Origin of the sequence: Roseospirillum parvum (assembly GCF_900100455.1) — a bacterium.
Lineage (GTDB): Bacteria > Pseudomonadota > Alphaproteobacteria > Rhodospirillales > Rhodospirillaceae > Roseospirillum > Roseospirillum parvum.
In genome coordinates this window covers 450,280-680,082 of record NZ_FNCV01000001.1, presented here as the reverse complement: position 1 = coordinate 680,082, position 229,803 = coordinate 450,280, and the positions used below count along the sequence as shown (strand labels likewise).

Sequence of the window (229,803 nt, the reverse complement as noted above, 5' to 3'; positions counted from 1 at the left end):
GGTGATGGCCGGCAGGATCAGATGGGCCAGGGTGGCGCCGATCCCGCTGCCCGGCGGCGCCGGTCCGCCGGCCGGCAGCCAGCCCAGGGTGACCGCGAAGAGCAGGATCAGCAGCAGCCCCAACCAGAAGGGCGGCAGGCTGATGCCGGCGAAGGCGACCAGATTGGCCAGGTAGTCGATCGGCCGGCGCGGCGCCATCGCCGCCGCCACCGCCAGCGGCACGGCCACCGCCAGGGCCAGCCCCAGGGCCAGCGCCATGAGCACCAGGGTGCGCCCCAGCGGCGCCATCAGCACCTCGCCGACCGGGGCGGCGAACAGCCGCGAAATGCCCAACTCGCCGCCCATCAGGCCGACCAGCCACTCGCTCCAGCGGACCAGCAACGGCCGGTCGAGCCCGACCTGGGCCTTCAGGCGGGCGATGTCGGCCGGGCTGGCGTCGGGGTTGGTGGCCAGCATCAGGTCGAGCGGATCGCCCGGCATCAGGTCGATCAGCAGGAACAGCAGGAACGACAGCACCACCATCACGGCCAGCGACTGGACCAGCCGCCCCACCCCGGGCAGGGCGCGACGCCAGGGGCTGGTCATGGATCGCCGCCCGAGCCGTCCAATAGCCCACCACCCGACCCGTCCAACGGCCCACCCGGGCCAATCCGCCAGTCCTCGACCCACAGGGTGGTCGGGTCCTGGTGACCGGTCGGCCTCACCCCCTCCAGCCAGCGCGGCAGGACATGGGTGTTGGCCCGGAAGTACAGCGGCAGGGCCGGCAGGCGCTCGGCATAGAGGGCCTGGAGATCCCGCCACAGCGCCGCCCGGGCGGCGGGGTCCAGTTCCACCTCCAGGGCGTCGATCAGGCGGTCCATCTCCGGGTTGGCGAAGCCGGTGTAGTTCTGCCCGGCCCAGCCGTTGTCGGCCGAGGGAATCATGGCCGAGTGCAGGGTGGTGCGCGGCACGTTGTCCGGCGAGCTGATCCAGGCGAACAGGGCCAGCCCCTGGAAGGTGCGCCGCGACAGCCCCTGGCCGAACAGCACCCGGGGCGGCTGGTTGTCGATCCTGACCTCCACCCCGATGGTCCGCCACTGGCTTTGCAGCACCTGCTGGACCAACTCGCGGATGCGGTTGCCGGCGGTGGTGGCCAGGGTCAGGCGCAGCGGCTCGCCGTCGGCATTGCGCCGCACGCCAGAGGGATCGGCATGCCAGCCGGCGTCTTCCAGCAGCACCTTGGCGCGCGCCGGATCGTACTGATAGTGGGGCACCCCCTCGGCGGCGTACATCGGGTCGAGCGGGCTGACCGGGCCGTGGGCCACCGGCTGGCGGCCCTCGAACAACTGGCCGGTGATCAGCTCGCGGTCGAGGCCGTACATCAGCGCCTGCCGCACCCTGACATCGCGCAGGATGGGGTCGTCCAGGCGCGCGTCCAGGTGCTCGTAGACCAGCCCGGGGCGATAGAGGAACTGGAAGCGATCGCCGTGGCGGCGCTCCAGGGCCAGCGCCTGATCGATGGTCAGGCCCAGCTCGCCGGCGATCATGTCGATCGAGCCGGAGAGCAGGTTGGCCTCCAGGGCGCTGGTGTTCTCGATGGCCTTGACGACGATGCGCCCGAAGACCGGCGGCTTGCCCCACCAGGTTTCGTTGCGCACCAGACTGACCGAAACCCCCGGCGTCACCCGTTCGACGCGGTAGGGCCCGAAGTACAGGCCCGGAGCCTCGGTGGTCCGCTCGTAGGCGCTCAAGGTGCGGTAGCGGGCCGGGTCGGCCTCGAAGCGGACCCGCTCGATGTGCGCCGGCAACACCTTGAAGTCGTTGAGGGCGTTGTATTTGAAGCTGACCCGGTCGAGATGCAGGGTGAAGGTGCGCCCATCGTGGACCTCCACCGCGCGGATGCGCCGGTACAGCTCGCCGTTGGTGATGCCGCTGTCCGGGTGACGCCCGACCTGCCACGCGAAAACCACGTCGCGGGTGCTCACCGGGATGCCGTCGCCCCAGCGCGCCCCCGCCTTCAGGGTGTAGGTGACGGCCATGCCCTTGCCGTCGCCGAGGCCCGACTCCTCGGGCGGGATGTCCTCAAGGCGCGCCCCGCCATTCTCCAGGGTGGGCAGCTCCTCGCACAGCAGGCAGACCAGGTGCCAGTCGGCATCGTAGGCGGTCAGCGGGCGCCGGGTCAGGCTCAGGATGTACTTTTTCGCCATCATGGCGTCGATGGCCGGGTGGAAGTTGCCCGGGAACTGGGTGATGCCGATGGTCAGCGTCGGCCCCTCCACCGGCTCGACCGCCCGCGCCGGCCCGCCGGCGACCAGCGCCCACAGGCAGACCCCCACCGCCACCAGACCCGCCGCTCGCCGAAAAGCCGTCCATACCCGGTTGATCATGGCTCCCGCCGTTCGCCTCGCCCCTGCCGGTGGGCCATCATACGCGCCGTGCAACCCCCGTCGAGGAGATTGCCCGTCAACCACCTTGCGTTTCGTCAATTTCAGTTCAGGTTTTTCTAATATATACCGCTTCCCAGGGTACCGCGCTCCCCGTCCCGTTCCAAGCCCTGGAGGATTTCCCCATGCCGCTGCGCCGCAACCTGCGCCAAGGCTATCACCCCTCGCTGTTCCTGGCCGCCCTGGGCAACGGCGGCCTTGCCGTATCGTTCTTCATGTACCTGTTGTTCCTGGTCCCGCGCCCCAAGGGCACGCCGATCCCCACCTTCGACACCCTGTGGCCGGTGCTGACCGGCGATCCCGTGATGGGCGGGCTGATCGGCGCGGCGGCGCTGGGCATCCTGGTCTTCGCCTTCCGCCACTATCGCCTGCTGGCCTGGAACCTGAAGGAATACGCCCTGTTCAAGCAGACCGAGGCGTGGCACCACCTGAAGCAGGGCAACGGCGAGGTGTCGCTGATGGCCATCCCGCTGACCCTGGCGATGACCGTCAACGTCAGCTTCATCCTGGGCGCCGTCTTCGTGCCCGGGCTGTGGTCGGTGGTCGAGTGGCTGTTTCCGGGCGCCCTGGCCGCCTTCGCGGCGATCGCGGTGTACGGGGTGCGGCTGTTCCTCGACTACTTCGGCCGCATCATCGTCGAGGGCCGCTTCGACCGCAGCCAGAACAACAACCTGAGCCAGTTGATCGCCATCTTCGCCTTCGCCATGATCGGCGTCGGCTTCGCCGCCCCGGCGGCGATGAGCAGCGTGCCGGCCACCTCGACCATCGGCGCCGTGCTGTCGATCTGCTTCCTCTCCGGGGCGCTGCTGCTGGCCCTGGTCAAGACCGTCACCGGCTTCCAGGACATGATGGCCCACGGCATCAGCGAGGAAGGCAGCCCCAGCCTGTGGCTGATGATCCCCATCCTGACCGTCTCGGTGATCGCCCTGGTGCGCATCAACCACGGCCTGGCGGTGACCTTCGGCAGTCATCCGGCGCCGGCCGGCACCCTGGTCCTGATCACCGCCCTGATGGGCGTGCAGCTGGTCTTCGGCCTGCTCGGCCTGACCGTGATGCGCCGGCTGGGCTACTTTCGCGACTATCTGCGGGGCGACAAGTACTCGCCGCTGTCCTTCACCCTGATCTGCCCCGGCGTCGCCCTGTTCGTGGTCGGCAACTTCTTCGTCCACCTGGGGCTGATCAAGACCGGGCTGGTCGACAAGTACTCGCTGGTTCATCTGGCCCTGATGCTGCCCCTGGTCTACGTCCAGTGGAAGACCATCGCGACCAACGAAACCCTCACCCGCCGCCTGCTGAAGGTGGGCGGCGGGGCCGAAAAGGTGGTCGGGCAAGCGGTCTAACCGGCCCCACCGCGCGGCGGCGCCAGCCAGTGGCCGGCGCCGTCGGCCCGGTGGACGTACTTCCAGAACGGCACCTCGGCCTTCAACCGGTCGATCAGGAACCGGCAGGCGGCGAAGGCGGCGTCGCGGTGCGGCGCCCCGGCCAGCACCAGCACGATCGGCTGGCCCAGGTCGACCCGCCCCACCCGGTGCACCACCAAAAGGTCGAGATCGGCGCCATGGCGGGCCCGCGCCGCCCCGGGCAGGGCCTCAAGGCGCCGCTCGGTCATGCCGGGATAGTGCTCCAGGGTCAGCGCCACCACGCCGTCGTCGGCCCGCACCTGGCCGAGGAACGAGACCACCGCCCCGTTGCCCGTCCGCCTCCCCTCGAAGGCGGCCCACTCGGCCATCGGGTCGAGCGGCTCGGCCGACAGGCGGGTGAGGGTGAGCCCACTCATGGCGCCGCCTCAGCCGCCGGTGATGGGCGGAAAGAAGGCCACCTCGGCCGCCCCGGCCAGGGGGGCGTCGAAGCCCACGTGTTCCTGATCCAGCGCCGCCCGCAGCCGGGCCGGCTCGCCCAGCGCCTGGGCATGGCCGGGGCCCCGGGCGCACAGCCAGCGGCGCAGGTCGTCGACGCTCGCCACCTCGGGCGGCGGGCTCACCGTCTCGGCGTCCTGGCCGATGGTGGTCCGCACCCAGGCGAAGTAGAGCACCTTCACGCCGCCGACTCCCCGGCCTCGCCCCCATCCTGTTTCATGTCCTGGGCCCGCATGTGGCTCAGCCCGGCCTTCAGGTAGTCGTGCCCGGTGACCACCGTCAGCCCGGCGGCGGCCCACAGCAGCACCTCGCCCAGGGCCTGCACCGGCAGCCAGCCCAGCCCGGCGTGGTCGCCGACGATGAGCACGCCAAGCGCCGTCATCTGGGCCGTGGTCTTCCACTTGGCGAGCCGGGTCACCGGCATGCCGACCCGGACCTCGGCCAGGAACTCGCGCAGGCCGGAAACCAGGATCTCGCGGCACAGGATGATGATCGCCGGGATGAAGGAATACGGGCTCAGCATGCCAAAGGCCGGCAGCAGCAGCAGCACCGCCGCCACCAGCAGCTTGTCGGCGATGGGGTCGAGGAAGCGCCCGAAGGCCGACACCTGGTTGGACCGGCGGGCCAGCCAGCCATCGAAGAAGTCGGTGATGGCGGCGGCCACGAACAGGGTCAGGCAGACCCAGCGCGCCTCCGGTCCCGACACGTAGAAGGTGGCGATGACCAGCGGAATGACGGCGATCCGCGACAGGGTCAGAAGGTTGGGCAGGCTGTACATGATCCCCCCGGAGCATCGGCAGACAGGGCCCGGATCGTAGTCCCCTCACCCGCTTCCGGTCACCGCCTTTTTTCAATTCGCCGACCGGCTCGGTTTTCAATTCGCCGCCCGTTCAATCCCCGCCATGGAAATGATTGTGCAGACGCTCGGCCAGGGCCCGGCTGATGCCCTCGATGCCGGCCAGATCGTCGATGCTGGCGGCGGCCACCTCGCGCGCCGAGCCGAAATGGTTGAGCAGGGCCCGCTTGCGCCGCGCCCCGATGCCGGGAACGCTGTCCAGCGGCGAGCCGGTCAGCGCCTTGCCCCGTTTGGCCCGGTGGGTGCCGATGGCGAAGCGGTGCGCCTCGTCGCGCAGGCGTTGCAGCAGGTAGAGGACGGGATCGCGCTCGGGCAGGGTGAAGGGCGCCCGGCCCGGCAGGTGGAAGGTCTCGCGGCCGGCGTTGCGGTCCGGCCCCTTGGCGATGGCGGCGACGGCCAGCGGGCCCTCCGGAGCCACCGCGATGCCCAGCTCGTCGAGCGCCTTCAGCACCGTCGAAAGCTGCCCCTTGCCGCCGTCGATCAGCACCAGATCGGGCCAGTGGCCGCGCTGGCGGTCGGGGTCCTCCTTCAAGACCCGGCTGAAGCGGCGGCGCATGACCTCGGCCATCATGGCGAAGTCGTCGCCGGCCGCCCCCGGGTCCTTGATGCTGAAGGTGCGGTAGTGGGCCTTCTCGAAGCCCTCCGGCCCGGCGACGATCATCGCCCCGCCGGCGTGGCGGCCCTGGACGTGGCTGTTGTCGTAGACCTCGATGCGCGCCGGGGGGGCCGCCATACCCAGCTTTTCGGCCAACTGGGCGAGCAGCTTCTTGTGCGCCGTGGTTTCCGCCAGCCGGCGGCCCAGGGCCTCGCGGGCGTTGGTCTCGGCGTGGGCGACCAGACGCCGCTTGTCGCCCCGCTCCGGGCGGCCCAGGCGCACCTTGCGCCCGGCCCGCAGGCCCAGCGCCTCGGCCAGCACCTCGGGCTGGGCCGCCGGGTGGCTGAGCAGGATTTCCGGCGGCGGCTCGTAGCGGGCGTAGAACTGGCCGAGGAAGGCGGCCAGCACCTCCTCGGCCGGGGCCTCCGGCGGGTGGCTGGGGTAGAAGGCCCGGTTGCCGAAGTTCTGCCCGGCGCGGAACAGGAACACCTGCACGCAGGTCTGCCCACCGGCCTGATGCAGGCCGATCACGTCGGCGTTGCCCAGACGTGGCAGGTTCACCTCCTGGCGCGCCGTGATGCGGGCCATCGCCTTCAGGCGGTCCCGGCAGTGGGCGGCGGTCTCGAAATCCAGGGCCTCGGCGGCGGCCTCCATGCGGGCCACCAGTCCGTCCTGGATGCGCTGGCTGGCCCCGGTCAGGAAGGCCCGCGCCTCGGCCACCAGGGCGGCATAGTCCTTTTGGTCGATGCGCCCGACGCAGGGCGCGCTGCAGCGCTTGATCTGGTACATCAGGCACGGCCGGGCGCGGTTGGCGAACACACTGTCCGAGCAGCTGCGCAGCAGGAAGGCGCGCTCCAGGTGGCCCAGCGTCTCGTTGACCGCGCCGGCCGAGGCGAACGGCCCGAAATACTCGCCGGCCCGCTTGCGGGCGCCGCGATGCTTGACGATGCGCGGCCAGTCGTGATCGCCGGTGATCAGGATGTAGGGGAACGACTTGTCGTCGCGCAGCAGGATGTTGTAGCGCGGCTTGAGCTGCTTGATCAGGTTGGATTCCAGCAGCAGGGCCTCGGCCTCGCTGGCCGTGGTCACCACCTCGAGGCTGGCGGTGCGGGAGACCATGCGCTGCAGGCGCAGCGGCAACAGGGCCGGCCGGCTGTAGCTGGGCACCCGGCGCTTGAGGTTCTTGGCCTTGCCCACGTACAGCGCGTCGCCCGCCGCATCGAGCATGCGGTAGACCCCGGGGCTGTCCGGCAGGGTGGGCAGGACGCGGCGGATCACAGCCACCCCGGCGGCGAGGCTGCCGTCAACGGGAGGTGGCGCGGGGTCGGTCATGACGGTTTTCTGAACTCACTTGAACGGGAGCCGGGCCAGCGCAACATGGGTCAGCGGCCGCGATGGCGAAAGAGGGTGTTTTCCAGGCCCGCAACGGGCCGTCACGGATCCAGGCCCGCGACGGGCCGCCACAGAAAGGTCGTCGGGCCGTCACATCCCTACTTCTTCCGGATAGGACACGGCGACTCGGAAGATATCCACCAAACCTGTGGATAACTTTGTTGAGAAGACGGGACCGAAGCGGTCAGAGGCGCGGAAGTCCGGGCTCCGCACCCCCCTGCCTACTTTTTGAGCATAGCTGCTAATCTATTGTTTTTGCTGTATTTTGAGGGAAACTGGTGACACAGGTAACGGGCAACAGGAAAATCGGCTTGACACGCTTTGACGAATCGCAGGCCCCCCCTGCCCTGTGAACAACTCGGCCGGTTTGGCGGTATGGCAAGGGATTTTCCGCCTCTTGCCAAGACATTATCCAGTTGGCGGACACTCATCCGACACACCAGTGCCGTCGCGACGACACCGCGCCGTCACGACACCGTCGCAGAACTGACGTCGTTCTGTATTCAGGCGCTGGCGGTGGACTTACCGGACCGGATTGAAGCGCTCGATCTCCACCCCGGCGCTGAAGGCATCGGGGAAGACCTCCAGCTTCTCGATGCGCACCCGGGCCGAGTGCACCCGGGGGTCCTGCAGGCACAGGTGGGCGATGCGCTCGGCCAGGGTCTCGACCAGATTGACGTGGCCGTCGTCGAGAATGGCCCGAATGCGCTCGGCGACCATCTCGTAGCACACCACGTTGGCCAGATTGTCGCCGATCTGGTCGGGCTGATCCTCCCACACCGCCAGATCCAGGTTGATGCGCACCCGCTGCGGCCGCTCGCGCTCGTGGGCGTGCACACCGATCCGGCAGGGGCGTTCCAGGTCGCGCAGGAAGACATGGCGCAGCCCGCTGCGGGCATCGGCGATGCGCAGCGGCTGGACGACGGTGTTCTTGGGCATCGGGGACATGGCGACCTGACCAGTGGAAGGAAAACGGTGGGGGATGGGCCTGCTACTCGTCGGCGCCGCGCCGGGGATCGCCCTGGGCCCACCCCAGGTGCTGACCCCCGTCCAGCGCGATCATCTGCCCGGTCAGCGCCGGCGCATCAAGGATAAAGCTTAAGGCCCGGCAGATTTCGTCGGGATCGGTGCCGCGCCTCAGCGGCACGGAGTCGCACTGGGCCTCGAAGGCGGCGCGGTCCTGGCGCGGGCTGGGCAGGGTCGGCCCCGGGCCGATGGCGTTGACCCGCACCCTTGGGGCCAGGGCCAGGGCCAGGGTCTGGGTCAGCGTCCACAGGCCGGCCTTGCTCAGGGTATAGGTGGTGAAATAGGGCGTCAGGTTCCAGACCCGCTGGTCGATGATGTTGACCGCCAGCCCGCCCGAACCCTCGGGCAGGCGCCGGGCCATCTCCTGGATCAGCACGAAGGGGGCGCGCAGGTTGGTCTCCAGATGGGCATCCCAGTCGGCGCGGGTGCTCTCAAGGGCGGTGTCCCACTCGAAGCGCGAGGCGTTGTTGACCACCAGCCCGACCGGCCCCAGCGCCGCCTCGGCCGCCGCGACCAGCCCCACCACCTCGTCCTCGCGGGCCAGATCGGCGGCCAGATGCACCGCCCGCCCGCCGTCCCTGGCAATGCGCTCGGCCAGCCCGGCGGCCTCCGCCTCGGCCGCCCGGTGGTGCAGCGCCACCGCCCAGCCGGCGCCCGCCAGATGGCTGGCGATGGCCCGCCCGATGCGCCGCCCGGCCCCGGTGACCAGGGCCACCCGGGGCACCGGGGCGACCGGCCGGGCACCGGTGACGGAGGGAGAGTGGTCCGCGTCGCTCATCGCCTCAGCCGATCACCTTGTCCACGCCCACATACAGCAGGGTGATGTAGGCCCCGTAGGCAAGCAGCAGGCCACCGCCCTCCAGGCGCCCCAGGTTGCGCCCGGTGAGCATCAAGGGGATCACCAGCACCGCCGAGGCGAGCATCACCCAGACGTCGAAGGCCATCACCTGGGCCGGCACCGGCACCGGCACCACCACCGCCGTGGTGCCCAGGATGGCCAGGATGTTGAAGATGTTGGAGCCCAGCACGTTGCCCACGGCAATATCGGTGTGCCCCTTGCGGGCCGCCGCGACCACGGTCGCCAGCTCGGGCAGCGAGGTGCCGATGGCGATCATCGACAGGCCGATCACCTCTTCCGGAATGCCAAAGCCAAGGGCGATCACCACCGCCCCGTCGACCAGCAGGTCGGCCCCCCAGACGACCGCCGCCAGACCGACCAGCACCGCGCCGGCGATCATCCACAGGGGGCGCTGCTTGAGGCCCTCCAGTTCCTCCACCTCGTGCAGGTGGGCTTCGGCGGCGGCGGTGTCGCGCCGCCCCTGCCAGTAGGAAAACAGGATGAAGGCAAGCAGCAGGACCAGCATCACGATGCCCTGCCAGCGGGGCACGGCGCCGCTGCTCATGGCGCCAATGGCCAGCAGGGTGACCAGCACCATGATGCCGGCGTCGCGCAGGAAGCTCCGGGGCTCGGCGTGGACCGGCTTGAGGAGCGCCGCGCAGCCCAGGATGAGCAGGATGTTGGCGATGTTGGAGCCGACCACGTTGCCGATGGCGATGGCCGGCACGCCGCTCAGGGCGGCGTTCAGGGAGACCACCAGCTCCGGCGCCGAGGTGCCGAAGGCAACCACGGTCAGTCCGACCACCAGCGGCGAGATGCCGAGGCGCTCGGCCAGGGCGACCGAGCCGCGGACCAGCACCTCCGCCCCCACCGGCAGCAGGATCAGGCCGGCGACGAACATCACGTAAGGCAGGATCGCGTCCATGGGCAGGGGGACTCTCCGAACTCGGGCGAGGAATGATGGGCGCGACCCCCCGGGGGGCTTGGGATCAGTCGCCCGCCAGCGTCTTGGCCGGCGGGTCTTCGGGCAGCCCCAGCAGATGGGCCAGGGTCAGGTCGCGCATGGTGACGATGCCGGCCAACTCGCCCTTGTCGAGGACCAGGGCCCGCGAGACGCGGAACTGGGTCAGCATCCTGAGGGCGTAGCGGATATCCATGTTGGCGCGCACCGTCAAGACCGGCTTGCTCATCACCTCGTAGACGCTGACCCGGTGCGGCGGCCGATTGCTGGCCGCCACCTTGGTGGCGATGTCGGAGATGACCACCAGGCCGTACTCGTCCGACTCGAAACGCTTGTTGATGACCACCGAGCTGACCCCGCGCTGGCGCATGGCGCCCAGGGCCTCGCTGACGGTGGCCAGACCATCGACGATCAGGGGCGGGTTCATGACCCGCGAGACGGGGGTGAAGGTCTTGTCGGGCATGGCTCTAAAGCTCGTCCTTGTATTCGGAGGAGATGGTGCCGATCTGGCTCGACAGCCCGACCGCGTCCTCGATGTCGAGCATGAAGGCGATGCCGGTGCCGGGCTTCTCCTCGAACGCCCCGACCTCGGCGATGGTTTCCAGGATGGTGCGGCTCATGTGCTCCTCGACCAGGGTGAGGATCATGTCGCGCGCCCCGGACAGATCGAGCCCGAGGAAGGTCTTGGCCTTCTTCAGGCCCTCGCCCCTGGCATTGGTCAGCACCGTGCAGCCGGTCGCCCCGTTCTCGCGGGCCGCGGTGACGATGCTTTCGGTCTGGTCGTCGTTGACCAGGACGATGATCAGCTTGAACTTCATGACGGCGCCTCCGGAGAGCTGGGCGGAGCGGACGGGGACTTGGTTGCGCGGCGGGCCCTCAGGCGGGCCAGCAGGTGGGCCATCTGGGCGTAGCCCATCACGGTGATCATGGGAAACAGGCAGGTCAGGGCAATCATGCCGAAGCCATCGAGCAGCGGCGAGCGCCCCGGAATGACCGAGGCCAGCCCCAGGCCCAGGGCGGTGACCAGGGGCACGGTGACGGTCGAGGTGGTGACGCCGCCGCTGTCGTAGGCCAGCGGGATGATGGCCTTGGGCGCCAGCAGGGTCTGCACGATGACCACCGCGTAGGCACCGATGATCAGATGGTGCAGGGCCAGCCCCTCGATGATGCGCAAGGTGCCCAACGTCACCCCCATGGAGGCCCCGGCGGCCACCGCCAGCCTGAGGCCGCCGGCCCGGATGGCGCCACCGGACACCTCCTGCACCTTCAGCGCCACGGCGATCAGGGCCGGCTCGGCGATGGTGGTGGAAAAGCCGATCAGGGCGGCGAACAGGTAGACCCAGCCGTAGTCGCTCCAGGTTGCCAGTTCGGGCACCAGGCCCAGGAAATCGGGCGAGGTGAGCTGGGTCGCCATCAGCCGGCCGAGCGGGAACAGCGCCTTTTCCAGGCCGACCAGGAACAGGGTCAGGCCGATCACCACATAGATGAAGCCGGCCACCACGCGGCCGATGTTGGGCACCTTGCGGCGCAGGATCAGGTACTGGAAGCCGAACAGCACGCTGGCGATGGGCACCACGTCGAGCAGCGTGCCGGCCAGGGTGTCGGCCAGGTCTTCCAGCCAGTCGAGGGCGGTCTGCTCAAGCGTCACAGGATCACCATGCCGTAGACCAGGACGAAGATCATCGGGGTCAGGCTGGCCAGGGCGATCAGCCCGAAGCCGTCGATCATCGGATTGCGGCCGCTGATCGAGCTGGCCAGTCCCACCCCCAGAGCGGTGACCAGCGGCACGGTGATGGTCGAGGTGGTCACCCCGCCGGAATCATAGGCGATGCCGACGATCTCCGGCGGCGCGAAGAAGGTCAGGGTGACGACGATCAGATAGCCGCCGATGATCAGCACCTGGAGCGGCCAGCCCAGGGCGATGCGGATCACCCCCAGGCTGATGGCGCTGCCCACCGACAGCGCCACCACGTAGCGCAGGCCCTGGGCGTAGCCGTCGCGCGCCGCCTCGGTGTCGGGCAGGGCGCCGGAGCCGGCGGCCGCCCGCGCCGCCTCGTCGGCGACCGCGATCAGGGCTGGCTCGGCGATGGTGGTGCCAAAGCCCAGGGCAAAGGCGAAGGCGAGCAGGATCAGCAGACTGCCCCGCCGGGCAAAGGCATGGGCCATGGTCTCGCCGAGCGGGAACAGGCCCATCTCCAGCCCCTGGACGAAAAAGGCCAGCCCCAGCACGACCAGGGCCAGCCCACCCAGGATCGGCCCCACCCCGCCGGGGAACGGCTGTTGCAGCACCGCCAGTTGGAAGAAGGCAATGACGGCGACAATGGGCAGAAGGTCGCGCGCCGCGTCGCGCAACAGTCCGGCGAAGTTGCGAAAGGAGTTCGTCATCTCGGACCGGGCGAAGGAAGGACCGCCTCATGGTCCCCAACTCGGCGCGCGAAGTCAATCGCTGGCCGGCCCCTCCATCGGCCGGCCGATCCGCTCCCTGGCGGCGGGCTCATGACGACCCGGGCGGTCAATATAATTGACGCAAGATAATTGACGCAAACGACACAACGCCCCACTCTACCGGCGGCCATCACCAGTCCCGGAGCCCCAGCGCCATGCCCGCCGCCCCCACCCAAACCGATATCCTGGTCATCGGGGCCGGCCACAACGGCCTGACCACGGCCGCCTATCTGCTGGCCGGCGGCCTGTCGGTGACGGTGGTCGAGGCCCGTTCGGTGATCGGCGGCGCCACCCTGACCGAGGAATTCCACCCGGGCTTTCGCAATTCGGTGTGCAGCTACAGCGTCAGCGTGCTGCACCCCAAGGTCATCGCCGACCTCGAGCTGCACCGCCACGGCCTTGAGATCATGGAGCGCAGCTCGGCCGGCTTCGTGCCCCTGCCGGGCGGCGACGCGCTGTTCCTGGCCCGCGACATGGCCGCCGCCAAGGCCGAACTGGAGCGCTTCGCCCCCGGCGACGGGGCGGCCTATGAAAGCTTCTCCGAAGAGCTTGCGCGCGGCGCCAAGGTGCTGCGCCGCTTCCTGCTCGACCCGCCCCCCAACCTGGGCGGCGGGCCGGCCGACCTGTGGCGGCTGCTCAAGGCGGCCGGGCGGATGGGCCGCCTGTCGACCGCCGATCAGGCGCTGATGGCCGAACTGTTCACCAGCTCGGCCGGGGATTTCCTCGACAAGCGGCTGAACGGGGCGCCGGTCAAGGGCCTCTACGGTTACGCCGGCGTGGTCGGCAGCCTGACCAGCCCCTACGCGCCGGGCTCGGCCTATGTGCTGCTGCACCACAGCTTCGGCGAGGTGAACGGCAAGGTCGGCGCCTGGGGCCACGCCCGCGGCGGCATGGGCGCCATCGCCCAGGCCATGGCGGCGGCGGTGGGCGAGCGCGGCGGCACCATCCGCACCGACAGCCCGGTGCGCGAGATCCTGACCGACAAGGGCCGCGCCTCGGGCGTGGTGCTGGTCGACGGCACGGTGCTCAAGGCGGGCGCCGTGGTCGCCGCCATCAATCCCCAGCCGCTGTTCCTCGACATGGTCGACCCGGCCCTGCTGCCGGCCGATTTCCGCCGCCACATGGGCGGCTACCGCAACCGCTCGGGCACCTTCCGCATGAACGTGGCGCTCGGCGAGTTGCCCGACTTCACCGCCCGCCCGGGCACCGCACAGGCCGAGCATCACACCGCCTCGGTGGTCATCTCGCCGTCGCTGCGCTACCTGGAAGACGCCTACGACAATGCCAAGCACGGCGGCTGGGCCAAACGCCCGGTGATCGAGATGAACATCCCCTCGACCATCGACGACAGCCTGGCCCCGCCGGGGCGCCACGTGGCCAGCCTGTTCTGCCAGCACTTCCACCCCGACCTGTCGGAGGGGCGCGACTGGGACGACGTGAAGGAGCAGGTGGCCGACCTGATCCTTGACACGGTCACCGAGTACGCCCCCAACTTCCGCAACGCGGTGATCGGCCGCCAGGTGTTGAGTCCCAAGGACCTGGAGCGCGACTTCGGGCTGACCGGGGGCGACATCTTCCACGGCCAGCTCGACCTGGACCAGTTGTTCAGCCTGCGCCCCGCCCCGGGGTACGCCGACCACCGCACCCCCCTGCCCGGCCTCTATCTGGCCGGCTCGGGCACCCACCCCGGGGGCGGCGTCTCCGGGCTGCCCGGACACAACGCCGCCCGGGTGATCCTCAAGGACCTCAAGCGCCGCCGCGCCTGAGCCTTCCCCTCCCTTAAGAAAAGCCAAGCGACCCGACAATGATCGAAAGAGCCGACCCCAGCGAGCTGGATGCCTTCCTCAAGGCCCATCCCGACATCGAGTACGTGGACGCCCTGCTGTTCGACCTGTGCGGCATCGTGCGCGGCAAACGTTTCCCGCGCCACGAGGCAGCCAAGCTGTTCACCTCGGGCATGCAGATCCCGCGCTCGATCTACCTGCTCGATGCCGCCGGCAACAGCAACGATCCGCTGGGCTACGGCTTCTCCGACGGCGACCCGGACGGCGACGCCTTCCCGGTGCCCGGCACCCTGGCCCCCATCCCGTGGGCCAAGGTGCCCGGCGCCCAGGTGCTGATGACCATGTTCGATGCCAAGGGCGGGCCCGAGGAAAAGGACCCGCGCGGCGTGCTGGCCGGGGTGGCCGACGTGGTGCGGGCCGACGGCCTGCGCCCGGTGATGGCGCTGGAGCTGGAATTCTACCTGATCGACCGCGAACGGGCCGCCGATGGCGCTCCGCAGGCCCCCATCTCGCCCCTGAGCGGCCAGCGCGACCGGGCCACCCAGGTTTACGGCATGGCCGAGTTGGATGCCTACGGCGACTTCCTGCGCGACCTGGAAGGGGCCTGTCTGGCCCAGCACCTGCCCGCCTACACCGCCACCTCGGAATACGCCCCGGGCCAGTTCGAGCTCAACCTGCGCCACGTCCCCTGCGCCCTGACCGCCGCCGACCACGCCGGCCTGCTCAAGCGGGCGGTCAAGGCGGTGGCCTCCAAGCATGGGTTCGAGGCCACCTTCATGGCCAAGCCGTGGCTCGACCGCTCGGGCAGCGGGCTGCACGTCCACCTCAGCCTGACCGACGACGCCGGAGTGAACCTGTTCCCCGGCGAGGACGGCCGGCCCAGCGACCTGTTGCGCCACGCCGTCGGCGGCCTGAAGGCGACCATGGCCGAGGCGATGGCCCTGTTCGCCCCGTCACTGAACAGCTTCCGGCGCTTCCAGCCCAACATCTATGTGCCGGTGGCGCCGACCTGGGGGCTGGACAACCGCTCGGCCGCCTTCCGGGTGCCCGGCGGGCCGGCCGAGGCGATGCGCATCGAGCACCGGGTGGCCGGTGCCGACGCCAACCCCTACCTGACCGCCGCCGCGGTGCTCGCCGGGGCCCATCACGGGATCAGCGAGCGTCTCGACCCCGGCCCGCCGAGCAAGGGCAACAGCGGCGCCGAGCGCGACCCCGACCTGCCCTTCGAGTGGAACCAGGCGCTCAGCCGTCTGGCCGCCGCCGAGATCATCCCGCGCTACCTGGGCCGCCACTACGTGGACATGTACGTGGCCACCAAGCGGGCCGAACGCACCGCCTTCCTGGAAGGCATCTTCAGCCGGGAGTATGCGTGGTATCTGTAAGGTCCTCGGGTTCACCGGCCGCCGAATAGGCGCAAAAACCTATTCATGGGACCATTGACCTGAGGCCGGAAACCATATACACGTAGAACATCGACCCGGGGGACGTGCGCCTGCATGGCCGCCCCTCGGGTTTTTTCATGCGACCCAGTTCCCAACCCCCGCCCGGCCCCGCCGCCCGGCGGGGTTTTTTGTGCTCGAACGGCTGCGGAGACCTCGCCATGTATCCCACTTCCTTGCGTCCCCCCACCAAACGCCGCCCCCTGAACCTGCTCGCCCCGGGCAAGAGCGACTGGTTCGAGCTCGATGCCCCGGTCGGCGCCACGCCCGCGTCCCAGCGCAACCAGCGCCAGGACACCCTCAAGCTGGAAGTGGGGCTGGCCAATACCGGCCATCTCGACTTTTCCAGAACCAAGGGCCCCACCAGCTACTGGGGCCAGAAGGAAGACAAGGCCCTGCGCGCCTTCCAGCAGGACAACGGCCTGAAGGTGGACGGTCTCGCCAATCCCGGCGGCCCCACGGTGAAAACCCTGGAAAACAAGATCGGCCCCCGGCTGGCCCCCTTCTCGCCGCCCACCCCGGACGACGTGGACCGCCACCACACCGCCCTGACCGAACCCGGGCACGGCCATCTGGTCACCGAGCCGCCGGCGCTGGACCTGGAGGGGCTGGAGAGGATACTCCTCCCCCTGCCGGCCGAGCAGGCGGCGGCCAACCAGCGGACCGTCGAGGCGTTGCTGGGCACCGTGGACGACGGCGACCTGCCCGACTGGGCGGCCAAGGGGATCGCGGACGACCCGGACTCGGTGCCGGTCTGGCAGGACATGTTTCTGCGCCTCAACCGCCACGACCCCAGGCGCGCCAACCTCACCGCCTGGGCCCTCCTCGACCGCCTCGACCGCGACCTCGCCGTGAAGCTTCTCGGCGGCCCCCCGCCCGAAAAGACCCCCCTCGGGGTGCTGCGCCACGAAGCCGAACCCGCCCAGCCCCTCACCCTCCTGCGGCCCGACTTTGACCCCGGAATGGTCATCCAGGCGCCATCAACCGCCGCTCAAATGCCCGAGCCTCGGTTCCTGGGGCGCTTGATGGAGGGCAATCCCCAAAACGCCAGCGGCCTCTCGAACGACGCCACGCAAGATCGAGAATCCCAAGGCTCTCCGAAGGCAGAAAACAACCGGGCTACCCCAGACACGGCAGAGAACGACTGGCGCGATCCCGAGAGAAGGCGGAGGGCTCGCCATGGCAGGAAGCGCCATACGAGCCAAGAGGAGAAGCAACAGGATACCTTGGACACACTTCGCAAACTCAAGGAAATGGGCGAACAGCATGGCCTGGATGTCTCATCACGGCTGCTCGATCACTACATGAACGGAGATGGCTCGTCCGTCGAACTTGACGGTGACTGGGTGAGGCAGCACCCACCGGTCGAGGAGGGCATCGAAAAATCCCTCGGCCACTTTCGGGACTGGCTGGGCGCCAAGGAAGGCAGCCGTGCTGAAGCCGACAGCCATTACGGGCAAATTAATGATTGGATTGCCCAATCCGAGCCGGGTGATACCTTCACCATCACGGGCATGAAATGGGAAGGCGGTTTCCAGTCCGGCTGGGGACAAATCACCACCGACCAGCACAATGCGATCGGTGATGGAAAGGTCGTCGGGCTTGGCGATCTGGAATTGAAACGCCAAGAGAATCGTATCACCGTCTCGGGGACCGTCACCCAGCGCTACGAAGATGACTATGACTTCAAGAAGAAAGGCTTGTTGGGCGAGTGGTTTCCCCAGGGCGTTGCCGTGGGGGATTTCCACCTCAGTCGCGGTCACATCGTGGCCCTGGAGAACGCCGAACGTGTCAAGGTGTTCGAAGTGACCTCCACGCCTTGGCGATACAGGGTCACGGGTACCCTGACCGTCAAAGACGGCGAAGTTGCCGAGTCCCGCATCCGTTTCGAGCCACAGGACTAAGCGCCCATGCCAGGAAGAAACCGTGGGCCGGGGGGCAGGATCGCCTCAGGCTGGCGTCGGCGGCTCCGGCTTTGGCCGGCGGTGGTCGCACTGGCTTTGGTGGCTCCCCTGCCCGGAGCCACGGTTCTTTTTCTGGGCATCAACTGGTGGCTCAACGCCACCTGGATGCCCTACCACCCCTTTTGCACCGGCTCGTCCTCCTTGCAGATCGCCGAACCGCTGACCCCGGAAGCGACGAGGCTGTTGATCAAGTACTTGCGCATCCATCACCCGGAACCGATCCGCATCGTGGGAAATCGCATCTACGCGCGCCCCAATATCTGGATGGGTTGGGGCGACGTTCTGACCAAGGCCACCGGTCTGGCCGGGGAGGAGTTGTTGGCCCTGCATGGCAATCCGGAGGGTGCACCACCCGGCGGTTTTTGTCGCAGTTGGGGGACCTATGGAACCTATGGCCGCGCGACAGTGACATACGAGGTGACCTACCCGCTGGACGGGCTGCCCCTGATGATTGCCGAGTTGTTCTACGTCGATGTGTGGCGGGACAACCCGGCGATCTTCAAGCGCAACAAGGGCAAGGAGCCGACCTTATACGACGAGGTGCGTCAGTCGGCCCTGGAGGCGTCCCGTCACCTGCTGCGCGCCCTCGACCGCGACAAGGCCCCTGGCGAATAACGGGCGCGCGACACCTCGTCGCCCCCAGACCGCACCTCGGCCGGGGGTATCGATCCAGGTGCGCCATGTGGCGGCCATGGGAGCAGTCCGGCCTTTCCTCACCCAGCCTGGCCGCCCTTGACCCCGCCGGATGGCGCGCCACCCCGCGTTGAGGGCTTCCTGGCCGATCCGCCGGACACGGGTGGTGGCCTGATCGCCGATCCTGCCACCGTGGACCTCCCCGACCCCAGCCCCCAAGGCCGGCCGGTCGAGGAAGCTCATTGGTCGGACACCATCTTCACCTACAAGCCGATCAAGCCGGTGGACATCGGCGCCGTGGACGATCTGCCACCGAAGACACGGGAGGGCTACGACAACGCGGTGGACCCAACCGTTCGCGACGCGGTGTTTGAAAAGGCTCTGAAGGGACGGACCATCGACGGCGAGGACGACAAGGGCAGAACCCACGTCTGGGCCTCCGGCGGCGGCGCCGAGGGAGCCAAGCAGACCCTGCGCGACATCGTCGCCGCAGCCGGCGGCAAGGTCGAAAGAGTGAAGGCGATCAAAGGTGTCGACGGGGAGTTTTACAAGTTTCCAGATGGTTCCTCGGTGGCTTGGCGCCTGGAGTCCAGCGGCAAAGGAGGGCAGGGGGAAAGCACCCCTACCGTTGAGATAAAACTTGAACGGGCGATGGGGAGCCACACCCTTTCAAGGTGCGTTGCCCAGAGTAAGGAACTCCCCCATGGTCTGCCGGCGGATCGACATCGCGGAGTTCAATCGTGACTATCTGTCGACCTGTCGGCATTTGTTTAATGACGGAGGATTTCTGAGCATAGAGCAATGCAAGCGCCCTTTCGTCAACCCAAACTGGCGCATTGCCGGCATACCGGAAAGTCCTGATGGACCTTGGTCTCCCAAGACCTGCCCGGAATGCGCCCAATTGGCCCAACCAGGCCAGGCCAGCAGCCTTGATCCGCTGATATGGACCTGGAAAAAACTCGGCATCACACGAGTGGTTGCAACCAATCGTGATTGGATGACTCCCGAAATGCCCACTGATCCCGAGGGCCGCAGGTTTCGTGATTTCCATGCCGTCTGTTCGGCCCGGTTGGAGGATTTGATTGGTCTTTGGAAGGAAGATTGGCCCCATCTTGCCTTCGATGCCAGCGGCACCTGGGGACTGCACTGCGTGTTCGGCGAGGATATCAGCCTTCTCATCGGCGATGATCGCTTCATGGACACCTTTTATGAGGCCTCCGGCGGCGAGGTCGCCGTGCGCAAGCGCTTCGATCACTTCATGCTGGAGCACGGCTACCTGTTCGTCTGCCATCCCGACCACCCGGACAAGTACGCCTACGACTTCCTCTACGACGACCTGCTCAAATGGCCCCAGCCCGACTGGATCAACGGCACCCCGCTGGAATACTGACGGGTCACGGCGGCGCGCCCCACGCCAACCGCGGACACGATCGGCCAGCACCAGTGGTCCGTATTTTTACATAAAAATAAAGTAGTTTAAGGGAAACCCTCTTTGCTCTAGGTGTAGAATTCGGCGCCCCAGGGCCGAAGGCGCTACTCTACAAGAGGCGCCAACCGCGCCACGCCGGAACCACTCCAAGAAAAGCAACCACAACCCAGCCCTCACGATCACCTTCAGGAAGGGGAGACCCATGACCGAGAGCACCCATGCCTTTGCCACCCAGGCCGTTCACGCCGGCACCCCGGCCGATCCGGCCACCGGCGCCCGGGTGACGCCGATCTATCAGAACACCTCCTATGTCTTCGAGGATTCGGCCCACGCCGCCGCCCTGTTCAATCTGGAGAAGGTCGGCTACATCTACTCGCGCCTGACCAACCCCACGGTGATGGCCCTGCAACAGCGCCTCGCCGCGCTGGAAGGGGGCGCCGGCGCCACCTGCACCGCCTCCGGTCATGCCGCCCAGTTGATGACCCTGTTCGCGCTGATGGGCCCGGGCGACAATGTGGTCGCCTCGAACCGCCTGTACGGCGGCAGCCTCAACCAGTTCAGCAACGCCATCCGGAAGTTCGGCTGGGAGGCCCGCTTCGTCGACGCCACCGACCCGGCCAAGGTCGCCGAGGCCATCGACGCCAAGACCAAGGCCGTGTTCGTCGAGGTGCTGGCCAACCCGGGCGGCATCGTGCTCGACCTCGCCGCCCTCGCCGAGGCGGCCCACGACAACCCCACCGGCCCGGTGCCGCTGATCGTCGACAACACCCTGGCCACCCCCTACCTGCTGCGCCCCTTCGAGCACGGGGCCGACATCGTGGTCCACTCGACCACCAAGTTCCTCTCCGGCCAGGGCACGGCGCTGGGCGGCGTGGCGGTGGATTCCGGCAAGTTCGACTTCGCCGCCCAGCCCGACCGCTTCCCCAGCCTGGCCCGCCCGGTGCCCGACTACCACGGCATGGTCTTCACCGAGACCTTCGGCCCCGCCGCCCTGACCATGTTCAACCACGCCATCGGCCTGCGTGACCTGGGCGCCGCCCAGTCGCCGATGAACGCCTTCCTCACCCTGTCCGGCATCGAAACCCTGCCCCTGCGCATGGCCCGCCACAGCGACAACGCCCTGGCCGTCGCCCAGTGGCTGAAACGCCACGCCGCCGTGTCCTGGGTCTCCTACGCCGGACTGGCCGACAGCCCCTACCACGCCCTGGCCCGCCGCTACCTGCCACGGGGCGCCGGCGCGGTGTTCACCTTCGGCCTGAAAGGCGGCTACGAAGCCGGCGTCAAGGTGGTCGAAGGGGTCAAGCTGATCAGCCACCTGGCCAACATCGGCGATACCCGCAGCCTGATCATCCACCCGGCCTCGACCACCCACCGCCAGCTGCCGGAAGAAGGCCAGATCGCCGCCGGCGCTGGCCCCGACGTGGTCCGCCTGTCGGTCGGCATCGAAGCCGTCGAAGACATCGTCGCCGACCTCGATCAGGCGATCGCCAACGCCGGCTGAGGCACAGCCGGGCGGCCGGAAACCAAGGGGGCGCCGCCCCCTTGGAACCCCCGCCGGGGGAGCCAGGGGGCTCCCCCGGACCCCCGCCGTGACTTAAAACCCCACCGAGGGGGGCAAGCCCCCCTCGGTGGGGTTTTGATTCATGGTGGGGTCTGGGGAGGCCTCCCGGCCTCCCCAGCGGGGTTCAAAGGGGCAGCGCCCCTTTGTTCCCGGCGCCCGACTGTGTCCTCAGCCGGCGTAGGCGATCCACAGCAGGAGGGAGCCGAGGGCGATGCGGTAGAGGACGAAGGGTGTGAAGCCGGCGTGTTTCAGCCAGGCCATCATCAGGGCGATGGCGGCCAGGGCGACGAGGCAGGACAGGGCGCCGGCCAGGATCATGTCGTGTGACAGTTGGAGGTCGCCGCTGGCCTGGACCTCGAGGCCGGCCAGGGTGCCGGCGGCGAGGATGGTGGGGATCGACAGCAGCATGGAGAAGCGGGCGCTGTCGGCCCGTTCGTAGCCCAGCACCCGGGCGGCGGTCATGGTGATGCCGGCGCGGCTGGTGCCGGGGACCAGGGCCAGACACTGGGCGAGGCCGATGAGCAGGGCGTCGCGCCAGGTCAGGTGGTCGACCCGGCGCACGGTCATGCCGGCGCGGTCGGCCAGCCACAGGGCGATGCCGAAGCCCAGGGTGGTCCAGCCGATCACGGTCAGGGAGCGCAGATCGTCGCCGATCATGTCCTTCAAGGCCAGCCCCGCCCCGACCACCGGCAGGGTGCCGAGCACGACCATGGCGGCGAGCCGCGCCCCGGGATCGAACTTGCCGCGCAGCAGGCGCCCCAGGCCGGCCAGCATGGCGCCCACGTCGCGCCAGAAGTAGATCATCACGGCGACCAGGGTGCCCACGTGCACGGCCACGTCGAGCAGCACCCCCTGATCCGGCCAGTCGAAGGCCACCGGCACCAGGATGAGATGGCCGGAGGAGCTGATGGGCAGGAACTCGGTGATCCCCTGAACCACCGCAAGCACCACAATTTGTAGCAAACTCACAGGCCATCCCCCAGGCATGCCATTATGGCGCGGGTTATAGCACCTTCCGGCGGAACCTCCCAGAGACCTATTAGGTCAATGCCACTGACCTAACACCCCCACCGACGCGCCCCTCAACCTGCCTGCGGCAAAGCAGGCCTCCAATTTAAGGTCAGCATTACTGACCTTAGTCGCGTTTTCCTTTGCCATCAGGGTCAGACAGGCGTATGAAAGGCGCCCCTTCACCGTCAACCGATGCCTTCAAGCCAGCGGCCCCTGCCCCCCGGCGGGGGCCGACCTAGAAGGAGCACCTCCGCCACCGGCGGGGGTTGGAACCAGGAGATGGACAGCGCCATGCCGCGCAAGATGCTCAGCTTCACCCGGCTCGCCCAGCAGCAACCGGCCAAGCGTCCGGCCGATGAACGGCGCGGTGACTTCGCCGAGATCAGCCGCGGCTTCACGCCCGACGGCGCCGGCGACCAAGCCTCGCGCTGCGAGCAGTGCGGCATCCCGTTCTGCTCGCTGCACTGTCCGCTGGGCAACAACATCCCCGACTGGCTGATGTTGACCGCCGCCGACCGCCTGGAGGAAGCCTACGCGGTTTCCTCGGCGACCAACAACATGCCGGAAATCTGCGGCCGCATCTGCCCGCAGGACCGCCTGTGCGAGGGCAGCTGCGTGCTCGAGCAGTCGCGCCACGGCACGGTGACCATCGGCGCGGTGGAAAAGTACATCACCGACACCGCCTGGGAGAAGGGCTGGGTGAAGCCGCGCACCCCGGCCGCCGAACGCGGCCAGTCGGTGGGCATCATCGGCGCCGGGCCGGGGGGTCTGGCCGCCGCCGAGGAATTGCGCGCCCTGGGTTTCGCGGTCGACGTCTACGACCGTCACGACCGCATGGGCGGCCTTTTGATCTATGGCATTCCCGGCTTCAAGCTGGAGAAGCACGTGGTCGAGCGCCGCATCGACCTGCTGGAGCAGGCCGGGGTGCGCTTCCATCCGAACACCGATGTCGGCCGCACCGTCTCCTTCGACGAGCTGCGCCAGCGCCATGACGCGGTGCTCATCGCCACCGGGGTCTACAAGGCCCGCGCGCTCAGCGTGCCCGGGGCCGGCCTGCCCGGCGTCGAGCCGGCGCTGTCCTACCTGATCGCCGCCAACCGGGTCAGCCTGGGCGACAGCGTGGAAGAGTTCGACAGCGGCCGCCTGAACGCCGCCGGCAAGGATGTGGTGGTGATCGGCGGCGGCGACACCGCCATGGACTGCCTGCGCACCGCCATCCGCCAGGGGGCCAACAGCGTCAAGTGCCTGTACCGGCGCGACCGGGCCAACATGCCGGGCAGCCAGCGCGAGGTGGCCAACGCCATCGACGAGGGGGTCGAGTTCGTCTGGCTGTCGGCCCCGGAAGCGGTGCTCGACGAAGGCAGCGAGCGGGCCAAGGCGGTGCGCGCCCTGCGCATGCGCCTGGGTGTCGCCGACGCCTCTGGCCGGCAGGCCCCGCAGCCCATCGAGGGCAGCCAGTTCACCCTGCCCGCGGATCTGGTCATCTCGGCGCTGGGCTTCGAGCCGGAGAACCTGCCCGAGCTGTTCGGCTGCCCCGATCTGGCGCTGTCGCGCTGGGGCACGCTGGAGGTCGATCCGGCGACCATGATGACCAGCCTGCCCGGGGTGTTCGCCGCCGGCGACATCGTGCGCGGGGCCTCGCTGGTGGTATGGGCGGTCAAGGAAGGGCGCGACGCCGCCGCCCGCATCGCCGACCACCTGAGCCAGACCGCCGTCCGCCAGGCCTCCTGATCCGCCGTCCGGCGCGACCGACAACGAAAAGCGACCCATCACCATGACCGACCATCCCATCGCCCCTCCCGTCTCCCTCGCCGCCCCGCGCACGGCCGCCGAGGACATCGCCGTGCGCCAGGCCGAGGCCGCGCGCCTGACCGCGCTTAATGCCTACAACCCGGCCGACGAGCACGATGCCTGCGGCGTCGGTCTGGTCGCCGCGCTGAATGGCAAGCCGCGCCGCGACGTGGTCACCGCCGGCGTGGAGGCGCTGTCGGTGCTGTTCCACCGCGGCGCCGTGGACGCCGACGGCAAGACCGGCGATGGGGCCGGCATCCACATCGAGATCCCGCAGGACTTCTTCAAGGAACACGTCATCCTGACCGGCCACACCCCGGCCGAGGGTGATCTGGCGGTGGGCATGGTGTTCCTGCCCAAGAACGATTTCGAGGCCCAGGAGCGCTGCCGCTGCGTGGTGGAAAGCGAAATCCTGCGCTTCGGCTACACCATCTACGGCTGGCGTCAGGTGCCGGTGGACATCTCGGTGATCGGCGAGAAGGCCAACGCCACCCGGCCCGAGATCGAGCAGATCATGATCGCCAACTCGAAGGACGTCGACCAGACCACCTTCGAGAACCACCTCTACGTGATCCGTCGGCGCATCGAGCGTCAGGTGGCGCGCGAGGGCATCACCGACTTCTACATCTGTTCGCTGTCGTGCCGCTCGATCATCTACAAGGGCATGTTCCTGGCCGAGCAGCTGACCACCTTCTACCCCGACCTTTTGGACGACCGGTTCGTCAGCCGTTTCGCCATCTATCACCAGCGCTATTCCACCAACACCTTCCCCACCTGGCGGCTGGCCCAGCCGTTCCGCATGCTGGCCCACAACGGCGAGATCAACACCCTGATGGGCAACACCAACTGGATGATGGCCCACGAAACGCGCATGGGCTGCCCCGAGTTGGACCCCTACATGGAGGACCTGAAGCCGGTGGTCGAGCGCGGCAGCAGCGATTCGGCGGCGCTTGACGCGGTGTTCGAGATCCTGGTCCGGGCCGGCCGCCCGGCGCCCATGGTCAAGGCGCTGATGATCCCCGAAAGCCTGGGCCAGAACACCACCATGCCCGAGGCCCACCGCAACCTGTTCGCCTACTGCAACGCGGTGATGGAGCCCTGGGACGGTCCGGCCGCGGTGTGCGCCACCGACGGCCGCTGGGTGATCGCCGGCATGGACCGCAACGGCCTTCGCCCGATGCGCTTCACGGTGACCGACAACGACCTGATCATCGTCGGCTCGGAGACCGGCATGGTCCGGCTGTCCGAATCCGAGGTCCAGGAGAAGGGCCGCGTCGGCCCCGGCGAGATCATCGCCATCGATCTGGACAGCGGCCGCTTCCTGCACGACTGCGAAGTGAAGGACATGCTGGCCGGCAGCCAGCCGTTCGGCGACTGGGTCAAGAACATCAAGCAGCTGGACAGCCTGATCCAGTCCAACCAGGCCCGCTCCGGCGACATGGAAACGGCCGAGATGGTGCGCCGTCAGGCCCTGTTCGGCCTGACCATGGAAGACATGGAGCTGATCCTCGGCCCGATGATCGACGAGGCCAAGGAAGCCACCGGCTCGATGGGCGACGACACGCCGCTGGCCGTGCTCTCGGACCACTATCGGGGCCTGCACCACTTCTTCCGCCAGAACTTCAGCCAGGTCACCAACCCGCCCATCGACTCCTTGCGCGAGCGCCGGGTGATGAGCCTCAACACGCGGCTCGGCAACCTGGGCAACGTGCTGGTCGAGGAGGCCGAGCAGTGCAACCTGTTGCAGCTTGAAAGCCCGGTGCTGTCCAACGCCGAGTTCGCCGCCATGCGCACCTACATGGGCGACACCTCGGCCGAGATCGACTGCACCTTCGCCCCGGGCAGCGACAACGCCCTGCGCGAGGCCCTGTCGCGCATCCAGCGCCAGGCCGAGGACGCCGTGCGCGGCGGCCGCACCCACCTGATCCTGTCCGACAAGGCGGTCGGTCCCGAGCGCGCCCCGGTGCCCATGATCCTCGCCGCCGGCGGCGTGCACAGCCACCTGATCCGCCAGCAGCTGCGCACCTTCACCTCGATCAACGTGCAAAGCGGCGAGTGCCTGGACACCCACTACTTCGCCGTGCTGATCGGGGTCGGCACGACCACCGTCAACGCCTATCTGGCCGAGGAAGCCATCGCCGACCGCCACCGCCGGGGCCTGTTCGGCGAGATGCCGCTGACCGAGTGCGTCGCCCGCTTCCAGAAGGCGATCGGTGACGGCCTGCTCAAGATCATGTCGAAGATGGGCATTGCCGTCATTTCCAGCTATCGCGGCGGCTACAACTTCGAGGCGGTGGGCCTGTCGCGCTCGCTGGTCGGGTCGTTCTTCCCCGGCATGACCTCGCGCATCTCGGGCATCGGCCTGACCGGCATCCAGAAGAAGGTCGAGGAGCGCCACCACGCCGCCTTCCACGCCGGCGCGGTGACCCTGCCGGTGGGTGGTGCCTATCGGGTGCGCCGCCACTCCGGCGAGCCGCACCAGTTCGACGGCGAGTTGATCCACACCCTGCAACGGGCGGTGCGCGAGGAAAGCTATCGCACCTACAAGGCCTATACCGAGGGCCTGGAGCAGCTGCCGCCGATCAATCTGCGCGATCTGCTCGACTTCAAGCGGGCCGAAGGGCCGACGCCGATGGAAGAGGTCGAGAGCATCACCGAGATCAGGAAGCGCTTCGTCACCCCGGCGATGTCGCTCGGCGCCCTGTCGCCGGAGGCCCACGGCACGCTGAACATCGCCATGAACCGCATCGGCGCCAAGTCGGACAGCGGCGAGGGCGGCGAGGTGCCCGAGCGCTACAAGCCCTTCGCCAACGGCGACAACGCCAACAGCGCCATCAAGCAGGTGGCCTCCGGGCGCTTCGGCGTGCGGGCCGGCTACCTCAACCAGTGCCGCGAGATCGAGATCAAGGTGGCCCAGGGCGCCAAGCCCGGCGAGGGCGGGCAGCTGCCCGGCTTCAAGGTGACCGAGATGATCGCCAAGCTCAGGCACTCCACGCCCGGCGTCACCCTGATCAGCCCGCCGCCGCACCACGACATCTATTCGATCGAGGATCTGGCCCAGCTGATCTACGACCTGAAGCAGATCAACCCCAAGGCCAAGGTCTGCGTGAAGCTGGTGGCGCGCACCGGCATCGGCACCATCGCCGCCGGGGTGGCCAAGGCCCATGCCGACGTGATCCTGATTTCCGGGCACTCGGGCGGCACCGGAGCGAGCCCGCAGACCTCCATCAAGTACGCCGGCCTGCCCTGGGAGATGGGCCTGTCGGAAGTGCATCAGGTGCTGACCCTGAACCGCCTCCGCCACCGCGTCACCCTGCGCACCGACGGCGGCCTGAAGTCGGGCCGCGACGTGGTCATCGCCGCCATGCTGGGGGCCGAGGAATACGGCATGGGCACGACCAGCCTGATCGCCATGGGCTGCATCATGGTCCGCCAGTGCCATTCCAACACCTGCCCGGTCGGCGTCTGCACCCAGGACGCCGAGCTGCGCGCCAAGTTCACCGGCACCCCGGAGCGGGTGGTCAACCTGTTCACCTTCGTCGCCGAGGAAGTGCGCGAGATCCTGGCCAGCCTGGGCTTCTCGCGGCTCGAGGAGGTGATCGGGCGGACCGACCTTCTGCACCAGGTCAGCCGTGGCGCGCCGCATCTGGACGACCTCGACCTCAACCCGCTGCTGGTCACCCCGGACAGCGGCGGCCTGCCCATCACCTGCCAGCTTCAAGGGCGCAACGAGGTGGCCGACAGCCTCGACGCCCAGATGGTCCACGACGCCCGCCCGGCGCTCGAGGACGGCGAGAAGATGCAGCTCACCTACAACGTGCGCAACACGCATCGCGCCGTGGGCACCCGGCTGACCCACCACATCGTCACCCGCTATGGCGAGGACGGCCTGCAGCCGGGCCACATCACCGTGCGCCTGCGCGGCTCGGCCGGCCAGTCGCTGGGCGCCTTCGCGGTGCGCGGCCTGAAGCTCGAGGTGCTGGGCGACGCCAACGACTATGTGGGCAAGGGGCTGTCCGGCGGCACCATCGTCATCCGCCCGGCGGTCTCGAGCCCGCTCAACTCGTCGACCAACACCATCATCGGCAACACCGTGCTCTACGGCGCCACCAGCGGCAAGCTGTTCGCCGCCGGTCAGGCCGGCGAGCGCTTCGCGGTGCGCAACTCGGGCGCCGAGGTGGTGGTCGAGGGCTGCGGCTCCAACGGCTGCGAGTACATGACCGGCGGCACCGCCGTCATCCTCGGCCCGGTGGGCTCCAACTTCGGGGCCGGCATGACCGGCGGCATGGCCTTCATCCACGACCGCGACGGCACCTTCGAGCACCGGGTCAACCCGGACAACGTGGTCATGCAGCGGGTCGAGGTGGACTACTGGGAGCACAAGCTGCAAAGCCTGATCCGCCAGCACGCCACCGAGACCCACAGCCGCCACGCCGAGCGCATCCTGGTCAACTGGGAGCGCGAGGTGGGCCACTTCTGGCAGGTGGTGCCCAAGGAGATGCTGGACAAGCTGGACATCCCGACCACCCGCAAGGGCGACGAGGAAAAGCGCCGGCTGGCCTGATCCGGCGCCCGGCGCCGGGGAGGCTCACTTCCCGGGCAGGGTGAAACGGGTATCGTCGGCGCCCTCGGCCAGGCGCCGGCGGTGCAGGCTGATCAGCGGGTCGTCGGGCCGGGTGACCGCCAGTTCGTCGAACAGGTGGCTGGCCCGCGCCCGGTCGCCGGCGGCCAGGGCCCGGTAGGCCTTCTGGTAGTGGCGGATGGCCGGATCGTCGGCCTGCTCGGCGGACAGCGGCTGGAAGGCCTCGATGGGCAGGCTTTTGCCCTTCAGCATCAGCTCGGCGATGGGCCGGCCGATGAAGTCCGGGCACAACGCGACGGTGGCCCCGCTGACGCACAGCCGGGTGCCCAGGTGCTTGTTGGCCCCCTCCAGGCGCGAGGCGGTGTTCACCGGGTCGCCCAGGGCCCGGTAGTCGAACACCGTGCCGCCGCCGAAGTTGCCGATGATCACCTCGCCCGAATGGACCCCGATGCGGGTGTCCCCGAAGGCCTCGCCGCGGGCCCGCACCTCGGCCGCGTAGGCGGTGGCGAAGCGGTCCATGGCCAGGGCGCAGGCGACCGCGCGCGGGGCGTGGTCGGGCTGTTCCAGGGGGGCCGAGAAGAGGATCGCCACGGCGTCGCCGACGATACGGTCCAGCGTCCCCTCATGCTCGAAGGCGATGGCGATCATGCGGTCCAGGTAGGCGTTGAGCAGGCTGACCGCCCGCCCCGGGTCCATGCTTTCCATCAGGCTGGTGAAGCCGGCCAGATCGGTGAAGACGAACGAACAGACCCGGCGCTCGCCACCCAGGGCCAGGGCGTCGGGGTGGCGTACCAGATGCTCGACCAGATTGGGCGACACGTAGCTCTTGAAGGCCTCCTTCAGGAAGCGCTCGTCGCGGCGCGCCGCCAGATGGGCCAGCACCGAGCCGACGGCGAACACCCCGAGCACCGCCAGCCCCGGCGTCGCCCCGTCGACCAGCAGGGCGCCACCGGCGTACAGGTAGGCCCCGGCGCCGGCCAGCAATCCGGCCACCAGCACGGCCAGCCCGGCCGCCGCCAGCACCGGCAGGGCGATCACCCCGGCCCCCACCGCCGCCCCGCCCAACACGGTGGCGGCGGCTTCCAGGGGGGGCGCCCAGACGGGGCGGACCAGATGCTGGTCGTTGAGGATGGATTCCAGCAACTGGGCATGGATCTCCACCCCCGGAATGACATCGCCCAGCGGCGACAGGCGCAAATCCTTCAGGCCCTGGGCGGTAGCCCCGATCAGCACCAGATGCCCGGCCAGCGCCTCGCCCGGGGCGCTGCCGTCGAGCACCGTCCAGGCCGGCAGATAGCGGTCGTCGCGCGGCGGGCTCATCCACACCCGGCGGGTCAGGGTCAGGTCGTCGGTCAGGTCGAGGCCGCCCACCCGCAGCGCCGCCACCCCGCCCTCGGGCTCGGCACCCAGCATCAGGTTGGGGGTGCCCTGGGCGACGCGCAGGGTTTCCACCACCAGCGAGGGGGCCGGGCGGCCGGCGATCTCCAGCATCAGCGGCACCCGGCGCACCACCCCGTCGCCGATCGCCTGGAAGTTGAGGAAACCCAGCCCGGGCGCCGCCCCGGCCAGCACCGGCAGGGGGGAGACGGCGCCAGCGTAGGCGGCCAGTCGGGGGCCCGCCTCCCCAAGACGGACGATGCGCGAGGGCAGGGCCGGCGGCTGGTCGGCGGCATCATCGGTGGCGGCATAGCCGAGCACCGTCGGCACGGCGCCGAGCACCTGGGCCAGCACGGCGTCGGGATCGGGCAGGTCGGCCAGCAGCGCCTTCTGCTCGGGGCTCAGCGGCCAATCGTCGAGCAGCGCCGCCGGGGCGGTGCGGTCGGGCTCGGCGAAGACCACGTCGAAGGCGATGGTGGCGGCCCCGGCCTGGGCCAGCCGGGCGACCAGCTCGGCAACCCGGGTGCGCGGCCACGGCCACTGGCCGAGGCGGGCCAGGCTGGCGTCATCCAGGGCAACGATGCGCACCGGCGCCGCCACATAAGGGCGCGGCTGCCAGCGCTGGTAGGTGTCGAACAGGCGGTCCTTGAGCTGGGCCAGCGGGGCCGGCGGCATCACCTGGGGGGCCGCCAGCAGCAGGGCCAAAAGGCCCATCACCAGAAGGTGGCGCCAGCGGCGTCGGGCCTGGTTTCCGCGCCCCGGACTGCCCGCCATCACCCGCCTCCCCCGTTGGATCGTGCTGAATGATCCGCCCGGGAGGCGCCTCCGGTCAAGGTTTCCCGGTTTTCAGGGCACCGCGCGCCGCGAACCAGGCCACCGCGTCGTCGATGGCGACGGTGGCCGGGCGGTGGACATAACCCAACTCCGCCTCGGCCCGGGCCGAGGAGAAATACATCCGCTTTCTGGCCATGCGCAGTTCGTCCAGGGTGGCCAGCGGCGCCTTGCCGGTCAGCCGGGCCCAGGCCTCGGCCGCCACCGCCACCGGCACCACCGCCCCCACCGGCAGCCGCACCCGGGGAGCCGGGCGCCCGGCCGCCGCCGCCGCCCGGGCCAGGATATCCTTCAGCGGCAGGTCGTCGCCGCCCAGGATGTAGCGCCGCCCCACCTGCCCCTTCTCGAAGGCCAGCAGGTGACCCTCGGCCACGTCGTCCACATGGGCCACGTTGAGGCCGGTATCGACAAAGGCCGGCATCCGGCCGCGCGCCGCGTCCAGGATCACCCGCCCGGTGGGCGTGGGGCGGATGTCGCCCGGACCGACCGGAGTCGACGGGTTGACGATGACCACCGGCAGCCCCTCACCCTCGGCCAGCTCGCGCACCCCCTCCTCGGCCCGGAACTTGGACAGCTTGTAGGGGCCGATCATCTCGGCCGCCGTGACCGGGGTTTCCTCGTCGGCCACCCGACCGTCGGCGAAGGCTTTCAGCACCGCCACGCTGCTGGTGTGGACCAGACGCACTGCCCCGGCCTCGGCGGCGGCGCGCAGGATGGCCAGACTGCCGGCCACGTTGGCGGCGAACATGGGGGCCGGATCGGGCACCCACAGGCGGTAGTCGGCGGCGACATGGAACAACCCGCCGATGCCCTGGCAGGCCCGCTTGAGGGAGGCCGGGTCGGTGAGGTCGCCCTCGGCCACCTCGACGCCTTGGGGAATGTTGTCGCGCCGCGCCCCGGGGCGGACCAGCACCCGGACCAGACGCCCCCGGGCGCGCAGCCGGCGCACCACCGCCGCGCCGACGAAGCCGCTCGCCCCGCTGACCAGGATGGGGCTTGAGATGGCTCCCAGGGGGCTCATGCGTCCTCCACCGTGCGCACCGCCGGCTTGGCGCGGGTGTCCACGGTAAGCTGGAAAATGTCGGGCCGGGCGTAGTGGCCGCTGGCGTCGAAGTCGTACTTGCCGCGCGCGATCTGCTCGCTGTCGATGTCGGCCACCAGCAGCGTCTCGCCCTCGAAGTCGGGCCCTGCCAGGACCTGCCCCAGGGGATCGACAATGGCGCTGCCGCCGCGCATCAGCACCGTCTTGGGGTCATCGCCCAGGGCCGATTCATGGCCCGCCGGATAGGCCCCCCGGGTGATGTACTGGCAACAGGTAAGGACGAAGCAGCGCCCCTCCAGGGCGACATGGCGCATGGAGGGCAGCCAGGTGTCGCGGTCGTCGGCGGTGGGGGCACAGTAGATGTTGATGCCCTGGGCGTACATGTGCATGCGCAGCATGGGCATGTAGTTCTCCCAGCAGATGACCGCCCCGACCCGGCCCAGCGGGGTGTCGAACACCGGCAGGGTGGAGCCGTCGCCGAACCCCCAGATCAGCCGTTCGGCGGCGGTCGGCATCAGCTTGCGGTGCTTGCCGACCACACCCTTGGCGCCATCGAGGAAAAGCGCGGTGCAGTAAAGGGTGCCCCGGTCGCGCTCGATCACCCCGACCACCACGAACAGCCCGCTCTCGGCGCAGGCCTCGGCCAGGGTGGCGATTTCCGGGCCGTCCAGGTCGACCGCCGCCTTGTGATAGTCCTTGAAGGCCTCACGCCCTTCCGGCTTGCGCATCCCCACCGGAGCGCCGAACGAGGCCCCCTTGGGGTAGCCGCCGATGAAGGCCTCCGGGAAAACCAGCAGCTCCACCCCCTGCCCGGCCGCCCGGCGCACCAGATCGGCCGCCTTGGCGGCGGTGGCCGCCGGATCATCGGGGATGGACGCCGCCTGGGCCACGGCAACGCGGTGAACGGTCATGATCGAGCCTCCCTGTTGGTTGTCGGCCCGCCCCTACCCCTGGCGCAGGCCGTTTATGACCCGCCGCATGAGGCCGAGAAAGACCTCCCGCTCGGCGTCCGACAGCGGGGCCAGGGCGGCCTCGTTCTCGGCCCGGGCGGCGACGGTGGCGGGGTGTTCAAGGTCGCGCGCCCGGGCGGTCAGCCAGATGCGGCGGGCCCGGGCGTCGTGGGGATCGGGGGTGCGGGTGATCAACCCGTCGCGCTCCATGCGGGCCAGGGTGTTGGCCATGGTCGCCTGCTCCACGTCGAGCCGGGCGACCAGTTGCTTCTGGGTCAGGCCGTCCTCGGCCCACAGCTCCAGCAGCGTCATGAACTGGGCCGGCGCCAACCCCAGCGGGGCCACCCGGCGATGCAGCCCCTGCGCGAACAGACGCGCCATGTGGTTGGCCAGATAGCCGGCGGAGGAGGTCTTGTCGAAGCGCATGAAACCAGGAAAAACGGGGTTACGGGGCGCCAAGAGTACACCGCCGGCGGGCATTGGAAAACCGTCCTACCGCTCAAGCCCCCGCAGCCAGTCGAGCACCGCCTCGCCGGCCCCATGGTCCCACAGGTCGGCATGCTCGCCCGCCGGCGCGAACCACCCCGCCTTGGGCTCGGCGGCGGCGGCCAGCAGGGTGCGGCCGTGGGACACCGGGATCAGCGAGTCCGCCTCGCCGTGCAGGATCAGCAGCGGCGCCCCCAGGCGGTCGATGCGCCCAAGCGAGGGGTAGCGGTCGTGCATCAGCCAGCCCACCGGCAGCCAGGGATAGACCTTGGCCCCCACCGCCACCGCCGAGGTGAACGGCGCCTCCAGCACCACCGCGCGCGGCGGCGCGCCGGCCCCGGCCGCCTCCGCCGCCATCAACGTGGCCACGCCAGTACCCAGGGATTCGCCGTAGAACACCTGATCCGCCCGGGCGATCCCCTGCCCGGCCAGAAAGGCCAACGCCGCCCGGCCATCGGCATACAGCCCCTGTTCCGTGGGCCGGCCGCTGCTCGCCCCGAAGCCGCGCCAGTCGAAGAACAGGATGCCCAATCCGGCCTTGCGAAAGTGCCGCGCCTTGTCGGCCAGCCAGTCCAGATTGCCGGCGTTGCCATGGAAATAGACCACCGTCGGCGCCCCGGCCCGCCCGGGCGGCGCGAACCAGCCGGCCAGCGTTTCGCCGTCCTCGGTCCCGAAACGGACCTCGGCCACCCCATCATCCAATCCCGCCGCCGAGGGCGACCCGGCCGGCGGCCCGGGATGATACTGAAAGCGCCGCTGGGCCAGATACATCCCGGCCACCACCAGGGCATACCCCAACCCCGCCGCCAGCAGAAAACCCATCACCAGACGCCCCATCACGAAACCTCCCCCCGGACCCGACCCCGACGACCGCTCATCCGTGGGGCCCGCTCCGCAGACGGGCTCACAAGCGTGCCCCCCACGGGCAAGATCTCCGGACATCGGATTCCACGGACACCCCGGTGCGGTTCAGACAAAGACCCTTCCGCGCTCAGATTTCCTCGCGCACCTGGGCGTAGGTCAGCGCCGCGAAGATGCCCGTTCCGCCCAGCACGTTGCCGGCGAGGGCCGGAAGGATGCAGCCGAACAGCGCCGTGGCAAGGCCGAGCTCGCCCGTGAAGACCAGCACGAACAGTTCGGTCGAGCCGGCCACCACATGCGACATGCCGCCAAGGCCGATGATGTAGGTGACGATCACGATCATCAGCACCTCGCCCGCGCTTTCCATGCGCGGCAGGATCCACACCAGCGCGGCGATCAGGAAACCCGCCGGGACAGCCCAGGCGAAGTGCTCGACAGAGGTTGCCTCGGCGTAGTGGCGCGAGATGGCCAGGACGCCCGCGAAGCGCTCGGCGGGCAGGATGTTGCCGTGCACCAGGACCAGCGCGGCGGCGAGACAGCCGACCAGATTGGCCGCGAACACGATCCCCCACAGCCGCGCCGTCTGCACGAAGTTCGACCGTGTTGGCGAGAGGAACAAGGGCAGGATCGGCAGGATCGTGTTTTCGGTGAACAGCTGCATGCGCCCCAGGATGACAATCAGGAAGCCCACCGTGTAGCCGAGATTGGTGATGGCCGGCGTCCACTCGGCATGGGGCAGGATCGCGGCCAGGAACCCTTCGGCCAGCACCGACGTGCTGATCGCCAGCCCCGCCGCCACGCCCGACCACCAGAGCGCGCTTGTCGAGCGCGACAGCTCGTGCTCGCCCTCGCGGCGGATGGCCTCGTAGATGACCGAGCTCGGGGCCTTGGAGTATTCCTCGACCTGCTGGTCTTCGTCTTGGTTGGCCTGGGCTTTTTCGGACACGTCTCGTCTTCCCGGTTGCCCCGGGCCATCCGGCCCGGGAAGGGTGGCTCGGGGCCCGATGACCGGGCCGGGGCGGCGCGCTCAGGCCCCGGCATCCCCTTCCGTTTCGATTTTCAGCGGCTCGCCGCAGTGCTTGCAGTGAATCGCGTCCGGTTCGTGCCGGCTCAGGGCGCAGTGCGGGCATTTGTACTTGATCTTGGACGGCTGGAAGATGGCCCGCGCAAGCTGCACGAAGAGCGCCACGCCGACCACCATGATGAACACGGAGAGCAGCTTCCCGCCCGGCGTGGTCATGGTGATGTCGCCGAACCCCGTGGTGGTCAGCGTCGCCACCGTGAAATAGAGCGCGTCGATGTAGCTGGCGGCGCCAGCGGCTTCATCGAAGGCCAATACGAAGACGAACGACGTGGTCAGGAAGATGAAGACGAACAGGTTCACGGCGGCCAGGATGGCGTCCTCGTGCCGGCGGAAGAACAGGCTCTCGCGGCGCAGGTCGCTCAGCAGGCGGTAGGCGTGGACCAGCCGCAGCCCCCGCAGCACGCCCAGGAAGGCGAAGTCGTCGGTAAACAGGGGGGCCACCAGCAGGGACGCCACGACCACCACATCGGCCAGCGTGGTGAGGCGCGTCAACTCCCGGCGACGGCTCGCGGCAATCCAGAGGCGCGCCGTGAGGTCCAAAAGAATGAGCAAACCGACCAGCGTGTTCAGTCCGACGATGGCCGGCATCGCCGGCATGACCGGTGTCGCGATGAAATAGATGATGGTCAGCGCGTCGAAAGCGATCAGCCCGTGGCGGAACCTCCGGGCGCGCTGGCTTTGACCGGTGTAGAGCAGGCGGATCGTTCGCTGGAGGTCTTCCATGCGCCCAATATGCCGCAAATTCTGGTCTTCAACCATGCCCCTGAGGGACCGCCCCCTGGATTGGACGGTTTGGCCGTCCAAACACGCTGACATCCCGCCGATGGGGGGGGGGTGCCCCCGGCCGTCCTGTCGCGTCGATCCGTGGCCGCCCGGGGCGGCCTCTGGGGCCTCCCCGGTGGGGTCCAAGGGGGCGCGTCCCCTTTGCCGTCGGGCGCGGTGCCCCGGCCTCGGCTGCCGGGGTCAGCTTTCCGCGGCGGCGTTCTGGGCTTCGACGCGGGCGGCCAGGGCGGCCGACATGAAGGGGTCGAGGTCGCCGTCGAGCACCCTTTGCGGGTCGGAGGTTTCCACCGAGGTCCGCAGGTCCTTGACCATCTGGTAGGGTTGCAGGACGTAGGAACGGATCTGGTGGCCCCAGCCGATGTCGGTCTTGCTGTCGGCTTCGGCCTGGGCGGCTTCCTCGCGGCGTTGCAGTTCCCGTTCGTAGAGGCGGGCGCGCAGCATGTCCCAGGCCTTGGCGCGGTTCTGGATCTGGCTGCGCTCGCTTTGGCACTGGACCACGATGCCGGTCGGCTGGTGGGTGATGCGGACCGCCGAATCGGTGGTGTTGACGTGCTGGCCGCCGGCCCCCTGGCTGCGGTAGGTGTCGACCCGGCAGTCCTTTTCCTGGATGTCGATGTCGATGCTGTCGTCGATCACCGGGAAGACCCAGACCGAGGTGAACGAGGTGTGCCGCCGGGCCGCGCTGTCGTAGGGCGAAATGCGGACCAGCCGGTGGACGCCGCTTTCCGTCTTCAGCCAGCCATAGGCGTTGTGGCCGTTGACCCGGATGGTGGCCGACTTCAGGCCGGCTTCCTCGCCGGCGCTTTCTTCCACGTACTCGACCTTGTAGCCCTTGCGCTCGGCCCAGCGGGTGTACATGCGCAGCAGCATCTCGGCCCAGTCCTGGGCTTCGGTGCCGCCGGCCCCGGCGTGGACTTCGAGGTAGCAGTCGTTGGCGTCGGCCTCGCCGGAAAGCAGGCTTTCCAGCTCCATGCGTCGGGCTTCGCCTTTCAGGCCATCAAGCGCCGCCTCGCCCTCGGCGACGCTGTCGGCGTCGTCCTCGGCCTCGCCCAGTTCGATCAGGGTGAGGGCGTCCTCCAGGCCCTGGTCCAGGCGCTGGCAGGCCTTGATGGCGCCTTCCAGATGGGTGCGCTCGCGCATCACCTTCTGGGCCTTGGCGGGATCGTTCCAGAGCTCGGGGTTTTCCGCCTCGGCGTTCAGTTCGTCCAGTCTGAGGAGGGCACTGTCCCAGTCAAAGATGCCTCCTCAGCAGTGCGATCGACTGGCGAATCTGCCCGGCGAGCGTTTCGATCTCGGCGCGCATGTCGACTCCTGCTTGGGGTTGGTGGGGAAAGAAACGGCGGAGGCGGGTTGTAGCCCCCCTCCGCCGATGATTTCAAGACGGCTCGGTGGTCAGCCGCCCAGACGCCGCCACCAGCCGCGCCGCGAGGGCTGGCTGTCGTCGGCGGTGATGACCACCTCGTGGGGGTTGGGCTCGGCGGCGGTTTCCGGGGCGGGCGTGTCCTCGGCCGGAGCTTGCTCGTCCGGAACTTGCTCGGCCGGAACTTGCTCGTCCGGAGTCTCCTCGACCGCCCGCGCCTCGGCAACCGGCGCCTCACCCGTTGCTTGATCGGCCGGCGGGGCGGCCTCGGCGTCGGTTTCCGGCGCCCCCTCGCTGGCCTCGTCGGCGGGCTCGGACGTCACCGTCGGCGCGGTCTCCGCCTTGGCCCGACTGCGCCGGGGGCGGCGCCGGGCCGGCTTGACCTCGGCCTCATCGGCCCCGGCGCCTTCGGTTTCAGCCTGATCGGCGTTGCTGTCGGCCTCCGCCTCCTTGGCCTTGGGCGAGCGTCGGCGGGAGCGCCGCTTGGGCGCCGCCTCGGCATCGTCGGAACCGCTTTCGTCGGCACCGCTTTCGTCGGCACCATTTTCCGGCCCGGCCTCCCCCTCGGCCTCGCCATCGGCCTCGCCATCGGCCTCGCCATCGGATCGCGCGGCGGCGGCCGGCTTGCGACGCCGGGTGCGCCGCGAGCGTGGGGCGCTGATGTCGCCATCGGCCGCCTCGTCGCTGTCGGCGTCGGTTTCACCGGAGGTCACGGTGTCCTCGGACTCGTCGGACGCGCCCTCCGTCTCGGCCTGGGCATCGACGCCCTCGCCGGCCGGCTTGCGGCGGTTGCGGCGGCCGCCCCGACGCGAGCGCCGCTTGCGGCTGGTGCCCTCGGACTCCTCGCCGCTCTCGCCCCCGTCGCCATTGTCGGCGCTCTCGGCGCCGTCGTCCTCGGCGGCGCTTTGCGGATCGCTGTCGGCGGCCTCGCCGTTCTCGCCGCGCGGCTTGCGCTTGCGGCGACGGCGCTTGCTGCTGCCGCCGGCGGCCTTGCGGTTGTCGTCGTCATCCTCGCTGTCCTCGCGCGGCGGGCGGGGTTTCTCGACCACCGCCGCCGGTTCCTCGACCCCTTCGCCGAGGCGGACCCGATCCAGCCGGTAATCGGGGACGATCAGGCTGTCGTCACCCATGATCATCACCGACAGACCGTAGCGCTGTTCCAGTTGAACGATGGCCGGCCGCTTGTGGTTGAGCAGGTACAGCGCCACCGGGGTGGCCACCGACAGGGTGACCTCGCTGCTGCGGCCGCGCACGCCTTCCTCTTCCAGCACGCGCAGCATCTGGATGGAGGTGCTTTCCACCGAGCGCACATGGCCGGTGCCCCGGCAGTGCGGACAGGGCTGGAAGGAGGTCTCCATCAGGCTGGGACGCAGCCGCTGACGCGACAACTCAAGCAGCCCGAAGGCCGAGATGCGGCCCACCTGGATGCGCGCCCGGTCGTTCTTCAGGGCCTCTTTCAGGCGCCGTTCGACGGCCGTGTTGTTGCGCGCCTCGTCCATGTCGATGAAGTCGATGACGATCAGCCCGGCCAGATCGCGCAGGCGCAACTGGCGGGCCACCTCCTCGGCCGCCTCGAGGTTGGTCTTGTAGGCCGTTTCCTCGATGTGGCGTTCCTTGGTGGAGCGCCCGGAGTTGACGTCGATGGCGACCAGCGCCTCGGTCTGGTTGATGACGATCGAGCCGCCGGACCTCAGGCCCACGGTCGGGCTGTGCATGGAATCAAGCTGGCTGTCCACCTGGAAGCGGTGGAGCAGCGGCATGGTTTCGTCGCGGTAGGGCTGGACCTTCTTGGCGTGGCTCGGGGTCAGGGTCTTCATGAAGTCCTTGGCCAGCCGGTAGCCGGCCTCGCCTTCGACCAGGACCTCCTCGATGTCGCTGGAGTAGATGTCGCGGATGGCCCGCCGGATGAGGTTGGCTTCCTCGTGGATCAGCGCCGGCGCGATGGACTGAAGGGTGGTCTCGCGGATCTGGTTCCAGGTCCGCATCAGATAGTCGTAGTCGCGCCGAATCTCGGCCTTGGAGCGCTCCGAGCCCGCCGTGCGCAGGATCACCGCCATGCCGCGCGGCACGTCCATCTCGTTCATGATCGCCTTCAGGCGACGGCGGTCGGTGCCGCTGGTGATCTTGCGGCTGACCCCGCCACCGCGCCCGGTGTTGGGCATCAGCACGCAGTAGCGCCCGGCCAGCGACAGGTAGGTGGTGAGCGCCGCGCCCTTGGTGCCGCGCTCCTCCTTGACCACCTGGACCAGGATGATCTGGCGGCGCTTGATGACTTCCTGGATCTTGTAGTCGCGCATCGGCTTGACGCGCGGGCGATCGGCAGCTTCCTCGACCGCGTCGGTGCCTTCCAGCACCTCGACCTGTTCGCCGTTGCCATCACCATCGAGGTCGTCGTCATCGACGGCCCGGGCCTCGGCTTCGTGCTGGCGCTTCAGCGCCTCGCGGTCGGCGACCGGAATCTGGTAGTAGTCGGGATGAATTTCACTGAATGCCAGGAAACCGTGGCGGTTCCCGCCGTAATCAACAAACGCGGCCTGGAGCGACGGCTCCACGCGGACCACTTTTGCCAGATAGATGTTTCCCTTTAACTGCTTCTTGGTACTGGTTTCGACATCAAACTCTTCAAGACGGGTTCCGTCCATGACGACGACACGGGTCTCTTCCGTGTGCGTCGCATCGATCAACATGCGCTTGGCCATACAGGTGTGAACTCCTGGGATGCGCGTCGCGATCCCGGCCGCCGGCGCGTGGGCGCCTGGCAGCGGTTCGGGCGACACGATAGGGGGATTGGTTGAGGGGGTGGTCCGTGCCCCGCATCGGCCCTGCCACGACACCTTGCCCGGCCGGGTTCGCGCAAACCAGCGGCCCCAGGGGCCGGTGGCGCGAAACGGAAGGGAGGGTTCGGACGGACATGAAGGGGCGTGCCTCGCGGACCGCGAAATAAGGTGAACAGAAGGGCCTTCGCCGTGCCGCCTTGCGGGGCACCGGGGGCCGGGACATCAAGCTTCGGCCGGGCCCCAAGGATCGTGGGAACAACAACCGGCGGGCGAAAGTCGAACCAGGGCCCGAGGCGCAACCACCCGTGCCGTGACCACCCGGGTTGAAACCAGAGCCGTCGGCGGCTGGTCCCTGGGAGTCCCGGGATCTGTCCCGGCCGCCCGAAGGGGGGCGTCGGCGAACCGGGCGGTCTCCCAACCAGTCGGTCCCCCAACCAGTCGGCGGCAAACCGGGTCGGCGGCAAACCGGATCGGTGGCGGATCGCCACCCCGGACCGCCGCGTCAACGCGGGCGGCACATCCGGCAACGCATCCGAGGCCCAGCATCTGGGATGGCGGCACGCGGCCGGCCCATCCCGGGATCCAAAACGCCGGCAACCTTGCCGAACGGGCTCCGCAACCCCGAGGCGATACCCCAGCCATTGACCCACGCCACAGTTGCCATCGGCGCAAACCAGGGCCGGGCCGGTCAGGCTCGGCGGACTCTCGCTGGCTCAAGATAGCGTGCGCCGAGCGGACCCACAATGGCTGTTTTGACGGGCTCGAAAGGAGCCCGTCCCCGGCTGTTTTGACGGGCTCGAAAGGAGCCCGTCCCCGGCTGTTTTGACGGGCTCGAAAGGAGCCCGTCCCCGGCTGCTTTGACGGACTCGAAAAAGCCCGCCCCGGGCTGTTTCGACGGACTCGAAAAAGCCCGCCTCGGGCTGTTTCGACGGACTCGAAAAAACCCGCCCCGGGCTGTTTCGACGGGCTCGCAGGAAGCCCCCCGCACGAAAACCTCCGGCAACCCCGCGTCGGGGTTGGAAAATACAGGTTGCGTGCCGAGTCGCGGTGCTGGCATAGTGACCTCGTCCCAGGCTGCCCGGCCCCCCTTTTTCGCCCTCCCCGTTGGGGGCCGTCCCGCTACCGAGCCCAGGTGCCGAGCCCAGGTGCCGCCCAGGCGCCGGGCCCCGGCGCCCCGCCCCGGCACCGGCCCGGGTGGCCGAGCGGCCGCCGCGTCCGGGATCAGAACCGCCCACCCCCCGGGCCTGGAGCAGAGGGCCCCGTCGATGAGGCCACGCACCCGCCATCCCACGCCGCGCAACCCCGCGCCGCGCAACGAGGCGCCCCACCCGACCACGGGATCCCCCGCCACGGGATCTGTCGGCGCCGGTTCCTTGCGTCCGGACGAAGTGGCGCCTCCCGGGCCGAGCCGGCGCGCCCTGCTGCTGGGCGGGGCGGCGGCCGGCCTTGCGCTGTGCCAACCGGGGGCCGCCTGGGCGGCGGTCGAGGCCCTGGGCATGCGCTTCGGCAGCCACCAGGGGTTCACCCGCTTCGTGGTCGAGCTGGGGGCGGGGGTTGATTTCTCGCTGTTCACCCTGGCCGACCCCTATCGCGTGGTGGTCGACCTGCCGGAGGTGGACTTCGCCCCCCTCGACCCGCACACCCAGGCCCGCGGGCTGGTCGAGCAGGTCCGCTACGGCCTGTTCAACCCCGGCCAGTCGCGCATGGTGCTCGACCTCAAGGAACCGGCCGAGGTCCTGAAGGTGTTCACCCTGTCGCCGCGCGACGGCCACCCCTGGCGGCTGGTCATCGATCTGGCGGCCACCGGGCGCAACGCCTTCCTGGCCGGCGCCGGCCCGGGCAAGCGGGTCGGTGCCTACAGCGCGCCCAAGCCCGAGCCGCTGCTTGAGGGCACGCCCGACCCGCGCCAGCGCGGCGCGGGCGGCAAACCGATCATCGCGCTCGACCCCGGGCACGGCGGGGTCGATCCCGGGGCGATCGGGGTCAGCGGCATCCACGAGAAAGAGATCACCCTGGCCGCCGCCCGCCAGTTGCGCCAACTGCTGGAGGCGACCGGGCGCTACAAGGTGGTGCTGACCCGCGACCGCGACATGTCGGTGCGCCTGCGCCAGCGCATCGCCATCGCCCGCCACGCCGGGGCCGACCTGTTCATCTCGCTGCACGCCGATTCAATCAAGAACACCGGGGTACGCGGGCTGTCGGTCTACACCCTGTCGGAAGACGCCTCCGACGCCGAGGCCGCCGCCCTGGCCGAGGCCGAGAACAAGGCCGACATCATCAGCGGCATGGACTTCAGCCATGAATCGCCCGAGGTCACCGACATCCTGATCGACCTGGCCCAGCGCGAAACCATGAACCTGTCGGCCCGCCTGGCCGCCAAGCTGGTCGATTCGCTGTCGCGCGATTTCCAGTTGCTGCGGCGCACCCACCGCTTCGCCGGGTTCGCCGTGCTGAAATCGCCGGACGTCCCCTCGGTGCTGCTCGAGATGGGCTACCTGTCCAACCGCGAGGAAGAGCGCAAGCTGCGCACCGCCGCCTACCGCAAGCGCCTGATGGAAGCCGTGGTGGCCACCGTCGACCGCTACTTCACCCAGGATCAGAAAGCCTTCCGGCCCTAGAGCAGATCTGAGCGAAAAATCGGAACCACTTGGTGGTTCCGATTTTTCGCTCTCGGCTCTAGGGTGCATTCATTGGGACCAAATGAATGCCACCGTGCCCCAAGCGGCGTGCGCTCCGTCCTTAACTCCGCCATGATTAGCCTGTAGAACAAGGCTCACCCTCTGCAAACGCCCCCCCCGGGGGCGCGGTCCGACCGCGTCCCCCGGCCTCATCGCACAAGGCAAGACCGTCCCTCCATGAGCTCGGACCGGCCGCGCAAGAAAGCGCCCCCGCCCCCCCGCCCGAAGGCCCCCAGCGAGGCCCGCGAGGAGCTTCGCCCGGAGCCCCGCCCGCCGCGCCGGGAACCCCGCCGGCCGCGCCGGCGGGGCGTGCTGGGCGGACTGCTGATCGTCTTCTTCAACCTGGTCTTCCTGGGCCTGATCGGCGCCCTGGCCGGCGGGCTGTTCATCTTCCACCATTTCGGCCGCGACCTGCCGGACTACCGCCGGCTGTCCGAATACGAACCGGCGGTGATGACCCGCATCTACGCCGGCAACGGCCAGCTGATCACCGAGTACGCCGTCGAGAAGCGCGTCTTCGTGCCCATCAACGCCATCCCCGAGTTGGTCAAGGATGCCTTCATCTCGGCCGAGGACCAGAACTTCTATCGCCATGTCGGGGTCGATCCGCAGGGGCTGGCCCGCGCCGTGGTCACCAATCTGCGCAACATCGGCAGCGGGCGGCGGCCCGAGGGCGCCTCGACCATCACCCAGCAGGTGGCCAAGAACTTCCTGTTGACCAACGAGGTGTCGATCGAGCGCAAGATCAAGGAGGCGATCCTGGCGCTGCGCATCGAGCGCGCCTACAGCAAGGACCAGATCCTCGAGCTTTACCTGAACGAGATCTATCTGGGCTTCGAGTCCTACGGCGTGGCAGCGGCGGCCATGAACTACTTCAACAAGTCGCTCGACGAGTTGACGGTGGCCGAGGCGGCCTATCTGGCCGCCCTGCCCAAGGCGCCCAACAACTACCACCCGTTCCGCAAGCCCGAGGCCGCGGTGGCGCGCCGCAACTGGGTCATCGGCCGCCTGCTGGAGGATGGCCGCCTGGGCGCCGAGGAAGCGGCGGCGGCGCGCGCCGAGCCGCTGGTGGTCGAGCAGAGCCTCGACCCCACCTTCGTCGATGCCGGGGCCTACTTCGCCGAGGAGGTGCGCCGCGAACTGGTCGACCGCTACGGCGAGGACGCCCTTTACAAGGGCGGGCTGGCGGTGCGCACCACCCTGGAACCGCGGCTTCAGGAAATCGCCACCCGGGTGCTGCGCGACGGGCTGATCACCTATGACCGGCGCCACGGCTGGCGCGGTCCGCTGGCCCGCCTCGACGTGGCCGAGGAGGCCGCGCCCACCGCCTGGCAACCCGCCCTGGCCGCCGTGCCGGGGCCCGAGGACCTGCCCGCCACATGGCGTCTGGCGGTGGTGCTGAAGGTGGGGCGCGGCGACGTGACGGTGGGTCTGGCCGACGGCGGCACCGCCAACCTGCCCTTCCGCGAGTTGCTGTGGGCCCGCCCGTGGCGCCAGGAGCAGCGCCTCGGCCCGGCGGTCAACGTGGCCTCGGACGTGCTGGCGGTGGGCGACGTGGTGGCGGTCGAACCGGTCACCTCCTACAGCTACGTGAAGGACAACCAGCGGGTCACCGGCGACTACCCCGAGGGCACCGTCGCCCTGCGCCAGTTGCCGGCCATCGAGGGGGCGCTGGTGGCGCTCGACCCGCACACCGGCCGCGTGCTGGCCATGGTCGGCGGCTTCTCGCAGAAGCGCAGCGAGTTCAACCGCGCCACCCAGGCCCAGCGTCAGCCGGGCTCGGCCTTCAAGCCGTTCATCTATCTGGCCGCCCTGGAGCAGGGCTACGCGCCGACCGACAAGGTGATCGACGGCCCCATCGTCATCGACCAGGGCCCCGGCCTGCCCAAATGGAAGCCGGCCAACTACACCAACGACTTCCTGGGCCCGACCACGCTGCGCCGGGGGGTCGAGAAGTCGCGCAACCTGATGACCGTGCGGCTGGCCCAGCAGATCGGCATGCCGGTCATCGCCGACACCGCCAGGCGCTTCGGCATCAACGACAACCTGCCCCAGGTGCTGTCGATGGCCCTGGGCGCCGGCGAGACCACCGTGCTCGACCTGACCGCCGCCTACGGGATGCTGGTCAACGGTGGCAAGAAGATCACCCCGACCCTGGTCGACCGCATCCAGGACCGCACCGGGGCGACCATCTTCCGCCACGACACCCGGCCCTGCGACGGCTGCGCCGGCGTCTTCTGGACCGGCCAGGACATGCCGGCCATCCCCGACACCCGGCCGCGCGTCGCCGATCCGTTGAGCGCCTATCAGATGGTTTCCATCCTGGAAGGCGTGGTGAAGTACGGCACCGGGCAGCGCATCGCCGCCGTCGGCAAGCCGCTGGCCGGCAAGACCGGGACCACCAACGAGTACCGCGATGCGTGGTTCGTCGGCTTCTCGCCCGACCTCGCGGTGGGCGTCTACACCGGCTTCGACGAACCGGCGACCCTGGGCCCGCGCGAGGCCGGCTCGCGGGTTGCCGGGCCGATCTTCAAGGATTTCATGGAAGAGGCCCTGGCCAACGCCCCGCCGACGCCGTTCCGCGTGCCCGAGGGCATCCGCCTGATCCGCATCAACCACGAAACCGGGGCGCGGGCCCGGCGGGGCGACGAGCGGGTCATCCTGGAAGCCTTCAAGCCCGGTCAGGCGCCGCCCGACCCGACCGGTCGCCCGATCGACCACCTCCCGGCCTATGCCCAGCCAGCCCGGGAGCTGCCCGAGCGGGCCGCCCCCGGGGTGCCGTCCTTCACGCCGCCGGAGGGGCGCGAGGGCACCGTGTCCCAGCCGGCGACCCGACCGGCGCCCCCCCTTCAACCCACCTCGCCCTCCGCCCCCCAGGCCGGCGGCCTGTACTGAAGCGGGGCGGGGCGGGCAAACAGCAATCACTTGCCAAAACCGCCCGGGGCGCCATGTTACGGGGGTGTGTGGCACGGGGGTGTGATGACACCCCCCAGGGAGCGCTGAATGAGATGGACGACCCGGGTCTGAAACGACCGTTCGGCAACCGCTTCGGGCGGGCGGTCCTGGGCTGGGTGCTGCTGGTGGTCGGGGCGATCATCACCCCGACGCCGATCCCCATCGGCATTTTCGTGATGGCCTTCGCGGTCTACCTGCTGGCCCGCGACTCCCTGGCCGTGCGCCAGGCGGTGCGCTGGGCGCGGCGCAACTGGCCGGCCTTCTGCCGCGCCCTGGAGGGGATCAAGCACCGCCTGCCCCACGGGGTGCGCGAATCCATCGACATCACCCATCCCGATCATCCCGAGCCGGACCACCGGCCCGAGGATGAGTCCGCGCGTACACCGCGCTGAGCTGGCTGCCATCGACCTGGGTATAGCGCTGGGTGGTGGTCAGCGAGGCGTGGCCGAGCAGCTCCTGGATTGTCCTCAAATCGCCGCCCCGGGCCAGCAGGTGGGTGGCGAAGGAATGCCGCAAGGCATGGGGGGTGGCGCTTTCCGGCAACCCGAGCAGGGCCCTCAGGCGCCGCATCTGGCGTTGCACCACGCCGGGATTGAGCCGCCCGCCCCGCTTGCCGACGAACAGCGGATCATCGGCCCCCAGCGCGAACGGGCAGGCCGCCAGATAGGCCGCGATGGCCTCGCGGACCACCGGCAGGATGGGCACCAGACGCTGCCGGCCGCCCTTGCCGGTGATCACCATGCTGTCGCCGCCGGGCCGCTGGCCGACATTCAGGGCCAGCGCCTCGCCGAGCCGCAGGCCGGCCCCGTAGAGCAGGGTGAACAGGGCGATGTCGCGCGCCGCCAGCCACGGCTCGTCCTGCAACTCGCCAGCGGCGCTCAGGGTCTCAAGGGCCTCGGCCTCCTCCAGCGGGCGGGGCAGGCTCGAGGGGCGGCGCGGCGAGCGCACCGTGGCCAGGGCCGGGTTGCTGACCACCCCCTGGCGTTCGAGATGACGGAAAAAGCCGCGCAGGGTGCTCATCGCCCGGGCCTGCGAGGTCCGCGCCAGCCCCTGCCCGGCGCGCGCCGCCAGAAAGGCCCTGAGGTCGGCCGGCTTGAGGGCGGCCAGCTCGGCCACCCCCGGGGGCTGGCCCAGATGCTCGACCAGAAAGCCCAGGAAGGCCGAAAGGTCGCGCCCGTAGGCCGACAGCGTGTGCGGCGAGACGCGGCGTTCGGCGGCCAGCCAGCCGGCCCAGGCGTTGATCGCCGGCGCCAGGTCGGGGGCGGCCGGAAAGTGGATGCCGGCCAGCGGGTCCTTGCCCGGCGCCCCGGCGGCCATCAGTCCTCCCCGTCGGACAACGGCGGCAGCGGCGGCCTCAGCAGCGGGCTGATCAGGCGACCCGTCACCCGGGCCAGCACGGCGGCGAGGAAGGTCAGCAGTTCCACCCCCTGACCGGGGCTGAAGGTGCCTTCGACCCTGGAGCCCAGCGCCAGCAGGCCGGTCGGCATCGGCGTGCCATCGAGGGCGGGCGGGCGCAGGCGGACCAGGGCGTCGGAACAGACCAGCCCGGCCGCCGGGCCGTAAAGGTTGACCCCGCCCTCGACCTTTTCACGCAGCAAGACGTCGCGCCCGGGGCCCAGGATCACGTCGACCGTGCCCTGGGGCAGATTGGTGACCTGGGTGCGCACCGCCTCGCTCAGCACGCGCGGGCCGGTTTCCAGGCACAGCACGCAGGCATCCAACTCGAGGATCAGGGGCAGGCGCTCGGCCAGGGTGTCGGCCAGGGCCGGCAGCTCGGCGGCGTCGAGCAGGGCCAGCGCCGCCTCGTGGGTGCGCCCCTGGATCGACAGGTTGGCCCGGCTGGTGTGGATCAGATCCTCGGTGCTGGCCTTGAGGTCGGCCATCTCGCGGCGCAGGCGCGACATCAGGAAGGGTTGCAGGCTGACCACCTTGCCCTGGGCCGGCGGCGGGGCCGGATCGGGGGCGTTGAGCAGGGCGTCGATCAGCGCCGGGTCGCCGGCCAGCAGGCGGCCCAGGGCCTCCGGATGGCTGCGCAGCCAGTGGGCGACGGCGGCCTCGTCCGGGCCGTCGATGGGATCTGCTTCCTGGCTCACGCCGGGGTCTCCGGGATGCGCTGGCCGCTGGCCTGCCAGTCGGCCAGGAAGGTGGCCAGCCCCTTGTCGGTCAGGGGATGGTGGAACAACTGCCAGACCACCTTGGGCGGCACGGTGGCGACGTCGGCGCCCAGGCGCGCCGCGTCCAAAAGGTGGCCCGGATGGCGCACCGAGGCGACCAGCACCTGGGTCTCCAGCACCGGATAGTTGCCGAAGATGGTGACCATGTCGGCGATCAGCTCCATGCCGTCGTGGCCGATGTCGTCCAGCCGGCCGACGAAAGGCGACACGAAGGTGGCCCCCGCCTTGGCGGCGAGCAGCGCCTGGGCGGCGGAAAAGCACAGGGTGAGGTTGGTCATGGTGCCCTCGGCCGAGAGCCGGCGGGCGGCGGCCAGACCATCCGGGGTCAGCGGCAGCTTGATGCACACGTTGTCGGCGATGCGGCGCAGGGCGTCGGCTTCCCTCAGCATGGCGTCGCGCTCGGTGGCCGCCACCTCGGCGCTGACCGGGCCGCTGGTCAGCCGGCACATCTCGGCGATCACGGTGGCGAAATCGCGCCCGGCCTTGGCGACCAGGCTGGGGTTGGTGGTCACGCCGTCGACCAGGCCGGCCTCGGCCAGTTTGGCGACCTCGTCCACCTCGGCGGTATCGATGAAGAACTTCATGGGGGGCGGCTGCTTTCCTGAACGAAAGGACAAAGGGGCCAGAGGCGCCACCGGGGACGGTGGCCGGCCCCCAAGCGGGCGGCTATAGTCTAGCCCATGGCCCCCGGCGAAACCACCTTCCCCGCCCCCGATCCCGCGATGTTGGCGCCGGGTTCCCGCGTCGCCGTGCTGCTGCCGCTGCCCCTGGCCGGGGCCTATGACTACGTGGTCGGGCCGGACCAGCCGCTGGCCCCCGGCCAGGTGGTCGAGGTGCCGCTGGGCCGGCGCCGGCTGGCCGGCGTGGTGTGGGGGCCGGGAGCCGGCGCGGTCGAGGCCGGGCGCCTGAAGCCGACCGGCGCCGTGCGCCCGGTGCCGCCATTGACCCGGGCGATGCGGGCGCTCGTCGACTGGGTCGCCGCCTACACCCTGTCACCGCCCGGCGCGGTGCTGAAGATGGTGCTGGCCGAGCCGGCCGCCCTGACCGCCCCGCCGCCCCGGCTTGGCCTGAAGGCCGCCCATCCAGAGGGCCTGCGCCTGACCGAGGCGCGGCAAAAGATACTCGCCGCCGCCACCCTCCCCCTGCCGGCCGCCGAGCTGGCCCGGCGGGCCGGCACCACCCCGGCCGCCGTGCAGCGCCTGAAGGCCGCCGGCGGGCTGATCGAGGTGCCCCTGCCCGAGGCCCTCCCGGACTGGCCCGCCCCCCCGCCCGGCCCGACGCTCTCGCCCGATCAGGCAGCCGCCGCCCAAACCCTGGGCGCCGCCATCGGCCAGGGCTTCGCGGTGACGCTGCTCGAAGGGGTCACCGGGTCGGGCAAGACCGAGGTCTATTTCGAGGCCATCGCCCGGGCCCTGGAGGCCGACCGGCAGGTGCTGGTCCTGGTCCCCGAGATCGCCCTCACCGCCCCCTGGCTGGCCCGCTTCGAGGCCCGCTTCGGCGCCCCTCCGGCGGTCTGGCACTCGGGGCTCGGCAAGGCGGCCCGCAAGCGCACCTGGCGGGCCGTCGCCGAGGGCACGGCGGCGGTGGTGGTGGGGGCCCGCTCGGCGCTGTTCCTGCCCTTCGCCCGGCCCGGCCTGATCATCGTCGACGAGGAGCACGAGGCCGCCTTCAAGCAGGAGGACGGCGGGGTCATCTATCAGGCCCGCGACATGGCGGTGGTGCGCGGGCGGATGGAAGCGGTGCCGGTAATCCTCGCCTCGGCCACCCCGTCGCTGGAGACCCGCGCCAACGTCGCCGCCGGGCGCTATGGCCGGGTCCACCTGCCGGAGCGCCACGGCGGCGCCCGCCTGCCCACGGTGGCACTGGTCGACCTCAAACGCCACCCCCCGGGCAACGCCGACTTCGGCCGCGCCTGGCTGGCCGCGCCACTGGTCCAGGCGATCACCGAGACCCTGGCCGAGGACGGTCAGGTGATGCTGTTCCTCAACCGCCGGGGCTACGCGCCGCTCACCCTGTGCCGGGCCTGCGGCCACCGGCTGGCCTGCCCGACCTGCACCGCCTGGCTGGTCGAGCACCGCCGGGGCGGCCGCCTGATGTGCCACCACTGCGGCCATCAGGCGCCCCGCCCCGAGACCTGCCCGGCCTGCGGCGCCGTCGACAGCCTGATCGCCTGCGGCCCCGGGGTGGAGCGGCTGGCCGAGGAGGTGGCCCACCGCTTCCCCGAGGCCCGTCAGGCGGTGGCGGCCAGCGACACCCTGGGCAGCCCGGAGGCGGTCGCCCGGCTGCTCGACGATCTGGCCGAGCGGCGGCTCGACGTGGTCATCGGCACCCAGGTGCTGGCCAAGGGGCACCACATCCCCGGCCTGACCCTGGTCGGCGTGGTCGATGGCGATCTGGGGCTGGGCGGCGCCGACCTGAGGGCCGGGGAAAGAACGTGGCAGATGCTGCATCAGGTGGCCGGCCGCGCCGGACGGGCCGAGCGGCCGGGCCGGGTGCTGATCCAGACCCACCTGCCCGACCACCCCCTGATGCAGGCCCTGGCCGCCGGCGACGACGCCGCCTTCCTGGAGCTGGAAAACGAAAGCCGCCGGCTGACCGGGATGCCGCCCTACGGCCGGCTGGCCGCCATCATCGTCTCGGCACCCAGCGCCCAGGCGGCCGAGGAGACCGCCATGACCCTGGCCGCCCATGCCCCGCGCCAGCCCGGGATCGAGGTCCTCGGCCCGGCCGAGCCGGCGCTCGCCCTCCTGCGCGGCCGCCACCGCCGCCGCCTGCTCATCAAATGCCGCCGCGACCAACGCCTGCAACCGCTGATCACGGCCTGGCTCGCCCCCCTCACCCCGCCCCCGGGGGTCCGGGTCACCGTGGACGTGGACCCCTACTCGTTTGCGTGAGGCCGCCTACGCAAAGGGGCGCCGCCCCTTTGAACCCCGCTGGGGAGGCCGGGAGGCCTCCCCAGACCCCACCAAAAAGCCCCGGCCTTGGCGGGTCGGGGCGATTGGGGAAGCCTTGGCCTCCCCGGACCCTAAAACCAAAAAGCCCCGGCCTTGGGGGGCCGGGGCGATTGGAGCGGGTGATGGGAATCGAACCCACGTATTCAGCTTGGGAAGCTGATGTTCTACCATTGAACTACACCCGCCTAGAGCAAATCCCGAGCGATCCGGAACGGATCGCGACGACGATTTGTGGCGATATCAAGTCCCTGGAGCATGGTGCGTGATTCACCAATCACGCACCATGCTCCAGGTGTCCCGCCGCGCGGGGCGGCGGGCGCCTTTTATATCTGCCTTGCCGGGGCGGATGCAAGACCCCTCGACAGCCCGATCACGCCCCCTCCAAGGGCACCAGCAGAACGTTGGTGCCGCCGCCGTGGGGGATGGCTTTCAGGAAAGCCTCGGCATCCAGGCGATGCGGCGGCCGGCCCGGGGTGTCCAGCGCGGCGCCGTAGCCCAGGCCGTCGATGGTCGCGACCAGCCGGCGGAAGCCCTCGGCGCCGCCGTGCAGGTGGGGGCAGAACTCGGCGTAGATCAGCGGCTTGAAGCGGGCCAGGGTATCCCGGGCGCCTTCCAGCACGGTGACTTCGTGGCCGTCCACGTCCAGCTTGACGAGGTCGAGCCGCTGAAGCCCCTGCTCGGCCACCAGGGCGTCGAGCGGCAGGGCGCGGGCCCCTTCGGTGCTCTTGGCCTGGCTCATCAGGGTTTCATGCACCTCGGCCTTGCCACTGACCGGCCAACTGGCGTGGATTTCCGTTTCCAGGGCATCCTCGGCGCGGGCGGTGAGCATCGCCTGCACCGGGCGCACCCGCCCCGCCAGCTCGGGGTTGAGGGACAGGTTGGCGAGCAGCTTGGCGTGGGCGAAGGCGGTCGGCTCGACCGCCACCACGCGCCCCTCGGGCCCCACCATGCGGGCCAGATGCAGGCTGTGGAAGCCGAGGTTGGCGCCGATGTCGAGCACCGTCATGCCGGGGCGCACCAGGCGCCGGTAAAGGGCCAGGGCGTCGGGCTCGTAGCGGCCCAGGTAGACGGCCAGATCAATCCCCTCGCGCAGGTCAAGCTGCCAGACGAGGCCGCCGCGCGTCGCCGTCGCCTCTGGCCCCTGGCCAAGCAGGCGGCGCGCGCCGAGCAGCCCGGCGGCCAGCAGGCGGGCGATGGCGACCTTCTGGCGGGTGGTCAGCGGCACGGCCAGCCCCCCTTAAGCGGTCTTGATCTTGCGGTAGGCGAAGACGACCATTTTCAGCAACTCCCAGCCATGGGTGAAGCGGCTGATCTGGGTCTCGCCATAGGCCCGGGCCTGATAGCGGATGGGGATTTCGACGATCTTCAGGTTGCGCTTGACCGCCCCGAAGATGAGGTCGAAATCGCCGAAGGGATCGAAGTCGCCGAAGTAGGCGCGGTTGGCGGCGATCTCGTCGTAGTGGCGGCGATAGAGCACCTTGGTGCCGCACAGGGTATCGGTGAAGCGCTGGTTCAGAAGCCAGGTGAAGAGCACCGAGAAGGAGTGGTTGGCGATCAGGTTGAGGAAGCGCATGGCCTCGCGCTCCATCGGGTAGACCAGCCGCGAGCCGTTGATGAACTCCCCCTTGCCGCTGACCAGGGCGTTGTAGAACTTGGGCAGGTCCTCCGGCGGCACGGTCAGGTCGGCATCGAGGATCATCAGCACCTCGCCGCGCGCCGCCTCGAAGCCGGCCCGGACCGCGTCGCCCTTGCCCTTGCCGGGCTGCTTCAGCACCTTGATGTCGCGCCCGGGGTAGGCGTCGCGCACCCGTTCGCATTCCTCGAAGGTGCCGTCCCGGCTGTGGCCCTCGACGAAGAGGATTTCCAGGTCGTCGCAGAAGTCGGGGATGCGCTGGACCGCCGGCTCGATGTTGCCCTTCTCGTTGCGGGCCGGAATGAACACCGTGCACGAGGGCCGCTTCTCGGCCGCAGCGAAGCGCCGCGAACGGGCGATGACGTAGTTGCGAAGACACAGCGCCCGGATGCCCGGCAGGGTGCCCAGGTACTTGTTGATCGGATCGGCCACGCCCTTCAGCCGCAGCGGGATCAACTGGCGCCAGTCGCGGCGGATGACCTCGAAATCGGCCAGCCCCAGCATGGCCGCGATGTCCTCGGTGGAGAGCCAGTTCTCGATGGTCGATGGCATCTTGAGGCCGAACATCTCGCCGCCCCTCAACACCGGCATCCACAGCCGCGCATGGTAGGCGACGATGAGCCGGGTATCGGCGTCGCACAGCCGGTGCAAAAGGCCCAGGGTGCTTTCGATGTCCTCCAGGTCGCCGACCGTGTCGGACAGCACGATGAAATCGAACGGCCCCTCGATGGCGGCCAGATCATCGGCCTTTTCGGCGTCGCCGTGGTGGAACTCCAGCTCCGGATGGCGCTGGCGGGCCTGCTCGATCATGCCCGCCGACAGGTCGATGCCCACCCCGCGCCCCGGCTTCAGGCCGGCCAGCAGGTCGCCGACCCCGCAGCCGATCTCCAGCACCCGCGCCCCTTCGGGAATGGCGAAGCGCAGGAAGCGCAGGTCCTCGGCGTGGAAATAGGCGTGGCGCTCGATCCAGGCGGCGCGTTCCGGCGCCAGGCGGTCCATCAGGGCGGCCAGGCGCTGTTTGCGGGGGCTGACGGGGCTCAAGGAAGGGGTCGGGGCGGCCATGGCGGGTGCGCGTTTCCTGTGCGGGCGTCAAGGGGTTTTCGATGGCGCCGACCATAGCGCCGTGGCGCCCCGGCGGCCAGGGGAAAGCGGCACCACCCCAAGGGTGCGGATGGGCTTGAGCCCCCCGCGCAAAGGGCGCAGGATGCCGGCCATGCCCAGACCAACCCCACGCGACCTGCCTCCCGCCCCCGCCGATCACGCGACACCGCCCGTGAAGGGCCTGCTGTTGATGATCGCCGGGGTGATGTGCCTGCCGGTGCTCGACACCTTCGCCAAGCTTTTGACCGAGAGCGTCTCGGCCGGCGAGGTGGCGGGCATCCGCTTCGTGGTGCAGACCCTGCTTCTCGCCCCGCTGGCCTCGGCGCTGCTCGGGCGGCGGCTGTGGCGACCGGAAAAGCCCCTGCTGCAGGCCATGCGCGGGGTGCTGGTGGCGGGCGCCACGCTGCTCTATTTCGCCGCCCTGAAGGAAATGGCGCTGCCCGACGCCCTGGCCATCTTTTTCGTCGAGCCGCTGATCCTCACCGCCCTGTCGGCCCTGTTCCTGGGCGAGAAGGTGGGCTGGCGCCGCTTCAGCGCGGTCGGCGTGGGGCTGGTCGGGGCGCTGGTCATCATCGGCCCGCAGTTCCAACAGGTCGGCACCACCGCGTTGTTGCCCCTGGGCACCGCCATCTGCTTTGCCGCCTACATCGCCCTGACCCGCCAGCTCGGCGGACGCACCGGGGCGGTGGCCATGCAGTTCTATGCCGGGGTGGCCGGCGCCGTGGTGATGGCCGTCGCCCTGGGGCTGGGCCACGCCGCCGGCATCGAGGCGCTGACCCTGAGCTGGCCCAGTGGCCGTGACTGGGGGCTGATCCTCGGCCTGGGGGTGGCGGCCACGGCGGCCCACCTGCTGATCGTCGCCGCCCTGAAGCATGCCGCCGCCTCGCTGCTCGCCCCGTTCCAGTACCTGGAGGTGGTCAGCGCCACCTTGCTCGGGCTGTTCGTCTTCGGCGACTTCCCGCGCCCCTACGTGTGGCTGGGGATGGCCCTGATCATCGGCTCGGGGCTGTTCGTCTTCTGGCGCGAGCGCCGACTGGCCCGGAGGGGATAAGGGGGATGGCTCTTTCCCCGGCCGGCGCGAGGCCCCAGATTGGTGGCCCACCCTACCCTTCGGAGTCGCCATGCAACCCAAGGACCTGACCCAGAACGAGGGCTTCAAGGGCTTCACCAACCACGACTGCCCCTTCCTGCCCTGCCACGAAGGGGTGCGCGGGCAGTTCAACTGCCTGTTCTGCTACTGCCCGCTGATCGCCTACGAATGCCCCGGACCCTATCAGGTGTTCACCGACAGGAACGGCCTGAAGCGCAAGGACTGCTCGGCCTGCACCCTACCCCACAACGGCTATCGCGGGGCCTGGAACTTCATCCAGAAATGGCTGGAGCGGCCGGTGGTCTGGGACGGCGGCGAACAGACCCGGCCCTATCGCCAGAAACCGGTGCGGAAAAAAGGCTGAACCAGGAGCAGACGGTTCCCCGCCCCCCTGCCCCGGGCTATGCTGCGTCGCGTAGCTGCCCCCTTTTGCGGAGACTTTTCCCATGCGCCTCTGGCTCGCCGCCTTCCTGACCGCCACCGCCTTGATCCTGGTCGGCTGCCCGCCGGTGCGCGGCGAAAGCGTGGTCAAACCGGTCTACGAGGGCATCAGCGGCAGCGAGTTGGTCCAACTGATGCAGGACTGGGGCTACCGGGCCGACCTGGACCAGGACGGCGAGGGCGACCCGCGCATTCAGAGCTCCACCGGCGGCCTGAACTTCGTGGTCCACTTCTACGAGTGCCAACCCGACGGCGCCGAACCAGTTTGCGGCAGCCTGTCGGTGGGTGCGGTGTTCGAGGGCGCCGTCAACCACGGCGTCGACTCCATGAACCACTGGAACGCCCTCAACCGTTTCGGCAAGGCCTACCGGGCCGACAACGGCGACCTGTGGGTGGAAATGGACATCGCCCTGGAAGGCGGGATCAGCGAGGCCAACCTGCGCGACTGGCTGGCCTGGTGGGAGGCGGTGCTGGGCAAGTTCGCCCGGCACATCGACTGGTAGGGCCCGCCCTGGCCTCGGCCCCGGAAGGTGCGGGGCGTAACCCCTTTGCGCCGCCGATCCGGCGGGATTTACCCCTCTGCCCGACTCAACCATGCACCAGCCGGTGGTAGGGTTCATTCTTGCAGGTTGTCTGGGTGCCGCTTGGCAACCGGACCGGCAAGGAGGCAAAGGATCCCACCGATGTCGTTCGATCGTCCGCTTCGTCTGCCGGCGCAAGTTCCGGCCAACACCTCGGCCCAAACCCCGGCCCAAACACCAGAGGTGGTCCGCGAGACGCTGACCTCGCTGGAGGCCAAGCTGTTCGCCCACCGGCCCTGCGGCCGCTTTCCCCTGTGCCTGGGGCGGGAGATGATCAAGGCCTGCCACCGGACCATGGCCGATTCCCGGCTGCGCCACATCGCCCTGGCCGACCCCGACTACATGGACCGCTTCGTCGACGCCCTGACCGGCCACTTCGGCGACTGCTGCGGCCTGGATTGCGAAGTGGCGGCCGATGCCCTGGGTGCCCTGCAGGATGTCATCTGCGCCCTGGAAGCCCTGGCCGATGGGCCCGGGGCACCGCTCTCCCTACCGGGCGACGACAACTCCCGCATCCTGGAAGCGGCCCAGTAACCCAACCCTTCCCGTCTCGCCCCGGTCATTCCCCCCGCCGGGCCCGATGACGCTCGGCCTTGGCCCGGTTGCCGCAGGTTTCCATGCGGCACCAGCGGCGCCCGGCACCACGCCCGTGATCCAGGTACAACCCCGTGCAGCGGCCACACTGGCGCAACCGGGCCAGATCGCCACGCCACAGCAGGTCCTCCACCGCCACACCGAGACGGGCCCGGGGAGTGGCCAGCCCCGCCGTGTCGACGCCAACCTGCCAGCCGGGAGCGGTGCTGGGAGCAGGCGCCAGCACCGCCAATCCCAGCCCCCAGCGCGCCGCCGCGCCCAAGCTTGACAGCCCGCGTCCCGGCACCTCCTCCAGCAACCCCGTCAGATCGCCGTACAGCGCCTCGCGCAGGGCCCACAGTTCGGCCAATTCGGCGGCCTGTGCCTGGGCATCTCCGAGGCCAGCCAACAACGCCGCCTCCTCCCCGGATGCCAACCCGACCCGGAGCGACCAATCCAGGAAGGTCGGCCAATCGGGAATGGCGTTCAGCTCCCGGGTTTTCAGCGCATCGTCCACCGTGTTGACGAAGTCGAGCACCACGTGGCCCCCGAACGGGCCATGCGTCTCCCAGGTGTAGGCCATACGAAGTAACCCCTTTCCAACAATAAGAAGGTTGTCGCCCCGAGCGCCTCGGAGTAACCTCTTTTCCATCTTATCAGGTTATAAGATGGAGATCATCCATGCTCACCCTCGACCAGCGCTTCGACCACCAGGGCCAGACGGTCGCCTGGGGCCATCTGGGCGATGGCCCGCCCCTGGTCCTGGTTCACGGCTTTCCCTGGTCGGCCCAGGCGTGGCGGCGCATCGCCCCGTGGCTGGCCCGCCACCACAGCGTCTACTTCTTCGATCTGTTGGGCTGTGGGCAGTCGCACATGGCCGAGGGGCAGAACGTGGCACCCCAGGTGCAAAATGACCTGCTGGCCGCCCTGATCGCCCACTGGGGGCTGGCCCGGCCGCATGTGGTGGGGCACGACTTCGGCGGCTTGGCCGCCCTGCGTGGCCATTTCATCAACGGCCTGTCCTATGGCCGGCTGACCCTGTTCGACGCGGTGGCGGTGCTGCCCTCGGGCTCGCCCTTCTTTGCCCACGTGCGACGCCACCAGGAGGCCTTCGCCGGGCTGCCCGCCTACGCCCACAAGGCGCTGCTCGAAGCCTACATGCAGGCCGCCGCCCACCGGCCGCTGGGCGACGAGGCCCGCGACCTGTACGCCGCGCCATGGATCGGAGAGGTCGGGCAGGCCGCCTTCTATCGCCAGATCGCCCACGCCAACAGCGCCGCCATCGCCGAGTTGGAACCGCTGTACCGGCGGCTGGACTGCCCGCTGCGGCTGGTCTGGGGGGCGCACGACACCTTCATTCCCCCGGCCCAGGGCGCGCAGTTGGCCCGCCATCTGGGCCTCGACCCGGTTCTCGACACGATCATCAGCGTCCCCGAGGCCGGCCACCTGATTCTGGAGGATGCCCCGGAGGCGGTGGTCGCCGCCCTGCTGGCGGTCTGAGCGCCGCCCCCCAAGGCACGGCTACCCGTGGCGGCCCATCTCCACGTCGCGGTGGACCCACACCGACAGGATCAGCCCGAAGCCGACCATCAGCGACAGCATCACCGTGCCGCCATAGGAGATCAGCGGCAGCGGCACCCCGACCACCGGAATCAGTCCCATCACCATGGCCACGTTGATGAACACGTAAAGGAAGAAGGTGGTCGACACGCCCAGCACCACCAGCCGCCCGAACTGGTGCTGGCTGCGCAGGGCGAACAGGTAGCCATAGACCATGACCAGGGCATAAAGGGCGAGCAGGACCAGCCCGCCGATCATGCCCCGTTCCTCGGCCAGCATGGTGAAGATGAAGTCGGTCTGCCGCTCGGGCAGGAACTCAAGGTGGCTCTGCGTGCCGGCCAGGAAGCCCTTGCCCCAGATGCCGCCCGAGCCCAGGGCGATCTTCGACTGGATGATGTGGTAGCCGGCCCCCAATGGATCACGCTCGGGGTCGAGGAAGGTGCGCACCCGGTTCTTCTGGTAGTCGTGCAGCAACAGGCTCCAGGCCAGCGGCAGGGCGGCCAGGGCGGCGGCCAGCACGACCCCGAACTTCCACAGCCGCACCCCGGCCAGGAAGAAGATCACCCCGGCCCCCATGACCATCATCAACGCCGTCCCCAGGTCGGGCTGGCGCAGCACCAGCACGGCCGGCGCGGCGACCATGAGCAGCGGCACCAGCAGCACCGTCGGGCGGCCCACCTGCTCGATGTCGGTGCCGTGGAAGAAACGGGCCAGGGCGAGGACCAGGACGATCTTCATCACCTCGGACGGTTGCAGGTGGAAGAAGCCCAGGTCGATCCAGCGCTGCGCCCCCATGCCCACGTGCCCCATCAGCTCCACCCCCACCAGCAGGACCAGGGTGGCGGCATAGAGCAGGTAGGCGTAGCGCAGGATCAGCCGGATATCGATCAGGGCGACCGTCAACATCACCCCCAGCCCGACCGCGAAGCGGATGGCATGGCGGCTGGCCCAGGGGTCGAAGCTGCCGTTGCCGGCGCTGTACAGCATGATCACCCCGATGCCCGCGATGACGGCGATGATCAGCACGTACGACCAGCTGATCTGCCACAGCTTCTCGGCAATGGTCATGTCGCCGCGCCGCCAGCGCGGGCGCAGGAACTCGCGTTCGCTCATGCCTTCAGATCTCCCTCGGGACGGCGCGGCGCCGCCGAATCGAGGCGCAGGGTCTCGATCATCACGTCGCGGGCGATGGGAGCGGCTACCGCCGAGCCGCCGCCGCCATGCTCGACCACCACCGCCACCGCATAGCGTGGCTTGTCGGCCGGAGCATAGCAGACGAACAAGGCGTGATCTCGGCGCTCCCAGGGCAGGTCCTCGTTCCTGGTCACCCCGGCCTCGCGCTCGGCCCGGGTGATGCGGCGCACCTGGGCGGTGCCGGTCTTGCCGCACATTTCGCCCAGCTCCTCGGGCAGGGCGGCGCCACGCGCCGTGCCGCGCCGGCCGTGGACCACCTCGTGCATGCCCTGGCGGACCAGATTGAGGCTGTGGCGGCTCACCCCCAGGCTCTCCGGGGTGGCCACCGGGCGCGGCGCCAGATGACCATCGACCATCACCTGGCGGGTCAGCACCGGGTCGACCCGGCGCCCACCGTTGGCCAGGCGCGCCGTCATCAGGGCCAGTTGCAGCGGGGTGGCCAGCACATAGCCCTGGCCAATGCCGGCGATCAGGGTTTCGCCCTGGTGCCAGCCCTCGCCCAGGGTGGCCTGTTTCCAGGCCTTGGTCGGGATCAGGCCGCCGCGCACGCCGCGCAGCACGATGTCGGGCGCGCTGCCCAGACCGAAGCGCCGCGCCATGTCGGCGATGCGCTCGATGCCGGTGCGCTTGGCCACCTCGTAGAAGTAGACATCGCACGACTGGGCCAGCGCCTGGACCAGCGAGACGTGCCCGTGCCCCTGGCGCTTCCAGCAGTGGAAGCGGGCGTTGCCCAGGGTCATGTGACCGGGGCACCAGACGGTCTGCTCGGGCTTGATCACCCCGGCCTCCAGCGCCGCCAGGGCGACCACCATCTTGAAGGTCGAGCCCGGGGCATACTGACCGGCGATGGCCTTGGGCGTCAGCGGGGCGCGGGGGTTGTCGAGCAGGGCCTTCCATTCCTGCGACGACAGGCCCCGGGTGAAGGCGTTGGGGTCGAAGGCCGGGGTCGAGGTCATGGCCAGCACCTCGCCGCTGTGGATGTCCATGACCACGCAGGAGGCGCTTTCCTGGCCCAGCCGGTCGGCGGCGAACTGCTGCAGGTTGATGTCCAGGGTCAGCGCCAGTTGGCCGCCGGGTTCGCCCTCCTCGCGCTCCAGCTCGCGGATCTCGCGGCCCCGGGCGTTGACCTCGACCCGCTTGCTGCCGCTCTTGCCGCGCAGGGCGAGGTCGAATTCGCGCTCCACGCCGGCCTTGCCGATCTTGAAGCCGGGCAACTCGAGCAGCGGGTCGGCCCCGCGGGCCGCCGCCAGATCCTCTTCCGAAACCGCCGCCACGTAGCCCATCAGGTGGGCCATCGCCGGACCGTGCTCGTAGTGCCGGGTCTGGCCCTCGTCGATCAGCACCCCGGGCAGGTCGTGGGCGTTGACCTGGATGCGGGCCATTTCCTCCCAGGTCAGGTTCTCGCGCACCGGCACCGGCACGAAGCTGCGCCGCCGGCCGACCTCGCGCAGCACCCGCTGGCGGTCGTAGTCGGACAGCGGCACGATGCGGGCCAGCTTGCCCAGGGTGGCTTCCAGGTCGACGATGTCCTCGCGCACCACCAGGACGCGGAAGTTCTGCCGGTTGATGGCCAGCTTGATCCCGTTGCGATCGACAATGGGACCGCGTGGCGGCGGCAGCAGCCGGATGTTGATGCGGTTTTCCTCGGCCAGCACGCGGTAGCGCTCGGCCTCGACCACCTGCAGGTAGTACATGCGGCCGACCAGCAGGCCGAACAGACCCAATTGCCCGGCCCCCAGCAGGGCGGCCCGGCGGGTCAGCAGTCGGCCCCGGTCAGAGGTCCGGTCCATAAGGCGCACACACTCCCACTTGGTTGCCCGGTCGCCCGACGGTTTGGGCGATCAGTCGATGTCGTCCTTGACCACGGTGCCGTTCAGGCTGGCCAGCAGCCAGCCGAGCAGCGGGTAGGCGGCCACCGTCATCAGCCAGCCGACGACCACCGGCTCGGCCGGCAGCACGGCGCCGCGCACCAGTCCGGCGCCCAGCCAGCGGACCAGATAGGCCCCCGCCGCGACCACCGCGAAAACCGGCCAGGTGACGGCGAACGGCTTGGCGTGGAACAGGGTGCGCTGACGGCTGATCACGCCATGGGCCAGCAGCAGGGCCAGCGCACCGCTGCCCAACGGGGCGCCGCTCAGGATATCGTCGAGCAGCCCCAGGGCGAAGGCCGAGGCGGCGCCGAACAGGTCCGGCCGGTAGATGGCCCAGTAGTAGACACAGATCAAGCCCAGCATGGGGGCCACCTCGACCAGCCCGGGCACCTGGGTCGGCACCTGGGCCAGCACCAGCAGCAGCACGGCCAGGGCCACCGGCACCTGGCGGCGCAGGAACTGGCTGGTCCGCTGGCCCAGACTGAGGCGCGCCAGACTCATCGACCGACTCCGCCCGGCCGCGCCATCAAGGCGCGCCGGTGCCCAGGCCGGGCAGCCGGTAGTCGATGACCCGCACATACTCCAGCCGGTGGCGTTGGACATAGGGTTCGACGACGACGCTCTTCTCGTCGACCGCGGTGACCACACCGACCGGGATGCCCGGCGGCAGGGCCCCGGCATGGCCCGAGGTGACGACCCGCTCGCCGAGCCCCGGCTGACCCGGGCCGTTCAGGTAGATCAGGCGGGCCCGGTCGCGGTTCTCGCCGACCAGCATGGCGCGCAGCCGGCGGTCGCCGACGAACACCGGAATGCGGCTGTTGATGTCGGTGATCAGCAGCACCCGGGCGGCCCGCCGGCCGACCTCGGTGACCCGGCCGACCAGCCCGCCGCCGGCGACCACCGCCTGTCCCTTGCTCACCCCGTCGCTGGCCCCGGCGTTGAGCAGCAGGCTGTGCACATAGGCCGCGCCACTGTCGGCGATGACCCGGGCGGTGATGCCGCGCGTGCCGGGATCGGGCCTGAAGCGCAACAGGTCCTTCAGGCGGTCGTTCTCGCTTTCCAGGTTCAGTGCCGCCGACTGCCATTTGAGCAGACGGTCGTTCTCCTGGCGCAGGCGGGCGTTCTCCTCGCGCAGTTCGACCAGTTCGCGGGTGTTGCGCACGAAGTCGGCGACCGTGGCGGCGGGACGCGACAGGGCCTCGAGCACCGGGGCGACGCTGTCGGCAACCAGGGTGCGGGCCCGTTCGATGACCACCGTGTCGGCCTTGCCGAGCAGCATCAGCCCGAAGGCCGAAAGGACCAGCAGGATGAACATCGAGCGCTGGGCGAGCGCCCTCAAGGTGCTGATCCGCGTGATCTGTCCGCTCGGCGGCTTCATGCGCTACGCTTCCCTGACGGGGCCCCGATGGCGCTCCAGGCGGCGCTCCAGGCGGCGCGGGCGGGGCCGGTCAGATCATGGTGGAGAGGACGGACTTGTGCTTGTTGATCTCTTCCAGCGCCCGACCGGTCCCCAACGCCACGCAGGACAGCGGGTCGTCGGCGATCGACACCGGCAGCCCGGTGGCGTGGCGCAGCACGTAATCGAGATTGGTCAGAAGGGCGCCGCCGCCGGTCAGCACGATGCCCTTGTCGACGATGTCGGCGGCCAGCTCGGGAGCGGTGTGTTCCAGGGCCACCTTGACCGCCTCTATGATGGCGCTGACCGGCTCGGCCAGACTTTCGGCGATCTGCGCCTCGCTGACCAGCAGCTCCTTGGGCACGCCGTTCATCAGGTCGCGGCCCTTGATCTCCATGGTCCGGCCGTCGCCGTCGGCGGGCGGGCAGGCGCCGCCGATCTCGGTCTTGATGCGCTCGGCCGAGCCCTCGCCGATGAGCAGGTTGTGGGCCCGGCGGATGTAGGAAATGATCGCCTCGTCCATCTTGTCGCCGCCCACCCGGACGGAGCGCGAATAGACGATGCCGCCCAGCGAGAGCACCGCCACCTCGGTGGTGCCGCCGCCGATGTCGACCACCATCGAGCCGGTCGGCTCGGTGACCGGCAGGCCGGCGCCGATGGCCGCCGCCATGGGCTCCTCGATCAGCCACACCTTGCGCGCCCCGGCCGCCTCGGCGCTGACCTGGATGGCCCGCCGCTCGACCGCCGTCGAGCCCGAGGGCACGCAGACGATGATCATCGGGCTGGCGAAGCTGCGCCGGTTGTGCACCTTCCTGATGAAGTGCTTGATCATCTCCTCGGCGACCTCGAAATCGGCGATGACGCCGTCGCGCAAGGGACGGATGGCCTGGATGCTGCCCGGGGTGCGGCCCAGCATCTGCTTGGCCTCGTTGCCCACGGCCAGCACCTGCTTCTTGCCGCGCACCTCGGAAATGGCGACCACCGAGGGCTCGTTGAGCACGATGCCGCGACCACGCACATAGACCAGGGTGTTGGCGGTCCCCAGATCGATCGCCATGTCGGCCGACAGCCAGCCCATCATGCCAGAAAACATGCGCCCTCTCAGAAAGTAAGCCGTACCGCGAAGGTTGCCCCGGCAAGGGGGACGAACCGGTAAGGTGGAAGCCGACGGCGCGGCGGAGCGACTCGCCCAAAGGCCCGGTCCGGTGGCCGGCGCCGCCTCGTCCGCTTGGTTACACCGCCGCCAAGGCCAATGCAACGACTCTCCCCGGCCAGCCGGGTACCCCGACCGGCCCCAGGAGCAGCCCCCGGAAGGCCGTCCCGTCCACCAAGGATAGGCAGTCTAACCCAGGGTGCGTCGGGGATCGATACCATATATTGGGATCGCCGACAGAAATCGGGCCCCCGCCGGCAAGGGCGGGGACCCGGAAGGTTCGGGGCCGGAAGGTCGGGCCCGGAAGGTCGGGCGCCGCGGGATCAGGCGCTGATCGCCGCCGGCGCCTGCTTCTCGCGCTTCACCAGCAGCTTGTTCAGGGCGTTGACGTAGGCCCGGGCGGAAGCGACCAGGGTGTCGGTGTCGGCCCCCATGCCATTGACCGTGCGCCCTTCTTCCTCCAGGCGCACCGTCACCTCGGCCTGGGCGTCGGTGCCGCCGGTGACGGCGTGCACCTGATAGAGCTGCAGGTGGGCATGGATGCCGGTCAGCTCCTTGATGGCGTTGAAGGTGGCGTCCACCGGACCGTCGCCATTGGCGGTCACGGTGGTTTCCGCGCCGTCGATGGCCAGGGTCAGGGTGGCGCTCTGCGGGCGCTTGGTGCCGGCCTTGATCTCCAGATCGACGACCTTGATGCGGTCGTTGCCGCGCATCACCTCGTCATCGACCAGGGCGATGATGTCCTCGTCGAAGACCTCCTTCTTGCGGTCGGCCAGATCCTTGAAGCGGCGGAAGGCATCGCTGAAGGCGTTGTCGCCCAGGGTATAGCCGAGGTCCTTCAGCTTCTCGCGGAAGGCGTGGCGCCCGGAGTGCTTGCCCATGACCAGGTTGGAGCGGCCCAGACCGACGCTCTCCGGGGTCATGATCTCGTAGGTCTGGGCGTTCTTCAGCACGCCGTCCTGGTGGATGCCGCTTTCGTGGGCGAAGGCGTTGGCGCCGACGATGGCCTTGTTGGGCTGCACCGAGAAGCCGGTGATGGCGCTGAGCAGGCGCGAGGTGCGGGTGATCTGCGTGGTGTCGACGCCGGTCACGTAGGGCATGCGGTCCTGACGGGTGCGCAGGGCCATGACGATCTCTTCCATGGCCGCGTTGCCGGCCCGCTCGCCGATGCCGTTGATGGTGCACTCGACCTGACGCGCCCCGGCGCCCACGGCGGCCAGCGAGTTGGCCACGCCCAGCCCCAGGTCGTTGTGGCAGTGCACGCTGATCACCGCCTGATCGATGTTGGGCACGCGGTTCATCAGCATCTCGATCAGGGCCCGGAACTCGTCGGGCACGGTGTAGCCCACCGTATCGGGGATGTTGATGGTGGTCGCCCCGGCGCGGATCGCCGACTCCACGCAGCGGCACAGAAAGTCGTGCTCGGTGCGGGTGCCGTCCTCGGGCGACCATTCCACGTCGTCGGTGAAGTTGCGGGCCCAGCCGACGCTGTCGATGACCGCCTGATGGACCGTCTCGGGGTCCATCTGCAGCTTGTATTTCATGTGCAGCGGGCTGGTCGAGATGAAGGTGTGGATGCGCGGCCGCCGGGCCGGGCGCAGGGCCTCGGCGGCGCGCTCGATGTCGGGCTTGGCGGCGCGGGCGAGGCCGCACACGCCGGCCTTCTCCACCACCTGGGCGACCGCCCGCACGGCCTCGAAATCGCCGTTCGAGGCGATCGGGAAGCCGGCCTCCATGACGTCCACGCCCAGTTCTTCCAGGGCCTTGGCGATGCGCACCTTCTCGTCGAGGTTCATGGAGCAGCCGGGGGACTGCTCGCCGTCGCGCATGGTGGTGTCGAAAATGATGACCCGCTGGGCGTCGCCGGCGGGGGTGGTGCTGTCGGTCATCGGTCAGGGTCCTTCACGTCGGGGGCTGTGAACCGGAAGCGCGTCGCGGGCGATCCCGGCAATGGGCGAAACATGGACGGAGACGACGACGCCCCGAACGGACGACCCCCGGCGGCGCGGCGTCGGGCGGATGCCCGATGGGAAAGGCTGATGGTGGTTGCGGTCATCGACAGCCAGCCCCGCGCCCCGGGACTCACCCCGGGCGGTTGCCCCCTGAACGCCGGTCGCTCCGTTCCTGTCCGAGCCGGACATGGTGGCGGCGCTCAGGGGCGGGCTAGGTGTAGCGACAGGGTGAGGGGCGACAGGGCGGGGGAAGAGGCGCGGGCACGCCGAACCGGCCGCGCGGGGCGGCGGATCATCTCGGCGCTGGCGGGGCGGCTGAACACCCTCAAGGACCCTCTTCCATTGGCGGCGGCCCACGTTGGGAGCCCCGTTGAACCCTGGCAGCGGTCGACCCGGGTGGCCCTGGGCTGACGCGTGTGCCATGCTAACGCGTATGACATGCTAACGCGTGTGCCATGCTGACCGACGGCACGCCCGGAAACGGGCGCGGCTGGTCAGCCCCAGAAGAGAGGATCGAACGGTCGGATGTCAAGAGCCGATTGCAACTCTTCCCCCAGCCGGCGCGCGCCCCTTGCTCCATCGGCCGCCCTGGGCGTCCTGCTGGCCGCCGCCCCGACGGCCGAGGCGGCCGAGAACTTCCGCTGCCCGCCGCCCGAGGGTCTGGTTGCCGTCGACTGGCTGTGGCTGGACCACAAACAACGCCCCTGCATCAATCGCGACCAGTCCTGGTGCGTCGCCCGGGCGCGCTACACCGCCGACATCGTCGGCTCGGCCGGCAGCCGGCCCGAGGTGACCATCACCGAGGAGTACCACCGCCCGCCGCGCCTGTTCGTCGAGGCGCAGACCCAGGCCCCATGGCCGGGCAGGCCCGGCGGCACGCAGTTGGTCTGCCGGTACAGCCAGGACCAGAACATCACCACCTATCTGTTCGAGGTGCGGGCCATGACCGGCTCGCCGGAATGCCGTTTCGCCAACAACGCGCGCGCCTGCCAGGGCCGCGCCGAGGGGTGCATCGCGACCTGTCGATAGCGCCCTGCCCCCGCGGAGGCCCGACATGAGGACGAAACCGCTGCTGGTGCCGGTTCTGGCCCTGTTGGCGGCGCTGACCGCCGGCTGCGAGAAGACCTACCTCTACCACCCGCCCCGGGTGGCGCCGCCCCTGCCGGTCGGTGCCGACGACGTCGAGCTGGCCCGCTGCCCCTACCCGGCCTGCCGGCTGACCCGCGGCCGGGATGGCGCCTACTACCTGTGGGACAGCCGCACCCACCACATCCTCCAGGACCAGAGATCGAGCCGCCTGGAGCTGGCCGAGTTCCGCCGCGCCATGGCCCCGGTGCTGAGGATCGACCCGGACAGCCGCCGGGTCACCGACCGCCTGGACCTGACCGCCGGACGGCCTTCCATCGCCGCCATCAAGGCGCACCATCAAAGCCTCGGCCTGGGCAGCGCGACACTGGCCGGGGCCGAGCGGAGCCGCACCACCTACCGGACCGACACCGGCGACCTCGCCGGCAGCACCAACCGCTGCCTGCCCTGGCGCGCCCACACCGACCCCCGGGGCGCGGCCGATGGCGTGCGTCTGCCCGGCGGCACCTATCGATTGGCCGAGGCGGCCCGGGTGATGGACTGTGTTGCCCTCGCCGAGGGGGCGTGGGTGCTGGTCAAGCGGCCGGGAATGATCAACCTGCAGGTCGCCGTGCCGGACGGGGGGCGGGTGCGCCTGGGGCGCACCCTGTGGTCGGTAAAGGTGCCCGAGGAAACCATCCCGCCGTCGTTCCTCGATGCCCTGTCACCGGCGGTGGCCCAGGGCAGTGACTCCTACTACGTCCACCGGGGAATCCTGAACAGCTTCGCCGACCAGGGCTTCGTGCAACTGGCGGTGAACGTGCTGGACGTGCGGGACCGCGACCAGCCCCGGGTCTGGACGATGCCGGCCCTGCAGCGCCTTGATGCGTATTCCACCGGCCACGGGGCCTATGTGCTGCTCGATCTGGCGGGCCGGGTGATCCTGCAGGCTTCCGACATGGGCCTGCCGCCGGTCGGGCGCGGCTTTGCCTGGACGCCCAACCTCAACCTCGCCCTGCTCACCCGGCGCGGCAACGCCCTGACCTATGAATCGGTGGTGCTGGATCCGCGCACCGGCCGGGTCGAGGACTTTGTCGGCCACTACGTGTTGTCGACCCGCGACAGCCTGATCGTCCACGACGGCACCCACCGGGTCTTTTACCGGATGCCCTTGGACTGAGCCGCCCCTCCGCCACCCGACACCCCCTCCAAAGACAACAGGCCTGCCCGGGGATTTCCCCGTGGCAGGCCTGCTTGTCTTGAAACGCCCTTCTTCGGGATACCCGGAAGGACGGCCCATCAGCCCCGCCATTCCGGGATGCGTGACCCCGGTCCGGCGCGGATGAGCGGCGCGCTCGGGCTTACTTGCCGTCGCCGTCCTTGCTGGCCGGGCTCATGGCGGCTTTGATCTTGTCGCCAAAGAAGGTGTAGATGGCGATCACCGCCGCGTAGAGGATCGCGGTCTGGAAGATGTAGAAGATGAACGAGTTGGCGATGGAGTCAGCACCGAACACCCACTGCAGGATGATCGGAATAAAGAACAGGGCCACCAGATACAGGTAGAACTTCTTCAGGTTCTCGATAAACAAGCCCTTGAAATCGCTGGTCTGCTCAGTCATCCCTCGGCTCTCCCCTGGAAAGGTCGGAAGGCCGCCGTGACAAGGGAAAGGTGGGAACGCCCCCCCCAGAACCACGCGCGGCCGGCTTTGCCTGCCCCGTCAACCCGGACCCCCGCATCCCGCGGACATCACCCCCGGCAACTCCCCCGGCGGCGCGGCCTTCCCATCCCCGGAAAGCCTCCCCGGCGCGCCCCCTCCCCGCGCCTCCAGGGAGCGGGACCCCCAAGAGACGGAAGCAAAGGGGCCCGACCGGGCCACCCGTTGGACACGTTCGGCCCAGCCAACGGGGCGACGAACGCATGGCCCCACATTGTACAGGGCTTGGGCCGGTCGTCAACTTCAGTTGACAGGCGTCGGTGCCGCTCCGGGCGGTAAAAACCGGGCCGCGTCAGCCAACTGCCGACGCGGCCCGGTCAGAATGGTGGTGGGGTGGCGGGCCACCCCGGAGGCGACGGCGCCAGCCTTACTCGGCGGCGGCGCGGGCGGCCTCGAGCCAACCGTCGTAGGTCTCCTGGTGGGTCTTGATCCAGGCCTCGGTGTGACGCTCGATGTCGGCCTCGCTGTCCTCGCCATCGCGCATCTTCAGGTTCTGGGCGCTGATGTCGTTGGCCGACAGCTTCATCACCTCGAACAGCTTGGCCGCCGCCGGGTTGGCCTCGGCGAACTCCTTGTTGGCGATGATCTGCTGCTTGTTGGCCTGGAAGCCGTAGTTGGAGCCGTCGGGCAGCGCCGTGTCGACGTTCTCACGCGCCCCGGGGAGCGAGGAGAAGGGCACGTTCAGCCACACCACGTCCTGGCCCGGGACCAGCACGCCGGACACCCAGTACGGGGTCCAGGTGTAATAGAAGATCGACTCGCCCTGCTGGTAGCGGGTGATGGTGTCGGCGATGATCGCCGAGTAGGAACCCTGGTTGTGGGTCACCGTGTCGCGCAGGTCGTAGGCGTCGAGATGGTGCTCGATGACCTTCTCGCAGCCCCAGCCCGGGGTGCAGCCGGACAGGTCGGCGGTGCCGTCGCCGTTGGTGTCGAACAGCTTGGCGATCTCCGGATCCTTGAACTGGCCGAGGTTGGTGATGTTGTGTGCCTCGGCCGTCTTCTTGTCGATCAGGTAGCCCTGCAGGGCGCCCGACGAGTAGGTGCCGGCGCGGTAGATCTTGTCGGCCCCACCGGCTTCCTCGAAGAAGTCGACGTGCAGCGGGTTCCAGTGGTCGGCCATGAAGGTGCCGTCGCCATTGGCGATGGCCACGTGGCCGGCGGCGTATTCCAGTTCCTTGATGTCCTGGACGTCATAGCCCAGGTCCTCGAGGGCCTTCATGACCAGCATGGTCTGGAAGGTCTCTTCGGCGATCGAGCTTTTCAGCGGGATCACCTCGACCCCCTTGCCGGGCATGGACTCCTCGGCCACGGCGGCGCCGCCGGCCATCAGGACGGACATGCCGACCGCCGCGGCCAGGCCGCGCACGGAGAAGGGATGACGGGGATGTTCCATATGACTAAAGCTCCATTTCTGTGAACGGGATGGGAAGGCGGCAGGCGGGCCGACGCGAAGGTCAGCCGGCCCCCTCCTCCCGGGTGTCGACCGAAGCGCCGCGCCCCGACACCACCAGCCGGCGGACGACGCCCACCGGCCCGGTGTCGTACCAGGCGACATTGCCCCGGTCGCGTTTGGAGACCCCAAGGGCCTGGGTCATGCGGTCGATGATGATGGCCAACAGGACGATGCCCACGCCGCCAACGGTGGCCAGACCCATGTCGAGTCGGCCGATGCCGCGCAGCACCATCTGGCCCAGGCCGCCGACCGCGATCATCGAGGCGATGACCACCATCGACAGGGCCAGCATCAGGGTCTGGTTGACGCCGGCCATGATGGTCGGCATGGCCAGCGGCAGCTGCACCTTGCGCAAAAGCTGCCCCTCGGAGGCGCCGAAACTGCGCGCCGCCTCGATCAGATCGCCCGGCACCTGACGGATGCCCAGGTTGGTCAGGCGGATCAGCGGCGGCAGGGCGAAGATGATGGTGACCACCACCCCCGGTACGTTGCCGATGCCGAACAGCATGACGATGGGCACCAGATAGACGAAGGCCGGGGTGGTCTGCATGGCGTCCAGGACGGGCCGCAACACCTGGGCGGCGCGGTCGTCGCGCGACAGCCAGATGCCGGTCGGCAGGCCGATCAGCACGCAGAAGAAGACCGAGGTGAAGACCAGGGCCAGGGTGACCATGGCCTCGTCCCAGGCACCGATCATGCCGACCAAGGCCATCGAGATGACGGCCCCGATGCCCAGGCGCCGGCCCGCCGCCTGCCAGGCCAGAAGCCCGATCAGGATCAGCATCAGGGGGGCCGGGGTGGCCAGCAAGGCGGTCTCGATGCCGCTCAGCACCCAGTCGACCGGCAGGCGGATCGCCTGGAAGGCCGGGCGGAAGTTGTCGACCACCCAGGACAGCCCGCTCTCGACCCAGGCTTCCAGCGGAATCAGCGTGTCGTCGAACGGGTGAAGCGGATTGAAGGTGGTTTCCGCCGGCGCCTGGGTCTGGCTCAGCCAGTCGCCGCCGCCACCCTGCTCGGCGCCACCGCCGCCCCAGGGGTTGGCGCTCTCCGCCGGCGGGGCGGACTGGCCACCGCCGTCGCCCGTCGACTGGCCGCTGCTGGCCCAGGGATTGGACTCCTCGGCCGACGGCTCGGCCTGGGCCAGGGTGGTGTGGGTGTGGGTCGTGGTGTCGCGCATCATGCCGCCCCCTCGCGGTCAAAGGCTTCCAGCAGGACGGCGCGGGAGACCACCCCCTTGTAGAGACCGTTGTCGTCGATCACCGGCAGGCCACAGGGGGCCTGGGCGACCGCGCCGATGATCTCGCCGATGGGGGTGTCGGCCTTGATTGGTTCGATGTCCTTGAGCATGGCGCTGTGCAGTTCGGGCTTGGCGGTCTTGGCCTCGGCCTCCAGCGAGGCCACGGAGACCACGCCGTGGAAATGGCGCCCCCGGTCGACCACGTAGGCGTGGTCGCGGTCGGCCCCGCTGAGCAGCTGCAGGGCGGCGCGCACGCTGCCCGAGCGCTCGACCACCGTCACCTGCTGCTTCCTGGCCACGTCGCCGGCCGACAGCACGTTGGAGACGTTGACCCCGCGGAAGAACGAGCTGACGTAGTCGTCAGCCGGGTTGTTGAGGATCTCGTCCGGGGTGCCGACCTGGACCACCCGGCCACCTTCCATGATGGCGATGCGGTCGCCGATGCGCATGGCCTCGTCCAGGTCGTGCGAAATGAAGATGATGGTGCGGGCGCTGTTTTCCTGCAGGGTGACCAGTTCGTCCTGCATCTCGGTGCGGATCAGCGGGTCAAGGGCGCTGAAGGCCTCGTCCATCAGCATGATCGACGGGTCGCCGGCCAGCGCCCGGGCCAGGCCGACGCGCTGCTGCATGCCGCCCGACAGCTCGTTGGGATAGCTCTCGGCGTTGGCCCTCAAGCCCACCTGGTCCAGGGCGTCCAGGGCGCGGGCCTCGCGCTCGGCCCGGCCATGGCCGGCCAGTTCCATGCCGAAGGCCACGTTCTGCTTGACCGTCAGGTGCGGCATCAGGGCGAACGACTGGAAGACCATGCTGATCTCGCGGCGCCGGAAGTCGATCAGCTCGGCCTGGCTCATTTTGGCGATGTCCACGCCATCGACCAGCACCGAGCCGGCGCTGGGCCGGATCAGCCGGTTGAGCATGCGCACCAGGGTCGACTTGCCGGACCCGGACAGGCCCATGATGACAAAGATCTCGCCTTGTTGAACCTCGAACGACGCATCGCAGACACCGATGGTCATCCCGGTTTCCTCGAAGATGACGGCCTTGTCCTGACCGGCCCGATAGCGGCGGATCGCCTCGTCGGGATCGTCGCCGAACACCTTGAACAGGTTTTCGACGACGAGCTTACACTCGTCGCTCAAAAAGCGATCTCCTTCGCGGGGTGAAAATCATGTGTGGATTGGATATAAGGACGCAGTCACCGTAACCCAAATATGATATCCGGTCAACCGCCACACACTCCGCGCAATCCCGGATAAATACAACAGAACCACTGAAATAGAACTCAATTTTTACTTATTTATTCTGTAATCGCTCACTCAATTCCATAAAACCCCCAGGCGTCATTTTTCCGGCCAGAAAAAATATTGCGCACCGTCTCTCGCGGCGCCAGCGGCAAGCCGTGCCCGCTTCACAAAAGAACCTCGCCCCAGCCGGGCCGGGTTCCTATATTCGAGATGTGCCCCGGCACCATACGCACCGGGACGCCACCGCCCTCGCCAAGGTCCCTCCCATGGCCGCACATTCCACCGCATCCTTCCTCCGTGGCGCCCTGTGCCTTGTCCTGGCACTGCTGCTGAGCGCCTGCGACGACGGCAACGACGGCGACGACGGCGACGACGGCGCCAGGCCGGCGGTCAACCTGCTGGTCTACTGCGGCATCACCATGGTCCACCCGATGAAGGACATCGCCGCCCTGCTCGAGGCGGAAACCGGGATCGCCACGACGATCAGCCAGGGCGGCTCGGAAGACCTTTACAACAGCCTGGAAAGCAGCCGCCTGGGCGACCTCTACCTGCCCGGCTCGGCCTCCTACCGCGAGCGCCACCTGAGCCAGGGGTTGCTCGGCGAGGCGGTGCTGGTGGGCTACAACCAGGCCGCCCTGATGGTGCCCAAGGACAACCCGCTGGGGCTTGACGCCGACCTCGCCCATCTGGTCCGCCCCGATCTGGCGGTGGTCATCGCCAACCCGGACACCGGCAGCATCGGCCGGGAGACCAAACGCATCCTTCAGGAAGCCGGACTGTACGAGGCGGCAATCGACAACAGCCTGTTCCTGGCCACCGATTCGCGCAACCTCAACCGGGCGCTGATCGATGGCACCGCCGACCTCACCCTCAACTGGCGGGCCACCGCGTTTTTCGAGGAAAACCGGGCGCACATCGCCCCCCTCGACCTGGACCCCAAGGTGGCCGAGCCGAAAAAGCTGATGCTCAACCTTCTGACCTTCTCGCAGCATCCCGAGGCGGCCCGGGCTTTCATGGAGCTGGCCACCTCCGAGCGCGGCCAGGCCATCTTCCGCCGCTGGGGCTTCCTCGACAACGCCGGGCGCGGCGACTGAGGCCGGCCGTGACCGCCGACGCCCCCGCCTCCCCTTCGGACTCCTCGGCCGATGGCCCGGGCAACCCGCCCCCGGGGCTGCCGGAAAGGGGCCTGATCGATCCCTCGCGGCGCGAGACGGGCATCTCGACCCGGCCGATCTATGCCCTGCTGGCCCTCTACATCCTGGGCATCGTCACCCTGATCGGCCTGGAAATGGTGTTCGAGGCGTTGATCAGCGACCTCGACCAGCGGGCCGACAATGAACGCAACCGGGTCCTGGTGGGCGAGGTGATCGTCAACGATCTGGTGCGCATCGAGGCCCTGACCTACCGCATGGCGGCGGCCAGTGGTGGCGCCAACAGCCGCGCCTGGCTGCGTGGCCGGTTGCAGGAACATTTCGACCACCTGCGCGAGGCGCTCGACGTGCTGGAGGATGGCGGCACCCTGCGCCGACGCACCGAACTGAACATTGAGTCGCGCGCCGTCATGGAGCGCACCATTCCCTATCACCCCGACCAAACCGAGTTCCCCTACGTGCTCGAGGTCATCGAACTGCGGCCCAAGCTGGCCGAGGTCTCCGCCTACGCGGACCGCCTGATGATCATGCTGCGCCGCTACGATGACGCCGACGCCGCGCAGGACGGGCCGCGACACAAGGCGGTCGAAAAAGAGCTCGACACCTTCATGCGTGGCCTGCCGGCCCTGTTCACGCGCATGAACGAGAACGCCAACCGCCTGTTCTACCAAAGCCAGCAGGTGCTGGGACGCCTGGAGCGCGACACCGCCCAGCGTACCCGGGTCTATCAATGGACCCGCTTCGCGCTGTCGGCGGGGGTGATCCTGTTCGTGCTGGTCACCGGCGGCTGGGTGATCCGCACCGTCACCGCCTCCAACCGGCGGCTGAACGAGGTGCGCCGCGACCTGGAGTTCCAGAAGTTCGCCCTCGACCAGCACGCCATCGTCACCGCCACCGACGCCGACGGCACCATCACCTACGCCAACGACACCTTCCTTGAGATCAGCGGCTACGAGCGGGACGAGGTGATCGGCCAGAACCACCGGCTGGTCCGCTCCGACGCCCACGACAAGCAGTTCTTCGAGGCCATGTGGAAGGTCATCACCAGCGGCCGGGTGTGGCACGGCGAGGTCAAGAACAAGGCCAAGGACGGCTCGCACTACTGGGTTTCGGCGACCATCGTGCCGTTCCTCGACGAGACCGGCAAACCCTTCCAGTACATCGCCATCCGCACCGACATCACGGCCCGCCGCCGGATGGAAGAACGTCTGGCCGAGAACAACCGCTTCCTGCAAAGCATGACCGACGCCATGGGCGAAGGCGTCTACACCCAGGACACCCGTGGCCGCTGCACCTTCGCCAACCCGGAAACCGAGCGTCTGCTCGGCCATCGCCGGGCCGCCCTGATCGGCGCCGACATCCACCAGTTGATCCACCAGGCAACGGGCGACGGGCGATCCGGCCAGCGGCACACCTGTGCCATCCTCAACACCACCCGAACCGGCCGCACCTATCGCTCGGACGACGAGGTGTTCCGGCGCGCCGACGGCACGGAGTTTCCGGTCTCGCTGGTTTCGGTGCCGCTGTTCGACGGGGATCGGGTCAACGGCTCGGTGACCCTGTTCCAGGACATCTCCCAACGCAAGGAGGTGGAACGCCAGATCCACGCCGCCAAGGAGGCGGCCGAACAGGCCAACCGCTTCAAGAGCCACTTCCTGGCCAACATGAGCCACGAGATCAGGACCCCGATGAACGCCGTCATCGGGCTGAGCCATCTGGCCCTGACCACCGAGCTGTCGCCGCGCCAGCGCGACTACCTGGAAAAGATCCATCAGGCGTCGCAGAACCTGCTCGGGGTGATCAACGACATCCTCGACTTCTCCAAGGTCGAGGCCGGCAAGCTGGAGTTGGAAACCACCTCCTTCCGGCTCGGCGAGGTGGTCGACAACGCGGTGACCGTGATCGCCCCGCGCCTGCGCGAGAAAGGGCTGGAGCTTGATATCCGCCTCGACCCCGGGGTGCCCGATGCCCTGTTCGGCGACCCCCTGCGCCTGGGTCAGGTGCTGATCAACCTTCTGTCCAACGCCGTCAAGTTCACCAACCAGGGCACCATCGGCCTGACCATCACCCCCGGCCCGGGCGGCACCCCGGCCCGCCCGGCCCTGGCGGTGGCGGTCAGCGACACCGGCATCGGCATGGACGCGGACACCCAAAAACGCCTGTTCAAGGCCTTCACCCAGGCCGACAACTCGACCAGCCGGCAGTTCGGCGGCACCGGCCTGGGGCTGGCCATCTCGCAGCAGATCGTCGGCCTGATGGGCGGCCGGATCGAGGTCGACAGCACCCCCGGCCAGGGCAGCCGCTTCCACTTCACGGTCCATCTGGCGGCCGACCGCGAGGCCGAGGACGATGCCGAGGCGGCGCGCCTGCGGGGCCTCTCGGTCCTGGTCGTCGACGACAGCCCGACGGTGCGCGCCTCGACCGAGTTGATGCTGCGCCGCCTGGGCGCCCGGCCCGCCACCACGGGCGGCGCCGAGGAGGCCCGGCGGCTGATCCTTGATCCCGCCACCCGGCCCGACCTCCCGCCCGCCACCCGGCCCGACGTGATCATCCTCGACTGGCGCCTGCCCGGCCGTGACGGGGCCCAACTGGCCGCCGAGCTGGGCGCCGAGCTGGGCCCCGAGTGCCCGCCCCTGGTCATCATCACCGGCTTCGGACGCGACGCCGCCCAGGCCCACTTCCCGGCCCCGGCGCCCGGCCTGCCGGAGCCGGAAATCCTGGAAAAGCCGCTCACCGAATGGCGCCTCAAAGGGGCCCTGCTGCGGGCCATCGGCGGCACCCCGCAAAGCACCACGGCAAGCGCCGCCAGCCCCAGCGCCGGTGCCCTGAGCGGGGCCCGGGTGCTGCTGGTCGAGGACAACCCGGTCAACCAGCAGGTGGCCCGCGACCTGCTGGCCGATGCCGGCGTCGAGGTGACCCTGGCCGACACCGGCCCGGCCGCCCTCGACCTGCTGCGCCGCAACACCTACGACCTGGTGCTGATGGATGTGCAGATGCCCGGCATGGATGGCCTGGAGGCCACCCGCCAGTTGCGCGCCATGCCCGGCATGGAGACCCTGCCGGTGATCGCCATGACCGCCCACGCCATGCGGGAGGACCAGCTGCGCAGCCTGAAGGCCGGCATGAACGACCACATCGCCAAGCCGATCGACCCGCCCCGACTGTTCGAAACCCTGGCCCTGTGGCTGAACCGCGACCTCAAGAGCACCGACGCGCCGCCCCCGGTCGCCAACTCCGAGGCCGAGGCGGAGACGGTCGCCCAGTTGCCGCGCGCCATCCTCGACGTGCTCGACGTGCGCCAGGCCCTGCGCACGGTCAACGGCAAGGTCGATCTTCTGAAAAAGCTGTTGCGCGACTTCGGCAGCAGCCACGGCACCCAAACCCTGGTCCTGCACATCGCCCATCGCGACGGCCAACTGGACGACGTGCGCCACATCGCCCACGCCATCAAGGGCAGCGCCGCCACCGTCGGCGCCATGGAGGTGGCGCGCCGGGCCAGCGCCCTGGAACGCGCCCTGATCGACGGCAAGGACGATCCCGGCGTGCTGATCGGCCGCCTGACCGCCGCCATGTCGCCTCTGCTCAAGGCCATCCTGGCCCTCGACGAGGCAGCCGACCCGGCGCCGACCCCACCGCCCACCGACACCGACCTGCCCCAGGCGATCACCACCCTGAGGGCACAGTTGGAAAACGCCGACCCGGCCGCCGAGGCCGCCGCCGAGGCGCTGCTCGCCACCGTCCCGCCGGCCCTGGCCGAAAGCGCGCGCGCGGTGCGTGACGCCGCCGCCGGATTCGATTTCGACGATGCCCTGGACGCCCTCGACCGGCTCTCCCATATGCTGGACCAGGGCTGACCCCCCTTCCCCCAAAGCTTGGAGTCCCCCGCCAGGATGTGCGCAGATGCTTCCCCGACCCGGGTCATGGTGGTCGATGACGAGCCGGTCAACATCAAGCTGCTGGTCGATCTGTTGCAGCCCGACCATGGGCTGATCGTGGCCAAGAACGGCCAGCAGGCGCTGGACCGGCTGGCCGCCGGGGCGCGCCCCGACCTGATCCTGCTCGACGTGATGATGCCCGAACTGGACGGCCACGAGGTCTGCCGGCGCATCAAGGCGCAGCCCGAGCTGGCCCACATTCCGGTCATCTTCGTCACCGCCATGGGGGCGACCGAGGACGAGACCAAGGGCTTCGATCTGGGCGCCGTGGACTACCTGACCAAGCCCATCTCGCCGCCAGTGGCCCGGGCCCGGGTGCGCACCCACCTGGCCCTGACCCAGGCCCGCCGCCAACTGGAAGAGCACAACCAGGACCTGGAAGCCCAGGTCGTCGAGCGGACCCGCGAGTTGATGGCCCGCACCCGGCAGGTGGTGCGGGTGCAGGATGTCACCATCCGCGCCCTGGCCTCGCTGGCCGAAACGCGGGACAACGAGACCGGCAACCACATCCGGCGCACCCAGCACTACGTCAAGACCCTGGCCGAGCACCTGAAGACCCACCCCCGCTTCTCGGCCCACCTGGACGACGACACCATCGAGCTTCTGTTCAAGTCGGCGCCGCTGCACGATGTGGGCAAGGTGGGCATTCCCGACGCCATCCTCCTGAAGCCCGACCGGCTGACCGCCGACGAGTTCGAGATCATGCAGACCCACGCCGAGTTGGGCCGCCAGGCCCTGCTGGCGGCGGCCGGCGAGGAGGGCGAGGTGGACGGCGAGGACATCGGCTTCCTGAAGCTGGCCTGCGAGATCGCCGGCGGCCATCACGAGAAGTGGGACGGCACCGGCTATCCGGCCGGCCTTGCGGGCGAGGCCATCCCCGTCTCGGCCCGCCTGATGGCGCTGGCCGACGTCTACGACGCGCTGATCAGCCGGCGTGTCTACAAGCCGCCGTTTCCGCACGAAAAAGCCGCCGGAATCATCCGCCAGGGCAGTGGCAGCCACTTCGACCCGGCGGTGGTCGCCGCCTTCGACGCCTGCGAACCGGCCTTCCTTGAGATTGCCCGGCGCTATGGCGACGACTCGGAGATCGCCGCCTGACATCCCCTCCCCCGTCATCACCGTCACCATCCCAGAGGAGAGGCGACTCCATGCTCGAGTACCCCGAGACCCCGGAACGCATCTTCACCGTCGAGGCGGTGACCCTGAAGTACGGCCGTGGCGCCCTGGCCGAGGTGGGCCTGGAAGCGCGCGCCCTGGGCATGGACCGGGTCGCCCTGTTCACCGACCGCCATCTGGCCGAGACCGAACTGGTGGCCACCGTCCAGGAGGCCCTGAAGCAGGCCGGGCTCGATGTCGTGCTCTACGATCAGGTGCGGGTCGAGCCGACCGACCAGAGCTTCCAGGACGCCGCCGCCTTCGCCCGCGACGGCGACTTCGACGGCTACATCTCGCTGGGTGGCGGCTCGGTGATCGACACCTGCAAGGCGGCCAACCTCTACGCCACCCACCCGGACGACTTCCTGGCCTACGTCAACGCGCCGATCGGTCGCGCCCGGCCGGTGCCCGGGCCGCTGGCCCCGCACATCGCCTGCCCGACCACCTGCGGCACCGGCAGCGAGATGACCGCGGCGGCCATTTTCGACCTCACCTCGAGCCAGGTGAAGACCGGCATCTCGCACCGTTTCCTCAAGCCCAGCCGCGCCCTGGTCGATCCGGCGACCACCGACACCCTGGCCCCGGGGGTGATCGCCGCCACCGGGCTCGACGTGTTGACCCACGCCATCGAAAGCTGGACGGCGCGCCCCTTCACCAGCCGCCCCTACCCGGAAAATCCTGCCCAGCGGCCGCCCTACCAGGGGGCCAACCCGTGGTCCGACATCGGCTCGCTGAAGGCCATCGAGCTGGGCGGCACCCACCTGCCCCGGGCCTGGGCCGACCCCGACGACACCGCGGCCCGCGACGCCCTGATGTTCGCCGCCACCCTGGCCGGCATGGCCTTCGGCAACGCCGGGGTGCACATCCCGCACGCCATGAGCTATGCCGTCGCCGGGCTGAACCACGGCTACGTGGCGCGGGGCTACGCCGACGAGCCGCCAATGGTGCCCCATGGCCTGTCGGTGGTGGTCAACGCCCCGGCGGCTTTCCGCGTCACCGCCCGGGCCGACCCGGCCCGCCACCTGGAGGCGGCGCGCGCCCTGGGCGCCGACACCAGCAACCTGCCGGCCACCGCCGAGGCGGCCAGCGAGGCCCTGGCCGGACGGCTGATCGACATCATGCGCCGCATCGACTGCCCCAACGGGCTGTCCGCCCTGGGTTACGGCGAGGCCGACATCGAGGCCCTGACCGGGCGCGCCTTCCAGCAGCAACGCCTGCTCGCCCAGGCCCCGCTGACGGTCGATGCCGAGTTGCTGGCGGACATCTTCAGGGACGCCATGACCTATTGGTAGGGATGGCTGGCACGGCTGTTGCTTCGCCCCGGACAGGCTCCTCCTGCCCAGCGGAGAACACTCCCATGGCCATCGATCCCCTCACCGGCGCCGGCGCCACCCAGCCAGGCAAAAGCGGCAAACTCCAGTCGGACGTGGAGACCATCAAGGAGAAGGGCTTCACGGCCTTCGTCGAGGAACTGCGGGCCCGCAAGATCGAGGAGATCCGGGCCAAGATCCTCGAGGCGATGGGCCTCACCGAAGACTCCCTGGCCAAGCTGCCGGCCGAACAGCAGAGCGTGATCAACAAGCTGATCAACGAGGAAATCACCCGCCGCATGACGGCGGGCAGCGCCGCCGAGGACGATCCCTTGAGCCCCGAATTGGCCGGGCTGGCCAACCTCACCGCCTTGCGCGGCCAGGGACCGGGCGGCGGGCCGACGGCCTCGCTGGCCAACGGACAGGCCATCCTGCAGGCCCTGAGCGACGCCGACTGGGCCGCCGCCCCGGACAGCCAGGGACCGACCGACGACGGCCGTCCGGCCTGGAAGCAGGCCTGAGTGGCGGCAAATTCTGCCGGGCGGCACACCCCCCGGTGAACGATTGGCTTGTCCGCCCGGGCCGGGCACAATGGCGGCCATGAAAACCCGGCTGACCCATGACCACTGGCCAACCGTGACCTCCTGGCTGAGAGGTGCCCGCCGGGGCGCGCCGCTCCTGCTCGCCCTGCTGTGCGCGGTGCCCAACGCTGCCTGGGCCGACCCGTCCGCCCTGGCCGAGGCCGAGGCCCGGCTGGCCAACGGCGACGGCGCGGCGGCGCTGGCCCGGGCCCTGCCCCTGGCCGAGGCCGGCGACGGTGCGGCCCAGGAGTTGGCCGGGCGCATCCTGGGCCAGGGCCTGGGCGTGCCGCGCGACCTCGCCGCCGCCTGTTCCTGGCACCGGGCGGCCGCCGCGCAGGGTCGCCGGCTGGCCATGCACAACCACGCCACCTGTCTGGCCGGCGGCGTGGGCACGGCGGACGGCCAGCCCGACCCGGCCGCCGCCGCCCGGTGGTACGGCAAGGCCGCCGAGGCCGGGCTGACCCGCTCGCTGTGCGCCGAGGGTGAGTTGCGGATGGCCGGCGGCCCCGGCCTTGCCGCCGAGCCGGCGCGCGGCCGCGACTTGTGCCTGGAAGCGGCCCGGGCCGGGGTGCCCTCGGCCCAGGCCACCGTCGGCGAGCTGTTCCTGACCGGCCGCGCCGACACCCCGAAAGACCCGGCCCAGGCCGCCCAGTGGCTGGAAAAGGCGGCCCGCGGCGGCATCGTCCCGGCGGCCTACTGGCTGGGCCGGCTGTATCTGGTCGGCAACGGGGTGCCGGTCAACCGGCCCCGGGCGCTGGGCCTGTTCCGGGCCGCCGCCGAGGCCGGTCTGCCGGAAGCGCAGATCGCCTATGGCGAGATGCTCTATGCCCGGGCCCTCGACCCCAAGGCCAAGGCGCTGGCCGCCGGTCCGGCGGCCGAGGCGCTGTTCTGGCTGTCGCTGGGCCGCCGGGGGCTGGGGCCGGCCGATGCCGCCGACCATCCCAGCGCCAACGCCGACCGGCTGATCGCCGTGCTTGGCAAGCACCTGCCGGCCGAAACCCGGCGCGCAGTCGCCGGGCAGCTGGAGCGGGTGGGCCCGGGGGCGCCGGTGCCGCGCCCCTGATCCGGGGCGCGATCAATCCTGGCCGATCAGTCGTGGCTGGACGGGTATTTCAGGCTGTGCCAGCGGGCCATCCCGCCATCGACCACGGCGACCCGGGTGAAGCCGGCCTTCTTCAGGGCCCGGGCGGCGCCCGGCGAGCGGCCCTGGGTGTGGCACATGACCAGGGTCAGGGTGTCGTGATAGGGCCTGAGGTCCTCGCCCAGTTCGGCCAGCCGCTGCTTCAGCTCGGCCGCCGGCAGGTTCAGGGCGCCCGGGACGTGGCCCAGCTTGCCGGTGAACTCGGCCGGCGTGCGCACGTCGATGATCAACAGGTCCTGGCCCTCGTCGATGTTCTTCTTCAGCACTTGCGGCCCGACGAAGGGCACCCCGGCCAACAGGCGGGGCAGCGACTTGACGAGCAGCAGGGCAACCATGCCCAGGGCCAGGTAGAGGAACAGGTTGTCGTCGCGGTTCAGCACCTCGTCGAACATGGCCTTGAAGTCGGGCACGGCGGCGGTTTCCGGTTCTGGGGTGGATGGGGTGCCCTGTTGTGCGGGCCCCGGCGGCCCAAGTCAAGGGAGGGGGCGATGGCCCCTTTGCGTCCCGCCGCGAAACGGCTTATGTGAGGGCGCCATGAGCGACCCGACAATGAGCGACCCGACCATCACCTCCCCCATCCACGTCATCGGCGGCGGCCTGGCCGGCTGCGAGGCGGCGTGGCAGATCCTCAAGACCGGCCACGCGGTGGTGCTGCACGAAATGCGCCCCAGGCGCATGACCGAGGCCCACCGGACCGACGATCTGGCCGAGCTGGTGTGCTCCAACAGCCTGCGCGCCGACGATCCCGAGAGCAGCGCCGTCGGCCTGCTGCACGCCGAGATGCGCAGCGCCGGCAGCCTGATCCTGGCCGCCGCCGACGCCCACCGGGTGCCGGCCGGAGGGGCCCTGGCGGTCGACCGGCGGGGCTTCTCGGCGACGATCTCCGAGGCCCTCGCCGCCCAGCTCGGCTTCACCCTGATCCGCGAGGAGGTGCCCCGGCTGCCCGCCGAGGGGCCGGCCATCGTCGCCACCGGGCCGCTCACCTCCGACGCCCTGGCCGAGGACATCCGCGCCGCCACCGGGGCCGAGGCGCTGGCCTTCTTCGACGCCATCGCCCCCATCGTGACCCGCGAGTCCATCGACTTCGGCAAGGCCTGGTTCCAGTCGCGCTACGACAAGGGCGACGGCAAGGACTACATCAACTGCCCCTTGAGCGCCGAGGAGTACGCCGCCTTCCTGGACGCCCTGCTGGCCGCCGACCGGCGCCAGGGGCGCGCCTTCGACGACGCCCCCTTCTTCGACGGCTGCCTGCCCATCGAGGTGATGGCCGAGCGGGGCCGCGAGACCCTGGCCCACGGCCCCCTGAAACCGGTCGGCCTGACCAACCCGCACGCCCCCGAGCACCGCCCCCACGCCGTGGTCCAGTTGCGCCAGGACAACCACGCCGCCACCCTGTTCAACATGGTCGGCTTCCAGACCCGCCTGCGGCATGGCGATCAGGCCCAGGTGTTCCGCCTCATCCCCGGCCTGGAAAACGCCGAGTTCGCGCGCCTGGGGGGCATCCACCGCAACACCTTCCTCAACAGCCCGCGCCTGCTCGACGGCACGCTGGCCCTGAAGGACCGCCCGGGGCTGCGCTTCGCCGGCCAGATCACCGGCTGCGAGGGCTATGTGGAAAGCGCCGCCATGGGCCTTCTGGCCGGCCGCTTCGCCGCCGCCGAGGCGGCCGGACGCGCCCCCGCCCCGCCGCCGCCGACCACCGCCCTGGGAGCCCTTCTGGCCCACATCACCGGCGGCGCCGAGGCCGACACCTTCCAGCCCATGAACATCACCTTCGGCCTGTTCCCGGAGCCCGACCCGGCTTTTGTCGAGGATGCCCCCGGCTTCAACCCGAAACGCCCGCACCGCCTCAAGGGCAAGCTGCGCAAGCTGGCCCAGTCGCGCCGCGCCCGGGCCCATCTGGCCGAGTGGCTGGGCGCGGCCCCGGCCCCCTGAACGCACGGGCGGACAACCGGGTCAGGCGCTGGCCTGCTGACGGAACACCTCCCGGGCCGCGAAGAGGCCGTTCAGGGCGGCGGGAAAGCCGGCATAGACCGCCATCTGCATGAGAATCTCCACGATCTCCTGACGGCTGAGGCCAACGTTCAGCCCGGCCGCGATGTGCACCTTCAACTGCGGCGTGGCGGTGCCCATGGCGGCCAGCGCCGCGATGGTGGCGATTTCACGCCCCCGCACGTCGAGCCCCGGGCGGGCGTAGATGTCGCCAAAGGGAAACTCCAACAGATAGGTCGCGAAATCGGGCGCGATGTCGGCGAGGGCATCGACCACCGCCTGACCGGCGGCGCCATCGATCTGGGCCAGCACCCGCTCGCCGCGCGCCCGGCGGCTTTCGCCAGGACGTGCGTCGGAGGGGAATTGGTCCGGGTGGGTTGGTGGGAATTGGTCAGTTTGGGTTGGGCTGTGCGTCATTGTCTTTCATCCTCTGCTCCGCTTCGGCATAGGCGCCGATCTTGGTGTCGAGGACGAGAAGGCAGGCCTGCTGTTCCGCCACCTGGGCGCGGACCCGGTCCCGGTGCCGCTCCAGCAGGGCCCGCCGTTGCGGCTCGGTCCCGGCGCCCTGCTCGCGCAACGCGGCATAGCGCAGACGGTCGCGGATCGGCATGCCGGTCGCCTTCAGGCGGCCGAGAAAGGCAATCCAGGCCAGAACCGAGGCGTCGTAGTCGCGGCGGCCGGCGGCGTCGCGGTCCGCCTGGGGAAGCAGCCCGATCCGCTCGTAGTAGCGGAGGGTGTGGGCCGAAAGCCCCGAGCGTTTCGCGAGTTCGCCGATCTTCATGGGTCCTGCCTCTCGGTCACGACGCCAGGGAAGCTACGGGTTCGAGCGCACTCCAAGTCAAGCCCCTTTTCCCGCCACGGCGGAGGGCCTGCCAGAGGCCCGGCGGCGTGGTCCGGCGCACTCCCGGGCCGGGTCAGCCGAACACACCGGGCAGCAGTTGGGCCAACGCCAGACCCAGGGGCCGGGGATTGGGGCCGACCACCCGGCGGTCGTGCAGGTCGAAACCGCTGCGCCGGAGCGCCTTGAGGTACCCCCGGGTCTGCACGTTGACCAGCAGCAGCGGGCGGGCCGATGGCGCCATCTTGCCCGCCGATCCGCCACCCGACCCGCCGTCCGTTCCGCCGCCCGACCCGCCGCCCGGCCGCCGGGCCACCGCGAGATGGTCCTCGGCCAGCCCCAGGATGTCGCCCAAAATCACCTTGCGCGCCCCCCGCCCGCTGTCGCTGACCAGCCGGGTGGGGGTGGTCTCCAGGGCGCGCAGGCGGTCGGCCGGCAGCACCGGGCGACCCTCGGCGACGTGCCCGGGCAGGGCGCGGACCACGCCGCACAGCCCCTGGGCCAGGAAGGCGGCGCGCACGGCGCGGCGCGAGGGGCCATCCTCGATCCCCAGCACGGTCGCCGCCAGCTCGCCCAGACTGCCGTTGAGGCTGGCCACATGAGCCTCGACGGCGGCCAGATCGGGCAGATCCAGGCCATCCACCTCGCGCTGGCGGGCGGCCAGGATGTCGGCGAAGGGGGCGAAGGGCAGATCATGGCGCGCCACCGCCTCGGCCAGGGCGCGGGCCAGCGGCGACCCCGAGGCGGCCGGCTGGCCGGCGCACAGGCGCTCCAGGGTGTCGCGCCACCAGGCCAGACGCATCAGGCCGAGCATCGGCTCATTGGTGCGCTCGGGGCAGCGGGCCACCTCCAGGTTCCAGGCATAAAGCGCCAGCACCGCCGCCCGTCCGGGCGGCGGGGTCAGCACGCCGAGCACGAAGCGGTCCGGGTCGCCGGCCTTGAGGTCGGCGCTCCACTCCGGCAGGGCGCTGGCGGCGGATTTCGGCGGACGGCTCATGAAGGGCACCGATTGGCGGGTCTGGCAAGTTGGCGGGTCTGGCAAGCATTCCGCCGATCCTATAGTCTCCCCGTCAGCATCAACACCCCCGGGATCGTCCGCCGCCCATGCCCGCCGCCGAAACCACCTTGATGAGCGCCAATTCCGGCACCGGCCCCGGGCGTTCCGGCAAGGATGCCGGGGACGAGAACTTCCCGGTCGGCAGTTTCCTCTTGCCCCGCCATCTGCGGCCCCATGTCGCCGCCTACTACCGCTTCGCCCGCGCCGCCGACGACATCGCCGACGATCCCGACATGCGCCCCGAAGACAAGGTGGCGGCGCTCGACAGCCTGGAGGCCGCGCTTCTCGGCGCGGCGCCGGAGCTGCCGGAAACCGCCCCCTTGCGCCGCACCCTGGCCGAGACCGGCCTTCGGCCGGCCCACGCCACCGACCTTTTGATCGCCTTCCGCGAGGATTCGCGCGGGCTGGCCTGCCGCGACTGGGCCCACCTGATGGCCTACTGCCGCCACTCGGCGGCCCCGGTGGGGCGCTTCCTGGTCGACCTGCACAGCCCCGACCCGGCGGCCGGCGACCGCCTCGCCTGGGCCCCCTCGGACGCCTTGTGTGCCGCCTTGCAGGTGCTGAACCATCTCCAGGACGTGAAAAGCGACCGTGAGCGCCTGGACCGGGTCTACCTGCCGGCCGACTGGCTGGCCGACGAGGGATTGACCGCCGAGGACCTGGGCGCCGAGGCCGCCGCCCCCGGCCTGCGCCGGGTGCTGGATCGCTGTCTGGTCGAGACCTGGCGCCTGCTCGACGCGGCCGCCCCGCTGTCGCGGCTGATCGACCATCCCGGCTTCCGGGTCGAGGCGACCATGATCCACGCCCTGGCCCGCCGGCTGGCCCGCCGCCTGACCCTGGTCGATCCGCTGGCACGGCGCGTCGACCTCAAACGCACCGACTGGCTGGGTGGCGCCCTCGAAGGGCTGCTGTACGGCCTGTGAGCAGCCCATCATCCCCTCTTGCCCCAGTGATCGTCCCAGAGATCGTCCCGGTGATCGTGCTCGGGGCCGGGCTGGCCGGGCTGAGCGCCGCCGTCGCGGCGCGCGCCGCCGGCCACCCGGTGACCGTGCTGGAGGCCGCGCCACAGCCGGGCGGACGCTGCCGCTCGTTCCATGACGCCACCCTGGGGCGCCTGATCGACAACGGCAACCACCTGATCATGGGCGCCAATCCGGCCCTTTTCGGGCTGCTCGGGCGGGTCGGCGGGCCGGGACTGACGGCGATCAGGCCGGCCGCCTATCCCTACCTCGATCTGCTCAGCGGCCGCACCTGGACCATCCGCCCCGGCCCCGGGCCGCTGCCCCTGTGGCTGGCACGGGCGGCGACCCGCCCCCCCGACACCGCGCCGCTCGACTACCTGCCGGCCCTCCGGCTGCTGCGCGCTGGGCCCGAGGACACGGTGAGCGGCCTGCTCGGCGGCAACGAGCGGGTGTTCGAGGCGCTGTGGCGGCCGCTCGCCGAGGGGGTGCTGAACACCGCCCCCGAGGAGGCCGCCGCCGCCCCGCTGGCCCGCGTGCTGGCCCAGACCCTGCTGAAGGGCGAGGCGGCGAGCCGCCCCTATGTGGCCGACTCGGGGCTCGGCCCGGCCCTCATCGCGCCCTGCCAGGACTGGCTTGAAAAGCAGGGAGTCGAGCTGCGCACCGGCTGCGCGGTGAGCGCCATCGAGGACGACGGGCGGCGGGTCACTCGCCTGCTCACCCGCCACGGGCCGCTTGCGGTGGACGGCGCGACCCGGGTCATCCTGGCCCTGTCCAACCCGGCGGCCCACGCGCTGCGGCCCGACCTCGTCCCCGCCCTGCCCACCCGCCCCATCGTCAACGCCCATTTCCGACTGGACGCCCCACCCAGCTTGCCCGGCGACTTGCCCCTGCTCGGCCTGACCGGGGGCACCGCCCACTGGCTGTTCGGGCGCGGCGACGTGCTCTCGGTGACGGTCAGCGCCGCCAGCGGGTTGGCCGAGCAACCGGCCGAGGCCGTCGCCGCCATCCTGTGGGCCGACTGCGCGAAAGCCCTGGGCACCCCCGGCGCCCCCCTGCCGCCATGCCGCGTCATCAAGGAAAAGCGGGCCACCATCGCCCACACCCCGGCCAGCGAACGCCAGCGCCCCGGGCCGGCGACCCGCCTCGCCAACCTGATCCTGGCCGGCGACTGGACGCGGACCGGCCTGCCGTGCACCCTGGAAGGCGCGGTGCGGTCCGGCCAGGCGGCGGCGGAGCGGCTCGGCGCGGGCTGAGCGGGCCTGCCGGTTTTCCCGGAAAAGTCATTCCCCTGCGGTCGGAAATTCCGATGGCCGACCTTTACGATGCGCCACCGGGCTCCTACATCACCGGGCACATTCAATGCCCGACGCGGCCGCTACCGGCGGTCGACAAAACCCCTTAATTGTCTCTGTTCAACGGATAAGAGAAAGGACGACCCATGGCTTTTGAACTGCCGGCCCTGCCCTACGACAAATCGGCCCTGGAGCCGCACATGTCGGCCCAGACGCTGGACTTCCATTACGGCAAGCACCACAACACCTATGTCACCAACCTGAACAACCTGACCAAGGACAGCCCGCTGGCCAACCAGTCGCTGGAAGAGGTGATCCTGGCCGCCCACAAGGACGGCAACACCGGGGTCTTCAACAACGCCGCCCAGGTGTGGAACCATACCTTCTTCTGGCACTGCATGAAGCCGGGCGGCGGCGGCGCCCCGAGTGGCGAGCTGGCGGCCCGCATCGACGCCGCCTTCGGCTCGCTGGACGCCTTCAAGGAGGCCTTCAAGCAGGCCGCCGTGACCCAGTTCGGCAGCGGCTGGGCGTGGCTGGTCTGGGATGGCGAGAAGCTGGCCATCACCAAGACCCCCAACGCCGAGACGCCGATGATCCACGGCCACACCGCCCTGTTGACCGTCGACGTGTGGGAGCACGCCTACTACCTGGACTACCAGAACCGGCGGCCGGACTTCGTCTCCACCTTCCTTGACCATCTGGTCAACTGGGACTTCGTGGCCGACAACCTGGCCAAGGCCTGATCGGTCAGGCCAGCGGATCGGCCAGACCAAAAGACCCTTCCCGGCGGCCCGCGTTTGCCAGACCCCCCTGGGGCATGGCATGGTGCGGGCCGCCTTTTTGCCGCCCCAATCATCTGGCAGAGGAAGAGGGCGTCGCGTTCCCATCCCCTGCCATCCCCGCCGGAGGTTTCCCCCGTGTCCTGGTCGCGCCCGCTCGTCCTCTCCGCCCTGCTGACCGCCCTCGCCCTGGGGCCGGCCGCCGCCCAGACCGATCCGGCTGCCCCGCCGGCGGATGAGAACGCCCCCTCGCTGGGCGAGGTGATCACCGGCAGTTGGGGCTTCATCGGCAAGGAGCCGCCGGAGGACCTGAACCAGACCTTCAAGCTGGGCGCCCAGGCCTGCATCAAGACCTTCGCCGAGCAGACCACCCGGGGCGACGCCCTGGCCGCCGGCATGCAGCCCATGCCCGAGCCGATCACCAACGGCCAGTTGGCGATCTACAACCTGGCCGGCGAGCCGCACATGGTGTGGGCCTCGGGCGACCTGCTGGTGGGCCAGAAGTTCGAGCAGGCGGTGGCCTCCGAGCAGAACGGTCAGGTGGTGCTGCTGTTGCAGCGCGGCGGCAAGCCCCGGGTCGGCCTGCTGCCCCGCCTGCTGCCCCGCAACGGCCAGCCCCACCCGGTGATGAAGCTGGAGCTGAACCGCATCATCGGCCCCTCGGAAGGCTGGTACGTGCGCTGCCAGTAGGGGCGTCCGCCCCCACGCACCGGGCCCAGGGACGGACCGGGAACCCCCCACCGCATCCGCCGCCATCAGGTCGCCCCAGCCGCGGGCTGGACAGGGCCGGGCCCATGGTTCATACCATGAATCCCAAACCCCGCTTGGAGAGTCTCCCGTGCCCCTGAAAGGCAACCGGATCCTGGTCACCGGCGCCGACGGTTTCATCGGCTCGCACCTTACCGAGGCCCTCGTCAAGGCCGGCCATCAGGTGCGGGCCATGGTGCTCTACAACTCCTTCGGCCACCGGGGCTGGCTCGACCACGCCGACCCGGCCATCCGCGACGATCTGGACGTCTTCGCCGGCGACGTGCGCGACCCCAACGGGGTGCGCACCGCCATGCGGGACTGTCAGGTGGTCCTGCATCTGGCGGCGCTGATCGCCATCCCCTACTCCTACCACTCGCCGGACAGCTACGTTGACACCAACGTCAAGGGCACCCTGAACGTCCTCCAGGCGGCCCGCGACCTGGGGGTCGAGCGCGTGGTCGCCACCTCCACCTCCGAGGTCTACGGCACCGCCCGCTTCGTGCCGATCACCGAAGAGCATCCGTTGCAGGGCCAGTCGCCCTACTCGGCCTCGAAGATCGGGGCCGACCAGATGGCGCTGGCCTTCCACCGCGCGTTCGGCACCCCGGTGGTCCTGCTGCGCCCCTTCAACACCTTCGGGCCGCGCCAGTCGGCGCGCGCGGTGATCCCGGCGATCATCACCCAGATCGCCGAGGGCAGCCGCCGTCTGCACCTGGGCGCCCTGCACCCGACGCGGGACTTCTCCTACGTCGCCGACACGGTGCAGGGCTTCATCGCCGCCGCCGGCTGCGAGGCGCTGATCGGCGAGGAGGTCAACATCGGCAGCGGCTTCGAGATCAGCATCGGCGACACCGTCCAGCTGATCGCCCGACTGATGGGCGCCGAGGTGGAGATCGTCACCGACACCCAGCGCCTGCGCCCGGAGAAAAGCGAGGTGGAGCGCCTGTGGGCCGACACCACCAAGGCCCAACGCCACCTAGGCTGGGCACCCGCCTTCGGCGGCCGCGAGGGCTTCGCCCGCGGCCTGGAAAAGACCATCGCGTGGTTCTCCGATCCGGCCAACCGGGCCCTTTACGGGCCGAGCCGGTACGTTCTGTGATGAGCCTCGATCTTGCCGCCACCGTCGCCGCCATCCGCGCCGTGGTCGGGCCGCGCCCGGGGCCGGTCGGCCTGCACGAGCCCTGGCTGGCCGGCCGCGAGTGGGAGTACGTGAAATCCTGCCTGGACGAGGGCTGGATTTCCTCGGTCGGCGCCTTCGTCGATCGCTTCGAGAACGACCTCGCCGCCTACTGCGGCACCGCCCGCGCGGTGGCCACCGTCAACGGCACCGCCGCCCTGCACACCGCCCTCATGGTGCTGGGCGTGAAACCGGGCGACGAGGTGCTGGTGCCGGCCCTGACCTTCGTCGCCACCGCCAACGCGGTGGCCCACTGCGGCGCCGTGCCGCACTTCGTCGACAGCGCCCCGGACACCCTGGGCCTGTGTCCGGAGCGCCTGCGCGACCACCTGGAACGGCTTGCGGTGCGCGGCCCGAACGGCCCGGTCAACCGCCACACCGGCCGGCGACTGGCCGCCGTGGTGCCGGTCCATGTGTTCGGCCATCCGGTCGCCGCCGATCCGCTGGCCGAGGTGGCGGCCCACTTCGAGCTGCCGATCATCGAGGACGCCACCGAGGCCCTGGGCAGCCTGTACCACGGCCGGCCGGCCGGCGGCCTCGGGCGGATCGGAGTCTTCTCGTTCAACGGCAACAAGATCCTGACCACCGGCGGCGGCGGCATGCTGGTCACCGATGACGCATCGCTGGCCGACGCGGCGCGCCACCTGACCACCACCGCCAAGCGGCCCCACCCCTGGGCCTTCGAGCACGACGCGGTGGCCTACAACTACCGGCTGCCCAACGTGAACGCCGCCATCGGCTGCGCCCAGCTCGAGCGGCTGCCCCTGATGATCGCCCGCAAGCGCCGGCTGGCCGAGGCCTACCGACAGGCCCTGGCGGAGCTGCCCGGGCTGGAGGTGGTCCCCGAACCGGCCGGCAGCCGCAGCAACTTCTGGCTGAACGCGGTGCGCCTCAAGGCCGATCAGGCGGCGCGGCGCGACGAATTGCTGGCCGCCACCCACGCCGCCGGCCTGATGACCCGCCCGGCCTGGACCCCGATGTCGCATCTGCCGATGTACGCCGACTGCCCGCGCGCCGATCTGACGGTCACCGAGGATCTGGTCCGCCGGCTGGTCTGCCTGCCTTCCAGCGCCTGGCTGGGGGCGGAGGATGGGCCGGAGGGCGGCCGATGACGACCCGGGTCCTGTCGGTCTCGACCAGCCGCGCCGACCTCTCGATCCTGATGCCCGTGTGGCGCGCCCTGGAAGCCGAGCCGGGAGTCGAACCGGTGCTGCTGCTGACCGGCCAGCACGCCGCGCAGGCCGACCTGCTGGGCGACCCGCCATGCCCGCCCGAACGCATCCGCCGGGGCGGCCAGGCGCTGGACGGCGGCACCCCCACCGCCGCCGCCCGGGCCATGGCGGCCATCGGCGAGGCCACCGCCGCCGCCCTGGCCGAGGTTGAGCCGGACGTCATGCTGGTCATCGGCGATCGCCTGGAGATGCTGTCCTGCGCCACCGCGGCGCTGCCCTTCAACACCCCGCTGGCCCACCTGCACGGCGGCGAAATCTCGCTCGGCGCGGTGGACGACCGCATCCGTCACGCCCTCAGCAAACTGTCGCACCTGCATTTCGTCGCCTCGGTGGCGGCGGCCGAGGTGCTGCTGGCCAGCGCCGAGGACCCGGACCGGATCATCATCACCGGCGGCCCCGGCCTGGATACCCTGCGCGCCACGCCCAAGGTGGCGCCCGAGGTCTTCAAGAGCCGCACGGGGCTCGACAGCCTGGACGGCCTGCGGCTGGTCACCCTGCACCCGGAAACCAACGGCGGCGACAACGCGGCCCTGGTGGCGGCGGTCACCTCGGCCCTGGCCGCCGTGCCCGCCCCGACCCTGGTCAGTGCCCCCAACGGCGACCCCGGCGGGGCGGAGATGACGGTGGCCCTGAAGGCGTGGTGCGCCCGCCATCCGTGGGCCCACTGGGTGCCCAACCTGGGTCTGGAGCTGTATCCGACGGCGCTCGGGCTGGCCTCGGTGATGGTCGGCAACTCGTCGAGCGGCATTGTCGAGGCCGGTTTCGTCGGCCTGCCGGTGATCGACGTGGGCCGCCGACAGGCCGGCCGGCCCCGGGGCCGCAACGTGCTGACCTTGGCCCTCGATGGGACTCCCGAGGGGGCCCCCGATGGGGCCGCCCTGACCGAGGCCCTGCGCACCCATCCCCGGGGCTCGGCCGATGATCTGAGCCGCCGGGATTGTCTGTACGGCGACGGTCACGCCGCGCCGCGCATCGCCGCCCGGCTGGCCGCCCTGCCGCCCAGAACCGAGCTGCTGGACAAGCCCCTGCACCTGGACCCGGCGCGCCGCCCGGCCGCCTGGCCCGTGCCCTGGGAGGTCCCGGCATGAGCCCGACACCAGCCCCCTGCCTGATCATCGCCGAGGCCGGGGTGAACCACAACGGCAGCCTGGAGCGGGCCCTGGAGATGGTCGCCGTGGCCGCCCATGCGGGCGCCGACGCCATCAAGTTCCAGACCTTCAGGGCCGAGCAGTTGGCCACCGCCGGGGCCCGCCGGGCGGCCTATCAGGCCCGCGAACTGGGCGACGGCGACCAGCTTTCCATGCTGCGCGGGCTGGAACTGGCCGACGCCGATTTCGCCCGGCTGGCGGCGCGCTGCCGGGAACTGGGCATCGCCTTCCTGTCCACCGCCTTCGAGCCCGAGGGGCTGGACATGCTGCTTGGGCTTGGCATGGCGCGGGTGAAAATCCCCTCCGGCGAGATCACCAACCCGCGTCTGCTGCTGGCCGCCGCGCGCTCTGGCCGGCCCATCATCCTGTCCACCGGCATGGCCACCGAGGCCGACGTGGCAGCCGCCCTGGGGGTGCTCGCCTGCGGCCTGCTGGGCTGGACGCGGCGCGGCGACGCGGCCTTCGCCAACGCCCTGGCCGACCCGGCCGGGCGGCGCGCCGTGGCCCACCGGGTCACCCTGCTGCAATGCACCTCCGCCTATCCGGCGCCGCCCGACAGCATCAACCTCAAGGCCATGCATACCCTGGCCGAGCGCTTCGGGCTGGCGGTCGGGCTGTCCGACCACAGCCAGGGCATCGCCGTGCCGACCGCCGCCGCCGCCCTGGGCGCCCGGGTGATCGAAAAGCACTTCACCCTGGACCGCACCCTGCCCGGCCCCGACCACGCGGCCTCGCTGGAGCCCGACGAGCTGGCCGCCATGGTGGGCGCCATCCGCACCGTCGAGGCGGCCCTGGGCGACGGCCACAAGGCGCCGACCGAAGTCGAGCACGACACCGCCCGGGTGGCCCGGCGCAGCATCGTCGCCGCCCGGCCCATCGCCGCCGGCGAGCCCTTCACCGAGGAGGCCCTGGCCTTCCGCCGGCCCGGCACCGGCCTTTCGCCGATGGCCTGCTGGACGCTTCTGGGCCGTCCGGCCGGACGCCCCTACGCCGCCGGGGAAATGATCGACGCGCCATGACCCAGCCCGCCCCCGACAGCCCCCCGACCACCCCCCTGGACCGTCCGTGGCTGGTCCTTGGCGCCGGCGGTCACGGCCGCGTGGTCGCCGACCTGCTGCTTGCCCTGCGCGCCTCGGTGCTCGGTTTCCTCGATCCGGGTCTGGCTCCCGGAGAGCCGGTCGGCCTGGGTCTTGTCTGCCTCGGCGATGACGGTTGCCTGACCGATCCCCGGTACGCGCCGGGCGCGGTCTACGTGGCCAACGGCATCGGCAGCCTGCCCGGACAGGCGGCCCCGCGCCGCCAGGCCTTCGCCCGACTGGCCGAGAGCGGCCATCTCTGCCCGCCCCTGATCCACCCCATGGCCTGCCTGGCCCATCAGGTGGCGGTGGGCGACGGGGCCCAGGTGATGGCCGGCGCCGTGCTCCAGACCGGGGCCCGCATCGGGCATGGCAGCATCGTCAACACCGGCGCCCGGGTCGATCACGACTGCCGCATCGGGGCCCACGTGCACCTCGCCCCGGGGGTGGTGCTGTCGGGCGCCGTGGGGGTCGGCGAGGGAGCCCATCTGGGCACCGGTTGCGCGGTCATCCAGACCATCACCATCGGCGCCGGGGCGGTGGTGGCGGCGGGAGCCACCGTACGTCGCGACCTGCCGCCCGGCACCACCTTTCACCCCGCCAAGGGAACCCCTGAGCCATGAGTCTGTCGCCCGCGTCCAGCCTTCTCCCCCGGGAAGCCGAGTTGCGCCAGGTGATGGCGGTGATCGACGCCAGCCCGGCCAAGATCGCCCTGCTGGTCGATGCGGACGGGCGTCTGGTCGGGACCATGACCGACGGCGACATCCGGCGCGCCCTGCTGAGCGGCGCCGACCTCGCGGCGCCGGCCGAAAAGCACATGTTCCGCGACTTCCAGGTGGCCCGCGACGACGACGAACCCAGTCACATCATGGCCCGCCTGAGGGCCCGCAGCCTGCGCCAGATGCCGGTGGTGGATGCCGCCGGCCGGGTGGTGCGCATCGAAACCCTGGTCGAAGCTCTGGCCACCCCCAAGCCCAACTGGGTCTTCCTGCTCGCCGGCGGGGCCGGGGTACGGCTGCGGCCGCTGACCGAAAGCGTCCCCAAGCCGATGCTGCCGGTGGCCGGCAAGCCGGTCCTGGAAACCATCCTGGAGCGTTTCGTGGAGGCCGGGTTCCGGCGCTTCTGCATCGCCGTCCACTATCTGGCCGAGCAGGTGAAGGCCCACTTCGGGGACGGCTCGGACTGGGGGGTGGAGATCGTCTACGTGGAGGAGCCCCACCCCCTGGGCACCGCCGGCGCCCTGTCCCTGATGCCCGCCGTGCCCGACACCCCCCTGCTGGTGATGAACGGCGACGTGCTGACCGGGGCCAACTTCAGCCAGCTCCTCGACTACCACGAGGCGCACGGCGCCGCCGCCACCCTGTGCCTGCGCCAGTACGACATCCAGGTGCCTTACGGCACGGTCGAGGTGGACGGGCCGTGGGCCACCGGCATCGTCGAAAAGCCGCTGCACAAGGTGTTCGTCAACGCCGGCATCTATGTGCTCGGACCCGAGGCGCTGGCCCTGGTCCCCCGGGAACGTCGCTACGACATGACCGACCTGTTGGCCGAGTTGATCAGCCGCGAGCAGCCGGTGGCCACCTATCCCCTGCACGAAACCTGGCTCGACATCGGCCGGCTCGAGGACTTCCGCAAGGCCGACCAGGTTGTCGAAACCCTGCCGCCATGAACCAAGCGATGAAAATCCTCGCCGTGATCCCCGCCCGGGGCGGCTCCAAGGGGCTGCCCGGCAAGAACCTCAGGCCGCTGGCGGGGCGCCCCCTGCTGGCCTGGACCATCGAGGCGGCCAGCCAGGCCCGCACGGTGGATCGGGTCATCCTGACCTCGGACGACCCCGCGATCATGGAGACCGCCCGGGCCTGGGGCTGCGAGGTCCCCTTCCAACGCCCGGCCGAACTGGCCGAGGACACCACCCCCACCCAGGCGGCGCTGCATCACGCCATGGACATGATGGCCGGCGGGGACTTCAGCCACGTCCTGGTGCTTCAGCCGACCTCGCCGTTGCGCACCGCGGCCGACATCGACGCCGCCGCCGAGGTGCTGCAAGCCGCCCAGGCGCCGGCCTGCGTCTCGGTCTGTCGGCTCGACAAGCCCCTGGAATGGCTGTACACCCAGGACGCCACGGGACGGCTCCGCCCGGCCTGCCCGGGACCCGCCCCAGTCTCGCGCCGCCAGGACGGCACCCCGGTGTGCACCCCCAACGGCGCACTCTATCTGGCCCGCTGGGCGTGGATCCGGGCCCGGGACGACTTTTTCGGCCCCGACGTCATCGGATATCCCATGTCCGCCGAACGCTCGCTTGACATCGACACCCTGGCCGACCTCGAGCGGGCCGAGGCGCTGATGGCACAGGCCGGCGTGCCCGCGCCCCCCCCTCGCGCCCCGGAAGGCTTGGCCTGAGCGGATGCCTCGGCGCCGCCAGCCCGGCGACCCTGTTCGACCGGCACATGACCGGCACCACGTGGAAGGAACACTCCCCCTTGAATGCTGAAGCCTCACCCGCCAAGGACCAGGGCGTGAAAGCGCCCACGCCGCCCGGGCAGGAAGCCCAGGGAGGGGTTTTCATTTACGCCCACTCTCAGTATCGAGGCCCCCTCCTGGCGGTGGGCCGCCGACTCAAGGAACGCGACGGACTTCACGTCCGCCTGTATGTCAACACCCGGCAGAAGGAGGCCTTCTACCGGGATCGCGCCTGTCCCCGGGATGTTTCCGAGGTCCATCGCCTGCGCCACCTTCACGAGTTCCTGTCCGAGCCGCCGCCGGCCGACGTCGTGGCCAGGGCCCGGGCGATGGAACAGCGGCTGGGCATCACGGTCAATGAACTGCGCCTGAGCAACCGTCATCTTGGGCGCGCCTTTGCCCTCAGCGGCACCCGGCATCCCCGCTCCCACTTTTCCGAGCAGGCGAGCTTCCCGCATATCCTGAACGCCTACACGCGCTTTGTCGAACAGTGGGAGGAGGAGATCGCCCGCTGGCGCCCCCGCCTGGTCATCTACCCCGACAATACCCTCGAGGCGGTGTGCCGGGCCCACGGCATTCCGACGGCCTACCTGTGCGGGGCCCGCCACCGGAACCACCACTACTGGAGCCCGGACGGCCGCTTTTCGTGCCAGGAAATCCGCGACACATTCCGCAACCTGTGCACCAATCCCCCCGCCGAGCCGCCCCCCGAGACGGAAGCGGCCAAGGAGCCGGAGGAAACGACTGCCCGACCCTACAAAGGGCACATGGACACCCGGGTGGTGTTTCTGCGTGAAAGCTCGCTGAAGGGCACGCTGTCAAAGCTCGCCCTGGCCCTGCTGCGACACCTCTATTGGACCGTGCGGGGGTACGACAAGTCCAAGGGGTATCTGTTGAGGGATACCTTGATGAACCACATCAACGTGTGGCGGGACACCCGCTTCCTCACCAACCCCACGAACACCCTGTCGGTGCGTGATCTGGAGGGGCGGAAGTTCATCTTCTACCCGCTCCAGACCGACCCGGAGGCCGCCCTGCAGGGGTTGTCGCCGGATTACTTTTTCCAGCTTGAGACCATCGCCGCCATTGCCCGCTGCCTGCCGGCCGATGTGTCGCTTGTCGTCAAGGAAACCTTTTGGGCGGTTGGCCGCCGGCCGCAGGACTTCTATCGTCACCTGGCCGAGTTCAAGAACGTGATCCTGGCCCACATGCTGGACCTGGGGCCGGATGTGATCAGCCGTTCGCTTGGGGTCGTCACCATCACCGGCACCGCGGCGCTGGAGGCGACGACACTTGGCCGTCCGGCCGTGGTCATGGGCAAGGGGCTGTTTTTCGCCGAACAGGATGCCATTGTTGAGGCGCAAACCATCGACCAGTTGACCGAAGCCGTCCAGCGCATGGCCCGGGGTGAGTTCGACCCGCAGCATATCCGCCAACAGGCCCAGGTGATGCTGCGGGCGATCGAACGTGTCGGCTTTGACATGGGCTCGTTCAATGCCTTGGCACCCGACACGGTGACGGAAGACGCCATTGAGGGCGCTTACGCCGCCCTGAAGCGCGGTTTCTTTTAAGCCTTGAGAAAACGCCCGACAGGGCGGCGAGACCCGGCAACCCGATTCAATGAAGTGACGCTCTGAAATGATCGTTCTGGGAATTACAACTGAGCACAACTCCTCGGCCGCCCTCTCCATTGATGGGGTTCTGGTCGGGCTGGTGCAGGAAGAACGCTTCACCAAGAAGAAGAACCAGGTCGCCTTCCCACGCAATGCCATCAGGAGTCTGCTGGATCGCCACCTGGACGGCGACGCGCGCAAAATCGATTCCGTTGCGTTTGCCGGTCTCGCGCAGGATCCCTTCGGCGTGCTGATCAACCGCTGGTCTCAGTGGTCGGTCCACGACCACATTCGGGAGATGCACACCTTCTGGAAGCCCCATCTCTATGAGGGCAAGCCGCTGGACCCCGGATTCTGGCTGGCCGAATACGAACGGGGAAAAGCCCGCAACCTTGATTGTGGGTACGACGACCTTTCCTTCCTGTGGACCATGCCGGCCAAGGAAGCCGTGGCCCACCACAACCGAGTGGTGCGCCCCGGAACGGTTCGCGAGCTTGGCATCGAGGCGCCCATTCAGTTCTTCGACCACCACACCTGCCATGCCTACTACGCCTACCACGGGGCCCAGTTGCCCGCCGCGTTGCCGGCCGAGGACATCCTGGTGTTCACCGCCGACGGCGCCGGCGACGGCCTGAACTGGAGCGTCAGCGTGCCGAGCGCGGACGGCCGGCTGGAGCGCCTGGCCGCGGGGGCGGACAATCTGGTCGGCCGGCTGTACCGCTTCACCACCCTGATCCTGGGCATGAAACCCAACGAGCACGAGTACAAGGTGATGGGGCTGGCGCCCTATACGACGGCCAGCAAATACGTGGCCGATGTCGAGGACTTGTACTCGGAGATTCTCGACTTCCGGGATGGCCGCTTCGTCTCCGAAAAGCCTCTGATCGACAGCTATTTCGATCTGCGCAACCGCCTGGAGGGACATCGCTTCGACGCCATCGCCCGCGGTCTGCAAAACTGGGCGACCCGGGTAACCATCAACTGGATGCGCCACTGGATGGACGAGACGGGACGGCGCAGCCTGTGTTTTTCCGGCGGCCTGGCAATGAACATCAAGTCCAACGGCGAGATCGCCGCAATGGCGGGCCTGAACAGCCTGAGCATTCCTGGTTCCGGAGGCGACGAGTCCCTCTCGGCGGGGGCGGTGTTCATGGAAAACGCCCTGAAGGAGCGACCGCCGACCCCCTTGCATCACCTCTACCTGGGGATGGAGCCGGGAGACGACTGGACGGCGCGCCTGGGGGAGACCCCACTGGGGGCCGACGACTTCAGTGTCCTTGAGGGAGTCGACGCACAGGCCGTGGCCGCCCTTCTGGCCGGCGACGAGATCCTGGCCCGTTGCGTGGGACCCATGGAATTCGGCGCCCGGGCGCTGGGCAACCGCTCGATCCTGGCCAACCCCTCAAACCTCGACAACGTCAAGAAGATCAACGACACCATCAAGAACCGGGACTACTGGATGCCCTTCACCCCGTCGGTGCTGGACGGGCATCTGGATGCTCTGCTGGACGGCCGGACCGACCTGGCCAGCCCGTTCATGATGGTCGGACTGCCGGCCTCGGCGGCCGGGCGGCGACTGATCCCCGCCGCCCTCCACCAGGGCGACCTGACCGCGCGCCCGCAGCGGGTCAGCCAAGCCACCAATCCCGAATACTGGGCGATCCTTGAGGCCTTCCGCCAGCGCACCGGGGTGCCGGCGCTGCTCAACACCTCGCTCAACCTGCACGGCGAACCGATGAACGCCACCTTGGCCGATGCGGCCCGGACGGTCGCCCTGTCGCAACTCGATGTCCTGCTCATGCCCGAGGGCCGTCTGCTGGTGAAAAACCGGGCGCTGGAGCGCATCATGGCCCGCCTGGGCGGCTGATCCGCCCGCCACCCTCCTTTTTCTCAGCTGGAACGCCCGAGCGATGGAACAATCCGACTTGTTGCAGACCGACAACCTGGTCCTGATCGTCCATGCCGTGGATACGGAAGGGCCGTTGTACGAGTCCACCAGCGCCACTTTTCAGCGCCTGAAGCATCTTTTCGGCCTGACCCACCTGCCCCCCACCCGGGCCACCATCGAGGCCCTGAGACGCCAGGAAATCGACCTCGGCGGCATCGAAGAAAAAGTGGCCACCGTGGTCAGTGGGCATCTGATTGATTACAATGACACATGGGACAAGATCGACCGCATGCTTGAGCGGTTGAACTCCCCTCGGTTCAGACTCAAGACGCCGGACTCATTTGGCCGGGGTTGGGTGTTCAACTGGCACTGCCTGGACCACGTCGGGTTCGTGGTCAATCCGCGCCGGCGGTCCATGGGCTTCCATGCCATCTTCGATCACTACGCGCAGGTCCTGCGGGAAAACCCCGAGTGGCGGGACCAAATACACTTTCACTTCCACCCGGTCTCGACCTACCGCGAGGCTCACAAGTGTGCGACCTCGTTCGTGAATTCGCCCGAACTCCACGAAATTCTGTGCCGGCGCATCATTGAACGCAACTGGTTCCCCAGCGTCTTCCGGGCTGGCTTCCAGGCCGAGCGGCCGGACAGCCACTGGTTCCTGGAGCAATGGATTCCCTTCGACATCTCCAGCATGGCAATGGAAGACCATTCGGAACTGGATGCCGTGACGGATTTTCGCAACGGCCGCTCCGGTGATTGGCGGGGCGCCCCCAGCGATTGGTCGCTTTACCACCCGTCACATGACGACTGGCGTCGGCCCGGGAACTGCCGGCGGGTGATCGGCCGGGCCCTGAACGTGCTTAACCGGATCGGCGCCATCAATCAGCATGAAATGGACAAGGCCTTTGCCCGGGCAGCGGGCGGTCAGCCAACCGTGGTCGGACTGGCCAGCCACGACTTCCGGGACCTGGAAGCCGAAGTGGACTTTGTTCAGGACCTCATTCGCCAGGCCCAGGCGCGCCACCCCGGGGTCAAGGTTGCCTATTGCGAGGCGGGCGAGGCGTTCCGTCGCGCACTGTACCCTGAAACGCTGTCCGGGGACGCCGGCGAGGCGCCCGTGGAACTCGACCTCAGCCTGAACCCCGACCCCGAAAACGACGTTCCGCATCTGACCATCACCTGCCGTCAAGGGCGGGCTTTCGGTCCGCAGCCATTCCTGGCGATCGAGACCATGTCGCACCGCTTCATTCACGACAATCTGGATTTTTCTCTTGATGATCGTCGTTGGAGCTACGCTTTTCACGATGATACATTGCCGCTGGATGATGTCCGGCGCATCGGTGTGGCAACCAATGACAAATACGGCCACACCGACCTCAAGGTCCTTGAACTGACCCGAGGGGCGCCCTCGATCATCACCCAGACCCATGAAAAAAAGGACTTCCGGCAATGATTATTGAGATTGCCATTGAAAATGACAGAATAAGCGATCCGGAAGTCCGGAAATCCATTCTTGAGCAACTGCCATATGTCTGTCCGGAATATTCGAACGCCAGCTTCGAGGGCCCCGGCCTCAAGGTGTGGCTGAAAGACGGCGCGGCCCCCGACCATGCCACCATTGAACAGACCATCCGCGACTATGTCGAGACTGTCCTGAAGTCGTTCCGGCGCGTCAAACCGGACATCTTTCACCAGAATGCCGGCGACCTTACCGCGGCCTCGACCGAGCCGTTGGATCACCTTCTGGCCACCGGTCAAATGCGGGAACTGGCACCGGGCAGTTTTCTGTTGCGGGGGACCCTGCGTCAGGCCATCGAGGGGCTTGATGCGCGCTTTCGCGACTATGCGGTGGGCCGGGGCGCACGCGAAGAGTCCTATCCCACAACCCTGCCCACATCATCCTTTGTCGAGAACGGGTACCTGACAAGCTTCCCGCACCACGCCCTTTTCGTCGCCGCGGTTCACGAAAGCAAGGAGAGCATCGACGAACTGGTGGCCCACGTGCGACCGCGCCCCCAGGAGCTGGACGAAAGCCACGCCAAGTTCGGGCCCCATGCTGAAATGCTGGCCCCGACGGTGTGTTACCACACCTTCGAGGGGCTGCGAGATGACCAGCTCGATCAGCTTCCCATGGAGATCACGGCCAGAAACCCGTGTCACCGTTTCGAGAGCCGCAACATCCGAGGCCTTGAGCGCCTGCGCACCTTCACCATGCGGGAGATCGTGTTCTTCGGGACTCAGGCTGACTGCGAGCGGATCCGGCAGGAGATCATGGGAGACTTCATCGCATGGTTCGACGCCTGGGGGGTGACCTACCGCGTCATCTCCGCCTCCGATCCGTTCTTCGCCACCTCGGCCAGCGGCAAGCGAGCGTACCAGGGCGCCATGCGCCTGAAGTTCGAGGCCCAGTGCTTGCTACCGCACCTGGACAAATGGCTCTCCGTGGCCTCCTTCAACCTGCATCAGCAGACCCTGGTGGGCGCCTATGACATTGGCAGCAACACGCCTGATCCCCTGGCTTCCGGATGCGTCGGCTATGGCTATGAGCGAATGGCCTATGCCCTCTTCGCCCAGTTTGGCGATGATCCCGCGAAATGGCCGGGTGAGTTGGGCCAGATTGCAGGCGGCCCGGAACGGCCGGATCATTGACGAGGACCAGTACCATGACCGAGGACAGCGCGACCCTTCACCCCACTCTGGTGGCCACCTTCGAAAAGCTCTTTGGGCCAGAGGTCGCCGCCAATCTGACGCCGGACGCCACCATGGACGACGTGGAGGGCTGGGATTCTTTCAGCTTCATCGAACTGGTGACGGCCCTGGAAGACGCCCTGGGGATTTCCTTCGAGCAGGATGAGTTGCCGGATTTGACCAAGGTGGCCGCAATTCAGGCGGCCATCACGCGTCACTTGTCCTGACCCGCGCCCTGATACGTGTCCTGATCGGCCTTGCAGGCCCCCTCTTACCCGTCGTCTGGAAGGTTGTTCCGCCCTCATGGAAACATTTTTCGGTGTCGGCGCCGGTCGCTGCGGCAGCATGGCCCTGGCCAACTACCTGAACAACGAGACCCAGATCACCTGCCTGCACGAAGGCAAGTATCGCTACGGAACCACGTCTGGCGAGCAGGTCCTGCCCTATCTGACGCTCCAGAACTACGCCACCTACAAGAACCCTCAGCAGGCCGGCGAGATCATCGCCACCACGCGCGGCGAAACCATGGAGGAAAAGGCAAGGCAGCTGGGGACCCCCTGGTTCGGCGACATCGCCTATTTTTATGCCCCTTTCGTCTCGGCACTCAGGCAGGTCCACCCCACGGCAAAGCTCTTGGTTCTGATCCGCGATGGGCGCTCGTTCGTCCGCTCCGTCTATACGGATTCCGTTCCCGACCCGACCCCGGTGGGGTGGCCCGACGACCGCCCCCTGGTCGGCGTAGAGAAATTCATTGCGCTCGGCCGACTGCGGCCACTTCCCACCGACCCGTTGCACGCCAAATGGAGCGCTCTATCGGGCATCGAGAAAAACGCCTGGCTGTGGAACGAAACCTATCGGCTGATCTTCGATGCTCTGACCCATTGGCCGGAAGATCGCTACATGGTGATCCGTTTCGAGGAGTTCTTTGCCGATCTTCCGGAATCTTACCAAAAAGTGCGCCGTTTTCTTGGAATTGACGACGCCATCCCTGAACCGGTCGCCGAAGCCATGCGGCAACGCATCAACCAGCGGTCCCGCTATCTGCTCCCCCCACCAGAGCGGTGGACAACCGACCAGACGGATGCTTTCCTGACTTATGCCGAACCCATGATGCGCCGGCTTGATTACCTCTAGCGTTTTGCAAGCCACCCCCCTTGATTTAGGTGATTGCGTTTCAGCGCAAAACGCTCTGCCGCATTTCCCGCGCCGTTCGAATGCGTGCACCGCCGGAAAGTCTTCACCCCCATTGGACTGTCGATGACACGTCGCCCTTACACGTTCCAGGATATCGTCGCCGCCTATGCCAGCCTGGGCCTACCCCGCTCTGGCGTGGTTTACGTGGTTTCCGATATCGGTCTTTTGATGCACTATGCCGAGCCGGGACGCGAGGCTGTTCTGACAGCCCACTTGGCGGCCTTGAGGGAGGTCGGTGGCGAGGACCTCACCGTCGTGGTGCCGACCGCCAGCATGAACCTGTTGGGCACGGACACGGTCTTCAGCCTTTCACGAACGCCGGCGTACCGGGTGGGTGTTTTCTCGGAGCATGTGCGCCGGCTGCCTTCAGCTCGGCGCAGTTTCCACCCGTTCAACTCGTATGCGGCGTTGGGCCCTCAGGCATCGGCCATTGTTGATGACGTCTCGCGCCACGGATATGGCTGGGGGAGTCCCGAGGCACGCATGATTGACCTTGATGCGACGGTGCTCAGCATCGGTGTTGAGCCGAGGATGTCGGCGTCCACCACCCACCATGTCGAGCAAGTGATGACCGTTCCCTATCGATACGTGAAGGAATTCCGCCACCCAGTAGAAAGAAACGGCGCGGTTGTCGAAGAATATTTCTACATGTACCTGATGTATAGGGAAAGCGATGTTCAAGGCCTGCGCAACTTCGGGCTGAAGCTGTTTGGGGATTTCACGAACCGGCATCCTGGAGCAATACGATCAGCCAGGCTGGGCAAGGGGCAGGTCCACGCCTACTCCATGAGAGAATATTTCCGGTCCGCGTGCGAAACCATCTTTCGCGACCCTTATGCCTGGTGCGACAGGCCCCCGGCGATCCGCCCCTGGCAAAGCTGAAGAAAATCCCGAACGTTGTGGCAGGGATGGCGAGGTAAGGGCGAAAGTGGGTGACGGGGTGAGAAAGGGTATGGCGTATCGGGGCGATTGACGAAACCCGCCAAGCCCTCCTCAACTCGCGAGAGTCTCACCATGACTGATGGCCTGCTCTACAGGCAGCCGACAAACGCCCGCAGGATGGCCAGCCCGACGGGGCCGCTCTTTTCCGGGTGGAACTGCACCCCATGGGCGTTGCCGGTGCGCACCGCCGCCACCAGGGGGCGGCCGCCATAGGGGGTGGTGGCCAGCACGGCGGCCGGGTCGGTGGGCTCGACGGCGAAGGAATGGACGAAGTAGACCGCCGCCCCGGGGGACACCGGGGCCAGGATGCCGTCGGCCCAGGCAGAGGCGCCGGGGGGAGGCTCCAGGCGGTTCCAGCCGATGTGCGGCACCCGTTGCGGTCGGCCTTGCGCGTCGGTGGGCGGGATGGCGCGCACCGCCCCGGGGATCAGGCCAAGGCCGGGGGTGTGGCCGAACTCCTCGCTGTGATCCAGCATCAGTTGCAGGCCGACGCAGATGCCGAGCCAGGGGCGACCGCTGCGCGCCACCTCGACCACGGGCTCCAGCAGCCCGCGTTCGACCAACTCCTGGCGGCAGCGCGCAAAGGCGCCGACCCCCGGCACCACCAGCCGCTCGGCCCGGGCGACCACCTCGGGGTCGCCGCTGACCGTGACCGCCGCCCCGCAGTGGTCCAGGGCGCGGGACACCGAGAGCAGATTGCCGATGCCGTAGTCGACCACCACCACCCGGGACGTCATGGCTGCCTCACGAAATGGCCGGTGGTGGCGGCGGCGGCCCGGATCTCGTCCAGGCCCAGCTTGTCGTAGTGCAGGACGTGGGCCATGGCCACCGCGTCGGCGCCCCCCCGGCCGACCACCTCGACCAGATGCTCGAGGGTGCCCATGCCGCCGCTGGCGATGACCGGAATGCGCACCGCCTGGGCCACCGCCGCCACCAGCTCGACGTCGAAGCCCCGGGTGGTGCCTTCCTGGTCGACCGAGGTGAGGAGGATTTCCCCGGCCCCCAGGCGTTCGGCTTCCTGGGCCCAGGCGATGACGTCGCGGCCGCTGTGTTCGCGGCCGTTGTCGGTCAGGGCCTCCCAGGCGCCACTGGTTCCGGGGCGGCGCTTGGCCTCGATGGAGAGCACGCAGCATTGGGCGCCGTAGCGTTCGGCGATGCGCGAGATGAGGGACGGGTCGGCGATGGCGGCGGTGTTGACCGCCACCTTGTCGGCGCCGGCGCGCAGCATCTCGCCCACGTCGGCCACCGAGCGCAGGCCGCCGCCCACGGTGAGCGGGATGAACACGTCCTCGGCGGTGCGCCGGACCAGATCGGTCAGGCTGTTGCGGCCATACAGGCTGGCCACGCAATCCATGTAGATGATCTCGTCGATCCCCGCCGCGTAGTAGCGCCGGGCGTGGGTTTGCGGGTCGCCAACGACCCTCAGGCCCTCCAGGTGAACCCCCTTGATGAGGTTGGGCGCCTTGACGTCGAGGCGGGCGATGAGGCGCAGGTTCATTGATGCGGGTTCATGAGAGCGGGTTCGTCAGGGCGAATTGCCCGGTGGGGTGGCCGGCGGCCGCCTCAGTCGGCGGGCTGGTTCCACACCGGGTGGCGGAGCTTCCAGGCGCCGTCCTCAAGCATCCACAGGTGGGGCGAGCGGAAGCGGTCGCAGAGGTTGTCGAAGTAGGCCCGATCCATCACCGGCTTTTCGAAGAAGCGGGCGGCGCGCGGGAACTGCTTGGGCGGCAGGCTCAGGTAGTTCAGCAGCTCGGGCATGAAGCGTTCGGGAAACTCGTGGTCGAAGCGGCGGACCAGGGCCACCCCTTCCTCGCGGGTGATGTCGCCGGAGCGGATCTCCTGGGCGGCGTCGTAGGTGGCGCGGCCGATCCCGAACTTGATGCCGGTGGTCAGGTAGTGCAGGTCGTCGATCTTGTCGTCGATGCTGTTGTACTTCGAGTAGGTGCCGGAGGTACGCTCCGGCGAGGCTTCGAACCCGCCGTGCTCGACCGCGTAGTAGTAACAGCTTTGCGGGTGCCAGCGCAGGTAATAGCCCAGGTAGTGGACCTCCACCCCAAGCTGTTCCAGGCGCTCCGGGTCGACCGGCATGAAGGGTTCGAGGTCGGCCGTGGTCAGGCCGAAGTCCTCCTTCAGGGCGCGCACCGAAACACCGCCCAGGTGGGCCTCGTCGGGATCGTCCACCACGTAGTAGCGGTGGGACCGGCGGGCCTCGTCCATGTCCTTGATGGGATTGCCGTATTCGGCCTCGTTCTCGCCATAGACGACGAACGGGATGCCGAACAGGGCGGCCAGCCGGGGGGCCATGTTCTTCTGCCCCAGCATGAACGGCTGGAAGGGATGGAGCAGGTTTTCCACCGCCAGCCGGGTGAGCAGGCGATGGCTGAGCCCGTTGGGGGTCAGGGTGTAGTTGTCGAAGCCGGCGTGAATCCAGGCCTGGTGATTGCGCCACCCCCAGTCGGTGTAGAGGTGGGGGGCAAAGGTCACGGTCAGCGGGTTCATGCCGTATTTGTACTTGAGCACATGGGCGGCATAGAAGCTGTCCTTGCCGCCCGAACCCGGGACCAGAACGTCATAGTGCCCGTCGTCGCGCCGGAAGCGGGCGCACAGGGCCTTCAGCTCTTCCTCGCGGGCCGCCCAGTCGATGTGGGCCTTGCGCTCGGCCACCCGACAGGCGTCGCAGACCCCCTCCGCGTCGAAGTGGATGGTGGTCTTGACCGAGTCCCTGGTGTGCCGGAACTCGACCGCCGAATTGGGCCGCTGGTTGGAAATCACGCACCGCTGGCAGTAGCGCACCTCGAGCGGCAGACCGTAGCGGGTGGTCTGGGGGCGCGCCGAGGGCGAGAAGGCCGCAAGGTCGATGTCCTGGTGGGCGGGGTACTGGTCCATGTTGAGGAATTATCTCCACGGCCCGGGCGCCGGGGGTGGCCTGTCCCACCGGCCGGGCAATGAGGTCGCGGGTTGGCAAGCCGACCCCTGGCGTGGCCGGGCGGGCCAGACAGGGAGGGGCTTGGGCAAGGGCGGCAACCATACTCGCGGCGCCCGGCCCTGGCAAGGCGCGCCGAGGGAGCCTCGGGGGTCCGATCCGGCGCGTCCTCGACGATCCGGCAGCCACGGCATAGGCGCCGGCGGCGCGGTCTGCTATGGGAGGATGGTGCCCGATCCCGTGCCACCCGCCTTGCCCTTGCCCGCGAGCCCACCGCCCATGAGCCCAGCCGCCCTCCCCCTGCCCCATCGCCTGCTTGATCGCGTCGCCGATCTGGGACCGTGGCCCATCCTGGCCCTGGGGCTGGTGCTGCGGCTGGCCGTGCTGGTCCTGTTGCCGGACCAGGGTTTCCCCGACACCGCGGCCTATGTGGCCGATGGCCGGGCGCTGGTCGAGACCGGGCTGGTCCAGACCCACACCTACATGCCGCTCTATTCCCTCGTCGCCTTTGGGCTGGGCGGCGGTGTGTTCCTGCACCTGTTCGACATCGTGCTATCGCTGGCCACCATCTGGCTGGTCCGCGAGCTGGCCCTGGCGCTGGCCAGCCACGGCGGCACGATCCCGCCCCAGACGGCGCGGCTGGGGGCCAATCTGGCCGCCCTGGCCTGGGCCGCCTGGCCGCATGCCCTGTTCTATGCCGTCAGCGGGCTGACCGAGACCAGCTTCACCTTCCTGCTTTGTCTGGTCTTCCTGCTGTGGACCCGCGAGCGCTACCTGTGGGGGTCGCTGGCCGCCGTGGCCTCGATCCTGATCCGCCCCACCGGCGAGCTGGCCTACCCCATCCTGCTGGCCGCCTTCATTCTGGTCGTGCATCGGCGCTCGTGGGGTCTGTTGCTGCGCCAGGGACTGGTCCTGGGGCTGATCTACGTCACCCTGATGACCCCGTGGTGGATCCACAACCACGAGAAATACGGCACCTTCGTGCGCCTCAACCTGGGCGGCTCGCTGGTTCTCTATTCGGGGGCCAACCCGGCCAACACCTCGGGCGGCGGGGTGAATACCGACAACGGGCGCAGCGACGACGTGGATTACAGCCCCTTCATCGGCATCACCGACCCGGTGGAACGCGACCGTGCGATGACGCAGGCGGCGGTCCAGTTCATCCACGACCACCCCGGGCGCTGGCTGACCCTGTCGGGCAAGAAGTTCGTCCGCTTCTGGCGCCTGTGGCCCTATGCCAAGCAGTACACGGCGCCGCACATCATCGCCGCCTCGCTGCTCAGCTACGGGTTGGCGCTGGTCGGAGCGATCGCCTTCCTGGTGGTGGGGGGGCGACGCCACTGGCGGCCACTAACGCCGATGCTGCTGTTCACCGGCTACCTGACCGCCGTGCACATGGCGACCATCGGCTCGATCCGCTACCGCTTTCCGCTGGAGCCTTTCCTGGTCGTGTTGGCCGGGCTGGCGGTGGCGTGGCTGGTTGGCTCACTGTCGCGCCGCCCACCGGAGTCGGCCACCCCGCCAGAAAGCCGCGCGGGCTGACCGAGCGACCACCGGGGGAGGACCGGTCACATCGCCTCGGTCTGTGCCCTGTCGCGATGGCACCGCCGGGCTGAAAGCCAGTTGACGGCATGGCCCTCTTTCCAGAAAAAGGGGTCGGCTGATGGGGTCCACGGTGCCGATTCCACCCAAGCGCCATCGTTTCCGACAGGCTCACGACGTCTCCCACACGATCCCCGCACCACCAGACGGTCCGCCCTGTTCCCAGCCCCGGCCCCGTCGATCCGGCCCGCGATGGGCCGGCCGGACCTCGGGACCCTTGCCCGCCCCGCCGCACGCGGCATGACCACCGCGCCCTCCCCTACTGACACCGGCGAAACCATGCACGACTCTTCCTTCATCGTTCGAATCGGGCACTTCAAGTGCGGCACGACCTTCTTCAACCAGGCTTTCTTCCCCCAGCACCCACAGATCAACTTCCTCGGCAAGCCGTTCCCGCAGGGCGACGCCATGTGGACCGTGCTGGAGCAGATCGCCGGCCTGCGCGACTTTGACGCCGCCTTCTGCCGTGGCGAGGTCGCGGCGCGGCTGGAGACGGGCACGCCGGAGCGTCGGCTGGCCGCCCTTTCCGACGGCCGCTTCGCCGAGCCGCGCCACCCCGATTTCGACCACCTGCCCGAGCGCCTGAAGCAGGTCACCGGGCCGAACACGCTGATCCTGTTCACCGTTCGCCACCCGGTGGATCTGGTCGCCTCGCTCTACACCCAGTCGGTCGGGACGGGCAAAACCCGTGACAGCTTCCAGAAATGGCTGGACGACAATTGGGCCGACAACCAGGACATTCTGGGCATGATCAGCTACGGACGGGTGGCCGAGACCTTCGCCCGCACCTTCGGCGCCGAGCGGCTGCTGATCAACAGCCTGGAGACCCTGCGCGCCGAACCGGCCGCCTTTGCCCGGGATCTGGCCCACCGCTGCGGGCTGGACGAGGCGCGGACCGTGGCGCTGTTCGACCAGAAACCCCGCAACCGGCGCATGAGCCGCCTGCAAACCCGGCTCTCCGCCAGCCCGGCCCTGTACGGACTGGCGCGCCGCCTCTGGCACGCCCTGCCCGACGGACTGCGCCCCCTGGCTGGCCGGCTGAGTGGCCACGGCCAAGCCTTCGTGCCCGAGATACCGGCCTCCGTGCGCCACAGGATCCTCGACAGCAGCCGGCCGGAGATCGAGCGGCTGTGCGCCGTGGCCAACCTGCCGGCGGCGCGCCTGGGCTTCGACCTGGACGCCCCGCCGGCCGGTTGAGTTTGCCACACCGGTCGGGCGGGCGCGCGGTCTCCTGACGCGACCGGGGCTCAGCTCTGCGCCGCGGCGGTCCCCTCGGTCTCGGCGGTGGTCTCGGTGGCGCGCGCCGGGTCTTCCTCGCCGACATAGGTGCCCAGCCCCCGGGCGACGCCGATCAGCGGCCCGTCCGGCTCCAGCGAGCGCGGCCCGATGGTCGCCTCCTCCAGCGGCACCGAGGTCACCCCCCGGTTCTGCCAGGCGACCATGCGCCCGAACTGGCCGGCGGCCACCAGATCGACCGCGTGCACCCCGAACGACGAGGCCAGCATGCGATCCCGCGCGTCGGGCGCCCCGCCGCGCTGCACGTGGCCGAGCACGGTGACCCGGGTTTCCACGTCGGGCAGGCGTTGGGCCAGGGCGTGGGTCAGGTACTGGCCGATGCCGCCATAGCGGATCTGCCCGTCGGCCTGGGCCACGGTGGCCTTCTCGCCGCTTTCGGTGCGCACCCCCTCGGCGACCACGATCAGGGCATGGCTGCGGCCCTCGTTCAGGACACCCCTGATCTTGCGGGTGATGCCGTCCAGGGTGTAGCCCACCTCGGGAATGAGGATGACGTCGGCGCCGCCGGCGATGCCGCTGTTGATGGCGATGTGCCCGGCGTCGCGCCCCATCACCTCGAGGATCATCACCCGGTGATGGCTGGCCGCCGTCGGCTGCAGGCGGTCCAGGGCATCGGTGACCACGGCGCAGGCGGTGGAGAAGCCGACCGCGTAGTCGGTGCCGTGGACATCGTTGTCGATGGTCTTGGGCACCCCGACCATGCCGATGCCGCCGCGCTCGCACAGCCGCGAGACGATGTTCATCGAGCCGTCACCGCCGATCACCACCAGGGCATCCAGACGCAACCGGTTGAAGCCGTCGACGAAATCCATCGAGCGGTCGCGAAAAGTGCCGTCGGGCATGGGGAAGTTGAACGGGTCGCCCTTGTTGGTGGTGCCAAGCAGGGTGCCCCCCTCGCGCAGCACGCCGCCGGAGAAGGTTTCCAGGTCCAGCTCGCGGTACTGCAAGGGCCGGTCCATCAGGCCCATGGTGCCGTCCTTGATGCCCAGCACCTTCCAGCCGTAGGTCCTCACGGCGCGCTGCACCACCGCCCGGATGACCGCGTTGAGGCCAGCGCAGTCGCCGCCGCTGGTCAGTACGCCAAGCCGTCGGATATCGCCCATCTGTTCTCCGTGCTCCTGTCTTCACGTCTTGTCATCAAGGGAATGGCGGGAGCCTCCGCGCCAAGTGGTCCACCAAGTGGCCCGCCAAGTGGTCCGCCAAGTGGTCCGCCAAGTGGTCCGCCAAGACGCCCTTGGAACATCCAGGCACCACGCCCTTGCCATCAGGTGGGGATCGCAAGGGCGGCTGTCATCGGCACCGACCAAAGACCCAGGCAGTGACAGGATGGGCCACGAAAAGACTTGTCCGCAAGCGCCGTTTCCAGCCATACAGAGATCAGCCATACCGTGTCCCGGGCCCGGCGGCCAGTTTCATTGCCATGAAGCCGCCCCGGCCGCCCGCGACGAGCGCCGGCCCGGATGGCGGCGCGCCCCTTGGGAAATCAGCCAGCGCCCCCCGATGACCGATCCCGACGACCTCGACATCCTGCGCGCCCGCCTGCACGAGCTTGAGCTGGAACACCGCGACCTGGACGAGGTGATAGCGCGGCTGACCGAGCATTCGCCGTTCAACCAGTTGCAATTGCAGCGGCTGAAAAAGCGCAAGCTGGTCCTCAAGGACGAGATCGGCCGCATCACCTCGCGTCTGGTCCCCGACATCATCGCCTGACTGACCCGCCGGACCGGCCCTACCCTTCCCCCTCCAGCCATTCGGCCGGCCAGCTGTGGCGTTGCGGCACCAGATCCTCGGTCGCCAGCAGATGGCCGCGCATGGCCTGATCGGCCCCGGCCACGGCGCCGTTGGGGGTGTCGCCCGAGGCCAGGGCGCGCAGCCCGGTGAACACCGGCACACCGATGGTCTGGCCGCGCCAGACGAAGTCGCTGTTGGCCATGCGGCGGACCAGGAGCCCGGCCTTGTCCTTCACCGCCTCGGCATCGGTCAGGGTGAGGATGACGCCCAGCGCCGGCCCGCCCAGGCTGCCCACGATGTCGCTGCTGCGCACGTTGGCCTGCAGCACCCGGGCGACATGGGTCAACGCCGCCTCGGCGGCGTGGATGCCGTGGCGCAGGCGGATCATCTCGAAGGGGGCCACGTAGACATAGAGCAGGGCGGCCTCGAAGGCTTGCTGCTCGACCTGATCGATGGCCCAGGCCAGCTTGCGCAGGAAGGCGCGGTGGTTGATCAACGGCAGGAAGGCGTGGCGGTCGGCCAGATCCTCGAGATAGGCCTGACGGCCCTCGCTTTGCTGCAACTGCCAGCGCAGACGCTCCATCTCGCCGACCAGTTGGCCGAGGGCGGCGCGCTGGGCCTCGGTCAGGCCATGGGCCGGGATGCCCAGCACCGAGGCCTCGTCGACGATGTGGCCATGCCCGCCGCCGCCCTGGGCCTCTTCGTAGGCGTCGGTGGCGCCGTGGCGGGGGCGGCCGCCGGCGCCCCCGCCGCCCAGGCTGTCGCGCCCGGTGCGGCTGGTTCCGCTGATCGGGGTGGGCCGCGCGAACGGCCCGACATCGGTGCTGTCGGCCACTGCCTTCCTCCCGGCCCCCGGTGGCTGTCGAACAACCATACCAGGAACCGGGGCGGGGTGCAGCCCGAACCCGAAAGCGCCCCTTGCCATGGCCGGCCGGGGGCCTATAATCGCGCCTTTTTTCGGACCCTCGGCGCGCCGCATCAAGGATCGCGCACCCCCTCCCTCAAGGCGGCGAAAAAGGAGACACGATGCGCCCCCTGGTCGGCATCATCATGGGCAGCCAGTCGGACTGGGAGACCCTGCGCCCGGCCTCGGCCGTGCTGGAGGACCTCAAGGTCCCGCACGAGGTGCGCATCGTCTCCGCCCACCGCACCCCCAAGCGCCTTTACGACTACGCCAGCAGCGCCCGGGAGCGCGGCCTCAAGACGCTGATCGCCGGGGCCGGCGGGGCCGCCCACCTGCCCGGCATGGCGGCCGCCCTGACCACCCTGCCGGTGTTCGGGGTGCCGGTGGAAAGCCGCACCCTGAAAGGCCTGGACAGCCTGCTGTCGATCGTCCAGATGCCGGGCGGGGTGCCGGTCGGCACGCTGGCCATCGGTCAGGCCGGGGCGCGCAACGCCGCCCTGCTGGCGGCCTCGGTGCTCGCCCTGATGGACCCGGATCTGGCCGAGCGGCTGGCCGCCTGGCGGCAGGCGCAGACCGACGCCGTGGCCGAAACCCCGAGCGATCCGTGAGCCGGCGATGACCAACCAGCCCGCCCTTGCCGCGCTGCCCCCGGGGGCGACCATCGGCATCCTGGGCGGTGGCCAGTTGGGCCGCATGCTGGCCCTGGCCGCCGCCCGGCTGGGCTATCGCTGCCACGCCTTCTGCCCCGACCCGGCCAGCCCGGCCTTCGAGGTCTCGGCCGCCCACACCGTGGCCGCCTACGACGACCATCAGGCGCTGGCCGGGTTCGCCGCCAAGGTCGACGTCATCACCTACGAGTTCGAGAACATCGCCCTGCCCGGGGTCGAGTTCCTGGCCGGCCTGAAGCCGGTCCGCCCGGACCCGGCGGCGCTCGCGGTGGGCCAGCACCGACCCTCGGAAAAGCGCTTCTTCGAGCGCATCGGCGCCGCCGTGCCGCCGTGGCGAATCGCCACCTCGGCCGCCGAGCTGGCCGCCGCCCTGGCCGAGGTGCCGCCGCCGGCGGTGGCCAAGACCACCCGCCTGGGCTACGACGGCAAGGGGCAGGTGAAGCTCATGCCCGGTCAGGACCCCGAGGCCGCCGCCGGGCAGGCCTGGGCCGCCCTGGCCAGCGACGAGGTGCTGGTCGAATCCTTCGTCGACTTCGTGGCCGAGGTTTCGGTGGTGGTGGCGCGCGGGCTGGACGGCGCGGCGGCCGCCTTCGACCCGGCCGGGAACGTGCACCGCGACCACATCCTGCACACCTCCACCGTGCCCGCCCGGCTGCCCGCCGAGGTCGCCGAAAAGGCCCGGCGGATCGCCCTGGATGCCGCCGAGGCACTGGATCTGGTCGGGGTGATGGCGGTCGAGATGTTCGTCACCGCCGACCACCGCCTGCTGGTCAACGAGATGGCGCCCCGGGTCCACAACTCCGGCCACTGGACCCAGGACGCCTGCCTGACCGACCAGTTCGAGCAGCACATCAGGGCCATCTGTGGCCTGCCCCTGGGCAGCCCGCTGCGGCTGGCCGACGCCGAGATGACCAACCTGCTGGGCGAGGAAGCCAACCCCGAGGCGGTGCGCGCCCTGCTCGCCGAGCCCGGGGCCTGCCTGCACCTGTACGGCAAGGCCGAGGCCCGCCCGGGCCGCAAGATGGGGCACGTCAACCGCCTGCGCCCGTGGCGCGCCGACTGATCGACCGGGCGGCGCGGCGGCGGCGGCGGGGTCGCCCACCGCGCCGCCAGCCAACCAGCGACCTGACGCCCGTCATCGGGTAGAATGATCGGCCACGTCGTTAGGGCGTTTTGCGCCAGAACGGAATCACTGGCTTCTGGGGTCCGGTTCGCAAACCGCTCTCGATTCAATAATTTAGAGCACGCCCCGCCCAGACGGGTCCCGCGATCAGCGACGGAATGGCCGATGAACCGCCCCACCCCGCTTCAGAGCATCTCCTTCCCGCGCAGCGGCTTTCATCTGCTGATGCGCCACGTCATGGACTATTTCGGCGAGCCCTGGCGGTGGTGCGACAACAACCAGTGCTGCCAGGACATCCCCTGCCAGCAGGCACACACCATCCTGCAGAAGAACCACGACTTCACGCTGAACACCCCGGTGGTGGCGGGCCGGCCCTACGTCATCCAGTACCGCCGCCCCTACCCGGCCATCTGCTCGTGGTTCGAGCTCGACTTTCCCGAACGCCTGACCGCCGGGGAGGTCGAGGCGTGGCACCGCTTCGCGGTCGAGAAGGCCCTGTTCTTCGCCAACCTGCTGGCCCGCTGGTCGGCCATCGCCCCGCCCAGCGCCCTGTTCCTGCCCTACGAGCGGCTGATGGGTGATCCCGGCGGCTGGATCCAGGGGCTGATCGCCGCCATGAGCCCCGAGCCGGTCGACGCCGACCGTCTGGCCGAGGTGAGCGCCAACCTCAGCCGGGTCCGCCTCGCCCCGCCCAAGGACATGGTGCACCGGGGCCCCGAGGGACGCCGCCCGGGCGCCACCCGGGGCACCGTGACCTACTGGGAGGCCGAGGGCTTCAAGCCGCGCCAGGACACCGGCTTCCCCTTCCACGACCCGGACCATGCCCGTTTTCTCGAGCAACTGGCCAGTTGGCAGGCCGGCTGTCTGGTCCCCGAGGCACGGCGGGGACGCCTCGCCCTGGCCCTGCGGGCGGCCGGCATCGAACCGCTCGACGACCTGGACATCCGCCAGGGGCCACCGCCCCTGGTCCGCGCCCTGGTGGCTCAGGTGAAGGGACCACAGGCGGCGCGGCAACAATAGGCTGAGGGGCGGGCGGCCGGGACCGACACGCGCCCGGACCACGGCCCCTCCCAACACTGGAACGCCTGATGTATGCTGCCCGCGCCGGCCCAGGGGGGGGTTGCCGGACGCCGCCTGCTGCCCGATCTGTTAAGGCACCGCCGCCCGGCGCCAACGGACGGACCCGCGCCCGCCCCGCCGCCGTGCCGAGAATGATCGATCCTGGCGCGCCCCCGGGCGCCCTGTCGCCGATGGAGGCTCGACGGTGCCCCGTTTCCCTGCCGCCTGTCTTACCGCCCTGCTGGCTGTACTCGCCCTGGCCGGCCCGCTGTCTTCGCCGGCCCTGGCGGCGGATGGGGCGGCCGAGGTGAAGGCCGATGTGGCCGCCTGCCGCCCGCTGGAGGCGCCAGCCATTCCGCTGCTGCCGACCGGGGCCGACGTGGTCAGCGTGCACGCCAACGCCTATGCCACCGAGCCGGCGGCCAACGGCGCCTTCGCCCGCGCCGACACGGCGGCGCGGCTGGTCGACGGGCGCGATCTTGAGGCCCAGCTCGCCGCCTACCTGCGCTGCGACACCCCCTTCATGCGGCTGACCCACGGCCAGTTGGCGCGCCTCGCCGATGAGATCCCCAAGGCGGCCGGCGATGGCCGCGACGCCAGCCCGGTGGGCGTCTTCCTGTTCGGCTGGTCGAGCGGCCACGACGCCCTGGTGGTGCGCCCCGGCATCGACCGCCCGACCGACCTTTCCGGGGCCACCATCGCCTATCCCGAAAAAGGCCGCCCGCTCGACCTTCTGGCCCGCATCCTGAGTGACGCCAAAGCCGCCGCCGGCGGCGACTGGCAGCCGCCGACCCTGCTCGCCACCCGCCGCGCCAGCGGCCTGGAGGGCGACGCCCCGGCCGCCGTGTTCATGCGCAACGCCGACGTCGACGCCGTCTTCGTCACCGCCCCGGAAGCCGAGGTGCTGACCGCCGGCGGCGTCGGCACCGGGGCCGAGGGCTCGGTGCGCGGGGCCGAGGTTTTGCTCTCCACCCGCTCGCTGTCGCGCGCCCTGGGCGAGGTGCTGGTGGTCCGGGCCGACTACCTGAAAGCCAACGGCGCGCAGGTGGCGGCCCTGGTCCAGGCCCTGCTCGACGCCGAGGAAGAGGTGCGCGAGGACGTGCTGAAACAGCTCGTGCCGTGGGACAAGGTGGCCGCCATCCTGCTCGGCTCGGCCGAGCGCGCGGCCGAGGCCGAGGCGCTGTGGAAGGGCGTGGAGACGGTCGGCCTTGAGGGCAACAAGACCTGGGCCACCGCCAGCCACCCCTTGAGCTTCACCCGGCTGGTCGGCGACACCGGGCGCTTCCTGGCCGAGCGCCAGATGGTCGGCACGGTGCTTGAGGTCACCACCGCCGGCTGGGCCTGGGACGACCTGGGCGGCGACCTGTTCGACACCCGGGCGGCCCGCATCAGCGGCTTCGACACCCAGGCCGCCGACGCCGCCACCCGGCGCATGCAGAGCGAGGGCACGCTGGACGACAGCACCCTGCTCACCTTCACCATCAATTTCGAGCCCAACCAGGCCGACTTCCCGGCCAGCCGGTACGCCGGGGACTTCCGCCGGGTGATCGATCTGGCCGCCACCTACGGCGGCGCCGTGATGACGGTGGAAGGCCACACCGACCCGACCCGCTATCTGGTCATGAAGTACCGCGAAGGGCAGCCGGAGAACGTGCTCAGGCGCCAGCGCCAGTCCACCCTGACCCTGAGCCTGTCGCGCGCCCAGGCGGTGCGCCGGGCCATCCTCGATTTCGCCGACAGCTCCGGGGTGCCGCTCGACGCCTCGCAGTTCGTGGTCGACGGGCGGGGCATCGAGGACCCGGCCAGCGGCCTGTGCGGCGCCCCCGAGGTGCCGGCCTGCCCGGACAGCTTCAAGGCCGGCGACCCGGCCCCGCCGCGCACCGAAGAGGAAATCCGCGCCAACATGCGGGTCGTCTTCCGCATGGTCAACGTGGAGGCCGAATCCGACGTGCTGACCCCGGTGGTCAATTGGTAGGCCGCCCGCCGGCAGGGAGAGCGCCCATGCCCACCCCGTTCGTCCGCCGCCTTGCCGTGCCGCTGCTGGCCGCCGCCCTGCTCGCCGGCTGCGACGAGAGCGGGCCCGAGAGCAACGCCACCCCGGGGGTGCTGCCGCCACCGCCAAGCCCCACCGTGGCCCAACTGGCCGACCTGCACTGGCCGGCCGGGACGGTAGTCGATGAGACGACGGCCGAAATGGCCGACAATCTGGCCGCCGCCAACATTGTGGTGGTGCTCGACATGTCGGGCTCCATGGCCGGCACCAAGTGCGCCGGCACCTATCGCGACAAGGCCCAGGCGGCGCGCGACGTGCTGGCCGGCTGGCTGGCCAACATCGACCCGGCCACCAACCTGGGCCTGGTCGTCTTCGACCATCACGGGCTGTCGACCCGGGTTCCCCTGGCCACCGGCAACCGGCGCCGGTTCACCGCCGCCGTCGAGGCCGCCCTGCCCGATGGCGGCACCCCCCTGCGCGATGCCCTGGCCCTGGGCCAGCAAATGCTTGAGGCGCAAGGGGCGCGCCAACGCGGCTTCGGCGACTACCGGCTGATCGTCATCACCGACGGCGCCCACAGCGAGGGCCAGGACCCGGCCCCGGTGGTGCGCGCCATCACCGACAACCCGGCCAGCCCGGTCAGCATCCACACCCTGGGTTTCTGCATCACCGACAGCGCCCTCAACCAGCCGGGGCGCACCTTCTACACCTCGGCCGCCGATCCCGAGGCCTTGCGCCAGGGCCTGGATCAGGTGCTGGCCGAGGTGGCCGATGTCCGCTCCGGAGGCCTTTTCCATGAACAGTAGATCCCTGCTGGCCGCCCCCCTGCTGGCCCTCGGCCTGCTGCTCGCCGGCCCGGGCGGCCCGGCCCGCGCCGAGCCGGTGAAGATCGGCTGGACCACCTGGCAGGATGCCGAGATCGTCTCCAAGATGGCCGCCCTGATTCTGGAAAAGGGCATGGGCATCGACGCCGAGCTGACCCTGTCGGACATCGCCATCCAGTACCGCTCGGTCGCCCTGGGCGAGTTGGACGCCATGATGATGGCCTGGCTGCCCCAGACCCACGCCGCCTACCTGGAGCGGTACGGCGACAAGCTGATTGATCACGGCACCCTGTACGACAACGCCCGCCTCGGCATCGCGGTCTCCGCCGCCTGCCCCGACTCGCTGCGCGCCCTGGCCGATCTGGCCACACCCGAGGGGGCCCAGGCGATCGGCGGGCGCATCCTCGGCATCGACCCGGGCTCGGGCATCATGGGCATGACGCGCGACACCCTGTCCGATCTGGGCGCCAACCTGGAACTGACCGAGGGGACCGACTTTTCCATGGCCCGCGACCTTGGCCAAGCCATCGACTCGGGGGCCTGCGTGGCCGCCACCCTGTGGAACCCGCACTGGCTGTTCGGGGCCTATGATCTGCGCTACCTGGACGACCCCGAGCACCGCTTCGGCAAGGCCGAGTCGGTGCATGTGATGGTCCGCCAGGGATTCGCCGAGGATTTCCCCAAGGCGGCCGGGCTGCTGGCCCGCATGTCCTTCGACATCGCCGAGATCGAGGCCATCCTGGCGCGCGGCCAGGAAATCGGCCCCGAGGACGCCATCCGCGAATGGCTGAACGCCAACAACGACCGGGTCACCGCCTGGATGACCGGCTCCTGAGGAACGCGAAACCCCGCCCCATGACCCGCAGACTGTTCGGCCTCGCCCTGATCGTTCTCGCCACCGGCGCCGTGCTCGGCACCCACTGGCTGGGCAACCTCGCCAGCACCCAGCGCCTGACCGTGCCCTTCGCCCGGGGCACCGAGCTGACCGCCGAGGGGCGCACCGCCATCGAGCGGGCCGTCGTCTTCCTCACCGAGCATCCGCGCCACCATGCCTCGGTGGTCGGCCACAGCGGCACCCTGGGCGACGCCGACAGCAACCGCCTGCTCAGCCAACAGCGGGCCGAGGCGGTGGCCGACCGGCTGATCGCCGCCGGCATCGACCGCGCACGCCTGACCACCGCCGGCATCGGCGGCAGCGAGCCCCTGCCGCGGCGCGACGACGAACCCACCCTGGCCTATCAGGGACGCCTCGCCCGGGTGGTGGTGACCCTGGTCCACCCGGCGCCCTGGAACTGACCCCCCCGATGGCCGCCACCGACCGCCTGAGCCGCCGCCTGCAAGCCGATCTGGCCAGCCAACGGGCCCTCCCCTGGCCGTGGCTGGAGGGCTGGAAGTTCGTCACCTGCTGCCTGCTGGCGGCCCTGGTCATCCTGGCCATGCAGCCGGCAACGGTGGTTCTGGGCGGCCCCCTGGGCACCCTGGCGGCGCTGGCCACCGGTCTGGTCGCCGGCTTCGGCCTGCGCCTGCTGATCGGCCGCGACCATGCGCCCTGGGAGCTGATCGACCCGGCCGACGGGATCAGCCCGGAGCACCTGTGGCAGGTCATGACCGAGGCCCTGGCACGCATCGAGCGGACCCGGGCGGCGCGTCGGCGGATCCGCCACAAGCCGACCCAGAAAGCCCTGAAGGAGATGGCCGACACCGCCTATCGGGTGGTCGCCGCCCTGAAGGACGACCCCGGCGACGTGCGCCGCTCGCGCCGCTTCCTGAACGTCTACCTGGAGGACGCCGCCCAGGTCGCCGAGCGTTACGCTGAGTTGGAAGCCAAGGGCGTGCCACCCCAGGCCGAGGTCATGGTCAAGGCCGGCGAGGCGCTGGACCATCTGGCCCGCGCCTTCGAGCGCCAGCGCGAGACCAACGTGGCCGACGACCTGGAAAGCCTCGACATCGAGTTGACCGTGATCCGCCGCATGCTTTCGGAATCCGAGCCCCAAGGAGCCACCCAGCCATGAGCGAGACCCTGCCCGTGACCCGCGAGGCCCTGTCGGCCATCCCCCTGCCCACCCCGGCCCTGACCCAGGAGCTGGCCGAGGCCGGCTCGATGCCCGAGGTGGGCGAGCCGGACCTCAGGAAGGCCATCGCCGAGCTGGACCCGGCGGACAGCCTGTCCATCCTCTCCTGGGGCGCCGAGGCCCAGCGCGGCGCCACCGAGGCCAGCGAAAGCATCCTCGACGGGGTGCGCAACAAGGACATCGGCCCGGCCCAGGCGGCGCTGTCGGAGGTGGTCGCCACCATGCGCGGCTTCTCCACCGACGCGTTGAAGGAGGGCGAGCCCGGCTTCTTCGGCAAGCTGCTCGGCAAGGTCAGCCCGGTGGTCAAGTTCCTGCAGCGCTACGAGATGGTGGACAGCCAGATCGAGGCCATCCAGGCCAACCTGGACCGCCATGCCCGCCAGTTGATGAGCGACATCGAGAAGCTGGACCGCATGTACGCCGAAACCCTGGGCTTCTACGCCCGGCTCGACATCTACATCCAGGCCGGCGAGGCGGTGCTCGCCCACATGACCGACAGCCTGATGCCCGAGTTGCGCCAGACGGCCGAGAAGAATCCCGACGACATGATCGCCGCCCAGAAGGTGCGCGACTTCCAGAACACCATCGACAGCGTCGAACGGCGCCTGCACGACCTCAAGCTGACCCGGCAGATCGTCATCCAGAACATGCCGGCGATCCGCAACACCCAGGACGTGGACAAGGGACTGGTGGCCAAGATCCAGTCGGTGCAGACCAACACCATTCCCATGTGGAAGCGCCAGTTGGCCATCGCCATCACCGCCAACCGGGCGACCCAGGCGGCCGAGGCGGTGAACGACGTCAACGACCTGACCAACGAGCTTTTGGTCCAGTCGAGCGAAAGCCTGAAGACCGCCAACCGCGAGGCCCGCAAGGCCATCGAGCGCGGGGTGGTCGACATCGAGGCGGTCGAGCAGGCCAACGCCAACCTGATGGCCACGCTGACCGAGACCATGGACATCACCGAGCAGGCGCGCCGCCGCCGGGCCGAGGCCGAGGAGCGCCTGAAAGCCTGCGAAAGCCAGTTGCGCGACACCCTGCTGAGCCAACGGAAGGCAGCCCAATCGGCTGGCTGAGTCGGCTGGCTGACAGGCCGCGCCGACCCGGCGCGCGCCCGACACCGAACCAGGGACACGAAAAAGGCCGGCGCCCTTCGGTGCCGGCCTCATCCGTTCAGGCTGCCGCCCGCCTCCGGGCCGGGCGGCAGCCCTTCCCCGGAAGCGGGACGCTGCTGCCCAGTTCTTACTTCTTGGTGGCCAGGAAGTCGATGACGGCCGAACGCTCTTCCTCGTCCTTCAGGAAGAAGGTCATCTTCGACTTGACCTTCTTCTCGCCCAGCTTCTCGGACAGGAACTTCTTGGGGTTCTCGACGTACCCCATGAGGTTCTCCTTGGTCCAGGTCTCGCCCTTGGCGGCCAGCTTCTCGTAGCTGTCCGAGTAGCTGTAGTCCGCCTTGCTGGCCGGCTTCGAGCCCACCACGCCCCACAGGTTGGGACCCAGCTTCTTGCCGTGGTCCTTGTCGGCGCTCAGGTTGTGGCAGGAAGAGCACTTCTTGAACACGGTCTCGCCGTCGGCGGCATGGGCCGGATCAGCGGCGGTCACACCGGCCACCAGGGCAAGCGCACCAGCCAGGGTCAGAACTCGTTTCATCGCATCCCACTCCTTATTGAAGTCATTGTTCTCATGGTCCCGGTAGCTCCGCGCCGCGGCCCGTCGGGCGGACCGGGATCGGCCACGGAGAGGTCCCTCCGGGACCCGACCTGAGGCAGACTAGGGGAAGATTATGGCGACTTTAAGTCACCTTCCGCCCCAGGCTGCCTCACTTCCCGCGCCCTCGGGCCGCTCCCACGGCCCGCGGCGCCCGCTCCGGCAGCAAACCCTGCGGCCGGGCGATCAGAATAACCTGTAACAGCACGCCGATCATCAAAACCCTGACCGAGCTGGCCTGGGTGGCGAACTCGGGCGGCAGGCGGCCGGTGACCAGCTCGGTGCCGGACCAGACCAGCCAGATGATCAGCGCCCCCACGATGGCCCCGGTGTTGTTGCCGGCCCCGCCGGCGATCAGCATCACCCAGACCAGGAAGGTGGCGTGCAGGGGCATGAACGCTTCCGGACTGATGAAGCCGACCACGTGGGCATAAAGGGCGCCGCCCAGGCCCATGATGGCGGCGCCGACCACGAAGGCCTGGACGCGGAAGCGCACCACGTCCTTGCCGGCCGCCGTCACCCCCTGCTCGTTCTCGCGGATGGCCCGCAAGACCCGCCCCCAGGGCGAGACCCGGGCCCGCTCGCACAGCCACCAGACGACGGCCAGCACCACCAGCACCACGGCCAGGGTGACATGGGCGTTGGTGCCCAGCCAGCCGGCCAGCGGCCGCTCGATGCCCGGAATGCCGCGCACGCCGTTGCTCAGCCAGTCCTCGTTCTTGAACACCAGACGGATGATCTCGGCGATGCCGATGGTGGCGATGGCCAGATAGTCGGAGCGCAATCTTATGGTGACCAGGCCGATCGGCAGGGCGATCAGGGCGCTCATCAGCACCGCCCCGGCCAGCCCGATGACGAAGGGCAGCCCGAAGCCGCCCAGGTGATGCACGCTCTCGCTGGTCGTCAGGATGGCCGCCGTGTAGGCGCCGACGGCATAGAAGCCGGCGATGCCGATGTTGATCTGCCCGGTCAGGCCGAACTGCACGTTCAGCCCCAGGCTGAGCACGGCGTAGATGCCGACCGTGGTCAGCATGGCCACCAGATAGCTCTCCAGGCCCAGGAAATCCATGATGTGACCGCTCCCCTGTCCGACCCTAGAGAACCTTGCCGGCGAAAATGCCCTGCGGGCGCACCACCAGCACCAGAACCATGATGGCGAAGGCCACCGCCGGCTTGTAGGCGGGGTCGATGACCATGGTCGACATCTCCATGGCGACCCCGATCACCAGCCCGCCGGCGATCGCCCCATAGGGCTTGCCGATGCCGCCCAGGATGGCGGCGGCGAACACCGGCAGCAGCACCGACCAGCCCATCTGCGGATGCAGCCGCGTATCCATGCCCAGGAACACCCCGGCCGCCGCGCCCAGGGCCCCGGCCAGGGCCCAGGTGACCATCACCACGCGCTCGGCCGGCACCCCGGAGACCAGGGCCAGGTCCATGTTGTCGGACATGGCGCGCATCGCCTTGCCCATGCGGGTGCGGGTCAGGAACAGGTGCAACCCGACCACCAGCGCCACCGCGGCGGCGACGATCAGCAGGTGGTCCGGCTTGAGGACCAGCCCGCCGACCCGATAGGGGATCTGGATGCCGCTGGCGAAGGTCTGGTTGTGCGGCCCCCACACCAGCTGGATCAGCGAGCGGATCACCAGTGCCATGCCGAACGAGGAAATCAACAGGATCACCGGGCTGGCCCCGCGCAGGCGGCGGTACACCGTCTGGTCGATAAGGATGGCCAGGCCGGCCGCCGCCAGCATGGCGACGGGCAGCGCCGCCAGGGCCGGCAGGCCACTGGCCACCACCACGCTGAGGGCGATGTAGGCCCCGAAGGCCGCCACGTCGCCCTGGGCGAAATGGGCAAAGCGCAGGATGCCATAGATCAGCGACACCCCGATCGCCCCCAGGGTGAGGATCGAGCCGAGGACGATGCCATAGACGAAAAGCTGGACCACATCCATGGCGCGGCTAACCTCCCAGGAACATTTCGGCGACTTCCGGGTTGTCCAGCAGGTTGGCCCCGGTGTCGGTGTAACGGTTGCGGCCGGTCGCCAGCACATAGCCCATGTCGGCGATGGCCAGGGCCTGGCGGGCGTTCTGCTCGACCATCAGGATGCCGATGCCCAAGCTGTTGATCTCCTTGATGCGTTCGAAGGTCTGGTCGATGAACAGCGGCGACAGCCCGGCGGTCGGCTCGTCGAGCAGCAAGAGGCGGGGCTCCAGCATCAGGGCGCGGGCCATGGCCAGCATCTGGCGTTCCCCGCCGGACATCGAGCCGGCCAACTGGTCGCGCCGCTCGGCCAGACGCGGGAACAGGTCGTACATGCGCCGCATCTGCGGCCGGAAGTCGTCGCGCCTCAGGAAGGCGCCCATCTCCAGGTTCTCGGCCACCGTCATCGAGGGGAAGACGTTGCGCTCCTGGGGCACGTAGCCGACCCCCTTCTGCACCACCAGATCGGGGCGCAGGTTGGTGATCTCCTCGCCGTCCAGCCGGATGTGGCCCTGGCGGATGCGGACCAGCCCGAAGACCGATTTCATCAGGGTGGACTTGCCGGCCCCGTTGGGCCCGATGATGACGACGATCTGGTCGGCCGTCATCGACAGTTCGACGTCGCTCAGGATGTCGGACCCGCCATAGCCGCCGGTGACCTTGTCGATCTCGACCAGCGGCGTGGCGGCGGGCCCGGTTGCGGAGGAGGTGGCGGAGGAGGCGGCGGACGCGATGCTCATGCCCCGGCCTCCCGTGGGGTCAGGGTGGCCGCCTGGGCCGCCGCCTGCTGGCGGGCGACGTCGTGGTGGTGGCCCATGCGGCCGCTCATGCCGCCGCCCAGATAGGCCTCCTGGACCTCGCGGTTGGCCCGGATATCGTGCATCGGCCCCTCGGCGATCACCGTGCCCTGGGCCATCACCACCACCGGGTCGCACAGCTTGGAAACCAGGTCCATGTCATGCTCGATGATGCAGAAGGTGTAGCCGCGCTCCTCGTTCAGGCGCTGGATGGCCTCGGCCAGCTTGCCGAGCAGGGTGCGGTTGACCCCGGCCCCGGGCTCATCGAGCAGCACCACCTTGGGGTCGGTCATCATGGTGCGGCCCAGCTCCAGAAGCTTCTTCTGGCCGCCCGACAGGTTGCCGGCCAGCTCGTCGGCCAGATGATCGATGGACAGGAAGTCGAGCACCTCCTCCACCTTGTGGCGCACCCGGATTTCCTCGGCCCGCACCTTCGACCAGCGCAGCCACGACTTGATCAGGTTCTCGCCGACCTGGGCGGGGGGCACCACCATCAGGTTCTCGCGCACCGTCATGCGGCTGAATTCGTGCGGAATCTGGAAGGTGCGGACCAGCCCCTTGTGGAACAGCACATGGCCCGGCAGGCCGGTGACGTCCTCGCCATCCAGCACCACCTTGCCATCGTCCGGTTTCAGGAACCCGGCGACCATGTTGAACAGTGTCGTCTTGCCGGCGCCATTGGGGCCGATCAGGCCGGTCACCCGCCCCTTGCCGACCGAAAAGGAGCAGGCGTCCACCGCCTGCAGGCCGCCGAACGCCTTGGACAAGCCGTCGATCTGGATCACCCCGCCCGGGCCTCCTTGCCTGTTCCCGTCATGGATACACCGCTGTTTCGGACCAGGGGCGCGCACCGTCGCCGGAGCGGCGGCGCGGCGCCCGGAAAGGGGCTCGTTTATCCGATGCGGCCCGCCCCCGCAAGCCCGCCATGCACGGCCGACAGCCGAAAGCCCCCGGGCGCCCCTTGGCGATGCCAGGGACAGGCGCTATCTAGGGGACCCTTCCGCCCCCTTCCCGATGGCTCCCCGACCATGACCGACGACGGCAAACGGCTCAGCGTGCGCGGCGCGCGCGAGCACAACCTGAAAGACGTCAGCCTCGACCTGCCGCGCGACCGCCTGGTGGTGATCACCGGGCTGTCGGGCTCCGGCAAGTCGTCGCTCGCCTTCGACACCATCTATGCCGAGGGCCAGCGGCGCTACGTGGAAAGCCTGTCGGCCTACGCCCGCCAGTTCCTGGAGCTGATGCAGAAGCCCGACGTGGATTCCATCGAGGGCCTGTCGCCGGCCATCTCCATCGAGCAGAAAACGACCAGCCGCAACCCGCGATCGACGGTCGGCACGGTGACCGAAATCCACGACTACATGCGCCTTTTGTGGGCCCGCACCGGGGTGCCGCACAGCCCGGCCACCGGCCTGCCCATCGAAAGCCAGACGGTCAGCCAGATGGTCGACGCCATCGCCGCCCTGCCCGAAGGCAGCCGCCTGCTGCTCCTAGCCCCGGTGGTGCGGGGCCGCAAGGGGGAGCACAAGAAAGAGCTGCGGGCCCTGCAAAAGCGCGGCTTCCAGCGGGTGCGGGTGGACGGCGAGATACACCTGATCGACGAGGTTCCCGACCTCGACCGCAAGCGCAAGCATGACCTCGAGGTGGTGGTCGACCGCCTGAAGCTGCCCGTCACCGAAACCGCCCGGTTGGCCGACTCGGTGGAGACCGCGCTTGAGTTGTCCGATGGCCTGCTTCTGGTGGAAAGCCCGGACGGCGAGATCAAGCAGACGTTTTCCTCGCGCTTCGCCTGCCCGGTCTCCGGCTTCACCATCGAGGAAATCGAGCCCCGGCTGTTCAGCTTCAACAACCCGGCCGGCGCCTGCCCGGCCTGCGACGGCCTGGGCGTGCGCCTCTACTTCGACCCCCTGCTGGTCGTCCCCGACGAGTCGAAGACCCTGGCCCAGGGCGCCATCGCCCCGTGGTCCAACGCCACCCCGCCCTCGCCCTATTTCCGGCAGGCCCTGGCCGGGGTGGCGGCCCACTTCGGCTGCGACCTCGACACCCCGTGGGCCGAGTTGCCGGAAACCGTGCGCGACACCCTCCTCAACGGCTCGGGCGACGCCCCGGTGCGCATCTCCTACGACGACGGGGTGCGCCAGTACACCACCAGCAAGCCGTTCGAAGGGGTCATCCCCTCCATTCGGCGGCGCTGGCGGGAGACCGAAAGCAGCTACATCCGCGAGGAGTTGGGCCGCTACCAGTCCTCCGCCCCCTGCACCGCCTGCAACGGCCACCGCCTGAAGCCGGAAGCCCTGGCGGTGAAGGTGGCCGGCCGGCACATCGGCGAGATCAACGATCTGGCCATCGGCCCGGCGCTGGCCTGGTTCGCCAGCCTGGAAGAGAACCTGCCCGAGCAGTCGCGCCAGATCGCCCGGCGCATCCTGCGCGAAATCACCGACCGCCTGGGCTTCCTGATGGACGTCGGGCTGGACTACCTGACCCTGTCGCGCACCTCGGGCACCCTGTCGGGCGGCGAAAGCCAGCGCATCCGGCTGGCCAGCCAGATCGGCAGCGGCCTGACCGGCGTGCTCTACGTGCTCGACGAACCCTCCATCGGCCTGCACCAGCGCGACAACGACCGCCTGCTGGCCACCCTCAAGCGGCTGCGCGACCTGGGCAACACCGTCATCGTGGTCGAACACGACGAGGACGCCATCCGCTGCGCCGACCATCTGGTGGACATGGGCCCCGGCGCCGGCCTGCACGGCGGCCGGGTGGTCGCCCAAGGCACCCCGGAAGCGGTGATCGCCAACCCCGACAGCCTGACCGGCCAGTACCTGAGCGGCACCAGAGCCATCGCCGTGCCGGCCCGGCGCCGCCCCGGCAACGGTCGCAGCCTGACCATCCACGGCGCCCGCTGCCACAACCTGAAGAACGTCACCGCCGAGTTCCCGCTCGGCACCTTCACCTGCGTCACCGGGGTCTCCGGCGGCGGAAAGTCGTCGCTGGTCATCGAAACCCTCTACAAGGGCCTGGCCCGCCGCCTGAACGGCGCCCGCGCCCACCCCGGCGACCACGACAGCCTGGACGGCCTGCACCACATCGACAAGGTGGTCGACATCGACCAGTCCCCGATCGGCCGCACCCCGCGCTCCAACCCGGCCACCTACACCGGCTGCTTCACCCCGATCCGCGAGTGGTTCGCCGCCCTGCCCGAGGCCAAGGCCCGGGGCTACAAGCCGGGCCGCTTCAGCTTCAACGTGAAAGGCGGACGCTGCGAGGCCTGCCAGGGCGACGGGCTGATCAAGATCGAAATGCACTTCCTGCCCGACGTCTACGTCACCTGCGAGGCCTGTCAGGGCAAGCGCTACAACCGCGAAACCCTGGACATCACCTTCCGCGGCAAGTCCATCGCCGATGTCCTGGAAATGACCGTCGAGGAAGCCCTGGAGTTCTTCAAGGCGGTCCCCGCCATCCGCGACAAGCTGGCCCTGCTCGACCGGGTCGGGCTGTCCTACATCCACCTCGGCCAGCAGGCGACCACCCTCTCCGGCGGCGAGGCACAGCGCGTGAAACTGTCCAAGGAACTGGCCCGGCGGGCCACCGGACGCACCCTCTACATCCTCGACGAACCAACCACCGGCCTGCACTTCGAAGACGTCCGCCGCCTGCTGGAAGTGCTCCACGCCCTGGTCGACCAGGGCAACACCGTGGTCGTCATCGAACACAACCTGGAAGTCATCAAGACCGCCGACCACCTGATCGACCTGGGCCCCGAAGGCGGCGACGGCGGCGGCCGAATCGTCGCCCACGGCACCCCGGAAGACGTCGCCAAAAACCCCGACAGCCACACCGGCCGCTACCTGACCGGCCACCTGGCCACCAGCCCCCGGATGCCGTGACACCCGATCAGGGGCGGTGCCCCTCTGCTTGACCAAATCGGGGGCGTTGCCCCCAAACCCCCACCGGGGGATCGAAGGCGATCCCCCGGCCCCCCTCCTTTCCTTGGAGCGGAACGCAGGGGGAGCGCCAAATACAGATGGTGTTTGGGTGCAGGCCAGCTTCGCTGGCCTGCGGAACCAACAAACCGACTCCCCACACGTCATGTATTCCGTGGTCCGGTTTTTGGTTGCAGGCCGGCAAAGCCGGCCTGCCTGAAAACCCCGCCCAACATCACGCTCGGCCGACGACCGGACCTCGAGAAAGTCATGGCGGGGGTCCGGGGGACCCCCAGGGTCCCCCGGCGGGGTTCAAAGGGGCAGCGCCCCTTTGAGTCTTGCTTAATGCGCGCACCGTCGTCGCTCGGCTTTCAGCCTCACTCGGGGTGCGCGCGGGGGCAGAGCCCCTTTGGTCTTGCCAAATGCGCGCACCGTCGTCGCTCGGCTTTCAGCCGCGCTCGGGGTGCCCCTTTGTCGTGCGTCCTCAGGCGGTCAGTTTCAGGGCTGTTTGGGCCACTCGGTGGCCCAGGTAGTGGGCGCCGGCCAGTTCGTTGTCGCTGGGCAGGCGGCTGCCGTCGCCGTTGGTGATGGTGGTGGCGCCGTAGGGGCTGCCGCCGGTCACCTCGTCGTTGGTCATCTGGCCGGCGAAGCCGTAGTCCAGGCCGACCACGGTCATGCCGAAGTGCAGAAGGTTGGTGATGATCGAGAACAGGGTGGTTTCCTGCCCGCCGTGCTGGGTGGCGCTGGCGGTGAAGGCGGCGCCCACCTTGCCGTGCAGGGCGCCGCGCGCCCACAGCCCGCCGGCCTGATCGAGGAAGGCGGCCATCTGCGAGCTGACCCGCCCGAACCGGGTGCCGGTGCCGACGACGATGGCGTCGTAGTGTTCCAGGTCGTCGATGGTGGCGATGGGGGCCGCCTGATCGAGCTTGAAGCCGGCGTTGCGGGCCACTTCCTCGGGTGCCGTTTCGGGGACCCGCTTGATGTCCACCTCGGCCCCGGCGGCGCGGGCGCCATCGGCCACGGCGCCGGCCATCTGCTCGATGTGACCGTAGGTGGAGTAGTAGAGAACGAGAACCTTGGCCATGAGGAGTCTCCTGTGGCGATGGATGGAACGGGTTATTGAGTGTCCAAGTTATTGGGCGTCCGAGTTATTGGGCATCCACGAGGACGATTTCGGTGTCCGCCAGGGCGCGCACGGTAAGCGTGGTCTCGTCGGTCGCGGCAACCCCGTCGCGCGGCTCGGCGCGCACACCGTTCACCTCGATGGGGGCATCGACCGAGACCAGGTAGAGGTGGCGCTCCCGCCCGACCTCGAGGGTGGCTTCCTGGCCGGCGGCCAGGGTCGCCCCCAGCACGCGGGCCGGGGTGCCGATGGGCAGGGCGTCGGCGTCGTCGTCCAGGCCCGAAGCCAGGGTGACGAAGCGCCCGGCCCGGGCGTCGCGGGGAAACGGCCGCGTCCCCCACGAGGGTTTGGCGCCGCGTTGGGCGGTGTGGATCCAGATCTGGAACAGCTCGGTCGGTTCGTCCTCCTGGTTGAACTCGGCGTGGACGATCCCCGAGCCGGCCGACATCACCTGCACGTCGCCGGCCGCCGTGCGGCCTTCGTTGCCCAGGTTGTCCTGATGGCTGATCGCCCCTTTGCGGACATAGGTGATGATCTCCATGTCGCGGTGCGGGTGGGCCGGAAAGCCGGTGCCGGGAGCGATGGTGTCGTCGTTCCACACCCGAAGGGCGCCCCAGTTGACGCGCTCCGGGTCGTGGTAGTCGCCGAAGCTGAAGTGGTGGTGCGTGTCGAGCCAGCCATGGTCGAAGGCACCGAAGGTGTCGAACGGGCGTCTTTCAATCATCTGTCTGGCCTCCTTGTCAGACGGTGCGGGGTCAGGCGGCGCGCGGCCGCTCCTGGAGCACAGATGGGGCTTGCTGGCTTTACGGGAAAGTGAGATAATTCTGTCTGATTTATTCTATCAGATAGAAAAATGAGCCAGCCCGCCCCGCCCACCCTCGACCAGGTGCGCATCTTCCTGGCGGTCGCCGACAGCGGCAGCTTCGCCGCCGCCGGGCGCCGCCTGAACCGCGCCGTGTCGGTGATCAGCTACGGCATCGGCAACCTGGAAGCCCAACTCGGCGTGCGCCTGTTCCGGCGCCAGGGCACCCGCAAGCCGGTGCTGACCGACGCCGGCCGCGCCGTGCTGGCCGAGGCGCGCACCATCGACGCCGCCCTGGCCGGCCTGCAGGCCAAGGTGGCCAGCCTGCGCGCCGGGCAGGAGGCCGAGGTCGATCTGGTGGTCGACGTGATGGTGCCCTACCCGCGTCTGGCCGCCGTGCTCGGCGATTTCGCCGAGGCCTTTCCCCACGTCACCCTGCGTCTGCACATGGAAACCCTGGGCGCCGTCTCGCAGATGGTGCGCGACGGCGAGGCGGTCGTCGGCCTCTCCGGGCCGCTGGAGTCGGTGGTTCCCGGGGTCGAGCGTCAGGCCGCCGGCGCCGTGCCCCTGGTCACCGTGGCCGCCCCCAACCACCCCCTGGCCCGCCTCGGCACCATCCCGCCCGGCGAGGCCAGCCGGCACGTCCAGTTGGTGATCAGTGACCGCTCGCAGGCCACCGAGGGGCGCGACTTCAGCGTCACCGGGCTACGCACCTGGCGGCTGGCTGACCTGGGCGCCAAGCACGCCCTGCTGCGCCAGGGCATCGGCTGGGGCAACATGCCCCTGCACCTGGTCGAGGCCGACCTGATGACCGGCACCCTGAGCCGCCTCGACCTGCCCGACCACCAGGTGGACCTGTACCACTTCTTCGGCGTCTGGCGCGCCGACACCCCACCCGGACCAGCCGCCCAGTGGCTGCTCGACCGCTTCACCGAGCTGGGCCGCGACGACTGCGCCACCGCAGGGCGCGGGTGAGAGGGGAACCCCCCAAACCGAACCAGACTGGGGGACACTGGGTGTCCCCCAGACCCCCGCCATTTCGTTGACGGAATACGCCACGGCGGAGGAAAACACGGACGGTTTTTGGTTGCAGGCCAGCAAAGCTGGCCTGCTGAAACAACCATTGGCCCCCACAACGCCATCCTCTGGCGAAGCCCCGATGACAATGAGCTGATGGTGGGGTCCGGGGAGGCCTTCCGGCCTCCCCGGCGGGGCATGGGGCAGCGCCCCATAAAGCCGCCGAAGGCGGCTGCACCCCTACCCCCGCTCGGCGGCGCGTTTGGAGAAGGTGCAGCCGCAGTAATCCTGGCGATAGAAGTCCTCGCGTCGGGAGACGCTCAGCATGTGGTCCATGCCGCCGTTCTTGCGCCAGTTGTGGTCCCAGTAGGTGAGGTCCGGGTGGCGAGCGGCGGCGCGGGTGAGGCATGACCGAACCAGACTGGGGGACACTGGGTGTCCCCCAGACCCCCGCCATTTCGTTGGCGGAATACGCCACGGCGGAGGAAAACACGGATGGTTTTTGGTTGCAGGCCAGCAAAGCTGGCCTGCTGAAACAACCATTGGCACCCACAACGCCATCCTCTGGCGAAGCCCCGATGACAATGAGCTGATGGTGGGGTCCGGGGAGGCCTTCCGGCCTCCCCGGCGGGGTATGGGGCAGCGCCCCATAAAGCCACCGCAAGGCGGCTGCACCCCTACCCCCGCTCGGCGGCGCGTTTGGAGAAGGTGCAGCCGCAGTAGTCCTGGCGGTAGAAGTCCTCGCGCCGGGAGACGGTCAGCATGTGGTCCATGCCGCCGTTCTTGCGCCAGTTGTGGTCCCAGTAGGTGAGGTCCGGGTGGCGGGCGGCGGCGCGGGTGGCGCTGGCGTTGACCTGGGCCATGTCCTTGTGGCGCGAGATGCCGAGCGAGCTGGTGAACACCCGGTAGCCGTGCTGGTGGGCGTAATCGGCGGTGTAGGCGAGGCGCATGTCGAAGCAGACGGTGCAGCGGGCGCCGCGTTCGGGTTCCGCTTCCAGGCCGCGCACGCGGTCCATCCAGGCCTTGGGGTCGTAGTCGGCATCGACGAAGGGAAGGCCCAGCTTTTCGGCGAAGCGGGCGTTCTCGTCCTTGCGTTTCAGGTATTCGGGGGCCGGGTGGATGTTGGGGTTGTAGAACAGCACCAGCGGCTCCAGGCCGGCGGCGGCCATGCTTTCCATGATCCCGCCGACGCAGGGGGCGCAGCAGGAATGCAGGACCAGCCGCCGTTCGCCACCGGGCGGGGTGGGCAGCAGGTCGGGGACGCCCGTCTGGCCGCTCATGGGAACCTCGCGGGCCGCCTTCAGCCCGGCTGTTGCGACATCGGGCGAGCCACCTTGGCCGGCGCGGCGGTGCCGGGGGCGGCATCGAGCACCGCCGGATCGAAGGGGAAGACGTTGGACAGGAACTGGTCCACCGAGGCCTCCCACGAAAACGTCTCGGCGTGCGCCCGGCAGGCCTTGGGGTCGGCCGAGAGGGCCTTTTCCACCGCCACCTTGAGGTCCTTGTCCAGGCAGCCCACGGGGGCCGAGCCGATGACGTCCAGCGGCCCCGGCACCGGGAAGGCGGCGACCGGCACGCCGCTGGCCAGGGCTTCCAGCAGCACCAGACCGAAAGTGTCGGTCAGGCTGGGGAAGACGAAGGCGTCGGCGTAGGCGAAGTGGGCCGCCAGATCCTCGCCCTGGCGGGCACCGACGAAACGCACCCCGGGATGGCGGCGGCGCAACTCCTCCAGTTGGGGCCCGTCACCGACCACCACCTTGGAGCCCGGCACGTCCAGATCGAGGAAGGCGGAGATGTTCTTTTCCACCGCCACCCGGCCGACCGAGAGCAGGATGGGGCGCGGCAGGTCGGCCAGATGGGGCAGGTCCAGCGCCGCCTTGTCGCGCGGGCGGAACAGGTCGGTGTCCACCCCCCGGGTCCAGCGCCGGGTGTGGGTGATGCCGTGGCGGTGCAGTTCGTCCTCGACCGTCTGGGTGGCCACCATCACCGCCTTCGAGGGCCCGTGGAACCAGCGCATCAGGCGGTAGCCCAGACCCACCGGCACCCTGAAGCGGGCGTTGATGTATTCCGGGAACTTGGTGTGGAAGGCGGTGGTGAAGGGCACCTGCACGGCCTGACAGTAGCCGCGCGCGGCCAGCCCCAGCGGCCCCTCGGTGGCGATGTGGACCACACAGGGGCGGAAGCGCTCGATGGTTTCGGCCATCTTGCGGCGCGGCTTCAGGGCCAGGCGGATTTCCGGGTAGGTCGGGCAGGGAACGGTGCGGAAGGTTTCCGGGGTGATGGTGACCACCTCGTGACCCCGAGCCTCCAGGCGCGTCTTCAGGGTGTGGAGCGTGCGGACGACACCATTGATCTGAGGAAACCACGCATCCGTGACGACAACGATTCGCATCTCTGGTCCTCTCTGGCGATCCCAACCCTGGCCACGCCGGTGCCGGTCGTCAGGCCCTGGCCGGGGGTTCGCGCGGCCTTGGGGGCGCCGACCGGCGCATACTGGGGATCGTCGATGCTCTCGACCCGGGTCCAGTCGAGCACCTCCATGGTGCCGTCCCAGTGTTCGACAATGGCGGTGCAGCTTTCCACCCAGTCGCCCGAGTTGCAATAGAGGACATCCCCGATAATGCGTTTTTCGGCGTGGTGGATGTGGCCGCAGACGATGCCGTCAACCTCGCGCTTGCGGGCCTCGGCGGCCAGGGTGTTCTCATAGTCGTCGATGAACTGGACGGCGTTTTTAACCTTGTGCTTCAGATACTTGGACAAAGACCAATAGGACAGCCCCAGGCTCCGGCGCACCGAGTTCAGCCAGTTGTTGACGGTCAGCGCCAACTGATAGGCGGTGTCGCCCAGGTGGGCCAGCCATTTGGCATGTTTCACCACGCCGTCGAAGCGGTCGCCGTGCAGCACCAGATAGCGCTTGCCGTCGGCCCCCGTGTGGATCACCTCGTCCTCGATTTCGACGCTGCCGAAGTCGTTGTCCAGGTAGTCGCGCACGAACTCGTCGTGGTTGCCGGGGATGAACACCACCCGGGTCCCTTTCCGCGCCTTGCGCAGCAGCTTCTGGACCACGTCGTTGTGGGCCTGGGGCCAGTACCAGGTGCGACGCAGGCGCCAGCCGTCGATGATGTCGCCGACCAGATAGAGGTTTTCGCTTTCGGTGTCGCGCAGGAAGCCGAGCAGGAACTCGGCCTTGCAGCCCCGGGTCCCCAGGTGAATGTCGGAAATGAAGATCGAGCGGTAGCGGCGCGGGCCTTGCGGTTCATCGCGCGGCTCGTCGCCGGGTTGGTCGCCCGGCGGCGGCCCGCCCGTGACCGATCTGCCCTGGTCAAGCCGGCTCGACCCGGCGGGAACATCCGTTCGCGGCTTGGTATCGACGTTCATGGTGGCTCCCACCCGGCCGGGGTCAGGGCCGCCCCTGGCGCCGAACATGACGACCGCAGGGCGGGCCCCTGGACGCGATAACTACGCATCGGACCGCTGGCTGTACACCGGTTTTCGGTCGCTTCCGCGAAAGTTAACCGGATCGCCACCGAGATGTCATGAATCCGTCCCCGAACGTCAAGGGGGGATGTCGGCGGCCACTCCGCGCTCCCGGGCTCAAGCCAGTTTGCGCACGATGACCAGGGTGACGTCGTCCTCCTGGGCCCGGCCGCCCCGGAAGCGGGCCAGGGCGCGCACCACGGCGGCACAGATTTCCGCCGCCGGGCGGTCGGCGTGACGGCGCAGGACGCGGACGAATCGCTGCTGGCCGAACATCTCACCCTCGGGGTTCTTGGTCTCGTAGATGCCGTCGGTGCCGATGGCGATGATCTGCCCCTTCATCCAGCCGCCACGCTCCTGGGCCCGGAAGGTCCAGTCGGGGTCGATGCCAAGGGGAATGTCCTCGCCCTCCAGGCGGTGCACGTAGTCGGTTTCCGGGTCGTAGATCAGGGCCGGCAGGTGCCCGGCCGAAACCCAGCGGATGGTCGCGTCGCCGCCATCGACGATGGCATAGAACAGGGTCATGAAGCGGCCGCCCTGGGTGTCCTCGGCCAGATGGCGGTTGATCTCGCCGACCGTGCGCCCCAGCGCCTGGAGCAGAGCCGGACCGTGATCGGCCAGGCGGGCCCGCGAGCGCAGCAGGGCCCGCGCCGTGGTCATCAAGAGGGCCGCCGCCACGCCGTGGCCGGTGACGTCGCCGACCGCCACCCCGATGCGCTCCGGGGCCAGCTCGGAGAGGTCTATGAAGTCGTAGTAGTCGCCCCCCGTCTCGTCGCAATAGACGGACTGGCCGGCGATGTCGAAGCCACCGATGACCGGCGGCGCCGCCGGCAACAGGTGCTGCTGCACCTCCATGGCCAGCGACAGGGCGTCGCGCATCTTCAAACGGTCGCGCAGCTTGGGCAGCATCTGGTTGACGCTGTCGGCCAACGCCTCGATCTCGTCGCCGGTGCGCAGGATCACCTTGGCGTCCAGATGCCCCTCGGCCATGTCGCGCACCGCCCGGTTGAGGCTGGCCAGTGGCCGGGTGATGGTGCGCGCAAAGATCACCGAAAAGGCCACGGCGATGGTCAGGAACAGGGCCAGCGCCGTGCCACTGACCGCCAGATGCCGCTCAATGGCCCCGGCGGCGCGCGCCTCGGCCGCCAGCAAGGCCGGCTCCAGCGCCGCCACCGGCAGGGTCAGGGCCAGGGCGCGCGGGCTGTCGCCCAGGCGAGCCCCCAGGCGAGCAAAGGCAACCACCCGGCTCGCCGCCCCATCGCCACCGCGCCGGCCGATCACGAAGCCGGCCGGGCGGGACAACGCGGTCGCCGCCAGCAGGGCCGCCGCGCCACTCTGCACCTCGCCCGCCCCGATCGCCCCGGCGGCGACCACCTGGGCCTCCAGGGCGCCGGCCCAGGCCTCGGGCGGCTGATGACGCGACAGGTCGAGCCCGGGCAGCGGGCCGGGGGGCGGCACCTCGTCCGCCGAGGCCATCAGATCGGCGGCGTGCAACTGGGCCAGCCCCTGCAGGCGCTGCCCGGCCTCCATGACCAGCGCCTCGCGGCGGACAAGGCGCAACTCGTCGCCCAGGTCGGACAACGCCGCGCGGTCCAGCCAGGCGATCATCAGCAACGGCGGCAGGGCCACCACCAGAATGACCACCAGCAGCTTCCACTGAATGGACATCCACCTTCCCCCAGGGCACCCCCCTCCAGCATGATCCTCCCCCAGACGCCCGCTGCCAAGAGGCGACGCGCCCTTGATGCAGCCCACCCAGGGGTGGTGTGCTACACTCCCCGCGTGGGAGGGTGCGCGGATGCGGCTTTGGGTGTTTCTGTTGGCGATGGTGTTCGCGCTGCCGGTGGCGGCCGAAGAGGTCACGTGCGGGCCTCAAGGGGCGTGGCATGACCCGGCGATGGACTATCATCTGGATGATCTGCTGGCCCTGATCGAGGCGCGCCTTGATTGGGAGGAGGGCAAGCCGCGCGACGATGATCCGGGCGATCCCGAACGGGTGGCGGCGGCGGTGGCGGCGTGGCAGCGTCTGGCCGTGCCCCATGAGGGCCGCCCGGGCAATGCGGAGGCTCGGTGGTGGCTGGGTCATCTGATGATGGAAGGACAAGCTGGCTTCGAGGCAGACGCCTGGGGGGCGCTTGAGTTCCTGCTCCCCGCCGCCGAGGCTGGTCATCTGGAGGCGATGACCCAGGCCGGTCGCATCCTGGTCCGCGAGGAGAATGCCGAGCGCCTCGCCCCCAAGGTTTTCGCCCACGACCCCGACGTCCCCGCCCCCACCAAGGGACGCGCCTGCCTCAAACGCGCCGCCTGGCTGGGAAACCGCGAGGCGCAGGCCAAGTATGGGAGAGGCACACAAAACACGCAGGCTGAATCGGCCGCCAACTATGCGTCTTCACTGGATCTCGAGCCGTCCGGCCTCTCCTTCTTTTCAACCCGCGGGAGCGCAATGCGAGTTCCCAACAGTCTCAGGCGGAACGCCCTTGAGTGGTGCGCCAAATGCGGACATCTTCAGTGCCAGACGGCCCTGGTTGAGTACTATGGAGCGGAATTCGATCCCAACTACAATCCCGAGAGGGCAACATATTGGCTTGCCGTTGCCGGATACCATGGAGGCAGTGAAAAGGCTGCCGACATCGTGGGGCGCTTAAGCGCTGATTTGATTCAGGAAGGAAATGGATACATATTGGAGTCAGCACGATCATTCAAGGCGAGAAGATGCACTGAGTACGAATAAATAACAAATAGATTTTTTTGATTCACGAATGCCAACCTCCATTCTACCCCACTCAAAATCTGGTAATTATAGATTCAGTCAAACAGAAACAGGGCCGGAGCCTTCCCCACGACACCCTTCACCACGCCTTCCTTCATACCCAGGCGAGTAAGGACTTGGCCGATGCCAAGCTCCGTGATCTGCCCGATGGTGAAGTCGGTGAAGGCCTGGCGGTCCAGGTCGTTGATGCCCTGACGCAGGGCTTCGGGGATCGCCGGGTCGGGCGACAGGGCGGCCTTGAAGGCCTCGCGGTCGAAGCCGCCGTCTGGCCCGACATGCTGCTCGATCAGGCCGGCAAGATGGTTGTCCGCCTCCCGGGTCGCCTGGCCGTCATCGTCGGCGGCATAGGCACGGTTCTGGCGCATGGCTTCGGCGGTCTGCTCCAGGGACGGCCCGGCGGCGATGACGCCGCGCCAGAAGTTGGCCAAGCGCTGCCGGTTGGCCAGCTCGTCGACCGAGAAGCCCTTCAACGGATCGTCCCCCGATCCCAGCGGCGGCTGTGGGGGCTTTGCCCCCACGCCCCCACCGGGGGATCGAAGGCGATCCCCCGGACCCCCTCCAGTCGTTGGAGCGGAACGCCGGCAGCGGCTTGAATTCGGATGAGGTTGGGTGCGGGCCAGCTTTGCTGGCCCGCGTAAACAGACACCAAGGAAAGGGCGCAAAGATGCGTGGATCAAGTCCGCGCAAGGCGGCTGTGCGGCGTTTTTTTGTTCCGCAGGCCAGCGAAGCTGGCCTGCAACCAACCACCCTGAGTGCCCCGCTCTGCCTTGCGCGTTCCACACCCACGAACTGGCGGGGTCCGGGGGGACCCTGTCCCCCCGGTGGGGGTTTGGGGGCGAAGCCCCCGAGCCTTTCTCAGCTTCCGGCGATGGTCATGCCGTCGACGCGCACGGTGGGGCTGTTGGTGGCGTGATCCAGGGTCAGGTCGTTGGCCGGGATGAGGTGGCGCAGCATGTCCTTGAGGTTCCCGGCGATGGTCATTTCGTTGACCGGGTGGGTGATCTCGCCGTTCTCGATCCAGAAGCCGGCCATGCCGCGGCTGTAGTCGCCGGTCACCGGGTTGATGCCATGGCCGAACAGCTCGCTGACCAGCACCCCCTTGTCGATGGCGGCGATCATCGCTTGCGGGCTTTCGGCGCCGGCCACCAGATGGACGTTGCTGACCCCCGGGCTGGGGGCGGAGGCGCTGCCGCGCACCGCGTGGCCGGTGCTTTGCAGGCCCAGTTGGCGGGCCGTGCGCAGATCGAGCAGCCAGGTGGTGAGCACGCCATCGGCGATCAGGTCGCGGGCCCGGGTGGGCAGGCCCTCGGCGTCGCAGGGGCGCGAGCGCAGGCCGCGATGGCGGTGCGGTTCCTCGCGCACGGTGATCCCCGGGGCCATCACCGCCTGGCCCAGTTGGTCGGCCAGAAAGCTGGTGCCCCGGGCGATGCTGGCGCCGTTGATGGCGCCCAGCAGGTGGCCGAGCAGGCCGCGCGCCACCCGGGGTTCGAACAGCAGCGGCACCTGGGCGGTGCCCACCTGACGGCCGCCGAGGCGACGGCTGGCCCGTTCGGCGGCCTCGCGGCCGATCTCCTCGGCGCTTTTCAGGTCGCCGCGATGGACGGCGCTGGTATAGGCGTAGTCGCGCTCCATGGCGCCATCGCCGCCAGCCAGCACGGCCACCGACAGGCCGCTGGTCGAGCGCCGGTACTGACGGGCCAGCCCGTTGGTGGCGACCAGCGAGACGGTGGCCTGTGACCACTCGGCCTCGGCCCCTTCCGAGTTGGTGACGGCGGGATGGGCGCGGGCGGTGTCCTCGGCGGCGCGGACCTGCTCGAGGAGGTCTTCCGGGCTCGGCTCGGTGGGGTCGAACTGGTCGATTTCAGGCAGATCGTGGGCCAACTGGTCGGGGTCGGCGAGGCCGCAGTGGGGGTCCTCGGGCACCGCCCGGGCCATGGCGACGGCCCGTTCGGCGACCTCCCGCAGGGCCTCGGGGGCGCGCTCGGCGGTGGCGACGATGGCCTGGCGCCGACCGACCAGCACGCGCAGCCCGATGTCGCCCCCCTCGGCCCGCTCCAGGCGTTCCAGGTTGCCCAGCCGCCAGCCGACGGAGAGCGCGGTGCCATCGGCCAGCAGGGCGTCGGCGGCATCGGCCCCGGCGCGGCGGGCCAGGCCGACCAGATGGTCGAGCAGATCGAGGGCGGCGGGATCGGTCGGGGTCATGGGGTCCTTCCGGTGGGTGGAGCGGGAGAGGTCAAAAGCTGACGCGCGGCGCCGTCTACAGGGGATCGGACCGCGACGACTCGGTGGTGCCGATATCCGGGGCGCCAATGTTCGGGGCGGCGGTCTCCGGCCGGCTGGCGTCGAGGCTGTCGCCGGAGGGGAAGCCGATGCCCGGCGTGCTCAAATCCAGGGTCGCCAGATCGCGTTCCAGGCCCTGTTCCAGCAGCCGCAGATGGGCCTCGGCGGTGAACGACCGGGCCCGGTCGAGCCCCTCGGCGCGGGCCTTCAGGCTGCGCGTCAGGCGTTCCAGGGCGCGCCCGGCGCGTTCGACCAGCAGCGGCTCGGCGTCAGGGACGGCAGCGGCCTCGACCGCCGCCCGGGCATGGCCCAGGTGGTGGACCAGCGGCCGGCGCAGGGCCGGCAGATGGGCCGGCTCGGCGGCGACCCGCGCGATCAGCGGGCGGGCCACGGCGGCCACCTCGGCGGCCGCCGGGCCCAGCGTCGGATGGGCGGCGGCGGCGCTTTCCAGGGCCGCCAGATCGCCCCGCGCCCGGTCCAGCACCTCGGCCACCTCGGGCGGGGTCGGCGCGCCGCGCGGCAGGGCCTCGGCCCGGCGCCGGGCATCCAGGGCGCCGAGCACGCGCAGCCCGCCGACCAGGGTCAGCCCGCCGGTGCCGACCAGGGCCCAGAAGGCCGAGGGCGGCCAGGTCAGGATCATCCCCAGCAGACCGAGCCAGAAGCCGGCCGCCGCCATGCCCAGGGCACCGCGCACGGTGCGCGCCGAGCGGCCCAGCCACAGGGCCTCCGGGCGGACCAGGGCAACCACCGTGGCCGGCAGCGCCGACAGCATGAGGGCCAGGAACAGGCCGCCGATCAGCCCCTCGGGCATGGCGACCTCAATCCTTGGCCGGCCAGATCGGCCGCCCGCTGCCGGGCAGGCCCAGTTCCGACCAGCGGGCGCTGACCCGTTCCACCATGTCCGGCTCCATGACGATCTTCTCGCCCCAATCGCGATCGGTTTCGGGCGGCCACTTGTTGGTCGCGTCCAGCCCCATCTTGCCCCCCAGATTGGCTTTCGGGCTGGCGAAGTCCAGATAGTCGATGGGCGTGCCCTCGATCATGGTGGTGTCGCGCACCGGGTCCATGCGGGTCGAGATGGCCCACATCACGTCGTTCCAGTCGCGGGTGTTGATGTCGTCGTCCACCACGATGACGAACTTGGTGTACATGAACTGGCGCAGGAACGACCAGACCCCCATCATCACCCGCTTGGCGTGGCCCGGGTAGCCCTTCCGGATGCTGACCACGGCGATGCGGTACGAGCACCCCTCGGGCGGCAGCCAGAAATCGACGATCTCCGGGAACTGCTGCTGCAACAGGGGGATGAAGACCTCGTTCAGGGCCTCGCCGAGGACGCTCGGCTCGTCGGGCGGGCGGCCGGTGAAGGTGGACAGATAGATCGGGTCGCGGCGCATGGTGATGGCCGAAACCTTGAACACCGGAAACGGCTCGACGGCGTTGTAATAGCCGGTGTGGTCGCCGTAGGGCCCCTCGTCGCCGTACTCGTCGAGCAACACATGGCCCTCGAGGATGATCTCGGCCGTCGCCGGCACCTTCAGGGGCACCGTCTTGCAGTCCACCAGATCCACCTTCTGGCCGCGCAGCAGGCCGGCGAACTGGTATTCGGAGAGGGTGTCGGGGACCGGCGTCACGGCGGCCAGGATGGTCCCCGGGTCGGCCCCCAGGACCACCGCGGCCGGGAAGGGCTCGGCCTTGCCCGCCTTCCAGCGCCGGTAGTGCTGGGCCCCGCCGCGATGCTTCAGCCAGCGCATCAGGGTGGTGTCCCGGCCGGTCACCTGCATGCGGTAGATGCCCAGATTGAAGACGTCCGAACGCTCGCCCTTGGGGTCCGGCCCCTGGGTGACGACCAGCGGCCAGGTGATCAGCGGCGCCGGCTCGCCGGGCCAGCAGCCCTGCACCGGCAGGCGGGACAGGTCCACCTGATCGCCGGTCAGCACCACCTCCTGGCACGGCGCCTTGCGCACCGTGCGCGGCTGCATGGCCAGCACGGTGCGGGCCAGCGGCGCCATCTCCAACGCCTTGCGCAGGCCGCCCGGCGGTTCCGGCTGCTTGAGGAAGGCCAGGGTGTGGCCCACCTGGCGCAACTCGTGGGGCTCGCGGTCCATGCCCCAGGCGACCCGTTCGACGGTGCCGAACAGATTGACCAGGACCGGCATTTCGGCCGGCCGCCCGTCGGCATCGACCGGGTTCTCGAACAGCACCGCCGGGCCGCCCTCGGCCAGCAGGCGGGTCTGGATCTCGGTCATCTCGAGGTGGGTGCTAACCGGGGCCGACACCCGGACCAGACGGCCGGAGCGCTCCAGCCGGTCGATGAAGTCGCGCAACGAGGAAAACGGCATGGACCTTCAGAACGCTCCACGGACAGGGGGACGGGACACCCGCCGCTTATACACGACACCCCACCGGCGAGGCGACCACCCGCATGTGGTTGTTGTTCCGGCCGGGGCCAGGGCCTATGCTCATCTCATATAAACGGCCATCCGGGACAAGGGGCTCGCGCGTCATGTCGGGCAACGGATCGAACAGCGGCCTGCCGCCACAACAGGGCGCCGGTGGATCGCCCCCGGGCGAACGCCGATACCGGCGCGGGCGGCGGCTGGAAGACCAGAAATCAAGCCGTCTGCACCGACTGATCGAACTGGGCATCGCCCTGTCGGCCGAGCGCGACCACGACCGCCTGTTGGAACGCATCCTGCTGGAAGCCAAGGACCTCGCCAACTCGGACGGCGGCACGCTGTATCTGGTCACCGAGGACCGCAAGCTGGCCTTCGCCATTCTGCGCAACGACACCCTGAACACCGCCATGGGCGGCACCACCGGGGTGGCCATCCCGCTGCCGCCGGTCAACCTGTACAACCCGGAGACCGGCCAGCCCAACTACAACAACGTCGCCTCCTCCTGCGCCCTGGGCGGCAAGACGATCAGCATCGACGACGCCTACACCGCCGAGGGGTACGACTTCTCGGGCACCAAGAAGTTCGACCAGGGCACCGGTTATCGCTCGAAGTCCTTCCTCAACGTGCCGATGAAGAACTACCAGGGCGAGGTCATCGCCGTCCTGCAGCTGATCAACGCCCGCGACGACGACGGCCGAGTGGTCCCCTTCGACATCGGCCTGCAACCGATCATCGAGGCCCTGGCCAGTCAGGCCGCGGTGGCCATCGACAACCAGCAACTGATCTCGGCCCAGCGCGACCTGCTCGACTCTATGATCAAGGTGATCGCCCGGGCGATTGACGCCAAGTCGCCCTACACCGGCGGCCACTGCGAGCGCGTCCCGGTGATCGCCAAGATGCTGGCCGAGGCCGGATGCGCCGAGGACAGCGGCCCCTTCGCCGATTACCAGCTGAACGATGACCAGTGGTACGAGCTGCATCTGGCGGCCTGGCTGCACGACTGCGGCAAGGTGACCACGCCCGAGTACGTGGTCGACAAGGCGACCAAGCTGGAAACCATCTGGGACCGCATCCACGAGGTGCGCACCCGCTTCGAGGTGCTGCGCCGCGATGCCGAGATCGCCTACCTCAAGGCGCGGCTGGCCGGCGGCGACGAGGCCAGCCTGGGCGAGGCCTACGCGGCCCGCTGCGCCGAGCTCGAGGAACAGTTCGCCTTCATCGCCGAGGCCAACATCGGCGGCGAGTTCATGGCCCCGGAGAAGATCAGCCGGCTGCGCGAGATCGGCGCCCAGACCTTCATGCGCACCTTCGACCGCACCCTGGGGGTGAGTTGGGCCGAGCGCCAGCGGCTGGCCGACAAACCGCCGCCGCCGGCCCCGGCCGAGGAAAGGCTGCTCGAGGACCGGCCCGACCACCTCAAGGACATCTACAATCTGGGCGAGCTTTACAACCTGTCCATCCAGCGCGGCACCCTGACCGAGGAAGAGCGCAAGGTGATCAACGATCACATCGTCATCACCCAGGAGATGCTCGACCAGCTCCCCTTCCCGCGCCACCTGAAGCGGGTGCCGGTGATCGCCGGCAACCACCACGAAAAGATGGACGGCTCGGGCTATCCGCGTGGGCTGAAAGGCGCCGAGATGGGGGTCTCGGAGCGCATCATGGCGGTGGCCGACATCTTCGAGGCGCTGACCGCCGCCGACCGCCCCTACAAGCAGCCGAAGAAGCTGAGCGAGGCGATCCGCATCCTGTCCTTCATGAAAAAGGACAACCACATCGACGGCGACATCTTCGAGCTGTTCCTGCGCTCCGGCGCCTACAAGGCCTATGCCGAGCGCTTCCTGAGGCCGGAACAGATCGACGAGGTGGACATCTCGTCCTACCTCGCCGGGTGATTCGCCGCCGGGCGGGGCCGGACGCCTCACGCCCGGCCCCGCCCCACGACGCCTCACGTCCCGCCCGGCCCGGCTCAGGGCTTGGTGGCGAACATGATGTAGTTCATCGACAGATCGCCGGTCATTTCCCACGAGTCGGCGAACGGATGGTAGGTCATGCCCTTGACCTCGCCGGGGGTCAGGCCGGCGTGGCGCATGTGGTCGGTCAGCTCGCTAGGCTTGACGAACTTGCGCCAGTCGTGGGTCCCCCGGGGCAGCCAGCGAACCACGTACTCGGCCCCGAACTTGGCCATCACCAGCGACTTGGCGGTGCGGTTCAGGGTGGCGGCGATGAGCGCCCCGCCGGGCCGCACCATGCGCCCGACCGACTGCAGGAAGTGCGCAAGGTCGGCCACGTGCTCGACCACTTCCAGGATCAGCACCACGTCGTAGGTCTTGCCTTCCTCGGCCAGATCCTCGGGCAGGCAATGGCGGTAGTCGACCTTGACGCCGCTCTGCTCGGCGTGCAGGGCGGCGATCTTGACGTTCTTCTCGCCGGCGTCGATGGCGGTGACATCAAAGCCCAGGCGGGCCATCGGCTCGGCGATCAGGCCGCCGCCGCAGCCCACGTCGAGCAGCCTGAGGCCCTCGAACGGCGTCTCGCCCTCCAGCCGGTCGGTGCGCCCGAAGTGTTCGGCCAGGCGGTCGCGCACGTAGCCGATGCGCAAGGGGTTGAACTTGTGCAGCGGCTTGAACTTGCCCTCGGGGTCCCACCAGGAGTCGGCCATGGCGGCGAACTTGGCGGTTTCCTCGGGGCTGGCGGTGCTGATGGCGGACATGGTCTGCAAACTCCCTGGGCAACGGGACCGGGCGGCGGCTTGCTTGGGCCGGGCTGACGGGATATGTATACGCGCCCGCCGGGTCGGGCAACCGTTCGACGGCCGCCAAGGCCACGACGCAAGCCCCGTCCCCTCCCTTCCCGCCAACCTGTTTGCCCCTCAGGCCACACCAGCCGACCGGGACACCAAACTGGGACAGCCGTTTCAAAGCGCGATCCATCATGGCCCGAATCGTTCAGAAATTCGGCGGCACCTCGGTCGCCGACCTCGACCGCATCCGCCACGTCGCCACCCGGGTCAAGGCCGAGGTGGACCAGGGCAACCAGGTGGCGGTGGTCGTCTCGGCCATGGCCGGGGTGACCAACCAGCTGGTCGGCTACTGCTCGGACATCGCCCCCTTCCACGACGCCCGCGAGTATGACGCCGTGGTCGCCACCGGCGAGCAGGTGACCAGCGGCCTGCTGGCGCTCGCCCTGCAGGAGCTGGGGGTCGAGGCGCGCTCCTGGCTGGGCTGGCAGATTCCCATCAACACCGATGGGGCGCACGGCAAGGCGCGCATCACCGAAATCAACGCCCCCGCCCTGATCGAGCGCCTGGAGCGCGGTCAGGTGGCGGTGGTTCCCGGCTTCCAGGGCCTGGGCCCGGACAACCGCATCACCACCCTGGGGCGCGGCGGCTCGGACACCTCCGCCGTCGCCCTGGCGGCCGCCCTGGACGCCGAGCGCTGCGACATCTACACCGATGTGGACGGGGTCTACACCACCGACCCGCGCATCGTGCCCAATGCCCGCAAGCTGTCGCGCATCACCTACGAGGAAATGCTGGAGATGGCCTCGCTGGGGGCCAAGGTGCTGCAGACCCGCTCGGTCGAGATGGCGATGAAGTACCGGGTCCGCCTTCAGGTGCTCTCCAGCTTCATCGAAGCCCCCGGAACCCTGGTCTGCGACGAGGACGAGATCGTGGAAAAAGAACTTGTGAGCGGCATCGCCTACAGCCGCGACGAAGCCAAGATCACCCTGGTCAAGGTCGCCGACCGGCCGGGCGTGGCGGCGCGCATCTTCGGCCCGCTGGCCGAGGGCAACATCAACGTCGACATGATCGTGCAGAACGTCAGCGACGACGGCAAGGCCACCGACCTCACCTTCACGGTCGGCAAGAACGACCTGGATCGCGCCGTCAAGCTGCTGGAAGCGCGGCGCGACGACCTGGGCTTCCAGGACCTGGTCAAGGACAGCGGCGTGGTCAAGGTGTCGGTCATCGGGGTCGGCATGCGCAGCCACGCCGGCGTCGCCCAGACCATGTTCACCGCCCTGGCCGACAAGGGCATCAACATCCAGGTGATCAGCACCTCGGAGATCAAGGTCAGCGTGCTGATCGCCGAGGATTATACCGAATTGGCCCTGCGCGCCCTGCACGCGGCGTACGGCCTGGACGCCTGACGGGACCCAATGGAGCAGATCTCGCCCTCTTCCGACGCCGCCGCGCGGCGCATCCTCGACCGCCTGTGGGCCCCCGGCCGGGAGCTTCTGGGCTGCGAGGTGGCCATCCTCGGCGGCGCCATGTCGTGGATTTCCGAACGCAACCTGGTCTCGGCGATTTCCAACGCCGGCGGCTTCGGCGTGCTGGCCGGCGGCTCCATGCCGCCCGACCTCCTGGCCGCCGAGATCACCGCCACCCAGGCCATGACCGACCGTCCCTTCGGCGTCAACCTGATCACCCTGCATCCCGAGCTTGACGCCCTGATCGACGTCTGCGCCGACCTCAAGGTGGGCCACGTGGTGCTGGCCGGGGGCCTGCCGAGCAGCGCCTCGATCAAGCGCATCAAGGAATTCGGGGCCAAGGTGCTGTGCTTCTCGCCGGCCCTGGTGCTGGCCAAGAAGCTGATCCGCGCCGGCGCCGACGGGCTGATCATCGAGGGCGCCGAGGCCGGCGGCCACATCGGCCCGGTGACCACCGGCGTGCTGGCCCAGGAGATCCTGCCCCAGATCGATCAGGTGCCGGTGTTCGTGGCCGGCGGCATCGCCCGCGGCGACGCCCTGGCCGCCTATCTGGAAATGGGCGCCGCCGGGGTGCAGTTGGGCACCCGCTTCGTGTGCGCCAGCGAGTGCATCGCCCATCCCGACTTCAAGAAGGCCTTCATCAAGGCCAGCGCGCGCGACGCCGTGCCGACCGTGCAGATCGACCCGCAGTTCCCGGTCATCCCGGTGCGCGCCCTGACCAACCAGGGCACCCGGCGCTTCATGGAGATGCAGCGCGAGGTGATCGACCGCTACCGGGCCGGCGAGATCGACCAGAAGACGGCACAGCTCGAGATCGAGCACTTCTGGGCCGGGGCCCTGCGCCGCGCGGTGATCGACGGCGACGTGGAGAACGGCTCGCTGATGGCCGGGCAGAGCGTCGGCATGGTGACCCGCGAGCAGCCGACGGCCGAGATTATCGGCGAATTGGTCGATCAGGCGGTGGCGGCGATCGCCGCCCGACGCCACATCAGCGGTTAGGCGGCGCCCACCGGCCCGCCAATCGGCCCGCTACCCACCCGCCACCCGACCCTTTCCACAGCCCGCCACCCGACCCGCCCTCAAGCCCGCCACCCGCCCATGCCCGCCACCCAGGATCCGGATCGCCTCGGGGTTTCCCGACGCCTGTTGACCCGGCTGCGCGACGTCCTGGCCGGCGGCGGCGAGCCGCAGGCGCGGCTCGACAAGATCGCCCAGGTGATCGCCGAGCAGATGGTGGTCGATGTCTGCTCGGTCTACGTCATGCGGGCCGGCGAGGTGCTGGAGCTGTTCGCCACCCACGGTCTGGCGGCGCAGGCGGTGCACGCCACCCGGCTGCGCGTCGGCGAGGGGCTGGTCGGCGACATCGCCGCCCACGCCCGGCCGCTCGGGCTGGCCGACGCCTGGTCCCACCCCGGCTTCGCCTATCGCCCGGAAACCGGCGAGGAGCTTTACCGCTCGCTGATGGGCGTGCCGGTGCTGCGCGGCTCCCGGGTCAGCGGCGTGGTCGTCGTGCAGACCATCGAGCACCGCGCCTGGTCGGCCGAGGACATCGAGATCCTGGAAACCGTCTCGATGATCGTCGCCGAGCTGCTGGCCGCCGGCGAGGTGGTCAGCTCGGAGGAAACCAAGCCGGTCGATGGCATCGGCCTGCTGCCCCTGCGCCTGGAGGGCATGGCGCTCAATCCCGGGGTGGCCATCGGCCTGGCCGTGCCACACCAGCCGATGATCCGCATCGGCCGGCTGGTCGCCGAGGATCCGGCGGCCGAGCACGCCCGCCTGAAGGAAGCCCTGGAAACCCTGGGCCGCCAGCTCGACCAGCTTGAGAACCTGGGCCACGGCGCCTTCGAGGACGTGCGTGACGTGATGGGCGCCTACCGCATGTTCGCCGAGGACAAGGGGTGGATCGGCCGCATCGGCGAGGCCATCGACGGCGGCCTGACCGCCGCCGCCGCCGTGCAGAAGGTGCACGACGACATGCGCCTCAGGATGCAGCAGATCACCGACCCCTACCTGCGCGAACGGCTGGTCGACCTGGAAGACCTGACCAACCGCCTGCTGACCCACCTGACCGGGGCCGAGGTGCGCCGCGAGCTGCCCCAGGACGCCATCCTGGTGGCCCGCGTGCTGGGCCCCACCGAGCTGCTCGACTACGACCGCTCGCGGCTGCGCGGGCTGGTCATGGAGGAAGGCTCGCGCACCATGCACGCGGTGATCATCGCCCGTGCCCTGGGCATTCCGGTGGTGGCCCGCATCAAGGACGTGTTCGACCGCATCGACGCCTACGACCCGGTGATCGTCGATGGCGACCACGGCCAGTTGTTCCTGCGCCCCTCCGAGGACGTGGTGGAAACCTTCCGCCAGAGCGTCGAGGCCCGCCAGCAGCGCCAGGCCCGCTACGCCGCCCTGCGCGACCTGCCGGCCCGCACCGTGGACGGCGTGGACGTCAACCTGATGATGAACGCCGGCCTGATGCTCGACCTGCCGCATCTGGAGGAGCACGGCGCCGACGGCATCGGCCTTTATCGCACCGAGCTGCCCTTCATGGCCCGCGCCGCGCTGCCCGACGTGGCCGCCCAGACCGGCCTTTATTCGCGCATCCTCGACCACGCGGGCTCTCGACCGGTGGTCTTCCGCACCCTGGACGTGGGCAGCGACAAGGTGCTGCCCTACTGGCAGGGCGGCGACGAGGACAACCCGGCCATGGGCTGGCGCTCGATCCGCATCACGCTGGACCGCCCGGCCATCCTGCGCCAGCAGTTGCGCGCCCTGCTGCGCGCCGCCGCCGGACGACGCCTCAGCGTGATGTTCCCGATGGTCGCCACGGTGGCCGAGTTCCGCGCCGCGCGCCGCAACCTGGAGCGCGAGATCGAGCGCGAGCGGGCCGAGGCCGGGGCCCATGGCCGCCCGCCCCGGCTGCCCGAGGAGATCGCCGTCGGCACCATGCTGGAGGTGCCCTCGCTGCTCTTCCAGTTGCCCACCCTGCTCAAGGAAGTGGACTTCGTCTCCGTCGGCTCCAACGACCTGTTGCAGTTCCTGTTCGCCTGCGATCGCGGCAACCAGCGCCTGGAGGGGCGCTACGACGCCCTGTCGCCGCCGGTCCTCAACGCCCTGGCCGACCTCGTCAAGGCCTGCCGGGCGGCCGAGGTGCCGCTGTCGGTGTGCGGCGAAATGGCCGGTCGGCCGCTGGAAGCCATGGCCCTGCTCGGCCTGGGCGTGCGCGCCCTGTCCATGGCCCCGCCCGGCATCGGGCCGGTCAAGGCGATGGTGCGCAGCCTCGATCTCTCCCAGTTCGCGCCGTTCCTGGCCTCGCTGCTCGATCGTCCCGATGGCAGCCTCAGAAGCCGCCTCGCCGCCTATGCCCACGACCATGGCATCGCCCTCTCCTGAGCCGGCGAGGGGCCATGCGCGGCCCGGCGCCGCGCGGTTTCGGCAGTGGCGTTGCCTCAAGGTCGGCAACTCTGCTAGCCTTTGCACGCACGCAGTTCCAGGGGGGAGCGATTTCAAGGTGTTCGCCATGATGACGTGTTGGCCGCGATGACCAGGGGGACCCCGCAATGAGTTGGTCCCCGGCTGATCGGGACCCCGGCGAACGGGGCTCGGTCGGTGCCCTGTTGGCCGCCACCCGCGAGCGCGAAGGCGAGGATCTGGGTCAGGTCGCCGCCGTGTTGCGCATTCGCCGGACCCATCTCGAGGCGATCGAGCAGGGCCGCTACGAAGACCTGCCCGGCGCCACCTACGCGGCCGGCTTCGTGCGCTCCTATGCCGACTACCTGGGCCTCGACGCCGAGGAGGTGGTGCGCCGCTTCAAGCAGGAGGGCATGGCCCCCGGCCCCAGCCGCAACGACTTTCCGGTGCCCTCGTCGGAAAGCCGGCTGCCCGGGCCCGGTCTGATCCTGGCCGGGCTGCTGGTCGCCGGACTGGGCTACGGGGCATGGTACCTGGCCACCGCCGAGAGCGATCTGGCAACCATGGTCGGCGAGCTGCCGGCCCGCTTCTCCGATCTGGTCGGCGGCGACGAAACGGCCCCCGCGCCACCGGCCACCCGGACGCCCGAGGCTGAATCCGGCCCCGAAACCGGCCCTGAAATTGGCGCCGACCCCGACGAGGACGCCCCGCCGCCGGAGCCCGAACCGCTGGCCGGCGCCACGCCCGGTGCCACGGCTGGCACGGCAACCGACGGGGTGGCCGACGCGGTGCCCAACGGGGCCCCCACCAGCGAGGCCCCCGCCCCGCCGGCCTCGGCAACGGACGGCGCCGCTCCGGTGGCTTCGGCAGACCCCGCCCCATCGACCGGCTCCGCCGACTCCGGGGCCCAGACCCTGCCGGCACCGCGCCCGATTCCCCTGGCCGATCCGCCCCAGCCGCCGGCCGCGACGGCCGAGGCGGCGCCGGCAAGCACGCCCGGCGCCGACAGCGGAGAAAGCGGGGACGAAACCCCCGACACCCCGCCGCCGCCCGCCGAGGCCGCCGAGCCGCGCCCGGCCACCGCCGCCAGCAGCCTGCCGGTGCCCGAGCCGGCCACCGACGCCGCCGGCGACTCGCCCGCCCCGGCCGAGCCCCCCGCCGCGCCGGCTGAACCGGCGCCCCAGGCGAACACCGACGCAGCCCCCGCCGACACAGCCCCCGCTGCCGCCGCCACCCAGTCCACCACCCGGCCCACCGCCCAGCCCGCCACCCAGCCCACCACCCGGCCCGCCACCCTGCCCGCCGTGCCAGCCGATCCGGCGGCCCCGGACAGCCCGCTGGCCCAGGGCGGCGACGGCCGGGTGGTCATCCACGCCCGCCAGGGGGTGTGGTTCCAGATCAAGGCGGGCGACGAGCTGGTGACCAGCCGTCTGCTGCGCCAGGGCGACAGCTACACCGTGCCGGCGCGCGACAATCTGATCCTCATCACCGGCAACGCCGGCGGCATGGAGATCGAGGTCGACGGCCAGCCGGTGCCGCCGATCGGGGCCCAGGGCGAGGTGGTGCGCGGTGTCTCGCTCGACCCCGCGGACTTGAAACGCCGCTGACCGAACCGCATCTGCCGGCCAGTCCGGCCCCTCCCGGAAGGGCTCGCCGCCGGCGGTGACGGCGCGACACCAATGGTCTATAACCCCTTCCCGTGGCTTTCGTGCGACCAGCGGCCCGGCCCGTTCCCCGGCCCCCGCGCCCGCCGCCCGCGAACCGAGACCAGTCCCCTCCTTTCGGCCCCCCAACCTTTTCGAAAGACAGCGGTGATCCCATGAGCAGCCTGCGCCCTTACCGCACCATCACCCGGCGCCCCTCGCGGCAGATCAAGGTCGGCCCGGTGGCGGTCGGCGGCGATGCGCCGATCAGCGTCCAGTCGATGACCAACACGCGGACCACCGATGTCGCCGGCACGGTGGCCCAGATCCAGGCCATGACCCAGGCCGGCGCCGACATCGTGCGCGTCTCCTGCCCCGACGAGGCCTCGACCCGGGCCCTGAAGGAAATCATCCGCGAGGTCGAGGTGCCGGTGGTGGCCGACATCCATTTCCACTACCAGCGCGGCATCGAGGCGGCCGAGGCGGGGGCGGCCTGCCTGCGCATCAACCCGGGCAACATCGGCAACCGCCAGCGGGTGCGCGAGGTGGTCGCCGCGGCCCGCGCCCACGGCTGTTCCATGCGCATCGGGGTCAACGCCGGCAGCCTGGAAAAGCACCTGCTGGAAAAGTACGGCGAGCCCTGCCCCGAGGCCCTGGTGGACAGCGCGCTGGAGCACGCCCGCTGGCTGGAGGACGAGGACTTCTTCGAGTTCAAGATCTCGGTCAAGGCCTCCGACGTGTTTCTCGCCGTGGCCGCCTACAAGGGTCTGGCCGAGGCCTGCGACTATCCCCTGCACCTGGGCATCACCGAGGCCGGCGGCCTGCGCGCCGGCACCGTGAAGTCGGCCATCGGCATCGGCAGCCTGCTGTGGGCCGGCATCGGCGACACCTTGCGCGTCTCCCTCTCCGCCGACCCGGTGGAAGAGGTCAAGGCCGGCTTCGAGATGCTGAAAAGCCTCGACCTGCGCCATCGCGGGGTGCGCATCGTCTCCTGCCCGTCGTGCGCCCGCCAGGGCTTCGACGTGGTCAAGACGGTGGCCCTGCTGGAAGAGCGCCTGTCGCACATCGACGAGCCATTGAGCCTGTCGATCATCGGCTGCGTGGTCAACGGCCCGGGCGAGGCCCGCGAGACCGACATCGGGGTGACCGGCGGCGGCATCGCCGAGGGCCAGTCCAACAAGGTCTACGTGGCCGGGGTGGCCGACCACAACATCGACAACGCCGGGCTGGTGGACCACGTGGTCGCCCTGTGCGAAAAGAAGGCGGCCGAGATGAAGGCGGCGCGCACCGCCGCCGACTGAGCCGGCCCGTTTTTTCGACCCCAGACGACGAGGACCCCCTTGGCCAACCTGCAACCGGTACGCGGCACCCACGATCTGCTGCCCGAGGACATGCGCCGCCATCGCGCGGTCATCGAGCGGGCCCGCGACACCGCCGCCCTGTACGGCTTCGCCGAGATGGCCACCCCGGTCTTCGAGTTCACCGAGGTGTTCGCCCGCACCCTGGGCGAAACCTCGGACGTGGTCACCAAGGAGATGTACACCTTCGCCGACAAGGGCGGCGACAGCCTGACCCTGCGCCCCGAGGGCACCGCCGGCATCGCCCGCGCCGTGATCTCCAACGGGCTGTCCCAGGCGCTGCCGGTGAAGGCCTTCTACAACGGCCCCATGTTCCGCCACGAGCGGCCGCAGAAGGGGCGCCAGCGCCAGTTCCACCAGTTCGGGGTGGAGCTGATCGGCGTACCCACCCCGCAGGCCGACATCGAGGTGCTGGCCTGCGCCCGGGCGATCCTCGCCGCGATCGGGCTCGCCGGCCGGGTGACGCTTGAGATCAACACCCTGGGCGACACCGAAAGCCGCGCCAACTATCGCACCGCCCTGGTCGACTACCTGTCCGGGCATGTCGACGCGCTGTCCGAGGACAGCCGCCAGCGGCTGGAGCGCAACCCCTTGCGCATCCTCGATTCCAAGGACCCCGGCGACCGCCAGGTGGTGGCCGACGCGCCGGCGCTGGCCGACCACCTGACACCGGCGGCGGCCGACTTCTTCGCCGCCGTGCGCCAGGGGCTGGAGGCGCTGGACATCCCCTATGAGATCAATCCCCGGCTGGTCCGTGGGCTCGACTACTACGGCCACACCGCCTTCGAGTTCACCACCGACGCCCTGGGCGCCCAGGGCACGGTGCTGGCCGGCGGGCGCTATGACGGGCTGATCGAGACCATGGGCGGGCCGTCCATCCCCGGCGTCGGCTGGGCGGCCGGGGTCGAGCGTCTGGCCATGCTGATCGAGGACGTGCCCGCCGCCCCCCGGCCGCTGGTCCTGGTGCCCCTCGGCGAGGCGGCCGACAAGGTCGCCCTGACCCTGGCCGAAACCCTGCGCCGGGCCGGCCATGTGGTCGAGCAGGGCTACAGCGGCAACCTGAAGAAGCGCCTCAACCGGGCCAACAGGCAGAACGCCCGGGCCGCCCTGATCCTGGGCGACGACGAGCTGGCCCGGGGCGAGGCCACCCTGCGCGACCTGGACAGCGGCGAGCAGACCCCGCTGCCCCTGGCCGATCCGCTGCCCGCCCTGGCCGCCTATCGCCCGGCCGATCGATGAGCCCCGGAGCCGACCCGCCATGAGCGCGCCCGACCTCATCTCCCGTCTGGTCATCGCCGGAGCCAACCACCGGACCAGCCCGCTGTCGCTGCGCGATGCCCTGTTCGTGGAGGACATGGAGGCGCCGACCCAGCTCGCCGCCTGGCGCGCCGCCAGCGAGCTGTCGAGCGCCGTGGTCCTGTCGACCTGCGACCGGGTCGAGGTGATCGGTCTGGCCGAACACCCCGAGGCGAGCGGCCGCCTGCTCTGTCAGGCGCTGTTCGAGCGGGCCGGCGACAAGGCGCCCCGGGGCGGCCATCCGTTCTACGTGCACACCGCCGACACCGCGCTGAAGCACCTGTTCGCGGTCTCCAGTTCGCTCGACAGCATGGTGGTCGGCGAGCCGCAGATCCTGGGTCAGGTCAAGGCGGCCCATCAGGTGGCCAAGGAAGCCGGCCACGTGGATGCCGACCTGGACGGCCTGTTCCAGGCCGCCTACGCCTGCGCCAAGCGGGTGCGCACCGAAACCGCCGTCGCCGAGGGCCCGGTCTCGGTGGCCACCGCCGCCATCCAGGTGGCCTCGGACCTGTTCGGCGAGTTGACCGGCCTCAACGGCCTGCTGCTGGGCGCCGGCGAGATGGGCGAGCTGGTCGCCGAAAGCCTGAAGTCGCGCGGCCTGGCCCAGTTCACCGTCGCCGCCCCGCGCGAGACCCGGGCCCGCGACGTGGCCCGCCGCCTGGGCGCCCACGTGGCCGAGTTCGAGGCCCGCGAGGAGGCCATGCTGGGCGCCGACGTGGTGGTCTGCTGCACCGGCGGCCGCCATCTGGTGGTCTCCGAGGAGGGCTTGCGCCAGGTCCTGCGGCGGCGGCGCCAGCGCCCCATCTTCCTGATCGACGTCAGTCTGCCGGGCGACGTGGAGCCGACCGTGGAGCGGCTCGACAACGCCTTCCTCTACGCCCTGGAGGACCTGGAGCGCATCGCCGAGCAGAACCGGGGCCGCCGCGAGGCCAACGCCCAGGCCGCCTGGACGGTGGTCGAGCAGGAAGTGGCCGAGGTCCTGAAAAGCCGCCGCCAGCGTGGCGCCGTGCCGCTGATCGTCGGCCTGCGCGGCCATTTCGAGGCGGAGCGCCGGCGGGTCCTGGCCGAGTTGGGCGACGACGCCGAGCGGACCACCGAGCGGCTCATCCAGCGCCTGCTGCACGGCCCCAGCGAGGGCCTGCGCCAACTGGCCGAGGAAGGCTTCGAGGCCGAGGCCCGAGCCCTGCTGCGCCGCCTCTTCCCCCTCGACGAAACCCCGAGCGATCCCGAAAGCCCGCCCGATCGATGAGCCTTGATGACAAGCTCGCCCGGGTGCGGGCCCGCCATGACGAACTGCAGGCCCTGCTGGCGAGTGACCCGCCCTCGGACTCCCAGAGCTTCGCCCGGATGTCGCGCGAGCTGGCCGAGCTGGCTCCGGTGGTCGCCGCCATCGACGAGCTGGCCCAGGCCCGCGCCGCCCTGGCCGAGGCCGAGGCGATGCTCGACGATCCGGAAATGCGCGCCCTGGCCGAGGAAGAGGCGCGCGCCCTGAAGGCCCGCCTGCCGGAGCTGGAACACGCCCTGAAGCTGCGCCTGCTGCCGCGCGACGAGGCCGATGCCCGCAACGCCATCCTCGAGGTGCGGGCCGGCACCGGGGGCGAGGAAGCCGCCCTGTTCGCCGCCGAGCTCTTGCGCATGTACGAGCGCTACGCCGGCCTCAAGGGCTGGCGGCTGGAGGTCATGGACCGCACCGAAACCGACATCGGGGGCATCAAGGAAGCCATCTGCCAGGTCTCCGGGCGCGACGTGTTCGCCCGCCTGAAGTACGAAAGCGGCGTGCATCGGGTGCAGCGCATCCCGGTCACCGAGGGGGGCGGGCGCATCCACACCTCGGCCGCCACGGTGGCCGTGCTGCCCGAGGCCGAGGAGGTCGATGTCGCGGTCGAGGACAAGGACCTGCGCGTCGACACCTACCGCAGCCAGGGGGCCGGCGGCCAGCACGTCAACACCACCGATTCGGCGGTCCGCATCACCCACCTGCCGAGCGGCATCGTGGTCCAGTGCCAGGACGAGAAAAGCCAGCACAAGAACCGGGCCAAGGCGATGACCATGCTGCGCGCCCGGCTCTATGACGAACAGCGCCGCCAGGCCGACGCCCAGCGCGCCGAAAGCCGGCGCTCGCAGGTCGGCAGCGGCGACCGCTCGGAGCGCATCCGCACCTACAACTTCCCCCAGGGACGGGTCACCGACCACCGCATCAACCTGACCCTGTACAAGATCGAGGCGATGATGCAGGGCCAGGTGCTGGACGAGATGGTCGATGCCCTGACGGCCGAGGATCAGGCCGCCCAACTGGCCGAGATCGCCTGATCCCGATGGAGCGCGCCGACGCCCTCACCACCCTGAGCCGGCGCTTCGCCAAGGCCGGCCTGGGCAGCCCGCGCCTCGATGCCCGTCTGCTGGTCGCCCACGCCGGCGGCCCCGGCGACGGGCCGCTGGAGGCGGCGGCGCAACAGGCCCTGGAAGCCCTGGCCGAGCGCCGCCTGAGCGGCGAGCCGGTCAGCCGCATCCTCGGTCGGCGCGGCTTCTGGACCCTGGAGCTTGAGCTTTCCGCGGCCACCCTCGATCCGCGCCCGGACAGCGAAACCCTGATCGAGGCCGCCCTGGCCCACCTGCCCGGCCCGCGCCACGCTCCTTATGGCGTGCTCGACCTGGGCACCGGCACCGGCTGTCTGCTGCTCGCCCTGCTCGCCGAGTTGCCCAACGCCCGGGGACTGGGCCTCGACATCGACCCCGAGGCGGTGGCCACGGCGCGCCGCAACGCCGCCCGCAACCATCTGGCCGACCGGGCCCGCTTCAAGGTCGGCGGCTGGGGCGACGCCCCCTTTCCCGCCGCCCTGCCGCCGGCCGATCTGATCGTCAGCAACCCGCCCTACATCCCGGCCGGCGAGATCGCCGCCCTGGCCCCGGAGGTGGCCCGCTTCGATCCCCTGCGGGCGCTGGACGGCGGAGCGGACGGCCTCGACGCCTATCGGGCCCTGCTGCCGCTGGCCGCCGGACACCTCGCCACCGACGGTCGGCTGATCCTGGAAGTGGGCCTGGGCCAGGCCGACCCGGTGCGCGCCCTGGCCGAGCAAATGGGCTGGCACCACCAGGAAACGCGGCCCGATCTGGGGGGCATTCCCCGCGCCTTGGTGTTCGCCCATAAGCCTGTGCAAAACGGCAAAAAACCATCGCCCGCGTAACGAAAAGGCTTGGAATCGCTGCCCGAAGCCACTACGTTCCCCCCATGCCACATGCTCCATGAACGGTCGGTCAGGGCGCCCATTGGGCGGGCCGGCTGTCGATGGACAGGCCTGGGATGGCGGACGATTCTCCCCTGGGAAGATGACAGGATGGGAGCGTCGTTTCCGGCTTCAGGCAGGCGCCGAAACAGCGGGAACCAGGGGGACGCGGCATGGATTGGCCGCCACAAGTACCCCCTCGAACACCCCTGACAGCCCGGCGCCGCCCGAACCGCTCCGCCTCCCGGGAGGGGACGACAGGAACACTGCCCCGCTTGACTGCCCACCCGGCGCCGCCCGCAGCGGCCGGCCGGAAGGTGCGGGTCGGCACCCAACCGGATCGCCCGGGGCGATCCTGGCGCGGGACCAGGGCTTGGCATACAGGCCACCCGGTACCGCATGGAGAAGCTTGAGGAAAAGCGATACCCGGCCCATCGATCCGGCCCAGCCCCGGAAGCCTCCAGCCGCCGGACCGGCATCGCCCCCACCGCCCCCACTTCCTTTCACCATGACCCGATCACCACACATCAAGTTGGGACCATGACCAAAAGCTCCAATCCCAAAGGGCGCCCCCGCCCCCGCCCCCAGAAGGGCAGCAAACCGGCCAGCCGCAACCAGACCTACGACAGCAACGGTCCGGCCGGGAAAATCCGCGGCAACGCCCATCAGGTGATGGAGAAATACCTGCTGCTGGCCCGCGACGCCCTGAGCCAGGGCGACCGCGTGCTGGCCGAGAACTTCTTCCAGCACGCCGACCACTATTTCCGCCTCGGCCACAACAGCGGCCAGCCGACCGCCCGCCCCGAGCGCCGCGCCGACGGCGACGGCGAGCCCCAGGGCCGCGAGCGGGAGGGCGAGCGCGACCAGGAGCGGGGCGGCGAGCAACCCAGCGCCGACAGCCGCCCGCCCCGGCGCAGCCGCGCCGAGAACCGCGCCCGCCCGCCGCGCCCGGCCGACGAGGCCGAGGCACCGCACCAGGACATCCAGAACGTCGCCTTCCTGGCCATGGAACCGGACGACGCCGAGGCGCCGCGCAAGGCCGAGAGCGACGAGGACGACGCCCCCCCCCGTCCGCGCCGCCGCACCACGCGCAGCCGCAAGCCGGCCGCCGAGACCCAGAAGGACGATGACGGCGCCGACGCCCCGTCCGACCCCGACCGTCAGGCCGCCTCGGCCTGAGCCGGCCAAGCGGTAGGGCGCGCCGCCAACTGAGCGCCCCCCCACACGGCCGGCCCACGGCCCGTCTCGGCGCCCGACAAAGAAAACGCCCGATACCGGCACGGAGCCGATATCGGGCGTTTTTGCGTCGAAAGCCTGGGCCTGCAGCCTTCATACCAGCCGGCGATGAGCAGGACTCATCGCGGTTTGGTCGAGCCCTTGGGGGTCCGGGCGCCTTTGATCTGGGGGCTTTGCCCCCAACCCCCCACCGGGGAAGCAGGGCTTCCCCGGACCCCGCCTTTCATTGGCGCACCCCCCAAGCCCGAGCGTTCCGCTCGCTCGGCGATCAATGAATGAATGGAGGGGGTCCGGGGGAGCCCCTGGCTCATCCGGGGGTGGGGGTAAAGGGCCAAAGCCCCTTTCATTCACACCAACCGGCGGTGAGTTTCTCTGATCGCCGTCTGGTATCAGGCCATGGTCCGGGCCGCCCGCGCGGGGGCCCGGGCCATGCGTCTCGGTGTTAGTCGCGGTTGCCCATGAACTGCAGGAGGAACATGAACAGGTTGATGAAGTCCAGGTACAGGTTGGTGGCGCCCATGATGGCCTTCTTCTCAGCCACCGCCGCGCCGTCGCCCTCGTAGTAGGTCAGCTTGATGCGCTGGGTGTCATAGGCGGTCAGCCCGGCGAAGATGAGCACCCCGGCGCCCGAAATGACGAACTGCATCATGGCGCTCTGCAGGAAGATGTTCACCACCATGGCGATGATCAGACCGATCAGGCCCATGACCAGGAAGGTGCCGAACCCGGAGAGGTTCTTCTTGGTGCTGTAGCCCCACAGGCTCAAGCCCGCGAAGGCCGCCGCGGTGACGAAGAAGGTCTGGGCGATGGAGTAGCCGGTGTAGGCGATGAAGATCCAGCTGAGCGACAGGCCCATCACGCCGGCGAAGCTCCAGAACAGGATCTGGGCCATTCCGGTGCTCATGCGGTTGATGCCGAAGGACAGGGCCAGGATGAAGCCAAGCGGCGCCAGGGCGACCACGATGCCCAGGCCGCTGCCATGGATGGCGTTGAGCAGGGCCGGGCTCTGGGCCACGGCGTAGGCCACCAGGCCGGTCAGGGCGACGCCGCCGGTCATGTAGTTGTACACGCGGAGCATGTAGGCACGCAGGCCCTGATCGATCAGGCCCTGCTGCTCGGCCGCCCGCAGGCGCTCCTGAGCCTGCATCGACGCCATTTGACGGGGATTGAGTGCCATGGTGACTCCTCGTTGGGTGGTTGAGGTGGGGTGAATGGGAAACAGACCGATGGGGAATATGTGAAAGGCCGGTCCCGATTGCAATCGGAACCGGACCTTTTCGGGTCGGATTACCAAAGATTCATGCGCGCGGCACGGCTGCCGACACGCGCAGGACGCTAGAGCCGATTTGAGCGAAAAATCGGGAACCACTTGGTGGTTCCCGATTTTTCGCTCAAATCGGCTCTACACCTAAAATCTAGAGCTGATCGTGCGAAATGTGAAGCGCTCCGCGATTCACATTTCGCACGATCAGCTCTAAGCCGTGCCGCCGTGCCTACCCCCGCAACGTCGCCCCGGTGGCCTTCTCGGCGGCGGCGACGATGCGCTGGCCGATGGCCTCGATCTCCGGGTCGGTCAGGGTGGCCTCGCTGGGCTGCAGGGTGACCGAGACGGCGAGGCTTTTGCGCCCCGGCTCCAGGTGCTCGCCCTGATAGAGGTCGAACACCCCCACATCGACGATCAGCTTCTTGTCCACCCCGCGAATGGCGGCCACCAGCTTGCTGGCCGGCACCGCCTCGTCCAGCACGAAGGCGAAGTCGCGGCTCAGGGGTTGCAGGGCGCTGGCCTTGAGCAGCGGCCGCGCCGGGCCGCCCTTGCGCTTGGGCAGCGGAATCTGGTCGAGGAACACCTCGGCCCCGACCACGGCGCCGCCCTGCGGCCCCTTGTAGTCCAGCTCGGCCAGAACGCGCGGGTGCAGCTCGCCGAAGGTGGCCAGCACCTTGGGCCCCAGGCGCAGGCAGCCCGAGCGGCCCGGGTGGTAGAACCCGGGGGCGTCGTCGGCGCTGACCTGAAGGCTGTCCACCGGCGCCCCGGCGGCGGCCAGGGCGGCCAGGGCATCGGCCTTGGCGTCGAACACGTCCCAGGCCCGGGGCGGCTGCCGCCAATGGCGCGGACCGCTGCGCCCGGCGCGCAGAATGGCGGCCACCGGGCGCTGCGCCCCCGGGGTGCCGGCGGTGAACACCGGGCCGATCTCGAACAGGCCGAGGTCGGGGAAGCCGCGCGCCGCGTTGCGCCCGGCGGCGGCGATCAGGTTGGGCAGGATGGACGGGCGCATCTGGTCGAGATCGCTGCTGATCGGGTTGACCAGGGTCAGGTCCTCGGCCCCGCCGCCAAAGGCCAGGCTTTGCGCGCGGCCCATGAACGACCAGGTGACCGCCTCCATCAGCCCGCGCGCCGCCAGTCCGCGCCGGGTGGCGTTCTCGCGCCGCTGGCTGTCGGTCAGCATGGGCTTGGGCATGGGGTCGCGCGGCATGGGCACGGCGGGGATGTGGTCGAAGCCGCGCACCCGCAGGATTTCCTCGACCACGTCGGGCTCGCCCTCCACGTCGCCGCGCCACGAGGGGGTGGCGACGGTCCACACCCCGGGCTCGGCGTCGCGCTGCACGTCGAAGCCGAGGTCGGTCAGGATGCGCACCTGCTCGGCTTCCGGCACCTCGACCCCGCCCAGCGCCGCCACCCGGGCCGGGCGGAAGGCGATGAAGCGCTTCCACGACGGCGGCTGGCCGGCGTAGATGACCTGGCTCGCCTCGCCGCCGCACAGCTCCAGGATCAGGCCGGTGGCCATCTCGCAGCCGCGCAGGCAGCTTTCCGGATCGACCCCGCGCTCGAAACGGTGGCGGGCATCGGAGTCGAGACCCAGCGCCCGGCCGGTGCGGGCCGTGCGGGCAGCGTCGAACAGTGCCGATTCGATGAAGACGTTGGTGGTCCCCTCGTCGCAGGCGCTGTCCATGCCGCCCATCACGCCGCCGATGGCGTGGGCCTTCTCGGCGTCGGCGATGACCACCATTTCCGGGGTCAGGGTGTAGGTCTTCTCGTTCAGCGCATCGAGGGTTTCGCCCTCCCGGGCCATGCGCGGGCCGACCGGGCCGGTCAGCTTGTCGGCATCGAAGACGTGCAGCGGCCGGGCGTCGTCCAGGGTGATCAGGTTGGTGATGTCGACCAGGGCCGAGATCGGCCTCAGGCCCACCGCGGTCAGGCGGTCCTTCAGCCAGGCCGGGCTTTCGCGGTTGGTCACCCCGCGCACATAGCGGCCGACGAACACCGGGGCAGCCGCCTTCATCTCCGGCGAGGGGCCGAAGGCGACGCCGATCGGGCTTTCGAACTGGCCGGCCACCGGCTCCACCGGCTTGGGGCGGTAGGTGCCAAGACCGGCCGCCGCCAGATCGCGGGCGATGCCGCGCACCCCCAGGCAGTCGGCGCGGTCCGGGGTGATGGCCACGTCGAACACCGGGTCGAGCTTCATGACCTGGGCCGCCGGGGCGCCCACCGGGACGTCGGCGGCCAGCTCGATGATGCCGCTGTGATCCTCGCCCATCAAAAGCTCGCGGGCCGAGCACATCATGCCCCGGCTTTCCACGCCCCGGATGCGGCCCACCTTCAGGGGCTGACCGCTTTCCGGGATGACCTGTCCGGGGCGGGCCAGCACCACCTTGATGCCGGCCCGGGCGTTGGGGGCGCCGCAGACGATCTGCAACGGCTCGGGCCCGCCGTCGGCCACCCGGCACAGCTTCAGGCGGTCGGCGTCGGGATGGGGACCGGCCTCCAGCACCTCGCCGACCACGAAGCCCTCCAGGCGGGCCGCCGGGTCGTCGACGCCTTCCACCTCGAGGCCCAGCGCGGTCAGCGCCTGGGCGATCTCGGCCACCGTGGCGGTGGTCTCCAGGTGATCCTTGAGCCAGCTCAGGGTGAATTTCATCGGGTCAGGCCTCCGGTCACGCTGGGCACGTCGAGCGGCGCGAAGCCGTAGTGGTCGAGCCAGCGCACATCGCTTTCAAAGAAGGTGCGCAGGTCGGGGATGCCGTACTTCAGCATGGCGATGCGCTCCACCCCCATGCCGAAGGCGAAACCCTGATACTCGCTGGGGTCGATGCCGCAGGCGGTGAGCACGTTGGGATGGACCATCCCGCAGCCGAGGATTTCCAGCCAGTCGCCGCCGGCGCCGATCTTCAGCTCGCCGCCGCTTCTGTCGCAGCCGATGTCCATCTCGGCGCTCGGCTCGGTGAAGGGGAAGAACGAGGGGCGGAAGCGCACCGGCAGGTCATCGACCTCGAAATAGGTGCGCACGAACTCGATCAGGCAGCCCTTGAGGTGCCCCATGTGGGTGGTCTTGTCGATGACCAGCCCCTCCACCTGATGGAACATGGGGGTGTGGGTCATGTCGTAGTCGCAGCGGTAGGTGCGCCCCGGGGCCAGGATGCGGATCGGCGGGCCGCCCTGCTCCATGGTGCGGATCTGGATGGTCGAGGTGTGGGTGCGCAAAAGGGTGCGCTCGCCGTCGATCTCGCGGGGCAGGAAGAAGGTGTCGTGCATCTCGCGCGCCGGATGGCCGGGCGGGAAGTTGAGGGCGGTGAAATTGTGGAAGTCGTCATCCACGTCCGGCCCCTCGGCCACCGTGTAGCCCATCTGGCCGAAGATGGCGCAGATCTCGTCCATGGTCTGGCTGATGGGGTGCAGGCGGCCCGGGTTTTCCGGGCGCGCCGGCAGGCTGACATCGACCTTTTCGCGGGCCAGCCGGGCGTTCAGTTCGGCCTCGGCCAGCACCTGGCGGCGCGCCTCGATGGCCTCGGCCACCGCCTGCTTGAGCACGTTCAGGGTCTGCCCGGCGGCCTTGCGGGCTTCCGGGTCGAGCCCGCCCAGGCTTTTCATCAGCTCGGTCACCCGCCCCTTCTTGCCCAGGGCGGACACCCTGAGCTCTTCCAGGGCCGGGGCGTCGGGGGCGGCCTTTACGGCGGCCATCAGCTCGCTTTTCAGGGCCTCGGCCCGGGCGGTCAGATCGTCCATGGGGGCTTCCACTGGTTGGGCTGGAGATGGGCAGGGGACAGGCGGGGGGCGGGCATGGAAAACGGGAGTCGCCGGTGCCGGCAACTCCCGTCCATCATCGGGTGAGGCGCTGGGTCAAGCGCGCGCTGGGCAGGGGTGGGGCAACGGAAGCATCGGCGTTGATGCCCCGATGCCCCGCTATGGCGCGACTACTTGAGGGCGGCCTGGGACTGCTGGCAGAGGCTCGCGAAGGTGTCGGGCTCATGCACGGCGAGGTCGGCCAGCACCTTGCGATCCAGCTCGATCCCCGCCTTGTTGAGCCCGTCCATAAATCGGGCGTAGGTGGTGCCGTTCAGGCGGGCGGCGGCGTTGATGCGCTGGATCCACAGGGCGCGGAAGTCGCGCTTGCGGTTGCGGCGGTCGCGGTAGGCGTACTGCAGGCTCTTTTCCACCTGCTGCACGGCGGTGCGGTAATTGGTCGACTTGCGGCCACGGTAGCCCTTGGCCAGCGACAGAACTTTCTTGTGGCGGGCGTGGGTGGTGACGCCGCGTTTCACTCGGGACATGGTGGGATCGGCTCCGGTCGGAAAAAGTCAGGGCAGAAGATCAAGCGGGCTCAGCCGTAGGGCATGTAGCGCTTGATGATGGTCGCGTCGGCATCGCACAGGATGGTCGTCCCGCGCGCCTGGCGCTTCATCTGCTTGGGCTTGTTGCGCAGCATGTGGCGCTTGTAGGCCACATTGGCGCGCACCTTGCCGGTGCCGGTCAGGCGAAACCGCTTCTTGACGGACGCCTTGGTTTTCATCTTCGGCATTTTCGACTTCCTTGGTGGTTCGGGTGGGGGCCGCCCGCCGCCTTTTCCGGCGACGGAACCTTCCCCTTGCAGGGAAGGCCGGCCCTTGTTCTTGGCTTTTCTGTTCCGCGGTCGTTGACGGGTGGCTGGGCATGCCTTGGGGCCGAACCACCCCGCCCCTTTGGAAGACCCTTGCCGACGGCCGATCGCAAGATCACATAGCGCGCACGACAAAAGCCCGCCGGGACAGGCGGAGGCGGCGTTATAGCCCCCCCGCCCACCGATTGCAAGACGGCGCCGCCCTGCCCTCACGGCGCGGTTGCCGGCGGACCGGCGCCGGGAGTAGGGTGGCGCCGGATTTTTTTGAAGGTCACTCTTCATAGAGCAAGAGGAACAACGCGCGTGCGCTATCTGTCGACCCGGGGCGAGGCCCCGGCGTGCGGTTTCGAGGATGTGCTGCTCGGCGGCCTGGCCCCGGACGGCGGTCTCTACCTGCCGGAAAGCTGGCCCACCCTGGGGGCGGCCGACCTCAAGGGCCTTGAGGGCAAAAGCTACCCCGAGGTGGCGACCCGGGTGCTCGCCCCCTTCACCGCCCCCGAACTGGGCGAGGCCGAGCTGGCCGACCTGATCGCCGCCGCCTACCAGCCCTTCGCCCATCCGGCGGTGGCGCCGCTGTCGCTGATCGGCCCCAACCTGTGGCTTATGGAGTTGTTCCACGGCCCCACCCTGGCCTTCAAGGACTACGCCATGCAGGTCCTGGGGCGGCTGTTCGACCACGTTTTGACCAAGCGCGGGCGGCGGCTGACCATCGTCGGCGCGACCTCGGGCGACACCGGCTCGGCGGCCATCGAGGCGTGCCGCGACAAGGCCGCCATCGACATCTTCATCCTTCACCCCAAGGGCCGGGTGTCGGAGGTGCAGCGCCGCCAGATGACCACCGTGGACAGCCCCAACGTCCACAACATCGCGGTGGAGGGCACGTTCGACGACTGTCAGGCCCTGGTCAAGGCGCTGTTCGCCGACCACGCCTTCCGCGACGAGGTTTCCCTGGGCGCCGTCAACTCCATCAACTGGGCCCGCATCGTCGCCCAGACGGCCTACTACGTGTGGGCCGGGGTGCACCTGGGCGCCGCCCAGGGCCGCCAGACCGCCTTCGCCGTGCCGACCGGCAACTTCGGCAACGTCTTCGCCGGCGAGGTGGCGCGGCGCATGGGCCTGCCGGTCAGCCAGTTGGTGGTCGGCTCCAACGCCAACGACATTCTCTATCGCTTCCTTGAAAGCGGCGAGATGGCCAAGCGCCAGGTCGTGCCCACCCTGTCGCCGAGCATGGACATCCAGGTCAGTTCCAACTTCGAGCGCCTGCTGTTCGAGCTGGTGGAGCGCGACCCGGCCCGGGTGCGCGCCCTGATGGCCGGCTTCGAGCAATCAGGCCGCTACACGGTGCCAGAGGACGCCTTCGCCCGCCTGAAGACCACCATGGACGGCCACCGCCGCGACGACGCCGAAACCTCGGCGGTGATCCGTGAGATGGTCGAGGCCGGCGGCCCGCTGCTCGACCCGCACAGCGCCATCGGGGTCGCCGCCGCACGGGCCAAACGGCGCGACCCGGCCATCCCCATGGTCGCCCTGGCCACCGCCCACCCGGCCAAGTTCCCCGACGCGGTGACCGCCGCCGCCGGACGGACTCCCGCCGCCCCGCCACGCCTCGCCGCCCTGATGGACAGGCCGGAGCGCCTGGACGTGCTGGGCAACGATCTGGCGGCGCTGAAGAGCCACATCCGCGCCGCCCTGGGCGCCGGAGGCACCCCATGAGCAGCGCCCTTCTGCCGCCCCCCCGCCTGACCACCCTGGCCAGCGGCCTGCGCGTGGTCAGCCAGGAGTTGCCGTGGGCCGACTCGGTGGCCCTCGGGGTCTGGGCCTCGGTCGGCACGCGCCACGAACCGGCCCACCTCAACGGCATCTCGCACCTCATCGAGCACATGGCCTTCAAGGGCACCAAACGGCGCAGCGCCGCCCGCATCGCCGAGGAGATCGAGGACGTCGGCGGCATCCTCAACGCCTACACCGGCCGCGAGACCACCGCCTTCCACGCCCGGGTACTGAAGGAGGACCTGGGCCTGGGGCTCGACATCCTGGCCGACATCGTCCAGCACTCGGTGTTCGATCCCCAGGAGCTGGCCCGCGAGCAGTCGGTGGTGGTGCAGGAAATCTGGCAGTCCATCGACACCCCGGACGACATCGTCTTCGACCACTTCCAGGCCGCCGCCTACCCGGCCCAGGCCATGGGCCGCCCGGTGCTGGGCAGCGAGGCCACCGTCAGGGCGATGACCCGCGACGATCTGGTGGGCTACCTCGCCACCACCTATGCCCCGGAGCGGCTGGTCATCGCCGCCGCCGGGCCGCTCGACCATGACGACCTGCTGGCCCGGGTCGGCGCGCTGTTCACCGACCTGCCCGGACGCCCCGGCGCCAGCGCCCCCGAACCGGCCCGCTACCAGGGCGGCGAACACCGCGAGGGGCGCGACGTCGAGCAGGTGCAACTGGTCCTGGGCTTCCCCGGGGTGGCCTACGACGACCCCGACTATTACGCCCTGTCGGTGCTCGCCACCCTGCTCGGCGGCGGCATGTCGTCGCGGCTGTTCCAGGAAATCCGCGAGGTGCGCGGGCTGGCCTACGCGGTGCACGCCTACCCCAGCTCGTGGACCGACGGCGGCCTGATGACCCTCTACGCCGGCACCAGCCCGGAGGAGGCCGGTCAGGTGCTCGACCTGATGATCTCGGAAACCGCCCGCCTGCCGGGCACCATCAGCGGCCCCGAGCTGGCCCGCGCCAAGGCGCAGATGAAGGCCGGCCTGCTGATGGGCCAGGAAGGCCCGGCCGGGCGCTGCGAGCAGATCGCCCGGCAGGTGGCCATCTTCGGCCGCCCCATCCCGCTGGCCGAAAGCGTCGAGCGCATCGAGGCGGTGAGCGCCGCCGATCTCGACCGGCTGACCCGCCGCCTGCTCGCCGCCACCCCCACCCTGGCCGCGCTCGGGCCGCTCGGCACGGTGCCCGCCCACGCCGACCTGATGGCCCGGTTGGCCGCCTGAGCCTGCGATGGTCGACACCCCACCCACCGAGCCGCCCACCGCCCCGCCCACCACTCTGCCCACCGCTGGGGACGTGGCCGCCGCCGCCCAGGCGCTGGCCGCCGACCTGCCGCCCACCCCCACCCTGCCCTCGGAAACCCTGAGCCGCATCACCGGCGCCGAGGTCATCCTGAAATTCGAGAACCATCGCTTCACCGCCTCCTTCAAGGAGCGCGGGGCGCTCAACCGCCTGCTCGCCCTCTCACCCGAGCAGCGCAGCCGGGGCGTCATCGCCATGTCGGCCGGCAACCACGCCCAGGGCGTCGCCCGCCACGCCCAGCGCCTGGGCATCCCGGCAACCATCGTCATGCCGCGCACCACCCCCTTCGTGAAGGTCGAGCACACCGAGGCCCTGGGGGCCCACGTCGAGCTGGTCGGCGACGGCCTGGCCGAGGCCGCCGCCCACGCCGAGGCACGCACCCGGGCCGAGGGGCTGACCTTCATCCACCCCTACGACGACCCGCTGGTGATCGCCGGCCAGGGCACGGTGGCGCTGGAAATACTCGACGCGGCGCCGGAACTGGACGCGCTGATCGTCCCCGTCGGTGGCGGCGGGCTGATCGGCGGCATGGCCCTGGCCCTGAAGGCGCGCCGGCCGGACATCCGGCTGATCGGCGTGCAAAGCGCCCTCTACCCGGCCATGGTCGAGCTGTTCCACGGCCGCGACCCCGGCCCCGGCCTGCCCCCCGGCCCGGCCGCCGCGACCATCGCCGAGGGCATCGCCGTGAAAGCCCCCGGGCATCTCACCCGCCAACTGGTCCGCGACCTGGTCGACGACATGGTGACGGTCTCCGAGGACCGCATCGAACAGGCCCTGGCCCTGCTGCTGACGGTCGAAAAGACGGTGGTCGAAGGGGCCGGCGCCGCCCCCCTGGCCGCCCTGCTCGACGCCCCCCAGCGCTTCGCCGGCCAACGGGTCGGGCTGGTGCTGTCCGGCGGCAACATCGATACCCGCCTGCTCGCCGGCGTCCTCATGCGCGACCTGGTGCGCCAGGGCCGCCTCGCCCGCCTGCGCCTCGACCTGGCCGACATGGCCGGCGAACTGGGCCGCGTCACCGCCCTTATCGGGGCCCACGGCGGCAACATCGTGGAAGTCAGCCACCAGCGCGTGTTCAGCCACGCCCCGGCCAAGGTCACCGGCCTTGAAGTGGTGGTCGAAACCCGCGACCGGCCCCAACTCACCGCCCTCCTCACAGCCCTGGAAGAAGCCGGCTATACCCCCCGCCTGATCGATACCGCCGTCTGACCCGGGCAGCACAGGACGCAAACGGGCGCCGCGCAAAGGGGCGCTGCCCCTTTGAACCCCGCCGGGGGACCCTGGGGGTCCCCCGGACCCCCGCCATGACTCTTTCGAGGTCGGGTCGTCGGCCGTGCGTGATGTTGGACGGGGGGGTTTAGGCAGGCCGGCCTTGCCGGCCTGCAACCAAAAAACGGACCACGGAATACATGACGTGTGTGGAGTCGGTTTGTTGGTTCCGCAGGCCAGCAAAGCTGGCCTGCACCCAAACACCATCTGCATTTGACCCTACCCCTGCGTTCCGCTCCAACGAAATGGAGGGGGTCCGGGGGATCGCCTTCGATCCCCCGGTGGGGGTTAGGGGGCAAAGCCCCCTTGTTGAAGTCGGAGAGCAACGCCCCCGATCCCGTGTCGGTATCGGTGTCTACTGTTCCTGCAGGGTGGCCTGGGGTGGGGTGAGCATTTCCACCACTTCCTCCATCAGGCGGCCATTGATTACCGGCTGGTGTTCGGGGCCGAAGGCGAAGGTGTAGATCAGCACCTCGCGGCCTTGGGGGTCGCTGTCGATCTCGGCCAGATCGCGCAGGCGGCCGACCAGTTCCAGCAGGGCGGCCTGTTGGGCGATGTCCGCCTCCACCTGGGCGCTGCCATCGGGCGGCATCTGGCCCATGGCCGGGGGCATGCCGAGCATCATGCCGGCCATCGGCCCGGCGGTCTTGATGGCGGCGGCGATGAGGGCCTCGAAGCCGCGCACGCGCAGGGTCAGGTAGCCGCGCGCCGCCGCGCCGTCGAGGCCCAGCATGTCGAGTTCCGGGCCCATGGCCATCGGCCCGTCGTCCGGCGGGGTCGGCGCGGGGCTGCTCTCGGGATCGGTCAGCACCGGCTCCACCTCGCCGCTGACCGACAGGCCGAAGAGGTCGTTGAGGTAGGCCACCTCGCGCACGTCCAGGCGCACCGGCGAGGTCATGGCGGCCTCGACGAGGTTGCCGAAGGCTTCCAGCACGCGGCGTTCCAACTCGGCCGCGGCGACCGGGTCCTGGGCCGGATCGAGGCCGCTGAGATCGACCCCCAGTTGGCGCATTTCCTCGACCATGCCGTTGACCAGGGCTTCCTCGGGCACCCGGTCGAAGCCCAGTTCCACCGCCACCCGGTCGGGCGCCAGGGCGAGGGCGTTTTCCCAGGTCCGCCGTTCCTCGGGGTCGACCTCCTCGCCCGGCTCGGGGAGGACCAGACCGGTCATTTCAAAGCCCATCCCGAAGCGCGACTGCCCGGGGTCGAGCGGTGCGGGTTCGTCGGTCTGCCCGACCGCCTCGGGGGCCTGCTGGGGCAACTGCTCCAGGTTCATCGGCTGGTCGGTTTCCGCCGGCAGGGGGGTGGGCTCGGCCAGTTCGGCGGCATCGGGGGCGCGGGCGCTGAGGTAGGTGACCTTGCTGCCCAGACGACCCAGGTGGAAGTGCATGTCCTTGCGGTGGTCGTCCACCGACAGGTCGTGGAGGACGAAGTCGGCCATCCCGCTTTCGGCCATCAGCGGCAGGCTGATCGGCTCGCCCAGGCGGGCCAGCAGGCGTTCCGGGTTGTACTCCTGGCGATAGAGGTCGATGCCCAGCTCGCGGGCCAGATCGACCAGCCGCCCCAGCGCCATGCCGCGCGCCCGCGACTCGGAGGTGATCCGGCCCAGCACCATTTCCACCGACGGGGTGGAATCCGGGTTGGCCAGGGAATCGCGGAAGCGCAGCCGAAGGCCGCTCATCTCGAAGTCTTCCTGGTAGTCGTAGAGCACACCGAGCGGGTCGTCCGGCTTGCCACCGGCCCGGGGCAGCACCGCGCCGCCGCCCTCGACATGGCTGATGCTGAAGGCCACGGCGCCATCCAGCACGTCCATCTGCAGGCCGTCGAGCAGGTAGTCGGCAGCGCTGAAGGTGCCCAGGTCCTCCGACCAGACCAGACGCACGGCGTCGCTGGCCCAGCGCACCACCACGCCGAGGTTGCTTTCCGCGTGGTGGATCTCGAAGCGGGTGGGGATGCGGGGCTCCATCAGCCAGCGGCCCTGGCCCAGGTCGACGACGCGCAGCAGGATGGTGCCCAGGCGCAGGCTGACCTCGCCCTCGGGCAGCCACAGCCGGGCCCGGGGCAGGTAGACCAGCCAGGCCGGGCGCCTGTCCAGCGGCACCGCCTTGCCGTCTTCAGCCTTTCCGTCCTCGGTTTTCCCGCCCCCGGCAACCGCATAGAGCGCCGGGTCGAGGGGCTCCAGCAGGTCGCGGCTGAAGCTGAAGCCGCTGTCGCTCTCGGGCTCCAGGGCCAGGATGCGCATCGGCTCGCCCAGTTCGAAGGTGTACTGGCCCGGCGCGATGGGGATCATGCCAAGGGTCGGGTCGTCGGCCTCACCCTGGGCCGGGTCGCCGTCCCGGCCGGTCCCGCCGGCCCCATTGGGGCCCGGCCGGGCCATCTCCTCGGGACGCGGCGGCAGGGGCGGCAGGCCGGCGACGTGGCGCACCAGGGCCAGCACGCGCCGTGCCTTGGGGTCCTCGGGGTCGGTTTCGCCGGGCAGCGGCACCGGCTCCATCACCCCCTTGTCGACCAGCTCGGCGACGATGAACTGGGCCTCGCTGTCGCCGGCCACCACCGCCTTGCGCAGCCAGGATTCGGCGGCCGAGATGTCGCGCGTCACGCCGCGCCCCTCGAGCAGCAGTTCGCCGGTCTTGCCCATGGCCACCGGATGGCCCTTTTCGGCCGCCTTCTCGAACCAGGTGTAGGCGTCGTTGAAGCTTTGCGGCACGCCGCGACCGGTCTCGAAGAACTCGGCCACCCGGACCATGGCCTCGACGTGGCCGGAGTCGGCGGCCCGCTGGTACCACGACCAGGCCAAGGTGTCGTTGGCGGTCACCCCCTCGCCGTCCTCGTAGCGCCGGGCCAGCCGGTACATGCCGCCGGCCCCGGCCTTGCGGGCCTCGGCTTCCAGGGCCTTGCGCTTGTCGGCCTGCTCAAGCATGGCGGCGAAGGCGGCTTCGCGGCGGGCCTGTTCGGCATCGTCGGGGCGCACCGCGTCGGCCGGCGCCCCGGCCGGTCGGGGGGTGTCGTCGGCCGCCGGCGCCTCGGCCGGGGACGGCCCGTCCGCCGGGTCGGGCGTGGCGCCGTCGGCCGGCGCGGCGCCGCTGTCGCCCCGGTCGCTGGCCGAGGAGCCGTCCGCCGGCTCGGGCGGCGCGCCGCCCGAGGAGCTTTCCTGGGCCAGTGCCGGCGCCGCCAGCAGCAGGATGGCCAGTCCCATGGCCAGGGCCCATCGCCCCGCCCCCACGCCCGATGCCGCTTTCGCCCGCCTCGCCATCAGCCCCATTCCCATCCACGCTGGCCTCGGATCGCCCCACGCCGGCCACAAGACGCTGCCTCTGGCTGGCCGGGGTCCTCGGTGCTATAGTCTGATCCATGCGCCCATTCCGGGCAACCTGCCAGGGCCCGGACGGGTGGCTCTTTGGTGTGCCCGGTCACACCCCCTCCCCTAAGCTCCAGCACGGTATCCGCCCGGCCATGAGAGAGCCCACCACCCACGACAGCGCGGAAGAGCATCTGATCTTCAACGCCACCGCCAGTTCGGGGCCGGTGCGGGTACTGGTGGTTGATCGCGACCCCCTGTTCGCGCGCATCGTGCGCTCGCGGCTGGAGCGCTGGGGCTTCGAGGTGCAGACCGAGACCTCGGGCAAGGCGGCGCTGGAATGGCTGAAGGTGAGCAGCTTCCGACTGGTCATCACCGATGTCGACCTGCCGGGGATGAGCGGCCCCGAGTTGACCCGGCGCGTCCGAGCCCTGCAATTGCCGCGCTATGTCTATGTGATGTTCTACTCGGCCCGGGCCGACAAGGACACCCTGCTCGACGCCCTGGACGCCGGGGCCGACGACTATATGTCGAAGCCCTTCAACGCCATCGAGTTCAAGCTGAGGATCGTCACCGCGGTCCGCCTGCTCGCCCTGGACGAGGAATTGGCCCACGGCGGCGGCCTGGACCGTGGCACCGGGGTTCTGAACCGCAGCGCCTTCGAATGGGGGTTCCGGCTGATCCTGGCCCAGATGGTGCGCACCGAGGTCAGCGGCGCCCTGGTCTTCATCCGGCTGACCAACATCGGCGGCATCTACGCCCGGCACGGCTATTTCGCCCTCTTGCGGGTGCTCAGGATGACCGCCGAGGTGGCCGGCCGGGTGCACCGCCAGAGCGACGTGGTGGCCCGCCTGGAAGGCGACGAGTTCTGCCTGCTGCTGCACAACACCGCCTGGGACACCTGCCGCCCGGTGATCGAGCGGCTGGTCGAGGGGCTGTCGGCGATCCGCCTGGAAACCGCCCAGGGGACCATCGCCCCGGCCTATCTGGTCAGTGTGCTGAACTATCCCGTCGGCTCCCTGTCGGCGGAAGAGATCCTGGACCGCGAAAGCCGCGTCGAGGTGGCCCGCATCGAGCCGCCGGAAGACACCGCCGGGACCAACCCGGCGGCCAACGGCTGAGCCGCCACCTGGGCGCCGCGCCCCCAGCCGGGGCCGATGCGGCGACACGGCGGCGACCCGCCGGCCTTGTGGGCCGCCCCTACTCCTCGACCACCGTGGCCACCGGCGGTTCCTCGCTGGTATCCTGCTCGCGCACCGTGTCCGAGGTCTCGGTGGCGTTGGCGCCTCCCAGATCAACCGCCGCCCCCGGCGGCGCCGGCACCTTCGGCTGACTGTCGCCGCCCGCGGCCGCGCCACCGCCGCCGTTGGCATCGCCGCCGGCACTCTCGCCAACCCCATCGCTGGGGGCGGCCACCGGCAGGCACTCGGGATTGCAGCTGAAGTGGGCCTGTTGGTCCGGCCCCCGCTGGATGCTGACGTGACGCTCCTTGGGCCGCACCACGACCACGGTGGTGTGGTAGATCTCCTCGTAGTCGCCGTTCATGATCAGCAGTTCGGTCTCGCCGGGCTGGGCGCCGAACAGAAAGACCAGGGTCGGCTTTTCCACCGCCACGTCGATGATCCCCGGGTTGGTGGCGATCACCGTGCCGGCCGGCTGGCGCAGCCGGAGGATTTCCAGCTTGCCCACCTCGATGCGCAGGGTCTCCTCGGCCCGCGCCGGCAGGGCGGCGAGCAGGGTGGCCAGCAGCAGCAGGGCGGCCAGCATCCAGGTCAGACGCCCCAGCGCAACGGACGCCACCGTTCGCGCCCCGCGCCCGTGTTGCTTCCGCGCCCCGCGCCCGTGTTGTTCCGGCCTGAGGATCATGCCGCCATCCTTCCACCTTAAGCCCTGGCCGAGCGGCCTGATGATGTGGCGCCAAGCGGCGCGCGCGGGACCGTCAACAAAACAGGTGGGACCCCGCGCTCCCGGAGCCGCCATTATTGGCAAGGGTACACCAGCCACCCCCACCCGGCAACGTCAAGACAGAGGCGAGAATGCGGATTTTCAACTCGATTTTCAGAAAATCTCCGACATTGCGTTGACCACGCGGGCGCTTGTCGCCGGCCCGGCGGAAGCCTATAAATAACGTGGAACCGAATTGACCCGCGCGATTCTTGCCTCACCCAGCGCACGAGAGGGCCCCTCATGGCGCGCCACTTCGCCCCGCTGCCCCACCGGCACCCCCGGCCGCGCCGGCGCGCCGGCCATCTGGCCCTGGTGTTGACGGTCCCGCTGCTGCTCGGCGCCTGCCAGACCACCCAGTTCGACGAGCCGCTGCCCGAGGGCAACGGCGCCTCGCCGGTCCGCCAGGGGCTGATCGACATGATGGAGCCGTCGCTGCGCGAGGCGGCGACCGAGGCGGAACGCAACAACGACTGGCAGGCCGCGGTCCGCTATCTCAGCACCCTGCAGGCGCGCAGCCCCGAGAATCAGGCCCTCGCCCTGCGCCTGGCCCGGGCCCTGCGCTACAGCGGCGAGGCCGAGCTGGGCCACCGGGTGCTGGCCGGACTGCCGCCGGAAAGCGCCGCCCACGCCGAGGTGCGGGCCGAGGAAGGCAAGCTGCTGCTGGCCATGAACCGCCCACAACGCGCCCTGGCCGTGCTGGAAAGCGTTGCCCAGAGGGGCGACGGGGCGGACTGGGAGTTGCACTCGGCGATGGGCGTCTGCGAGGACTACCTGGGCCACCATGACCGAGCCCAGGAGCATTACCAGATCGCCCTGGCCCTGAACGGCGACACCCCGGAAGTGATCAACAACTACGCCCTGTCGCTGGCCCAGTCGGGCGAGCTGGACACCGCCATCAGGCTGCTCGAACAGGCCTCGGGGGAGCTGGGCGCCTCGCCCCAGCTGCGTCAGAACCTGGCCCTGTTGATGGCCCTGAAGGGCGATGCCGGGGCCGCCCGGGCCCTGGTCCTGACCGACCTGCCGCGCGACATGGCCAACCAGAACATCCACTTCTATAAGGGCCTGGCCGAACGCAGCCGCCCGGCCCCGACACTCAACCTCGGCCCGGCGCGCGACGACATGGTGGACGATCTGGCGGACGACACGCCCGATGACCTGTCGGGCGACAGCCCCGCCAAAACACCGGCCAAGGCCACCGACTGAGCCACCCCGGCACCCCGACAAGCCTGCTCAAGGCCGCTTGCACAGCCGCGCCGCTTTGTGCTAACTAGCTGTCGCGCGCCCGGGGAGGGCCTGGGGGCGTGGGGTATCTTCGTGCCTTTCCAAGCGCTTACGCCCTAAGGCGGCAGAGCGCGGAAAGGCGGGTCGGGGCCTCCACAACGACCGAGCAGTCATCCGAGACGGGGGCACCGGGCAGCCGCCTCTTATATCAAGAGGCGGCTTTGTCAGGGGCCGATGGCGCCGCCGGAATGGCGCGCCGCTCCGTGTGTTTCAAGGGCCGATCCGGCCGCTTCCGCCGACCGGCGCCATCCGCGCCGTTGGTGCGGGGTGGTCGCGGCCGCCAGTACTGGGGATTATATCGGTGGCATCCCATACCGCAGGCTTGTCCGAGGTTGCCCGGCGCTACGCCTTGGCCCTCTACGACCTGGCCGAGGAGCAGGGTCAGCTTGACCGGGTGGCCGGCGACCTGAAGGATTTCGGCCGCATGATCGAGGACAGTGCCGACCTTCGGCGCTTCCTGACCTCGCCGGCCCTGAGCCGCGAAGACCAGGCCGAGGCCATGCACGCCCTGGCCACCAGGGCCGAGGCCCACCCGCTGGTCGGCAACTTCCTTGGCGTCGTCGCCCGGCAGAGGCGCCTGCACGTCCTGCCCGGCATGATCAAGGCTTTTCTCGAACACCTGGCCGCCCGTCGGGGCGAAATCACGGCCGAGGTGACTTCCGCCGCCCCCTTGAGCGAGCCGCAGACGGCGGCCCTCAAGGCGGCACTCAAACAGGCCATGGGCCATGACGTGACGGTGCTGCCGAAGGTCGATCCGACCCTTCTCGGCGGGCTCATCGTCCAGGTCGGCTCGCGTATGGTCGACAGTTCTATTCAGAGCAAGCTTGCGCGCTTGCAACTGGCCATGAAAGGGGTTGGCTGATGGAGATCCGGGCTGCGGAAATTTCCGCGATCCTCAAGGAGCAGATCGCCAGTTTCGGCACTGAGGCCGAAGCCGCCGAAGTCGGTCGGGTGCTGGCGGTCGGCGACGGCATCGCCCGCATCCACGGCCTCGACAACGTCCAGGCCGGCGAGATGGTCGAGTTCCCGGGCGGCATCCGGGGCATGGCGCTGAACCTTGAAACCGACAACGTCGGCGTGGTGATCTTCGGCCAGACCGCCGGCATCAAGGAAGGCGACACCGTCAAGCGCACCAACGCCATCGTCGACGTGCCGGTCGGCCCGGGCCTGCTGGGCCGCGTGGTCGACGCCCTGGGCACCCCGATCGACGGCAAGGGCGAGGTCGAGGCCGCCGAGCGCCGCCGGGCCGACGTCAAGGCGCCGGGCATCATTCCCAGGAAGTCGGTGCACGAGCCGGTGCAGACCGGCATCAAGGCCATCGACGCCCTGATCCCCATCGGCCGCGGCCAGCGCGAGCTGATCATCGGCGACCGCCAGACCGGCAAGACCGCGGTGATCCTCGACACCATCCTCAACCAGAAGGATGTGAACGCCAAGGCCAAGGACGAGAGCGAGAAGCTCTACTGCATCTATTGCGCCGTCGGCCAGAAGCGCTCGACCGTGGCCCAGGTGGTGAAGACCCTGGCCGACCGCGGGGCGCTCGACTACACCATCGTTGTTGCCGCCACCGCCTCGGACCCGGCGCCGATGCAGTTCCTCGCCCCCTACGCCGCCTGCGCCATGGGCGAGTACTTCCGCGACAACGGCATGCATGCCGCCATCTTCTATGACGACCTGACCAAGCAGGCCGTGGCCTATCGCCAGATGTCGCTGCTGCTGCGCCGTCCGCCGGGGCGCGAGGCCTTCCCGGGCGACGTGTTCTATCTGCACTCGCGCCTGCTCGAGCGGGCCGCCAAGCTGAACGAGGACCACAAGTCGGGCTCGCTGACCGCGCTGCCGGTCATCGAAACCCAGGCCAACGACGTGTCGGCCTACATCCCGACCAACGTCATCTCGATCACCGACGGCCAGATCTTCCTGGAGACCGACCTCTTCTACAAGGGCATCCGCCCGGCGGTGAACGTCGGCCTGTCGGTCAGCCGTGTCGGTTCCGCGGCCCAGATCAAGGCCATGAAGCAGGTCGCCGGCGCCATCAAGCTGGAGCTGGCCCAGTACCGCGAAATGGCCGCCTTCGCCCAGTTCGCCTCCGACCTCGACCCGGCCACCCAGAAGCTGCTGGCCCGTGGCGAGCGCCTGACCGAGCTTCTGAAGCAGCCGCAGTTCAGCCCGCTGGCGGTGGAGGAGCAGGTGGTGTCCATCTACGCCGGCACCCGCGGCTACCTCGACAAGCTGAAGGCCAACGAGGTGACCCGCTACGAGGCCGCCATGCTGAGCGAGCTTCACAATTCCGGGGCCGACATCCTGGAGTCGATCCGCACCGAGAAGAAGCTGACCGACGAGACCGAGGAAAAGCTGAAGAGCTTCCTCGAGAGCTTCGCCAAGAAGTTCGTCTAACCGCACGCACGCGCCGGCCGGGCCCCGCCACGGGCGCCCGGCCATCCGAACGGCCCCGATCAAGGCCGGGGCCGTTCCCGACCGGCGACAGCGCCAGACACGTCGAGCAAAGGGTTTGAAGACACCCCATGGCTAGCCTCAAGGACCTGCGCAACCGCATCAATTCGGTGAAGTCGACGCGCAAGATCACGTCGGCCATGAAGATGGTTGCCGCCTCCAAGCTGCGCCGTGCCCAGGAAGCGGCCGAGGCCAGCCGTCCCTACGCCGAGCGCATGCAGCGCATGCTCGGCAACCTGGCCGCCAGCACCCAGGGTGCGGCCGGGTCGCCGCCGCTGCTGGCCGGCACCGGCAAGGACGATGTTCACCTGCTGGTCGTGCTGACCGCCAACCGCGGTCTGTGCGGCGGCTTCAACGGCAACCCGGTGCGCGAGGCGCGGCGGCAGATCCAGGCCCTGAAAGCCCAGGGCAAGGAGGTCAAGCTGCTGTGCGTCGGCCGCAAGGGCCGCGATCTTCTGAGACGCGACTACAAGAACCTGATCGTCGATTCCTTCGAGGGTCTGGGCCGGCGCGGCATCACCTACGCCGAGGCCAACCAGGTCGCCGAGCGCCTGCTGACCATGTTCGAGGCCGGCGAGTTCGACGTCTGCACCATCATCTTCAACAAGTTCCAGTCGGCCATGACCCAGGTGGTCACGCCCCGGCAGATCATCCCCTTCCCGGTGCCCCAGGACGCTGAGGGCACCCCGCAGGGGGCAGGCGGCGCGCTCTATGATTACGAGCCCAGCGAGGAAGGCATCCTCAAGGACCTGCTGCCGCGCAACGTGGCCATGCAGCTGTTCGCCGCCCTCCTGGAAAGCGATGCCTCCGAGCAGGGCGCGCGGATGACCGCCATGGACAGCGCCACCCGCAACGCCGGCGACATGATCGACGGCCTGACCCTGACCTACAACCGGACCCGTCAGGCCGCCATCACCAAGGAACTGATCGAGATCATCTCCGGGGCCGAGGCGCTGTAGCACGGCGCCCCCTTCGCCCCCCTTCCATCGTTCAACCAACCGCACGCGGCCGCCTCGACAAACCCGCGAAGACAAGGCCCACAGGAGAGCACCCCATGGCGAATAACAACGTCGGCATCATCACCCAGGTTATGGGCGCCGTTGTGGACGTGAAGTTCGAGGGCGAACTGCCGGACATCCTGAACGCCCTGGAAACCGACAACCAGGGCCGCCGGCTGGTCCTCGAGGTCGCTCTGCACCTGGGTGAGCACACCGTGCGCACCATCGCCATGGACGGCACCGAGGGTCTGGTCCGTGGCCAGGAAGTGAGCGACACCGGCAGCCCCATCTCGGTGCCGGTCGGGCCCGAGGTGCTGGGCCGCATCATGAACGTGATCGGCGAGCCGATCGACGAGCGCGGCCCGGTCAACACCACCAAGACCCTGCCCATCCACCGCGAGGCCCCGACCTTCGTCGAGCAGGCCACGGCGACCGAGATCCTGGTCACCGGCATCAAGGTCATCGACCTTTTGGCCCCCTACACCAAGGGCGGCAAGGTCGGCCTGTTCGGCGGCGCCGGCGTCGGCAAGACCGTGCTGATCCAGGAGCTGATCAACAACATCGCCAAGGGCCACGGCGGCTACTCGGTGTTCGCCGGCGTCGGCGAGCGGACCCGCGAGGGCAACGACCTGTACCACGAAATGCAGGAAGCCGGCGTCATCGACCTCAAGGGCGGCAACTCCAAGGTGGCCCTGGTCTACGGCCAGATGAACGAGCCCCCGGGGGCCCGTGCCCGCGTCGCCCTGTCCGGGCTGGCCCAGGCCGAGTACTTCCGCGACGAGGAAGGCCAGGACGTCCTGTTCTTCATCGACAACATCTTCCGCTTCACCCAGGCCGGTTCGGAAGTGTCGGCCCTGCTTGGCCGCATCCCCTCGGCGGTGGGCTACCAGCCGACCCTGGCCACCGACATGGGCGAGTTGCAGGAGCGCATCACCTCGACCAAGAAGGGCTCGATCACCTCGGTGCAGGCCATTTACGTGCCGGCCGACGATCTGACCGACCCGGCCCCGGCGACCTCGTTCGCCCACCTCGATGCCACCACCGTGCTCAACCGCTCGATCGCCGAGCTGGGCATCTACCCGGCGGTGGACCCGCTCGACTCCACCTCGCGCGCGCTCGACCCCAACGTGGTCGGCCAGGAGCACTACACGGTGGCCCGCGAGGTGCAGCGCGTGCTGCAGACCTACAAGTCGCTGCAGGACATCATCGCCATCCTGGGCATGGACGAGCTGTCGGAAGAGGACAAGCTGATCGTCGCCCGGGCCCGCAAGATCCAGCGCTTCCTGTCGCAGCCGTTCCACGTCGCCGAGGTGTTCACCGGCTCGCCGGGCGTGCTGGTCAGCCTGGAAGACACCATCAAGGGCTTCAAGGGCATCATCGAGGGCGATTACGACCACATCCCCGAGCAGGCCTTCTACATGCAGGGCTCCATCGAGGGCGCCCTGGAGCGGGCCAAGAAGATGGCCGCCGAGGCGGCGTAAGGGCCTTTCGCCCTGTTCTTCCCTACCGGTCGGTGCCCGGGTCCCAGGCCCGGGCACCGACCAGACATCCTTGAAAGCGCATAGGCAGCGAGCACACCCATGGCAGAAACCATCCAGTTCGAACTGGTCTCGCCGGCCCGGCTGGTCAAATCCGAACCGGTCGAGATGGTGGTGGTCCCCGGCAGCGAAGGCAACTTCGGCGTCCTGCCCCGTCACGCGCCGCTGCTGTCGACCGTGCGCCCGGGGGTGATCGACATCTACACCGCCGGCGTCATCAGCGAGCGGATCTTCGTCGCCGGCGGCTTCTGCGAGGTGAACGGCGAGACCTGCACCCTGCTGGCCGAGGAAGCCATGCCGCTGCCCGAGGTCACCTCGGAGCTGGTCGCCGAGCGCCGCCGCGCCGCCGAGGATCGCCTGCAGGAAGCCGAGACCCCGGCCGAGAAGGCCGCCGCCGAGGCCGCCCTGACGGTGGTCAATGCCATGGCCGCCGCCCTCAACTGAGCCGGGGGTCGGCGCACCCGCCGACCGCTTGCCAGGTGACAAAAAACGCCCCCGGAGGTCTTCCGGGGGCGTTTTTCGTGCCCGATCCCCGCCTCCCCGGCTTATACCAACCGGCGCGATGAGATGAACTCATCCAAAGGTCCGTATGAAAGGGGCTTTGCCCCTTTAAAACCCCACCGGGGGAGCCAGGGGCTCCCCCGGACCCCCTCCATTCATTGATCGCTGAGCGAGCCGAACAGTTGGGCGATCTTGGGGCTGCGTGTCCATACCCCGGTTGTTTTCGCAGGCCAGCAAAGCTGGCCTGCAACCAAAAACCACGGCGCGTCCCGCTCAGAGGCAACGATTGTTCACCAACGAATGGAGGGGTCCGGGGAAGCCCTGCTTCCCCGGTGGGGGTTTGGGGGCAAAGCCCCCAACTAATACCAAACCGCGATGAGTCCTACTCATCGCCGGTTGGTATTAGAGCAGATCGTGCGAAAGTTGAATCGCGGAGCGCTTCAGATTTCGCACGATCTGCTCTCGATCTTAGATGTAGAGCCGATTTGAGCGAAAAATCTGGAAGCACCAAGTGGTTCCGATTTTTCGCTCTCGGCTCTAGCCGGTGAAGTGGGCCCGGATGGTCAGCGCGCCGATGACCACGAACCCCAGGCCGGCCAACAGCTTCAGGGGCAGCGCGGCAAGGTAGCGCTCGGCCAGCACGCCCAGTCCCACCGCCAGCCCGGTGGCGGCGATCAGGGCCAGGGAGGCGGCCAGGAAGACCAACAGGGGGTGCTGCTGCTTTTCGGTGGCAAAGAGCAGCGTGGCGAACTGCGTCTTGTCGCCCAGCTCGGCCAGGAAGACGGTGGCGAACACCGCCAACAGGTATTTCATGGGAACTCTCCAAGGGGGGACCCGGCCGCGACACGCATGGCGCCACCGCCGGCCGGTCCCCTCCCGGGCTCGCAACGGTGCACGCCATAGGTCTTGCCAGGCCGTCTCGGGCTGCCCGCACCATGGCCGAAGCCAAGTCTGTTGACGCGGGCCTTCCTGTCTCGGAAGCGGCTACTCCCCTACGGAGCAGCAGTCGGGTACCCTGTCGACCCTCCCCCTGTCAACCCCTGGCCGGCCAGAAGAGCATGGCTTTCGGCTCCAGCCTTGCCATCGAGCCCGAGAAGGAGCATGGTTTGGGTTTACAAAGGGGGCGTCGGCGAAAACCCCTGTTCGACGAGGACCGCCCGTCATGGTCAACCCACATCCGCAGCGCCCGGAACGGCCCGGCGCACCGCCCGCCGGGGCCGCGATCGACGGCGCCGACGGCCCCTTGATCCGCCAGGCCCGCTTCGCCATCGGTCAGGTGGTGCGCCACCGCATCTACCCCTTCCGGGGCGTGGTGGTCGATGTGGACCCCGAGTTTTCCAACACCGACGAGTGGTACGAGTCCATTCCCGCTGACATCCGGCCGGCCAAGGACCAGCCGTTCTACCACCTGCTGGCCGAGAACGCCGAAACCACCTACGAGGCCTACGTCTCCGAGCAGAACCTGCTACCCGAGAAGGACCCCCGGCCGGTCGGCCACCCCGACATCAGCAAGCTGTTCGAAGGGCTGAGGGACGGCCATTACGTGCCGCGCCCCGAGCACCGGGGACATTGATTCCAGGACGTTGATTCCAGGGCGTTGATTCCAGGGCGTTGATTCCAGGGCGTTGATTCAAGCGCATTGGATCAGGCCGGCGGCCGGGCCTTGCCCCCCAGCACCGCCGCCCCCTCATCACGCAGGAAGTCGAGAAAGGCCGAGGCGGTCCCGGGCAGGGCACGCCCCGCCCGGCGCACCGCGAACCACTGGCGGACCAGGGGAAAGCCCGCCACATCCAAGGCCACCAACCGGCCGGCCGCCACCTCGGCGGCGATGCAGTGGGTCGACAGGCAGGCAATGCCCAGCCCGGCCATCACCGCCTGCTTGATCGCCTCGTCCGAGCCCAGCTCCATGAACGGCGGCGGACGCAGCCCCTCGGCCTCGAAGGCCTGCTCCACCGCGCTGCGGGTGCCCGAGCCCAGCTCCCGCTTGAGGATCCGCTCGGCGGCCAGCTCGGCCATCGGCACCTGGGCCCGCCCAACCAGCCGGTGATCGGGCCGGGCCACCGGGACGATCACGTTGTCGAGAAAGGGGTCGGCCGCCACCGGCAGGGCCCCGGGCACCCGACCGGTAATGAACAGGTCGTCCTGCTGCCCGGCCAGACGTTCCAACAAATTGGCCCGGTTGATCACCGACAGCACCGGCCGCACCTTGGGATGGCGCTTGAGGAAGGCGCCCATCAGGTGGGGCATGAAGTACTTGGCGGTGGTCACGGCGGCGACCCGCAAGGGCCCCGCCACGTCGCCACGCAGGCCGTCCAGCGCCGCCTCCAGGCTTTCCATGCGGCCCAGGATGTCGCGCCCGGCGGCCAGCACCTCGTGCCCGGCCGGGGTCGGGCGCAGGGTCCGCCCGACGCTCTCCAGCAGCGGCATGCCGACCTGGGCCTCCAGACGCTTGACCTGGATCGACACCGCCGGCTGGGTCAGGTGCACCTCGGCCGCGGCGCGGGTCACGCTGCCCAGCCGGGCCACCGCCTCGAACAGGCGCAACTGCTGAAGGGTGGCGTGCACGGCGGGGCTCTCCATAAACATTTGTCTATTGTTGGGATAAAAACAATAAACTTCCCGTTATGAACCGGCAAGCCTACCCTGCTCTCCGACACCGCTTCCACACGACCCACCAAGGAGATCAGGGGCCATGGCAGGCAAGACGTACCAAGCCGGCGTGAAGGAATACCGCGAAACCTATTGGGATCCCGACTACACCCCCCGGGACAGCGACTTCCTGGCCGTCTTCAAGGTGGTCCCCCAGGCCGGGGTGCCGCGCGAGGAGGCGGCCGCCGCGGTCTGCGCCGAATCCTCCACCGCCACCTGGACCACCGTGTGGACCGACCTTCTGACCGACCTCGACTACTACAAGGGCCGGGCCTACGCGATCGAGGACGTGCCGGGCGACGACGAGGCCTTCTACGCCTTCATCGCCTACCCCATGGGCCTGTTCGAGGAAGGCTCGGTGGTCAACGTGTTCACCTCGCTGGTCGGCAACGTGTTCGGCTTCAAGGCGGTGCGCTTCCTGCGCCTGGAGGACGTGCGCTTCCCGCTGTGGTTCGTCACCACCTGCGACGGTCCGCCCCACGGCATCCAGGTCGAGCGCGACAAGCTCGACAAGTACGGCCGTGCCCTGCTCGGCTGCACCATCAAGCCCAAACTGGGTCTGTCGGCCAAGAACTACGGCCGGGCGGTCTACGAGGCGCTGCGCGGCGGCCTCGACTTCACCAAGGACGACGAGAACGTCAACTCGCAGCCCTTCATGCGCTGGCGCGACCGCTTCATGTTCTGCCAGGAGGCGATCGAGAAGGCCGAGGCCGAAACCGGCGAGCGCAAGGGGCACTACCTCAACGTCACCGCCCCGACCATGGAGGACATCTACCAGCGCGCCGAGTTCGCCAAGGAGATCGGCACCCCGATCATCATGAGCGACTACCTGACCATCGGCTGGGCGGCCCATGCCAGCCTGTCGCGCTGGTGCCGCAACAACGGCATGCTGCTCCACGTCCACCGCGCCATGCACGCGGTGATGGATCGCAACCCCAAGCACGGCATCAACTTCCGCGTCCTGGCCAAGCTTCTGCGCCTGCTCGGCGGCGACCACCTGCACTCCGGCACCGTGGTCGGCAAGCTGGAAGGCGACCGCGCCGCCACCCTGGGCTGGATCGACCTGCTGCGCGACCGGGTGATCAAGGAGGACCGCTCGCGCGGCATCTTCTTCGAGCAGGACTGGGGCCAGATGCCCAGCGTCTTCCCGGTCGCCTCGGGCGGTATCCACGTCTGGCACATGCCGGCCCTGGTCTCGATCTTCGGCGACGACGCGGTGTTCCAGTTCGGCGGCGGCACCATCGGCCACCCCTGGGGCAACGCCGCCGGCGCCTGCGCCAACCGGGTCGCCCTGGAAGCCTGCACCCAGGCCCGCAACGAGGGCCGCAACCTGGAAAAGGAAGGCAAGGACATCCTGACCGCCGCCGCCGCCCACAGCCCCGAGCTGAAGATGGCCATGGAGACCTGGAAGGAGATCAAGTTCGAGTTCGACACCGTCGACAAGCTCGACGTGGCGCACCGCTGATCGACCCCAGACCTTCCCCGCGAACGGAGCCCCATACCATGAGCATCCAGGACTATCCCTCCCGCCTGTCGGACCCCAACAGCCGGCGCATGGGCACCTTCTCCTACCTGCCCCCGATGACCCCGGAGCAGTTGCGCAGGCAGATCGAGTTCATCGTGGCGCGCGGCTGGACCCCGGCCATCGAGCACAGCGAACCCGAGCACGCCAACAGCAACTACTGGTACATGTGGAAGCTGCCCATGTTCGGCGAAACCGACGTCGACGCGGTGCTCGCCGAGGTCGACGCCTGCCGGGCCGACAACCCCAACCACCACGTGCGGCTGATCGGCTACGACAACGTCCGCCAGACCCAGGGCGCCAGCATGGTGGTCCATCAGGCCCCGATGGACTGACCGGCGCCCCCCAGGCCGGCGGCGCGCCCCCCACTCCCGCGCCGCCGGCCGCCCCCCGCTTGCCGATCACCCCAAGGAGTTCCCCCCAAGGAGTCCCCCATGACCACCCCGGACACCCCCACCGACCCGGCCGCCCCCTACCGCATCACCCGCGAGCCCTACTACCGCCCGGTCGGCAACGAGGTGGAGCTGTTCACCGCCGCCCACGCCCGGCGCATGCCGGTGATGCTGAAAGGCCCCACCGGCTGCGGCAAGACCCGCTTCGTCGAGGCCATGGCCCACAAGCTGGGCCGCCCGCTGATCACCGTGGCCTGCAACGAGGACATGACCGCCTCCGACCTGGTCGGCCGCTTCCTGCTCGACCGCGACGGTACCCGCTGGCAGGACGGCCCGCTGACCACCGCCGCCCGCCTGGGCGCCATCTGCTACCTCGACGAAGTGGTCGAGGCGCGCCAGGACACGGTGGTCGTCATCCACCCGCTGACCGACCACCGCCGCGTCCTGCCGCTGGACAAGAAAGGCGAGCTTTTGCACGCCGACCCGGGGTTCCAACTGGTCATCTCCTACAACCCCGGCTACCAGAGCCTGATGAAGGACCTGAAACCCTCCACCCGGCAACGCTTCGCCGCGCTGGCCTTCGACTACCCCGAAGCCGAGGTGGAAGCCGAAATCATCGCCCGCGAAACCGGCTGCCCACGCGACACCGCCGACAAACTGGTCCAGATCGCCCACCGGGCCCGCAACCTGCGCGGCCACGGCCTGGACGAAGGCATCTCCACCCGCCTTTTGGTCTACGCCGGACAGATGATCGCCGAAGGGGTCAACCCCACCCTGGCCTGCACCATGACCCTGGTCACCCCCCTGACCGACGATCCCGACATGCACGAAACCCTGACCAGCGCCGTCTCCACCTTCTTCACCGACCCATGAGAACCCTCCGCCCATCGCGCGCCTCGGCGCACAGGCAAGGGGGCGCTGCCCCCTTGACCCCCGCCGGGGGAGCCTGGGGCTCCCCCGGACCCCCGCCGCGACTTAAAGCCGGGAAGAGGGGGGTATCCGGGCGCGTGCGCCCGGATACCCCCCTCTTCCCGGCTTTGACTCATGGTGGGGTCTGGGGAGGCCTCGGGCCTCCCCAGCGGGGTTCAAAGGGGCGGCGCCCCTTTGCTTGGGCACCGAGCCGAGCGATGAGCGGAGGTTTCTGATGGATCAGTTGTTTGAGCGGCATCCGGAGTTGGTGGAGGTTTGGTCGGCGGTGTCGGCCGAGGCGGTTCGGGTGATGTCGCCGGCGGCGTATCAGGCTTATGGCGAGGGGGCTTTGGCCTTGTCCGGTCTGGGTCGGGGGGCTGATCCGGTGCGGGCCTATCTGGAGGAGATGCCGGAGGTGGTGCGCGAGGTGGGCGAGGATGTGCTGGGCGACTGCACCGGTGCGGCCTTGAAGTTGTCCTCGATGACCTCGGGCGCGGTGATTGCGTTGTTGCTGGCCAGCCTGCCGACGGCGGCGCGGCGTCTGGGCGACCCCGATCTTGTGCGCGGCTATCTGGCCCTGTTGCATCAGTTGTCGGCCCGGGCGCCGCGCGGTCTTCGACCGATGTTGCAGAACATCGACCATCTTCTGGGCAAGCTGACCCTGTCGGGTCTGCGCCGCTGGGCCGATTTCGGCATTGAGGCCTACCGGCGCGACCACGACAACCTGATGCGCTACTTCGCGCTTCAGAGCGCCGACAGCCAGGCCATGCTGCAACAGGAGCGGCGCGGCACCCTGTTCGTGGACGCCCAGCGGCGGCTGAACTTCTATCTTCGGGCGCTGTGGGGGCGTGATTTCTTCCTGCGCCCCTCGGCCGCCGAGCACAGCGGCTTTTGGCCCTACATCGACGGCCGGGTGGTCCACCTGCCCGATGCCCTGGACGACCGCGACGGGGTGAGCGGTTTTGATCTCTACAAGGCGATGGCGGCCCACATGGCGGCCCATCTGGCCTACACCCGCGCCGCCGTGCCGGGGGGCGATCTGGCCCCGGCCGAGAAGCTGCTGGTTGGGCTGTTCGAGGACGCCCGGGTGGAGTACAAGGCGCGCGCCGAGTTCCCTGGCCTGGGCAAGCTGTGGGGCCGGCTGCTCGCCCTGCCCCGGGGAGAGGCCCCGGCCCACCCCACCCTGCCGCTGCTGGAGGGGCTGGCCCGCGCCCTGGCCGAGCCCGGCCATCCAACCGGTGACGCGGAGCTGGACCGGCTGGCCGCCGAGGCCCGCGCCACCCTGCCGGCGGCCCAGGACGACGCCAAATGGTCGCTCGAGATGGGCCGGCGGCTGTTCGTGTGGCTCACCGAGCAGCGCCGGATGCCCAGCCTGCGCCTGCTGGAAACGCTTGATCTGGCCTACCGCGACGACAACCGGGTGGTCTTCGAGTTCACCCCGCCCTTGGCCGACGAGTCCGACGGCTACGTGCCCGCGCGGCTGCGCCAGCGGCGGCGCACGGTCAGCGTGATGGAGATGGTCAACGAGATCGACTGCGAGCTGGCCGGCGACGACGCCCAGGAAATCTGGCGCCTGGAGACGCCCTTCTGGCTCGACCAGGAGGCGACGACCATCAACGAGCTGGAGGGCACCGAGCCGGTGGTCGGCCCCTTCCACTACGCCGAGTGGGACCATCAGGTGCAGCTCTACCGCCCGGACTGGGTCAGCGTCTACGAACGGCGCCAGCCCAAGGGGCCGCCGGCCGACATCGACGCCCTGCTCGACGCCCACCGCCCGCTGACCCGGCGCATCCAGCACATCATCGACGCCTTGCAGCCGCAGGGGGTGGAGCGCCACCGGGGCCTGGAGGACGGCGACGAGATCGACCTGACGGCGGCGGTCGATGCGATGATCGAGCTGCGCCGGGGCCATCAGCCGGACCCCCGGATCACCCTGCGCCATGTGGTGCGGCGGCGCGATCTGGCGGTGGTGGTGCTGCTCGACCTCTCGCAGTCGACCAACGATGCGCTGCCCGAGACCACCGCCGAGGGGGCCGAGACGGTGCTCGACCTGACCCGTCAGGCGGCCGCCCTGCTGACCACCGCCATCGCCGGCATCGGTGATCCCTTCGCCGTGCACGGCTTTGCCTCGGACAGCCGGCACGATGTGCAGTATGTGCGCTTCAAGGACTTCGCCCACGGCTTCGACGAACCGGTGAAGGCGCGGCTGGCCGGCATGCGGGGCGGCCTGTCGACCCGCATGGGCGCCGCGCTGCGCCACGCCGGGGCGCAGTTGGCCCGCCGCCCGGAGCGGCGCAAACTGATCCTGCTGTTGACCGACGGCGCCCCGGCCGACGTCGACGAGCGCGACCCCCGGCATCTGCGCGAGGACGCCAGGAAGGCGGTGGAGGACCTGCACGGCCAGGGGGTGCAGACCTACTGCCTGACCCTCGATTCCGAGGCCGACCCCTATGTGAAACGCATTTTCGGGGACGGCCGCTATACGGTGATCGACCGCATGGCCCGCCTGCCGGAAACCCTGCCCGGCCTGTTCGCCAGCCTGACCCGGTAAGGCACCGCCGGCCGGCCGGGCACGCGGCTGCAAGGAGGGCAAAAGCCCCCTCGACCTCGGTCATCGGAAGGCGCATAAGGAAAAACGGGTCGCCTCCTAGGGGCGACCTGTCCATCCACGGCCGCCCTGTTGCGGCCTGCCTGTCGCCGCCCGGATACCGCCGCCCTGCCCGAACACGCTGCCCCCTCCCCGCCGCACCCAGCCCGCCCCCTCTCCCCGGCCTCACCCCGCCCGGCCCGGCCGGCTGATCTGGCCGCCCTGCTGGCCCTGGAAAGCGCCAGCTTCGCCGGCGACCGGCTGAGCCGCCGCGCCCTGCGCCATCACCTGCACACCCCGCGCAATCGCCTGCTGGTGATCGACCGGCACGGCCAGCCCGCCGCCTATGCCCTGTTGCTGATGCCCCGGCGGTGGCGCCACGCCCGGCTTTACTCGCTGGCCGTCGATGCCCGGGCCCGCGGCCAGGGCCTGGGGCGTGCCCTGCTGGCGGCGCTGGAAGCCGAGGCGCGGGCCGCCGGCTACCTTGGGGTTCAACTGGAAGTGCGGGCCGACAACGCCGCCGCCCGGGCCCTTTATGCCGGCGCCGGCTACCGGCCCCTCACCTCCCTGCCCGCCTACTACGCCGATGGCGCCGAGGGCTGGCGCCTGCGCAAGGAGTTCACACCAGAGCCATGAAAACCCCGGTCATCCTGGTCGACCGGCCGGCCGACCTGCCGGTGTCCAGCGCCGGCCTGACGGTGCTCGCCACCCGTGACTACATCGCCGATCCGGGCCGCGTCGGCCCCGGGCCGGTGCGGCTGATCAACCTGTCGCGCGACATGGTCTATCTGGGGCTGGGCTACTATGCCTCGCTGCTCGCCGAGGCGCGCGGTCACGCGGTGATCCCCTCGGCGGTGACCATCGTCGGCATGAAGGACCGGGGCCGCGCCTGGACCGCCATCCGCGACGTGGAACGGGTGCTGCTCGACACCCTGCGCCGGCTGAAGGACCCGCCCACCGCCTCGTTCTCCATCGACGTCCATTTCGGCCACACCGACGATGCACGCTTCGCCCGCGTCGCGCGCCAGGCCTTCGACCGCCTGCGCACCCCCATCCAGCGCATCCAGGTGCGGCTCGACCCGACCTGGGGGCCCTATGTCAAGGCGATCCGGCCGCGCACCCTGGCCGACCTCGGCCCGGCCGAGCTGGAGCGCTTCGCCGCCGCCCTGGAGGCCCACACCCGGCGCGCCTGGCGCGACCCGGCCCTGGGTCGTCCGATCGCCTACCGGCTGGCCGTGCTGGTCGATTCCCGCGAGGCCTTTCCGCCCTCCGACGCCAAGGCGCTGGAACGGCTGGAGCGGGCCGGGGAACGCCTCGGTGTCTCGGTGGAGCGCATCGGGGTGCGCGACTACGCCCGGCTGGCCGAGTTCGACGCCCTGTTCATCCGCATGACCACGGCCATCGACAACCCCTCGTTCCGCTTCGCCCGCAAGGCGGCCGACGAAGGCATGCCGGTGATCGACGACCCGCGCTCCATCCTGCGCTGCACCAACAAGGTCTATCTGGCCGAGACCCTGGCCGCCCAGGGCATCGCCACCCCGAAAACCGTGGTCCTCGACCAGACGCGCCTGGCCCGGGCGGCCGACATCCTGGGCTTTCCCATGGTGCTGAAGGTGCCGGACGGCTCGTTCTCGCGCGGCGTGGTCAAGGTGGAGAGCCCGGCCGAGCTGCGCCGCGTGGCCAGGAAGCTGTTCGCCGACAGCGACCTGATCCTGGCCCAGGAGTTCATGCCCACCGAGTTCGACTGGCGGGTCGGGGTGCTCGACGGGGCGCCGCTGTTCGTCGTCAAGTACCACATGGCGCCCAGCCACTGGCAGATCTACCGGCACGGCGACGACGGCCGGGTGACCACCGGCGGCTGGACCACCCTGCCCATCGAGGACGCCCCGCCCGAGGTGATCGCCCCGGCCCTGGCCGCCGCCCGCCTGATGGGCGACGGGTTGTATGGCGTCGACCTCAAGCAGAACGCCGAAGGGGTTTTCGTCATCGAGGTCAACGACAACCCCAGCCTGGAGTCCGGGGTGGAGGACAAGGTGTCGAAGGATCGCCTTTACCGCACCCTGCTGGAAAGCTTCGTCAGGCGCATCGAGACCCGCCCGCCGCCGATCAGCAACGGGACCCGTCCGGGGCTGCGCTGAGTCAGCCAGCCGCCGGCTCGCCGTGGCATTCGAGCAGGATCTTGCCGATGTGCCGGCTGCTTTCCATCAGGGCGTGGGCCTGGGCCGCCTGGGCCAGCGGGAAGGTGGCGTGGATCACCGGGGCCAGCCGCCCCTGATCCAACAGCGGCCAGACCTTGTCCGCCAGCTCGCCGGCGATGGCCGCCTTGGCCTCGGCCGACTGGGGGCGCAGGGTGGAGCCGGTCCAGGTCAGGCGGCGCGTCATCAGGTGGACGAAGTTGGCCGTCACCTTGGGCGAGTCGAGGTAGGCGATCTGCACCAGCCGGCCGTCATCGGCCAGCGCCTTCAGGTTGCGCGGCACGTAGGCCCCGCCGACCATGTCCAGGATGACGTCGACGCCGCGCCCTTGGGTGACCTCGCGGGCCACCGTCTCGAATGCCTCCTCGCGGTAGTTGATCGCCCGCTCGGCGCCCAGGTCCTCGCAGGCCCGGCACTTCTCGGGGCTGCCGGCGGTGACCAGCACGCGCGCCCCGAAGGCCTTGGCAAGCTGGATCGCCGTGGTGCCGATGCCGCTCGAGCCGCCGTGCACCAGCAGGGTCTCCCCGGCGGCCAGCCGGCCGCGCTGGAAAACGTTGCTCCACACCGTGAAGAAGGTCTCCGGCAGGGCCGCCGCCTGGGCCAGCGAGAAGCCCTCGGGCACCGGCAGGCAGTGGCTTTCCACCGCCACCGCATACGCCGCATAGCCACCCGAGATGACCAGCGCGCAGACCGGGGTGCCGAGCGCAAAGCGCGTCGCCCCCGGGCCGGCGGCGACCACCGTGCCGGCCACCTCCAGGCCCAGCACGTCGGTGGCCCCGGGCGGCGGCGGATAGCTGCCCTGGCGCTGCAACACGTCCGGCCGGTTGACCCCGGCGAAGGCGACCCGGATCAGCACCTCGCCCGGCCCGGGTTGGGGCAGCGGACCTTCCGCCGGCACCAGATGGTCCGCCGGGCCGGCCTCGGTCAGGTGGATGAAGGTCATGCGCTCGGGCAGGTCGGACATGTCGGGAGCTCCTGGCGGGGTCAACGGATCGGCGGCAACCGTCGCGGCATCCGGCCGGCGCGTCAAGGCCGGCCAACCCATCAGGATTGACAGGCCGGCGGCCCTCGGCCATGCTTTGTCCGACAAACGGATAATCGGCCTGAAAATGGGCCGCCAGCAGCCGGGGGAGGCGCATGACCAACCAGCACAGCGACGATCCGGGCGGCCTGCGGCCGGGCCCGGTCGAGTCCCACCTGCGCCAGGCCCTGCCCGACCTGGGCAACGGGCCGATGGGCATCGAGAGGATCGGCGGCGGTCAGTCCAACCCCACCTATTTCCTGCGCTTTCCCAAGCGCACGGTGGTCCTGCGCAAGCAGCCGCCGGGCAAGCTTCTGCCCTCGGCCCATGCCGTGGACCGCGAATACCGGGTGATGGCCGCCCTGGCCGGCACCCCGGTGCCGGTGCCCGAGATGCTGCTCTTCTGCGAGGATTCCGGGATCACCGGCACGCCGTTCTACGTGATGGCGCATGTCGAGGGCCGGGTGTTCCACGACAGCGCCCTGCCCGGGCTGTCGGCCGAGGAACGCCGGGCCTGCTACCACGCCATGACCGACACCCTGGCCGCCCTCCACGAGGTCGATGTGGAAGCCGTCGGCCTGGACGATTTCGGCAAGCCCGGCAACTACTTCGAACGTCAGGTGCGGCGCTGGACCCGACAGTACCGGCACGACCAGGAGGAAGCCGGCTCGGACATGCCGGAGGCGGAAACCCTGATCCAGTGGCTGGCCGACAACCAGCCGCCCGACGACGGCGACGGCTGCCTGTGTCATGGCGACTACCGCATCGGCAACCTGATGTTCCACCCCACCCAGCCCAGGGTGGTGGCGGTGCTGGACTGGGAGCTGTCGACCCTCGGCCACCCCATGGGCGATCTGGCCTACACCCTGATGTTCTGGCGCGTCGGGCCAGAGGCCTATGGCGGCATCGGGGGGCTGGATCTGGCCGCCCTCGGCATCCCGCCGGCCGAGGACCATGTGGCCCGCTATTTCGCCGCCCGGGGCCGGCCGCCCAGCCTCAGCCCCTTCCACGAGGTGGTCGCCCTGTTCCGCTTCGCCATGATCCTGGAGGGCATCGCCGCCCGGGCCCGGCGCGGCAACGCGGCCAGCGCCGACGCGGTGGCGGTGGGCGCCAAGGCGCGCGCCTTCGCCCATCAGGCGCTGGCCCTCATCGACTCCCACGGCTGACAGATCAGGAGACTCCCCCCGTGCCCTTTCCCTTCACCGAGCAGGGCCTGGACATGCAGCGCCGGGTCCAGGACTTCATGGACAACCACATCCTGCCCCGCCACCCGGCCTGGGTGGCCCACGTCGAGAAGGGCGAATTCCCGCCGCCCTTCATCGAGGACCTGAAGGGCCTGGCCAAGGCCGAGGGGCTGTGGAACCTGTTCCTGCCGGGCCTGCGCGACGACGAGCCGGGGACCCGGCTGTCCAACCTGGACTACGCCCCGCTGGCCGAGATCATGGGCCGCCTGCCGTGGGCCCCGGAGGTTTTCAACTGCAACGCCCCGGACACCGGCAACATGGAGCTTCTGCACCTGTTCGCCACTCCGGCGCAGTACGAGCAGTGGCTGAAACCCCTGCTCGCCGGCGACATCCGAAGCTGCTTCGCGATGACCGAGCCGGACGTCGCCTCCTCCGACCCGACCAACCTTGAGACCCGCATCCGCCACGACGGCGACCACTACGTCATCTCCGGGCGCAAGTGGTTCACCACCAACGCCGCCGACCCGCGCTGCAAGCTGTGCATCCTGATGGGCATCACCGACCCCGACGGCGAGCCGCACGCCCGCCATTCCATGGTCCTCATCCCCATGGACGCGCCGGGGCTCGAGGTGGTGCGCAACATCCCGATCATGCACCACACCTCGCCCGAGGGGCACTGCGAGGTGGTCTTCCGCGATGTCCGGGTGCCGGCGACCAACCTGCTCGGCAACGAGGGCGAGGGCTTCAAGCTGGCCCAGGCGCGGCTCGGCCCGGGGCGCATCCACCACTGCATGCGCTCCCTCGGCCAGTGCGAGTTGGCCCTTGAGCTGATGTGCGAGCGGGCCCTGGAGCGCCGCACCTTCGGCAAGTACCTGGCCGACCATGGCACCATCCAGGAGTGGATCGCCCTGGCCCGCTGCGACATCGAGCAGGCCCGCCTGCTGGTCCTCAAGGCGGCCTGGCTGATCGACCAGAAGGGCAGCAAGGCGGCGCGCAACGAGGTGGCGATGATCAAGGTGATCGTGCCGCGCCTGCAAACCACCATCCTGGAGCGCGCCATCCAGACCTTCGGCGCCGCCGGCCTGACCCCCGACACCCCGCTCGCCTTCCTGTGGACCTGGGGCCGGGCGCTGCGCATCGTCGACGGGCCCGACGAGGTCCATCTGCGCACCATCGCCCGGCGCGAGATCCGCGCGGCGCGCGAGAACCTGGGCCGCACCATCCCCTACCTGACCCCGCCCGAGGCCTTGAAGGCGCCCGGCCCGGACGGCGCGCGATGACCGCCGGCGCGGTGGTCATCACCGGGGCCGCCGGCGACCTGGGCCGCGCCCTGACCAGGAGCTTCCTGGACCAGGGACGGCGGGTCCACGGCGCCGATCTCAAGCCCTGCCCGGTCGCCGGGGTGATCGACCACCGCCTGGACGTCACCGAGCGGGACGCCGTCTTCGCCCTGGCCCGGCGGGTGGCGGCCGAGGACGGCCTCGCCGCCTGGGTCAACGCCGCCGGGCTGCTCGCCATGACCCCGGTGCGCGAGGCCAGCGAGGCCGACTGGCAGCGCCTGTTGGCGGTCAACCTGAGCGGCACCTGGCACGGCTGCGCGGCGGCCCTGGAAAGCATGATCGCCGCCGGCAGCGGCGGGGTGATCGTCAATCTCGGCTCGTTGTCCGGGCAGCTCGGCTATCCCGGCCTGCACCCGGCCTATGGTGCCTCCAAGGCGGCGGTCCACCAGTTGACCAAGACCTACGCCCTGGAAGGGGCGCGGCACGGGGTGCGGGTCAACGCCGTCGCCCCCTCGGTGCTCGAGGGCAGCATGGGCGACGCCTTCTCCAACGACCAGCGGGCCCGCCTGATCCGCGCCAACCCGCTGGGCCGCCTGGGCACCATGGAGGACGCGGTGGGGGCCATCGCCTTCCTGTGCTCGCCCCAGGCGGCCTACATCACCGGGGCCACGCTGCCGGTCAACGGCGGCTCGTTCATGCCATGACCGCAAGCCCCGCCGACAGCAGCCTGTTCGAGCGCCTGGAGGTCCCCTCGGCCTACCAGATGGTGTTCAAGGCGATCGAGGGCGAGATCGTCGCCGGCCGTCTGCGCGAAGGCGACCGCCTGCCCACCGAGACCGCCCTGGCCGATCAGTTCGGCCTCAACCGCTCGACCGTGCGCGAGGGCATCCGGCTTCTGGAACAGGCCGGGCTGGTGCGCCGCGAGGCCGGCCGGCGGCTGCACGTCAGCCTGCCCCACGCCGCCGAACTGGCGCCCCGGGTGTCGCGGGCCATGGTCATGCAGCGGGTCACCTTCCGCGAGCTGTGGCGCGTCGCCATGGCCCTGGAGCCCGCCGCCGCCGCCGAGGCGGCCCTGGGCGCCGATCCGGCCCACCTGGAGCGCCTGGAGGAAAACCTGGCCGCCACCCTCGCCGCCGCCGAGGCCGGTCAGCCGATCACCCCGTGGGATGTGGAATTCCATACCCTGATCGCCGAGGCGACCGGCAACCGCGCCCTGATCCTCTGCCGCGAGCCCATGTCGCTGCTCTTCTACCCGGCCATCCGGCCGCTGTTCGGCAACCACGCCAAGGGCCACACCGCCGTCCAGCGGCTGATCGCGGCGCACGGCGCCATCCTCACCGCCCTGAAGAGCGGCGACGCGGCCACCGCCGAGGCCTGGATGCGGCGCCACATCGTCGACTTCAAGCGCGGCTACGATGTCCAGGGCCTGGACATGGACGCCGCCGTGGATCGCCGCACCGCCCCCGAGTGAGCACGAGAGAAACCCATGGACGACAGCCTGATCCCGCGCCGCGAGTTGGATTTCCTGCTCTTCGATCTGCTTGAGGTGGAGCGGCTGGCCGAGCGCCCGCGTCACGCCGACCACGGCCGCGACACCATCGCCGCCATGCTCGACACCGCCGAGGCCCTGGCCCGCGACCACTTCGCCCCCCACAACCGCAAGGCCGACGAAGCCGAGCCGCGTCTGGAAAACGGCCGGGTGGTCACCATCCCCGAGGTCGGCGCGGCGCTGCGGCGGTTCTCGGAAGCCGGCTTCATGGCCGCCGTGGGCGACGCCGAATGGGGCGGACTGCAAGTGCCCTACAGCGTCAATCTGGCCATCAACGCCCTGTTCAGCGCCGCCAACATCTCGACCATGACCTACGCCTTCCTCACCCAGGCGGCGGCCAACCTGATCTCGGTGTTCGGCTCGCAAGCGCAGAAGGAAACCTGGCTGCCGCCCCTGCTGGCCGGCGACTTCTTCGGCACCATGGCGCTGACCGAGCCCCAGGCCGGCAGCTCGCTGGCCGACCTGCGCACCCGGGCCGAGCCACAGGAGGATGGCAGCTACCGGCTGTTCGGCGCCAAGATCTTCATCTCCGGCGGCGAGCACGAACTGGCCCGCAACATCGTCCATCTGGTGCTGGCCCGGCTGCCCGACGCGCCGCCCGGGGTCAAGGGCATCAGCCTGTTCCTGGTCCCCAGGTTCCTGCCCGGGCCGGACGGCGCCCCGGGCGAGAAGAACGACATCGCCCTGGCCGGGCTGATCCACAAGATGGGCTATCGCGGCACCACCTCGACCCTGCTCAACTTCGGCGAGGCCGAGGGCGCCACCGGCTGGCTGGTCGGCGAGGCGGGCCAGGGGCTGGCCGCCATGTTCCACATGATGAACGAAAGCCGGGTCATCGTCGGCAACGGGGCCGCCGCCCTGGGCCACGCCGGCTACCGCCAGTCGCTGGCCTACGCCCGCGAGCGCGCCCAGGGCCGCCCGCCCGGGGCCAAGGACCCGGCCACGCCGCAGGTGCCGATCCTGCGCCACGCCGACGTCAAGCGCATGCTGCTGGCCCAGAAGGCCTATGCCGAGGGTGCCCTGGCCCTGACCCTGTACTGCGGCCGGCTGATCGACGACGAGCACACCGCCGACGACGCGCCGGCCCGCGCCGAGGCCCGCCGTCTGCTCGACATCCTGACCCCGATCGCCAAGAGCTGGCCCAGCCAATGGTGTCTGGAGGGCAACAATCTGGCCATCCAGGTGCTGGGCGGCTACGGCTACACCCGCGACTACCCGGTCGAGCAGACCTGGCGCGACAACCGTCTGAACCCCATCCACGAGGGGACCCACGGCATCCAGGCCCAGGACCTGCTGGGCCGCAAGGTGCGCCAGGAGGACGGCGCCGCCTTCGCGCTGCTGTGCGACCGCATCGAGGCGACCATCGCCGCCAGCCGCGACACGCCGCCCCTGGCCAGCCATGCCGGGGCGCTGGAAAACATCCTGGTCCGGGTCCGCGCCACCACCGCCGGGCTGCTCGCGGCCATGGCCGGCGGGCGGGCCGAAACCGCCCTGGGCCACGCCTCGGTCTACCTGGAGGCGCTGGGCCATGTGGTCGTCGCCTGGCTGTGGCTCAAGCAGGCGCGAGTGGCCCAGGCCGGCCTCGACGCCGCTCCCGCCGCCGCCGAGCACGCCTTCCTGACCGGCAAGCTGGCCGCCTGCCACCACTTCTTCGCCTGGGAGCTGCCCCGCGTCGGCCCCTGGCTGGACGGCCTCGCGGTCCTCGACGGGACCTGGGCCAGCCTGCCCGAGGACTGTTTCTGAGCACCCCACCACAGACCAGGGAGAACACCCATGCACCGCCTTCCCGTGGGCGTCGTCGGCGCCGGCATGATGGGCTCGGAAATCGCCCTCACCTTCGCCATGGCCGGCCACCCGACCCTGCTCACCGACGCCAATCCCGAAACCCGCGCCGGGGTCATCGGCAAGCTGGAAACGCTGTTGGAAAAAGCCGTCGGGCGCGGCCTGTTCACGGCCGAGCAACAGGCCACCGCCCTGGCCAACCTGACGGTGGTCGACGACCTTGAGGCCTACGCCGACCGCCAGTTGATCGTCGAGGCGGTGTTCGAGGACGCCGGGGTGAAGCGCGAGACCTTCGCCCGCCTCGACCGCCTCGCCCCGGCCGACTGCCTGTTCGCCTCCAACACCTCGACCCTGCCCATCTCCTCCCTGGCCGCCGCCACCTCGGCCGAGCGGCAAAAGCTCTTTCTTGGCACCCACTTCTTCTCGCCGGTCCACCGCATGCCGCTGGTCGAGGTGATCCCGGCCTTCGAGACGACGCCGGACACCGTGGAGCGCGTGCTCGCCCTGTGCCGGGCCGTCGGCAAGACGCCGATCAAGGTCAAGGACGTGGCCGGCTTTGCCGTCAACCGGGTGCTGCACGCCTTGATGATCGAGGCGGTGCGGCTGGTCGAGGAGGAGGTGTGCACCCCGGAAGAGGTGGACACCGCCTGCCGCCTCGGCCTGGGCCACCCGGTCGGCCCCTTCGAGCTGATGGATCTGGTCGGCAACGGGCTGTGCGAGGACGTCCAGGACATTCTGCACCAGGCCTACGGGCCGCGCTTCATGCCCCGCCCGCTGCTGCGCCAGAAGGTGGCCGCCGGGCACGACGGGCGGCGCGCCGGCAAGGGCTGGCGGGTCGGCTAGAGCACGGTCCGTGCTCTAAATCATTGAATCGAGAGCAGATTCACGCGCCCAATCTGAATCGCTTGGCGATTCAGATTGGGCGCGATCTGCTCTAGGGCCGAGCGCGAATCCCGGGCGATCCGGTTTGGGCGATCCGTTCCGGATCGCCCGGGATTTGCCCTAGTCGAACACCACCGTCTTGCGGCCGTTCAGCATCACCCGACGCTCCAGGTGCAGCTTCACGGCGCGGGCCAGGACGCGGCTTTCGATGTCGCGGCCGCTGGCGATCAGGTCTTGCGGCGACAGGGCGTGCGAGACGCGCTCGGTCTCCTGCTCGATGATCGGCCCCTCGTCCAGATCGGCGGTCACGTAGTGGGCCGTGGCGCCGATCAGCTTCACCCCGCGTTCGTGGGCCTGGTGATAGGGCTTGGCCCCCTTGAAGCTGGGCAGGAACGAGTGGTGGATGTTGATCACCTTGCCGTACAGCCGGTTGGACAGCTTCTCGGACAGAATCTGCATGTAGCGCGCCAGCACCACCAGGTCGGCCCCGCTGTCGCGCACCAGGTCGAGCAGCGCCGCCTCCTGCGCCTCCTTGTTGTCCGAGTTGATCGGCAGGTGGTGGAAGGGAATGCCTTCCAGCTCGGCGGTGCGCCGGTTGGCCTCGTGGTTGGAAACGATGGCCGCCACCTCGGCGTCCAGCCAGCCGACCCGGATCTGGTAGAGCAGATGCAGCATGGCATGGTCGAAGCGCGACACCATGATGATGACGCGCGGCCGGCGGGTGGTGTCGGTCAGCGTGGTCTTCATGCCGAAGCGCTCAACCGGGCTGTCCAGCGCCCGGTCGATGGCCTCGTGGTCCACGCCCTCGGGCACGGTGAAGGCCAGCCGCATGAAGAAGCGGTCCGACTGGCGGTCCCAGAACTGGGCGCTTTCGGCGATGTTGGCCTCGATGGCGGCCAGCTCGGTGGTCACCGACGCCACCAGACCCGGGCGATCCTGGCAACACAGGTTGAGGATGAACAGGTGCTCGGCCATGGGCGGGTCTGGTCCTCGAAACTGGGCCCTCGAAACCGGGCCCTCGAAACTGGGTCCTCAAAAAGAAGGGGCCGCAGCGGGACATAGCCCAATCCGGCCGGCGAGGCAACCGGCCCCGGGTCAGCCCGGATCGACGGGCACGCCCTGGGTGGTCAGGGGCCCGGGCAGCGGGGCCAGCGGTTCGAGCAGCGGCATCACCACCTCGGCCCGCTGCTCCAGGGCGGCCAGCAGCAGCAGGCCGCGCATCGCCGCGAAGGGCAGGCCCTGGCCGTTCCCAAGGTCCTCCAGCAGGCGCTCGAAGGGCGGCTTGGGCTTGGGGTAGAGGCTGACCCTCAGTTCCGCCCCGACTGGCAGGTCGAGCACCTCGCGCAGGGCCTCGAGCGCCGCCGGGTAGCCGCCCAGGGCGTCGATCAGGCCGTTTTCGAGGGCATCGACGCCGCTGAACACGCGGCCCCGGGCGAGGCCGTCCATGGCCGCCTCGTCGACCCCCCGGGCGGCCGCCGCCTTGCCCACGAAATCGGCGTAGATCACATCCAGATGGTGTTCGAAGCGGGCCTGCTCGGCCGGATTGAAGTCGCGGTTGGGGCTCCAGATGCCGGCGTTGGCGCCGATCATCATGCCCTCCCAGGTGACGCCCAGCTTGTCCCACAGCTTTTCCAGCACGAACTTGCCAGCGACCACCCCGATGGAGCCGGTCACCGTGCCCCCCCGGGCCACGATGCGGTCGGCGTTCATGGCGATGAAGTAGCCGCCCGAGCCGGCCACGTCGCCCATCAGGGCGACCACCGGGGTGCCCTCGGCGCGCACCTTGTCGATGGCCCGCCAGACGGTGTCCGAGGCGACGTAGGAGCCGCCCGGACTGTCGACGAACAGCAGGATGGCGTCGATTTCCTCGTCCTCGCCGGCCTTGATGAGGTCGCGGGCCAGCCGGGTGCCGCCGACGCTGGCGTTGCCGCCCAGCGGGCCGGGGGTCTGGCCGTCGCCGCGCACGATGGGGCCGGTGGCGTCGATCAGGGCGACGCGCGGGCGGTGGCCCTCGTCGTCGGCCGGGACCGCCTGCTCGGCGGCCAGCAGGTTCACATAGGCGTCCAGACTCATCCGCTCCTCGCCCAGGCGTTCGTCCACCTCGACCGTCACCTGATCGGCGTAGCCCAGATGATCGACCAGCCCGGCGTCCAGCGCCTCGGCGGCGACCAGCGGGGCGTTGTCGATCAGCCGGCGCACCGTTTCCACCGACAGCCCGCGATCCTCGGCCACGGCGCTCTCGATCTGGGTGAACCAGGACACCATCAGCCGGTTGAGGTTGTCGCGCACCGGCGCCGCCATGTCGGCGCGGGTCAGGCTGTCCATCGCCGACTTGTACTCGTGCCGGGTGCTGAACGAGGGGCGGACGCCGATCTCGGCCAGCGCCTCGCGCAGGAACGGCATTTCCATCGACAGGCCGACCGTGGCCAGGGCGCCGGAGGGTTGCAGCCACAGCTCGCCGAAAGCGCTGGCCAGATAGTAGTCGACGGTGGCGTTGCCCTCGGCCAGGGTCTCGCTGAACAGGATGGCCGGCTTGCCGGCGGCCTGGAAGTCCTTGATGGCGGCCCGCAGTTCCTGCACCTCGGCCATGCCCAGCGGGCTGCTCGACAGGGTGGCGACCAGCCCGACGACGCGCGGATCATCGGCCGCCCGGCGCAGCGCCTCGGCCGTGCCGAGCAGTGGCGGCAGCGGCGCGGTGCGGGTCGAGAACAGGGCGGCCGGCCCCCGCGGCCCTCCCGGCGGCTGGTCCAGGTCCAGGGTCAGCACCGCCGCCTCGGGTGGCTCCGGCCCCTGTTCCTCGGCCATCCGGGTCAGGGTCAGGGTGCCCCACACCCCGGCCCCCACCAGAACCATGAACAGCACGCCGAGGAAGGCGAGAATGCCAAGAACGACCTTGCCGAAGGTGCGCATGGAGGAAGACTCCGTGGAATGGCGGGGGACGGACGGCGGGATGTCGATGTTCCGGGCAGCCTACTGGACCTTGCCCGGACTGGAAACGCCTAACCGCTTGGCGATCCCCCGTCTTCGGTGATGGCGCGCTCAGCCGGCGGCCTTGACCGGCCGGCGCACCCCGGCCGGCAGACGGGTCTTGGCGTTGAGGCGGGCGCTGGCCACCTGGGCCGTGGTCAGCCCCTCGGCCTGGCCGAGGTCGGCGTCGGCGAGGTCGGTCTGCAACAGGTTGGCGCCGGCCAGATCGGCCCCGCCGACCTCGGCCCCGGCGAAGCGCGCCCCGGCCAGATCGGCGCCGCGCAGGTTGGCCTCGCCCAGTTGGGCCATGCGCAGGTCGGCATGGCGCAGCCGGCTGACCCCGAGCTGGGCCCCGGTCAGGTTGGCGGCGGCGAACACCGCGCGCCGCAGGTCGGCGCCGGAAAGATCGGCCCCGGCCAGGGTGGCGTCGCTGAGGTCGGCCTCGCTGAGGTCGGCGTTGGCCAGCCGCGCCCCGGCCAGATCGGCGCCGCCCAGGTCCTGGCCCTTGAGCACCGCCCGGGCACCCCCCCGGCCACCCGAGTCGAGCCACTCGGCATGGGCCGCCAGGATCGGTCCGAGATCGAGCCCGGCCGGGGTCGCCTTGGCCTTGGTCGGGGTTTCGCGCAGCTCGATGCCGACCTCGCGACGTGTCTTCCGGGGCGCCTCGGCCGGGGCGGTCTCGAGGCCGGGTTTCGGCTTGGCCGGGGGGACGCCGCCGGCCGTCTCCAGCCCGACACCGCCCCCCTTGCCGGGGCCGGCCGGCGGCGCGGCCGGGCCCCGGGCGGTGAGCGGTGCCTTGGCGGTGGGCGGTGCCTTGGCGGTGGGCGGCGCCTTGGCGGCTGGCGCCTGGGCCGGCGTCGTTCTGTCGGATGGCTTGGCCGAACCGGGGGCCCTGACCGGCGGCGAAGACGGTCTGGCAGCCGGCGGGGCCAGTCTGGGGACGGATGCCGGAGCCGGCGTGGGAGCCGCTTTGGGAACTGGCCGGGCCGTCGGCGCGACGGCGGGCCGGGCCGCCGCCTGGGGCCTCGGCTCGGGGGATGGCGGCGGGGTGGGCGCCGGCCTGGTTTGCGGCGGCGCGACCGGCGCCGGCTCGGGGACGGGCCGGGCGGGCGGCGGGGCGGGCCGGGCGGGTGGCGGGGCGGACGATGGGTCGGGCGGCGGGGCGGGCGGCGGGACGGGCAATGGGTCGGGCGGTGGGTCGGGCGGTGGGTCGGGCCGGGGCGGCGGCGGATCGAGCCGGGGCGGCGGCGCCCCGGCCGGGTCCTTCTGGCCCCGGGCGGCCAGGATGTAGGGCCGCATGCGCAAGTCTTCCCGGATGATGTGCTCGACCAGCCAATCGCGCAGCATGTGCTCGATCTCGACCATCAACAGGCGGCGGTTGGCCTCGCTCTTGGCGTGGGCGCAGCGCACGAACAGGCTTTCCAGTTGCCCCATCAGGGCGCGGTGGCGGGCCGCGTGGGCGGTCGCCTCGGGGAAGGCGATGCGCCGTTGCAGGGCCTCCTCGCGGGCGAAGTGCTCCTGGGTGTAGTCGTGCAGGTCGCGCAGCAGGGCGAACAGCCGGTCGCTGTCGCCGCCGCTGGCGATCAGGTCCTCGAACTCGTTGACGATGGCGATCAGACGCTTGTGGTCGGCGTCGATGGCCGGATCGCCGACGCTCATCCGCTGGCGCCAGACTATGGGCATGGCCAATATCGGGGCATGGTCAATATCGGGGCATGGTCGATGTGGTATCCGAAAAGACCCGAAGCGCTGCTCAGCGGTCGCGGCGATGATACGCCGCATTGGGGATCATGTCGGTGCCGTGGGCCATCCGGTTGGTGTAGTTGAAGAAGGCCGCCACGTCGATGATGTCGAAGATGTCGGCCTCGGAAAAGCCCTCGTCGCGCAGCCCCTGGCGGTCGGCCTCGGCGACCTCGTGGGGGCTCACCGTCAGCTTCCAGGCGAAATCCAGCATGCGGCGCTGCCGCGCCGGCAACTCGGCCACCCGATAGTTGAAGGCGATCATCTCGCCCAGTTCGGGGTCCTCGGCCAACTGGCGGATGGCCTGGCCATGAGCCACCAGACAGTAGTAGCAGCGGTTGGCCGACGACACGGTGACCGCGATCATCTCGCGCTCCAGCTTGCTCAGGCCGGAGGGCCCCAGCATCAGGGTGTTGTAGTAGGCCGAGAAGGCCTTCAGCTTTTCCGGATGCATGGTGTAGGCGCGCAGCACGTTGGGCACCATGCCCAGCTTTTCCTCGCACTTTTCGAAGAAGGCCCGCATTTCCGGGCCGATGTCCGGGTTCTCGGGCAACTCCAGGCGGATCACATGGTCGGGCTGTGGCACGGGACACCCTCCTCTGGCCAAGCGTGGAACCTCGCCCATTCAGGGTGACCCAGCCCACCGTCCCCGGCAAGCCCCCGGCGACAACCGCCGATCAGGGGGACGGGTCCGGGTTCCGCCAACGCGTCAGGCCACGCCCCGCCACCACCGCCATGACCAGCACGATGACCACCACCAGGAAGGCCGGCAGGCCAAACCGGGGTGCATGGTCAAGCCCCAGCCCACCGATCGCCGGGCCGGCCACGGCGGCGGCCTCGTAGACGATCATGAAGCGGGCGTTGGCGGCCAGCAGGGCGCTGCCCTGATAGCGCTTGCCCATCACCGTCAGACCGATGGTGTAGAGCCCGAAACCGAAGCCGCCGAGCAGGAACAGCACCGGAAACAGCGCCCCCGTCCCCTGCCCCACCGCCCACGGCAGCAGGGCGGCGGGAACCAGGGTGCCGGCCAGGGTGAGCAGCATCATGACATCCGGCGCCAGACGATCGGCGATGCGCCCGAGCGGCAATTGCATCACCAGCGCGCCGGCGGAAAAGGCGGTCAGGCCAACCAGCGCGAGGTCCTCGGGCAGGCCGTTGCGCAGGCTGAACACCGGCATCAGGGTGATGCAGGCGACCTCGATCATGCCGGCGGCGGCGGCGAACAGGAACAGCCCCGGCGCCCCCTTGATGGTGATTGGCGCCGCCCCCTCGGCCGGATGGGCCTCGGCCGGGGTGGGAACGCGGCGCAGGCTCCAGATCATCGGCAGCCAGAGCAGCGGCAGCGCGGCGACGACCAGGAAGGTCTGCGGGCCGACCCCGCCGAGCCCCGCGATGATCACCGGGCCCAGGGTCAGGCCGCCGCTGAAAATCATCGAGTAGGCGCCCATCACCGTGCCCCGGCGATGGTCGGGGGCCAGGCTGTTGAGCCATGACTCGGTGCCCACCCAGATCAGCCCCATGCCCAGGGCCTGCACATAGCGCAGCACGAACCACCACGGCAGGGCGTCGCTCAAGAGATAGCCGAGCAGGGTCAGGGTGGTCAGCAGCGAGGCCCCGATCAACGCCGGCACGGTGCCGAAGCGGGCCAGCAGGCGCGGCGTCAGCACCCCCATGGTGAGAATGCCCAGCGACCCAAAGGTGGAGTTGAGGCCGATCACCGCCCCCGACTCGCCCTTCAACTCCAGGGCCAGGGCGACCAGGGGGAAGACAATGCCGACGAACATGCCGCCGAGGCCCGACAGCAACAGGACCAGGATCAAGGCTCGCCGGCTCACCGGCACCGGCGACGAAGCGGCGGCGGTGGGCCGGGGCAGAGGCGGCTTGGCGGTGGTCATGGGACTGTCCAGGCAGCGATGGGGCTTCCACCTGTACCCGGTTGAGGGAGCCTTCTCAAGGGCTTGGGTGGAACCGCGACGCCCGGGAACGTCCCACGGGCGGGTCCGTGGGTTTGGGAGCCGATATCCCTGGACAGGGGCTTTGCGACCGATTATCATCCGCATATCGAACCTGGCCGGGCTCCCTGCGGGGCCCTTGCCAGGCCCCGTGATCCCCGCTTTAAGGGAGTTTGTCGCGCCATGAGCTACGTCCATCAGGTTCCCGGCCGCCTGCGCCTGCGTGATCGTCGCCTGGCCCATGAGTCCCGCGCCACGCGGTCGCTGTGTCACCAGTTGCGGGCCCTGCCCGGCGTCGATGACGTGGCCCATCGCCCGCGGGCCTCGAGCCTGGTGGTGCTCTACGATCCGACCCGCCTCGATCCCGAGACCCTGTGGACCCACCTGGAAGCCCACGGCCTGGGCGCCGCCCCGGCCCTGCCGGTGCCGATGCCGGCCCCGCGCGCGGCCCGTCCGGCGCCGACCATCGATGCCCGCTTCATGAACAGCAGCGCCACCACCCTGGGGGCGGCGTTCGGGCGCGCCCTGTTCGGGGCGGTGCTGAAGTCCAGCGTCGAGCGCGGCGTCGCCTCGCTGGTCACCGCGGCCATCCGCTAAGAAAACGGCCAACGGCCGCCCCGAAACGCAGCCTGGATTGCCGGAAGGCACCCCGGGCCCGGCGCAACGGGATTGAGGGCGCCTCATCGGCCCCACTTTGCGGGGAGGCGATGGGGCGCCCTTGGTTTTTCAGGTTTCCCTCTGCCCGAGAACCCGAGAAATGGAAGCCCGCGGCTTCCGTGACCCCACAAGACAACGGGGGACGGCCCCCCTCAGAGTCCGCCCCCCGTGCCCCCCGACAGGCGGCATCGCCTCAGGCGCCGACCACCTTGACCAGCGGCTTCGGCCTGTCTTCAGTCACCTTGGATCGGGGCGCCGGCTGGCGCGCCACGGCCTCGCCGCGCCCATACAGGGTGTGGTGCCAATAGGTGGTGCCGAGCAGCCCGACCCCGGCGACCATGTGCCACAACCGCGACGAGGCGGTGTCGCGCCGCCCACCCCGGGCGGCCAGATAGCCGGTCAGGACCAGGGCCCCCATGCTGGCCATCATGGCATTCTTGGCGGCGGTCCGTTCCATGCCACGGCGGCGCGCCTTGCGGGCGGCGGCCTCGGCGGATGACGGCTTTGAGGACAACGGCTTGGCGGTATCGGATTTGCCGGACATGCCCTTATGCCCCAACCACGGCCAGCCGGCGTTCCAGCGGCCGATGCGCGGCGGCGGACCTGATCGCGGCCGGCCCGGACTCGTCGGTCAGGACGCGCCCCTCGGCCAGCAGCTGGCGGCGCCGTGCCATCACCACCGGGTCCTCACCCGCCCCCTTGAGGCGGCGCACCATGGCCGCCGCCGTCTTGAAGCTGACCCCGGTGGACTGCTTGATGCGGGTCGCCAGACCGCGCCGGGCGGTCATCAGATAAAGGTCGATGGCGACCAGCCACCGGTTGGTCGGAATGTTGGAGCGCTCGAGCAGCGTCCCCCGGCGGGCCGAGTACTGGCGCCGGCAACGGGCGCACTTGAAGCGCGCCCCGCCCGACTCGAGGCAGGCCAGGCGGTAGGCCTGCCGGCACGCGCAGTGAGGGCACAGCGGTCGCCCCCGCGACCAACGCAGGTTGAGCAGCACGGCCTCGGCCGACTCCGGATCCAACATGCGGAACTGGGCATCCAGGGGGGACACCCGACCGACCGTGTGGAGGGGAGGCGGGTAGCCGTGGCCGGAGGACTCATCGTGGTGGGCGGATTCGAAACGCATGACGACTCTCCTGGAATGCTCTTGTGGGCTTGGTTGGCGAGCCTGGCGCGGGACCAAGCATCGACTGTTGGACCGGAGGCTAGTGTCATTGCGACGCATTCGCAACGTAAATCTTGCGCCACCCCTTAAATTGATCCCTTGGGTAACCAACTCATCTACCGGGTTTTCAAGGTACTTCTCTTCGCTTGCTGATTGCCGGACCCTTGGTCTAGCCTGATTTGAATGATTACGGCGCCTCGCCAGGACAGACGGCCACCTGCCGCGGCCACTTGGCCATGCCTGCCGACTTTGGCCATGCCTGCTGACTTGGCCATGCCTGCCGAAAGGCCCGCCAGTTTTCTTGCCCCCTGTTCTTGACCACCACGTGAATGACCCCCGTCAGATGACCGTCTCCGATGCTTCCATTGACCTCTTCCTGGCCCTGCGGCCGCATCTGACGCGGGTCCATCAGGTCCCCGGGCGCATCCGCCTGCGCATCGCCCCCGCCGCCAAGGCGGTGGTCCAGCAACACGGCGCGGCGGGGACCGACATCGGCAGCCTGGAACGGCTGTTCGGCCCCGGCTCCTCGGTGCGCCTCAACCGGGCCGCCGGGTCGGTGGTCATCACCTATCCGGCGGAGGCCTTCCCCGCCGCCTTCTGGGAGGACTGCCTGAACGGATCCGAAACGCGGGTCCGGGACTGGCTGGCCGACCGCCTTGCCGCCCTTAAGACCGGAGATTGCGCATCATGAGTCAGGACCCCTCGCACGGCCACGGCACCCCCAGCCTCCCGGTCGGCGCCATGCTTCCCGCCGGCACTCCCGGCATTGCCGACACCCTGGTGCGTGGCGGCGCCGTCGGCGCGCTGATCGGCGCCGCCGCCGTCCTGGCCCGCAACGTGGCCCCGCTGAGGGCCGGCACGGTGAGCCCCGAACAGGCCACCCGCGAGGTCCTGGTCGGGGCCGGCAAGAGCGGCCTGGCCACCGGCCTGGGCGCCGCCGTGGCCGGCGCCATCCGGGGCGGGCCGGTGGTTTCGGCGCTGGCCATGGTGGCCACCGGGGCCGCCGCCCTGTACGCCCTGGAACGCCCGGCGCGCGCCGCCCGCGCCGAGGCGGCCGAGGCCGAGGCTGAAAGCGACGAAACGGCCAAGCCGGCGCCCGGCAAGTCGACCGCGCGCAGCCGCGCCGCCAAGGCCTGATCCCGAACCCCGCCCCCGTTTTCACCTTCAGAACAGGATACCCCGCGACATGACGGCCGAGACCCAGGCCTGCGCCCAGGATGCCCAAGGCCCCGCCGCCGATGCCGGCCCTGGCGCCTCGCCCGGCGCCGGCCCGTTCGGACCGACCGCCCAGCCGCATCACGCCAACCCCGGCCCCCACGCCGCGCCCCATCCGGGCATGGCCTACACCGGCGCCCCGTGGGGCATACCTCACCCCGGCATGCCTTACCCGGGCATGCCTTACCCGGGCATGCCTTACCCGGGCATGCCTTACCCGGGCATGCCGCACCCGGAAATGGCCTTCCAGGGCATGGCCTATCAGGGCATGCCCCATCCCGGCATGGCCCATCCCGGCATGGCCTACACCGGCGCCCCGTGGGGCATGCCCGGCGCCGCCCCCGGAGCCGCCCCCGGAAACTGGGCCGGAAACTGGGCCGGAAACTGGGGCGGACCGCACGGCGGCGCCGCCCCGGGCGCCGCGCCGAACCCCGGCATGGGGGCCCAGCCCGGCAGCGCCTTTTCCTGGACCAGCGGCTGGTTCGACGTGCGCAACGAGGCCTATCTGAAGGGCCTGCTGGTCGGTGCCCTGGGCGCCATGGTGCTGTCCAACCCGGGCGTGCAGACCAAGACCATGCAGTCGCTGGCCAGCCTGTGGGGCATGCTCCAGGGCGGTGTCGAGGAGTTGAAGGAGCGCTTCCAGGACGTCGAGGCCGAACTGCACGCCGCCGCCCGGGGCGCCGCCGAGGCACCCCAGGGCAACGGCGAGGCCGAAACGGAGAACGGCAACGGCTGACCCAGAGCCGCCCGGTCGCTGACATGTTCGAGGTCGTTCACGCCTGTCCGGGCCGCACCCGTTTCCGGGTGCCGGCGCTGGCCGATCCCAGCCTGGACAGGCGCTATGTGGTGGCCTACCTGGAGGCCCTTCCCGGCGTCTCGCGGGCCCGGGTCAACCGTCATGCCCGCTCGCTGGTGGTCGAGCACAGCGGCCCGTCGCAGGCCGGCCCCGCACAGGACAGCCTGTCGCAGGAAGATCTGGAAGACGCCATCCGGGCCGCCCTGTCCGGTCAGGTGCCGCGTCGGCTGAGCGACCGCCGCGACGCCGCCCCGCCCGACCCCCTGCCCCTGCTCGGCGGCGCCCTGGCCACCGTGCTGAGCCTGGCCCTGCCGCGCCCGCTGGCCGTCGCCCTGACCGCCGTGCACATCGCCCCGACCCTGGCCGCCGGGGTGCGCGGCGCCTTCACCCGGGGCTTGAGCGTCGAGGTGCTGGACGCCACGGCGGTCGGGCTGGCCGCCGCCAGCGGCTCGCTGACCACCGCCAACCTGACCCAGATGCTGCTCTCCCTGGCCGAGTATGTGGAAAGCTCGACCCGGCGCGCCTCCGACGACCTTTTGCGCCACCTGATGCGCCCCGACATGGGCGAGGCGACGGTGGAAAGCGCCGATGGCCGCCTGCACACGGTGCCGGTCAGCCAGTTGGCCGAAGGGGCGCGGGTGGTCGTCGGCCCCGGCGAGACGGTGCCGGTGGACGGCCGCGCCGTCGATGGTCTGGCCACCGTCAACCAGGCCACGGTGACCGGCGAAAGCCTGCCCATCCCGCGCGAGCCCGGCGACCCCGTCCTGGCCGGCTCGGTGGTCGTCGAGGGCCGGCTGGTGGTGGCCGCCGAGAAGGTCGGGCCGGCGACCACCACGGCCCGCATCGCCCGCTTCCTGGAAGAAGCCATCGAGAACGACCAGGGCCGCCTGTCCAAGGCTGCCCAGTTGGCCGACAAGCGGGTCACCATCACCCTGGTCCTGGGCCTGCTGGTCTACGCCCTGACCCGCGATCTCAAGCGCCTTGAATCGATCTTCCTGGTCGATTTCTCGTGTGCCACCAAGCTCGGCACCTCGGTCGCCATCAAGTCGGCGATGTCGCGCGCCGCCGCCGACGGCGCCCTGGTCAAGGGCGGCCTGGCCCTGGAGGCGCTGGCCGAGGCCGATACCGTGGTCTTCGACAAGACCGGCACCCTGACCCACAACGCCCTGGAAGTGATCGAGATCAGTTGCCTCGGCCCGTACTGCCTGGACGAGGAATCGCTGCTCGCCCTGGTCGCCTCGGTGGCCGAGCACAGCCGCCACCCGGTCTCCAAGGCGGTGGTCGAGCTGGCCCGCAAGCGCCGTCTGGCCCACCTCGACCACGAGGAAGTGGCCTTCTTCGTCGGCCATGGGCTGGCCACCACGGTCGACGGGCGCGACATCCGCATCGGCAGCCGCCACTACCTGGAGGAACACGAGGGCATCGACTTCTCGGCCTCCGAGGAACGCCTGGCGGAGCTGTCCAGCCAGGGCGGCTCGCTGCTTTTCATCGGCTCGGGCGGCGTGCCGCACGGGGTGATCGTGCTGAAGGACCGCATGCGTGCGGAGGCGCCCCAGGTGATCGAGGACCTGCGGGCCGCCGGCATCGAGCATCTGGTGATGATCACCGGCGACCACGGCCCGACCGCCGAGGCCCTGGGCAGGCACCTCGGCCTGGACGCCGTGCACACCCGTGTTGCGCCAGAGGACAAGGCCCGCATCCTGGCCGACCTGAAGGCCGAGGGGCGGCGGGTCGCCTTTGTCGGCGACGGGGTCAACGACGCCCCGGCGCTGATGGAGGCCGACATCGGCATCACCCTGCCGCGCGGCGCCGACATCGCGCGGGCCACCGCCGACGTCGTGCTGACCGCCGACCGGCTGGACGCCATCCCGGCCATCCGCACCCTGGCCCAACGGACGCTGGCCCGCATCGACACCAACTTCAAGCTGGCCGCCGGCATCAACGGGCTGGTCATGCTGGGCGCCGCCCTCGGCCGCCTGCCGCCGGCCCCGGCCGCCCTGCTGCACAACGGCACCACGGTCGGCGTCCTGCTCTCGGCCCTGGCCATCGGCCGGCGCTCCACCGACCGCTGACGGTCCCCCGCCTCAGCGGGCCAGCGCCCCGGGACCGGCGGCGGCCTCGACCAGCGCCCGATAGCGCGGCGTGGCCTTGAAGCGGCCGAGGGCCGCGTTGAAGCGGTCGACGAAGTCGCGCGTCACCGTGGCCGGCGAGAAGAACACGTAGTAGTGGGTCGGCGCGATGTGGCGGGGCCCGGCGATCACCAGTCGCCCGTCCAGGCCCAGTTGGTGGATCAGGTGGCGGCCGTGCATCAGGTCGGCGACCACGTAATCGACCCGCCCGCCGTCCAGCTTGCGCAGGTTCTGGGTCAGGTCGTCGGCCCGCTGCAGGTTGGGATGGGTTTCAAGAAAGGCGTCGAAGGCCGCCCCGTAGCTGTAACCCCGCACCACGCCCAGATGGCCGCGCCGCAGGTCGTCCCAGGTGGTGAAGGGGAAGCGGGCGGCGTCGGCGCGGCGCACCACCACCACCCAGAACGAGCGGACCAGGGCCTCGGTCGGATAGAGGAACCTTTGGGCCCGCTCGGCGGTGCGGATGCCCGAGAACAGGCCGTCGATCCGGCCGCGCTCCAGCAGGTGCAGCCCGCGCGCCCAGGGGTAGGTCTTGATGCCGGCCACCGGCACCGCCATGTCGGCCAGCACGGCGCGGATGATCTGGCTCGACAGGCCGACCACCTCGCCGTCTTCCGTCTCGTCCTCGTAGGGCGGCCAGATGTCGGTGCCCAGCCGCAACCCGATGGGCGGGAACCCGCCCGCCGACTCGGCCGCCGCCGGCGCCAGCCCGGCCAGCAGGACAAGCACCGTCAGCAAGGTCACCGTCAGCAAGCTCACCGGCGGCAAGATCACCGCCACGCGGCGGCCGGATCGCTGAAAAGCCGGGAAGGAAAAGGCCATCGGCGGGTCCTTGCGGAAACATACAGGGCAACAAGCCCCCTGCGGGGAGGGCCGGGCGGCCTTCCGACGACGGCATGCAGCGGATATCCCGGGTTCCCTTTTGGTGTTTTCTTGTGGCCCGCGGCGGGGCGTCCTGGCCCGGCCACGGGACCTTTCCTTAATTGGAAAACATGATCGGGAAAGCGGCCCCGCGACGTCAAGCGCGTCGTTATCATGACGCGCACGGTTATTCCTGCGCGCCACCAACCCCGCCCACCAGCCTCACCCACCAGCTTCACAGGGTCGGGTCGAGGTCGATGCGCACGCTCTCCAGACCGGCGTCGCGGGCCAGGTTCACCGCGTGGGCGGTCAGCAGGCCGCCGGGCTTTTTGTCGTTGATCAGGATGCGCTCGCCCACCGGCAGGCCGAACAGCGCCTGATCGACCCGAAGGCCGAGGTCCGCGAACAGGGCCAGGGTGGGGGCGCGCCAGGACTCCTCGCGGGCCGACAGCAGGATCACCATGTCGTCGGCACCAAGGCCGGCCCAGAATTCCCGCACCCCGGGCAACAGGCGCTCGTCGGCCCGCAGGTGGCCGTTGTGGGCCAGACAGACCCCGTCCACGTCGATCAGCCAGGTCTTGGGCAGCCGGCTCAGGGTCAGGGTGGTCGCCGCGTCAGCCATCGCCGCGCGCCCCCTCCAGCCACCACAATCCCAGATAGAACGCCCCCAGCACCGAGTCGAGGTCGTCGCGCACGTAGCCCGACAGGGACAGCCAGATCAGCGCGTGCAGCAGGTCGAGCTGGCGCTGGCCGTCCGTCCCGAAGCGCTCGGTGAACATCGGCTTGAGGTCGGCCCAGCCGTTGCTCGCCAGATCGATCTCGACGCCCTCGGGGGCCACCTTCAGGGTGAACCGGCGGCGGTTGAACATGTCGTAGTCGCCGACCACCGAATAATACAGCTTGGCCCAGTCGTAGCGCGGATCGCCGAACAGCCGGACCTGCCCGAACGAGCCCCGGGGGTCGATCAGCCAGGCCTTGTCCTCGCCATCGATCAGCATGTTGGAGAAGGTGGGGTCGCCGTGGATGACCCGGAACGCCGCGCAGTCGGCGAGCAGCGGCGCCGCCAGCTCGGCCATCCGCCCCTCGCGCCCGGGGGCGAAGGGATTGGCGCACAGGCGGCCGTTGATGCGCACCTCGGGCACCTCGAGGTGGGGGATCAGGCCGCCCACCTGGCGCACCCGGTCGAGGGTTTTCACCACGTAGACGTCGGTCAGCGCGTCGCGGTCGGCGGCCCCGCCCTCCAGGCCGTGCAGGCGCTCGAAGGTGGCGAAGACATCGCCCAGGATGGCGGCCCGGCGGGCCCGGGGCAACTCGCCCAGCTCGAAGGCGTGGCGGCCGTCGATGCGCTGAAGCCTCAACGGGCGCCGGCCGAGCACCCGGGGGGCGCGATCGAAGCCGAGCACCCGCACGCTGTCGTACCAGCCGATCTCGTCGTCGATCAGCCGGGCGTGCGAGGCGGCGCGGGGACGCTTCACCACCTCCGTCTCGCCCAGCGTCACCTCGTTGAAGAAGCGGCTCCAGGTGGCCGAGTGCAGGGCCTCTTCCAGGGCCGGCAGGACGCCGATCTCCTGGACCTCGTCCAGGAAGGTCTCGCCCAGCGCCCAGCCCTGCCCGGACAGCCAGCGCACGAACTCGCCGCGCGCCGGCACCCCGGCCAGCCAGGACTTGTCGGGGAAGGCGAAAAAGCCGGCCACGCCGCGCCGCTCGGAGCTTTCCTCGACCAGCCCGCCGTCCGCGCCCATCGACCAGCGGCAGGGAAAGCTGCGCGACAGGCCGACCACCGGGGCCGTCCCCACCGTCCCCCGGGGCGCCGCGTGGACCAGCAGGTCGGACCACACCAGGGCCAGCGGGGCGCCGTCGGGCACCTGATCCAGGGCGGCGGCGACGCCGGCCGCGGTGCCCTTGTCGGTGGTCCGCACCAGGGTCACCTCGACTCCCGGCGGATTGGCGGCGAGGTACGATTGCAGGCGCTCGAACAGATAGTCGCCGATGACCGTGAAGCGGGCCCCCGGAAAGGCCGCGAACAGATGATAGAGGATGGGCCGCCCACCGACCGAAATCAGGCACTTGGGCTTGTTCCAGGTGTGGTGCTGCATGCGCGTGCCGGGGCCGCCGGCCTGCACCACCACGTGGCCGATATCCTTGATCTCCATCCTCTCCCCCTACTTCACGGCGCGCAGCAGATCGCGCGCCACCGCCACCCCGGCCAGCCGGCCGGCCGCATCGACCACCGGGGCCCAGGCCACCCCGGCCCCGGCCAGCGCCTGCTCGGCCGCCGGCAGCGGGTCGGCGCTGCGCAGAACCACCGGTGCCGGGGTGGCCAGGGCGCCGGGATCGCGGGTCTCGCCGCCGGCCAGGGCGTCGTCCAGCGCCGCCCGGGTGAGCAGGCCGACCAGCCGCCCGCCCTCGGTGACGCAGAGCGCCCCCAGGTCGCTGCCCGCCATCAGCCGCCCGGCATCGATCAGCGAGCGGTTGGCTTCCAGGCGCGGCAGGCCGTCGCCGCGCCGCATGACGCCCTCCACGGTCAGCCCGAGCACGGCGCCCAGGCGGCCGCCGGGGTGGTTTTCCAGGAATTCCTCGGGCGAGGTGCCGCGTTCGCCCATCAGGGCGGCGGCCAACCCCTCGCCGACCACCTGGGCCAGGGTGGTCGAGGCGGTGGGCACGATGCCCAGGGGATCGGCCTCGGCCGGCACCGCCACCGGCAGCACCACCCGGGCGGCGGCGGCCAGCGGGCTGTCGGGCCGCCCGGTCAGGGCGATCACCGGGCAGTCGCGCTTGTGGAGCACCGGCAGGGTGGCCAGCACCTCGCGCGTTGCCCCGGAATAGGAGATCAGCACCGCCGCCCGGCCGGGCAGCAGCATCCCGCAGTCGCCGTGCAGGGCTTCGCCGGCGTTGACGAACAGGGCCGGCAGGCCGACGCTGGCGAAGGTCGCCGCCAGCTTGCCGCAGACATGCCCCGACTTGCCGATGCCGACGAACAGCACCGGCGGCGGCGCGGCGCGCAGCACGTCGAGCGCCGCCTCGACCGCCGGAGCATGGGCCGGATCGTCGGCAAAGGCCTCAAGCGCCCGCACCTGGGCCTTGATCGACCGGCCCACCCGCTCGGCCCCGGCCCCCATCACGGGGCTCCAGTTGGGGACGCATCGGTTGGGGACGCATCGGTTGATGGCGCCCCATTGGGCCCGGCCAGCAGGGCGTCGAGCACCGGCGCCCAGTCGCCATCGATCACCGCCACGTGCTGCTCGCAGCCCGGGCGCAGGCCCATCGCCGCGAGGTCGTAGGCGGTGCGCGGGTTCCACGACTGGCCCCAGCCGTCGGCGAAACGCGGGTAGAGGACCGACAGCCGGGCCCGGGTGGTGGACAGGATATCGGTCAACCCGGAACGCGACGAGATCACCCAGCCGCAATGATCGGCCACCGGCAGCGCCTCGCCGAGCGGGAACTCGATCGGCCGCGCCCCCTCGACGGTGACCGGGAAGCGCGGATCGACGTTCAGGACCACCTCCCAGCCGGCCGCCTTGAGGCGCGCCGTGAGCGTGTTCCAGAAGCCCAGCGGCAGGGTGGCGGTGGAGTAGGCATGGGGCGCCAGCAGCACGGTGCGGCCGCGCGGCAGGCCCCACCCTTCCAGCCGGGCCCGCGCCGCCTGACGCTGGTCGGCCGGCACCACCGGCGGCGCCGGCATGGCGTCGAACGGCAGGTCCATCATGAAGCGGTGCAGGTCGAGCAGGTGCACCCCCTCGCGGGTCAGCCAGTGGCACAGGCGGCCGTCGCCGTAGTGGAAGGGGTGGGCGATGATCGGCTGGCCGGGCTCGAAGCGGGAGAAGCGGAACAGCGCCTCCAGGTCCACCGCCTCGAAGGCCACGATGCGGTCGATCAGCGGCTCGAACAGGCGGGCCACCTCGATCTGGCTTTTCTTCACCGCCACCGCCAGCCGCCCCGGCGCGCCGCGCCGCGCCATCTGGTCCTTGAAGGCCATGGCCAGGCCGCAGGTCATGTAGGTGTCGCCGATGCCGTAGGCGCAGACGAACAGCCACTCGTCGGGCCGCGCCCCGGCCCGGCGCTGGAAATCGCGATAGGTGTCGTACTGCTGGTCGACCGGATAGGCGGGCATGGCGGAATCCTGGCGGCGGGGTCCTTTAAGGGTGCCCGATGGCCCATAAGGAACGGTTAATCGCCCGCCCGACCTTCACCCCGGGCATTGACCACCGGTGTCGCCGGGCGCACTCTTTCCCCTCGCCCCAACCCGGGAGGCTCCCATGCCCATCGATCTTGCCGGCGTCGTCGGCCCCGATTATCTGCTGACCGCCCTGGTGGTCGTTCTGGTACCCGGCGCCGGGGTGCTCTACACCCTGGCCAACGGCCTGTTCGCGGGGGCCCGCGGTGGTCTGGCGGCGGCCCTTGGCTGCACCATTGGCATCGTGCCCCATCTGGCCGCCGCCCTGCTTGGTCTGGCCGCCCTGCTGCACGCCAGCGCGGTGGCCTTCCAGGTGGTGAAGATGGTCGGCGTGGCCTACCTGATCTATCTGGCGGTCACCATGTGGCGCCATCCCAACGCCCTCAAGGTCAACGACGACGGCCAGGGCCGCGCCTCGTGGACCCGGGTGGCGACGCGCGGGGTGCTGGTGAACATCCTCAATCCCAAGCTGTCGCTGTTCTTCCTCGCCTTCCTGCCCCAGTTCGTGCCCCCGGACAGCCCCCACACGCTGGCCCAGATGAGCCTGCTCGGCGGCGTCTTCATGCTGATGACGCTGGTCGTCTTCGCCGGCTACGGACTGGCCGCCAACGCGGTGCGCCACTACGTGCTGGCCTCGGAACGGCTGACCAAGTGGATTCAACGGGCCTTCGCGGCCGCCTTCGCCGCCGCCGCGACGCGCCTCGCGCTCGACAGTCACTGAGGCGGCGTCGGGCGAACGCAAAGGGGCGCCGCCCCTTTGAACCCCGCTGGGGAGGCCGGGAGGCCTCCCCAGACCCCACCATGAATCAAAACCCCACCAAGGGGGGCAAGCCCCCCTTGGTGGGGTTTTAAGTCACGGCGGGGGTCCGGGGGGGCCCCTGGTCCCCCCGGCGGGGGTCAAGGGGGCAGCGCCCCCTTGGGTTTGCCCGACGCGGCCTCAGTTGACCTTCGGGTCGAGGTCGCCGGCCTCGTAGCGCTTGAACATCTCTTCCAGGTTGATCGCCTTGATCTTGCTGGCGTTGCCGGCGGTGCCGAAAGCCTCGTAGCGGTCCTTGCAGATACCCTTCATGGCGGTCCGCGTCGCGGCCAGGAACTTGCGCGGATCGAACTCCTTGGGCTTGTCGTGCAGGAACTTGCGCACCGCGCCGGTGGAGGCCATGCGCAGGTCGGTGTCGATGTTCACCTTGCGCACGCCGTGCTTGATGCCCTCGACGATCTCCTCGACCGGCACCCCGTAGGTGGCGCCCATGTCGCCGCCGAACTCGTTGATGATCTTCAGCCACTCCTGCGGCACCGAGGAGGACCCATGCATCACCAGATGGGTGTTGGGGATGCGGGCGTGGATTTCCTTGATGCGGCCGATGGCCAGGATGTCGCCGGTCGGCGGACGGGTGAACTTGTAGGCCCCGTGGCTGGTCCCGATGGCGATGGCCAGGGCATCGACATGGGTCTTCTTGACGAAGTCGGCAGCCTCGTCGGGGTCGGTCAGAAGCTGGCTGTGGTCCAGCGTGCCCTCGGCGCCGACACCATCTTCCTCGCCGGCCTGACCGGTCTCCAGCGAGCCCAGGCAACCCAGTTCGCCCTCCACCGAGACACCGCAGGCATGAGCCATCTCGACCACCCGGCGGGTGACCTCGACGTTGTACTCATAGTCGGTCGGGGTCTTGCCATCGGTGCCCAGCGAACCGTCCATCATCACCGAGCTGAAGCCGAGCTGGATGGAGCGCTGGCAGACCGCCGGGCTGGTCCCGTGGTCCTGGTGCATGGTGACGGGGATTTCCGGGTACATCTCCACCGCCGCCTCGATGAGGTGGCGCAGGAAGGGGGCGCCGGCGTACTTGCGGGCCCCGGCCGAGGCCTGGAGGATGACCGGGCTGTCGGTCTCCCGGGCGGCTTCCATGATCGCCTGGACCTGCTCCAGGTTGTTCACGTTGAAGGCCGGGATGCCGTAGCCGTGCTCGGCGGCGTGGTCGAGCAACTGACGCATCGAGACGAGAGCCATGGGTGCGGGTCCTTGCAGTCCGTGGTGACAGAAAAACTTGCGCGACCGGAGGCCAAGGGGCGCTTTCCACCGCCCCCGGCGCCCCGGTGCGCGTGAAGGATCAGAGACGCTCGCGGGCCGCCGCGACCACCGCCTCGGCGGTGATCCCGAAGTGCTCGTACAGCGCCGGGGCGGGCGCCGAGGCGCCGAAGCCGGTCATGCCGACGATGCCGCCGCGCGAGCCGACGTACTTCTCCCAGCCGAAGGTGCTCATGGCCTCGACCGCGACCCGCGGGCCGGAGCCCAGCACCTGACGCCGGTAGGCCTCGGGCTGGGCGTCGAACAGCTCCCAGCAGGGCATCGAGACGACGGCCGCCGCGACACCCTCGGCGCCCAACATATCGCGGGCCTTGAGGGCGATTTCAACCTCCGAGCCGGTGGCCAGCAGGGTCACCTGACGCGGCCCCTCGGCCTCGGCCAGCACATAGGCCCCCTTGGCCGACAGGTTTTCGTCGGTATGTTCGGCGCGCAGACAGGGCAGACCCTGGCGCGACAGGGCCAGCACGCTGGGCCGGTCCGAGGCTTCCAGGGCGGCGGCCCAGCACTCGGCGGTCTCGATGATGTCGGCCGGGCGCATGGTCAACACGCCGGGCATGGCGCGCAGCGAGGCCAGATGCTCGATCGGCTGGTGGGTCGGGCCGTCCTCGCCCAGGCCGATGGAATCGTGGGTCATCACGAAAACCACCCGCTTGCCCATCAGCGCCGCCATGCGGATGGCCGGACGGCAGTAGTCGGAGAAGACCAGGAAGGTGCCGCCGTAGGGGATGAAGCCGCCGTGCAGGGCCATGCCGTTCATGGCGCTGCCCATGCCGTGCTCGCGCACCCCCCAGTGGATGTAGCGCCCCGAGGCGTCCTGCGGGGTGACCGGCTGGGTGGCCTTGGTGATGGTCAGGTTGGAGTGGGTCAGGTCGGCCGAGCCGCCGACCAGCTCCGGCACCGCCTCGGTCAGCACGCCGAGGACCATCTCGCTGGCCTTGCGGGTGGCCACCTTGGTCGCCGCCGCGCTGTGCTCCTGCTTGAAGGCGTTGAGCTTGTCCAGCCAGCCGGCGGGCAGGCGGCCGTCCTCGGTGCGCTCGAACTCCTGCCGGGTCTCGGCCGGCAGGGCGCCGAAGCGGCTTTCCCACTGGCGGCGCGCGTCGGCGCCCCGCTCGATGGCCTGACGCCAGGTGGCGAGCACCGCCTCGGGCACCTCGAAGGGGGCATGGGGCCAGCCCAGCTTTTCGCGCGCCCCGGCCAACTCCTCGTCGCCCAGCGGGGCGCCGTGGGTCTTTTCACTGCCGGCCAGGGTGGGGGCGCCGAAGCCGATCACCGTCTTGCAGGCGATCAGGGTCGGGCGGTCGCTCTTCCGCGCCGTCTCGATGGCCGCGGCGATGGCCTCGGGATCGTGGCCGTCGATCTCCAGGGTGTTCCAGCGGCTGGCCCGGAAGCGGGCCAACTGATCGCAACTGATGGTCTTGTCGGTGGTGCCGTCGATGCAGATGCCGTTGTCGTCCCAGAACACGATCAGCTTGCTCAGGCGATGGTGCCCGGCCAGCGAGATGGCCTCCTGGCTGACCCCCTCCATCAGACAGCCGTCGCCGGCGATGACGTAGGTGAAGTGATCGACCACCGACTTGCCGTAGCGGGCGGCGCGCATCTTCTCGGCCAGGGCCATGCCCACCGCGTTGGCCAGCCCCTGGCCGAGCGGCCCGGTGGTGGTCTCGGCGGCCATCACGTGGCCGTACTCCGGATGGCCGGCGGTGCGCGCCCCGAGCTGGCGGAAGTTCTTGATCTGCTCGATGTCGATGTCCTCGAAGCCGGTCAGGTAGGCGAGGCTGTAGAGCAGCATGGAGCCGTGACCGGCCGACAGCACGAAGCGGTCACGATCCGGCCAGCGCGGGCTGCGCGGGTCGAACTTCAGGTAGCGGTTGAACAGCACGGTGGCCACGTCGGCCATGCCCATGGGCATGCCGGGGTGGCCGGACTTGGCCTTCTGCACCGCGTCGGCGGAGAGGAAGCGGATGGCATTGGCCAGATCGGCGTGGGCGACGGTCATCGGGCGATCCCTTTGGTTCCAAGGACGGTGGGGCGCGGCGGCACGGCTCAGACGGCGTAGTGGCCCAGCGCCGCCTTGACCAGATGATAGGTGATCAGAAGCTGCGACAGGGCCAGCGGATGGCTGGTCGCCTGGGTGTTGTTGACGTCGGTGAAGCGCCCCAGGTTGTCGCGCAGGTGGCTGGCCTCGGGGATCAGGTTCCACACCAGATCCTCCATGGCCATGGCGCGCCGGTCGTCGACCTCGCCGGAGATGTCGAGCACGTCGACCGGCTTGCCGTCGGTGTCGCGGGCCAGTTCCAGGCGGATGCCGTGCTTGGAGCCCTCGACGATCGGCGTCAGGTCGGGGTGCGGCAGGGTGGGACGCAGGGTGTGGCGCACGTTCAGCTTGGCCCCGGTCTCCTCGCCCTGGCCTTCCGGCCGGTAGAAGCTGACCACCATGTCGGCGAAGGTGCGCTGCGGGCGGATGAAGTGCTCGGAATCGTGGACCCGGTGCTCGAGCTGCTTGATCACCTGCTCCTCGGTATAGCCGCGCTTGGTGGTGTCGCGGTGGATCTTCCAGGCCACCCTGAGGTCTTCCTCGGGCTCCAGGTAGACCTTGACGTCGTAGCAGTCGCGCATGGCCCGGGTCGAGTAGCCGAGCAGCCCCTCGAGGATGATGTATTCCTTGGGCTCGACGTACTCCGGACGGTCCAGGGTGCCGGTCGAGTGGTTGTAGATCGGCTTGAGGATCGGATGACCGTCGCGCAGCAGGCGGATGTGCTGCTCCAGAATGTCGACGTGGTTGCAGCGCGGATCGAGCGCCGACAGGCCGTTGGCGGCCCGCTCCTTGCGGTCATAGGCGTGATAGTCGTCGGTGCAGATGGTGGCCACGCGGTCAGCCCCCAGCACGTTGGCGATGCCGGCGGTCAGGGTGCTCTTGCCGGCCGCGGAATCGCCGACGATGCCCAGGATGACGGGCCGGTCGAGCTTGCGGTTCTTGGGCATGGACTGGGACTCCTGCTGTCTCTGGAGGGGGCTGAACCGGCGGGCCATGGACGCACCCCCCTGGCTCGCCCCCAATAGGCCGAAATGCGGCCGCCGTTTGATCATGATGCAACGGGTCCTGACGGGTCACGGAAACGCGGGCGGGACGGGGTGGTGGGGTCGGGCGGTCTCAGGCCGCCGGGCCCGCCTCGGCGCGCTTGTGATAGGTGGTCAGGAACTGGCGCTCGCCGGAAACCCCGGAGACCATCAGGGTCTGGGTCTTCTCGAAGAAGCGGTCGCGCCCCACGCCCTCCAGCAACAGGCCGGTGGTGATGCCGGTGGCGCAGAAGAAGACGCGGTCCGAGGAAACCAGCTCATCGGTCTGGTACCAGCGGGCGGTGTCCATCCCGGCGGCGGTGACGGCGGCCCGCTCGGTGGCCAGTTGCGGGTCCATGCGGCCCAGGAACTCGCCGCCCAGGGCGCGGATGGCGCAGGCGGTCATGATCCCTTCCGGAGTGCCGCCGGTGCCCATCAGGGCATCGACGCCGCTGTCCGGAATGGCCGCCATCAGCGCCCCGGCCACGTCGCCGGCCGGGTACAGGGCGACCCGGGCGCCGCAGTCGTAGATCGCCTCGACCAGCCGCTTGTGGCGCGGCTTTTCCAGCACGTAGACGGTCAGCTCGCTGACCGGCTTGCCGATCTCGCGCGACAGCACCCGGAGCTTTTCCGAGACCGGGGCGGCCGGGTCGATCTTGCCCTTGACCGCCGGCGGGCCGGCGAACTTTTCCATATAGAAACAGGGCCCGGGCTCGAACATGGTGCCGCGCGGGGCCATGGCGATCACCGCCATGGCGTTGGTCATGCCCTTGGCCAGATAGCTGGTGCCCTCGACCGGATCGACCGCGATGTCGAACTGCACCGAGTGGGCCGGGTTGCCGATCTGCTCGCCGTTGTAAAGGGCCGGCGCCTCGTCCTTCTCGCCCTCGCCGATGACCACCACGCCGTCGATGGGCAGGCGGTTCAACTCGCCGCGCATGGCCTCCACGCCGGCCAGATCGCCGCGATTCTTGTCGCCCCGGCCGATCCAGTCATAGGCGGCGCGGGCGGCGGCCTCGGTGATGGTGCGCAGGCCGAAGGTGAACAGCGGGGCACGGGGGCGGGCCGTGTCCTCGGCCGGGGTCGTCTCGGGGGTGGCGCTCATGGGTTCGGACGTCCTCCTGGAAAGGTGGTGGGAGATCATGGGGGCGAGCGCCGATCCCGGGGAACACCCGGGCGGGCGGGAGAAACCTCTTTTTCAGGTGGGGGAATACCTACACCAACGGGTGGTTCCGGGCAAGCCGCGCCCCTTCCCGCAGGTCGGGCGGCGGGCGGTGGATTTGCGGGAAGAGGTGGTGGAAAACGCGAAGAACCGGGCTGGAAAGCCCTCAGACCCGGGCCGCCACGGCGGCCAGGCTCAACGGACCACGCCCCCGCAGGGCGCCCTCGGCGCGCCGCGCCCGCTTGACCTGGTACATGGCCAGATCGGCCTGGCGCAGCACTTCCTCGGCGCAGCCCTCGCGGCCGGAAAACCCGTGCACGCCGAAGCTGGCATTCAGGGTCAGCGTCGCCTCGGGCAGGGTGACCGTCTGGCGGTGCAGGTCGCGCGACAGCCGTTCGGCGCGCGACAGCCCATCCTCCCACGGGGTGCGCGGCATCAGCACGGCGAACTCGTCACCGCCCAGACGGCCGACCGCGTCGCTGTCGCGCACATCGGCGAGCAGCCACTGGGCCAGATGGCACAGCAGGGCATCGCCGGCGGCGTGTCCCTGGGTATCGTTGACCGCCTTGAAGCCGTCGAGGTCGATGAAGATCAGCACCCCGGGTTCGTCGTGGCGCCGCGCCTCGGCCAGGGTCTGGCGCAGGCGACGCCCGAAGCCGCGCCGATTGAGCACCCGGGTCAGCTCGTCGGTTTCGGTCAGCCGCTCGAGGTCCGCGATGCGCCGGTTCTGGGCGGCCAGACGGGCCGCGATCTCCTCGGCGATGGACAGCGCCAGATCGGCCAACCCCTCCGAGCCGGCGACCGCCGGACCCGCCCCGTCCCCCGGCGCCGTGGCCTTCAGATAAGCCCCGATGCGCGCCACATGAGCCGCCAGATCGGCGTCGCTGATCGCCGACAGGTCAAGCTCGGCCGGATCGAGCATCACCGGCAGGGGGCGTGGCCAGGGGGTGGGCTGGGTCATTGGCGGGTCTCCCCGACTCCGTCAAAGGGGGGCAAAGGGCGCAAAGCGTCCGAGGGCCGGCGGTCACCTCGCCGGCGGCCTTCTGCCGCCCCCGAGGCAGGCGACCGCCAGCCCTCGGGGTGTTTCCAGCACACCGCGTGCCAGTCGCACAGGCGACCGCCGGCGGCGCCTGGAGACTGCCCCACCCGGCACCGCCGTCGCCCCGGCGGACCGATTCTGCCGGGCGGGCGGCAGGAATTTCCCACCGCCCGCGCCCCGTCACGCCGATGCCTTGTTGCCGTCCCATCTTGTTGCCGCCCCATCTTGTTCCCGCCCCATGACGGGGAGTACCCTCGGAGGCGCCCCGCACCGTCACCCGGAGACCGTCCTTGATGCGCCGCCGCCCCGCGCTGTCCGCCGCCCTCCTCGCCCTGGCCGTCGCCGTCACCGCGCCGGCCAGCGCCGAGCCGGTGCCCGACCCCATCCCCCACCAGGCGACCTACCGCATGAGCCTGCTGCGCACCCAGCCGGGAACCGGGGTGAACGGGGTGGATGGCGACATGGTCTATCGGCTGACCGACACCTGCGACGGCTGGGCGGTGGAAAGCCGCACCGAGTTGACCATCTCCGGCACCACCTCGCTGCATACCCGCTACAGCTATCTGGCCTGGGAGGCGCGCGACGGCAGCCGCTTCACCTTCCGCACCCACAACCAGCGCAACGGGCGCACCGTGGAGGCCTACGAGGGCGAAGCCGAACGCACCGACGACGGCCGCCTGGAAGCCGTTTTCCGCAGCGACGGCGAAGTCATCCGGCGCCTCGACCTGCCGGCCGACACCCTGCTGCCGATGGCCCACGCCATCGCCCTGTTGCGACGCGCCCAGGACGGCGAGCGCTTTTTCAACGCCCCGCTGTTCGACGGCTCGACCCCGGAAAACCGCTATCAGGTGGGCATCGGCATCGGGGGCCGGCTGGCCGCCGACCTGCCCGGCGACCTGGACAGCCCGCTGCTCGCCTTGCCCTCGTGGCCGATCAACCTGGCCTTCTTCCTGGACGACAAGCAGAACAGCGTGCCGCGCTTCGAGATGACCATGCGCTACCACCTGAACGGGGTCAGCCAGCGTCTGATCCAGAGCTATCCCGAGTTCACCCTGAAAGGCACCCTGAGCGACCTCGCCCCCTCCCCGGCGCCGGACTGCTAGAGGCCCGTGGCGCGGATGGACAACAAGGTGGGGGCTTTGCCCCCACACCCCCACCGGGGGGACTGGGTCCCCCCGGACCCCGCCAGTTCGTTGGTGGAGCCCCAGACACCCGAGCCGAACGCGGCAGGTGTTTGGTTGCAGGCCGGCCTTGGCCGGCCTGCTTAACAACCCGAAAGACGCTTCAGAGCGCCTTCGGCTGTCGGAGGCGTGTTTCGCTGGGGATGATTTCAGCAGACCAGCGAAGCTGGCCTGCAACCAAAAAACCACCCGCGCCCGGCTCCGAATCAACGTTTCACGCCAACGACAGGAGGGGGTCCGGGGGACCGCCTTCGGTCCCCCGGCGGGGCAAGGGGCAGCGCCCCTTGTTTACGAGACCTACCGGCCTTGATCTCCCGACGGCCACAGCCAGGCGGCGCCGCGCACGCCGCTGGAATCGCCGTGGACCGGCGGGCGGATCGGGGTGGTGACGGTGTCGGAAAAGACATAGGCCGGCAGGCGCCGGGGCAGTTCGTCGTAAAGGTGGGCCAGCCCGGAGAGCCCGCCGCCGAGCACGATCACCGCGGGGTCGAGGAGGTTGATCACCGAGGCCAGCCCCCGGGCCAGCCGGTCGGCGTGGCGATCCAGGGTGGCCTGGGCGACGGCACAGCCCTCGTGCGCCGCCGCCACGATGGCCTTGGGATCGGTTTCGGTCCCGCCGGCCCGGGCGTGGTCGGCGGCCAGCCCGGGACCGGAGAGGAAGGTTTCCAGGCAGCCGTGCCGGCCGCAGTAGCAGGCCGGACCGGGCCGCTCGTGGTCGGCCGGCCAGGGCAGCGGGTTGTGCCCCCATTCGCCGGCGATGGCGTTGGGTCCGGCCAGCGGCCGCCCGCCGACCACCACGCCGCCGCCCACCCCGGTGCCCAGGATCACCCCGAACACACTGGCCGCCCCGGCCCCGGCGCCGTCGCTGGCCTCGGACAGGGCGAAGCAGTCGGCGTCGTTGGCCAGGCGCACCGGGCGGTTCAGGGCGGCGGCCAGATCGCGGTCGAGCGGGCGGCCGATCAGCCAGGTGGAGTTGGCGTTCTTGACCAGCCCGCTGGCCGGCGAGATGGCGCCCGGAATGCCCACCCCGACCCGCCCCCGGACGCCCAGTTCGCGCTCGGCGGCGGCGATCAGGTCGGCCACGGCGCGGATGGTCGCCGGGTAGTCATCGCGCGGCGTCGGCACCCGGCGACGCAGGCGGCAGGTGCCGGCGCCGTCGAGGGCGATGACCTCGATCTTGGTGCCCCCCAGGTCGACCCCGAAACGCGGGCCGCCCGGGGAGGCGGTCCCGGCCGGGTCTTGCCAGGGCGATCCATTCTGTGCCATGCAACCTCACCCTCCCATTGCCACCCAGCCCTCCGTCGGCACGCCGCCGGCGCGTCGGGGTCTTGGCCGAACCAGGCGTGCCGCTGCCGATGACCAGCCTGACGGAGTCCCCCCATCTGCCGGCCCCCGGCGAGGAGTTGATCTATCCGCTGCCCGAGCCGCCGTCCACCGGCGAGCTGATCGAGGTGGCGCCCGGCGTGCGCTGGCTGCGCCTGCCGCTGCCCTTCGCGCTGGACCACGTCAACCTGTGGCTGATCGACGAGGACGACGGTGCGACCCTGGTCGACACCGGCATCGACCGCCCGGAAAGCCGCGCGGTGTGGGAGCAGGTGCTGGCCGGGCCGCTGCGCCACCGCCCCATCCGGCGCATCGTCTGCACCCATTTCCACCCCGACCACATGGGTCTGGCCGGCTGGCTGGGGGCCCGCTTCGGCGCCCCGCTGCTGGCCACCGCCGGCGAATGGGCCTTTGCCCGGGCGCTCAGCCTGGACACCGGGCCGCGCTATGTGGAGCGCCAGCTCGCCTTCTACCGCCGGGCCGGGCTGGATCGCGACATGCTGGGCGAGATCGGGGCCCGGGGCAACAGCTATGCCGAGCGGGTGGGGCCGATCCCGGACACCTACCAGCGGCTGCTCGACGGCATGACGCTGACCCTGGGCGGTCGCCCGTGGCGGGTGATCACCGGGCGCGGCCACGCGCCGGAACATGCCTGCCTGTACTGCCCCGATCTGGACGTCCTGATCTCCGGCGACCAGGTGCTGCCCCGCATCAGCCCCAACGTGGGGGTGTGGCCCCAGGAGCCGGACGGCGACCCGCTGCCGCTGTTCCTGGCCTCGTTGGAGCGCCTGCGCATCCTGCCCGGCAACGTGCTGGTGCTGCCCTCGCACGGGCGGCCCTTCCGGGGGCTGCGGGCCCGCCTCGACACCCTGGCCGAGCACCACCGCGAGCGCCTGCGGCTGGCCGAGGCGGCCTGCCCGGACGCGGGCGCCGGGGTGTCCGGGGCGGAGGTCATCCCCGCCCTGTTCAAGCGCGCCATGGACACCCATCAGACCATCTTCGCGGTCGGCGAGAGTCTGGCCCACCTGCACCTGTTGTGGCACGCCGGGCGTCTGATCCGACAGACCGACGCCGCCGGCGTGGCCCGCTTCCGACGCCTGTAGGCGACCCCGCGCGCCGCCCCTTGACCCGGGGCATGAATAAGACATCTCTTATATATTAGATCCCCCGTCGCCCCAGGGAGGCTCCAGGAGATGACCCAGCCGCACCCCGACGTCAGCGCCTTCTTCGACCCCGACACCGCCACGGTGAGCTATCTGGTGGCCGACCCGTCAAGCGGCCGGGCGGCGGTGATCGACCCGGTGCGCGACTACGACCCGGCCGCCGGGCGCACCGGCGCGGCCAGCGCCGAGGCCATCATCGAGGCCGCCAGGAGCCGTCAATTGACCGTCGACTGGGTGCTCGACACCCATGTCCATGCCGATCACCTGTCGGCCCTGCCGCTGATCCAGGCGGCGCTCGGCGGGCGGACCGGCATCGGCGCCCGGGTGCCCCAGGTCCAGGCCCTCTTCGCCGCCGCCTTCGGGCTGGACGATCTGGCCCGCGACGGCCGCCAGTTCGACCACCTGTTCGACGATGACGAGACCTTCCAGGTGGGCAACATCACCGCCCGGGCCATCGCCACCCCGGGCCACACCCCGGCCTGCGTGAGCTACCTGATCGGCGACGCCCTGTTCACCGGCGATGCCCTGTTCATGCCCGACTTCGGCACCGCCCGCTGCGACTTCCCCGGCGGCGACGCCGGCCAGCTCCACGACTCCCTGCGGCGTCTGCTGGCCCTGCCCCCGGAAACCCGGGTTTTCGTCGGCCACGACTACGCGCCCGGGGGCCGCCAACCGGCCTGGGAGAGCACCATCGCCGAGCAGCGGCGCGACAACATCCATGTCGGCGCCACGGCCGGCCTGGATCGCGACGGATTCATCGAGATGCGCCAGGGGCGCGACGCCACCCTGCCCATGCCGCGCCTGATCCTGCCCTCGGTGCAGGTCAACATCGCGGCCGGCGCCCTGCCCCAGGCCGACGCCGAGGGCCGACGCTTCCTGAAAATCCCGCTCGACCAATTCTAAAAAAGTCGGTTGCAATCGACCGCGCTTCCCTCCACATCAAGCCTTTGGCTCTCCGCCCCCCGGTGCCCGGGCCGGGCGGCGGGGCCGCGTCGAGGGTGCCGGGATGGCCGCTTCCAAGCTGCGGGCGATGATCGACCAGTTGCCCGACTTCCTGTGGGAAGTCGATGCCGAGGCCCGCTACACTTTCGCCAGCGCCGGCGTCGAGCGCTTGCTCGGCCGCGCCCCGGAGGCGATCATCGGCCTCACGCCGTTCGACCTGATGCCGCCCGACGAGGCACAACGCATCGCCGACCAGTTCACCGACATTATCGCCCGCAAGGCCCCCTTCGAGGGCCTGATCAACCGCAACCTGCGCCCGGACGGCCGCGAGGTGGTGCTGGAAACCTCCGGCGTGCCGCTGTTCGACGCCGCCGGCACGCTGATCGGCTATCGCGGCATCGACCGCGACGTCACCGACCGTCTGGCCGCCGAAACGCGCAGCCGGCTGCTGATGCGGATTTTCGAGCAGTCCTCGGACATGATCATCGTCACCGACCCGAATGGCGTGATCACCCACGTCAACCCGGCCTTCGAGGCGCTGACCGGCTGGGCGGCCGAGGACGCGGTGGGCCGCACCCCGGCCATGCTGGCCTCCGGCCACACCCCGCGCGGCGTGCATGAGGACCTGTGGCAACACCTCCAGGCGGGCCGCGAGTGGCGCGGCG

The 229,803-nt window shown here is 70.0% G+C and carries 197 protein-coding genes, 1 tRNA gene, 1 pseudogene and 1 riboswitch (2 of these 200 cut by a window edge); of the genes and pseudogenes, 105 read left to right on the top strand and 94 right to left on the bottom strand.

Annotation, left to right across the window (positions count from 1 at the left end):
* Positions 1-585: the 5' portion of an ABC transporter permease gene (locus BLR95_RS02850; protein WP_092615054.1), read on the bottom strand. 393 nt of this gene lie to the left of the window's left edge; only the first 585 of its 978 coding nucleotides appear in the window; the start codon lies at positions 583-585; the stop codon falls past the left edge of the window.
* On the bottom strand, positions 582-2,366 hold the full coding sequence (locus tag BLR95_RS02845) for a peptide ABC transporter substrate-binding protein (RefSeq protein ID WP_092615052.1): 1,785 nt from the start codon (positions 2,364-2,366) through the stop codon (positions 582-584). Before BLR95_RS02845 ends, BLR95_RS02850 begins: the two co-directional genes overlap by 4 nt.
* Positions 2,367-2,548: 182 nt before the next feature.
* Between BLR95_RS02845 and BLR95_RS02840 the strand changes: the two genes are divergently transcribed.
* Positions 2,549-3,763 (top strand): TsoY family (seleno)protein, encoded by a 1,215-nt coding sequence (locus BLR95_RS02840; RefSeq protein WP_092615049.1) that lies wholly within the window; start codon positions 2,549-2,551, stop codon positions 3,761-3,763.
* Here the strand turns inward: BLR95_RS02840 and BLR95_RS02835 are convergent.
* The 11 genes from BLR95_RS02835 to BLR95_RS02785 form a co-directional block, all read right to left on the bottom strand.
* Positions 3,760-4,200, bottom strand: coding sequence for a molybdenum cofactor biosynthesis protein MoaE (locus BLR95_RS02835; protein ID WP_092615046.1), 441 nt, complete (start codon positions 4,198-4,200; stop codon positions 3,760-3,762). The two genes, BLR95_RS02840 and BLR95_RS02835, sit on opposite strands and share 4 nt — an antisense overlap.
* Before the next feature lie 9 nt (positions 4,201-4,209).
* Entirely contained in the window at positions 4,210-4,461 is a 252-nt protein-coding gene (moaD, locus tag BLR95_RS02830; RefSeq protein ID WP_092615043.1) for a molybdopterin converting factor subunit 1, read from the bottom strand.
* Entirely contained in the window at positions 4,458-5,060 is a 603-nt protein-coding gene (gene pgsA, locus BLR95_RS02825) for a CDP-diacylglycerol--glycerol-3-phosphate 3-phosphatidyltransferase (RefSeq protein ID WP_092615040.1), read from the bottom strand. The genes moaD and pgsA overlap by 4 nt, the downstream gene beginning before the upstream one ends.
* Positions 5,061-5,169: 109 nt before the next feature.
* Positions 5,170-7,062, bottom strand: coding sequence for an excinuclease ABC subunit UvrC (gene uvrC, locus BLR95_RS02820; RefSeq protein ID WP_092615036.1), 1,893 nt, complete (start codon positions 7,060-7,062; stop codon positions 5,170-5,172).
* Between the two features lie 582 nt (positions 7,063-7,644).
* Positions 7,645-8,070 (bottom strand): dihydroneopterin aldolase, encoded by a 426-nt coding sequence (locus BLR95_RS02815; RefSeq protein ID WP_092615033.1) that lies wholly within the window; start codon positions 8,068-8,070, stop codon positions 7,645-7,647.
* Positions 8,071-8,113: 43 nt separating this feature from the next.
* Positions 8,114-8,926, bottom strand: a complete 813-nt coding sequence (locus BLR95_RS02810; RefSeq protein ID WP_092615030.1) for an SDR family oxidoreductase — start codon at positions 8,924-8,926, stop codon at positions 8,114-8,116.
* Positions 8,927-8,930: 4 nt separating this feature from the next.
* A complete protein-coding gene (locus BLR95_RS02805; protein WP_092615027.1) occupies positions 8,931-9,911 on the bottom strand; it encodes a calcium/sodium antiporter in 981 nt (326 codons plus the stop codon).
* 64 nt (positions 9,912-9,975) lie between these two features.
* Positions 9,976-10,410, bottom strand: coding sequence for a CBS domain-containing protein (locus BLR95_RS02800; RefSeq protein WP_092615024.1), 435 nt, complete (start codon positions 10,408-10,410; stop codon positions 9,976-9,978).
* A 4-nt stretch (positions 10,411-10,414) separates the two neighbouring features.
* Positions 10,415-10,765 carry a P-II family nitrogen regulator gene (locus tag BLR95_RS02795; protein ID WP_092615021.1) on the bottom strand — a complete coding sequence of 117 codons (351 nt, stop codon included), beginning with the start codon at positions 10,763-10,765 and terminating at the stop codon, positions 10,415-10,417.
* On the bottom strand, positions 10,762-11,595 hold the full coding sequence (locus BLR95_RS02790) for a DUF1538 domain-containing protein (protein WP_218119457.1): 834 nt from the start codon (positions 11,593-11,595) through the stop codon (positions 10,762-10,764). The genes BLR95_RS02795 and BLR95_RS02790 overlap by 4 nt, the downstream gene beginning before the upstream one ends.
* Positions 11,592-12,332, bottom strand: a complete 741-nt coding sequence (locus tag BLR95_RS02785) for a DUF1538 domain-containing protein (RefSeq protein ID WP_092615018.1) — start codon at positions 12,330-12,332, stop codon at positions 11,592-11,594. The genes BLR95_RS02790 and BLR95_RS02785 overlap by 4 nt, the downstream gene beginning before the upstream one ends.
* A gap of 215 nt (positions 12,333-12,547) precedes the next feature.
* Between BLR95_RS02785 and BLR95_RS02780 the strand changes: the two genes are divergently transcribed.
* The 7 genes from BLR95_RS02780 to BLR95_RS02750 all read left to right on the top strand — a co-directional run bounded on the left by BLR95_RS02780 (position 12,548) and on the right by BLR95_RS02750 (position 21,142).
* The gene (locus BLR95_RS02780; protein WP_092615016.1) at positions 12,548-14,158 is read left to right on the top strand and encodes a phytoene desaturase family protein; all 1,611 of its coding nucleotides are present in this window, start codon (positions 12,548-12,550) and stop codon (positions 14,156-14,158) included.
* A 38-nt stretch (positions 14,159-14,196) separates the two neighbouring features.
* A complete protein-coding gene (locus BLR95_RS02775) occupies positions 14,197-15,558 on the top strand; it encodes a glutamine synthetase family protein (protein ID WP_092615013.1) in 1,362 nt (453 codons plus the stop codon).
* Between the two features lie 218 nt (positions 15,559-15,776).
* The gene (locus BLR95_RS02770) at positions 15,777-17,519 is read left to right on the top strand and encodes a peptidoglycan-binding domain-containing protein (protein ID WP_176787555.1); all 1,743 of its coding nucleotides are present in this window, start codon (positions 15,777-15,779) and stop codon (positions 17,517-17,519) included.
* 6 nt (positions 17,520-17,525) lie between these two features.
* Positions 17,526-18,194 (top strand): hypothetical protein, encoded by a 669-nt coding sequence (locus BLR95_RS02765; protein ID WP_143130918.1) that lies wholly within the window; start codon positions 17,526-17,528, stop codon positions 18,192-18,194.
* Positions 18,195-18,311: 117 nt separating this feature from the next.
* Complete coding sequence (locus BLR95_RS02760; RefSeq protein WP_092615005.1) at positions 18,312-18,956, top strand: hypothetical protein; 645 nt, start codon at positions 18,312-18,314, stop codon at positions 18,954-18,956.
* The gene (locus tag BLR95_RS15675; protein ID WP_176787553.1) at positions 18,916-19,602 is read left to right on the top strand and encodes a hypothetical protein; all 687 of its coding nucleotides are present in this window, start codon (positions 18,916-18,918) and stop codon (positions 19,600-19,602) included. Before BLR95_RS02760 ends, BLR95_RS15675 begins: the two co-directional genes overlap by 41 nt.
* A gap of 241 nt (positions 19,603-19,843) precedes the next feature.
* Positions 19,844-21,142 (top strand): O-acetylhomoserine aminocarboxypropyltransferase, encoded by a 1,299-nt coding sequence (locus BLR95_RS02750; protein ID WP_092614999.1) that lies wholly within the window; start codon positions 19,844-19,846, stop codon positions 21,140-21,142.
* A 228-nt stretch (positions 21,143-21,370) separates the two neighbouring features.
* On the opposite strand, the gene BLR95_RS02745 is transcribed toward BLR95_RS02750, so the two are convergent.
* Complete coding sequence (locus BLR95_RS02745; RefSeq protein WP_092614996.1) at positions 21,371-22,171, bottom strand: undecaprenyl-diphosphate phosphatase; 801 nt, start codon at positions 22,169-22,171, stop codon at positions 21,371-21,373.
* Positions 22,172-22,504: 333 nt separating this feature from the next.
* Here BLR95_RS02745 and BLR95_RS02740 point away from each other — a divergent pair, with 333 nt between their 5' ends.
* Positions 22,505-23,944: an NAD(P)-dependent oxidoreductase gene (locus tag BLR95_RS02740; protein ID WP_092615276.1), complete on the top strand. Its 1,440-nt coding sequence runs from the start codon at positions 22,505-22,507 to the stop codon at positions 23,942-23,944.
* 43 nt (positions 23,945-23,987) lie between these two features.
* Positions 23,988-28,568 (top strand): glutamate synthase large subunit, encoded by a 4,581-nt coding sequence (gltB, locus tag BLR95_RS02735; protein ID WP_092614994.1) that lies wholly within the window; start codon positions 23,988-23,990, stop codon positions 28,566-28,568.
* Between the two features lie 24 nt (positions 28,569-28,592).
* Here the strand turns inward: gltB and BLR95_RS02730 are convergent, their stop codons facing one another.
* The 9 genes from BLR95_RS02730 to BLR95_RS02690 all read right to left on the bottom strand — a co-directional run bounded on the left by BLR95_RS02730 (position 28,593) and on the right by BLR95_RS02690 (position 40,059).
* Positions 28,593-30,737: a CHASE2 domain-containing protein gene (locus tag BLR95_RS02730; protein WP_092614991.1), complete on the bottom strand. Its 2,145-nt coding sequence runs from the start codon at positions 30,735-30,737 to the stop codon at positions 28,593-28,595.
* 55 nt (positions 30,738-30,792) lie between these two features.
* Positions 30,793-31,815, bottom strand: coding sequence for a hopanoid-associated sugar epimerase (gene hpnA / locus BLR95_RS02725; RefSeq protein ID WP_092614988.1), 1,023 nt, complete (start codon positions 31,813-31,815; stop codon positions 30,793-30,795).
* Positions 31,812-32,747 (bottom strand): carbon-nitrogen hydrolase family protein, encoded by a 936-nt coding sequence (locus BLR95_RS02720; protein WP_092614985.1) that lies wholly within the window; start codon positions 32,745-32,747, stop codon positions 31,812-31,814. The genes hpnA and BLR95_RS02720 overlap by 4 nt, the downstream gene beginning before the upstream one ends.
* A 33-nt stretch (positions 32,748-32,780) precedes the next feature.
* Positions 32,781-33,212, bottom strand: a complete 432-nt coding sequence (locus tag BLR95_RS02715; protein WP_092614983.1) for a MarR family winged helix-turn-helix transcriptional regulator — start codon at positions 33,210-33,212, stop codon at positions 32,781-32,783.
* A 66-nt stretch (positions 33,213-33,278) separates the two neighbouring features.
* The gene (locus BLR95_RS02710; protein WP_245689192.1) at positions 33,279-34,109 is read right to left on the bottom strand and encodes an alpha/beta hydrolase; all 831 of its coding nucleotides are present in this window, start codon (positions 34,107-34,109) and stop codon (positions 33,279-33,281) included.
* Positions 34,110-34,263: 154 nt separating this feature from the next.
* The gene (locus tag BLR95_RS02705; RefSeq protein WP_218119456.1) at positions 34,264-35,079 is read right to left on the bottom strand and encodes a formate/nitrite transporter family protein; all 816 of its coding nucleotides are present in this window, start codon (positions 35,077-35,079) and stop codon (positions 34,264-34,266) included.
* An 81-nt stretch (positions 35,080-35,160) separates the two neighbouring features.
* Positions 35,161-35,976 carry a potassium channel family protein gene (locus BLR95_RS02700; RefSeq protein WP_218119455.1) on the bottom strand — a complete coding sequence of 272 codons (816 nt, stop codon included), beginning with the start codon at positions 35,974-35,976 and terminating at the stop codon, positions 35,161-35,163.
* A 204-nt stretch (positions 35,977-36,180) separates the two neighbouring features.
* A protein-coding gene (gene prfB / locus BLR95_RS02695) for a peptide chain release factor 2 (RefSeq protein ID WP_143130916.1) occupies positions 36,181-37,303 on the bottom strand; the annotation gives its coding sequence in 2 pieces (ribosomal slippage) (positions 36,181-37,233 and positions 37,235-37,303; 1,122 coding nt in all).
* 89 nt (positions 37,304-37,392) lie between these two features.
* Positions 37,393-40,059, bottom strand: coding sequence for a ribonuclease E/G (locus BLR95_RS02690; RefSeq protein WP_092614974.1), 2,667 nt, complete (start codon positions 40,057-40,059; stop codon positions 37,393-37,395).
* 1,451 nt (positions 40,060-41,510) lie between these two features.
* On the opposite strand from BLR95_RS02690, the gene BLR95_RS02685 reads away from it, so the two are divergent.
* From BLR95_RS02685 to BLR95_RS02675, 3 genes are all read left to right on the top strand, one after another.
* On the top strand, positions 41,511-42,755 hold the full coding sequence (locus BLR95_RS02685) for an N-acetylmuramoyl-L-alanine amidase (RefSeq protein ID WP_245689190.1): 1,245 nt from the start codon (positions 41,511-41,513) through the stop codon (positions 42,753-42,755).
* Positions 42,756-42,992: 237 nt separating this feature from the next.
* Entirely contained in the window at positions 42,993-45,710 is a 2,718-nt protein-coding gene (locus tag BLR95_RS02680) for a penicillin-binding protein 1A (RefSeq protein WP_092614971.1), read from the top strand.
* A gap of 113 nt (positions 45,711-45,823) precedes the next feature.
* Positions 45,824-46,162, top strand: a complete 339-nt coding sequence (locus tag BLR95_RS02675; RefSeq protein WP_092614968.1) for a PGPGW domain-containing protein — start codon at positions 45,824-45,826, stop codon at positions 46,160-46,162.
* Here BLR95_RS02675 and BLR95_RS02670 read toward each other — a convergent pair.
* From BLR95_RS02670 to fsa, 3 genes are read right to left on the bottom strand one after another with little or no spacing between them, the layout of a single operon-like run.
* A complete protein-coding gene (locus tag BLR95_RS02670) occupies positions 46,095-47,087 on the bottom strand; it encodes a tyrosine recombinase XerC (protein WP_092614965.1) in 993 nt (330 codons plus the stop codon). The genes BLR95_RS02675 and BLR95_RS02670 overlap by 68 nt on opposite strands.
* On the bottom strand, positions 47,087-47,863 hold the full coding sequence (locus tag BLR95_RS02665; RefSeq protein ID WP_176787551.1) for a DUF484 family protein: 777 nt from the start codon (positions 47,861-47,863) through the stop codon (positions 47,087-47,089). Before BLR95_RS02665 ends, BLR95_RS02670 begins: the two co-directional genes overlap by 1 nt.
* Positions 47,860-48,528 (bottom strand): fructose-6-phosphate aldolase, encoded by a 669-nt coding sequence (fsa, locus tag BLR95_RS02660; protein WP_092614959.1) that lies wholly within the window; start codon positions 48,526-48,528, stop codon positions 47,860-47,862. Before fsa ends, BLR95_RS02665 begins: the two co-directional genes overlap by 4 nt.
* Before the next feature lie 96 nt (positions 48,529-48,624).
* On the opposite strand from fsa, the gene BLR95_RS02655 reads away from it, so the two are divergent.
* A complete protein-coding gene (locus tag BLR95_RS02655; protein ID WP_218119454.1) occupies positions 48,625-50,838 on the top strand; it encodes a primosomal protein N' in 2,214 nt (737 codons plus the stop codon).
* Between the two features lie 171 nt (positions 50,839-51,009).
* Here the strand turns inward: BLR95_RS02655 and BLR95_RS02650 are convergent.
* The 3 genes from BLR95_RS02650 to BLR95_RS02640 form a co-directional block, all read right to left on the bottom strand.
* Positions 51,010-51,083 (bottom strand) — tRNA-Gly (locus tag BLR95_RS02650).
* Positions 51,084-51,268: 185 nt separating this feature from the next.
* Positions 51,269-52,123 (bottom strand): FkbM family methyltransferase, encoded by an 855-nt coding sequence (locus BLR95_RS02645; protein ID WP_092614956.1) that lies wholly within the window; start codon positions 52,121-52,123, stop codon positions 51,269-51,271.
* Between the two features lie 12 nt (positions 52,124-52,135).
* Positions 52,136-53,593 carry a glycosyltransferase gene (locus BLR95_RS02640; protein WP_092614953.1) on the bottom strand — a complete coding sequence of 486 codons (1,458 nt, stop codon included), beginning with the start codon at positions 53,591-53,593 and terminating at the stop codon, positions 52,136-52,138.
* 151 nt (positions 53,594-53,744) lie between these two features.
* Here BLR95_RS02640 and BLR95_RS02635 point away from each other — a divergent pair, with 151 nt between their 5' ends.
* From BLR95_RS02635 to BLR95_RS02620, 4 genes are all read left to right on the top strand, one after another.
* Entirely contained in the window at positions 53,745-54,683 is a 939-nt protein-coding gene (locus tag BLR95_RS02635) for a DMT family transporter (protein ID WP_176787549.1), read from the top strand.
* A gap of 70 nt (positions 54,684-54,753) precedes the next feature.
* Complete coding sequence (locus BLR95_RS02630) at positions 54,754-55,086, top strand: cysteine-rich small domain-containing protein (protein ID WP_092614946.1); 333 nt, start codon at positions 54,754-54,756, stop codon at positions 55,084-55,086.
* A gap of 82 nt (positions 55,087-55,168) precedes the next feature.
* Positions 55,169-55,666 carry a YbjN domain-containing protein gene (locus BLR95_RS02625; RefSeq protein ID WP_092614943.1) on the top strand — a complete coding sequence of 166 codons (498 nt, stop codon included), beginning with the start codon at positions 55,169-55,171 and terminating at the stop codon, positions 55,664-55,666.
* A gap of 180 nt (positions 55,667-55,846) precedes the next feature.
* The gene (locus BLR95_RS02620) at positions 55,847-56,278 is read left to right on the top strand and encodes a hypothetical protein (RefSeq protein WP_092614941.1); all 432 of its coding nucleotides are present in this window, start codon (positions 55,847-55,849) and stop codon (positions 56,276-56,278) included.
* Positions 56,279-56,303: 25 nt separating this feature from the next.
* Here the strand turns inward: BLR95_RS02620 and BLR95_RS02615 are convergent, their stop codons facing one another.
* A complete protein-coding gene (locus BLR95_RS02615; RefSeq protein WP_176787547.1) occupies positions 56,304-56,900 on the bottom strand; it encodes a CGNR zinc finger domain-containing protein in 597 nt (198 codons plus the stop codon).
* A gap of 98 nt (positions 56,901-56,998) precedes the next feature.
* Between BLR95_RS02615 and BLR95_RS02610 the strand changes: the two genes are divergently transcribed.
* Positions 56,999-57,817, top strand: a complete 819-nt coding sequence (locus BLR95_RS02610; RefSeq protein ID WP_092614935.1) for an alpha/beta fold hydrolase — start codon at positions 56,999-57,001, stop codon at positions 57,815-57,817.
* A gap of 21 nt (positions 57,818-57,838) precedes the next feature.
* On the opposite strand, the gene rodA is transcribed toward BLR95_RS02610, so the two are convergent.
* The 6 genes from rodA to BLR95_RS02580 all read right to left on the bottom strand — a co-directional run bounded on the left by rodA (position 57,839) and on the right by BLR95_RS02580 (position 65,380).
* Positions 57,839-58,990, bottom strand: coding sequence for a rod shape-determining protein RodA (gene rodA, locus BLR95_RS02605; protein WP_092614931.1), 1,152 nt, complete (start codon positions 58,988-58,990; stop codon positions 57,839-57,841).
* Positions 58,987-60,861: a penicillin-binding protein 2 gene (gene mrdA, locus BLR95_RS02600; protein WP_092614928.1), complete on the bottom strand. Its 1,875-nt coding sequence runs from the start codon at positions 60,859-60,861 to the stop codon at positions 58,987-58,989. The genes rodA and mrdA overlap by 4 nt, the downstream gene beginning before the upstream one ends.
* A 51-nt stretch (positions 60,862-60,912) precedes the next feature.
* Positions 60,913-61,443 (bottom strand): rod shape-determining protein MreD, encoded by a 531-nt coding sequence (gene mreD / locus BLR95_RS02595; protein WP_092614924.1) that lies wholly within the window; start codon positions 61,441-61,443, stop codon positions 60,913-60,915.
* Positions 61,444-61,468: 25 nt separating this feature from the next.
* The gene (gene mreC / locus BLR95_RS02590) at positions 61,469-62,320 is read right to left on the bottom strand and encodes a rod shape-determining protein MreC (RefSeq protein ID WP_092614921.1); all 852 of its coding nucleotides are present in this window, start codon (positions 62,318-62,320) and stop codon (positions 61,469-61,471) included.
* A gap of 70 nt (positions 62,321-62,390) precedes the next feature.
* On the bottom strand, positions 62,391-63,431 hold the full coding sequence (locus tag BLR95_RS02585; protein WP_092614917.1) for a rod shape-determining protein: 1,041 nt from the start codon (positions 63,429-63,431) through the stop codon (positions 62,391-62,393).
* 383 nt (positions 63,432-63,814) lie between these two features.
* Positions 63,815-65,380, bottom strand: a complete 1,566-nt coding sequence (locus tag BLR95_RS02580; RefSeq protein WP_092614914.1) for a 2-isopropylmalate synthase — start codon at positions 65,378-65,380, stop codon at positions 63,815-63,817.
* A 588-nt stretch (positions 65,381-65,968) separates the two neighbouring features.
* Between BLR95_RS02580 and BLR95_RS02575 the strand changes: the two genes are divergently transcribed.
* Positions 65,969-66,472 carry a hypothetical protein gene (locus BLR95_RS02575; protein WP_092614911.1) on the top strand — a complete coding sequence of 168 codons (504 nt, stop codon included), beginning with the start codon at positions 65,969-65,971 and terminating at the stop codon, positions 66,470-66,472.
* Positions 66,473-66,497: 25 nt separating this feature from the next.
* Entirely contained in the window at positions 66,498-67,688 is a 1,191-nt protein-coding gene (locus BLR95_RS02570) for a hypothetical protein (RefSeq protein ID WP_092614908.1), read from the top strand.
* A 181-nt stretch (positions 67,689-67,869) separates the two neighbouring features.
* On the opposite strand, the gene BLR95_RS02565 is transcribed toward BLR95_RS02570, so the two are convergent.
* The 4 genes from BLR95_RS02565 to proV form a co-directional block, all read right to left on the bottom strand.
* Complete coding sequence (locus BLR95_RS02565; protein ID WP_092614905.1) at positions 67,870-68,127, bottom strand: hypothetical protein; 258 nt, start codon at positions 68,125-68,127, stop codon at positions 67,870-67,872.
* Between the two features lie 463 nt (positions 68,128-68,590).
* A complete protein-coding gene (proX, locus tag BLR95_RS02560) occupies positions 68,591-69,616 on the bottom strand; it encodes a glycine betaine/L-proline ABC transporter substrate-binding protein ProX (RefSeq protein ID WP_092614902.1) in 1,026 nt (341 codons plus the stop codon).
* 61 nt (positions 69,617-69,677) lie between these two features.
* Positions 69,678-70,856, bottom strand: coding sequence for a glycine betaine/L-proline ABC transporter permease ProW (gene proW, locus BLR95_RS02555; RefSeq protein ID WP_245689188.1), 1,179 nt, complete (start codon positions 70,854-70,856; stop codon positions 69,678-69,680).
* Positions 70,853-72,052, bottom strand: coding sequence for a glycine betaine/L-proline ABC transporter ATP-binding protein ProV (gene proV / locus BLR95_RS02550; protein WP_092614899.1), 1,200 nt, complete (start codon positions 72,050-72,052; stop codon positions 70,853-70,855). Before proV ends, proW begins: the two co-directional genes overlap by 4 nt.
* A 371-nt stretch (positions 72,053-72,423) precedes the next feature.
* Here proV and BLR95_RS02545 point away from each other — a divergent pair, with 371 nt between their 5' ends.
* From BLR95_RS02545 to BLR95_RS02520, 6 genes are all read left to right on the top strand, one after another.
* Complete coding sequence (locus BLR95_RS02545) at positions 72,424-73,251, top strand: substrate-binding domain-containing protein (protein ID WP_092614896.1); 828 nt, start codon at positions 72,424-72,426, stop codon at positions 73,249-73,251.
* An 8-nt stretch (positions 73,252-73,259) separates the two neighbouring features.
* A complete protein-coding gene (locus BLR95_RS02540) occupies positions 73,260-77,162 on the top strand; it encodes a PAS domain-containing hybrid sensor histidine kinase/response regulator (protein ID WP_092614893.1) in 3,903 nt (1,300 codons plus the stop codon).
* A gap of 36 nt (positions 77,163-77,198) precedes the next feature.
* Entirely contained in the window at positions 77,199-78,341 is a 1,143-nt protein-coding gene (locus BLR95_RS02535) for an HD-GYP domain-containing protein (protein WP_092614870.1), read from the top strand.
* Positions 78,342-78,391: 50 nt separating this feature from the next.
* Positions 78,392-79,690, top strand: a complete 1,299-nt coding sequence (locus BLR95_RS02530; protein ID WP_092614867.1) for a hydroxyacid-oxoacid transhydrogenase — start codon at positions 78,392-78,394, stop codon at positions 79,688-79,690.
* A gap of 65 nt (positions 79,691-79,755) precedes the next feature.
* Positions 79,756-80,229 carry a hypothetical protein gene (locus BLR95_RS02525; protein WP_092614864.1) on the top strand — a complete coding sequence of 158 codons (474 nt, stop codon included), beginning with the start codon at positions 79,756-79,758 and terminating at the stop codon, positions 80,227-80,229.
* A 79-nt stretch (positions 80,230-80,308) separates the two neighbouring features.
* Positions 80,309-81,352, top strand: coding sequence for a tetratricopeptide repeat protein (locus tag BLR95_RS02520; protein WP_176787545.1), 1,044 nt, complete (start codon positions 80,309-80,311; stop codon positions 81,350-81,352).
* Between the two features lie 26 nt (positions 81,353-81,378).
* Here the strand turns inward: BLR95_RS02520 and BLR95_RS02515 are convergent, their stop codons facing one another.
* A complete protein-coding gene (locus BLR95_RS02515; protein ID WP_218119453.1) occupies positions 81,379-81,840 on the bottom strand; it encodes a rhodanese-like domain-containing protein in 462 nt (153 codons plus the stop codon).
* Positions 81,841-81,979: 139 nt separating this feature from the next.
* Between BLR95_RS02515 and trmFO the strand changes: the two are divergent.
* Positions 81,980-83,478, top strand: a pseudogene (trmFO, locus tag BLR95_RS02510) (methylenetetrahydrofolate--tRNA-(uracil(54)-C(5))-methyltransferase (FADH(2)-oxidizing) TrmFO).
* Here the strand turns inward: trmFO and BLR95_RS02505 are convergent.
* The 3 genes from BLR95_RS02505 to BLR95_RS02495 all read right to left on the bottom strand — a co-directional run bounded on the left by BLR95_RS02505 (position 83,387) and on the right by BLR95_RS02495 (position 85,257).
* On the bottom strand, positions 83,387-83,734 hold the full coding sequence (locus BLR95_RS02505; protein WP_245689184.1) for a carboxymuconolactone decarboxylase family protein: 348 nt from the start codon (positions 83,732-83,734) through the stop codon (positions 83,387-83,389). The pseudogene trmFO and the gene BLR95_RS02505 sit on opposite strands and share 92 nt — an antisense overlap.
* A gap of 79 nt (positions 83,735-83,813) precedes the next feature.
* On the bottom strand, positions 83,814-84,203 hold the full coding sequence (locus BLR95_RS02500) for a MerR family transcriptional regulator (protein WP_092614853.1): 390 nt from the start codon (positions 84,201-84,203) through the stop codon (positions 83,814-83,816).
* Positions 84,204-84,336: 133 nt separating this feature from the next.
* The gene (locus BLR95_RS02495) at positions 84,337-85,257 is read right to left on the bottom strand and encodes a phytoene/squalene synthase family protein (protein ID WP_143130915.1); all 921 of its coding nucleotides are present in this window, start codon (positions 85,255-85,257) and stop codon (positions 84,337-84,339) included.
* Positions 85,258-85,364: 107 nt separating this feature from the next.
* Here BLR95_RS02495 and hpnC point away from each other — a divergent pair, with 107 nt between their 5' ends.
* From hpnC to BLR95_RS02405, 18 genes are all read left to right on the top strand, one after another.
* A complete protein-coding gene (gene hpnC, locus BLR95_RS02490; protein WP_245689182.1) occupies positions 85,365-86,240 on the top strand; it encodes a squalene synthase HpnC in 876 nt (291 codons plus the stop codon).
* 50 nt (positions 86,241-86,290) lie between these two features.
* The gene (hpnE, locus tag BLR95_RS02485) at positions 86,291-87,532 is read left to right on the top strand and encodes a hydroxysqualene dehydroxylase HpnE (protein ID WP_176787543.1); all 1,242 of its coding nucleotides are present in this window, start codon (positions 86,291-86,293) and stop codon (positions 87,530-87,532) included.
* Between the two features lie 185 nt (positions 87,533-87,717).
* Positions 87,718-88,314: a superoxide dismutase gene (locus BLR95_RS02480; RefSeq protein ID WP_092614844.1), complete on the top strand. Its 597-nt coding sequence runs from the start codon at positions 87,718-87,720 to the stop codon at positions 88,312-88,314.
* Positions 88,315-88,488: 174 nt separating this feature from the next.
* Positions 88,489-89,040 carry a hypothetical protein gene (locus BLR95_RS02475; RefSeq protein WP_092614841.1) on the top strand — a complete coding sequence of 184 codons (552 nt, stop codon included), beginning with the start codon at positions 88,489-88,491 and terminating at the stop codon, positions 89,038-89,040.
* A 148-nt stretch (positions 89,041-89,188) separates the two neighbouring features.
* Positions 89,189-90,199: an NAD-dependent 4,6-dehydratase LegB gene (locus tag BLR95_RS02470; RefSeq protein ID WP_092614838.1), complete on the top strand. Its 1,011-nt coding sequence runs from the start codon at positions 89,189-89,191 to the stop codon at positions 90,197-90,199.
* A complete protein-coding gene (locus BLR95_RS02465; protein WP_092614835.1) occupies positions 90,199-91,389 on the top strand; it encodes a LegC family aminotransferase in 1,191 nt (396 codons plus the stop codon). Before BLR95_RS02470 ends, BLR95_RS02465 begins: the two co-directional genes overlap by 1 nt.
* Positions 91,386-92,597, top strand: coding sequence for a UDP-N-acetylglucosamine 2-epimerase (neuC, locus tag BLR95_RS02460; protein ID WP_092614832.1), 1,212 nt, complete (start codon positions 91,386-91,388; stop codon positions 92,595-92,597). Before BLR95_RS02465 ends, neuC begins: the two co-directional genes overlap by 4 nt.
* Positions 92,594-93,676 (top strand): N-acetylneuraminate synthase, encoded by a 1,083-nt coding sequence (gene neuB, locus BLR95_RS02455; protein WP_092614829.1) that lies wholly within the window; start codon positions 92,594-92,596, stop codon positions 93,674-93,676. The genes neuC and neuB overlap by 4 nt, the downstream gene beginning before the upstream one ends.
* Positions 93,673-94,356 carry a NeuD/PglB/VioB family sugar acetyltransferase gene (locus BLR95_RS02450; RefSeq protein WP_092614827.1) on the top strand — a complete coding sequence of 228 codons (684 nt, stop codon included), beginning with the start codon at positions 93,673-93,675 and terminating at the stop codon, positions 94,354-94,356. The genes neuB and BLR95_RS02450 overlap by 4 nt, the downstream gene beginning before the upstream one ends.
* Positions 94,353-95,402, top strand: coding sequence for a nucleotidyltransferase family protein (locus BLR95_RS02445; RefSeq protein WP_092614824.1), 1,050 nt, complete (start codon positions 94,353-94,355; stop codon positions 95,400-95,402). Before BLR95_RS02450 ends, BLR95_RS02445 begins: the two co-directional genes overlap by 4 nt.
* An 8-nt stretch (positions 95,403-95,410) precedes the next feature.
* The gene (locus BLR95_RS02440; RefSeq protein WP_218119452.1) at positions 95,411-96,133 is read left to right on the top strand and encodes an acylneuraminate cytidylyltransferase family protein; all 723 of its coding nucleotides are present in this window, start codon (positions 95,411-95,413) and stop codon (positions 96,131-96,133) included.
* 47 nt (positions 96,134-96,180) lie between these two features.
* Positions 96,181-97,764 (top strand): hypothetical protein, encoded by a 1,584-nt coding sequence (locus BLR95_RS02435; RefSeq protein WP_143130914.1) that lies wholly within the window; start codon positions 96,181-96,183, stop codon positions 97,762-97,764.
* 67 nt (positions 97,765-97,831) lie between these two features.
* Positions 97,832-99,673, top strand: coding sequence for a carbamoyltransferase C-terminal domain-containing protein (locus BLR95_RS02430; protein WP_092614815.1), 1,842 nt, complete (start codon positions 97,832-97,834; stop codon positions 99,671-99,673).
* A gap of 43 nt (positions 99,674-99,716) precedes the next feature.
* A complete protein-coding gene (locus tag BLR95_RS02425) occupies positions 99,717-101,150 on the top strand; it encodes a hypothetical protein (protein ID WP_092614812.1) in 1,434 nt (477 codons plus the stop codon).
* Positions 101,147-102,346: an aminoacyl--tRNA ligase-related protein gene (locus BLR95_RS02420; RefSeq protein ID WP_092614810.1), complete on the top strand. Its 1,200-nt coding sequence runs from the start codon at positions 101,147-101,149 to the stop codon at positions 102,344-102,346. Before BLR95_RS02425 ends, BLR95_RS02420 begins: the two co-directional genes overlap by 4 nt.
* Before the next feature lie 14 nt (positions 102,347-102,360).
* On the top strand, positions 102,361-102,612 hold the full coding sequence (locus BLR95_RS02415) for an acyl carrier protein (protein WP_092614807.1): 252 nt from the start codon (positions 102,361-102,363) through the stop codon (positions 102,610-102,612).
* Between the two features lie 76 nt (positions 102,613-102,688).
* Complete coding sequence (locus tag BLR95_RS02410) at positions 102,689-103,519, top strand: sulfotransferase domain-containing protein (RefSeq protein ID WP_092614805.1); 831 nt, start codon at positions 102,689-102,691, stop codon at positions 103,517-103,519.
* A gap of 33 nt (positions 103,520-103,552) precedes the next feature.
* Positions 103,553-104,461: an AAC(3) family N-acetyltransferase gene (locus BLR95_RS02405; RefSeq protein ID WP_143130913.1), complete on the top strand. Its 909-nt coding sequence runs from the start codon at positions 103,553-103,555 to the stop codon at positions 104,459-104,461.
* Positions 104,462-104,610: 149 nt separating this feature from the next.
* On the opposite strand, the gene hisH is transcribed toward BLR95_RS02405, so the two are convergent.
* From hisH to BLR95_RS02390, 3 genes are all read right to left on the bottom strand, one after another.
* Positions 104,611-105,258, bottom strand: coding sequence for an imidazole glycerol phosphate synthase subunit HisH (gene hisH / locus BLR95_RS02400; RefSeq protein WP_092614799.1), 648 nt, complete (start codon positions 105,256-105,258; stop codon positions 104,611-104,613).
* Positions 105,255-106,019, bottom strand: coding sequence for an imidazole glycerol phosphate synthase subunit HisF (hisF, locus tag BLR95_RS02395; RefSeq protein WP_092614796.1), 765 nt, complete (start codon positions 106,017-106,019; stop codon positions 105,255-105,257). Before hisF ends, hisH begins: the two co-directional genes overlap by 4 nt.
* 65 nt (positions 106,020-106,084) lie before the next feature.
* Positions 106,085-107,407: an N-acetyl sugar amidotransferase gene (locus BLR95_RS02390; RefSeq protein ID WP_092614793.1), complete on the bottom strand. Its 1,323-nt coding sequence runs from the start codon at positions 107,405-107,407 to the stop codon at positions 106,085-106,087.
* 316 nt (positions 107,408-107,723) lie between these two features.
* On the opposite strand from BLR95_RS02390, the gene BLR95_RS02385 reads away from it, so the two are divergent.
* Together BLR95_RS02385 and BLR95_RS02380 are read left to right on the top strand one after the other, a co-directional pair.
* Positions 107,724-108,986: a hypothetical protein gene (locus tag BLR95_RS02385; protein ID WP_092614790.1), complete on the top strand. Its 1,263-nt coding sequence runs from the start codon at positions 107,724-107,726 to the stop codon at positions 108,984-108,986.
* Between the two features lie 339 nt (positions 108,987-109,325).
* The gene (locus tag BLR95_RS02380; RefSeq protein WP_092614788.1) at positions 109,326-110,243 is read left to right on the top strand and encodes a sulfotransferase domain-containing protein; all 918 of its coding nucleotides are present in this window, start codon (positions 109,326-109,328) and stop codon (positions 110,241-110,243) included.
* Between the two features lie 50 nt (positions 110,244-110,293).
* Here BLR95_RS02380 and BLR95_RS02375 read toward each other — a convergent pair whose 3' ends face one another.
* Entirely contained in the window at positions 110,294-111,445 is a 1,152-nt protein-coding gene (locus BLR95_RS02375) for an ATP-dependent 6-phosphofructokinase (protein WP_092614785.1), read from the bottom strand.
* A gap of 397 nt (positions 111,446-111,842) precedes the next feature.
* On the opposite strand from BLR95_RS02375, the gene BLR95_RS02370 reads away from it, so the two are divergent.
* Positions 111,843-112,052 carry a YdcH family protein gene (locus BLR95_RS02370; protein WP_092614782.1) on the top strand — a complete coding sequence of 70 codons (210 nt, stop codon included), beginning with the start codon at positions 111,843-111,845 and terminating at the stop codon, positions 112,050-112,052.
* A 19-nt stretch (positions 112,053-112,071) separates the two neighbouring features.
* Here BLR95_RS02370 and BLR95_RS02365 read toward each other — a convergent pair whose 3' ends face one another.
* The gene (locus BLR95_RS02365) at positions 112,072-112,908 is read right to left on the bottom strand and encodes a GGDEF domain-containing protein (protein ID WP_176787541.1); all 837 of its coding nucleotides are present in this window, start codon (positions 112,906-112,908) and stop codon (positions 112,072-112,074) included.
* 191 nt (positions 112,909-113,099) lie between these two features.
* On the opposite strand from BLR95_RS02365, the gene purE reads away from it, so the two are divergent.
* From purE to BLR95_RS02320, 9 genes are all read left to right on the top strand, one after another.
* Complete coding sequence (purE, locus tag BLR95_RS02360; RefSeq protein ID WP_092614776.1) at positions 113,100-113,585, top strand: 5-(carboxyamino)imidazole ribonucleotide mutase; 486 nt, start codon at positions 113,100-113,102, stop codon at positions 113,583-113,585.
* Positions 113,586-113,592: 7 nt separating this feature from the next.
* Positions 113,593-114,708 carry a 5-(carboxyamino)imidazole ribonucleotide synthase gene (locus BLR95_RS02355; RefSeq protein WP_092614773.1) on the top strand — a complete coding sequence of 372 codons (1,116 nt, stop codon included), beginning with the start codon at positions 113,593-113,595 and terminating at the stop codon, positions 114,706-114,708.
* A gap of 225 nt (positions 114,709-114,933) precedes the next feature.
* Positions 114,934-115,788 carry a hypothetical protein gene (locus BLR95_RS02350; protein WP_092614770.1) on the top strand — a complete coding sequence of 285 codons (855 nt, stop codon included), beginning with the start codon at positions 114,934-114,936 and terminating at the stop codon, positions 115,786-115,788.
* Between the two features lie 244 nt (positions 115,789-116,032).
* Positions 116,033-117,802 carry an OmpA family protein gene (locus tag BLR95_RS02345; protein ID WP_092614767.1) on the top strand — a complete coding sequence of 590 codons (1,770 nt, stop codon included), beginning with the start codon at positions 116,033-116,035 and terminating at the stop codon, positions 117,800-117,802.
* A gap of 26 nt (positions 117,803-117,828) precedes the next feature.
* Positions 117,829-118,626: a vWA domain-containing protein gene (locus BLR95_RS02340; protein WP_092614764.1), complete on the top strand. Its 798-nt coding sequence runs from the start codon at positions 117,829-117,831 to the stop codon at positions 118,624-118,626.
* The gene (locus tag BLR95_RS02335; protein ID WP_176787539.1) at positions 118,616-119,479 is read left to right on the top strand and encodes a glycine betaine ABC transporter substrate-binding protein; all 864 of its coding nucleotides are present in this window, start codon (positions 118,616-118,618) and stop codon (positions 119,477-119,479) included. Before BLR95_RS02340 ends, BLR95_RS02335 begins: the two co-directional genes overlap by 11 nt.
* A 20-nt stretch (positions 119,480-119,499) precedes the next feature.
* Positions 119,500-119,940 (top strand): OmpA family protein, encoded by a 441-nt coding sequence (locus BLR95_RS02330; protein WP_176787537.1) that lies wholly within the window; start codon positions 119,500-119,502, stop codon positions 119,938-119,940.
* Between the two features lie 8 nt (positions 119,941-119,948).
* Positions 119,949-120,656: a 5-bromo-4-chloroindolyl phosphate hydrolysis family protein gene (locus BLR95_RS02325; RefSeq protein ID WP_092614755.1), complete on the top strand. Its 708-nt coding sequence runs from the start codon at positions 119,949-119,951 to the stop codon at positions 120,654-120,656.
* Entirely contained in the window at positions 120,653-121,792 is a 1,140-nt protein-coding gene (locus BLR95_RS02320) for a toxic anion resistance protein (protein ID WP_092614752.1), read from the top strand. Before BLR95_RS02325 ends, BLR95_RS02320 begins: the two co-directional genes overlap by 4 nt.
* A 166-nt stretch (positions 121,793-121,958) precedes the next feature.
* On the opposite strand, the gene BLR95_RS02315 is transcribed toward BLR95_RS02320, so the two are convergent.
* The 5 genes from BLR95_RS02315 to BLR95_RS02295 all read right to left on the bottom strand — a co-directional run bounded on the left by BLR95_RS02315 (position 121,959) and on the right by BLR95_RS02295 (position 125,989).
* A complete protein-coding gene (locus BLR95_RS02315) occupies positions 121,959-122,366 on the bottom strand; it encodes a c-type cytochrome (RefSeq protein ID WP_092614749.1) in 408 nt (135 codons plus the stop codon).
* Positions 122,367-122,535: 169 nt separating this feature from the next.
* Entirely contained in the window at positions 122,536-123,492 is a 957-nt protein-coding gene (locus BLR95_RS02310) for a branched-chain amino acid ABC transporter permease (RefSeq protein WP_092614746.1), read from the bottom strand.
* 25 nt (positions 123,493-123,517) lie between these two features.
* On the bottom strand, positions 123,518-124,378 hold the full coding sequence (locus tag BLR95_RS02305) for a branched-chain amino acid ABC transporter permease (RefSeq protein WP_092614743.1): 861 nt from the start codon (positions 124,376-124,378) through the stop codon (positions 123,518-123,520).
* A gap of 7 nt (positions 124,379-124,385) precedes the next feature.
* Positions 124,386-125,147, bottom strand: coding sequence for an ABC transporter ATP-binding protein (locus tag BLR95_RS02300; RefSeq protein ID WP_092614740.1), 762 nt, complete (start codon positions 125,145-125,147; stop codon positions 124,386-124,388).
* Positions 125,144-125,989 carry an ABC transporter ATP-binding protein gene (locus BLR95_RS02295; protein ID WP_092614737.1) on the bottom strand — a complete coding sequence of 282 codons (846 nt, stop codon included), beginning with the start codon at positions 125,987-125,989 and terminating at the stop codon, positions 125,144-125,146. Before BLR95_RS02295 ends, BLR95_RS02300 begins: the two co-directional genes overlap by 4 nt.
* A 243-nt stretch (positions 125,990-126,232) precedes the next feature.
* On the opposite strand from BLR95_RS02295, the gene uvrA reads away from it, so the two are divergent.
* Positions 126,233-129,088 (top strand): excinuclease ABC subunit UvrA, encoded by a 2,856-nt coding sequence (uvrA, locus tag BLR95_RS02290; RefSeq protein ID WP_092614734.1) that lies wholly within the window; start codon positions 126,233-126,235, stop codon positions 129,086-129,088.
* A gap of 520 nt (positions 129,089-129,608) precedes the next feature.
* Here uvrA and wrbA read toward each other — a convergent pair.
* Entirely contained in the window at positions 129,609-130,208 is a 600-nt protein-coding gene (gene wrbA / locus BLR95_RS02285) for an NAD(P)H:quinone oxidoreductase (protein ID WP_092614732.1), read from the bottom strand.
* Positions 130,209-130,272: 64 nt separating this feature from the next.
* Positions 130,273-130,971: a pirin family protein gene (locus tag BLR95_RS02280; protein ID WP_092614729.1), complete on the bottom strand. Its 699-nt coding sequence runs from the start codon at positions 130,969-130,971 to the stop codon at positions 130,273-130,275.
* 129 nt (positions 130,972-131,100) lie between these two features.
* Between BLR95_RS02280 and BLR95_RS02275 the strand changes: the two genes are divergently transcribed.
* The gene (locus BLR95_RS02275; protein ID WP_092614725.1) at positions 131,101-132,024 is read left to right on the top strand and encodes a LysR family transcriptional regulator; all 924 of its coding nucleotides are present in this window, start codon (positions 131,101-131,103) and stop codon (positions 132,022-132,024) included.
* Positions 132,025-132,306: 282 nt separating this feature from the next.
* Here the strand turns inward: BLR95_RS02275 and BLR95_RS15880 are convergent, their stop codons facing one another.
* The 5 genes from BLR95_RS15880 to BLR95_RS02250 form a co-directional block, all read right to left on the bottom strand.
* Positions 132,307-132,498, bottom strand: coding sequence for an epoxyqueuosine reductase QueH (locus tag BLR95_RS15880; protein WP_218119451.1), 192 nt, complete (start codon positions 132,496-132,498; stop codon positions 132,307-132,309).
* Between the two features lie 245 nt (positions 132,499-132,743).
* Positions 132,744-133,346 (bottom strand): epoxyqueuosine reductase QueH, encoded by a 603-nt coding sequence (locus tag BLR95_RS02265; RefSeq protein WP_092614719.1) that lies wholly within the window; start codon positions 133,344-133,346, stop codon positions 132,744-132,746.
* 20 nt (positions 133,347-133,366) lie between these two features.
* Complete coding sequence (locus tag BLR95_RS02260) at positions 133,367-134,458, bottom strand: glycosyltransferase family 4 protein (protein ID WP_092614716.1); 1,092 nt, start codon at positions 134,456-134,458, stop codon at positions 133,367-133,369.
* Complete coding sequence (locus BLR95_RS02255; protein WP_092614714.1) at positions 134,386-135,444, bottom strand: UDP-2,3-diacylglucosamine diphosphatase; 1,059 nt, start codon at positions 135,442-135,444, stop codon at positions 134,386-134,388. The genes BLR95_RS02260 and BLR95_RS02255 overlap by 73 nt, the downstream gene beginning before the upstream one ends.
* Before the next feature lie 216 nt (positions 135,445-135,660).
* The gene (locus BLR95_RS02250) at positions 135,661-137,211 is read right to left on the bottom strand and encodes a PP2C family protein-serine/threonine phosphatase (RefSeq protein WP_092614711.1); all 1,551 of its coding nucleotides are present in this window, start codon (positions 137,209-137,211) and stop codon (positions 135,661-135,663) included.
* Between the two features lie 130 nt (positions 137,212-137,341).
* Here BLR95_RS02250 and BLR95_RS02245 point away from each other — a divergent pair, with 130 nt between their 5' ends.
* Positions 137,342-138,274 (top strand): SEL1-like repeat protein, encoded by a 933-nt coding sequence (locus BLR95_RS02245; protein WP_143130909.1) that lies wholly within the window; start codon positions 137,342-137,344, stop codon positions 138,272-138,274.
* A gap of 74 nt (positions 138,275-138,348) precedes the next feature.
* On the opposite strand, the gene BLR95_RS02240 is transcribed toward BLR95_RS02245, so the two are convergent.
* From BLR95_RS02240 to BLR95_RS02225, 4 genes are all read right to left on the bottom strand, one after another.
* Entirely contained in the window at positions 138,349-138,783 is a 435-nt protein-coding gene (locus BLR95_RS02240; RefSeq protein ID WP_092614706.1) for a hypothetical protein, read from the bottom strand.
* A 385-nt stretch (positions 138,784-139,168) separates the two neighbouring features.
* Positions 139,169-140,515, bottom strand: a complete 1,347-nt coding sequence (locus tag BLR95_RS02235) for a TldD/PmbA family protein (RefSeq protein ID WP_092614703.1) — start codon at positions 140,513-140,515, stop codon at positions 139,169-139,171.
* Between the two features lie 55 nt (positions 140,516-140,570).
* A complete protein-coding gene (locus BLR95_RS02230) occupies positions 140,571-141,404 on the bottom strand; it encodes a hypothetical protein (RefSeq protein WP_092614700.1) in 834 nt (277 codons plus the stop codon).
* 7 nt (positions 141,405-141,411) lie between these two features.
* Positions 141,412-142,935, bottom strand: coding sequence for a UbiD family decarboxylase (locus tag BLR95_RS02225; RefSeq protein ID WP_092614697.1), 1,524 nt, complete (start codon positions 142,933-142,935; stop codon positions 141,412-141,414).
* 164 nt (positions 142,936-143,099) lie between these two features.
* Here BLR95_RS02225 and BLR95_RS02220 point away from each other — a divergent pair, with 164 nt between their 5' ends.
* A complete protein-coding gene (locus tag BLR95_RS02220) occupies positions 143,100-144,887 on the top strand; it encodes an HD family phosphohydrolase (protein WP_092614694.1) in 1,788 nt (595 codons plus the stop codon).
* Positions 144,888-144,961: 74 nt separating this feature from the next.
* Here the strand turns inward: BLR95_RS02220 and ubiG are convergent, their stop codons facing one another.
* Positions 144,962-145,705, bottom strand: coding sequence for a bifunctional 2-polyprenyl-6-hydroxyphenol methylase/3-demethylubiquinol 3-O-methyltransferase UbiG (gene ubiG / locus BLR95_RS02215; RefSeq protein WP_092614691.1), 744 nt, complete (start codon positions 145,703-145,705; stop codon positions 144,962-144,964).
* A gap of 221 nt (positions 145,706-145,926) precedes the next feature.
* On the opposite strand from ubiG, the gene BLR95_RS02210 reads away from it, so the two are divergent.
* From BLR95_RS02210 to BLR95_RS02165, 10 genes are all read left to right on the top strand, one after another.
* A complete protein-coding gene (locus tag BLR95_RS02210; protein WP_092614688.1) occupies positions 145,927-147,144 on the top strand; it encodes an aspartate kinase in 1,218 nt (405 codons plus the stop codon).
* A 9-nt stretch (positions 147,145-147,153) separates the two neighbouring features.
* Positions 147,154-148,203, top strand: coding sequence for an NAD(P)H-dependent flavin oxidoreductase (locus BLR95_RS02205; protein WP_092614685.1), 1,050 nt, complete (start codon positions 147,154-147,156; stop codon positions 148,201-148,203).
* 99 nt (positions 148,204-148,302) lie between these two features.
* The gene (ptsP, locus tag BLR95_RS02200) at positions 148,303-150,591 is read left to right on the top strand and encodes a phosphoenolpyruvate--protein phosphotransferase (RefSeq protein ID WP_092614682.1); all 2,289 of its coding nucleotides are present in this window, start codon (positions 148,303-148,305) and stop codon (positions 150,589-150,591) included.
* A 167-nt stretch (positions 150,592-150,758) separates the two neighbouring features.
* Positions 150,759-152,216 carry a helix-turn-helix domain-containing protein gene (locus BLR95_RS02195; protein WP_092614679.1) on the top strand — a complete coding sequence of 486 codons (1,458 nt, stop codon included), beginning with the start codon at positions 150,759-150,761 and terminating at the stop codon, positions 152,214-152,216.
* Between the two features lie 212 nt (positions 152,217-152,428).
* Positions 152,429-153,553 carry a flavodoxin-dependent (E)-4-hydroxy-3-methylbut-2-enyl-diphosphate synthase gene (ispG, locus tag BLR95_RS02190; RefSeq protein WP_092614676.1) on the top strand — a complete coding sequence of 375 codons (1,125 nt, stop codon included), beginning with the start codon at positions 152,429-152,431 and terminating at the stop codon, positions 153,551-153,553.
* 39 nt (positions 153,554-153,592) lie between these two features.
* Positions 153,593-154,849, top strand: coding sequence for a histidine--tRNA ligase (hisS, locus tag BLR95_RS02185; protein ID WP_092614673.1), 1,257 nt, complete (start codon positions 153,593-153,595; stop codon positions 154,847-154,849).
* Positions 154,850-154,868: 19 nt separating this feature from the next.
* Positions 154,869-156,155 (top strand): glutamyl-tRNA reductase, encoded by a 1,287-nt coding sequence (hemA, locus tag BLR95_RS02180; protein ID WP_092614670.1) that lies wholly within the window; start codon positions 154,869-154,871, stop codon positions 156,153-156,155.
* Positions 156,152-157,216, top strand: a complete 1,065-nt coding sequence (gene prfA / locus BLR95_RS02175; protein ID WP_092614667.1) for a peptide chain release factor 1 — start codon at positions 156,152-156,154, stop codon at positions 157,214-157,216. The genes hemA and prfA overlap by 4 nt, the downstream gene beginning before the upstream one ends.
* 5 nt (positions 157,217-157,221) lie before the next feature.
* The gene (gene prmC, locus BLR95_RS02170; RefSeq protein WP_092614664.1) at positions 157,222-158,091 is read left to right on the top strand and encodes a peptide chain release factor N(5)-glutamine methyltransferase; all 870 of its coding nucleotides are present in this window, start codon (positions 157,222-157,224) and stop codon (positions 158,089-158,091) included.
* Between the two features lie 579 nt (positions 158,092-158,670).
* Positions 158,671-159,309 carry a DUF4167 domain-containing protein gene (locus BLR95_RS02165; RefSeq protein ID WP_092614662.1) on the top strand — a complete coding sequence of 213 codons (639 nt, stop codon included), beginning with the start codon at positions 158,671-158,673 and terminating at the stop codon, positions 159,307-159,309.
* 499 nt (positions 159,310-159,808) lie between these two features.
* Here BLR95_RS02165 and BLR95_RS02160 read toward each other — a convergent pair whose 3' ends face one another.
* The 5 genes from BLR95_RS02160 to rpmI form a co-directional block, all read right to left on the bottom strand.
* Positions 159,809-160,543, bottom strand: coding sequence for a Bax inhibitor-1/YccA family protein (locus tag BLR95_RS02160; protein WP_425438428.1), 735 nt, complete (start codon positions 160,541-160,543; stop codon positions 159,809-159,811).
* A 316-nt stretch (positions 160,544-160,859) separates the two neighbouring features.
* Entirely contained in the window at positions 160,860-163,280 is a 2,421-nt protein-coding gene (gene pheT / locus BLR95_RS02155; protein WP_092614656.1) for a phenylalanine--tRNA ligase subunit beta, read from the bottom strand.
* On the bottom strand, positions 163,277-164,365 hold the full coding sequence (gene pheS / locus BLR95_RS02150) for a phenylalanine--tRNA ligase subunit alpha (protein WP_092614653.1): 1,089 nt from the start codon (positions 164,363-164,365) through the stop codon (positions 163,277-163,279). The genes pheT and pheS overlap by 4 nt, the downstream gene beginning before the upstream one ends.
* Before the next feature lie 188 nt (positions 164,366-164,553).
* Positions 164,554-164,910 (bottom strand): 50S ribosomal protein L20, encoded by a 357-nt coding sequence (rplT, locus tag BLR95_RS02145; protein ID WP_092614650.1) that lies wholly within the window; start codon positions 164,908-164,910, stop codon positions 164,554-164,556.
* 50 nt (positions 164,911-164,960) lie between these two features.
* Positions 164,961-165,158 carry a 50S ribosomal protein L35 gene (rpmI, locus tag BLR95_RS02140; protein WP_092614647.1) on the bottom strand — a complete coding sequence of 66 codons (198 nt, stop codon included), beginning with the start codon at positions 165,156-165,158 and terminating at the stop codon, positions 164,961-164,963.
* 381 nt (positions 165,159-165,539) lie between these two features.
* Here rpmI and thrC point away from each other — a divergent pair, with 381 nt between their 5' ends.
* Genes thrC through BLR95_RS02125 form a run of 3 tightly spaced genes read left to right on the top strand, consistent with a single transcriptional unit; the run spans position 165,540 to position 169,511 of the window.
* Positions 165,540-166,949 (top strand): threonine synthase, encoded by a 1,410-nt coding sequence (thrC, locus tag BLR95_RS02135; protein WP_092614644.1) that lies wholly within the window; start codon positions 165,540-165,542, stop codon positions 166,947-166,949.
* Entirely contained in the window at positions 166,946-168,226 is a 1,281-nt protein-coding gene (locus tag BLR95_RS02130) for a M16 family metallopeptidase (protein ID WP_092614641.1), read from the top strand. The genes thrC and BLR95_RS02130 overlap by 4 nt, the downstream gene beginning before the upstream one ends.
* Before the next feature lie 7 nt (positions 168,227-168,233).
* The gene (locus tag BLR95_RS02125; protein ID WP_092614638.1) at positions 168,234-169,511 is read left to right on the top strand and encodes a threonine ammonia-lyase; all 1,278 of its coding nucleotides are present in this window, start codon (positions 168,234-168,236) and stop codon (positions 169,509-169,511) included.
* A 415-nt stretch (positions 169,512-169,926) separates the two neighbouring features.
* On the opposite strand, the gene BLR95_RS02120 is transcribed toward BLR95_RS02125, so the two are convergent.
* On the bottom strand, positions 169,927-172,767 hold the full coding sequence (locus BLR95_RS02120; protein WP_176787535.1) for a tetratricopeptide repeat protein: 2,841 nt from the start codon (positions 172,765-172,767) through the stop codon (positions 169,927-169,929).
* Between the two features lie 257 nt (positions 172,768-173,024).
* Here BLR95_RS02120 and BLR95_RS02115 point away from each other — a divergent pair, with 257 nt between their 5' ends.
* Complete coding sequence (locus BLR95_RS02115; protein ID WP_176787533.1) at positions 173,025-173,990, top strand: GGDEF domain-containing response regulator; 966 nt, start codon at positions 173,025-173,027, stop codon at positions 173,988-173,990.
* 79 nt (positions 173,991-174,069) lie between these two features.
* Here BLR95_RS02115 and BLR95_RS02110 read toward each other — a convergent pair whose 3' ends face one another.
* Complete coding sequence (locus BLR95_RS02110; protein ID WP_176787531.1) at positions 174,070-174,669, bottom strand: pilus assembly protein N-terminal domain-containing protein; 600 nt, start codon at positions 174,667-174,669, stop codon at positions 174,070-174,072.
* Between the two features lie 387 nt (positions 174,670-175,056).
* Here BLR95_RS02110 and BLR95_RS02105 point away from each other — a divergent pair, with 387 nt between their 5' ends.
* The 6 genes from BLR95_RS02105 (at position 175,057) to atpC (ending at position 181,528) form a co-directional block, all read left to right on the top strand.
* Positions 175,057-176,019, top strand: coding sequence for a tetratricopeptide repeat protein (locus tag BLR95_RS02105; protein ID WP_092614626.1), 963 nt, complete (start codon positions 175,057-175,059; stop codon positions 176,017-176,019).
* Between the two features lie 379 nt (positions 176,020-176,398).
* Positions 176,399-176,959, top strand: a complete 561-nt coding sequence (locus BLR95_RS02100) for a F0F1 ATP synthase subunit delta (protein WP_092614624.1) — start codon at positions 176,399-176,401, stop codon at positions 176,957-176,959.
* A complete protein-coding gene (gene atpA / locus BLR95_RS02095; protein ID WP_092614621.1) occupies positions 176,959-178,491 on the top strand; it encodes a F0F1 ATP synthase subunit alpha in 1,533 nt (510 codons plus the stop codon). The genes BLR95_RS02100 and atpA overlap by 1 nt, the downstream gene beginning before the upstream one ends.
* A 128-nt stretch (positions 178,492-178,619) precedes the next feature.
* Positions 178,620-179,507: a F0F1 ATP synthase subunit gamma gene (locus tag BLR95_RS02090; protein ID WP_092614618.1), complete on the top strand. Its 888-nt coding sequence runs from the start codon at positions 178,620-178,622 to the stop codon at positions 179,505-179,507.
* Between the two features lie 95 nt (positions 179,508-179,602).
* A complete protein-coding gene (gene atpD / locus BLR95_RS02085) occupies positions 179,603-181,027 on the top strand; it encodes a F0F1 ATP synthase subunit beta (RefSeq protein WP_092614615.1) in 1,425 nt (474 codons plus the stop codon).
* A gap of 99 nt (positions 181,028-181,126) precedes the next feature.
* Positions 181,127-181,528, top strand: a complete 402-nt coding sequence (gene atpC, locus BLR95_RS02080) for an ATP synthase F1 subunit epsilon (RefSeq protein ID WP_092614612.1) — start codon at positions 181,127-181,129, stop codon at positions 181,526-181,528.
* Between the two features lie 594 nt (positions 181,529-182,122).
* Here atpC and BLR95_RS02075 read toward each other — a convergent pair.
* Positions 182,123-182,398 carry a TMEM165/GDT1 family protein gene (locus BLR95_RS02075; protein WP_092614609.1) on the bottom strand — a complete coding sequence of 92 codons (276 nt, stop codon included), beginning with the start codon at positions 182,396-182,398 and terminating at the stop codon, positions 182,123-182,125.
* 29 nt (positions 182,399-182,427) lie between these two features.
* Positions 182,428-182,580: riboswitch (yybP-ykoY riboswitch) on the bottom strand.
* Between the two features lie 167 nt (positions 182,581-182,747).
* Between BLR95_RS02075 and hspQ the strand changes: the two genes are divergently transcribed.
* A complete protein-coding gene (gene hspQ / locus BLR95_RS02070) occupies positions 182,748-183,158 on the top strand; it encodes a heat shock protein HspQ (protein WP_092614606.1) in 411 nt (136 codons plus the stop codon).
* A 71-nt stretch (positions 183,159-183,229) separates the two neighbouring features.
* Here hspQ and BLR95_RS02065 read toward each other — a convergent pair whose 3' ends face one another.
* Entirely contained in the window at positions 183,230-184,165 is a 936-nt protein-coding gene (locus BLR95_RS02065) for a LysR family transcriptional regulator (RefSeq protein ID WP_092614604.1), read from the bottom strand.
* A 112-nt stretch (positions 184,166-184,277) separates the two neighbouring features.
* Here BLR95_RS02065 and BLR95_RS02060 point away from each other — a divergent pair, with 112 nt between their 5' ends.
* The 6 genes from BLR95_RS02060 to BLR95_RS02035 all read left to right on the top strand — a co-directional run bounded on the left by BLR95_RS02060 (position 184,278) and on the right by BLR95_RS02035 (position 191,782).
* Positions 184,278-185,699 carry a form I ribulose bisphosphate carboxylase large subunit gene (locus BLR95_RS02060; RefSeq protein WP_092614601.1) on the top strand — a complete coding sequence of 474 codons (1,422 nt, stop codon included), beginning with the start codon at positions 184,278-184,280 and terminating at the stop codon, positions 185,697-185,699.
* A gap of 38 nt (positions 185,700-185,737) precedes the next feature.
* The gene (locus BLR95_RS02055; protein WP_092614598.1) at positions 185,738-186,091 is read left to right on the top strand and encodes a ribulose bisphosphate carboxylase small subunit; all 354 of its coding nucleotides are present in this window, start codon (positions 185,738-185,740) and stop codon (positions 186,089-186,091) included.
* A 99-nt stretch (positions 186,092-186,190) separates the two neighbouring features.
* Positions 186,191-187,021 (top strand): CbbQ/NirQ/NorQ/GpvN family protein, encoded by an 831-nt coding sequence (locus tag BLR95_RS02050; RefSeq protein WP_092614596.1) that lies wholly within the window; start codon positions 186,191-186,193, stop codon positions 187,019-187,021.
* Positions 187,022-187,292: 271 nt separating this feature from the next.
* Positions 187,293-189,608 (top strand): nitric oxide reductase activation protein NorD, encoded by a 2,316-nt coding sequence (locus BLR95_RS02045; protein WP_092614593.1) that lies wholly within the window; start codon positions 187,293-187,295, stop codon positions 189,606-189,608.
* Between the two features lie 129 nt (positions 189,609-189,737).
* On the top strand, positions 189,738-190,280 hold the full coding sequence (locus tag BLR95_RS02040; protein WP_218119450.1) for a GNAT family N-acetyltransferase: 543 nt from the start codon (positions 189,738-189,740) through the stop codon (positions 190,278-190,280).
* Positions 190,277-191,782 (top strand): RimK family protein, encoded by a 1,506-nt coding sequence (locus tag BLR95_RS02035; protein ID WP_092614590.1) that lies wholly within the window; start codon positions 190,277-190,279, stop codon positions 191,780-191,782. The genes BLR95_RS02040 and BLR95_RS02035 overlap by 4 nt, the downstream gene beginning before the upstream one ends.
* A gap of 1 nt (position 191,783) precedes the next feature.
* Here BLR95_RS02035 and BLR95_RS02030 read toward each other — a convergent pair whose 3' ends face one another.
* Complete coding sequence (locus BLR95_RS02030; protein ID WP_092614587.1) at positions 191,784-192,803, bottom strand: NAD(P)H-quinone oxidoreductase; 1,020 nt, start codon at positions 192,801-192,803, stop codon at positions 191,784-191,786.
* 173 nt (positions 192,804-192,976) lie between these two features.
* On the opposite strand from BLR95_RS02030, the gene BLR95_RS02025 reads away from it, so the two are divergent.
* From BLR95_RS02025 to BLR95_RS02000, 6 genes are read left to right on the top strand one after another with little or no spacing between them, the layout of a single operon-like run.
* Complete coding sequence (locus BLR95_RS02025) at positions 192,977-194,026, top strand: phosphotransferase family protein (RefSeq protein ID WP_092614585.1); 1,050 nt, start codon at positions 192,977-192,979, stop codon at positions 194,024-194,026.
* 20 nt (positions 194,027-194,046) lie between these two features.
* Positions 194,047-195,324, top strand: coding sequence for an acyl-CoA dehydrogenase family protein (locus BLR95_RS02020; protein WP_176787529.1), 1,278 nt, complete (start codon positions 194,047-194,049; stop codon positions 195,322-195,324).
* Positions 195,321-196,028 carry an SDR family NAD(P)-dependent oxidoreductase gene (locus BLR95_RS02015; protein WP_092614582.1) on the top strand — a complete coding sequence of 236 codons (708 nt, stop codon included), beginning with the start codon at positions 195,321-195,323 and terminating at the stop codon, positions 196,026-196,028. Before BLR95_RS02020 ends, BLR95_RS02015 begins: the two co-directional genes overlap by 4 nt.
* Positions 196,025-196,795: a FadR/GntR family transcriptional regulator gene (locus BLR95_RS02010; protein WP_092614579.1), complete on the top strand. Its 771-nt coding sequence runs from the start codon at positions 196,025-196,027 to the stop codon at positions 196,793-196,795. Before BLR95_RS02015 ends, BLR95_RS02010 begins: the two co-directional genes overlap by 4 nt.
* 15 nt (positions 196,796-196,810) lie before the next feature.
* A complete protein-coding gene (locus BLR95_RS02005) occupies positions 196,811-198,616 on the top strand; it encodes an acyl-CoA dehydrogenase family protein (RefSeq protein ID WP_092614576.1) in 1,806 nt (601 codons plus the stop codon).
* 30 nt (positions 198,617-198,646) lie between these two features.
* Positions 198,647-199,498, top strand: coding sequence for a 3-hydroxyacyl-CoA dehydrogenase family protein (locus BLR95_RS02000; protein ID WP_092614573.1), 852 nt, complete (start codon positions 198,647-198,649; stop codon positions 199,496-199,498).
* 159 nt (positions 199,499-199,657) lie between these two features.
* Here the strand turns inward: BLR95_RS02000 and purU are convergent, their stop codons facing one another.
* From purU to BLR95_RS15670, 5 genes are all read right to left on the bottom strand, one after another.
* Entirely contained in the window at positions 199,658-200,512 is an 855-nt protein-coding gene (gene purU, locus BLR95_RS01995) for a formyltetrahydrofolate deformylase (protein ID WP_092614570.1), read from the bottom strand.
* A gap of 120 nt (positions 200,513-200,632) precedes the next feature.
* A complete protein-coding gene (locus tag BLR95_RS01990) occupies positions 200,633-202,447 on the bottom strand; it encodes a S49 family peptidase (RefSeq protein ID WP_092614567.1) in 1,815 nt (604 codons plus the stop codon).
* A gap of 129 nt (positions 202,448-202,576) precedes the next feature.
* A complete protein-coding gene (locus tag BLR95_RS01985) occupies positions 202,577-204,187 on the bottom strand; it encodes a bacteriohemerythrin (RefSeq protein ID WP_176787527.1) in 1,611 nt (536 codons plus the stop codon).
* Between the two features lie 70 nt (positions 204,188-204,257).
* Entirely contained in the window at positions 204,258-204,830 is a 573-nt protein-coding gene (locus tag BLR95_RS01980) for a peroxidase-related enzyme (RefSeq protein ID WP_092614561.1), read from the bottom strand.
* Positions 204,831-204,921: 91 nt separating this feature from the next.
* The gene (locus BLR95_RS15670) at positions 204,922-206,139 is read right to left on the bottom strand and encodes an MFS transporter (RefSeq protein WP_176787525.1); all 1,218 of its coding nucleotides are present in this window, start codon (positions 206,137-206,139) and stop codon (positions 204,922-204,924) included.
* Between the two features lie 63 nt (positions 206,140-206,202).
* Here BLR95_RS15670 and BLR95_RS15665 point away from each other — a divergent pair, with 63 nt between their 5' ends.
* Positions 206,203-206,793 carry an HMA2 domain-containing protein gene (locus BLR95_RS15665; protein WP_281241281.1) on the top strand — a complete coding sequence of 197 codons (591 nt, stop codon included), beginning with the start codon at positions 206,203-206,205 and terminating at the stop codon, positions 206,791-206,793.
* Positions 206,794-207,046: 253 nt separating this feature from the next.
* Here BLR95_RS15665 and BLR95_RS01970 read toward each other — a convergent pair whose 3' ends face one another.
* Both BLR95_RS01970 and BLR95_RS01965 read right to left on the bottom strand, forming a co-directional pair.
* Entirely contained in the window at positions 207,047-207,397 is a 351-nt protein-coding gene (locus BLR95_RS01970; RefSeq protein ID WP_092614555.1) for a hypothetical protein, read from the bottom strand.
* Between the two features lie 4 nt (positions 207,398-207,401).
* A complete protein-coding gene (locus BLR95_RS01965; protein ID WP_176787521.1) occupies positions 207,402-207,980 on the bottom strand; it encodes a transposase in 579 nt (192 codons plus the stop codon).
* 382 nt (positions 207,981-208,362) lie between these two features.
* Between BLR95_RS01965 and BLR95_RS01960 the strand changes: the two genes are divergently transcribed.
* The 4 genes from BLR95_RS01960 to BLR95_RS01945 are packed head-to-tail and all read left to right on the top strand — an operon-like array spanning position 208,363 to position 212,102.
* A complete protein-coding gene (locus BLR95_RS01960; protein ID WP_092614549.1) occupies positions 208,363-208,710 on the top strand; it encodes a hypothetical protein in 348 nt (115 codons plus the stop codon).
* The gene (locus tag BLR95_RS01955) at positions 208,707-209,156 is read left to right on the top strand and encodes a magnetosome protein MamC family protein (RefSeq protein WP_092614546.1); all 450 of its coding nucleotides are present in this window, start codon (positions 208,707-208,709) and stop codon (positions 209,154-209,156) included. The genes BLR95_RS01960 and BLR95_RS01955 overlap by 4 nt, the downstream gene beginning before the upstream one ends.
* A gap of 49 nt (positions 209,157-209,205) precedes the next feature.
* Entirely contained in the window at positions 209,206-209,970 is a 765-nt protein-coding gene (locus tag BLR95_RS01950; RefSeq protein WP_092614543.1) for a hypothetical protein, read from the top strand.
* 23 nt (positions 209,971-209,993) lie between these two features.
* Entirely contained in the window at positions 209,994-212,102 is a 2,109-nt protein-coding gene (locus BLR95_RS01945) for a heavy metal translocating P-type ATPase (protein ID WP_092614540.1), read from the top strand.
* 12 nt (positions 212,103-212,114) lie between these two features.
* Here BLR95_RS01945 and BLR95_RS01940 read toward each other — a convergent pair whose 3' ends face one another.
* The 5 genes from BLR95_RS01940 to BLR95_RS01920 form a co-directional block, all read right to left on the bottom strand.
* Positions 212,115-212,936: a substrate-binding periplasmic protein gene (locus BLR95_RS01940; RefSeq protein ID WP_176787519.1), complete on the bottom strand. Its 822-nt coding sequence runs from the start codon at positions 212,934-212,936 to the stop codon at positions 212,115-212,117.
* Between the two features lie 316 nt (positions 212,937-213,252).
* Positions 213,253-213,639 (bottom strand): hypothetical protein, encoded by a 387-nt coding sequence (locus tag BLR95_RS01935; protein ID WP_092614516.1) that lies wholly within the window; start codon positions 213,637-213,639, stop codon positions 213,253-213,255.
* Positions 213,632-215,170: an NTP transferase domain-containing protein gene (locus tag BLR95_RS01930; protein WP_092614513.1), complete on the bottom strand. Its 1,539-nt coding sequence runs from the start codon at positions 215,168-215,170 to the stop codon at positions 213,632-213,634. Before BLR95_RS01930 ends, BLR95_RS01935 begins: the two co-directional genes overlap by 8 nt.
* A 9-nt stretch (positions 215,171-215,179) precedes the next feature.
* Positions 215,180-216,136 carry an SIS domain-containing protein gene (locus BLR95_RS01925; RefSeq protein WP_092614510.1) on the bottom strand — a complete coding sequence of 319 codons (957 nt, stop codon included), beginning with the start codon at positions 216,134-216,136 and terminating at the stop codon, positions 215,180-215,182.
* A complete protein-coding gene (locus BLR95_RS01920) occupies positions 216,136-217,128 on the bottom strand; it encodes a hypothetical protein (protein WP_092614507.1) in 993 nt (330 codons plus the stop codon). The genes BLR95_RS01925 and BLR95_RS01920 overlap by 1 nt, the downstream gene beginning before the upstream one ends.
* A gap of 145 nt (positions 217,129-217,273) precedes the next feature.
* Between BLR95_RS01920 and BLR95_RS01915 the strand changes: the two genes are divergently transcribed.
* Positions 217,274-217,912, top strand: coding sequence for a LysE family translocator (locus BLR95_RS01915; protein WP_092614504.1), 639 nt, complete (start codon positions 217,274-217,276; stop codon positions 217,910-217,912).
* 216 nt (positions 217,913-218,128) lie between these two features.
* Here the strand turns inward: BLR95_RS01915 and fba are convergent, their stop codons facing one another.
* From fba to BLR95_RS01890, 5 genes are all read right to left on the bottom strand, one after another.
* The gene (gene fba, locus BLR95_RS01910; RefSeq protein WP_092614501.1) at positions 218,129-219,193 is read right to left on the bottom strand and encodes a class II fructose-bisphosphate aldolase; all 1,065 of its coding nucleotides are present in this window, start codon (positions 219,191-219,193) and stop codon (positions 218,129-218,131) included.
* Between the two features lie 100 nt (positions 219,194-219,293).
* Positions 219,294-221,267 carry a transketolase gene (gene tkt, locus BLR95_RS01905; RefSeq protein ID WP_092614498.1) on the bottom strand — a complete coding sequence of 658 codons (1,974 nt, stop codon included), beginning with the start codon at positions 221,265-221,267 and terminating at the stop codon, positions 219,294-219,296.
* Positions 221,268-221,314: 47 nt separating this feature from the next.
* Complete coding sequence (locus tag BLR95_RS01900) at positions 221,315-222,253, bottom strand: phosphoribulokinase (RefSeq protein WP_092614495.1); 939 nt, start codon at positions 222,251-222,253, stop codon at positions 221,315-221,317.
* 169 nt (positions 222,254-222,422) lie between these two features.
* Positions 222,423-223,433 (bottom strand): class II fructose-bisphosphatase, encoded by a 1,011-nt coding sequence (gene glpX / locus BLR95_RS01895; RefSeq protein ID WP_092614492.1) that lies wholly within the window; start codon positions 223,431-223,433, stop codon positions 222,423-222,425.
* Positions 223,434-223,656: 223 nt separating this feature from the next.
* Positions 223,657-224,451, bottom strand: coding sequence for a GGDEF domain-containing protein (locus BLR95_RS01890; RefSeq protein WP_092614489.1), 795 nt, complete (start codon positions 224,449-224,451; stop codon positions 223,657-223,659).
* Positions 224,452-224,822: 371 nt separating this feature from the next.
* On the opposite strand from BLR95_RS01890, the gene BLR95_RS01885 reads away from it, so the two are divergent.
* Positions 224,823-225,632: an EipB family protein gene (locus BLR95_RS01885; RefSeq protein WP_092614486.1), complete on the top strand. Its 810-nt coding sequence runs from the start codon at positions 224,823-224,825 to the stop codon at positions 225,630-225,632.
* Between the two features lie 375 nt (positions 225,633-226,007).
* Here the strand turns inward: BLR95_RS01885 and BLR95_RS01880 are convergent, their stop codons facing one another.
* A complete protein-coding gene (locus tag BLR95_RS01880) occupies positions 226,008-226,976 on the bottom strand; it encodes an ROK family protein (RefSeq protein WP_092614483.1) in 969 nt (322 codons plus the stop codon).
* An 89-nt stretch (positions 226,977-227,065) separates the two neighbouring features.
* Between BLR95_RS01880 and BLR95_RS01875 the strand changes: the two genes are divergently transcribed.
* The 3 genes from BLR95_RS01875 to BLR95_RS01865 form a co-directional block, all read left to right on the top strand.
* Entirely contained in the window at positions 227,066-228,136 is a 1,071-nt protein-coding gene (locus BLR95_RS01875) for an MBL fold metallo-hydrolase (protein WP_092614480.1), read from the top strand.
* Positions 228,137-228,226: 90 nt separating this feature from the next.
* Complete coding sequence (locus BLR95_RS01870; RefSeq protein ID WP_092614477.1) at positions 228,227-229,099, top strand: MBL fold metallo-hydrolase; 873 nt, start codon at positions 228,227-228,229, stop codon at positions 229,097-229,099.
* A gap of 103 nt (positions 229,100-229,202) precedes the next feature.
* On the top strand, positions 229,203-229,803 hold the 5' end (the start) of the coding sequence (locus BLR95_RS01865) for a PAS domain S-box protein (RefSeq protein WP_092614474.1). Its footprint extends 1,334 nt past the window's final position; only the first 601 of its 1,935 coding nucleotides appear in the window; the start codon lies at positions 229,203-229,205; the stop codon falls past the right edge of the window.

Bases quoted from the DNA above. Each gene is read 5' to 3' on its own strand.
- BLR95_RS02410 (WP_092614805.1), top strand. From the start codon at position 102,689: ATGGAAACATTTTTCGGTGTCGGCGCCGGTCGCTGCGGCAGCATGGCC.
- proX (WP_092614902.1), bottom strand. From the start codon at position 69,616: ATGGAACATCCCCGTCATCCCTTCTCCGTGCGCGGCCTGGCCGCGGCG.
- atpD (WP_092614615.1), top strand. From the start codon at position 179,603: ATGGCGAATAACAACGTCGGCATCATCACCCAGGTTATGGGCGCCGTT.
- BLR95_RS02390 (WP_092614793.1), bottom strand. From the start codon at position 107,407: ATGGACCAGTACCCCGCCCACCAGGACATCGACCTTGCGGCCTTCTCG.
- uvrC (WP_092615036.1), bottom strand. From the start codon at position 7,062: ATGACCGACCCCGCGCCACCTCCCGTTGACGGCAGCCTCGCCGCCGGG.
- BLR95_RS02265 (WP_092614719.1), bottom strand. From the start codon at position 133,346: ATGAGCGGCCAGACGGGCGTCCCCGACCTGCTGCCCACCCCGCCCGGT.
- BLR95_RS02245 (WP_143130909.1), top strand. From the start codon at position 137,342: ATGCGGCTTTGGGTGTTTCTGTTGGCGATGGTGTTCGCGCTGCCGGTG.
- BLR95_RS02350 (WP_092614770.1), top strand. From the start codon at position 114,934: ATGAACCGCCCCACCCCGCTTCAGAGCATCTCCTTCCCGCGCAGCGGC.
- pheS (WP_092614653.1), bottom strand. From the start codon at position 164,365: ATGGACGATCTGACCGCCCGGGCCGAGGCCCTGAAAAGCGAGCTGATG.
- BLR95_RS02195 (WP_092614679.1), top strand. From the start codon at position 150,759: ATGAGTTGGTCCCCGGCTGATCGGGACCCCGGCGAACGGGGCTCGGTC.
- BLR95_RS02440 (WP_218119452.1), top strand. From the start codon at position 95,411: ATGAAAATCCTCGCCGTGATCCCCGCCCGGGGCGGCTCCAAGGGGCTG.
- BLR95_RS02120 (WP_176787535.1), bottom strand. From the start codon at position 172,767: ATGGGACTGGCCATCCTGCTGCTGGCGGCGCCGGCACTGGCCCAGGAA.
- BLR95_RS02060 (WP_092614601.1), top strand. From the start codon at position 184,278: ATGGCAGGCAAGACGTACCAAGCCGGCGTGAAGGAATACCGCGAAACC.
- BLR95_RS15670 (WP_176787525.1), bottom strand. From the start codon at position 206,139: ATGACCACCGCCAAGCCGCCTCTGCCCCGGCCCACCGCCGCCGCTTCG.
- BLR95_RS02625 (WP_092614943.1), top strand. From the start codon at position 55,169: ATGCGCCTCTGGCTCGCCGCCTTCCTGACCGCCACCGCCTTGATCCTG.
- BLR95_RS02770 (WP_176787555.1), top strand. From the start codon at position 15,777: ATGTATCCCACTTCCTTGCGTCCCCCCACCAAACGCCGCCCCCTGAAC.
- BLR95_RS02545 (WP_092614896.1), top strand. From the start codon at position 72,424: ATGGCCGCACATTCCACCGCATCCTTCCTCCGTGGCGCCCTGTGCCTT.
- atpA (WP_092614621.1), top strand. From the start codon at position 176,959: ATGGAGATCCGGGCTGCGGAAATTTCCGCGATCCTCAAGGAGCAGATC.
- BLR95_RS02090 (WP_092614618.1), top strand. From the start codon at position 178,620: ATGGCTAGCCTCAAGGACCTGCGCAACCGCATCAATTCGGTGAAGTCG.
- BLR95_RS02105 (WP_092614626.1), top strand. From the start codon at position 175,057: ATGGCGCGCCACTTCGCCCCGCTGCCCCACCGGCACCCCCGGCCGCGC.
- neuB (WP_092614829.1), top strand. From the start codon at position 92,594: ATGAGCCCGACACCAGCCCCCTGCCTGATCATCGCCGAGGCCGGGGTG.
- BLR95_RS02750 (WP_092614999.1), top strand. From the start codon at position 19,844: ATGACCGAGAGCACCCATGCCTTTGCCACCCAGGCCGTTCACGCCGGC.
- BLR95_RS02260 (WP_092614716.1), bottom strand. From the start codon at position 134,458: ATGCGAATCGTTGTCGTCACGGATGCGTGGTTTCCTCAGATCAATGGT.
- BLR95_RS02415 (WP_092614807.1), top strand. From the start codon at position 102,361: ATGACCGAGGACAGCGCGACCCTTCACCCCACTCTGGTGGCCACCTTC.
- BLR95_RS02225 (WP_092614697.1), bottom strand. From the start codon at position 142,935: ATGCCGTTTTCCTCGTTGCGCGACTTCATCGACCGGCTGGAGCGCTCC.
- BLR95_RS02630 (WP_092614946.1), top strand. From the start codon at position 54,754: ATGCAACCCAAGGACCTGACCCAGAACGAGGGCTTCAAGGGCTTCACC.
- BLR95_RS02575 (WP_092614911.1), top strand. From the start codon at position 65,969: ATGTCAAGAGCCGATTGCAACTCTTCCCCCAGCCGGCGCGCGCCCCTT.
- BLR95_RS01875 (WP_092614480.1), top strand. From the start codon at position 227,066: ATGACCAGCCTGACGGAGTCCCCCCATCTGCCGGCCCCCGGCGAGGAG.
- BLR95_RS02580 (WP_092614914.1), bottom strand. From the start codon at position 65,380: ATGACCGACAGCACCACCCCCGCCGGCGACGCCCAGCGGGTCATCATT.
- BLR95_RS02765 (WP_143130918.1), top strand. From the start codon at position 17,526: ATGCCAGGAAGAAACCGTGGGCCGGGGGGCAGGATCGCCTCAGGCTGG.
- BLR95_RS01920 (WP_092614507.1), bottom strand. From the start codon at position 217,128: ATGCCCGCCTATCCGGTCGACCAGCAGTACGACACCTATCGCGATTTC.
- BLR95_RS01970 (WP_092614555.1), bottom strand. From the start codon at position 207,397: ATGTCCGGCAAATCCGATACCGCCAAGCCGTTGTCCTCAAAGCCGTCA.
- hisF (WP_092614796.1), bottom strand. From the start codon at position 106,019: ATGAACCTGCGCCTCATCGCCCGCCTCGACGTCAAGGCGCCCAACCTC.
- purU (WP_092614570.1), bottom strand. From the start codon at position 200,512: ATGGCCGAGCACCTGTTCATCCTCAACCTGTGTTGCCAGGATCGCCCG.
- BLR95_RS02450 (WP_092614827.1), top strand. From the start codon at position 93,673: ATGACCCAGCCCGCCCCCGACAGCCCCCCGACCACCCCCCTGGACCGT.
- BLR95_RS02165 (WP_092614662.1), top strand. From the start codon at position 158,671: ATGACCAAAAGCTCCAATCCCAAAGGGCGCCCCCGCCCCCGCCCCCAG.
- BLR95_RS02210 (WP_092614688.1), top strand. From the start codon at position 145,927: ATGGCCCGAATCGTTCAGAAATTCGGCGGCACCTCGGTCGCCGACCTC.
- rpmI (WP_092614647.1), bottom strand. From the start codon at position 165,158: ATGCCGAAGATGAAAACCAAGGCGTCCGTCAAGAAGCGGTTTCGCCTG.
- BLR95_RS01965 (WP_176787521.1), bottom strand. From the start codon at position 207,980: ATGCGTTTCGAATCCGCCCACCACGATGAGTCCTCCGGCCACGGCTAC.
- BLR95_RS02075 (WP_092614609.1), bottom strand. From the start codon at position 182,398: ATGAAATACCTGTTGGCGGTGTTCGCCACCGTCTTCCTGGCCGAGCTG.
- neuC (WP_092614832.1), top strand. From the start codon at position 91,386: ATGACGACCCGGGTCCTGTCGGTCTCGACCAGCCGCGCCGACCTCTCG.
- BLR95_RS02315 (WP_092614749.1), bottom strand. From the start codon at position 122,366: ATGAAACGAGTTCTGACCCTGGCTGGTGCGCTTGCCCTGGTGGCCGGT.
- BLR95_RS01955 (WP_092614546.1), top strand. From the start codon at position 208,707: ATGAGTCAGGACCCCTCGCACGGCCACGGCACCCCCAGCCTCCCGGTC.
- rplT (WP_092614650.1), bottom strand. From the start codon at position 164,910: ATGTCCCGAGTGAAACGCGGCGTCACCACCCACGCCCGCCACAAGAAA.
- BLR95_RS02340 (WP_092614764.1), top strand. From the start codon at position 117,829: ATGCCCACCCCGTTCGTCCGCCGCCTTGCCGTGCCGCTGCTGGCCGCC.
- BLR95_RS02680 (WP_092614971.1), top strand. From the start codon at position 42,993: ATGAGCTCGGACCGGCCGCGCAAGAAAGCGCCCCCGCCCCCCCGCCCG.
- BLR95_RS01945 (WP_092614540.1), top strand. From the start codon at position 209,994: ATGTTCGAGGTCGTTCACGCCTGTCCGGGCCGCACCCGTTTCCGGGTG.
- BLR95_RS02700 (WP_218119455.1), bottom strand. From the start codon at position 35,976: ATGGTTGAAGACCAGAATTTGCGGCATATTGGGCGCATGGAAGACCTC.
- BLR95_RS02160 (WP_425438428.1), bottom strand. From the start codon at position 160,543: ATGGCACTCAATCCCCGTCAAATGGCGTCGATGCAGGCTCAGGAGCGC.
- BLR95_RS02565 (WP_092614905.1), bottom strand. From the start codon at position 68,127: ATGACTGAGCAGACCAGCGATTTCAAGGGCTTGTTTATCGAGAACCTG.
- BLR95_RS02205 (WP_092614685.1), top strand. From the start codon at position 147,154: ATGGAGCAGATCTCGCCCTCTTCCGACGCCGCCGCGCGGCGCATCCTC.
- BLR95_RS02325 (WP_092614755.1), top strand. From the start codon at position 119,949: ATGGCCGCCACCGACCGCCTGAGCCGCCGCCTGCAAGCCGATCTGGCC.
- BLR95_RS02420 (WP_092614810.1), top strand. From the start codon at position 101,147: ATGATTATTGAGATTGCCATTGAAAATGACAGAATAAGCGATCCGGAA.
- BLR95_RS02570 (WP_092614908.1), top strand. From the start codon at position 66,498: ATGAGGACGAAACCGCTGCTGGTGCCGGTTCTGGCCCTGTTGGCGGCG.
- BLR95_RS01960 (WP_092614549.1), top strand. From the start codon at position 208,363: ATGACCGTCTCCGATGCTTCCATTGACCTCTTCCTGGCCCTGCGGCCG.
- BLR95_RS02125 (WP_092614638.1), top strand. From the start codon at position 168,234: ATGGTCGACACCCCACCCACCGAGCCGCCCACCGCCCCGCCCACCACT.
- BLR95_RS02585 (WP_092614917.1), bottom strand. From the start codon at position 63,431: ATGTTTTCTGGCATGATGGGCTGGCTGTCGGCCGACATGGCGATCGAT.
- mreC (WP_092614921.1), bottom strand. From the start codon at position 62,320: ATGAAGCCGCCGAGCGGACAGATCACGCGGATCAGCACCTTGAGGGCG.
- BLR95_RS02610 (WP_092614935.1), top strand. From the start codon at position 56,999: ATGCTCACCCTCGACCAGCGCTTCGACCACCAGGGCCAGACGGTCGCC.
- ptsP (WP_092614682.1), top strand. From the start codon at position 148,303: ATGCCCGCCACCCAGGATCCGGATCGCCTCGGGGTTTCCCGACGCCTG.
- BLR95_RS02230 (WP_092614700.1), bottom strand. From the start codon at position 141,404: ATGCCCGAGGGGCTGATCGGCGGCCTGTTCCTGGCCCTCATGCTGTCG.
- BLR95_RS02845 (WP_092615052.1), bottom strand. From the start codon at position 2,366: ATGATCAACCGGGTATGGACGGCTTTTCGGCGAGCGGCGGGTCTGGTG.
- BLR95_RS02535 (WP_092614870.1), top strand. From the start codon at position 77,199: ATGTGCGCAGATGCTTCCCCGACCCGGGTCATGGTGGTCGATGACGAG.
- BLR95_RS02025 (WP_092614585.1), top strand. From the start codon at position 192,977: ATGACCAACCAGCACAGCGACGATCCGGGCGGCCTGCGGCCGGGCCCG.
- mrdA (WP_092614928.1), bottom strand. From the start codon at position 60,861: ATGGACCGGACCTCTGACCGGGGCCGACTGCTGACCCGCCGGGCCGCC.
- BLR95_RS02480 (WP_092614844.1), top strand. From the start codon at position 87,718: ATGGCTTTTGAACTGCCGGCCCTGCCCTACGACAAATCGGCCCTGGAG.
- BLR95_RS02525 (WP_092614864.1), top strand. From the start codon at position 79,756: ATGGCCATCGATCCCCTCACCGGCGCCGGCGCCACCCAGCCAGGCAAA.
- BLR95_RS02500 (WP_092614853.1), bottom strand. From the start codon at position 84,203: ATGAAGATCGGCGAACTCGCGAAACGCTCGGGGCTTTCGGCCCACACC.
- gltB (WP_092614994.1), top strand. From the start codon at position 23,988: ATGACCGACCATCCCATCGCCCCTCCCGTCTCCCTCGCCGCCCCGCGC.
- BLR95_RS01925 (WP_092614510.1), bottom strand. From the start codon at position 216,136: ATGGGGGCCGGGGCCGAGCGGGTGGGCCGGTCGATCAAGGCCCAGGTG.
- BLR95_RS02255 (WP_092614714.1), bottom strand. From the start codon at position 135,444: ATGAACGTCGATACCAAGCCGCGAACGGATGTTCCCGCCGGGTCGAGC.
- BLR95_RS02520 (WP_176787545.1), top strand. From the start codon at position 80,309: ATGAAAACCCGGCTGACCCATGACCACTGGCCAACCGTGACCTCCTGG.
- BLR95_RS02785 (WP_092615018.1), bottom strand. From the start codon at position 12,332: ATGACGAACTCCTTTCGCAACTTCGCCGGACTGTTGCGCGACGCGGCG.
- BLR95_RS02335 (WP_176787539.1), top strand. From the start codon at position 118,616: ATGAACAGTAGATCCCTGCTGGCCGCCCCCCTGCTGGCCCTCGGCCTG.
- BLR95_RS01880 (WP_092614483.1), bottom strand. From the start codon at position 226,976: ATGGCACAGAATGGATCGCCCTGGCAAGACCCGGCCGGGACCGCCTCC.
- BLR95_RS02640 (WP_092614953.1), bottom strand. From the start codon at position 53,593: ATGGCCGCCCCGACCCCTTCCTTGAGCCCCGTCAGCCCCCGCAAACAG.
- BLR95_RS02620 (WP_092614941.1), top strand. From the start codon at position 55,847: ATGTCGTTCGATCGTCCGCTTCGTCTGCCGGCGCAAGTTCCGGCCAAC.
- BLR95_RS02795 (WP_092615021.1), bottom strand. From the start codon at position 10,765: ATGAAGTTCAAGCTGATCATCGTCCTGGTCAACGACGACCAGACCGAA.
- hspQ (WP_092614606.1), top strand. From the start codon at position 182,748: ATGGTCAACCCACATCCGCAGCGCCCGGAACGGCCCGGCGCACCGCCC.
- BLR95_RS02670 (WP_092614965.1), bottom strand. From the start codon at position 47,087: ATGGCCGCCGGGGCGCCGGGCAAGGACCCGCTGGCCGGCATCCACTTT.
- BLR95_RS02740 (WP_092615276.1), top strand. From the start codon at position 22,505: ATGCCGCGCAAGATGCTCAGCTTCACCCGGCTCGCCCAGCAGCAACCG.
- BLR95_RS02780 (WP_092615016.1), top strand. From the start codon at position 12,548: ATGCCCGCCGCCCCCACCCAAACCGATATCCTGGTCATCGGGGCCGGC.
- BLR95_RS01990 (WP_092614567.1), bottom strand. From the start codon at position 202,447: ATGCGCACCTTCGGCAAGGTCGTTCTTGGCATTCTCGCCTTCCTCGGC.
- BLR95_RS02355 (WP_092614773.1), top strand. From the start codon at position 113,593: ATGACCAACCAGCCCGCCCTTGCCGCGCTGCCCCCGGGGGCGACCATC.
- prmC (WP_092614664.1), top strand. From the start codon at position 157,222: ATGGAGCGCGCCGACGCCCTCACCACCCTGAGCCGGCGCTTCGCCAAG.
- wrbA (WP_092614732.1), bottom strand. From the start codon at position 130,208: ATGGCCAAGGTTCTCGTTCTCTACTACTCCACCTACGGTCACATCGAG.
- BLR95_RS01935 (WP_092614516.1), bottom strand. From the start codon at position 213,639: ATGGCTGACGCGGCGACCACCCTGACCCTGAGCCGGCTGCCCAAGACC.
- BLR95_RS02220 (WP_092614694.1), top strand. From the start codon at position 143,100: ATGTCGGGCAACGGATCGAACAGCGGCCTGCCGCCACAACAGGGCGCC.
- BLR95_RS02130 (WP_092614641.1), top strand. From the start codon at position 166,946: ATGAGCAGCGCCCTTCTGCCGCCCCCCCGCCTGACCACCCTGGCCAGC.
- BLR95_RS02800 (WP_092615024.1), bottom strand. From the start codon at position 10,410: ATGCCCGACAAGACCTTCACCCCCGTCTCGCGGGTCATGAACCCGCCC.
- BLR95_RS02370 (WP_092614782.1), top strand. From the start codon at position 111,843: ATGACCGATCCCGACGACCTCGACATCCTGCGCGCCCGCCTGCACGAG.
- BLR95_RS02675 (WP_092614968.1), top strand. From the start codon at position 45,824: ATGGACGACCCGGGTCTGAAACGACCGTTCGGCAACCGCTTCGGGCGG.
- BLR95_RS01950 (WP_092614543.1), top strand. From the start codon at position 209,206: ATGACGGCCGAGACCCAGGCCTGCGCCCAGGATGCCCAAGGCCCCGCC.
- BLR95_RS02445 (WP_092614824.1), top strand. From the start codon at position 94,353: ATGAGTCTGTCGCCCGCGTCCAGCCTTCTCCCCCGGGAAGCCGAGTTG.
- BLR95_RS01985 (WP_176787527.1), bottom strand. From the start codon at position 204,187: ATGCCCATAGTCTGGCGCCAGCGGATGAGCGTCGGCGATCCGGCCATC.
- BLR95_RS02380 (WP_092614788.1), top strand. From the start codon at position 109,326: ATGCACGACTCTTCCTTCATCGTTCGAATCGGGCACTTCAAGTGCGGC.
- hemA (WP_092614670.1), top strand. From the start codon at position 154,869: ATGAGCGCGCCCGACCTCATCTCCCGTCTGGTCATCGCCGGAGCCAAC.
- BLR95_RS01915 (WP_092614504.1), top strand. From the start codon at position 217,274: ATGCCCATCGATCTTGCCGGCGTCGTCGGCCCCGATTATCTGCTGACC.
- BLR95_RS02835 (WP_092615046.1), bottom strand. From the start codon at position 4,200: ATGAGTGGGCTCACCCTCACCCGCCTGTCGGCCGAGCCGCTCGACCCG.
- BLR95_RS02065 (WP_092614604.1), bottom strand. From the start codon at position 184,165: ATGGAGAGCCCCGCCGTGCACGCCACCCTTCAGCAGTTGCGCCTGTTC.
- BLR95_RS02320 (WP_092614752.1), top strand. From the start codon at position 120,653: ATGAGCGAGACCCTGCCCGTGACCCGCGAGGCCCTGTCGGCCATCCCC.
- BLR95_RS01900 (WP_092614495.1), bottom strand. From the start codon at position 222,253: ATGCCCAAGAACCGCAAGCTCGACCGGCCCGTCATCCTGGGCATCGTC.
- BLR95_RS02015 (WP_092614582.1), top strand. From the start codon at position 195,321: ATGACCGCCGGCGCGGTGGTCATCACCGGGGCCGCCGGCGACCTGGGC.
- BLR95_RS02810 (WP_092615030.1), bottom strand. From the start codon at position 8,926: ATGAGCGACGCGGACCACTCTCCCTCCGTCACCGGTGCCCGGCCGGTC.
- BLR95_RS02280 (WP_092614729.1), bottom strand. From the start codon at position 130,971: ATGATTGAAAGACGCCCGTTCGACACCTTCGGTGCCTTCGACCATGGC.
- BLR95_RS02635 (WP_176787549.1), top strand. From the start codon at position 53,745: ATGCCCAGACCAACCCCACGCGACCTGCCTCCCGCCCCCGCCGATCAC.
- BLR95_RS02840 (WP_092615049.1), top strand. From the start codon at position 2,549: ATGCCGCTGCGCCGCAACCTGCGCCAAGGCTATCACCCCTCGCTGTTC.
- BLR95_RS02385 (WP_092614790.1), top strand. From the start codon at position 107,724: ATGAGCCCAGCCGCCCTCCCCCTGCCCCATCGCCTGCTTGATCGCGTC.
- BLR95_RS02495 (WP_143130915.1), bottom strand. From the start codon at position 85,257: ATGAGCCGTCCGCCGAAATCCGCCGCCAGCGCCCTGCCGGAGTGGAGC.
- ubiG (WP_092614691.1), bottom strand. From the start codon at position 145,705: ATGTCCGCCATCAGCACCGCCAGCCCCGAGGAAACCGCCAAGTTCGCC.
- prfA (WP_092614667.1), top strand. From the start codon at position 156,152: ATGAGCCTTGATGACAAGCTCGCCCGGGTGCGGGCCCGCCATGACGAA.
- BLR95_RS02715 (WP_092614983.1), bottom strand. From the start codon at position 33,212: ATGCGCTTCGACAAGACCTCCTCCGCCGGCTATCTGGCCAACCACATG.
- hpnC (WP_245689182.1), top strand. From the start codon at position 85,365: ATGCCCGCCGCCGAAACCACCTTGATGAGCGCCAATTCCGGCACCGGC.
- BLR95_RS02690 (WP_092614974.1), bottom strand. From the start codon at position 40,059: ATGGCCAAGCGCATGTTGATCGATGCGACGCACACGGAAGAGACCCGT.
- BLR95_RS02465 (WP_092614835.1), top strand. From the start codon at position 90,199: ATGAGCCTCGATCTTGCCGCCACCGTCGCCGCCATCCGCGCCGTGGTC.
- BLR95_RS02815 (WP_092615033.1), bottom strand. From the start codon at position 8,070: ATGTCCCCGATGCCCAAGAACACCGTCGTCCAGCCGCTGCGCATCGCC.
- BLR95_RS01930 (WP_092614513.1), bottom strand. From the start codon at position 215,170: ATGGAGATCAAGGATATCGGCCACGTGGTGGTGCAGGCCGGCGGCCCC.
- BLR95_RS02720 (WP_092614985.1), bottom strand. From the start codon at position 32,747: ATGACCGTTCACCGCGTTGCCGTGGCCCAGGCGGCGTCCATCCCCGAT.
- fba (WP_092614501.1), bottom strand. From the start codon at position 219,193: ATGGCTCTCGTCTCGATGCGTCAGTTGCTCGACCACGCCGCCGAGCAC.
- BLR95_RS02235 (WP_092614703.1), bottom strand. From the start codon at position 140,515: ATGACCCCGACCGATCCCGCCGCCCTCGATCTGCTCGACCATCTGGTC.
- uvrA (WP_092614734.1), top strand. From the start codon at position 126,233: ATGACCGACGACGGCAAACGGCTCAGCGTGCGCGGCGCGCGCGAGCAC.
- BLR95_RS02710 (WP_245689192.1), bottom strand. From the start codon at position 34,109: ATGGGGCGTCTGGTGATGGGTTTTCTGCTGGCGGCGGGGTTGGGGTAT.
- BLR95_RS02045 (WP_092614593.1), top strand. From the start codon at position 187,293: ATGGATCAGTTGTTTGAGCGGCATCCGGAGTTGGTGGAGGTTTGGTCG.
- BLR95_RS02005 (WP_092614576.1), top strand. From the start codon at position 196,811: ATGGACGACAGCCTGATCCCGCGCCGCGAGTTGGATTTCCTGCTCTTC.
- BLR95_RS02055 (WP_092614598.1), top strand. From the start codon at position 185,738: ATGAGCATCCAGGACTATCCCTCCCGCCTGTCGGACCCCAACAGCCGG.
- BLR95_RS02730 (WP_092614991.1), bottom strand. From the start codon at position 30,737: ATGGCGGGCAGTCCGGGGCGCGGAAACCAGGCCCGACGCCGCTGGCGC.
- BLR95_RS02310 (WP_092614746.1), bottom strand. From the start codon at position 123,492: ATGGATTTCCTGGGCCTGGAGAGCTATCTGGTGGCCATGCTGACCACG.
- BLR95_RS02375 (WP_092614785.1), bottom strand. From the start codon at position 111,445: ATGGGCGATATCCGACGGCTTGGCGTACTGACCAGCGGCGGCGACTGC.
- BLR95_RS02775 (WP_092615013.1), top strand. From the start codon at position 14,197: ATGATCGAAAGAGCCGACCCCAGCGAGCTGGATGCCTTCCTCAAGGCC.
- pheT (WP_092614656.1), bottom strand. From the start codon at position 163,280: ATGAAATTCACCCTGAGCTGGCTCAAGGATCACCTGGAGACCACCGCC.
- BLR95_RS15675 (WP_176787553.1), top strand. From the start codon at position 18,916: ATGGTCTGCCGGCGGATCGACATCGCGGAGTTCAATCGTGACTATCTG.
- purE (WP_092614776.1), top strand. From the start codon at position 113,100: ATGCGCCCCCTGGTCGGCATCATCATGGGCAGCCAGTCGGACTGGGAG.
- ispG (WP_092614676.1), top strand. From the start codon at position 152,429: ATGAGCAGCCTGCGCCCTTACCGCACCATCACCCGGCGCCCCTCGCGG.
- BLR95_RS02250 (WP_092614711.1), bottom strand. From the start codon at position 137,211: ATGTCCATTCAGTGGAAGCTGCTGGTGGTCATTCTGGTGGTGGCCCTG.
- BLR95_RS02300 (WP_092614740.1), bottom strand. From the start codon at position 125,147: ATGAGCATCGCGTCCGCCGCCTCCTCCGCCACCTCCTCCGCAACCGGG.
- fsa (WP_092614959.1), bottom strand. From the start codon at position 48,528: ATGAAGTTCTTCATCGATACCGCCGAGGTGGACGAGGTCGCCAAACTG.
- tkt (WP_092614498.1), bottom strand. From the start codon at position 221,267: ATGACCGTCGCCCACGCCGATCTGGCCAATGCCATCCGCTTCCTCTCC.
- BLR95_RS02805 (WP_092615027.1), bottom strand. From the start codon at position 9,911: ATGGACGCGATCCTGCCTTACGTGATGTTCGTCGCCGGCCTGATCCTG.
- proW (WP_245689188.1), bottom strand. From the start codon at position 70,856: ATGATGCGCGACACCACGACCCACACCCACACCACCCTGGCCCAGGCC.
- BLR95_RS02615 (WP_176787547.1), bottom strand. From the start codon at position 56,900: ATGGCCTACACCTGGGAGACGCATGGCCCGTTCGGGGGCCACGTGGTG.
- BLR95_RS02425 (WP_092614812.1), top strand. From the start codon at position 99,717: ATGGAACAATCCGACTTGTTGCAGACCGACAACCTGGTCCTGATCGTC.
- mreD (WP_092614924.1), bottom strand. From the start codon at position 61,443: ATGAGTCTGGCGCGCCTCAGTCTGGGCCAGCGGACCAGCCAGTTCCTG.
- BLR95_RS02030 (WP_092614587.1), bottom strand. From the start codon at position 192,803: ATGTCCGACCTGCCCGAGCGCATGACCTTCATCCACCTGACCGAGGCC.
- BLR95_RS02275 (WP_092614725.1), top strand. From the start codon at position 131,101: ATGAGCCAGCCCGCCCCGCCCACCCTCGACCAGGTGCGCATCTTCCTG.
- rodA (WP_092614931.1), bottom strand. From the start codon at position 58,990: ATGAGCGAACGCGAGTTCCTGCGCCCGCGCTGGCGGCGCGGCGACATG.
- BLR95_RS02115 (WP_176787533.1), top strand. From the start codon at position 173,025: ATGAGAGAGCCCACCACCCACGACAGCGCGGAAGAGCATCTGATCTTC.
- BLR95_RS01885 (WP_092614486.1), top strand. From the start codon at position 224,823: ATGCGCCGCCGCCCCGCGCTGTCCGCCGCCCTCCTCGCCCTGGCCGTC.
- BLR95_RS02435 (WP_143130914.1), top strand. From the start codon at position 96,181: ATGACCGGCACCACGTGGAAGGAACACTCCCCCTTGAATGCTGAAGCC.
- BLR95_RS02330 (WP_176787537.1), top strand. From the start codon at position 119,500: ATGACCCGCAGACTGTTCGGCCTCGCCCTGATCGTTCTCGCCACCGGC.
- BLR95_RS02430 (WP_092614815.1), top strand. From the start codon at position 97,832: ATGATCGTTCTGGGAATTACAACTGAGCACAACTCCTCGGCCGCCCTC.
- BLR95_RS02655 (WP_218119454.1), top strand. From the start codon at position 48,625: ATGGCCCCCGGCGAAACCACCTTCCCCGCCCCCGATCCCGCGATGTTG.
- glpX (WP_092614492.1), bottom strand. From the start codon at position 223,433: ATGAGCGCCACCCCCGAGACGACCCCGGCCGAGGACACGGCCCGCCCC.
- BLR95_RS02000 (WP_092614573.1), top strand. From the start codon at position 198,647: ATGCACCGCCTTCCCGTGGGCGTCGTCGGCGCCGGCATGATGGGCTCG.
- BLR95_RS02035 (WP_092614590.1), top strand. From the start codon at position 190,277: ATGAAAACCCCGGTCATCCTGGTCGACCGGCCGGCCGACCTGCCGGTG.
- BLR95_RS02050 (WP_092614596.1), top strand. From the start codon at position 186,191: ATGACCACCCCGGACACCCCCACCGACCCGGCCGCCCCCTACCGCATC.
- BLR95_RS02530 (WP_092614867.1), top strand. From the start codon at position 78,392: ATGCTCGAGTACCCCGAGACCCCGGAACGCATCTTCACCGTCGAGGCG.
- BLR95_RS01870 (WP_092614477.1), top strand. From the start codon at position 228,227: ATGACCCAGCCGCACCCCGACGTCAGCGCCTTCTTCGACCCCGACACC.
- BLR95_RS02010 (WP_092614579.1), top strand. From the start codon at position 196,025: ATGACCGCAAGCCCCGCCGACAGCAGCCTGTTCGAGCGCCTGGAGGTC.
- hpnA (WP_092614988.1), bottom strand. From the start codon at position 31,815: ATGAGCCCCCTGGGAGCCATCTCAAGCCCCATCCTGGTCAGCGGGGCG.
- hisH (WP_092614799.1), bottom strand. From the start codon at position 105,258: ATGACGTCCCGGGTGGTGGTGGTCGACTACGGCATCGGCAATCTGCTC.
- atpC (WP_092614612.1), top strand. From the start codon at position 181,127: ATGGCAGAAACCATCCAGTTCGAACTGGTCTCGCCGGCCCGGCTGGTC.
- BLR95_RS02305 (WP_092614743.1), bottom strand. From the start codon at position 124,378: ATGGATGTGGTCCAGCTTTTCGTCTATGGCATCGTCCTCGGCTCGATC.
- BLR95_RS01890 (WP_092614489.1), bottom strand. From the start codon at position 224,451: ATGACCCAGCCCACCCCCTGGCCACGCCCCCTGCCGGTGATGCTCGAT.